The organism is Methylocystis sp. Uni0008 (assembly GCF_056838045.1).
In genome coordinates this window covers 2710181-2930540 of record NZ_CM166370.1, presented here as the reverse complement: position 1 = coordinate 2930540, position 220360 = coordinate 2710181, and the positions used below count along the sequence as shown (strand labels likewise).

220 protein-coding genes, 2 tRNA genes and 4 pseudogenes (2 of these 226 cut by a window edge) are annotated in these 220360 nt (G+C 63.3%); 98 read left to right on the top strand and 128 right to left on the bottom strand.

The annotated features are described in order from the left end of the window. Positions 1 to 378, bottom strand: partial view of a hypothetical protein gene (locus AC0X69_RS14670; protein ID WP_482608524.1) — the 5' portion only. The gene continues 33 nt to the left of window position 1, outside the view; 378 of the gene's 411 nt are visible here — the first part of the coding sequence; the start codon lies at positions 376 to 378; its stop codon lies beyond the left edge, outside the window. Positions 379 to 474: 96 nt separating this feature from the next. Next, entirely contained in the window at positions 475 to 2046 is a 1572-nt protein-coding gene (locus AC0X69_RS14665) for an arylsulfatase (RefSeq protein ID WP_482608523.1), read from the bottom strand. 126 nt (positions 2047 to 2172) lie between these two features. Here AC0X69_RS14665 and AC0X69_RS14660 point away from each other — a divergent pair, with 126 nt between their 5' ends. The 3 genes from AC0X69_RS14660 to AC0X69_RS14650 all read left to right on the top strand — a co-directional run bounded on the left by AC0X69_RS14660 (position 2173) and on the right by AC0X69_RS14650 (position 5990). Next, complete coding sequence (locus AC0X69_RS14660) at positions 2173 to 3168, top strand: HAD family hydrolase (protein WP_482608522.1); 996 nt, start codon at positions 2173 to 2175, stop codon at positions 3166 to 3168. Positions 3169 to 3291: 123 nt separating this feature from the next. After that, positions 3292 to 5649 (top strand): ATP-dependent helicase, encoded by a 2358-nt coding sequence (locus tag AC0X69_RS14655; RefSeq protein WP_482608521.1) that lies wholly within the window; start codon positions 3292 to 3294, stop codon positions 5647 to 5649. A gap of 146 nt (positions 5650 to 5795) precedes the next feature. After that, complete coding sequence (locus AC0X69_RS14650; protein WP_482608520.1) at positions 5796 to 5990, top strand: type II toxin-antitoxin system HicA family toxin; 195 nt, start codon at positions 5796 to 5798, stop codon at positions 5988 to 5990. A 1-nt stretch (position 5991) separates the two neighbouring features. On the opposite strand, the gene AC0X69_RS14645 is transcribed toward AC0X69_RS14650, so the two are convergent. Next, the gene (locus AC0X69_RS14645) at positions 5992 to 6288 is read right to left on the bottom strand and encodes a type II toxin-antitoxin system HicB family antitoxin (protein ID WP_482608519.1); all 297 of its coding nucleotides are present in this window, start codon (positions 6286 to 6288) and stop codon (positions 5992 to 5994) included. Between the two features lie 536 nt (positions 6289 to 6824). Between AC0X69_RS14645 and AC0X69_RS14640 the strand changes: the two genes are divergently transcribed. Further along, complete coding sequence (locus AC0X69_RS14640; RefSeq protein ID WP_482608518.1) at positions 6825 to 8468, top strand: L,D-transpeptidase family protein; 1644 nt, start codon at positions 6825 to 6827, stop codon at positions 8466 to 8468. Here the strand turns inward: AC0X69_RS14640 and AC0X69_RS14635 are convergent. Beyond that, positions 8457 to 9131 (bottom strand): class I SAM-dependent methyltransferase, encoded by a 675-nt coding sequence (locus AC0X69_RS14635; protein WP_482608517.1) that lies wholly within the window; start codon positions 9129 to 9131, stop codon positions 8457 to 8459. The genes AC0X69_RS14640 and AC0X69_RS14635 overlap by 12 nt on opposite strands. Positions 9132 to 9230: 99 nt before the next feature. On the opposite strand from AC0X69_RS14635, the gene AC0X69_RS14630 reads away from it, so the two are divergent. Both AC0X69_RS14630 and AC0X69_RS14625 read left to right on the top strand, forming a co-directional pair. Further along, a complete protein-coding gene (locus tag AC0X69_RS14630; RefSeq protein ID WP_482608516.1) occupies positions 9231 to 11045 on the top strand; it encodes an ABC-F family ATP-binding cassette domain-containing protein in 1815 nt (604 codons plus the stop codon). Positions 11046 to 11108: 63 nt separating this feature from the next. Further along, complete coding sequence (locus tag AC0X69_RS14625) at positions 11109 to 11603, top strand: VOC family protein (RefSeq protein WP_482608515.1); 495 nt, start codon at positions 11109 to 11111, stop codon at positions 11601 to 11603. On the opposite strand, the gene AC0X69_RS14620 is transcribed toward AC0X69_RS14625, so the two are convergent. From AC0X69_RS14620 to AC0X69_RS14610, 3 genes are read right to left on the bottom strand one after another with little or no spacing between them, the layout of a single operon-like run. Then, positions 11521 to 12864 (bottom strand): MFS transporter, encoded by a 1344-nt coding sequence (locus AC0X69_RS14620; protein WP_482608514.1) that lies wholly within the window; start codon positions 12862 to 12864, stop codon positions 11521 to 11523. The two genes, AC0X69_RS14625 and AC0X69_RS14620, sit on opposite strands and share 83 nt — an antisense overlap. A 2-nt stretch (positions 12865 to 12866) precedes the next feature. After that, the gene (locus AC0X69_RS14615; RefSeq protein WP_482608513.1) at positions 12867 to 13574 is read right to left on the bottom strand and encodes a class I SAM-dependent methyltransferase; all 708 of its coding nucleotides are present in this window, start codon (positions 13572 to 13574) and stop codon (positions 12867 to 12869) included. Positions 13575 to 13597: 23 nt separating this feature from the next. Beyond that, the gene (locus tag AC0X69_RS14610) at positions 13598 to 14449 is read right to left on the bottom strand and encodes an NADPH-dependent oxidoreductase (protein WP_482608512.1); all 852 of its coding nucleotides are present in this window, start codon (positions 14447 to 14449) and stop codon (positions 13598 to 13600) included. 90 nt (positions 14450 to 14539) lie between these two features. On the opposite strand from AC0X69_RS14610, the gene AC0X69_RS14605 reads away from it, so the two are divergent. Together AC0X69_RS14605 and AC0X69_RS14600 are read left to right on the top strand one after the other, a co-directional pair. After that, entirely contained in the window at positions 14540 to 14842 is a 303-nt protein-coding gene (locus tag AC0X69_RS14605; protein WP_482608511.1) for a BrnT family toxin, read from the top strand. Continuing rightward, a complete protein-coding gene (locus AC0X69_RS14600) occupies positions 14826 to 15086 on the top strand; it encodes a BrnA antitoxin family protein (protein WP_482608510.1) in 261 nt (86 codons plus the stop codon). Before AC0X69_RS14605 ends, AC0X69_RS14600 begins: the two co-directional genes overlap by 17 nt. Positions 15087 to 15167: 81 nt before the next feature. On the opposite strand, the gene AC0X69_RS14595 is transcribed toward AC0X69_RS14600, so the two are convergent. The 11 genes from AC0X69_RS14595 to msrB all read right to left on the bottom strand — a co-directional run bounded on the left by AC0X69_RS14595 (position 15168) and on the right by msrB (position 29260). Further along, positions 15168 to 16442: a glycerate kinase type-2 family protein gene (locus AC0X69_RS14595; RefSeq protein WP_482608509.1), complete on the bottom strand. Its 1275-nt coding sequence runs from the start codon at positions 16440 to 16442 to the stop codon at positions 15168 to 15170. Between the two features lie 76 nt (positions 16443 to 16518). Then, positions 16519 to 17493, bottom strand: a complete 975-nt coding sequence (locus tag AC0X69_RS14590; RefSeq protein ID WP_482608508.1) for an HpcH/HpaI aldolase/citrate lyase family protein — start codon at positions 17491 to 17493, stop codon at positions 16519 to 16521. Between the two features lie 22 nt (positions 17494 to 17515). After that, the gene (locus AC0X69_RS14585) at positions 17516 to 20269 is read right to left on the bottom strand and encodes a phosphoenolpyruvate carboxylase (RefSeq protein WP_482608507.1); all 2754 of its coding nucleotides are present in this window, start codon (positions 20267 to 20269) and stop codon (positions 17516 to 17518) included. Positions 20270 to 20367: 98 nt separating this feature from the next. Further along, a complete protein-coding gene (sucD, locus tag AC0X69_RS14580; RefSeq protein WP_482608506.1) occupies positions 20368 to 21255 on the bottom strand; it encodes a succinate--CoA ligase subunit alpha in 888 nt (295 codons plus the stop codon). Between the two features lie 17 nt (positions 21256 to 21272). Next, entirely contained in the window at positions 21273 to 22445 is a 1173-nt protein-coding gene (locus tag AC0X69_RS14575) for a malate--CoA ligase subunit beta (RefSeq protein WP_482608505.1), read from the bottom strand. A 35-nt stretch (positions 22446 to 22480) separates the two neighbouring features. Beyond that, entirely contained in the window at positions 22481 to 23113 is a 633-nt protein-coding gene (gene fchA / locus AC0X69_RS14570) for a methenyltetrahydrofolate cyclohydrolase (RefSeq protein ID WP_482608504.1), read from the bottom strand. A gap of 12 nt (positions 23114 to 23125) precedes the next feature. Then, positions 23126 to 23986: an NADP-dependent methylenetetrahydromethanopterin/methylenetetrahydrofolate dehydrogenase gene (locus AC0X69_RS14565; protein WP_482608503.1), complete on the bottom strand. Its 861-nt coding sequence runs from the start codon at positions 23984 to 23986 to the stop codon at positions 23126 to 23128. 166 nt (positions 23987 to 24152) lie between these two features. Continuing rightward, a complete protein-coding gene (locus AC0X69_RS14560) occupies positions 24153 to 25094 on the bottom strand; it encodes a D-2-hydroxyacid dehydrogenase (protein WP_482608502.1) in 942 nt (313 codons plus the stop codon). 85 nt (positions 25095 to 25179) lie between these two features. After that, positions 25180 to 26373 (bottom strand): aminotransferase class V-fold PLP-dependent enzyme, encoded by a 1194-nt coding sequence (locus tag AC0X69_RS14555; protein ID WP_482608501.1) that lies wholly within the window; start codon positions 26371 to 26373, stop codon positions 25180 to 25182. Between the two features lie 62 nt (positions 26374 to 26435). Further along, positions 26436 to 28169: a formate--tetrahydrofolate ligase gene (locus AC0X69_RS14550; RefSeq protein WP_482608500.1), complete on the bottom strand. Its 1734-nt coding sequence runs from the start codon at positions 28167 to 28169 to the stop codon at positions 26436 to 26438. A gap of 677 nt (positions 28170 to 28846) precedes the next feature. After that, positions 28847 to 29260 (bottom strand): peptide-methionine (R)-S-oxide reductase MsrB, encoded by a 414-nt coding sequence (msrB, locus tag AC0X69_RS14545; protein WP_482608499.1) that lies wholly within the window; start codon positions 29258 to 29260, stop codon positions 28847 to 28849. Between the two features lie 122 nt (positions 29261 to 29382). On the opposite strand from msrB, the gene AC0X69_RS14540 reads away from it, so the two are divergent. Next, entirely contained in the window at positions 29383 to 30951 is a 1569-nt protein-coding gene (locus AC0X69_RS14540; protein ID WP_482608498.1) for a phytoene desaturase family protein, read from the top strand. A 54-nt stretch (positions 30952 to 31005) separates the two neighbouring features. On the opposite strand, the gene AC0X69_RS14535 is transcribed toward AC0X69_RS14540, so the two are convergent. Together AC0X69_RS14535 and AC0X69_RS14530 are read right to left on the bottom strand one after the other, a co-directional pair. Continuing rightward, positions 31006 to 31257 (bottom strand): hypothetical protein, encoded by a 252-nt coding sequence (locus AC0X69_RS14535; RefSeq protein WP_482608497.1) that lies wholly within the window; start codon positions 31255 to 31257, stop codon positions 31006 to 31008. A gap of 126 nt (positions 31258 to 31383) precedes the next feature. Continuing rightward, on the bottom strand, positions 31384 to 32592 hold the full coding sequence (locus AC0X69_RS14530) for a cation:proton antiporter (protein ID WP_482608496.1): 1209 nt from the start codon (positions 32590 to 32592) through the stop codon (positions 31384 to 31386). Between the two features lie 208 nt (positions 32593 to 32800). Between AC0X69_RS14530 and AC0X69_RS14525 the strand changes: the two genes are divergently transcribed. Both AC0X69_RS14525 and AC0X69_RS14520 read left to right on the top strand, forming a co-directional pair. Beyond that, positions 32801 to 34387, top strand: coding sequence for a DHA2 family efflux MFS transporter permease subunit (locus AC0X69_RS14525; protein WP_482608495.1), 1587 nt, complete (start codon positions 32801 to 32803; stop codon positions 34385 to 34387). A 211-nt stretch (positions 34388 to 34598) separates the two neighbouring features. After that, positions 34599 to 35111: a CopD family protein gene (locus AC0X69_RS14520; protein ID WP_482608494.1), complete on the top strand. Its 513-nt coding sequence runs from the start codon at positions 34599 to 34601 to the stop codon at positions 35109 to 35111. Here the strand turns inward: AC0X69_RS14520 and AC0X69_RS14515 are convergent. Next, a complete protein-coding gene (locus AC0X69_RS14515) occupies positions 35081 to 35593 on the bottom strand; it encodes a DUF2231 domain-containing protein (protein WP_482608493.1) in 513 nt (170 codons plus the stop codon). The two genes, AC0X69_RS14520 and AC0X69_RS14515, sit on opposite strands and share 31 nt — an antisense overlap. Before the next feature lie 126 nt (positions 35594 to 35719). Between AC0X69_RS14515 and AC0X69_RS14510 the strand changes: the two genes are divergently transcribed. The 3 genes from AC0X69_RS14510 to AC0X69_RS14500 are packed head-to-tail and all read left to right on the top strand — an operon-like array spanning position 35720 to position 39077. Further along, positions 35720 to 36277 carry a cytochrome c oxidase subunit II gene (locus AC0X69_RS14510; RefSeq protein WP_482608492.1) on the top strand — a complete coding sequence of 186 codons (558 nt, stop codon included), beginning with the start codon at positions 35720 to 35722 and terminating at the stop codon, positions 36275 to 36277. Beyond that, a complete protein-coding gene (gene ctaD, locus AC0X69_RS14505; RefSeq protein ID WP_482608491.1) occupies positions 36274 to 38757 on the top strand; it encodes a cytochrome c oxidase subunit I in 2484 nt (827 codons plus the stop codon). The genes AC0X69_RS14510 and ctaD overlap by 4 nt, the downstream gene beginning before the upstream one ends. Continuing rightward, positions 38754 to 39077 (top strand): hypothetical protein, encoded by a 324-nt coding sequence (locus AC0X69_RS14500; protein WP_482608490.1) that lies wholly within the window; start codon positions 38754 to 38756, stop codon positions 39075 to 39077. The genes ctaD and AC0X69_RS14500 overlap by 4 nt, the downstream gene beginning before the upstream one ends. 84 nt (positions 39078 to 39161) lie before the next feature. Here AC0X69_RS14500 and AC0X69_RS14495 read toward each other — a convergent pair whose 3' ends face one another. From AC0X69_RS14495 to AC0X69_RS14480, 4 genes are all read right to left on the bottom strand, one after another. Continuing rightward, positions 39162 to 39644, bottom strand: coding sequence for a DUF1643 domain-containing protein (locus tag AC0X69_RS14495; protein WP_482608489.1), 483 nt, complete (start codon positions 39642 to 39644; stop codon positions 39162 to 39164). Positions 39645 to 39668: 24 nt separating this feature from the next. After that, positions 39669 to 39743, bottom strand: a tRNA-Val gene (locus AC0X69_RS14490). A gap of 181 nt (positions 39744 to 39924) precedes the next feature. Beyond that, complete coding sequence (locus AC0X69_RS14485; RefSeq protein ID WP_482608488.1) at positions 39925 to 40476, bottom strand: HD domain-containing protein; 552 nt, start codon at positions 40474 to 40476, stop codon at positions 39925 to 39927. Positions 40477 to 40538: 62 nt separating this feature from the next. Further along, complete coding sequence (locus tag AC0X69_RS14480; RefSeq protein WP_482608487.1) at positions 40539 to 41243, bottom strand: HAD family hydrolase; 705 nt, start codon at positions 41241 to 41243, stop codon at positions 40539 to 40541. Between the two features lie 130 nt (positions 41244 to 41373). Here AC0X69_RS14480 and AC0X69_RS14475 point away from each other — a divergent pair, with 130 nt between their 5' ends. From AC0X69_RS14475 to gor, 3 genes are read left to right on the top strand one after another with little or no spacing between them, the layout of a single operon-like run. Next, positions 41374 to 41772, top strand: a complete 399-nt coding sequence (locus AC0X69_RS14475) for a hypothetical protein (protein ID WP_482608486.1) — start codon at positions 41374 to 41376, stop codon at positions 41770 to 41772. A 29-nt stretch (positions 41773 to 41801) separates the two neighbouring features. Beyond that, complete coding sequence (gene rpiA / locus AC0X69_RS14470; RefSeq protein ID WP_482608485.1) at positions 41802 to 42524, top strand: ribose-5-phosphate isomerase RpiA; 723 nt, start codon at positions 41802 to 41804, stop codon at positions 42522 to 42524. Continuing rightward, positions 42521 to 43894 carry a glutathione-disulfide reductase gene (gene gor / locus AC0X69_RS14465; RefSeq protein ID WP_482608484.1) on the top strand — a complete coding sequence of 458 codons (1374 nt, stop codon included), beginning with the start codon at positions 42521 to 42523 and terminating at the stop codon, positions 43892 to 43894. Before rpiA ends, gor begins: the two co-directional genes overlap by 4 nt. Here gor and AC0X69_RS14460 read toward each other — a convergent pair. Further along, positions 43891 to 45126 (bottom strand): acyltransferase family protein, encoded by a 1236-nt coding sequence (locus AC0X69_RS14460; RefSeq protein ID WP_482608483.1) that lies wholly within the window; start codon positions 45124 to 45126, stop codon positions 43891 to 43893. The genes gor and AC0X69_RS14460 overlap by 4 nt on opposite strands. Before the next feature lie 193 nt (positions 45127 to 45319). On the opposite strand from AC0X69_RS14460, the gene AC0X69_RS14455 reads away from it, so the two are divergent. After that, entirely contained in the window at positions 45320 to 46699 is a 1380-nt protein-coding gene (locus AC0X69_RS14455) for a class II 3-deoxy-7-phosphoheptulonate synthase (protein ID WP_482608482.1), read from the top strand. A gap of 102 nt (positions 46700 to 46801) precedes the next feature. Here AC0X69_RS14455 and AC0X69_RS14450 read toward each other — a convergent pair whose 3' ends face one another. Beyond that, positions 46802 to 47944 carry a ceramide glucosyltransferase gene (locus AC0X69_RS14450; RefSeq protein ID WP_482608481.1) on the bottom strand — a complete coding sequence of 381 codons (1143 nt, stop codon included), beginning with the start codon at positions 47942 to 47944 and terminating at the stop codon, positions 46802 to 46804. A gap of 15 nt (positions 47945 to 47959) precedes the next feature. Further along, the gene (locus tag AC0X69_RS14445; RefSeq protein ID WP_482608480.1) at positions 47960 to 48190 is read right to left on the bottom strand and encodes a hypothetical protein; all 231 of its coding nucleotides are present in this window, start codon (positions 48188 to 48190) and stop codon (positions 47960 to 47962) included. On the opposite strand from AC0X69_RS14445, the gene gltX reads away from it, so the two are divergent. The 3 genes from gltX (at position 48189) to chrA (ending at position 51411) form a co-directional block, all read left to right on the top strand. After that, entirely contained in the window at positions 48189 to 49541 is a 1353-nt protein-coding gene (gene gltX, locus AC0X69_RS14440; RefSeq protein WP_482608479.1) for a glutamate--tRNA ligase, read from the top strand. The genes AC0X69_RS14445 and gltX overlap by 2 nt on opposite strands. A gap of 13 nt (positions 49542 to 49554) precedes the next feature. After that, a complete protein-coding gene (locus AC0X69_RS14435; protein WP_482608478.1) occupies positions 49555 to 49947 on the top strand; it encodes a DUF1622 domain-containing protein in 393 nt (130 codons plus the stop codon). Positions 49948 to 50073: 126 nt separating this feature from the next. Beyond that, entirely contained in the window at positions 50074 to 51411 is a 1338-nt protein-coding gene (gene chrA, locus AC0X69_RS14430) for a chromate efflux transporter (protein WP_482613409.1), read from the top strand. On the opposite strand, the gene AC0X69_RS14425 is transcribed toward chrA, so the two are convergent. Next, on the bottom strand, positions 51412 to 51987 hold the full coding sequence (locus tag AC0X69_RS14425) for an NnrU family protein (RefSeq protein ID WP_482608477.1): 576 nt from the start codon (positions 51985 to 51987) through the stop codon (positions 51412 to 51414). It lies immediately after the preceding gene. A gap of 31 nt (positions 51988 to 52018) precedes the next feature. After that, positions 52019 to 52366, bottom strand: coding sequence for a hypothetical protein (locus AC0X69_RS14420; RefSeq protein ID WP_482608476.1), 348 nt, complete (start codon positions 52364 to 52366; stop codon positions 52019 to 52021). A 273-nt stretch (positions 52367 to 52639) separates the two neighbouring features. Here AC0X69_RS14420 and AC0X69_RS14415 point away from each other — a divergent pair, with 273 nt between their 5' ends. The 5 genes from AC0X69_RS14415 (at position 52640) to AC0X69_RS14395 (ending at position 55697) form a co-directional block, all read left to right on the top strand. Next, positions 52640 to 53218: a hypothetical protein gene (locus AC0X69_RS14415; protein ID WP_482608475.1), complete on the top strand. Its 579-nt coding sequence runs from the start codon at positions 52640 to 52642 to the stop codon at positions 53216 to 53218. Between the two features lie 253 nt (positions 53219 to 53471). Next, positions 53472 to 54785 (top strand): winged helix-turn-helix domain-containing protein, encoded by a 1314-nt coding sequence (locus AC0X69_RS14410; protein WP_482608474.1) that lies wholly within the window; start codon positions 53472 to 53474, stop codon positions 54783 to 54785. A gap of 55 nt (positions 54786 to 54840) precedes the next feature. Next, the gene (gene mce, locus AC0X69_RS14405) at positions 54841 to 55245 is read left to right on the top strand and encodes a methylmalonyl-CoA epimerase (protein ID WP_482608473.1); all 405 of its coding nucleotides are present in this window, start codon (positions 54841 to 54843) and stop codon (positions 55243 to 55245) included. Further along, positions 55245 to 55481, top strand: coding sequence for a DUF1467 family protein (locus tag AC0X69_RS14400; protein WP_482608472.1), 237 nt, complete (start codon positions 55245 to 55247; stop codon positions 55479 to 55481). The genes mce and AC0X69_RS14400 overlap by 1 nt, the downstream gene beginning before the upstream one ends. A 140-nt stretch (positions 55482 to 55621) precedes the next feature. Then, positions 55622 to 55697: transfer RNA gene (locus AC0X69_RS14395), tRNA-Lys, on the top strand. A gap of 752 nt (positions 55698 to 56449) precedes the next feature. Here AC0X69_RS14395 and AC0X69_RS14390 read toward each other — a convergent pair. After that, entirely contained in the window at positions 56450 to 57013 is a 564-nt protein-coding gene (locus AC0X69_RS14390; protein ID WP_482608471.1) for a hypothetical protein, read from the bottom strand. A 64-nt stretch (positions 57014 to 57077) separates the two neighbouring features. Beyond that, entirely contained in the window at positions 57078 to 57545 is a 468-nt protein-coding gene (locus tag AC0X69_RS14385; RefSeq protein ID WP_482608470.1) for a hypothetical protein, read from the bottom strand. An 83-nt stretch (positions 57546 to 57628) separates the two neighbouring features. Here AC0X69_RS14385 and AC0X69_RS14380 point away from each other — a divergent pair, with 83 nt between their 5' ends. After that, complete coding sequence (locus tag AC0X69_RS14380; protein WP_482608469.1) at positions 57629 to 58315, top strand: SOS response-associated peptidase; 687 nt, start codon at positions 57629 to 57631, stop codon at positions 58313 to 58315. 119 nt (positions 58316 to 58434) lie between these two features. Here AC0X69_RS14380 and AC0X69_RS14375 read toward each other — a convergent pair whose 3' ends face one another. Next, on the bottom strand, positions 58435 to 58626 hold the full coding sequence (locus AC0X69_RS14375; protein WP_482608468.1) for a hypothetical protein: 192 nt from the start codon (positions 58624 to 58626) through the stop codon (positions 58435 to 58437). A gap of 181 nt (positions 58627 to 58807) precedes the next feature. On the opposite strand from AC0X69_RS14375, the gene AC0X69_RS14370 reads away from it, so the two are divergent. Together AC0X69_RS14370 and AC0X69_RS14365 are read left to right on the top strand one after the other, a co-directional pair. Beyond that, the gene (locus AC0X69_RS14370; RefSeq protein WP_482608467.1) at positions 58808 to 60151 is read left to right on the top strand and encodes an IS1380 family transposase; all 1344 of its coding nucleotides are present in this window, start codon (positions 58808 to 58810) and stop codon (positions 60149 to 60151) included. Between the two features lie 309 nt (positions 60152 to 60460). Then, positions 60461 to 61792 carry a hypothetical protein gene (locus tag AC0X69_RS14365; RefSeq protein ID WP_482608466.1) on the top strand — a complete coding sequence of 444 codons (1332 nt, stop codon included), beginning with the start codon at positions 60461 to 60463 and terminating at the stop codon, positions 61790 to 61792. 557 nt (positions 61793 to 62349) lie between these two features. On the opposite strand, the gene AC0X69_RS14360 is transcribed toward AC0X69_RS14365, so the two are convergent. Beyond that, complete coding sequence (locus AC0X69_RS14360; protein ID WP_482608465.1) at positions 62350 to 62712, bottom strand: hypothetical protein; 363 nt, start codon at positions 62710 to 62712, stop codon at positions 62350 to 62352. 8 nt (positions 62713 to 62720) lie between these two features. Here AC0X69_RS14360 and tnpA point away from each other — a divergent pair, with 8 nt between their 5' ends. From tnpA to AC0X69_RS14340, 4 genes are all read left to right on the top strand, one after another. Beyond that, positions 62721 to 63092, top strand: coding sequence for an IS66-like element accessory protein TnpA (gene tnpA / locus AC0X69_RS14355; RefSeq protein ID WP_482608464.1), 372 nt, complete (start codon positions 62721 to 62723; stop codon positions 63090 to 63092). After that, positions 63089 to 63436, top strand: a complete 348-nt coding sequence (gene tnpB / locus AC0X69_RS14350) for an IS66 family insertion sequence element accessory protein TnpB (RefSeq protein WP_482608463.1) — start codon at positions 63089 to 63091, stop codon at positions 63434 to 63436. The genes tnpA and tnpB overlap by 4 nt, the downstream gene beginning before the upstream one ends. Before the next feature lie 72 nt (positions 63437 to 63508). After that, positions 63509 to 65113 carry an IS66 family transposase gene (tnpC, locus tag AC0X69_RS14345; RefSeq protein ID WP_482608462.1) on the top strand — a complete coding sequence of 535 codons (1605 nt, stop codon included), beginning with the start codon at positions 63509 to 63511 and terminating at the stop codon, positions 65111 to 65113. Next, positions 65065 to 65349, top strand: coding sequence for a hypothetical protein (locus tag AC0X69_RS14340; RefSeq protein ID WP_482608461.1), 285 nt, complete (start codon positions 65065 to 65067; stop codon positions 65347 to 65349). Before tnpC ends, AC0X69_RS14340 begins: the two co-directional genes overlap by 49 nt. A 275-nt stretch (positions 65350 to 65624) precedes the next feature. Here the strand turns inward: AC0X69_RS14340 and AC0X69_RS14335 are convergent, their stop codons facing one another. The 6 genes and pseudogenes from AC0X69_RS14335 to AC0X69_RS14310 all read right to left on the bottom strand — a co-directional run bounded on the left by AC0X69_RS14335 (position 65625) and on the right by AC0X69_RS14310 (position 74059). Next, positions 65625 to 66164 carry a hypothetical protein gene (locus tag AC0X69_RS14335; RefSeq protein WP_482608460.1) on the bottom strand — a complete coding sequence of 180 codons (540 nt, stop codon included), beginning with the start codon at positions 66162 to 66164 and terminating at the stop codon, positions 65625 to 65627. Between the two features lie 12 nt (positions 66165 to 66176). After that, on the bottom strand, positions 66177 to 67112 hold the full coding sequence (locus tag AC0X69_RS14330) for a M64 family metallopeptidase (protein ID WP_482613408.1): 936 nt from the start codon (positions 67110 to 67112) through the stop codon (positions 66177 to 66179). A 970-nt stretch (positions 67113 to 68082) separates the two neighbouring features. Beyond that, positions 68083 to 68235, bottom strand: a pseudogene (locus tag AC0X69_RS14325) (IS256 family transposase); the annotation flags it as partial. Positions 68236 to 68418: 183 nt separating this feature from the next. Further along, the gene (locus tag AC0X69_RS14320; RefSeq protein ID WP_482608459.1) at positions 68419 to 69141 is read right to left on the bottom strand and encodes a hypothetical protein; all 723 of its coding nucleotides are present in this window, start codon (positions 69139 to 69141) and stop codon (positions 68419 to 68421) included. 40 nt (positions 69142 to 69181) lie between these two features. After that, the gene (locus tag AC0X69_RS14315; protein ID WP_482608458.1) at positions 69182 to 71038 is read right to left on the bottom strand and encodes a hypothetical protein; all 1857 of its coding nucleotides are present in this window, start codon (positions 71036 to 71038) and stop codon (positions 69182 to 69184) included. Between the two features lie 198 nt (positions 71039 to 71236). Continuing rightward, positions 71237 to 74059 (bottom strand): hypothetical protein, encoded by a 2823-nt coding sequence (locus tag AC0X69_RS14310; protein WP_482608457.1) that lies wholly within the window; start codon positions 74057 to 74059, stop codon positions 71237 to 71239. A gap of 370 nt (positions 74060 to 74429) precedes the next feature. Here AC0X69_RS14310 and AC0X69_RS14305 point away from each other — a divergent pair. Continuing rightward, positions 74430 to 74573, top strand: a pseudogene (locus tag AC0X69_RS14305) (IS3 family transposase); the annotation flags it as partial. Positions 74574 to 74706: 133 nt separating this feature from the next. Here the strand turns inward: AC0X69_RS14305 and AC0X69_RS14300 are convergent. The 6 genes and pseudogenes from AC0X69_RS14300 to AC0X69_RS14275 form a co-directional block, all read right to left on the bottom strand. Then, positions 74707 to 75012, bottom strand: a complete 306-nt coding sequence (locus AC0X69_RS14300; RefSeq protein ID WP_482608456.1) for a DUF2274 domain-containing protein — start codon at positions 75010 to 75012, stop codon at positions 74707 to 74709. Then, a pseudogene (locus AC0X69_RS14295) lies at positions 75009 to 75164 on the bottom strand (TrbI/VirB10 family protein); the annotation flags it as partial. The pseudogene AC0X69_RS14295 and the gene AC0X69_RS14300, both read right to left, overlap by 4 nt. A 23-nt stretch (positions 75165 to 75187) precedes the next feature. Continuing rightward, a complete protein-coding gene (locus AC0X69_RS14290) occupies positions 75188 to 75439 on the bottom strand; it encodes a hypothetical protein (protein ID WP_482608455.1) in 252 nt (83 codons plus the stop codon). A gap of 171 nt (positions 75440 to 75610) precedes the next feature. Then, positions 75611 to 77776, bottom strand: coding sequence for a Ca2+-dependent phosphoinositide-specific phospholipase C (locus AC0X69_RS14285; RefSeq protein ID WP_482608454.1), 2166 nt, complete (start codon positions 77774 to 77776; stop codon positions 75611 to 75613). Positions 77777 to 78621: 845 nt separating this feature from the next. Continuing rightward, a complete protein-coding gene (locus AC0X69_RS14280; RefSeq protein WP_482608453.1) occupies positions 78622 to 79305 on the bottom strand; it encodes a L,D-transpeptidase in 684 nt (227 codons plus the stop codon). A gap of 360 nt (positions 79306 to 79665) precedes the next feature. Next, positions 79666 to 79974: a hypothetical protein gene (locus AC0X69_RS14275; protein WP_482608452.1), complete on the bottom strand. Its 309-nt coding sequence runs from the start codon at positions 79972 to 79974 to the stop codon at positions 79666 to 79668. Between the two features lie 93 nt (positions 79975 to 80067). On the opposite strand from AC0X69_RS14275, the gene AC0X69_RS14270 reads away from it, so the two are divergent. Further along, on the top strand, positions 80068 to 81195 hold the full coding sequence (locus tag AC0X69_RS14270) for an IS630 family transposase (protein WP_482607591.1): 1128 nt from the start codon (positions 80068 to 80070) through the stop codon (positions 81193 to 81195). Here the strand turns inward: AC0X69_RS14270 and AC0X69_RS14265 are convergent. Next, on the bottom strand, positions 81121 to 81702 hold the full coding sequence (locus AC0X69_RS14265; protein ID WP_482608451.1) for a hypothetical protein: 582 nt from the start codon (positions 81700 to 81702) through the stop codon (positions 81121 to 81123). The two genes, AC0X69_RS14270 and AC0X69_RS14265, sit on opposite strands and share 75 nt — an antisense overlap. A 274-nt stretch (positions 81703 to 81976) precedes the next feature. Here AC0X69_RS14265 and AC0X69_RS14260 point away from each other — a divergent pair, with 274 nt between their 5' ends. The 4 genes from AC0X69_RS14260 to AC0X69_RS14245 all read left to right on the top strand — a co-directional run bounded on the left by AC0X69_RS14260 (position 81977) and on the right by AC0X69_RS14245 (position 87888). Next, positions 81977 to 83254, top strand: a complete 1278-nt coding sequence (locus AC0X69_RS14260; RefSeq protein WP_482608450.1) for a PD-(D/E)XK nuclease family protein — start codon at positions 81977 to 81979, stop codon at positions 83252 to 83254. After that, complete coding sequence (locus tag AC0X69_RS14255) at positions 83251 to 86400, top strand: UvrD-helicase domain-containing protein (RefSeq protein ID WP_482608449.1); 3150 nt, start codon at positions 83251 to 83253, stop codon at positions 86398 to 86400. Before AC0X69_RS14260 ends, AC0X69_RS14255 begins: the two co-directional genes overlap by 4 nt. A 146-nt stretch (positions 86401 to 86546) precedes the next feature. Then, a complete protein-coding gene (locus AC0X69_RS14250; protein WP_482608448.1) occupies positions 86547 to 86732 on the top strand; it encodes a hypothetical protein in 186 nt (61 codons plus the stop codon). Between the two features lie 40 nt (positions 86733 to 86772). Next, complete coding sequence (locus AC0X69_RS14245) at positions 86773 to 87888, top strand: PD-(D/E)XK nuclease family protein (RefSeq protein ID WP_482608447.1); 1116 nt, start codon at positions 86773 to 86775, stop codon at positions 87886 to 87888. Between the two features lie 53 nt (positions 87889 to 87941). Here the strand turns inward: AC0X69_RS14245 and AC0X69_RS14240 are convergent, their stop codons facing one another. The 5 genes from AC0X69_RS14240 to AC0X69_RS14220 form a co-directional block, all read right to left on the bottom strand. After that, complete coding sequence (locus tag AC0X69_RS14240) at positions 87942 to 89408, bottom strand: hypothetical protein (protein ID WP_482608446.1); 1467 nt, start codon at positions 89406 to 89408, stop codon at positions 87942 to 87944. A 285-nt stretch (positions 89409 to 89693) separates the two neighbouring features. Continuing rightward, positions 89694 to 90197, bottom strand: a complete 504-nt coding sequence (locus AC0X69_RS14235; RefSeq protein ID WP_482608445.1) for a hypothetical protein — start codon at positions 90195 to 90197, stop codon at positions 89694 to 89696. Between the two features lie 618 nt (positions 90198 to 90815). After that, positions 90816 to 94070, bottom strand: coding sequence for a hypothetical protein (locus AC0X69_RS14230; protein ID WP_482608444.1), 3255 nt, complete (start codon positions 94068 to 94070; stop codon positions 90816 to 90818). Positions 94071 to 94388: 318 nt separating this feature from the next. After that, positions 94389 to 94658: a hypothetical protein gene (locus AC0X69_RS14225; protein WP_482608443.1), complete on the bottom strand. Its 270-nt coding sequence runs from the start codon at positions 94656 to 94658 to the stop codon at positions 94389 to 94391. Positions 94659 to 95090: 432 nt separating this feature from the next. Next, a complete protein-coding gene (locus tag AC0X69_RS14220) occupies positions 95091 to 95966 on the bottom strand; it encodes a tyrosine-type recombinase/integrase (RefSeq protein WP_482613406.1) in 876 nt (291 codons plus the stop codon). 51 nt (positions 95967 to 96017) lie between these two features. On the opposite strand from AC0X69_RS14220, the gene AC0X69_RS14215 reads away from it, so the two are divergent. Continuing rightward, positions 96018 to 96368: a hypothetical protein gene (locus AC0X69_RS14215; RefSeq protein WP_482613459.1), complete on the top strand. Its 351-nt coding sequence runs from the start codon at positions 96018 to 96020 to the stop codon at positions 96366 to 96368. 499 nt (positions 96369 to 96867) lie between these two features. On the opposite strand, the gene hmuQ is transcribed toward AC0X69_RS14215, so the two are convergent. Both hmuQ and AC0X69_RS14205 read right to left on the bottom strand, forming a co-directional pair. Beyond that, positions 96868 to 97209, bottom strand: coding sequence for a heme-degrading protein HmuQ (gene hmuQ, locus AC0X69_RS14210; protein WP_482608442.1), 342 nt, complete (start codon positions 97207 to 97209; stop codon positions 96868 to 96870). Positions 97210 to 97571: 362 nt separating this feature from the next. Next, positions 97572 to 97811, bottom strand: a complete 240-nt coding sequence (locus AC0X69_RS14205; protein WP_482608441.1) for a hypothetical protein — start codon at positions 97809 to 97811, stop codon at positions 97572 to 97574. Between the two features lie 151 nt (positions 97812 to 97962). Between AC0X69_RS14205 and AC0X69_RS14200 the strand changes: the two genes are divergently transcribed. From AC0X69_RS14200 to AC0X69_RS14165, 8 genes are all read left to right on the top strand, one after another. Beyond that, on the top strand, positions 97963 to 98358 hold the full coding sequence (locus tag AC0X69_RS14200) for a DUF2267 domain-containing protein (RefSeq protein WP_482608440.1): 396 nt from the start codon (positions 97963 to 97965) through the stop codon (positions 98356 to 98358). A gap of 38 nt (positions 98359 to 98396) precedes the next feature. Continuing rightward, on the top strand, positions 98397 to 99482 hold the full coding sequence (locus AC0X69_RS14195) for a transposase (protein ID WP_482608161.1): 1086 nt from the start codon (positions 98397 to 98399) through the stop codon (positions 99480 to 99482). Between the two features lie 1135 nt (positions 99483 to 100617). After that, positions 100618 to 101496: a hypothetical protein gene (locus AC0X69_RS14190; RefSeq protein ID WP_482608439.1), complete on the top strand. Its 879-nt coding sequence runs from the start codon at positions 100618 to 100620 to the stop codon at positions 101494 to 101496. 61 nt (positions 101497 to 101557) lie between these two features. After that, a complete protein-coding gene (locus AC0X69_RS14185; RefSeq protein ID WP_482608438.1) occupies positions 101558 to 101824 on the top strand; it encodes a hypothetical protein in 267 nt (88 codons plus the stop codon). A 58-nt stretch (positions 101825 to 101882) separates the two neighbouring features. Further along, positions 101883 to 102467, top strand: a complete 585-nt coding sequence (locus AC0X69_RS14180) for a hypothetical protein (protein ID WP_482608437.1) — start codon at positions 101883 to 101885, stop codon at positions 102465 to 102467. A 30-nt stretch (positions 102468 to 102497) separates the two neighbouring features. Further along, positions 102498 to 104054, top strand: coding sequence for a porin (locus AC0X69_RS14175; RefSeq protein ID WP_482608436.1), 1557 nt, complete (start codon positions 102498 to 102500; stop codon positions 104052 to 104054). 149 nt (positions 104055 to 104203) lie between these two features. Beyond that, positions 104204 to 104569: a hypothetical protein gene (locus AC0X69_RS14170; protein ID WP_482608435.1), complete on the top strand. Its 366-nt coding sequence runs from the start codon at positions 104204 to 104206 to the stop codon at positions 104567 to 104569. A 185-nt stretch (positions 104570 to 104754) separates the two neighbouring features. Next, positions 104755 to 105701 (top strand): IS630 family transposase gene (locus AC0X69_RS14165; RefSeq protein ID WP_482608434.1). Its coding sequence is split into 2 segments (ribosomal slippage): positions 104755 to 105094 and positions 105094 to 105701, totalling 948 coding nucleotides; the frame shifts between segments, so codons are not numbered across the junction. Positions 105702 to 105754: 53 nt separating this feature from the next. Here the strand turns inward: AC0X69_RS14165 and AC0X69_RS14160 are convergent. The 7 genes from AC0X69_RS14160 to galK form a co-directional block, all read right to left on the bottom strand. Further along, complete coding sequence (locus AC0X69_RS14160) at positions 105755 to 106717, bottom strand: MORN repeat-containing protein (RefSeq protein ID WP_482608433.1); 963 nt, start codon at positions 106715 to 106717, stop codon at positions 105755 to 105757. 200 nt (positions 106718 to 106917) lie between these two features. Then, positions 106918 to 107760, bottom strand: coding sequence for a lytic murein transglycosylase (locus AC0X69_RS14155; protein ID WP_482608432.1), 843 nt, complete (start codon positions 107758 to 107760; stop codon positions 106918 to 106920). A gap of 142 nt (positions 107761 to 107902) precedes the next feature. Next, positions 107903 to 108130 (bottom strand): hypothetical protein, encoded by a 228-nt coding sequence (locus AC0X69_RS14150; RefSeq protein WP_482608431.1) that lies wholly within the window; start codon positions 108128 to 108130, stop codon positions 107903 to 107905. A gap of 104 nt (positions 108131 to 108234) precedes the next feature. Further along, a complete protein-coding gene (locus AC0X69_RS14145) occupies positions 108235 to 108894 on the bottom strand; it encodes a 3-oxoacid CoA-transferase subunit B (protein ID WP_482608430.1) in 660 nt (219 codons plus the stop codon). Continuing rightward, the gene (locus AC0X69_RS14140; protein WP_482608429.1) at positions 108894 to 109550 is read right to left on the bottom strand and encodes a CoA transferase subunit A; all 657 of its coding nucleotides are present in this window, start codon (positions 109548 to 109550) and stop codon (positions 108894 to 108896) included. Before AC0X69_RS14140 ends, AC0X69_RS14145 begins: the two co-directional genes overlap by 1 nt. A 14-nt stretch (positions 109551 to 109564) precedes the next feature. Beyond that, positions 109565 to 110614 (bottom strand): UDP-glucose--hexose-1-phosphate uridylyltransferase, encoded by a 1050-nt coding sequence (locus AC0X69_RS14135; RefSeq protein WP_482608428.1) that lies wholly within the window; start codon positions 110612 to 110614, stop codon positions 109565 to 109567. Positions 110615 to 110623: 9 nt separating this feature from the next. Beyond that, complete coding sequence (galK, locus tag AC0X69_RS14130; RefSeq protein ID WP_482608427.1) at positions 110624 to 111787, bottom strand: galactokinase; 1164 nt, start codon at positions 111785 to 111787, stop codon at positions 110624 to 110626. A 161-nt stretch (positions 111788 to 111948) separates the two neighbouring features. On the opposite strand from galK, the gene AC0X69_RS14125 reads away from it, so the two are divergent. Further along, the gene (locus AC0X69_RS14125) at positions 111949 to 113832 is read left to right on the top strand and encodes a beta-galactosidase (protein WP_482608426.1); all 1884 of its coding nucleotides are present in this window, start codon (positions 111949 to 111951) and stop codon (positions 113830 to 113832) included. A 12-nt stretch (positions 113833 to 113844) separates the two neighbouring features. On the opposite strand, the gene AC0X69_RS14120 is transcribed toward AC0X69_RS14125, so the two are convergent. After that, the gene (locus AC0X69_RS14120; RefSeq protein WP_482608425.1) at positions 113845 to 114807 is read right to left on the bottom strand and encodes a magnesium transporter; all 963 of its coding nucleotides are present in this window, start codon (positions 114805 to 114807) and stop codon (positions 113845 to 113847) included. A gap of 269 nt (positions 114808 to 115076) precedes the next feature. Here AC0X69_RS14120 and AC0X69_RS14115 point away from each other — a divergent pair, with 269 nt between their 5' ends. Continuing rightward, a complete protein-coding gene (locus tag AC0X69_RS14115; protein WP_482608424.1) occupies positions 115077 to 115433 on the top strand; it encodes a DUF5132 domain-containing protein in 357 nt (118 codons plus the stop codon). After that, positions 115434 to 115877 (top strand): hypothetical protein, encoded by a 444-nt coding sequence (locus AC0X69_RS14110; protein ID WP_482608423.1) that lies wholly within the window; start codon positions 115434 to 115436, stop codon positions 115875 to 115877. Between the two features lie 2 nt (positions 115878 to 115879). Here the strand turns inward: AC0X69_RS14110 and metK are convergent, their stop codons facing one another. Together metK and AC0X69_RS14100 are read right to left on the bottom strand one after the other, a co-directional pair. Beyond that, positions 115880 to 117061 carry a methionine adenosyltransferase gene (gene metK, locus AC0X69_RS14105; RefSeq protein ID WP_482608422.1) on the bottom strand — a complete coding sequence of 394 codons (1182 nt, stop codon included), beginning with the start codon at positions 117059 to 117061 and terminating at the stop codon, positions 115880 to 115882. After that, the gene (locus tag AC0X69_RS14100; RefSeq protein ID WP_482608421.1) at positions 117051 to 120083 is read right to left on the bottom strand and encodes a cation-translocating P-type ATPase; all 3033 of its coding nucleotides are present in this window, start codon (positions 120081 to 120083) and stop codon (positions 117051 to 117053) included. Before AC0X69_RS14100 ends, metK begins: the two co-directional genes overlap by 11 nt. A gap of 367 nt (positions 120084 to 120450) precedes the next feature. Here AC0X69_RS14100 and AC0X69_RS14095 point away from each other — a divergent pair, with 367 nt between their 5' ends. From AC0X69_RS14095 to AC0X69_RS14070, 6 genes are all read left to right on the top strand, one after another. Further along, positions 120451 to 122256, top strand: a complete 1806-nt coding sequence (locus AC0X69_RS14095; protein WP_482608420.1) for a di-heme-cytochrome C peroxidase — start codon at positions 120451 to 120453, stop codon at positions 122254 to 122256. Between the two features lie 57 nt (positions 122257 to 122313). After that, complete coding sequence (locus tag AC0X69_RS14090) at positions 122314 to 123456, top strand: catalase family protein (protein WP_482608419.1); 1143 nt, start codon at positions 122314 to 122316, stop codon at positions 123454 to 123456. Beyond that, the gene (locus tag AC0X69_RS14085) at positions 123450 to 125261 is read left to right on the top strand and encodes a c-type cytochrome (RefSeq protein WP_482608418.1); all 1812 of its coding nucleotides are present in this window, start codon (positions 123450 to 123452) and stop codon (positions 125259 to 125261) included. The genes AC0X69_RS14090 and AC0X69_RS14085 overlap by 7 nt, the downstream gene beginning before the upstream one ends. A gap of 263 nt (positions 125262 to 125524) precedes the next feature. Then, on the top strand, positions 125525 to 126331 hold the full coding sequence (locus AC0X69_RS14080; RefSeq protein ID WP_482608417.1) for a hypothetical protein: 807 nt from the start codon (positions 125525 to 125527) through the stop codon (positions 126329 to 126331). Between the two features lie 91 nt (positions 126332 to 126422). Then, complete coding sequence (locus AC0X69_RS14075; RefSeq protein WP_482613405.1) at positions 126423 to 127790, top strand: Y-family DNA polymerase; 1368 nt, start codon at positions 126423 to 126425, stop codon at positions 127788 to 127790. Then, complete coding sequence (locus AC0X69_RS14070; protein ID WP_482608416.1) at positions 127787 to 131086, top strand: error-prone DNA polymerase; 3300 nt, start codon at positions 127787 to 127789, stop codon at positions 131084 to 131086. The genes AC0X69_RS14075 and AC0X69_RS14070 overlap by 4 nt, the downstream gene beginning before the upstream one ends. A gap of 19 nt (positions 131087 to 131105) precedes the next feature. On the opposite strand, the gene AC0X69_RS14065 is transcribed toward AC0X69_RS14070, so the two are convergent. From AC0X69_RS14065 to rpsL, 36 genes are all read right to left on the bottom strand, one after another. Further along, on the bottom strand, positions 131106 to 131447 hold the full coding sequence (locus AC0X69_RS14065) for a LapA family protein (protein WP_482608415.1): 342 nt from the start codon (positions 131445 to 131447) through the stop codon (positions 131106 to 131108). 109 nt (positions 131448 to 131556) lie between these two features. Next, positions 131557 to 131850 carry an integration host factor subunit beta gene (gene ihfB, locus AC0X69_RS14060; protein ID WP_482608414.1) on the bottom strand — a complete coding sequence of 98 codons (294 nt, stop codon included), beginning with the start codon at positions 131848 to 131850 and terminating at the stop codon, positions 131557 to 131559. A gap of 48 nt (positions 131851 to 131898) precedes the next feature. Then, entirely contained in the window at positions 131899 to 132870 is a 972-nt protein-coding gene (gene sppA / locus AC0X69_RS14055) for a signal peptide peptidase SppA (protein ID WP_482608413.1), read from the bottom strand. Positions 132871 to 132963: 93 nt separating this feature from the next. After that, positions 132964 to 133281, bottom strand: a complete 318-nt coding sequence (gene cutA / locus AC0X69_RS14050) for a divalent-cation tolerance protein CutA (protein ID WP_482608412.1) — start codon at positions 133279 to 133281, stop codon at positions 132964 to 132966. A 7-nt stretch (positions 133282 to 133288) separates the two neighbouring features. Continuing rightward, positions 133289 to 134776, bottom strand: coding sequence for a DegQ family serine endoprotease (locus AC0X69_RS14045; protein ID WP_482608411.1), 1488 nt, complete (start codon positions 134774 to 134776; stop codon positions 133289 to 133291). 262 nt (positions 134777 to 135038) lie between these two features. Next, positions 135039 to 135452 (bottom strand): 50S ribosomal protein L17, encoded by a 414-nt coding sequence (rplQ, locus tag AC0X69_RS14040; protein ID WP_482608410.1) that lies wholly within the window; start codon positions 135450 to 135452, stop codon positions 135039 to 135041. A 117-nt stretch (positions 135453 to 135569) separates the two neighbouring features. Next, positions 135570 to 136589, bottom strand: coding sequence for a DNA-directed RNA polymerase subunit alpha (locus AC0X69_RS14035; RefSeq protein ID WP_482608409.1), 1020 nt, complete (start codon positions 136587 to 136589; stop codon positions 135570 to 135572). 88 nt (positions 136590 to 136677) lie between these two features. Then, complete coding sequence (gene rpsK, locus AC0X69_RS14030) at positions 136678 to 137067, bottom strand: 30S ribosomal protein S11 (RefSeq protein WP_014890740.1); 390 nt, start codon at positions 137065 to 137067, stop codon at positions 136678 to 136680. Between the two features lie 135 nt (positions 137068 to 137202). After that, the gene (rpsM, locus tag AC0X69_RS14025) at positions 137203 to 137571 is read right to left on the bottom strand and encodes a 30S ribosomal protein S13 (RefSeq protein ID WP_014890741.1); all 369 of its coding nucleotides are present in this window, start codon (positions 137569 to 137571) and stop codon (positions 137203 to 137205) included. Positions 137572 to 137781: 210 nt separating this feature from the next. Continuing rightward, complete coding sequence (locus AC0X69_RS14020; RefSeq protein WP_482608408.1) at positions 137782 to 138369, bottom strand: adenylate kinase; 588 nt, start codon at positions 138367 to 138369, stop codon at positions 137782 to 137784. Continuing rightward, entirely contained in the window at positions 138366 to 139706 is a 1341-nt protein-coding gene (gene secY / locus AC0X69_RS14015; RefSeq protein ID WP_482608407.1) for a preprotein translocase subunit SecY, read from the bottom strand. The genes AC0X69_RS14020 and secY overlap by 4 nt, the downstream gene beginning before the upstream one ends. 156 nt (positions 139707 to 139862) lie before the next feature. After that, complete coding sequence (gene rplO, locus AC0X69_RS14010; protein WP_482608406.1) at positions 139863 to 140339, bottom strand: 50S ribosomal protein L15; 477 nt, start codon at positions 140337 to 140339, stop codon at positions 139863 to 139865. 10 nt (positions 140340 to 140349) lie between these two features. After that, positions 140350 to 140544, bottom strand: a complete 195-nt coding sequence (gene rpmD, locus AC0X69_RS14005) for a 50S ribosomal protein L30 (protein WP_482608405.1) — start codon at positions 140542 to 140544, stop codon at positions 140350 to 140352. Between the two features lie 11 nt (positions 140545 to 140555). Then, positions 140556 to 141122: a 30S ribosomal protein S5 gene (gene rpsE, locus AC0X69_RS14000; RefSeq protein WP_482608404.1), complete on the bottom strand. Its 567-nt coding sequence runs from the start codon at positions 141120 to 141122 to the stop codon at positions 140556 to 140558. 77 nt (positions 141123 to 141199) lie between these two features. Next, positions 141200 to 141562, bottom strand: a complete 363-nt coding sequence (rplR, locus tag AC0X69_RS13995) for a 50S ribosomal protein L18 (RefSeq protein WP_482608403.1) — start codon at positions 141560 to 141562, stop codon at positions 141200 to 141202. Positions 141563 to 141571: 9 nt separating this feature from the next. Further along, positions 141572 to 142105: a 50S ribosomal protein L6 gene (gene rplF, locus AC0X69_RS13990; RefSeq protein ID WP_482608402.1), complete on the bottom strand. Its 534-nt coding sequence runs from the start codon at positions 142103 to 142105 to the stop codon at positions 141572 to 141574. Positions 142106 to 142137: 32 nt separating this feature from the next. Beyond that, complete coding sequence (rpsH, locus tag AC0X69_RS13985) at positions 142138 to 142536, bottom strand: 30S ribosomal protein S8 (RefSeq protein WP_482608401.1); 399 nt, start codon at positions 142534 to 142536, stop codon at positions 142138 to 142140. Positions 142537 to 142548: 12 nt separating this feature from the next. Next, complete coding sequence (rpsN, locus tag AC0X69_RS13980) at positions 142549 to 142854, bottom strand: 30S ribosomal protein S14 (RefSeq protein WP_482608400.1); 306 nt, start codon at positions 142852 to 142854, stop codon at positions 142549 to 142551. A 47-nt stretch (positions 142855 to 142901) separates the two neighbouring features. Then, a complete protein-coding gene (gene rplE / locus AC0X69_RS13975) occupies positions 142902 to 143618 on the bottom strand; it encodes a 50S ribosomal protein L5 (RefSeq protein WP_482608399.1) in 717 nt (238 codons plus the stop codon). Then, entirely contained in the window at positions 143611 to 143928 is a 318-nt protein-coding gene (rplX, locus tag AC0X69_RS13970) for a 50S ribosomal protein L24 (protein ID WP_482608398.1), read from the bottom strand. Before rplX ends, rplE begins: the two co-directional genes overlap by 8 nt. Further along, positions 143928 to 144296, bottom strand: coding sequence for a 50S ribosomal protein L14 (gene rplN / locus AC0X69_RS13965; protein ID WP_138166882.1), 369 nt, complete (start codon positions 144294 to 144296; stop codon positions 143928 to 143930). Before rplN ends, rplX begins: the two co-directional genes overlap by 1 nt. A gap of 71 nt (positions 144297 to 144367) precedes the next feature. Continuing rightward, complete coding sequence (gene rpsQ, locus AC0X69_RS13960; protein WP_482608397.1) at positions 144368 to 144610, bottom strand: 30S ribosomal protein S17; 243 nt, start codon at positions 144608 to 144610, stop codon at positions 144368 to 144370. Positions 144611 to 144616: 6 nt separating this feature from the next. After that, positions 144617 to 144829 carry a 50S ribosomal protein L29 gene (rpmC, locus tag AC0X69_RS13955; RefSeq protein ID WP_482608396.1) on the bottom strand — a complete coding sequence of 71 codons (213 nt, stop codon included), beginning with the start codon at positions 144827 to 144829 and terminating at the stop codon, positions 144617 to 144619. Between the two features lie 10 nt (positions 144830 to 144839). Further along, entirely contained in the window at positions 144840 to 145253 is a 414-nt protein-coding gene (rplP, locus tag AC0X69_RS13950) for a 50S ribosomal protein L16 (RefSeq protein WP_138166879.1), read from the bottom strand. A 24-nt stretch (positions 145254 to 145277) separates the two neighbouring features. Next, positions 145278 to 146027, bottom strand: coding sequence for a 30S ribosomal protein S3 (rpsC, locus tag AC0X69_RS13945; RefSeq protein ID WP_482608395.1), 750 nt, complete (start codon positions 146025 to 146027; stop codon positions 145278 to 145280). Between the two features lie 13 nt (positions 146028 to 146040). Beyond that, the gene (gene rplV, locus AC0X69_RS13940) at positions 146041 to 146427 is read right to left on the bottom strand and encodes a 50S ribosomal protein L22 (RefSeq protein WP_482608394.1); all 387 of its coding nucleotides are present in this window, start codon (positions 146425 to 146427) and stop codon (positions 146041 to 146043) included. Positions 146428 to 146439: 12 nt separating this feature from the next. Further along, on the bottom strand, positions 146440 to 146718 hold the full coding sequence (rpsS, locus tag AC0X69_RS13935) for a 30S ribosomal protein S19 (RefSeq protein WP_482608393.1): 279 nt from the start codon (positions 146716 to 146718) through the stop codon (positions 146440 to 146442). Between the two features lie 3 nt (positions 146719 to 146721). After that, on the bottom strand, positions 146722 to 147561 hold the full coding sequence (rplB, locus tag AC0X69_RS13930) for a 50S ribosomal protein L2 (RefSeq protein WP_482608392.1): 840 nt from the start codon (positions 147559 to 147561) through the stop codon (positions 146722 to 146724). Positions 147562 to 147582: 21 nt separating this feature from the next. Further along, positions 147583 to 147879: a 50S ribosomal protein L23 gene (locus AC0X69_RS13925; RefSeq protein ID WP_482608391.1), complete on the bottom strand. Its 297-nt coding sequence runs from the start codon at positions 147877 to 147879 to the stop codon at positions 147583 to 147585. Then, on the bottom strand, positions 147876 to 148496 hold the full coding sequence (rplD, locus tag AC0X69_RS13920; protein ID WP_482608390.1) for a 50S ribosomal protein L4: 621 nt from the start codon (positions 148494 to 148496) through the stop codon (positions 147876 to 147878). The genes AC0X69_RS13925 and rplD overlap by 4 nt, the downstream gene beginning before the upstream one ends. Before the next feature lie 3 nt (positions 148497 to 148499). Next, positions 148500 to 149237 carry a 50S ribosomal protein L3 gene (gene rplC / locus AC0X69_RS13915; RefSeq protein WP_482608389.1) on the bottom strand — a complete coding sequence of 246 codons (738 nt, stop codon included), beginning with the start codon at positions 149235 to 149237 and terminating at the stop codon, positions 148500 to 148502. Positions 149238 to 149295: 58 nt separating this feature from the next. Next, positions 149296 to 149604 (bottom strand): 30S ribosomal protein S10, encoded by a 309-nt coding sequence (rpsJ, locus tag AC0X69_RS13910; RefSeq protein ID WP_014890764.1) that lies wholly within the window; start codon positions 149602 to 149604, stop codon positions 149296 to 149298. A 110-nt stretch (positions 149605 to 149714) separates the two neighbouring features. Further along, a complete protein-coding gene (tuf, locus tag AC0X69_RS13905; protein WP_482608388.1) occupies positions 149715 to 150905 on the bottom strand; it encodes an elongation factor Tu in 1191 nt (396 codons plus the stop codon). A 46-nt stretch (positions 150906 to 150951) separates the two neighbouring features. After that, positions 150952 to 153027 (bottom strand): elongation factor G, encoded by a 2076-nt coding sequence (gene fusA / locus AC0X69_RS13900; RefSeq protein WP_482608387.1) that lies wholly within the window; start codon positions 153025 to 153027, stop codon positions 150952 to 150954. A 33-nt stretch (positions 153028 to 153060) separates the two neighbouring features. Next, positions 153061 to 153531, bottom strand: a complete 471-nt coding sequence (rpsG, locus tag AC0X69_RS13895) for a 30S ribosomal protein S7 (RefSeq protein ID WP_482608386.1) — start codon at positions 153529 to 153531, stop codon at positions 153061 to 153063. An 11-nt stretch (positions 153532 to 153542) separates the two neighbouring features. Then, on the bottom strand, positions 153543 to 153914 hold the full coding sequence (gene rpsL / locus AC0X69_RS13890) for a 30S ribosomal protein S12 (RefSeq protein ID WP_014890767.1): 372 nt from the start codon (positions 153912 to 153914) through the stop codon (positions 153543 to 153545). 588 nt (positions 153915 to 154502) lie between these two features. On the opposite strand from rpsL, the gene cydP reads away from it, so the two are divergent. The 4 genes from cydP to AC0X69_RS13870 all read left to right on the top strand — a co-directional run bounded on the left by cydP (position 154503) and on the right by AC0X69_RS13870 (position 157824). Continuing rightward, a complete protein-coding gene (gene cydP / locus AC0X69_RS13885; protein WP_482608385.1) occupies positions 154503 to 154655 on the top strand; it encodes a cytochrome oxidase putative small subunit CydP in 153 nt (50 codons plus the stop codon). Positions 154656 to 154663: 8 nt separating this feature from the next. Continuing rightward, positions 154664 to 156256 (top strand): cytochrome ubiquinol oxidase subunit I, encoded by a 1593-nt coding sequence (locus tag AC0X69_RS13880; RefSeq protein WP_482608384.1) that lies wholly within the window; start codon positions 154664 to 154666, stop codon positions 156254 to 156256. A 1-nt stretch (position 156257) separates the two neighbouring features. Next, the gene (gene cydB / locus AC0X69_RS13875; protein WP_482608383.1) at positions 156258 to 157403 is read left to right on the top strand and encodes a cytochrome d ubiquinol oxidase subunit II; all 1146 of its coding nucleotides are present in this window, start codon (positions 156258 to 156260) and stop codon (positions 157401 to 157403) included. A gap of 181 nt (positions 157404 to 157584) precedes the next feature. Continuing rightward, positions 157585 to 157824 (top strand): HP1242/YdcH family protein, encoded by a 240-nt coding sequence (locus tag AC0X69_RS13870; RefSeq protein WP_482608382.1) that lies wholly within the window; start codon positions 157585 to 157587, stop codon positions 157822 to 157824. 155 nt (positions 157825 to 157979) lie between these two features. Here AC0X69_RS13870 and AC0X69_RS13865 read toward each other — a convergent pair whose 3' ends face one another. Next, the gene (locus AC0X69_RS13865) at positions 157980 to 158405 is read right to left on the bottom strand and encodes a hypothetical protein (RefSeq protein WP_482608381.1); all 426 of its coding nucleotides are present in this window, start codon (positions 158403 to 158405) and stop codon (positions 157980 to 157982) included. A 484-nt stretch (positions 158406 to 158889) separates the two neighbouring features. Between AC0X69_RS13865 and AC0X69_RS13860 the strand changes: the two genes are divergently transcribed. The 6 genes from AC0X69_RS13860 to AC0X69_RS13835 all read left to right on the top strand — a co-directional run bounded on the left by AC0X69_RS13860 (position 158890) and on the right by AC0X69_RS13835 (position 164879). Beyond that, a complete protein-coding gene (locus AC0X69_RS13860) occupies positions 158890 to 159588 on the top strand; it encodes a response regulator (RefSeq protein WP_482608380.1) in 699 nt (232 codons plus the stop codon). A gap of 22 nt (positions 159589 to 159610) precedes the next feature. Then, positions 159611 to 161521, top strand: a complete 1911-nt coding sequence (locus AC0X69_RS13855; RefSeq protein ID WP_482608379.1) for a sensor histidine kinase — start codon at positions 159611 to 159613, stop codon at positions 161519 to 161521. After that, positions 161518 to 161979 (top strand): HPr kinase/phosphorylase, encoded by a 462-nt coding sequence (locus AC0X69_RS13850; protein ID WP_482608378.1) that lies wholly within the window; start codon positions 161518 to 161520, stop codon positions 161977 to 161979. Before AC0X69_RS13855 ends, AC0X69_RS13850 begins: the two co-directional genes overlap by 4 nt. 186 nt (positions 161980 to 162165) lie before the next feature. Then, complete coding sequence (locus tag AC0X69_RS13845) at positions 162166 to 162567, top strand: PTS sugar transporter subunit IIA (protein ID WP_482608377.1); 402 nt, start codon at positions 162166 to 162168, stop codon at positions 162565 to 162567. Next, positions 162564 to 162881, top strand: a complete 318-nt coding sequence (locus AC0X69_RS13840) for an HPr family phosphocarrier protein (RefSeq protein WP_482608376.1) — start codon at positions 162564 to 162566, stop codon at positions 162879 to 162881. Before AC0X69_RS13845 ends, AC0X69_RS13840 begins: the two co-directional genes overlap by 4 nt. Positions 162882 to 163061: 180 nt before the next feature. Continuing rightward, complete coding sequence (locus AC0X69_RS13835; RefSeq protein ID WP_482608375.1) at positions 163062 to 164879, top strand: glucan ABC transporter ATP-binding protein/ permease; 1818 nt, start codon at positions 163062 to 163064, stop codon at positions 164877 to 164879. A 92-nt stretch (positions 164880 to 164971) separates the two neighbouring features. On the opposite strand, the gene rpsR is transcribed toward AC0X69_RS13835, so the two are convergent. Both rpsR and rpsF read right to left on the bottom strand, forming a co-directional pair. Beyond that, the gene (rpsR, locus tag AC0X69_RS13830; protein WP_482608374.1) at positions 164972 to 165208 is read right to left on the bottom strand and encodes a 30S ribosomal protein S18; all 237 of its coding nucleotides are present in this window, start codon (positions 165206 to 165208) and stop codon (positions 164972 to 164974) included. Further along, on the bottom strand, positions 165205 to 165645 hold the full coding sequence (rpsF, locus tag AC0X69_RS13825) for a 30S ribosomal protein S6 (protein ID WP_482608373.1): 441 nt from the start codon (positions 165643 to 165645) through the stop codon (positions 165205 to 165207). Before rpsF ends, rpsR begins: the two co-directional genes overlap by 4 nt. Positions 165646 to 166101: 456 nt before the next feature. Here rpsF and AC0X69_RS13820 point away from each other — a divergent pair, with 456 nt between their 5' ends. Next, positions 166102 to 166239 (top strand): hypothetical protein, encoded by a 138-nt coding sequence (locus AC0X69_RS13820; protein WP_482608372.1) that lies wholly within the window; start codon positions 166102 to 166104, stop codon positions 166237 to 166239. Between the two features lie 99 nt (positions 166240 to 166338). Then, positions 166339 to 167136: a 3-methyl-2-oxobutanoate hydroxymethyltransferase gene (panB, locus tag AC0X69_RS13815; RefSeq protein ID WP_482613404.1), complete on the top strand. Its 798-nt coding sequence runs from the start codon at positions 166339 to 166341 to the stop codon at positions 167134 to 167136. Here the strand turns inward: panB and AC0X69_RS13810 are convergent. Continuing rightward, positions 167133 to 168488 (bottom strand): O-linked N-acetylglucosamine transferase, SPINDLY family protein, encoded by a 1356-nt coding sequence (locus tag AC0X69_RS13810; RefSeq protein WP_482608371.1) that lies wholly within the window; start codon positions 168486 to 168488, stop codon positions 167133 to 167135. The two genes, panB and AC0X69_RS13810, sit on opposite strands and share 4 nt — an antisense overlap. A gap of 166 nt (positions 168489 to 168654) precedes the next feature. Here AC0X69_RS13810 and hemH point away from each other — a divergent pair, with 166 nt between their 5' ends. Next, a complete protein-coding gene (hemH, locus tag AC0X69_RS13805; protein WP_482608370.1) occupies positions 168655 to 169665 on the top strand; it encodes a ferrochelatase in 1011 nt (336 codons plus the stop codon). Positions 169666 to 169858: 193 nt separating this feature from the next. On the opposite strand, the gene AC0X69_RS13800 is transcribed toward hemH, so the two are convergent. Together AC0X69_RS13800 and AC0X69_RS13795 are read right to left on the bottom strand one after the other, a co-directional pair. Beyond that, positions 169859 to 172144, bottom strand: coding sequence for a glycosyltransferase family protein (locus AC0X69_RS13800; protein WP_482608369.1), 2286 nt, complete (start codon positions 172142 to 172144; stop codon positions 169859 to 169861). A 25-nt stretch (positions 172145 to 172169) separates the two neighbouring features. Continuing rightward, complete coding sequence (locus tag AC0X69_RS13795) at positions 172170 to 172721, bottom strand: TetR family transcriptional regulator (RefSeq protein WP_482608368.1); 552 nt, start codon at positions 172719 to 172721, stop codon at positions 172170 to 172172. 137 nt (positions 172722 to 172858) lie between these two features. Between AC0X69_RS13795 and AC0X69_RS13790 the strand changes: the two genes are divergently transcribed. The 6 genes from AC0X69_RS13790 (at position 172859) to AC0X69_RS13765 (ending at position 180640) form a co-directional block, all read left to right on the top strand. Further along, entirely contained in the window at positions 172859 to 173308 is a 450-nt protein-coding gene (locus AC0X69_RS13790) for a copper uptake system-associated protein (RefSeq protein ID WP_482608367.1), read from the top strand. A gap of 169 nt (positions 173309 to 173477) precedes the next feature. Then, positions 173478 to 173864: a hypothetical protein gene (locus AC0X69_RS13785; RefSeq protein ID WP_482608366.1), complete on the top strand. Its 387-nt coding sequence runs from the start codon at positions 173478 to 173480 to the stop codon at positions 173862 to 173864. Positions 173865 to 173920: 56 nt separating this feature from the next. Then, entirely contained in the window at positions 173921 to 176281 is a 2361-nt protein-coding gene (locus tag AC0X69_RS13780) for a TonB-dependent receptor family protein (protein ID WP_482608365.1), read from the top strand. A gap of 138 nt (positions 176282 to 176419) precedes the next feature. Then, on the top strand, positions 176420 to 177079 hold the full coding sequence (locus tag AC0X69_RS13775; protein WP_482613403.1) for an ABC transporter ATP-binding protein: 660 nt from the start codon (positions 176420 to 176422) through the stop codon (positions 177077 to 177079). After that, a complete protein-coding gene (locus AC0X69_RS13770; protein ID WP_482608364.1) occupies positions 177076 to 179544 on the top strand; it encodes an ABC transporter permease in 2469 nt (822 codons plus the stop codon). Before AC0X69_RS13775 ends, AC0X69_RS13770 begins: the two co-directional genes overlap by 4 nt. After that, complete coding sequence (locus AC0X69_RS13765; protein WP_482608363.1) at positions 179534 to 180640, top strand: lipocalin-like domain-containing protein; 1107 nt, start codon at positions 179534 to 179536, stop codon at positions 180638 to 180640. Before AC0X69_RS13770 ends, AC0X69_RS13765 begins: the two co-directional genes overlap by 11 nt. Here the strand turns inward: AC0X69_RS13765 and AC0X69_RS13760 are convergent. From AC0X69_RS13760 to AC0X69_RS13745, 4 genes are all read right to left on the bottom strand, one after another. Further along, on the bottom strand, positions 180634 to 181155 hold the full coding sequence (locus AC0X69_RS13760) for a MarR family winged helix-turn-helix transcriptional regulator (RefSeq protein WP_482608362.1): 522 nt from the start codon (positions 181153 to 181155) through the stop codon (positions 180634 to 180636). The two genes, AC0X69_RS13765 and AC0X69_RS13760, sit on opposite strands and share 7 nt — an antisense overlap. A 36-nt stretch (positions 181156 to 181191) precedes the next feature. Continuing rightward, positions 181192 to 182529 (bottom strand): glycosyltransferase family 4 protein, encoded by a 1338-nt coding sequence (locus AC0X69_RS13755; protein ID WP_482608361.1) that lies wholly within the window; start codon positions 182527 to 182529, stop codon positions 181192 to 181194. A gap of 395 nt (positions 182530 to 182924) precedes the next feature. Then, the gene (locus AC0X69_RS13750; protein WP_482608360.1) at positions 182925 to 183356 is read right to left on the bottom strand and encodes a hypothetical protein; all 432 of its coding nucleotides are present in this window, start codon (positions 183354 to 183356) and stop codon (positions 182925 to 182927) included. 50 nt (positions 183357 to 183406) lie between these two features. After that, positions 183407 to 184117 carry a CDP-alcohol phosphatidyltransferase family protein gene (locus tag AC0X69_RS13745; protein ID WP_482608359.1) on the bottom strand — a complete coding sequence of 237 codons (711 nt, stop codon included), beginning with the start codon at positions 184115 to 184117 and terminating at the stop codon, positions 183407 to 183409. Between the two features lie 215 nt (positions 184118 to 184332). On the opposite strand from AC0X69_RS13745, the gene AC0X69_RS13740 reads away from it, so the two are divergent. Continuing rightward, positions 184333 to 185082 (top strand): enoyl-CoA hydratase-related protein, encoded by a 750-nt coding sequence (locus AC0X69_RS13740; RefSeq protein WP_482608358.1) that lies wholly within the window; start codon positions 184333 to 184335, stop codon positions 185080 to 185082. A 120-nt stretch (positions 185083 to 185202) separates the two neighbouring features. Then, the gene (locus tag AC0X69_RS13735; RefSeq protein WP_482608357.1) at positions 185203 to 186189 is read left to right on the top strand and encodes a DnaJ C-terminal domain-containing protein; all 987 of its coding nucleotides are present in this window, start codon (positions 185203 to 185205) and stop codon (positions 186187 to 186189) included. A gap of 3 nt (positions 186190 to 186192) precedes the next feature. Here the strand turns inward: AC0X69_RS13735 and AC0X69_RS13730 are convergent, their stop codons facing one another. Further along, positions 186193 to 187086, bottom strand: coding sequence for an anti-sigma factor family protein (locus AC0X69_RS13730; RefSeq protein ID WP_482608356.1), 894 nt, complete (start codon positions 187084 to 187086; stop codon positions 186193 to 186195). A gap of 5 nt (positions 187087 to 187091) precedes the next feature. Beyond that, complete coding sequence (locus AC0X69_RS13725; RefSeq protein WP_482608355.1) at positions 187092 to 187634, bottom strand: sigma factor-like helix-turn-helix DNA-binding protein; 543 nt, start codon at positions 187632 to 187634, stop codon at positions 187092 to 187094. A gap of 174 nt (positions 187635 to 187808) precedes the next feature. Here AC0X69_RS13725 and fabI point away from each other — a divergent pair, with 174 nt between their 5' ends. Continuing rightward, complete coding sequence (fabI, locus tag AC0X69_RS13720) at positions 187809 to 188669, top strand: enoyl-ACP reductase FabI (RefSeq protein WP_482608354.1); 861 nt, start codon at positions 187809 to 187811, stop codon at positions 188667 to 188669. Positions 188670 to 188974: 305 nt separating this feature from the next. Beyond that, positions 188975 to 189190, top strand: coding sequence for a hypothetical protein (locus AC0X69_RS13715; protein WP_482608353.1), 216 nt, complete (start codon positions 188975 to 188977; stop codon positions 189188 to 189190). A gap of 343 nt (positions 189191 to 189533) precedes the next feature. Here AC0X69_RS13715 and AC0X69_RS13710 read toward each other — a convergent pair whose 3' ends face one another. Then, on the bottom strand, positions 189534 to 190661 hold the full coding sequence (locus tag AC0X69_RS13710) for an IS630 family transposase (protein ID WP_482608352.1): 1128 nt from the start codon (positions 190659 to 190661) through the stop codon (positions 189534 to 189536). A 244-nt stretch (positions 190662 to 190905) separates the two neighbouring features. Here AC0X69_RS13710 and AC0X69_RS13705 point away from each other — a divergent pair, with 244 nt between their 5' ends. Further along, positions 190906 to 191220, top strand: a complete 315-nt coding sequence (locus AC0X69_RS13705; RefSeq protein ID WP_482608351.1) for a hypothetical protein — start codon at positions 190906 to 190908, stop codon at positions 191218 to 191220. 80 nt (positions 191221 to 191300) lie between these two features. Here the strand turns inward: AC0X69_RS13705 and AC0X69_RS13700 are convergent, their stop codons facing one another. The 6 genes from AC0X69_RS13700 to lspA form a co-directional block, all read right to left on the bottom strand. Further along, on the bottom strand, positions 191301 to 191480 hold the full coding sequence (locus tag AC0X69_RS13700; protein ID WP_482608350.1) for a hypothetical protein: 180 nt from the start codon (positions 191478 to 191480) through the stop codon (positions 191301 to 191303). Between the two features lie 293 nt (positions 191481 to 191773). Further along, complete coding sequence (locus tag AC0X69_RS13695; RefSeq protein ID WP_482608349.1) at positions 191774 to 193819, bottom strand: M3 family metallopeptidase; 2046 nt, start codon at positions 193817 to 193819, stop codon at positions 191774 to 191776. A gap of 47 nt (positions 193820 to 193866) precedes the next feature. Continuing rightward, on the bottom strand, positions 193867 to 195150 hold the full coding sequence (locus tag AC0X69_RS13690) for a M16 family metallopeptidase (protein ID WP_482608348.1): 1284 nt from the start codon (positions 195148 to 195150) through the stop codon (positions 193867 to 193869). A 102-nt stretch (positions 195151 to 195252) separates the two neighbouring features. Further along, positions 195253 to 196581 (bottom strand): M16 family metallopeptidase, encoded by a 1329-nt coding sequence (locus AC0X69_RS13685; RefSeq protein ID WP_482608347.1) that lies wholly within the window; start codon positions 196579 to 196581, stop codon positions 195253 to 195255. A gap of 64 nt (positions 196582 to 196645) precedes the next feature. Then, on the bottom strand, positions 196646 to 197350 hold the full coding sequence (locus AC0X69_RS13680) for a chromosomal replication initiator protein DnaA (RefSeq protein ID WP_482608346.1): 705 nt from the start codon (positions 197348 to 197350) through the stop codon (positions 196646 to 196648). A 97-nt stretch (positions 197351 to 197447) separates the two neighbouring features. After that, entirely contained in the window at positions 197448 to 197972 is a 525-nt protein-coding gene (gene lspA / locus AC0X69_RS13675) for a signal peptidase II (protein WP_482608345.1), read from the bottom strand. Between the two features lie 222 nt (positions 197973 to 198194). On the opposite strand from lspA, the gene groES reads away from it, so the two are divergent. Next, positions 198195 to 198482 carry a co-chaperone GroES gene (groES, locus tag AC0X69_RS13670; RefSeq protein ID WP_482608344.1) on the top strand — a complete coding sequence of 96 codons (288 nt, stop codon included), beginning with the start codon at positions 198195 to 198197 and terminating at the stop codon, positions 198480 to 198482. A 42-nt stretch (positions 198483 to 198524) separates the two neighbouring features. Next, positions 198525 to 200159 carry a chaperonin GroEL gene (groL, locus tag AC0X69_RS13665; protein ID WP_482608343.1) on the top strand — a complete coding sequence of 545 codons (1635 nt, stop codon included), beginning with the start codon at positions 198525 to 198527 and terminating at the stop codon, positions 200157 to 200159. A 77-nt stretch (positions 200160 to 200236) separates the two neighbouring features. Here groL and AC0X69_RS13660 read toward each other — a convergent pair. Continuing rightward, a pseudogene (locus tag AC0X69_RS13660) lies at positions 200237 to 201024 on the bottom strand (SDR family NAD(P)-dependent oxidoreductase). 43 nt (positions 201025 to 201067) lie between these two features. Beyond that, on the bottom strand, positions 201068 to 201571 hold the full coding sequence (locus AC0X69_RS13655) for a YciE/YciF ferroxidase family protein (RefSeq protein WP_482608342.1): 504 nt from the start codon (positions 201569 to 201571) through the stop codon (positions 201068 to 201070). A 281-nt stretch (positions 201572 to 201852) separates the two neighbouring features. Between AC0X69_RS13655 and AC0X69_RS13650 the strand changes: the two genes are divergently transcribed. The 4 genes from AC0X69_RS13650 (at position 201853) to AC0X69_RS13635 (ending at position 205108) form a co-directional block, all read left to right on the top strand. Further along, on the top strand, positions 201853 to 201999 hold the full coding sequence (locus AC0X69_RS13650; protein ID WP_482608341.1) for an aa3-type cytochrome c oxidase subunit IV: 147 nt from the start codon (positions 201853 to 201855) through the stop codon (positions 201997 to 201999). A gap of 89 nt (positions 202000 to 202088) precedes the next feature. After that, positions 202089 to 203216, top strand: coding sequence for a Re/Si-specific NAD(P)(+) transhydrogenase subunit alpha (locus AC0X69_RS13645; RefSeq protein WP_482608340.1), 1128 nt, complete (start codon positions 202089 to 202091; stop codon positions 203214 to 203216). Between the two features lie 37 nt (positions 203217 to 203253). After that, entirely contained in the window at positions 203254 to 203706 is a 453-nt protein-coding gene (locus AC0X69_RS13640; RefSeq protein ID WP_482608339.1) for an NAD(P) transhydrogenase subunit alpha part 2, read from the top strand. Positions 203707 to 203710: 4 nt separating this feature from the next. Next, complete coding sequence (locus tag AC0X69_RS13635) at positions 203711 to 205108, top strand: NAD(P)(+) transhydrogenase (Re/Si-specific) subunit beta (RefSeq protein ID WP_482608338.1); 1398 nt, start codon at positions 203711 to 203713, stop codon at positions 205106 to 205108. A gap of 127 nt (positions 205109 to 205235) precedes the next feature. On the opposite strand, the gene AC0X69_RS13630 is transcribed toward AC0X69_RS13635, so the two are convergent. Further along, positions 205236 to 207833, bottom strand: coding sequence for a TonB-dependent receptor (locus tag AC0X69_RS13630; protein WP_482608337.1), 2598 nt, complete (start codon positions 207831 to 207833; stop codon positions 205236 to 205238). Positions 207834 to 207908: 75 nt separating this feature from the next. Beyond that, the gene (locus tag AC0X69_RS13625) at positions 207909 to 208280 is read right to left on the bottom strand and encodes a DUF2946 family protein (protein WP_482608336.1); all 372 of its coding nucleotides are present in this window, start codon (positions 208278 to 208280) and stop codon (positions 207909 to 207911) included. Positions 208281 to 208405: 125 nt separating this feature from the next. On the opposite strand from AC0X69_RS13625, the gene AC0X69_RS13620 reads away from it, so the two are divergent. From AC0X69_RS13620 to AC0X69_RS13580, 9 genes are all read left to right on the top strand, one after another. Continuing rightward, positions 208406 to 208825 carry a hypothetical protein gene (locus AC0X69_RS13620; protein ID WP_482608335.1) on the top strand — a complete coding sequence of 140 codons (420 nt, stop codon included), beginning with the start codon at positions 208406 to 208408 and terminating at the stop codon, positions 208823 to 208825. Positions 208826 to 208988: 163 nt separating this feature from the next. Next, entirely contained in the window at positions 208989 to 209633 is a 645-nt protein-coding gene (locus tag AC0X69_RS13615) for a MotA/TolQ/ExbB proton channel family protein (RefSeq protein ID WP_482608334.1), read from the top strand. Further along, entirely contained in the window at positions 209633 to 210163 is a 531-nt protein-coding gene (locus tag AC0X69_RS13610; protein ID WP_482608333.1) for an ExbD/TolR family protein, read from the top strand. The genes AC0X69_RS13615 and AC0X69_RS13610 overlap by 1 nt, the downstream gene beginning before the upstream one ends. Then, positions 210160 to 210876: an energy transducer TonB gene (locus AC0X69_RS13605; RefSeq protein WP_482608332.1), complete on the top strand. Its 717-nt coding sequence runs from the start codon at positions 210160 to 210162 to the stop codon at positions 210874 to 210876. The genes AC0X69_RS13610 and AC0X69_RS13605 overlap by 4 nt, the downstream gene beginning before the upstream one ends. Positions 210877 to 210936: 60 nt before the next feature. Beyond that, a complete protein-coding gene (locus AC0X69_RS13600) occupies positions 210937 to 211425 on the top strand; it encodes an energy transducer TonB family protein (RefSeq protein ID WP_482608331.1) in 489 nt (162 codons plus the stop codon). Positions 211426 to 211489: 64 nt separating this feature from the next. Next, entirely contained in the window at positions 211490 to 212014 is a 525-nt protein-coding gene (locus tag AC0X69_RS13595; RefSeq protein ID WP_482608330.1) for a hypothetical protein, read from the top strand. Positions 212015 to 212181: 167 nt separating this feature from the next. Beyond that, positions 212182 to 212466: a TonB family protein gene (locus tag AC0X69_RS13590; RefSeq protein ID WP_482608329.1), complete on the top strand. Its 285-nt coding sequence runs from the start codon at positions 212182 to 212184 to the stop codon at positions 212464 to 212466. Between the two features lie 33 nt (positions 212467 to 212499). Further along, positions 212500 to 213789 carry a sialidase family protein gene (locus AC0X69_RS13585; protein WP_482608328.1) on the top strand — a complete coding sequence of 430 codons (1290 nt, stop codon included), beginning with the start codon at positions 212500 to 212502 and terminating at the stop codon, positions 213787 to 213789. A gap of 163 nt (positions 213790 to 213952) precedes the next feature. After that, entirely contained in the window at positions 213953 to 214429 is a 477-nt protein-coding gene (locus AC0X69_RS13580; protein WP_482608327.1) for a TlpA family protein disulfide reductase, read from the top strand. 17 nt (positions 214430 to 214446) lie between these two features. Here the strand turns inward: AC0X69_RS13580 and AC0X69_RS13575 are convergent, their stop codons facing one another. Together AC0X69_RS13575 and AC0X69_RS13570 are read right to left on the bottom strand one after the other, a co-directional pair. Next, positions 214447 to 214647 (bottom strand): twin transmembrane helix small protein, encoded by a 201-nt coding sequence (locus tag AC0X69_RS13575; RefSeq protein ID WP_482608326.1) that lies wholly within the window; start codon positions 214645 to 214647, stop codon positions 214447 to 214449. A 57-nt stretch (positions 214648 to 214704) separates the two neighbouring features. Further along, on the bottom strand, positions 214705 to 217164 hold the full coding sequence (locus AC0X69_RS13570; protein WP_482608325.1) for a TIGR02302 family protein: 2460 nt from the start codon (positions 217162 to 217164) through the stop codon (positions 214705 to 214707). Positions 217165 to 217289: 125 nt separating this feature from the next. On the opposite strand from AC0X69_RS13570, the gene AC0X69_RS13565 reads away from it, so the two are divergent. Then, positions 217290 to 217802, top strand: a complete 513-nt coding sequence (locus AC0X69_RS13565) for a hypothetical protein (protein ID WP_482608324.1) — start codon at positions 217290 to 217292, stop codon at positions 217800 to 217802. Between the two features lie 93 nt (positions 217803 to 217895). Here AC0X69_RS13565 and AC0X69_RS13560 read toward each other — a convergent pair whose 3' ends face one another. The 3 genes from AC0X69_RS13560 to AC0X69_RS13550 form a co-directional block, all read right to left on the bottom strand. Beyond that, positions 217896 to 218123, bottom strand: coding sequence for a hypothetical protein (locus tag AC0X69_RS13560; RefSeq protein ID WP_482608323.1), 228 nt, complete (start codon positions 218121 to 218123; stop codon positions 217896 to 217898). 36 nt (positions 218124 to 218159) lie between these two features. Then, positions 218160 to 218471 carry a plasmid stabilization protein gene (locus AC0X69_RS13555; protein ID WP_482608322.1) on the bottom strand — a complete coding sequence of 104 codons (312 nt, stop codon included), beginning with the start codon at positions 218469 to 218471 and terminating at the stop codon, positions 218160 to 218162. A 98-nt stretch (positions 218472 to 218569) separates the two neighbouring features. Then, positions 218570 to 219895, bottom strand: a complete 1326-nt coding sequence (locus AC0X69_RS13550; RefSeq protein ID WP_482608321.1) for a dihydroorotase — start codon at positions 219893 to 219895, stop codon at positions 218570 to 218572. Positions 219896 to 219999: 104 nt separating this feature from the next. Here AC0X69_RS13550 and ygfZ point away from each other — a divergent pair, with 104 nt between their 5' ends. Further along, positions 220000 to 220360, top strand: partial view of a CAF17-like 4Fe-4S cluster assembly/insertion protein YgfZ gene (gene ygfZ / locus AC0X69_RS13545; RefSeq protein WP_482608320.1) — the beginning only. 500 nt of this gene lie beyond the right edge of the window; 361 of the gene's 861 nt are visible here — the first part of the coding sequence; it begins with the start codon at positions 220000 to 220002; the stop codon falls past the right edge of the window.

The following is a 220360-nucleotide window of genomic DNA, read 5'->3' as shown; positions in this document are numbered from 1 at the left end:
CAAGGCGCGATTTGACACGCCAAGCTCTCTCGGCAGGGCGAATGCGTAAACGAGGCCTATGAGGAGGTCGCCGAAACCCAGCAGAGCGGCAATCAAACCAACGTCGCCGAATACGCCAGCCGGAATGAGCACGACCGCCGCGACATAGCGGAGAAACGATTCCCAATAGACCAATGCGCCGCGCTGGTTCAGATTTCGCGAGGCGAAAATCAGCACGACGCCGGTGTAAGCAAGAAATCCTGCAACGAGCCATCCCCACACTGGCGAACAGATATTCAGTCCAATCGCCCGATAAAGCGGTGGGAAGGTCAAAAACGAGGCCAAGACGGCGTTATAAACGCCTGACCAAAACACAAAGGTCGACATTTTGAAGGGCATGTGCGCACGCCTTGCCTGTTACAAGCGTCCAATCAGTCGCCGCCGGCCGAATGATCGCCACGCACGGAACTCAAAGACGCCTCGCCTGACAACACCTCAATCGCGATGCAGCGGTCGCTTCAGCTTTTCTAAGACTTGGTCGATCGAGAAGGTCGCGGCTTTCTGTCGAGGTGGGAAGTCTTTGAATGTCGCCAGATATTCGCCGACATAAGTTTGGGCGGGGATCAGCATGAACGCATGATCCAACAGCCAGTCGTAATAGGTATTTGACGTTATGTTGGCGCGTTCATAGGGGTCCATGCGGAGGTTGAAAATCAGCGGCACGCGAAGATTGGTCAGCGGCTCGGCCCAAACTTTCAGAGTCCCGGCCGCTCTTTGTTCCGAAAAGACGAACTTCCAATTGTCAAAGCGAAGTCCCGTCAGGTCGCCATCATCGGAGATATAGAAGAACTCCTTTCGCGGGCTCTTCGCTTCCTCGCCAGTCAGATAGGGCAGCAGATTATAGCCATCGAGATGGACTTTGTAGTTCGATTTTCCGATCTTGTAGCCCTTAAGCAATTTTTCCTTGACGTCCGGCACGCCGGCGGCGGCGAGCAGAGTCGGCAGCCAGTCAAGATGCGACACTATCTCGTTGGACACCGAACCCGGCTTGATCTTGCCAGGCCAGCGAACCATCGCCGGCACGCGATAGGCGCCCTCCCAGTTGGAATTCTTTTCGTTGCGGAAGGGCGTCATCGCCGCATCCGGCCAGGAATTCATGTGTGGGCCGTTGTCGGTCGAATAGAAGACGATCGTTTGATCGTCGATCCCGAGGTCTTTGATCTTTTGAAGAATTGTCCCGACGTTCTTGTCGTGATCAATCATCACATCTGCGTATGGACCGTTCCAGCGCCCGGATTGGCCCACGCTTTTCGGCTTTACGTGGGTGCGAAAATGCATGTGGGTGAAGTTCAGCCACAGAAAAACAGGCTTATTCGCCTTCACCTGCTTGTCGAGAAAATCGACGACCCGAGCGGCGACGTCGTCGTCGATGGTTTCCATTCGCTCGCTGGTCAGCGGCCCCGTGTCTTCGACTTTCTGACCGCCATTCGCCGTCGCGAAGCTGTGGATCACGCCCCGCGGGCCATAATTCTTGCGAAAATTGGGAAATTCAGGATCGTTGGGCTTGGGATAGTCCGGCAGTTCGGGTTCTTCTTCGGCGTTTAAATGATAGAGATTTCCGTAGAATTCGTCGAAGCCATGCGCCGTGGGCAGAAACTCGTCCTTGTCGCCGAGATGGTTCTTGCCGAACTGGCCCGTTGCATAGCCCTGCGCCTTTAAAAGCTCGGCGATCGTCGGGTCTTCCTTGCGCAATCCAAGGTCTGCGCCCGGCAGGCCGACTTTGGTCAGCCCCGTGCGCAATCCGCTCTGCCCCGTAATGAAAGAGGCGCGTCCGGCGGTGCAACTCTGTTCGCCATAATAGTCCGTGAAGATCATCCCCTGCTGAGCGATGGAGTCGATGTTGGGCGTACGATAGCCCATAAGTCCGTTCGTATAGGCGCTGATGTTCGACTGTCCGATGTCGTCGCCCCAAATGACGATGATATGGGGTTTTTTCGTCTCCGCTTGCGCAAAAGCGAACGGGCTCGCCAACACGCTCGCGAGCGTAAAAACCGCAGCTAGCCGCATGAGCTTCCCTCTCTTGCCAGAGATTTGTCATCTGCTCACGCAGATAGCATTCTCCTAGGCTTCGACAAGCCTGAACCGAACCGTGAACGCCGAGCCAACCGCAGACTTGCCGATCGAGCAAACGGAGTGAGAACAGTGAGAGCGTTCGTCTTCGTCGCATTGACATGGGTCGCGCTTTTCGGACGCCCGGCGTTAGCGCTCGACGCGCTCCCCTCCTGGAACGACGGCGCCGCCAAGCAGGCGATCATCGCCTTTGTCGATCGGGTGACGACCGAGGGCGGGCGCGCATTTGTCAAGCCCGAGGATCGTATCGCCGTTTTCGACAATGACGGAACGCTCTGGACCGAATGGCCGGCCTATTCCCAGCTCTTCTTCGCGCTGGATCGGGTAAAGGCGCTTGCGCCCAAACATCCCGAATGGCGCAAGAAACAGCCCTTCAAGGCGGCGCTGGAAAATGATTTCAAGACTCTCGCCGCCGGGGGCGAAAAAACTGCGTTGCGACTCGTCACCGCGACGCATGCGGGCAATACGCCACAGGAATTCCAGGCGACCGTGTCGCAGTGGCTCGCCACCGCGATCCATCCCTATTTCAAGCGGCGATATGACGATCTCGTTTATCAGCCGATGCTCGAATTGCTCGCCTACCTGCGCGCCAATGGCTTCAAGACCTATATTGTTTCAGGCGGCGGCTCCGAATTCATCAGAGCTTTCGCCGAGCGCGTCTATGGCGTGCCGCCGGACATGGTCATCGGTTCGACGATCGTTACGAAATTCGTAGTCAGAGACGGCGAGCCGATGCTCCTTCGAGAACCAAAAATCAATTTCATCGACGACAGGGCTGGAAAGCCGGTCGGGATCAATGAATATCTCGGCCGACGTCCGATCGCCGCCTTCGGCAATTCCGACGGCGATTTCGAAATGCTGCAATGGACGACCGCCGGCAAGGGCGCGCGCTTCGGACTCATTGTCCACCACGACGACGCCCAGAGGGAGGCCGCCTATGACCGTCAATCCGCTGTCGGCCGCTTGAATCGGGGTCTCGACGAGGCTCAGGCGCGCGGATGGACGGTCGTCAGCATGAAGAACGACTGGAAGAGCATTTTTCCCAAGCCCGGCCCTTAACACCGAAGACTGCGCTGGGCACAACAGGGTTGCGATTCGGATCGCTCTCCCGAGACACAACAGCCGGAATTCAGGCTTCAATCTCGTGATTCGCTTTCCGTTCTCCTATATGATTGGAGAATCATGAAAAGCAGCCTGTCGCCTCAGCCCGACGATTACGCGCCGCAAGCGGGCGGGCTCGCCGCGCGCGCGGCGGCGAACGCCGGGCGGCCGCGCTATCTCGACGCGCTCAATCCCGAGCAGCGCGCCGCCGTCGAAACCCTCGACGGCCCGGTGCTGGTGCTCGCCGGCGCCGGCACCGGCAAGACGCGGGCGCTGACGACGCGCATCGCTCACATCCTCGCGCTCGGCAAGGCGCGCGCCTATGAAATCCTCGCCGTCACCTTCACCAACAAGGCGGCGCGCGAAATGCGCGAACGGGTCGAGGCGCTCGTCGGCGAAGGCGCGCAGGCCATGCAATGGCTCGGCACTTTTCACGCGATCAGCGCCAAGATCCTGCGCCGCCACGCCGAACTCGTCGGACTGAAGCCGAACTTCACGATCCTCGATACCGACGATCAGATCCGACTGCTCAAACAAGTGCTGCAGGCGGAGAATATCGACGACAAGCGCTGGCCGGCGCGCGCGCTCGCGATGCGCATCGACGGGTGGAAGAACCGCGGGCTGACGCCCAAGCAGGTTCCCGCCGGCGAGGCCGAGAGCTTCGCCAATGGGAAAGGCGCGGCGCTCTACGCGCTTTATCAGGAGCGGCTCAAGGTCCTGAACGCCGTCGATTTCGGCGATCTCCTGATGGAGAGCCTGCGGCTCTTTCGCGACAATTCGGACGTGCTCGCCGACTATCAGCGCCGCTTCAAATATATACTCGTCGACGAATATCAGGACACCAATGTCGCGCAATATCTGTGGCTGCGGCTGATCTCGCAGGGGCGCGCGCCGGATCAGCAAAATCTCTGCTGCGTCGGCGACGACGATCAGAGCGTCTACGGCTGGCGCGGCGCCGAGGTCGAGAACATCCTGCGCTTCGAGCAGGATTTTCCGGGCGCCAAGGTCATTCGCCTGGAGCGCAACTACCGCTCGACAGGACATATTCTCGCCGCCGCCTCGCATCTCATCTCCCACAATGAAGGCCGGCTCGGCAAGACGCTGTTCACCGACGGCGACGACGGCGAGAAGCCGACGCTCACCGGCGTGTGGGACAGCCAGGAGGAAGCGCGCGTCATCGGCGAGGACATCGAGCAAGCGAGCCGCAAGGGCCATTCGCTCGAAGAGATCGCCATTCTCGTGCGCGCCTCGTTTCAGATGCGCGAATTCGAAGAGCGTTTCGTCGAGATCGGCCTGCCCTATCGCGTCATCGGCGGCCCGCGCTTCTACGAGCGGCTCGAAATTCGCGACGCACTGGCCTACCTTCGCTGCGTCGCGCAGCCCGCCGACGATCTCGCCTTCGAGCGCATCGTCAACACCCCGAAACGCGGGCTCGGCGACGCGACGCTGCAGATGCTGCATGAATTTGCGCGACGCGAGCGCGTGCCGCTCATGCAGGCCGCGCGTGTTCTTGTCGAAAGCGAGGAGCTAAAGCCGAAGCCCCGCGGCGCGTTGCGCGGTCTGATCGGCGATTTCGATCGCTGGCGCGCGCTGATCGATACAAAGCCGCAGCATGAGCTTGCCGAGCAGGTGCTCGATGAATCCGGCTATACCGAGATGTGGCGGGTGGACAGGAGCCCGGAGGCCGCCGGCCGGCTCGACAATTTGAAAGAACTTGTTCGGGCGATGGAGGCCTTTCCCGATCTCGAATCCTTCCTCGAACATGTGTCGCTCGTCATGGAGGCCGACAGCGCCGTCGATCAGGAGCGCGTGTCGATCATGACGCTGCATGGCGCCAAGGGACTCGAATTCGAGACCGTCTATCTCCCCGGCTGGGAGGAAGGGCTGTTTCCGAGCCAGCGCACGCTCGATGAACAGGGGCGCGCCGGGCTCGAGGAAGAGCGCCGCCTCGCCTATGTCGGCCTGACGCGCGCCAAGCGCCGCGCCAAGATTTATTTCGCCAGCAACCGGCGCATTCACGGGCTGTGGCAGCCGACCGTGCCCTCCCGCTTCATCGACAATCTGCCGCCGGGCAATGTCGAGGTGGTCGAGGCGCCGAACGCCTCCCAATATGGATCTTACGGCGTCTCGCGCTTCGCCAATCTTGACGTCTATGGCTCGGACTATTCGACGCCGGGATGGAAGCGCGCGCAGGCGGCGCGGGGCGAGGCCGCGCGTGGCGGCGCAGCCCGCGAGTCGCGCGGAAAACAGCCGATGACGATCGAGGGCGAAGTGATCGCGCGCTCATCCGGCGGCTCGCGCTTCTCCGTCGGCGCGCGGGTGTTTCATCTGAAGTTCGGGCCGGGCTCGGTGGCGGCGGTCGACGGCAACAAGCTCACGGTCGACTTCGACAAGGCGGGCCGCAAGATGGTGCTGGAGAGTTTTGTGGAAGCGGGGTGATTCGAGACAGTCAAGGCTTGACCAACGTCTTTCCCCAATCTCCCCGTATTTCATCACCGCAATCTGCATAACCCGGAAAACTTACTTTCTCCGCCAGAGGCTGTTTGTTGCTGAAATAATAAGCGCCGAATCGAAAAGGCGCTCACATGCTCACCAATAGCCGCGACATCATTCGCCGCCTCGAAAAGGAGGGGTGGCGGCTCGTGCGCTCCAAGGGCTCGCATCGTCAGTTCAAGCACCCGACGAAATCCGGGCGCGTGACCGTGGCGCATCCCAAGAAAGAAATTCCGCCAAAGACCGTGCTCAGCATTTATGAAAGCGCAGGATGGCCGAAAGATTAACTCATTCCGCCGCTTGTCGCCTCTGGTTCCAAGGCGCTTCGACGGCGATAACAATTTCCGCATCGGCGAAGCTCTCGGCCCATTTTGGATCGGCCCGCAAGATTTCGAAATCGCGTGGCTCGGGAATCGGCAGGCCATCTTCGCGCATCCCCTCCGCCCAAAGCTCAAGCGCCTCCGCCGCCATGGCGAAGAGATCGTCGATCTCGTCGGCGGCCGAAAAACATCCCGGCGCGTCTGGAAAACTCATGCCATAGGCGCTGTTTTGGTCCTTATGGACGATGACGATGTAGGGCTTCATTGGCGGGCCTCGCGATGGGCGGCAAATCATAGCGCTTTCGCGCTCCGCCTGCCATCGCCAGGCGGCGTAGAAAAGGCTGCAGACTCGGTTTGATTTAAGCCGACTTTCAGCCGTCCCGCCCGTTTTGCGCTGGGCGTCCACGCCGGGAAATCGCGGAATGCCGTCGCTGGCAAGGCACATTGCGCTCATATTCTTACATTTGCATCTTCTTACATTCGCATCGTTCCGTCTCGTGGATGGCCGCGACAAACGCGGCCAATTATGGGTGAGGCCATGACGCGGCGAGGCCCTGACCCGGCGAGGACGACGCCTCGCTAACCTCTATTCGAAGCACTCGCACTGTAGCGTCGCGGCCACACTCCTTTTTTTTCGACGATTCAACGCGGTGTGCGCTGCCTCACGGATTCACAAGCCTCCCGCAGCGCATTACTGTTTCGTAGAAGCAATGGCGGATTGCCGCGCGGCGGCGTCAGCCCATATTTGACCGGAAAGGCGCTGAAGACCTCGCCGCGACGAGGTTCGCGCGAGGAATAGCCATGACCGCTGGCGGAAATGCCGGGCGAATTCTCCGTGTGGTTTTTGCCGCCGCGATCGTTTCGCCGTTCGCGGGACCCACGCTCGCGGGGCAATATCCGCCGCGTCGCGCCGAACTCTTCGAGCCGCCGCCGCTCGTCGCGCTTTTTGACGTGAAGCGGGTCCCGACGCGCGCGCCGCTGGACAATCCCGATTTGACCGTCGCGGACGCCGTCCCCGCGGCGCTCCTGCTCGACCTCTCGCCGCGCGCCGAGCCTCTGGAACCGGACCCGCTCGATCTCGCCTGGAGCCTTCAGCCCGCAGAGAATCGCGATCTCGCCGTCGCGCTCGATACCTGGACGGCCCCCGCCGACGCGGCCCTGGCGCCGGAGCGCGGTCGCCTGCGCGCCGCTCTGGCCACGGCCTATGCGGCACGAAATTTCACGCCTTTCTGGACGCAGAACGGAGAATGGCGCGCCTCGGCGCGCGCCGCGATCGCGCGCCTCGCGCTCGCGGCCGACGATGGGCTTAATCTGAAGGCCCACCCGACGCCTGACGCGGAGAAGGCCGCGCCCACCGCCGCGGACGATCTCGCGCTCTCGGAGGCCGTCGCCGCCTATGCGCTGCAAGCGCGCGGCTCGCGCGTCGATCCCGAGCGCGTGTCGCGCCTCGTCGGCGCGAAGACCACCCTCCCCGATCCGGCGCTGGCGGTGGCGGAAATCGCCGGCGCAGGCGAAACCGCCGGCGACGCGCTGCAGGCCTATAATCCGCCGCATTACGGCTATCAGCAGCTGCGCGAAAAGCTGATCGAGATGAGGGCGCAGCGCGCGAGCGCGCCGGCTTCCGACGGACTTTATGCCGCGGCTGCTGAGGGCGTCCCGCAGAGCGACGCCCTGCCACCAGCGAACAAGTCCAAGCGGCGCCGCGCCGCCGCGCTCGCGCGAGCGTCGACGTCGCGCGTCGAGGCGGAAATCATCGCCAATATGGAGCGGTGGCGCTGGCTGCCGCGCGATCTCGGCGAAGAGCGGATCGAGGTGAATATCCCCGATTTCGAACTCGCCGTCGTGCGCAACGGCGAGGTGACGCATCGCACGCGCGTCATCGTCGGCAAGGAGCAGACGCCGACGCCGATCTTCTCCAACGCGCTGCAATACATCATCGTCAACCCTTACTGGAACGTGCCGCCGTCCATCCTGAACAAGGAGATGCTGCCGAAGGCGAACGGCGACGTCGCCGCGATCGCGGCGAGCGGCTTCAACGTCTCCTATCGCGGCGGCAAGCTCGTGGTGCGCCAGCCGCCCGGCGAGCGCAATGCGCTTGGCCGCATCAAATTCATGTTCCCGAACGATTTCTCGGTCTATCTGCACGATACGCCGTCGCGCCATCTGTTCGCCGCCTCGCATCGCGCCTTCAGCCACGGCTGCATGCGCGTCGACGCGCCGTTCGCGCTCGCCGAAGCGGTTCTCGGCCCCGGCAGCGGCTGGTCGGAAGGCCGCGTGCGCCGGCTGATCGGGGGCTCGGAGCGCTACATCAATCTCTCCAAGCCGCTGCCGATCCACATCGAATACTTTACCGCCTATGCCGACGAGGGCGGGCGTATCGTTCTGCGCCCGGATCTCTACGGCTATTCGGCGCGGGTGCGAAAGGCGCTGGGGTTAGACGGCTGACGCCTTCACTTTCGCGGAAAACAACGCGGCGCAGCCGACCGCTTCGACGCTGACGGCGTCGAAGCGCTTTTCGAGTTCGCGCGTCAGCGTCTCAAGATCGTCCTGCGTGTTCGAGAATATTCCCTTGGAATTGTAGAACGCCATCAGCCGTTGCGCCGCGAAGCTGCGCTCGACGCCGCCCTGCAGCAGCGTCGAGCCGAAGACGATGGCGCCGGGGTTCATCAAGGGCGACAGGAAATCGAAAGCGCGCGCCTTCGTCGCCATGCCTCCCGGCAGGCAGTGCAGCAGATAATTGACGCCGAGCGAGTCGAATTTGGCGCCGTCGAAATCGATCGGCTCCAGCACGTTGCGCACATAGGTCTCGGGCTCGTAGCGCGCGATGCGGCGCGCCGCATATTGCAGCGCGTCTCGGTTCATATCCATCAGCGCGATGCGCGTCGCCTCAGTCGGAAAGCGGCAGCGATCGAGAAAATAGCCGGTGCCGACGCCGACATCGAGGTGATTGCCGCTGACATGCCGGTCGTAATGGGCGAGCAGGCGCGGCGTCGGACATTTCCAGATCCAGCGATTGGACAGGCCGAGCACCAGAACGTCGTAGATCGCCAGCATCTTCGGCGTGTAAACCGCCTGTCCGGCATGAATCTGCTCGCTGGTGACGGGCATCGCTGGGCTCCATGAACAATGAACGCCGCGGGGGGTGACAAAGGGCTCGGCGGCGTGGAAAAGCTTATCTCATGCCCGTAAGACGCTGCTAAGCTTCAAATGCCTCCGCCGCCCCTTCTCGCCCTGCAGGGCGTCACGCTGACGCTCGGCGGAAAGCCGCTCCTTGACGGCGCCGAACTCTCCGTCGCCCCAGGCGCACGGCTGTGCGTGGTCGGGCGCAACGGCTCAGGCAAGTCGACGCTTCTCAAGATCGCGGCGGGCGACATCGAGTCCGACGGCGGCGTGCGCTTCCTGCAGCCCGGCGCGTCGCTGCGCTATCTGCCGCAGGAGCCGGATTTCTCCGGCTTCGCGACGACGCTTGCCTATGTCGAAGGCGGCCTTGGTCCGCTGGACGATCCTCACGTCGCCAGGACGCTGCTCAACGATCTGGGGCTGCAGGGCGACGAAGACCCCAGACGCCTCTCGGGCGGCGAAGCGCGGCGGGCGGCGCTCGCCCGCGTTCTCGCGCCGGAGCCCGACATTCTGCTCCTGGACGAGCCGACGAACCACCTCGACCTGCCGACGATCCTCTGGCTTGAAGAAAGACTCGCGGGCCTGCGCTCCGCGCTCGTGCTCATCAGCCACGACCGCCGCTTTCTTCAGGACCTGACCCGCGAAACGCTATGGATCGACCGCGGCCGCACGCGCCATCTCGCGCGCGGCTTCAAGGAATTCGAGGCCTGGCGCGATCGCGAACTGGAGGAAGAGGAAAAGCAGCAGCACAAGTTGGAGCGCAAGATCGTCGCCGAAGAACATTGGCTGCGCCACGGCGTTTCAGGCCGCCGCAAGCGCAATATGAAGCGGCTTGCCGGCCTGCACCATTTGCGCGCCGAGCGGCGCAGCCGCGTCATGCCGACCGGCGACGTGAAGCTCGAAGCGAGCGAAGCGCAGCTTTCCGGCAAGCTGGTCATCGAGGCGGTCAAAATCGCCAAGTCCTACGGGGACCGCGTCATCGTCGACAATTTCACGACGCGCATTCTGCGTGGCGATCGCCTCGGCATCGTGGGGGCGAACGGCGCCGGCAAGACGACGCTGATCAATCTTCTGACCGGCGCGCTCGCGCCGGATCGCGGCAAGCTGCGGCTCGGCGCCAATCTCGAAATGGCGACCCTCGAGCAGAACCGCGCGAGTCTCGATCCGGAAACTACCCTGCAGGACGCGCTGACGGGCGGCGGCTCGGACACGATCGAGATCAATGGCGAACGGCGCCACGTCGTCGGTTATATGAAGGATTTCCTGTTCAAGCCGGAACAGGCGCGCACGCCGATCGGCAGGCTCTCGGGCGGCGAGCGTGGGCGCCTGCTGCTCGCGCGCGCCCTGGCCAAGCCGTCGAATCTCCTCGTGCTCGACGAGCCCACCAACGACCTCGATCTCGAAACCCTCGATCTTTTAGAGGAGATGCTCGCCGACTATCCCGGCACGCTCATCGTCGTCAGCCATGATCGCGACTTTCTCGACCGCGTCGCGACGAGCGTGCTGATGAGCGAAGGGGACGGCCGCTGGATCGAATACGCCGGCGGCTATAGCGACATGGTCGCGCAGCGCGGCAGGGGCGTCGGGGCTCGGGGCGCAACGGCGGCCGCAGCGGCGCGGGAGCCAAAAGAAAAGCCGGCGCCACGCGAGAAGGGCCCGACAAAACAGAAGCTCTCCTTCAAGGAGCAGCATGCGCTCGCGACCCTGCCCGCCAGGATCGACGAACTGCGGGAAAAATGCGCGAAGCTGCGGCGATTGCTTGAAGATCCCGAACTCTATTCGCGCGATCCGGCAAGGTTCGCCACGGCGAGCGAAGCTTTCGCCGCGGCCGAAGCCGACCTCTCCGCCGCCGAGGAGGAATGGTTGGAGCTCGAAATGAAGCGCGAAGAGATCGAGGGATAGAATGGATCCCGCGCTTGCCCTAGACTTGGCGCGTTATCCAATTTTCAGAGCGGGGGAGAAGACATGACCGACAAATCGGTTCCAGCGCCTTACGGCAAAGTGACGCCCTACCTCTGCATCGCCGGCGCGGCCAAGGCGCTCGAGTTCTACAAAGGGACTTTCGGCGCCAAGGAGCGCGTGCGCATCGAACTCCCCAACGGGCTCATCGCGCATGCCGAACTCATGATCGGCGATTCCATTGTCATGATCTCCGATGTTTACGAAGACAGCGGGTTGACGGCGCCGAGAACCCTCGGCGGCTCTTCCGTCAGCCTGAACGTCTATGTGCCGGACGTCGATTCGATTTTCATCAAGGCGATCGAAGCGGGGGCGACCAAGGTCAGCAGTCCGCAGAATATGTTTTACGGCGATCGCAGCGGAACGGTGCGCGATCCGTTCGGCCATGTCTGGGCGTTCGCGACGCGCAAGGAAGAGGTCACCGTCGACGAACTGAAGCGCCGAGCGCTGGATATATATTATTCGCTGAACGCCGCGCCCGCCAAAGCAGAAGCGCCGTAATTAGCGGGCCGAAGGCAAGGGCGAGCAGCGCGTCGGAAAACTCGCCGGTCGCGCCCTTGATCAGTCCCACGAGATAGGGTCCGGCGAAGCCGGAGATATTGCCGATCGAGTTGATCACCGCGACGCCAACGACGGCGTCGCCCGATCCGAGCGTCTGCGTCGTGAAGCTCCAGAAGGTCGGCAGCGCCGCAATCGCGCCGACGGCGGCGACGGAGAGCGCGATCATCGACAACAATGGCGTCGGCGCGTAGGCGGCGCAGGCCAGTCCCGCCGCGCCGACGATGGCCGCGAGCGCCGTATGACCGACGGTCTCGCGCCGGCGATCGGAGCTGCGGCTCCACGCCCACATCGCGAGCGCGGCGCATACGTAGGGAATTGACGCCAGCAGGCTTGTGACGATGACGCCGAACCCGAAAGCCTTGATGATTTGCGGCAGCCAGAAGCCCAGGCCGTAGAGCGCAAGCACGATTCCGAAATAGGCGACGCCGAGCATGAGCACGCGCGCATCCTTGAGCGCGCGCCAGTGATCGCCGTGATCCTGTCCCGCGTCGCTCTCGAGCGCGGCGCGCAGCGACGCCTTTTCGCCGGACGTCAGCCATTTCGCCGATTGTGGCCCATCAGGCAGGTAGAAAAAGCAGACGACGCCGAGAATGACCGAGGGCAGCGCCTCCATCAAGAACAGCCAGCGCCAGCCGCTGATCCCGGCGACGCCATCGAGCGACGCGAGGATAAGTCCGGAGATCGGCGATCCGATCGCGGTCGACACGGGCACGGCGATGAGAAATCCGGCGAGAACGCGCGCGCGCTGCGCGGCGGGAATCCAATAGGTGAGGTAGAGAATGACGCCCGGCGCAAAACCGGCTTCCATCACCCCGAGCAGCAGGCGCAAGATGACAAAGCTCGCCTCGCTCCAGACGAAGGCGGTGAGCGCCGAAACGAAGCCCCAGCTGACCATGATGCGCGCGATCCAAATGCGCGCGCCGACGCGATGCATGATGTAATTGCTGGGCGCCTCGAACAGGCAGTAACCGATGAAGAAGACTCCGGCGCCCCAGCCGAAGAATTCCGGCGTAAAACCGAGTTCGCTGTTCATCGTCAGCGCCGCGAAACCGATGTTCACGCGGTCGAGATAGGCGACGATGAAGCCCGTGACGAGAAAGGGAATGAGTCGCCGCGCCGCCTTGGCGACGGCCCGATCGGCGTCGACGGCCTCGCGCGGCGCGCTCGGCTTTTGCGCGGCTGCGACCGCCGCTTCCGACATCGTCAGGCCCGTTCGAAGCGCATGAGATGGTGCCAACGATGCGGGACATCGCCGGCGAGGCGCTTGAGACCGGCGGCGCGCGCCTGCTGCTCCAGAAGCGACAATGGCTCCGGGTAATCGCTTGTCGAGATGTGGTGGTAAACCGCGTCCTTCTCGTCGCGCGACAACCCGGTCCAATCTTTCTCGATCCAATCGAAATAATGTTTCAGATAGTCGTCGCGGGTTTCGTCTTCCTCGCGCATCGTGTCGACGAGCAACAGCACGCCGCCCGGCGCGAGGGCGCGCGACGCGCGGCGGAAGAACTCCGCTTTGTCCTCGGTTGCGAGGTGATGCAGAACGAAACTGCTGTGCAGCACATCGTAGGAGCGGCCCTCGGATAGCGCGGAGAGCATGTCGCCGTGCGCGAGATCGACCGGACACGGCAGTGATTTGAGGTTCTCGGCCGCGAGCGCGAGCGCGGTGTCGGAAAGGTCGACGCCCTTGTAGCGCGCAGGGGGGATGCGGCGCAGAATGGGCGCAAAGACATGCGCGTCGCCGCAGCCGAGATCGAGCAGTGAAAAGTCGCCGCCCTGGAAGCGCGCCCGCAAGGCGCGCTCGACCTCTTGGCTGAGCGCGGCGTGGAACATGAAATCCTCGACGACAACCTTCATATAGGTGTCCCAGAGGTCGAAGATCTCGCCCGAATATGCGGTGCTCGCCTCAGCGTCCATTACGTCAGCCCCTTTGTCGCCGCTCACTTGAGGCCGAAGCCCAGCGCTTGCAAAGCCTCGCGAATGCGATCGCGTCCGCTCAACGCCTCCGGCCCACGGATCCGCGACAGCGCCTGACGAATCCAGCCCTGGTCCGGCAGGCCCTGCTCCTTCTGGAAGTCCTTGAACTTCTCGTCGAGCGTCTCGATCGCGTCGCGCTGCGCGTCGCCCCATTCATACTGCTCGCGATGAAGCACAGCGCCTTGTCCGAGGCGAGGCTTGACGGCCGCGTTGGCGGCCGGATCGGGGACGCCGACGGCCATGCCGAAGACCGCGAAGACGTTGGGCGGCAAGTTCAATTCCTTGGCGACTTCCTCCGGCTTGTTGCGCATCGCGCCGATATAGCAGCAGCCAAGACCGATCGATTCGAGCGCGGTGACGGCGTTCTGCGCAGCGAGCGCCGCGTCGACCGCGCCGGTCAGGAACATCTCGAAGTAAGACAGTCCCGCCGCATCTCGCCCTCTCTCACGTCCGAGATTTTCAAGCCGCGCGAGATCGCAGAGCCAGACGAGGAAAAGCGGCGCTCGATGAATATGCTTCTGACCGCCGGCGAGGTCGGCGAGACGCGTCTTGCGAGCGTCGTCCTCAACGGCGACGACGCTCCAGACTTGCAGATTCGACGATGTCGACGCCGACTGCGCAGCGGCGACGATGATCTCCAGCGCGCCTTCGGGCAGCGGCTCCCGTAGGAAGTTCCGATGCGAACGATGCGCGAGAATGAGATCGAGCGTGTCGTTCCACTGCGTCGGCTTTGGCGAATCGTCGCGGCGATAGCGCTCAAACATCGCCGCCGCGCCGCGCGGATCGATGGTCTCCGGGCTCACAGGCTTGTTCATGGGCGTTCCTTTAGGCGGGTTGCCCCGCTGGCGCAACACTCCGCATGCTCGCTTAATTGACTTTACTGTATATTATGAAAATATACATGGATGGTCAATTTCGAGCATGTCGTCGGGTTCGAATGGGATCATGGCAACGCGCGCAAGAACCTCGAAAAGCACGCCGTCGGCCAAGCGGAAGCCGAGCAAATATTCGCCAACGATCCGCTGGTCGTCACGGACGATGTGGCTCACAACGATCGCGAGCCCCGCTACCACGCTCTCGGCCGAACGGATGCGTCTCGACTGTTGCACATCACATTCACGCTCCGCGCAAACGGCACGCGCATTCGAATCATCTCCGCGCGCGACATGAGCCGCAAGGAACGACAACGTTATGAGCAAGACGACTAAGCCTGTGCCGACCTTCACAGATGAAGCTGAGGAACGCGCCTTTTGGGAACGTCACGACTCGGCGGAGCATGTCGACTGGAGCAAGGCGAAGCGCGTCCGGATGCCTAATCTCAAGCCGTCGACCACGTCGATTTCTCTGCGGCTCCCGGTCAGTCTGCTCGAGCAGATCAAGATCGCCGCCAACAAGCGCGACGTGCCCTATCAGTCGCTCATAAAAATATGGCTCGCGGAAAAGGTCCGCTGAACAACGGTCCACATGCCTGGTGCTCAAGGCGGCGCGTCAAGCATCTGACATGAGATCCGACGCCGTCCGCCAGATACGGCCTTACACCCGCTTCGGCACCAGAATGGCCCGGAAATCGTTGACGTTGGTGCGCGTCGGCTTGGTCACGACGAGGTCGCCGAGCTTCTCGAAGGCGGTGTAGGCGTCATTGTTGGCGAAATGCGCCTTCAGATCGACGCCGGCCTGTTTCGCGCGCGCGAACGAATCCGCAGTCATGATCGCGCCGGCGTTGTCCTCGCTGCCGTCGATGCCGTCGGTGTCGCAGGCGATCGCCGATATGCCGCCGAAACCTTCGAGCGCGAGGGTCAGCCCCAGCAAAAACTCCGCGTCGCGCCCGCCGCGTCCTTTGCCGCGCACCGTGACGGTCGTCTCGCCGCCCGAGATGATGGCGACGGGCGGCTCGAAAGGCTGGCCATGAAGGGCGATCTGCTTCGCGACGCCGGCGTGAACGAGCGCCACGTCACGCGACTCGCCCTCAAGATCGCCGAGAATGCAGGGCGTAAATCCGGCCGCCTTGGCGACGGCCGCCGCCGCGTCGAGCGAACCTTGCGGCGTGGCGATGAGGATATTCTGCACTTTCTCGAAGATGGCGTCGCCGGGTTTGGGCGTCTCGCATTCGGGCTTCTGCAGATGCGCGAGCACGGCCGCCGGCGCGTCGATCTTATATTTGGCGATCACCGCGAGCGCGTCTTCGCGCGTCGTCGGATCGGGAACCGTCGGCCCGGAGGCGATCACCGAAAGATCGTCGTTCGGCACATCGGAGATCATCAGCGCCACGACGCGCGCTGGCGCGGCGGCGCGCGCCAGACGACCGCCCTTGATCGCCGAGAGATGCTTGCGCACGCAATTCATCTCGGAGATGTTCGCGCCGCTCTTCAGCAGCGCCTTGTTCACCGCCTGCTTTTCCTCGAGCGTGACGCCCTCGGCCGGCAGCGCCATCAGCGCCGAGCCGCCGCCGGAAATCAGCGCGAGGACGAGATCGTCTTCGGAAAGCCCCTGCACCCTCTCCAGGATGCGCTTCGCCGCCTCGCGGCCTGCAGCGTCCGGAACCGGATGCGAGGCCTCGATCACCTCGATGTGTTTCGTTGGCGCGCCATGCTCGTAGCGCGTCACGACGAGACCTTCGAGCGGACCACTCCAATGCGCTTCAACGGCCGCCGCCATGGAGGCCGCGGCCTTGCCGGCGCCCACGACGATCGTGCGGCCCTTTGGCGGCGCGATCTTCGCAAGATGCGGTGGCAGGCACACCGCGGGCGACGCAGCCCCGACGGCGGCGTCAAACATGGCGCGAAGAAGCTGTCGGTGGTCCTGGGACATGGGTTCCAAATATTCCGGTCAAATTGTTGCCCCCTTCTCCCGCTTGCGGGAGAAGGGGAACCCGTGAAGCGGGTATTTACGCCGCCGCCATCGCGTTGGCCTTCTCGATCAGCGCCTCGGCCATGCGGATAGAGGCGATGTCGATCAGGCGGCCATCCAGAGAGACGGCGCCCTTGCCATCCTTGGCGGCCTGCGCCATCGCCTCGAGAATGCGGCGCGCCTTGGTCACCTCGGCGTCGGACGGCGTGAAGACCTGATTGGCGAGTTCGATCTGCGAGGGATGGATCGCCCACTTGCCCTCGTAGCCGAGCACCGCGGCGCGCTTCGCGGCGGCGATATAGCCGTCCGGATCGCCGAAGTCGCCGAAGGGACCGTCGATCGGACGCAGGCCATAGGCGCGGCACGCGACCATCATGCGCGTCTGCGCGGCGTGCCACTGATCGGCCCAGTAATATTCGCGATTGCCGCTGGCGTCCTTGTCGGTGAGCACGCCGTAATCCGGATTGACGCCGCCGATGACGGTCGTGCGCGCGCGGGTCGACGCCGCATAGTCGGCGACGCCGAAGGACATCGCCTCGAGGCGCTTCGAAGACTGCGCGATCGCCTCGACATTGGCCATGCCGAGCGCGGTCTCGATCAGGATCTCGATGCCGATCCGCTTGGTGCGCTTCTTATATTGCTCGATCTGCGTGATCATCATGTCGATCGCGTAGACGTCGGCCGGAACGCCGACCTTGGGGATCAGCACGACGTCGAGACGCGGGCAATTCTCGAGAACGTCGACGACGTCGCGATAGCAATACTGCGTGTCGAGGCCGTTGATGCGCAGAGTCATCACCTTCTTGCCCCAGTCGATGTCGTTGAGGCCCTGGATGATGTTCTTGCGCGCCTGCTCCTTATCGTCGGGCGCGACGGCGTCTTCGAGATCAAGGAAGATCTGATCAGCCTTCGACTGCGCGGCCTTCTCGAACATGCCCGGCGCAGAACCCGGCACGGCAAGCTCCGAGCGATGGAGACGCGGCGTCGCCTGCTCGATTAAAGTGAAGCTCATATCTTTACCCCTTCCTGTTGAATTAGCCTGTGGCGCCAAGGCCGGCGGCGACGCAGCTGATCGAGAGCAGCAGAGGCACTTTGACGGCCTCCTTTTCCGCTTCGTCCTGTGCCTCGCGGAACCGGCGAAGCAGCGCCACCTGCTCGCGGTTGACCTCATTGATCGTCTGCAGGCGATGCGACAGCCGCGCCTGATATTCCTTGAAGCGATCCGCCGGCTCGACGCCGCCGGAGACGCGCAGCGCCATTTCCCGCGTCAATGCGAATTCGTCTTCGATCGCCTTAAAGATTTTGGTGCGCACGGCTTCGTCGGCGACGAGCCCGGCATATTGCTTGGCGATCGAAAGATCGACGAGCGCGAGCGTCTTCTCGACCTCGTCGATGATGAGCCGGAACATGCGCGAATCTTCGAACATGCGGCGCAACAGCTCGAAGCCGCGGTCGCCGCGCACGTCGATGAAGTTCTTCAACCCGGATCCGACCCCGTACCAGCCGGTGATCGAATGGCGGTTCTGCGCCCAGGCGAAGACCCAGGGGATTGCGCGCAAATCGGCGAGGCTCTTCGCGCCGAAGCGTCGCGCCGGCCGCGACCCGATGTTCAGCAACGAAATCTCTTCAAGCGGGCTCGCCGCCTGGAAATAGGCGACAAGGTCGGGATCGCCGATGAATTTCGCGTAAGCGGCGAAGGAGGCGCCGGAAATCTCTTCAAGAGCCTCGTCGAACTCCGCGTGCGGCGCCAGAGCCTCCTCGCGTTCGGACTTCAGCGCATGCTGGAACACCGACGACGCCAGAAGCTCCATCTGATAGGCCGCCGTTCCGCGGTTGGCGTATTTGAACGAGACGACCTCGCCCTGTTCGGTGACGCGGAAACGTCCGCGGATGGAGCCCGCAGGCTGCGCCGCGATCGCATGGCCGGTCGGCGCGCCGCCGCGCGAAACCGAGCCGCCGCGTCCATGGAAAAAGGCGATGGCGACGCCCTGCTCGCGTCCGACCTGGCTGAGGCGCGCCTGCGCTTTGAACAACTCCCAGTTGGACGACAGGAAGCCGCCGTCCTTATTGGAGTCCGAATAGCCGATCATCACCTCTTGCAGATTGCCCTGCCAGCGCGTCGAGCGGCGCACGACAGGAACCTGCAAGAGATCGCGCATGATCGCCGGCGCGGCGCGCAGATCGCCGATCGTCTCGAAGAGCGGCACGATCGGCAGCGTCAGGATTTCGACGCCAGGCTCGTCGAGAAAAAGCCCCGCCTCCTTGGCGAGCAGATAGACGCCGAGCACGTCGACCGCCGAACGCGTCATCGACAGAATGAATCCGCCGAAGGCTTCGCGGTCGAGCTGCGCGCGCATTTCGGCCACGACCTCGAACATCTGGATGACATCGAGCGTATCAGCTGAGAGCTTGTCGCGCGGGATCGGCGCCGCGCGCGGCTTGGCAAGCTCGGCGAGCAGCCATTCGCGCCATTCCGGCGAGTTGAGATCGGGCGGCGTCTCTCCGCCGGTCTTGATGCGCCACAGCTCCTCGAGCGCCTGCGTCGTGCGGGTGGTGTTCTGGCGGATGTCGAGGCGCACAGTGCTGAAGCGGAAAATTTCCACCGCCCGGCGCAGCGGACGCACGAGATCCGTCGCGAGCGCGTCGCTCTTGGCTTCAACGAGCGCCTTTTCGAGCGTCAGCAGATCGGCGATGAGTTCGTCGGCGCTTACATAGCGCGGACCTGTCGCCGGTTCGGCGTTCACGGCGCGCAGCGTCTGATCGAGCTTGCGCAGAATCGTCACCACGAACTGCCGGTAGGGTTCGTTCTGATTGCGCGCTTCGATCGCAGCGCCGTCCGGCAGAGCCGCGAGACGTTCAGCCAGTTCCTCGCGGAATGACTGAGGGATATCCGCGGCGCGCTGGCTGATCGACAGCATGCGCGCGAGATCGACGAAGCGCGTCCGGTAGTAGTTCAGGCTCGCCGCTGCGTTTTCGCGCATGGTGCGGCGGGTGACGTCATTCGTGACGAATGGATTGCCGTCGCGGTCGCCGCCAATCCATGATCCGAACTGGAAGAAAGGCGCGACTTCGAAAGATTCGCTGGGATAATGGCGTCTCAGCGCGCGTTCGCAGGATGACAGAAGCTCGGGCGCGAGATCGAAAATGCTCTCGTGGAAGAAGTGCTGCCCCCAGGCGACCTCCTGGTCGACAGTGGGTTTTTCGAGATGCAATTCGCCGGTGAGCCAGAGAAGCTCGATCTGATCATAGATCGACTTCACCAGCGCTTCGCGCTCGCGGTCCGTCCAGCGCGTCGATTCGAGTTCGCGCAGCAGCAGGTAGATGCGGCGATATTTTTCGAGAATCGAGACGCGCTTCGCCTCGGTCGGATGCGCGGTGATGACCGGACGAATGCGCAGCGTGTGCAATTGGGCGCGAATCTCTTCCGCCGGGACGCCGGACGCCGCGGCGCTCGACAGGACGTAATCGAAGGTGCCGAGCAGCTTGTCGTGACCCTTTTCGCGCTCGATGCGCCGGCGCCGGCGCATGGCGTATGCCTGCTCCGCGATGGAGACGAGCTGAAACAGAATGCCCTGCGCCTGGAGCGCGCGCGCCATCTGGCGCGGCTCCAGACCCGCGCCCGCCTTTGAATCGCGGACAACGGCCTCGATCTCCGGCGTGTGTCGGCGAATGACGGTGAGCAGTTGCTCGCGAAGAAAAGCGGACGCCTCGGTTACCGAACGAGTCGCATATGCAGACGGCAGGCCGGTCGGAGACAGGCTCTTCAATGTCTGGATCTCGGCGGTCATCGAAACTCCTTAGGCGCTCAAGACGCCGTGCAGGACGAATGGCTTCGCAAGAAATGCGGCCGCCGGCGCCCCACGGCGCCGACGCCGGATCACGCCCGTCAGGCGCTTTGCAATACCTTGGCGACCGTCGATCCGAATTCAGCCGGGCTCGGCGCAACGGTCAGCCCGTAGGACTTCATGATCTCGGTCTTTTCCGCGGCGCTGTCGCCCGACGCCGAAATGATCGCGCCGGCATGGCCCATGCGGCGGCCCTTTGGCGCCGTGAGGCCAGCGACGAAACCGATCACCGGCTTGGAGAAATTCTCCTTGATCCAGGCCGAGGCCTCGGCCTCCTGCGGGCCGCCGATCTCACCGATGATGAGCACGGCCTTGGTCTCGGGGTCTTTGTCGAACAGCACCAGATGGTCGAGGAAGGACGAGCCGTTGATCGGATCGCCGCCGATGCCGACGGAGGTCGATATGCCGAGGCCCAGCGCCTTCAGCTGCGAGGCCGCCTCATAGCCGAGCGTGCCGGAGCGCGAGATCAGGCCCACCGAGCCCTGCTTGTAGATGTGGCCCGGCATGATTCCGAGCATCGCCTTGCCCGGCGAAATGATGCCGGCGCAGTTCGGCCCGACCAGCATCGGCCGGCGGTCCTTCGGGAAGCGCAGGAAGTAGCGCTTCACGCGCATCATGTCCTGCGCCGGAATGCCGTCGGTGATCGAGCAGATGAGGCGAACGCCGGCGTCGGCGGCTTCCATGATCGCGTCGGCGCAAAAGGCCGGCGCGACGAAGGTGATCGACGCCTGGGCGCCGGTCTCGCGCACCGCTTCGCGCACAGTGTTGAACACCGGCACGCCGTGATGAGTTTTGCCGCCCTTTCCGGGCGTGACGCCAGCGACGACATTGCTGCCGTAGTCGATCATCTCTTTCGTATGGAAGCTGCCCTTGTCGCCGGTAATGCCTTGAACGAGGATCGGGGTCTTTTCGTCAATGAGAATGCTCATGTGTCGTTCTCCGGCGCTTACTTGGCGCCCTTATAGGCGGCGACGGCCTTCTCGGCGGCGTCGGCCAGCGTATCGGCCTGAATGATCGGAATGCCGCTTTCGGCGATGATCTTCTTGCCCGCTTCGACATTGGTGCCGGCGAGACGCACGACGAGCGGCACGCCCTCGATCTTCTCGGCGCGCACCGCGTCGACGACGCCCTGCGCGACCCAGTCGCAACGATTGATGCCGGCGAAAATATTGACGAGCACCACTTTCACACGCCGGTCGGACAGAACCAGGCGGAACGCCGTCGCGACACGCTCCGGCGAAGCGCCGCCGCCGACGTCGAGAAAGTTCGCCGGATTGCCGCCGGCGTGCTTGATCATATCCATGGTCGCCATGGCCAGTCCGGCGCCATTGACGATGCAGCCGATCTCGCCGTCGAGGCCGATGTAATTGAGGCTGTGCTCGGCCGCCTGCGCCTCGCGCGGATCGCTCTGCGAGGGATCGTTCATGTCGACGATGTTGTGGCGGCGGAACAGCGCATTGTCGTCGAAGGACATCTTGGCGTCGAGCGCCAGCACCTTGTCGTCCTTGGTGACGACGAGCGGGTTGATCTCGAGCATGGTCGCGTCATTGTCGCGGAAGGCGCGATAGGCGCCCATGATCGTCTTCACCGCGCGCGAGACCTGCTTGATATTGAGGCCGAGCTGGAAGGCGAGTTCGCGCGCCTGAAACTGCTGCAGGCCGACGGCGGGCTCGACGATGACCTGGAGCAGCTCGTCAGGAGTGTTCCTGGCGATCTCCTCGATCTCCATGCCGCCGTGCTTCGACGCGATGACCCGCACGCGCTCCAATTTGCGGTCGAGCACGTAGCCCAAATAGAGTTCGCGCTCGAAAGGATCGGCGACCTCGACATAGACGCGCTGCACCGGCTTTCCTTCCGGTCCGGTCTGGCCGGTGACGAGCCGCTTGCCGAGAAGATCGCGCGCCGCCTGCTGCACTTCGTGATAGGTGCGGCAGAGCTTGACGCCGCCCGCCTTGCCGCGCGCGCCGGCGTGAATCTGCGCCTTGACGACCCAGTGCGAGCCGCCGAGTTCGGTTGCGGCGTAGACCGCCTGATCCGGGCTGAAAGCGACCGTGCCAGGCGGAACATCGACGCCGTGGCTCGCCAGTATTTCCTTGGCTTGATACTCGTGGACGTCCATTGCAGTCCTCTCCTCGCAATCGGGGCGCGGCTTCTTCAGCCGCCTATCTTGGCTTTGACCGTCTCGTAAACCGCTTCCGTCTCGGCGGCGGCCTTGGCGAGCAGCGCATTGACGTCGGCAAGCTGCTTCTCGGCGAAATCGCGGTCCTTGATCGCCTTGGCGTTGATGAAGACATTGAGCGCGCAGCTGCGCAGGCCGGCGTTGGCGGCGAGCACCGCGACTCCGGCGTCGCTGATGACGTTAAGGTTGCCCTTATCCGCAGCCTCTTTCGAAAGCGCGATGACGTCGTAGCAGATATTGCAGGTCTTCAGCGGCGCCAGCGTCGCTTCCTTCAGCGCCGACTGGATCGCCTCAGAGCGCTTCGCCTTCTCCTCGTCGGTGCCGCGCGGCAGACCGTAGGCGCCCATCAGCGTGTTGAAGGCGACGACGTCTTCATCGACGCCCTGCGTCAGCTGGGTGCGCAGCTTCTCGGCGTTGGCGAGAGTCTGCTGAAGATCTGCGGACACCGCTTCGTAGTTCTTTTTGCCGATGGTGAGATTGCAGACCATCGAAACGAGCGCGGCGCCCATGGCGCCGGACAGCGCCGCCGCGCCGCCGCCGCCGGGAGTCGGCGCATCGCTGGCCAGTTCGTCGAGGAATTTCCCAATCGTATCGTTCTTGGCGCTCATATCTTTCCTCGCTCAGGCGAGCTCTTTGGCTTGCGCATAAATGTTTTCGCAGTCGAACACCTGGTCGGCGGCGTCAAACAGCTTGCCGACGCATTCGCGATGCAACTTCAGCTTCAGCCCGCCCAGGCCGAGAGCGCCGATCACGATCTTGCCGTGACGCTCCTTCGCCTTGTCGGTCGCCTCGACGCCGCCGACGCCGAGCGGCGGCTGCGCGTTGCAGTCGGCGATGAGTTCGATCGTCGGATCGTTCTGCCAATCCTTCTCGTCGAGCAGCGGCACGCCGATGGCGCCCGCCGCGAAGACGATCTGAGCGCCTTTGATCACCTGAGCGCGCGCCGCATTGTCCGCGGCTTCGATCGTGGCTGGCGTGAAGCCAAAGCGCTCCTGAATGGCCTTGGCCGCCGCTTCGGCGCGCGACTTCTGACGCGAGGTGATGGCGACTTCAGCGCCTTCGATGTTCAGCATCGCCGCGGCGCGCATGCCGACCGGGCCGGTGCCGGCGAGAACGACGGCTTTCTTGCCCTTGAGCGAACTCGCCTTGGCGAGCAGCGCCACGCCGGCGGCGGCGGTCGTGTTGGAGCCGTTCGAGTCGAGCATCGCCGACACGCGGAAATTCGAGAAGAAGCGCTTCTTGACGGCTTTGAACACGGCTTCGCCCGCCGTCATGTTGCCGCCGCCGACGAAAATCGCCGTATATTGCTTCTCCTTCGGGCCGCGCGTGTAGATGCAGCCGTCGACCAGCGCGCCGACGTTTTCCGGCGTCACGCCGCCATAGCCGATGATGCGGTCCGCGCCGCCGTCATAGCCGACCACCGTGTCGAAAACGCTCGGAACCGGATCGGTGTCAAAAAGGAAAAGAAGCTTCTTGGTCATAGGAGTTCGAACCTTTCACTGGCCCCCTCCCCAACCCTCCCCCGCGCTTCGCGCTGGAGAGGGAGCAGACTCGGCCATCGACGCGCATTCGCGCAACCTCGGGCGTTAGTCCCCTCTCCCGCTTGCGGGGGAGGGTGGCGCGAAGCGCCGGGAGGGGGCGTGAGCCTCACGCGGCCACGACGTTGCGCGGGCTGCCGGCGACAAACGCGTCGATATTGTCGACGAGTTGGTCGGCCAGCACCTGCATCGCCTCCTTCGAGGCCCAGGCGACATGCGGCGTGATGATCAGATTGGGGATCGTCGGATCGAGCAGGATGTTGCCGTTCTTGGGCGGCTCGACGGTCAGCACGTCGAATCCGGCCCCGGCGATCACGCCCTTGCGCAGCGCGTCGGCGAGCGCCGCTTCGTCGACGATGCCGCCGCGCGCCGTATTGATGATGCAGGCGCTCTTCTTCATCGACGCCAGCTCTTTCGTCGAGATCATATTCTTCGTCTCGGGCGTCAGCGGAATATTTAGCGTGACGACGTCCGCCTCGCGCAGAATCGTCGCGACGTCGACCTTGTTCGGCACGTCCATGACGTCGTTGATCAGCACCTTCATGCCGAGGGCCGTTGCGCGTTTCTCGATCTCCCTGCCGAGCGCGCCATAGCCGATGATGCCGAGCGTGGAGCCGGCGATGTCATAGATCGGATAATCGAAATAGCAGAACTGATTGGCGTAGCCCCAACGTCCCTGCCGAACGGAATTATAGTAGTTCACTAGGTTCCGGCGCAGCGCGAAGAGCAGCGCGAACACATGTTCGGGCAGCGTGTTGAAGGCGTAGTTGCGAATGTTGGAGACGACGATCCCATTGGCGCTCGTATAGGCCTTGTCGATCACGTCCGTGCCGGTCGCGGCGACCGCGATAAGCTTGAGGTCCGGAAGCTGTTTCAGCGTCGCTTCGCGCAGCGGCACCTTGTTGGTGATGCAGATCGAGGCGCCTTTCAGGCGTTCGACGATCTGGTCGGGCGCGGTCTGGGCGTGTTCCGTATATTCGTGAGGAAAATTCGGCTTGCGCACATTGGCGTCGAGCGTTTCGCGATCGAGAAAGACGATTTTGTGCGACATGACTTTCAGTTTCCCCTCTTTCTCAATTCTTTGTATTCGGCGATCGGCGGTCGGAAACGCTCCGACCGCCGATCGCAATAAGTAATTACATCTTAAGCAGCGGATTGGCGCGATAGACCGCCTGCGCCGCCGCAACGCCCGAACCCGGCGTCACCGGAATGCCGACGTCGAGCATGGCCATCTCCGCGCCGCCGATGGCGCCGAGCAGCATGAGCTCATTGAGGTCGCCAAGGTGGCCGATGCGGAACACCTTGCCCGCGACTTCGGACAGACCGGCGCCGAGCGCGAGATTGTAGCGCTTGTAGGCGATCTCGATGACCTTGGCGGCGTTATAGCCTTCCGGCACGACGATCGCCGTGACGGTGTCGGAGTTCCACTTCGGCTCCTTGGCGCAGCACTTGAGGCCCCATGCGGAGACGGCCGCGCGAACGCCCTCGGCGAGATGATGGTGGCGCTTGTAGACCTGATCGAGGCCCTCCTCGAACAGGATCGAGAGCGATTCCTTGAGGCCGTAGAGCAGCGGCACGGAGGGCGTATAAGGGAAATAGCCGTTCGCGTTCTGGGAGATCATGTCCTGGAACTCGAAATAGGCGCGGCGCCCCTTGTTGGACTTGCCGGCCTCGACAGCCTTCTGGCTCGCCGCCATGAGCAGCAGACCGGCCGGCAGCATGAAGCCCTTCTGCGAGCCCGACACGATCACATCGACGCCCCACTCGTCCATTTTGAACTCGAGCGACGCGACCGAGGACACGCCATCGACGAAGAGCAACGCCGGGTGCTTGGCGTTGTCCATCGCCCTGCGCACCGCGGCGATGTCGGAAGTGACGCCCGTCGCCGTTTCGTTATGCGTGGCGAGAACCGCCTTGATCTCGTGATTCTTGTCGGCCTTCAGCGTCTCTTCGATCAGCTCCGGATCATTGCCGGTGCCCCATTCGCGCTCCTGAACGACGACGTCGAGGCCATGACGCTTACAAAGATCGATCCACAGATGGGAGAACTGGCCGAAGCGCTGCGCCAGAACCTTGTCGCCGGGCGACAGCGTATTGGTGATCGCGGCTTCCCAGCCGCCGGTGCCGGACGCCGGGAAAATGAAGGCGTGGCCCTTCTCGGTGCCGAACACCTTCTTCAGGCCGGGGAAAAGCGGCTTGACGAGGTCAGGGAACGTCGGCGAGCGATGGTCTTCGGACGCGACCGACATGGCGCGCACGATGCGGTCGGGCAGATTGGTCGGGCCCGGCACAAACAGGAAGTTCTTGCCGGGAATTCTGGAATTCAACATTCTGTAGCTCCTTTCGAGCGGCGGGTTTCAGATGGCGGGGCGCCGATGAGGCCTCAAACGGCCTAGAACAGGCCGGCGATGCGGCCGACGTCGTCAACAAAGATGTTGTTGGCGGCTGGGACCTTCGGCAGTCCGGGCATCGTCATGATGTCGCCGCACACCACCACGATGAATTCTGCGCCCGCCGAAAGACGCAGTTCACGGATCGGGATCGTGAAGCCCGAGGGCGCGCCCTTGGCGTTCTGATCCGTCGAAAAGCTGTATTGCGTCTTGGCGATGCAGACCGGGAAGTTGCCGAAGCCTTCCTTCTCCAGTTCCGCGAAGCGCGACTTGATGCTGGAATCATAAGAGATGTCGGCGGCGCCGTAGAGTTCTCTGGCGATCGTGCGCACCTTTTCGGGAAGCGGCATGTCGTCCGGATAGAGCGGCTTGAAGTTCGAGGGCTGCGTCTCGATGGTCTTGACGACGGCCTTGGCGAGATCCGCCGCGCCGGCGCCGCCGGAGCCCCAGTTGTCGGCGACGACGCATTCCACGCCTTCAGCCGTGCAGAGCTTGTCGAGCGCCACCATCTCCGCCGCCGTGTCCGACGAGAACTTGTTGATCGAGACGAGCACCGGCACGCCGAACTTGCGGACGTTGCCGATATGGCGCTTCAGATTCTCGAAGCCCTTCTCGACCGCGGCGACATTCTCGGCCTTCAGATCGTCCTTGGCGACGCCGCCATGCATTTTGAGCGCGCGAATCGTCGCGACGATCACCGTGATGTCGGGTTTCAGTCCCGCCTTGCGGCACTTGATGTCGAAGAACTTCTCCGCGCCGAGATCGGCGCCGAAGCCCGCTTCCGTCACGACGTAATCGGCGAGCTTGAGGCCAGCCTTCGTGGCGATGACCGAGTTGCAGCCATGCGCGATGTTGGCGAAGGGGCCGCCGTGGATGATCGCCGGGTTGTTCTCCAGCGTCTGCACGAGATTGGGCGCGATCGCATCCTTGAGGAGCGCGGCCATGGCGCCCGCCGCTTTCACTTCAGACGCGCGCACGTTCTTTTTCTCACGCGTCTGGCCGACGATGATGTCGCCCAGCCGCCGCTGCAGATCGTCGAAGCTCGACGCCAGGCAGAAGATCGCCATCACTTCCGAAGCGACGGTGATGTCGAATCCATCCTCGCGGGCAAAGCCGTTCGACACGCCGCCGAGCGACGACACGATCGAACGCAATGCGCGATCGTTCATATCGACGACCCGGCGCCATGCGACCCGGCGCGAGTCGATCTTGGGCTCGCCGCCCCAATAGATGTGATTGTCGATCAGCGCCGCGAGCAGATTGTTCGCCGCGCCGATCGCATGGAAGTCGCCGGTGAAGTGGAGATTGATGTCCTCCATCGGCACGACCTGCGCATAGCCGCCGCCGGCCGCGCCGCCCTTCACGCCGAAACAGGGGCCGAGCGAAGGCTCGCGCAGACAGCACAGCGCCTTCTTGCCGATGTGATTGAGGCCGTCGGTGAGGCCGACGGTCGTCGTCGTCTTGCCTTCGCCGGCGGGCGTCGGCGTAATCGCCGTGACGAGGATCAGCTTGCCGTCGGTCTGGCCGCCGAGAGAGGAAAGATAGTCGAGGGAGATCTTGCCCTTGTAGTGACCGTAGGGCTGCACATGTTCGGCCGGGATGCCCAGCTTGTCGCGGGCGACGTCGATAATCGGCCGCATCTTCGCGGCCTGCGAAATCTCGATGTCGGACTTCGGCGCAAGATGCTGATTGTCTCTTCCGCTCGCGCCCGGCGCGGCGGCTGGCCTTTCTGACATGCAGTCCACTCCCTCTCGGGCCTGCGTCGCACAAGCCCAGAAAATTTGTTTTCTCGGTCATCGAGATACGAGCGTCGGCGCCGCCGATCCCGCTCCCAGCCGACCGGGCTGAAATCCTGCCGATGTCAGGCTGCAGCCTTTTTTGCGACCGTAGTTTTCTCCAATTCGCGCATCAAGGCCGCGGTTCGCCGCAACGAGCCGACGCGCGCATCAGTCCGCTTAATGAAAAATTCATGGGCGGCTATCTCGTATGACGGGAATCAAAATTGCTCGTCAAGCCGGCCGAGCCTCCGGCGGCCCGCCGTCGTCACTGGCGTTTCGAAGCAACTCCCGCTCGCGCGACAAGGCGCGGCGGGAGTGTCGCTTATACGACAAGCCGGGCCGAGCCCCTATCCTTCACCTACACTATAAGGTGGGTCTCGACGACATGCCTCGGCTCCGGCGATCGCGCTTATTCCCTACGAAAATAGCGGCGCTTCCTACACGCCCGTAAAGCTGATCTGACAGGTGAGCAGAGGCGGCTTGCGTGCGCCGGCGCGCGATCGAGCCCTATCCTTGCCTATCCGAACAAACCGCAGGAGCGCGTGCGCTGCTTCTTCGAGACGCGCTTTGGAAAAAAATTTGTCGCAGTCAGCGTCGCAGCTTTGACTCTATCGGGCGATCACGAAGGCCGATAGTCATTTCGACGCCTCCTCGGGCTCAAAATTAAGCGCGACGCCATTGATGCAATAGCGCAGCCCCGTCGGCGGCGGGCCGTCGTTGAAGACATGCCCGAGATGGGAGCCGCAGCGGCTGCAATGCACCTCCGTGCGCGTCATGCCGTAGCTGCGGTCGACGGTCGAGCCAAGCGCCCCCGGGAGAGGATCGAAGAAGCTCGGCCAGCCGGTGCCACTTTCGAACTTCTCGCCCGAGCGAAACAGGGGCTGGCCGCAGCCGGCGCAATTGAAGGCGCCGCGACGCTTTTCGTGATTGAGCGCGCAGCTTCCGGGGCGCTCGGTGCCATGACGGCGCATGACGTCATATTGCTCCGGGGTGAGAAGCGCGCGCCACTCGGCGTCGGTGCGGGTTACGGGATAGGTCTCATCGGCCATGTGCAGCGCCTTGTCTCGAGGGTCTTGGGCTCGGCTCCCTATCTTGTATCAGCCGCCGCCTTTCGCCAGAGGGATGAGGCGGGATAGAGTGGCCATCTTTCAGCGGAAACGACGATTCGAGAATGAGCGACAAAAAATACGACGCCGTGGTGATCGGCTCGGGGCTGGGCGGATTGACGGCGGGCGCGCTGCTTGCGCAGGCCGGCTACAGCGTCTGCCTGCTCGAGCGCAATTTCAGCCTGGGCGGCGCGGCGTCGGTCTACAAGGTCGGGCCGCTGACCGTCGAAGCGTCGCTCCATCAGACCTCCGACGCCCGCAATCCCCGCGACGTCAAGCACGATATTCTTCGGCGCCTTGGAATCCTCGACGAGATCGAATGGCTGCCCACCGGCGCGCTCTACAAGGTGCGCGGCGGACCGGTGGGAGAGCCCTTCGAACTACCGTTCGGTTTTGCGCCGGCCTATGAGGCGCTCGCCGAACGCTTTCCGGACAAGCGCGCCGCCATCCAGAGATTTCTCGGCGAGGTCGAACAGATTCACGACGCCCTGTGGACGCTCAAACAGGCGCGCGAAGAAGGCTCCTTCGCCAAATTCACGCGCGGCCTTTGGGAAGTCGCGCCGGCGGCGGCGGGCTGGCAGAACTCCCTGCACGAGATCATGGAGCGCGACTTCGCCGGCTGCGAAGCCTTAAAGTGCGCGCTGGGCGCCAATCTCGCCTATTACGGCGACGATCCACGCAATCTGTGGTGGATCTATTATGCAATTGCGCAGGGCGCTTACATCAGTTCGGGCGGCGCCTACATCAAAGGCGGTTCGCGGCAGTTGAGCCTCAAGCTCGCCAAATGCATCACCAAGACCGGCGGCGTCGTGCGCATGGGCCGCGTCGTCAACGCCATCGAAACGGACGCGGACGGCGCTGCGGTGGCCATACGCCATGTCGCGCGGCGGGCCGGCGACAGCGAGGAACGCATCGAAGCGCGCGTCGTGATGGCGAATTGCGCGCCCTCGGAGGCGGCGGCGATGATGGACGCGCCGGCGCGGGCGGCGATGGACGAGGCCTTCGGGTCACGCAGGCTTTCGACGTCGCTGTTTGCGGCGAATTTCGGCCTCAGCGCGAAACCGTCGACAGTCGGACTGACGGATTTCACGACCGTCGTCATGCCGCCTGAGATGCAGCGCTTCGATCAATATGGCGATGGCGCCGGCGCGATGGCCGAAGATCCGAAGGGAACGCTGCCGCTCCACACGATCGCGAATTTCACCGCAGTCGATTCAGGGCTCTGGGACGAACCGCCGATCCTCGTCAGCGTGCTTGGGCTCGATCGGCTCGACAACTGGCGCGATCTGCCGCGCGAAGCGGCGATGGCGCGCCGCGAGCGCTGGCTCGACGCCATACAGGCGTCGCTCGACCGCGACTATCCCGGCTTTTCCGGTCTCGTGACGACGCGGATGCTGCTCAACGCCTATTCGATGGCGGGCTATCTCAACACGCCGGAAGGCGCGGTGTACGGATTTGCGGCGCTGCCCGCCGAGGCGCCGATCCTGATGGGATTTCCGCGCACGCCGCGAACCCCGATCGACGGGGTCTATCTCGCTTCGGCGTTCGGCGGCGAACATGGCTTCAACGGCGCGATGTTATCCGGCGCCGAGGCCGCGCGGCTCGCCGAGAGACGGCTCGCTGTCGCGACCTGAGATTTCCGAAGACGTTGTCGAGCGGCGCAGGGACGTTGCGCCGCCGCACGTTGATTAGCGCTTGCGCTTCTTGCCGCCGGCGCTCGCGGGCGAGGCGAGGCCGAGTTCCGCGCGGCAGGCGCCGCTGATCGCGCCCGCATTGGCTCTCAGGCACCGCTCGATCGCGATCGCGTCGGGAATATAAGCCTGGCAAACGCGATTGGCGTCGGCTTCGCAAGCCTCGCGCTGCTGCGCGGTGCCCTGCGCGAAAGCCGGGGCGAGCGCAAAGAAAGCCAGCACAGCCGATAGCCTCAGAATGATGCGCATTCAGATCGTCCTTCCTTTATCCGCGCTTCGAGGCCATGCACACCGCAGGCGCGCCACTCGCAGGCGCGCTTCCCCGAGCGACAATCCAGCTTGATTGCATCGCGCCCGCCGGGAATCAAGCAGCAATTATCCCTCCAGAACGGACTCCTCCTCCCGGGGCGCATGAGCGACGCCCGCCTTTTCGTCCCGAGGCAGCTGATGACGCGGCAAATAAACGCTGTTCGCGATCATTGTTGGCACGATGGCCGTCGCAATGATCGCCGCGACGAGCGTTGAATACTGGCTCTCGTCAATGATGTTGTTCGATAGGCCGAACAGCGCCGAAATCGTGCCGAATGTGAGGCCGGACGCCATCAGCAGCGTCGTATACATGGCGTCCTTGTGCGGCGAGCCGAATCGGCGCGCCACTGGATAAACGCTGACGATCTTGGTCGCCATCTCGACCGCAAGAAAGGCCACGACGCCGAGCGGCGCGGCGAGAACGGCAGGAATGGAGACGAAATATCCCGCCCTGATGAAATAGAAGGGCGTCAGAAGGCCGATGGTCACCGCGCGGATCTTGCGAATGAGCGCATGTTCACGTCCGACGGAGCCCGCAAGCGCCATCCCGATGAGATAGGCGGGCAGGACGCCTTCGCTTCCCGCCCAGGTCGCGAGCGCGCCGAGCGCCATCAGCGCGAAGAACAGGAACTTCGTCTCGAATTCGGATGGGCGGCCGCCGAATCTCGAAAAGATCGCCGGCGTCGCCCGCGGCAATCCGACGAACGCCGCGCCGACCGCCACGACGAACACAGCGGTCTTCCATGTGAACGGCGCGAAAACGAGCCCAAGCGTCACGACCGTGCCGAGATCGGTGATGAAACAGGCGGCGAGAATCGTCTTGCCGAAATCCGTGCGGTTGAAGCCATATTCCATCATCACCGTATAGACGACCGCGACAGAGGTGGCGGCGAGCGCGATGCCCGCGAGCAGCGCCGGCGAACTCTCCCAGCCCAGGAGATAATAGGCGACCGCCCAGCAGGCGATCGCGGGCGCAAGGAAGCTCGCAACGCCAATCGCCGCGGCCTCCTTCCACTTCAGCTTGAAAACGTCGGGATCGAGCTCCGCGCCCGCGAGAAACGTCAGCGCGATTGCGCCAAGTCCCGCGAGCGTCTTGACCCATGGCTCCTGGGCGCTGAAGATCTCGGCGCCGACCGTCGCGGCGAACAGCGCGCGCGCGCACATGCCGACGATGATTTCGGTCAGCGCGGTCGAGATGCGAAATCGCGCGGCGATCATCGCCGAGATGAGCGCGAGGCCGAAAATAAGCGCGGCCTGAAACCAGATTCCCGTCATGCGCCTTCTCCGTTTGCAGGCGGCTGTATGGCGCATGGCGTCGACAATTGGCAAGCTTGCGGCGTTTCTCAAACGACTCGCTTCGTGACAAATCCCTTCTTTTGGGCGATGACTCGCACGCCCACATGAGCAAATGGATGAAGCTGCGCATTCGAATAAACCTTAAGCGTATCCGAGGCCAGTCCGCGCTTCCGGCCGGAGACGGACGGTGGTGAATGACGCAGCGCGCATAAGGGGCTGGCGATTCCTGCTGCTGAATGGCGCGGCGGGGGCGGCGAATGTCGTCATGCTCTCGAACGTTCCGGGCTACACGGTGCTCGCGCCTTATGCCGCCGGCAGTCTGCAGGGCGTGACGCCGAGCTTCGGCACCTGGGCGACCACCGACCACATGGTGGGAATCGCGCTCGGCCTGCCACTGTCGCGGTGGTTCTCCGGGCGCTTCGGCGACTATCGCGTGCTGATCGGCGCGCTCATGTTCTACGCCATCTTCTCGCTGATGTGCGCGGCGAGCGAAACCATCTGGTTTTTCGCGCCGATGCGCTTTCTCCTTGGCCTTGCCGGCGGCGTCGCCCTTCCGCTCGCTCAATCGGTGACGCTTGCGCAATATCCGGATGACCGACGCACGCTTGGCGTCGGCTTCTGGGGCGTCATGAGCATGGCGCCATTCACCATCGGCGTGTTCATGGGCGGCTTCTGGGCCGAATATTTCGACTGGCGCTGGCTGTTTTATTCCAACGTCGTGGTCGTATTGCCCGTGGCGGCGATCATTTCGGCGCTGTTCTACCGGCGGGGCTTTCAGCGCCGCATGACGCGCTTCGATACGATCGGCTTCATTCTGCTCGCCACGGCGCTGCTCGGCGTGCAAACGATTCTCAACATGGGCAATGATTTCGACTGGTTCGCGTCGCCCTTGCTCGCGTGGCTGCTCCTCGTCGTGTTGCTGGCGCTGCCGATGTTCATCTTCTGGGAGTTCGGCGAACGACGGCCCGCGCTAGACCTGCGTCTGTTTCTGCATCGCAATTTCGCCATCGCGACATTCTGTTCGGTGGTCGGATTTCTGGTGATCCAGGGCCTGCTCTCGGTGTTCATCGTGCAATTGCAGGTGCTGCTCGGCTACACGTCTTCACTCGCCGGCATGGTCTATCTGACCATGATCTTTCTGGCGATGGCGGCCGCGGCCGTCGTGCATGAACTTACGAGGAACGTCGACGCGCGACTGATCGTGTTCCTCAATTTCGTCGGTCTCGCGGTGACCTTCGTCTGGCTCGGCCAATACGACAAGAACGCTTATTTCGACGACATCAAGACGCCGATGTTCTTTTTCGGCTTCTCGCTCGCGATGTTCTTTGCGCCGCTCGCGACCCTCGCCATGACCGGGCTCGCCGGCAAACGACTGATCCGCGCGGCGGAAGAGCTCGCGATGCTGCGCACCGTGGCCGGCGCCCTGGGCATCTCGCTGCTCGGCGTTCTCTTCTTCCGCCGAACGCCGTTCCATCAGCTCGATCTCGCCGATCATTTCGGCGGACGGCGCTTCGCCTCGCTCGACCTGCTTACCGCGTTCCTGGATCGCATGCAGGCGATGGGCATGTCGCCCACCGCCGCGCAGAGCCGCGCGGCGCAGCTCATTCGACAGCAGGCGTCGATCCTCGCGCTCAACGACGCCTTTCTGTTCGGCGCGATGGCGTTCATCCTGCTCTCGGGAGTCGTCTGGCTCGCCTATCCAAGCTACGCGTCAAAGAAGCGCAAACAGTCGCTCACGCGGCTTTCCGCCGAGGAGCTGATGGAGCAGCCCTGAGCGCTGGCGAACCCCGCGCTGGATCGCCAAAGGCGGCGCAGCTTCCGCTCTGGAACATGGCTCGACTTCAAGCGTTACAGTTCTGATTTTCTTCGAGCCCTTCGAGCGCCGTGACAGATCGCACATTCATAGACGGCTGTATTTTCTTTGCGCGCGCCAATGAGGCGCGCACGAACCGCGCGCGCCGCGCGAAAGCAGAAGGCCGTCGTCGGTGAACGGCGAGTTCGCGCCGCTCGTCCCGTATTTTCTGGCGTTCCACATTCTAACGCTCTCGCTGTGGTGCGCCGGCCTGATCGCCCTGCCGCTGATGCTGTCGCGCCACGACCCGGCGATCAGCCAGACGGACTATGCGCGGATCCGGCGTTACACCCATTTCGCCTATACGCTCGGCGTGACCCCCGCCGCGGTTCTGGCGGTAGCCTCAGGAACAGCGCTCGTCTTCCTGCGCGACGCCTTCACGCCGTGGATGTTCCTGAAACTGGTTTTCGTCGCCGCTCTGGTCCTCACCCATGGCTGGGTAGGGCACACGGTCACTTTGATTGAGGAAACGCACGGCCTCCATCGGCCGCCGCATCCAGCCCTGCAGGCGATGGCGACGTTCATTCCGATTTTCGCGATTCTGTTTCTCGTGCTCGACAAGCCTGACCTCAGCGAATTTCGCTTTCCGCAGTGGCTGTCGCAGCCGCAGGGCGGTCAGCTCCCCTTCTTGGCGCCCAGCCGATAATCGAAGACGAGCTTGCCGCCATGCCATCCCGTCACCGACACCATGATCACGCAGAGTATCGACAAGAGCAGGCCGTAGGGCAGCACGACGTCCTGATAGTCGTAGAGCCGATAGCCCCAGTTCACGCCGAGAAGCGCGAGCAGCAATACGGCGAGGATGAAATGCGACCACGCCGCGGTCCTGGCGCGTATGCCGGGAACAAGCAACAATTCCGCGGTTCCGGACACTCCCGCCACCAGGCCGAGCAGAAAGCCTCCCCCCGCCGACCAGACGCCGGCGCGCGCCCAGAAAACATCGCCTGTCCACCAGTACAGGAGATCCGCGCCAAGCAAAGTGAAGGTCAGCGCGACCGGAAAGGCGACGGACATCGCGTGAATCGGATGGCCAAGCACCGCCACGCGCGATTCCGTTTCGTGAAACTCCGGAAGCTGTTTGATCGGATCGATGAATCCTTTTCGCCCGCCATTTCGTTCGTTCGCCACCGGCGTTCCTCCGCGCGTCGTCTCATCCTTCTAACGCCCTTGTCGCTCGCGGGTTGCGCCGGACGCCTGTCGGCTGTCGATCCGGCAGGCCCCGCCGCCGAACGCATAGCGACGCTATGGTGGACGATGCTGGCGGGATCAGCGGCGATTTTCGCGCTCGTAATGCTGCTGCTGCTGATCGCCTATCGCCGCGCGCCTGCGACCCATCAGAGCGAGCGCCGGCAGGAGCGCTTCTGGATCTATGGCCTCGGTCTCGCTTTTCCGCTCGCGACGCTTGCCGCGCTGCTGATCTACGGCCTGGTCCTAGGAGAGACGCTTCTGCCCAAAGGCGGCGAAAACGTCGTGACGGTGCGCGCGCAGGCGCGCCAATGGTCGTGGAGCTTCGGCTACGCCGACGCCAGCGGACTAACCACGCAGGACGTTCTGCACATCCCCGCTGGCCGACCCGTCGACGTCGAGATCACGACGGTGGACGTGATCCACAGTTTTTGGGTTCCGCGGCTCGCCGGCAAGCTCGACGCGATTCCCGGGCAGGTGAACGTGCTGAGGATCGAAGCCGCTGAGCCGGGAGAATATCCCGGCGTCGGCGCCGAATTCAGCGGCGCCGGATACAGCGGCGACGTCTTCACCGTCATCGCGCATGATCCTGCGGGTTGGGACGCATTTCTGAGGCGCGCACGATGAACGCGCTCGCGCGCCATCGCGCCCTCACCCGCATCTGGTCTTCCGAACCCGGTTGGAAGGGCGTCATCTCGACCGTCAATCACACCGATATCGGCCGGATGTTCCTTCTCGTCGCGACGGTTTTCTTCCTCATCGGCGGCGTGCTCGCGATGTTGATCCGCACGCAGCTCGCGACGCCGCGTTCAGTTTTCGTCGGCGCTGCGGTCTACGACCAGTTTTTCACGATGCATGGAACAGTCATGATGTTCCTCTTCGCGATTCCACTGTTCGAGGGCGCGGCCGTCTATCTTCTGCCGAAGTTGCTGGGAACGCGCGATCTCGCTTTTCCTCGCCTCTCGGCTTACGGCTTCTGGTGCTACGCGTTGGGCGGTTCGATGCTGGTCTTCGCCATGCTGGCCGGAGTCGCGCCGGCGAGCGGCTGGTTCATGTATCCGCCGCTGTCTTCGAGCGCGCATTCGCCGGGGATCAACGCCGACTTCTGGCTCATCGGCGTCACCTTCGTCGAAGTTTCAGCCATCGCGGCGGCCGTGGAGATTTGCGTCTCGATCCTCAAGTTCCGGGCGCCTGGCATGTCGCTCGACCTGATGCCGATCTTCGCCTGGTATGCGCTCGTCACCGCGCTGATGATGCTGATGGGCTTCCCGCCCTTGATCCTCGGTTCGATCCTGCTCGAACTGGAGCGCGCCTTCGGCTTTCCCTTTTTCGAACCGGCGCTCGGCGGAAGTCCGCTGCTGTGGCAACACCTCTTTTGGCTCTTCGGCCATCCAGAGGTCTACATCATCTTCCTGCCCGCCGCCGGCGTCATCTCCACAGTGCTGCCGGTGATGGCGCGCACGACTCTCCTTGGCTATCGCTGGGTGGTGGCGGCGGCCGTCGCGCTTGCCTTCCTGAGCTTCGGGCTCTGGGTGCACCACATGTTCGCGACAGGCATTCCGCATATGGGACTGGCGTTTTTCTCGGCCGCTTCGACGCTCGTCGCCGTTCCCACGGGCATCCAAGTTTTCGCCTGGCTCGGCACGCTCTGGAAAGGCCGGCCGCGCCTCACGCTGCCGATGCTGTACATCATCGGCTTTTTCTTCACCTTCGTGATCGGCGGCCTGACCGGCGTCATGGTGGCGATCGTGCCCTTCGACTGGCAGGCGCATGACACGGCGTTCGTCACCGCGCATCTACATTATGTGCTCATCGGCGGATTCGTCTTTCCGATGCTGGCCGGCCTCTATTATTGGCTTCCGCAGCTCACCGGCCGCAAGCGCTTCTTTCGAATCGGCGAGATGGCCTTCTGGCTCATCTTTCTGGGATTCAACGGCGCCTTCTTCGCAATGCACTGGGTTGGCCTTCTCGGCCAGCGCCGCCGGATCGCCTGGTATCCCGAGGACGCGGGCTGGACCGAAATCAATCTTTTTTCTTCGATCAGCGGCTTCGTGATGGCGATCGGCGTCGCGATGGTGGTCTTCGACATCGCGCTGCATGCGCTTCTCGCGATCCGCGGCTCGCGCAATCCCTGGGACGCCGGAACGCTCGAATGGGCCATGCCGACGCCGCCGGCCGCGTATAATTTCGCCAGCATACCGATCGTCGCCGATCGTGAGCCGCTGGCGGCGGACCCGAAACTCGCGGAGAGAATCGCGCGCGGCGTGTATTTTCTCGGCGCGCCGCACGGCGATTTGCGCGAGACGCTGACCGTCGATGCGGCGAGCGGAAGACCTGAAGCTCTGGTCATCTTCCCGGGCAATTCGACGCTGCCGATCGCGCTCGCGGCGGCTACGGGAGCGGCCTTTCTCGGCGCTTTGATCAGAGTCTACTGGGTCATTCCATTGGCCTTGCTGTTCGTCGTCGGCCTGTCGCTGCGCTGGGGCTGGTCGCAAAGACAGGCGACGCATTCCGGACTTCAGAATGTCGGGCGGGCGACGCTTCTGCCCGAGGCCATCGACACCGAACGTTCTCCCGGCTGGTGGGGATCGGCCTTTCTGCTCGTCGCGGATCTGGTGCTCTTTGGCTCGCTCTTCTTCGGATATGCCTTCCTTTGGACGGTCGGGCCGAACTGGCCGCCGCTGCAATGGCTCTCGCTCTCCGTTCTCGAGCTGGCGCTCGGTCTCATCGGCGCAGCGGCGGAGATCATCGGCGTACGCCTCGCCGGGCGCGCCGTTTCCCGCGGCTCGCCGTCCTCACACGGAATTCTCCTCGCCCTCGCCGGCGCCGCCATGACGATCATGGCGCTTGCGATGACGCTGGCGCGCGCGCGCGAACTGACGGACTACGCCTATGGCGCGACGATCTTCGTGGTTGTCGCCTATGCGCTCGTTCATGCCGCGATCGCCGCGATCATGACGGCTTCGCTTGCGTATCGGATCTTGTGCGGCGGCGCGCGCCGCCCAAGAACATCCAACGTCAAGATCGTTGGCCTGTGGACCGACTATGCGGCGTTCGTCGCCGCGGTCGGCCTCTTCGCCACGCAGTTCTCGAGCTATCTCACATGAAGGACGTCCTTCGAATCGTAATCGCGCTGCTTGTGTGGCTTGCCTTGTTCAGCGCGCTCTACGGCCTGGAGGGCGTCGGTTGCGCCGCCGGCTGGCCCGACATCCGCGTCAACGGCGCGACGCTTTTCCGCGCCGCGATGACGATCGCATTTTTCGTCGCCATCCTGCTGCTAGCCGCCGTTCTCATCGCGCTGCGTTTGCCGCACTTTCGCTCATCGTCGCCTTTCGTCGCGCAGATCAGCATTATGCTCGCCGTCGCGGCGCTGGTCGCTGGCGTATGGACGTTGTTCCCGGCCGTGGCGGTTTCGAGTTGCGCGTGAACTGACCCGTGACGCTGTCGAATTCATCGCCCGCGCGTTACGTTCCGACGCCTTCACGCCGATGTGAGAGCGGGCGCGCCCTCTTTACGGGAAGCGCTCCAGCGGCTGGTCGGCGCGAACATAGAGCGGATGGCGCGGCGCGCCGTTCCGCGTCCGGCCGAGGCAGGCGAGACGCGCGCCCGACGCCTGAAACGTCATGAGCGCCTCGCCGATCTGGTCCTGTCGGGCCAGCGCTCCCCAGGCGCAGACGATGGGCGCCGACTGATCGAACGCTTGCGCGGCGAGGCCAACGAGCGTTCGCCGATTCTTCGGACCGATCGGATCGCCCGCCGACCAGAGCGCCTCGGGCGAAGGCGAGCGCAGCGCATAGAGATTGGCGACGATCAAACCGCCCGCGCCTTCGCGCCGCGCGAAGCCGATGCAGCGGCGGATCGTCGGGTCGTCGTCTATGGCGTCGGCGGTCGACGGATTGAGCATGACGAAGGGCAGCGGCGGCGCGTCGCCCCATCTGCGCGTGAGCCTGTAGCGGTAGGCGCCGCACTTTGAGATTTCGGCCGCTCTTTCCATTTCGCGCGTAGTGGTGAGGATTAATGGTGGGCGGCACAGGGATTGAACCTGTGACCCCTCCCGTGTGAAGGGAGTGCTCTCCCGCTGAGCTAGCCGCCCGTCGCCACCGGCGATCGATCCTCCTCGTGTAGGAGAGGCCGGCGCCCTCCGTCAAGATCGGAGAGCGTTCTCTGACATCCGGAAATCCCCTTCCCCGCCGAGGCTCAAGCCTCCGCCGAGCCGCCGCGCTCACGCGCGCCCCTGGCCGGCCGCCCCCGAGCCCGCGCGCGCCCCGCGCGGCTCACGGCGGGGTCCAATCCTTCGAGAGGACGCGGCGCACCATGGGCTCGAAGGTCGAGAGCGGCTCGTTCGGATAGGCGGGATCGAACGACACTTCGTCATATTTGGCGCAGAACTCGACGGTCTGATCATAGGCCGGGTCCGATTTGAATTTGTCGCGGGCGTTGGGGTCGAGGCCGAGATGGGCGGCGTAGAAATAGGTCTGGAACAGGCCATGCTGCGCCAGCATCCAGTAATTGTTGCGGCTGATGAACGGCTTCAGGATCGCCGCGATCACCTCGCCGTGGTTGAAGGGGCCCAGCGTTTCGCAGGCGTCATGCAGCAGCGCGACAACGACATATTCTTCGTCCTTGCCGTCGCGTAGCGCGCGCGTCGCCGATTGTAGGCAGTGATCATAGCGCGTGATGTTGTAGGCGGTGTCCCGGCTCAGATCGCGCAGCAGTCCGAAGAGACGATCGGGCAGCTCGTTCAGCGTGTGCTCGTGAACCTGCTTGAGGATCTGAAAGTCCTCGTCGGTGCCCTGGTCCATCCGCGTAAAATGCATTTTCTCCATGTCGCAACCCTTTTCCGGAGTTTTGCGCGGCGCCGGCCCAGACGGCGAAGCGGCTCAAGAGATCATGACGCGGGAGATGCATGTTGGAACAGCGCCGCGTCCAGCGACGCCACCGCGTCCCACAGCTCGTCGAAATGCGAAATGACGCGATCGGGCGATAACGCCGCGACAGGCGTGTCGGTATAGCCGAAATCGACCGCCACAGAAGGGGCGCCTGCGGCGCGGGCGGTGTCGATGTCGGTTTTCGAATCCCCCACCATAACGGCGCGCCGCGGGTCGCCTGACGCCGCCTCGACCGTCAGCCACAGCGCGCGCGGATCAGGCTTGTGCATCGGAAAGCTGCCGCGGCCGCAGATTGCTGCGAAGCGGTCGGCCGCCGAGAGCTTTTCCAGCAGCAGCCGCGCCAGGCCTTCGGGCTTGTTGGTGCAGACGGCGAGGCGAAAGCCCGCGGCCTTGAACCGGTCGAGCGCGGCGAGCGCGCCAGGGAACAACATGCTCTCGTCGGCGATATGCGCCTCGTAGTAGACGAGGAAGTCGCGCACCAGCGCCTCCGTGCGCTCCGGATCGAGCGGCGCGCCCTGATGGGCGAAGCCGCGCTCGATCAGCGCGCGCGCGCCGGCGCCGACGAGCGGGCGCCCGGTCTCGAGCGCGAGCGGCGTCAGTCCCTCGCGCATCAGCAGCACATTGAGCGTGCCGATGAGATCATACGCGGTGTCGGCCAATGTGCCGTCGAGATCAAAAACGAGAACGGGCGAATGCGTCGTCATATATGACGGCGTAGCCGCGCCGGCGCCCCGGATCAAGCGCGCGCGGCCGGAGCGGCGAAATTTAGCGGCTCCGCGCGCGCAGGCTCTGCGTGTAGACTGCGCCGACCGATTCGCGACAGGGAGCGCAACTATGCGTGGAACGCGCCATTTCCTTATCCGGCGACGTGCGGCTTTGACGGCCGGCGCGCTTGTCCTCGCCGCGCTGGGAGCCTCGGCGGCGGCAGCCGGCAATTACGAGTTTCTTGCGGCGCCGCAAACGGACCTCAATCGCGTGTTTCGCCTCGACCGCTCCAATGGCGAGGTCGGCGCCTGCCAATATGGCCTGAAGGAAGGCGCCGCGATCGGCGTCACGCTGTGCTATCCGCCCGGCGAAGGCGCGCGCGCCGGAGTCTTCAGCGAATATGCGCTGGTCGCTTCGCGCCATACCGGCGAAGGAGGCGTGTTCCGCGTCGATCTGCGCTCGGGCATGATGTCGATCTGCTTCGTGCTGAACGAAACGTCGGTGGTCTGCACGCCGCCGGCGAAATAAGCGATCGACGCAGCGAAGCGAACATCAGCATGAGCGCATTTTCCGCCGAGGCCATGAAGCGCGCCGCCGCGCGCGCGGCGCTCGACTCCGTGACGCATGGCATGCGGCTGGGGCTCGGCACAGGCTCCACCGCGGCGCATTTCGTCGATCTACTCGGCGCCCGCGTCAAAGAGGGACTCGAGGTCGTTTGCGTGCCGACCTCCGAGCGCACGCGCGCCCAGGCCGAAGGCCTCGGCATTACGCTCTCGACGCTCGACGAGACCCCGCAACTCGATCTCACCGTCGACGGCGCCGACGAATTCGATTCCGCGCTTCGCCTGATCAAGGGCGGCGGCGGCGCGCTGCTGCGCGAAAAGATCGTCGCCGCCGCATCGACGCGCATGTTCGTCATCGCCGACGCGACGAAGGAGGTGCGCACGCTTGGCGCTTTCCCGCTGCCGATCGAAATCGATCGGTTCGGCGCGCGCTCGACCATATTGCAGATCGAACGCGTCGCGCGCGGGCTTGGACTGATCGGACCGCTGACGCTGCGCGAGGCGGAGCCTGGCGAGCGCTTCATCACCGACGGCGGCCATTACATCGTCGACTGCGCGTTTGGCGTCATCGATGATCCCGAAGCTCTCGCGACGCGGCTTTCGGCGATTCCCGGCGTCGTCGATCACGGACTGTTCATCGGACTCGCGACCGCGATCTTCATCGCCGGCGCAGAGGGCGTGCGCGTCCTGGGCAACATATCGGGCGAACCCCTATGACTTTCGACTATGATCTCATCGTCGTCGGCGCCGGATCCGGCGGCGTTCGCGCCGCGCGCATCGCGGCCAGCCATGGCGCGAAAGTCGCCATCGCCGAGGAATTTCGCGTCGGCGGCACATGCGTCATTCGCGGCTGCGTTCCCAAGAAGCTTTACGTGCTCGCGAGCCGCTTCCGCGATGAATTCCACGACGCCGCGGGTTTTGGCTGGCGTGTCGGCGACGTTTCTTTCGACTGGCCGTCGCTCGTCGGCGCGAAGGAAAAGGAGATCACGCGCCTTTCAGGCCTCTATGCCGAAACGCTCGCAAGCTCCGGCGTCGAACTGATCCAGGCCCGCGCGACGCTCACCGACGCGAACGGCGTGCGTTTCTCCAACGGCCGCACCGCCCGCGCACGCTACATCCTCATCGCCACCGGCGGCGCGCCGGTGCTCGCGCCGCATATTCCCGGCATTGAATTCGGCGTCTCGTCGAACGAGATTTTCGACCTGCCGAAGTTTCCCGAGAGACTGCTGATCGTCGGCGCCGGATATATCGCGGTTGAATTCGCGAGCGTCTTCGCGCGGCTCGGCGCGAAGGTGCATCTCGCCTATCGCGCGGATCTGCCGCTGCGCGGCTTCGACGACGATCTGCGCGCGCGCCTCTGCGAAGCGCTCAAGACGGCCGGCGTCGAACATCGCGCTGGCGTTCTGCCGACGCGCGTCTCGAAAGACGCGGGCGGCTTCGAGGTCGAAATGAGCGACGGCGCGCCGCTGACGGTCGATTGTGTGCTCGTGGCGACAGGCCGCAGGCCGATGACGCAGAATCTCGGACTGGAGGCGGCCGGCGTGAACTTGCGCGAGAACGGCGCCGTCGCGGTCGACGAACATTCGCGCACCAACGTCGAGTCCATCTACGCGGTCGGCGACGTCACCGATCGCGTCAATCTGACGCCGGTCGCCATTCGCGAGGGGCAGGCCTTCGCCGACACCGTCTTCGGCGCAACGCCGACGACGGTCGATTACGACTGCACGCCAAGCGCCGTCTTCACGACGCCGGAAATCGGGACCGTCGGATTGACGGAATGCGAGGCGTCCGCGAAGCATGGCGCGCTCGACATCTACGAAGCGCAGTTTCGCCCCTTGCGCGCGACCCTCTCGGGGCGCGGCGAGCGCGTTTATATGAAGCTTATCGTCGGCAGCGCTGATGACCGGGTGCTGGGCGCGCATATTTTTGGCCCCGAGGCGGGCGAGATGGCGCAGCTCGTCGCCATCGCCCTGCGCATGGGGGCGACGAAGCGCGACTTCGACGCGACAATGGCTGTCCATCCGACCATGGCCGAAGAGCTCGTGACCATGCGCGCGCCGTCGCGGCGGCTCAGGCCCCTGACCTAAGCTTCGATCCGCTGGCGCGATTGCTGCGCTTGAGCTGGCTGCTGCGCCTGAACAGGCTGCTGCGCCGGGACGGGAGGCGCCGGCAAGGGCGCCCATTTGTCGAGAAGCGCGCGAAGCTTGCGCCGCGCCGCGCCGGTCTTCGCCTCAGTGACGCGGGAGAAGAAATAGCCGGAGACGATCGCGATCCCCATCGCCGAGAAGGCGACGGCGTAGTTCTCCGCGGTGGCGAGCTGCGTCGCCCACTCGTTCCCCAACGTGCTGCCGACCGCCGCGCGCGCGAAGATCAGGATCGGCATGTGGATGCTGTAGAGCGAGAAAGAAAAGTCGGCGAGCGTCTTGTGGAATTTCGGCCGCAGCAGCGCGAAGCCTTCCTGCGGGCCGTAGCGGAAGGCGAGCAGGACAATGACAAACAGGCCGGAGGCCAGAAGATCCGCGGCGTCGGCCATCCAGGGATGGGTCTCCAGAAGATGTCCGCGCACGACGAGCCGGATGACCACCACGACGGCCGCGTAGAGGAGGAGCGCCCGCCAGCGCGAGCGGATGATCGGCCGTTCGATCAGCGTGGCGAAGGCGCCGCCGGCCCACAGAATATAGCCGAATTTGAACCAGCTCGGCGGCGTGGAGAGTCCGAGGAGGAGCGCGGCGCCCAGCAGAAAACCGAAAACCCGCATCGGGAGCGGGTAGTTGCGCGCGAAGGGCAGCAGCAGCAGCGGGAAAGTCACGTAGTACCAGAACTCGCAGGCGAGCGACCATAAGGGCCCATTGGTGCCGAAATAGTCGAAGGCGATGCCCTGCAGATTGAGAAAGCTTGCAAGGAACAGCACCGGGGAGAAATGGCCGTCGAAGAGCGGCCATTGGTAGACGCCGCTGCTGGCGAACAGCCACCTGCCGAGCGAATCGAGCACCAGCGTGAGCGCGACGGCGGGGCCCACCACCAGATAGATCCGTGAAACGCGGTGAATGAAATATTCGCGCAGGAAATACTGGTTCTTGCGGATATGCGCCAGCACGGCGCCGCCGACGAGATAGCCCGACATCACGAAGAACGCGAGCACCGCCTGGTGCCCCAGCTCGAAGGCCGAGTAAAACCACCAGACGTAGACGAGCGGCCCGTGGGGCGCGCTCATGATGTCGGCGATATTAACGAACAGGTTGGACGTATGGACCGCCAGCACGACAAGCGCGCCGAGCCAGCGGCTGGCTTCGATGAACTGCGATAGAATGAACGGCATCGCCCCGGTTCGCCCCCTCGCTCGGCCGCGCTCGCGCCCCACCAGTTTATAGCGGGTCGCCGCGGGCTTCGCCAAATCTTGCATGCGCGCCGGAGGGTCGCATTGGCGGCCGTAATCCTCTATAAGCGCCGCTGGCGTCGCTGCGAGAACGACCCCAGCGCCCCTCGGGCCTGATTTTGCGGAGTTTAACCAAGTGGAACGTTGGTCGCCGGGCAGTTGGAGGAATTTGCCGATCGAGCAGACGCCGGTCTATCAGGACCAGGCGGCGCTCGCCGACGTCGAGCGCCAGCTCGCCGGCTTCCCGCCGCTGGTTTTCGCCGGCGAAGCGCGCAATCTGAAGCGCCACCTGGCCGAGGTCGCCGCCGGCAAGGCTTTCCTGCTGCAGGGCGGGGATTGCGCCGAGAGCTTCTCGGAACATTCGGCGGACAACATCCGCGACTTCTTCCGGGTTTTCCTGCAGATGGCGGTCGTGCTCACCTACGCCGCCGCCTCGCCGGTGGTGAAGGTCGGGCGCCTCGCCGGCCAGTTCGCCAAACCGCGCTCCTCGCCGGTCGAGAAGCAGGGCGACCTCGAGCTGCCAAGCTATCGTGGCGACATCATCAATGATCTCGCCTTCACCCCCAAGGCGCGCGAACCCGATCCGCAGCGCCAGCTGCTCGCCTATCGCCAGTCCGCGGCGACGCTGAACCTCATCCGCGCCTTTGCGGCGGGCGGCTTCGCCAATCTCGAGAACGTGCATCGCTGGATGCTCGGCTTCGTCAAGAGCAGCCCGCAGTCCGAGCGCTACCAGAAGCTCGCCGATCAGATCACCGAGACGCTGGGCTTCATGCGCGCGATCGGGCTCGATCCGGAGCACCATCCGGAGCTGCGCGGCACCGACTTCTACACCTCGCATGAGGCGCTGCTGCTCTGCTACGAGCAGGCGCTGACCCGCGTCGATTCGACCACGGGCGACTATTACGCGACCTCCGGCCATATGCTGTGGGTCGGCGACCGCACCCGCCAGGAGGACGGCGCCCATATCGAATTCGTGCGCGGGGTCAAGAACCCGCTCGGACTGAAATGCGGGCCGAGCCTGAAGCCCGACGGGCTTCTACGCCTCATCGACGCGCTCGATCCGGAAAACGAACCCGGCCGGCTGACGCTGATCTGCCGTTTCGGCGCGGACAAGACTGAAGACGCGCTACCCGGACTGGTTCGGGCAGTGACGCGCGAAGGCCGCAACGTCGTCTGGTCCTGCGATCCTATGCACGGCAACACGATCAGCGCCGGCGGCTACAAGACGCGGCCCTTCGATCGGATCATGTCGGAAATCCGCAGCTTCTTCGCCGTGCATCAGGCGGAAGGCTCCTACGCCGGCGGAATCCATCTCGAGATGACCGGCAAGGACGTCACCGAATGCACGGGCGGCGCGCGCGCCATTTCGGAGAGCGACCTGCGCGACCGCTATCACACCTATTGCGATCCGCGGCTCAACGCCGAGCAGGCGATCGAAGTGGCGTTCCTCGTTGCCGAGCTCCTGAAAGCCGAGCGCCTCGCCCGCGGCGTGCAGGAGCAACACGCGGCCGAGTGAGACGAGGCCAGATCACGCTGGCTCTGGGCGGAGCCGCCCACATGCAGCGTGATTGATCTCAGCGGATTCGCGCTCGCTTGGTGATCGCTCTGGGCGCCGCGCTTAGCCCGTCGTCTCTTCGGCCTCGCGCACCGTCATCGCCGCGCCGTGCCAGACGAAGTCGTCGTAGATCAGCGCGTCGATGAACATCACCGGCAGCATCAGATCGCGCACGATGAGCGCAAAAGGCGTCCGCCAATCGAGCGGAAAGCCGCACACGCGCGCCAGCCACATCTCGCCGCCGTGCAGGGTGAAGACGATGAGCGTCGTCACGAGCGCCACTGTCGAGATCGCGCCGTCGAGCTGAACCGCCGCATAGGCGCCAAGCACGATCGCCGCGAAACTGCCGTTCATGAATTCGGGAAGGTAGTGCGCGGGGAAGGTCGCTCGCCGCAGCCGCGCCCAGCGCACGTGCCGCGAATAGACTTCGCGGGCGGTGCGTTCGCCAAGCGGCTGCTCGAAGGGCATGTCGACGAGGCGCACGTCCATGCCTTGCGCGCGGATGACCTTGGTCGAGGCGGCGTCTTCGGCGATTTCGCTGGCTAGCGCGCGAATGCCGCCCGCCCTGTCGAGCACGTCGCGTCGCCACATCATGTTCTTGCCCTGCGCGAAGGCCGCTCCGATCGCCTCGGCGCCATATTGCCAGCGCGCTTGGAAGGTGTTGAGGATCGCGCATTCGACCGTCGCCCAGAATCCCTTCGGCCGGGAGCCGATCGGCATCGAGACGCTCATCGCCGTATTGTCGCGGAAGGCGGCGAGCATGGTCTGAATGTAGTCGCGCGGCGGCAAGGCGTTGGAATCGGCGAGGATCACATGAGGATGCCGCGCGGCTTCCCACCCCTTGACGCAATTGTTGAGCTTGGGATTGGCGCTGACGTAATCGTCGCCGACGAGAAGGCGGGCTTCGCGTTCAGGATGCGCCGCGATCAGGCTTTCGACCAGGGGAATGATCGGATCGTTCGGCGACTGCACGCAGAACACGATTTCATAATCGGGATAGTCGAGTTTGAAGGTCGCGCCGAGCGTCTCCTCGCTGAAAGGCTCCAGCCCGCGCAGCGGCCGCACGATGCTGACCGGCGGCGCATCGGCCGGCGGCGGCAGGTTGCGCTCCCTCGCCCGGCACTTCCGGGACATCAACCCCATGCTTGTGAAATTGAGAACAAGGATAACGGCGCACCAGCCGGCGCAGATATAGGCCAGGATCATGAGCGGCGCTTTTCCTTAAGAGTCGTAACGCAGCGAGTCGCGACGCCGGAAAGAGGCGGACTCGGAGGGCTTTCGGCGTGCGAGGCCGGGACGCGGCCATTTCGATATTCCGCCTGACAAAGTCGCCGCCTCTTGGCAAAAGGCTGGCGGCGCGAGAATCTTCTCCTTGCGCACGGCGGAAGAGACTTGCTGCTGAAAGCCCTGCTGCTGAACCCGTTCCCGAAACTCCTGACGAAGCTTCCTCATGACCTCTCCGATTGTTCGCTTCGCGCCCTCGCCGACCGGCCGCATCCACATCGGCAATGCGCGCGTCGCGCTCTTCAATTTCCTGTTCGCCGCCGCGCACCATGGACGATTCGCGCTACGGTTCGATGACACTGATTTTGCTAGGTCGAGCGAGGAATTCGCGAGCGGAATCGAGATCGATCTCGCCTGGCTCGGCATCGTTCCATACGCGACCTTTCGGCAGTCGGAGCGCGTGGCGCTTTATGATGACGCCGCCGATCGCCTGCGCCGATCGGGCCGCCTCTACGCCTGCTACGAAACACAGGAAGAGCTGGAAAAGCGCCGCAAGATGCAGCAGGCGCGCGGTCTGCCCCCGGTCTACGACCGCGCGGCGCTGCGCCTCAGCGCGTCCGATCGCGCGGCGCTTGAAGCCGAGGGCCGGCGGCCGCACTGGCGCTTCATGCTCGGGCCGGGCGTCGTCGAATGGAACGATCTCATCCGTGGTCCGGCGCATATCGACTGCTCGGCGCTCTCGGATCCCGTCCTGATCCGCGAGGACGGCAGTTTCCTCTACACGCTTCCTTCCGTCGTCGACGACATCGACATGGGAATCACACATGTCATTCGCGGCGAAGACCATGTCACCAACACGGCGGTCCAGTTGCAGCTCATCCGCGCGCTCGCGCCTCAAGCGCCGACGCCCGTCTTCGCGCATCACAATCTTCTGATCGGGGCGAGCGGCGAAGCTCTGTCGAAGCGGACCGGATCGCTTTCCATCGCCTCGCTGCGCGAAGAAGGCTACGAGCCAATGGCCGTCGCCGCCCTGGCGACGCTGACGGGCTCCTCCGACAATGTCCACGCCGTGCGTTCGCTCGAGGAGCTCGCGAAGAGTTTCGACCTGTCCCATGTCTCGCGCAATCCGGCGCGGTTCGACCCAGGCGATCTGGAAACGCTGACGCATCGGACTCTCGCGCTCTACGAATTCGAGGATGTGCGCGAACGTCTCGAAGCTTTGACGATCGTCGGCCGCAAGGCTGAGCCCTTGTGGCGCGCGGCGCGCGGCAATCTTGCGCGGTTCGACGATATTCTGACATGGTGGCGCGTCGTCGACGGCGAGATCGAGCCGGTATGCGAAGACGAGTCATTCTTGAAAGACGCGGCGCAACTCTTGCCGTCGGAGCCTTGGGACGAGACCACATGGGCGGCCTGGACGAGCGACATCAAGACGGCGACCGGCAGGAAGGGCAAGGCGCTTTTTCATCCGCTGCGGCTGGCGCTCACCGGCGCCGAGAGCGGGCCGGAACTCGCCGCGCTGCTGCCGCTTATCGGCCACGCCAAGGCGCTGTCGCGACTCGTTTCCCACGGCGAATAAAGGCGGAGCGCTCGTGAACTATCTCGCGATCATCCACCAGATCATCAATATCGCCGGCCTCATTCTCGACGTCGCCGGCGTGCTGATCATCGTCATCGGCGCGAGCCTGTCGACTCTCGCCTATCTCGCGCGCTGGAGAAAGAATGCGCTGACCTACCGAGGCTACCGCAGGGATGTCGGCCGATCGATTTTGCTCGGGCTGGAGTTTCTCGTTGGCGGCGACATCATCCGAACGGTGTCGGTCGAACATCCGAGCCTCGAAAACGTCTTCGTCCTGGGGCTGATCGTGATGATACGAACGGCGATGAGCTTCACGATGGAGGTGGAGCTCGAAGGCCGCTGGCCGTGGCAGGGCCGCAGCCTGGAGACGCAACCGCCCAGCGAGGATGAAGCCGCTCAGCCGTAACGAGTTCTAACGCGCGCGGCCGCGAAATCTCGCAATCGATCAGCATGCATGTACCGCGCGACGGCGCTCCTTATCCTCGCGACGGAGGCTGAACGCCATTGCGAACTTCACGCCAAAAGGCTCCGCATGCCGTCTGACGCGCCTGCTCACATTCGCGGCCCCGACGAGCGCGTCTCCCTTCGGGCAGCGTCGATGGTCTGGCTGCGCGTTGCGCTTTTGAGCTTCGGCGGGCCGGCGGGACAGATCGCGGTGATGCATCGCGTGCTCGTCGACGAGAAGAAATGGATTTCCGAGCGCCGATTTCTTCATGCGCTTAATTTCTGCATGCTGCTGCCAGGTCCGGAGGCGCAGCAGCTCGCAACCTATGTCGGCTGGCTGTTGAACGGGACATGGGGCGGGCTGGTCGCAGGCGGCCTTTTCGTCTTGCCCGGCGCGCTCGCCATCCTGGCGTTGAGCATCGTCTATGTGACGTTCGGCGAGGTCGGCGCCGTCTCGGGCGCCTTCTTCGGATTGAAGGCGGCGGTTCTGGCGATCGTCGTTCAGGCGATTCAGCGCCTCAGCGCGCGCGCCTTGCAGAGCGACGCCTCAAAGGCGGTTGCGTTCGCCGCCTTCGTGGCGCTCTACGTCCTGAATGCGCCCTTCCCCCTCGTCGTGCTGGTCGCCGGTCTCGCGGGGCTCATGGACGCGCGCGCCCACGCGTTTGGACTCTCGTCCCAACACGGCGCCGGAAGCGAAGCGGACGACCCGACGCCTATCGCGGAGCCCCGCTCCGGCCCGCAAGCGCTGCGCGTCGCCGCCTTCTTCCTTGCGCAGTGGCTCGCGCCGATCGCCGCGCTCGTCATGCTGTTCGGCGTCGAGGACGTCTACGCGCGCATCGCCATGTTCTTTTCCAAAATGGCGATCGTCTCCTTCGGTGGCGCCTATGCCGCGCTTTCCTATGTCGCGCAGCAGGCGGTCGAGTGTTTTCACTGGCTCGACGCCAGAGAGATGCTCGATGGCCTCGGCATGGCGGAGACGACGCCGGGCCCACTCATCATGGTGGTGCAGTTCGTCGGCTTCGTCGCGGCCTACCGCCATTCGGGCTCTCTTGCGCCGCTCGTCGCCGGCGTGCTTGGCGGCCTGCTTGCCACTTACGTCACCTTCGCGCCGTCGTTCCTGTGGATCTTCGCCGCTGCGCCCTATGTCGAAAGGCTGCGCGCCAACAGCGCGCTCGCGGGCGCGCTCGCGGCGGTTTCCGCAGCCGTCGTCGGGGTCATCGCGAATCTCGCGCTATTCTTCGCGTTGCGCTTCCTCTTTCACGACCTCTGGACGGCGCCGGGACTGCCGATCGAACTGCCCGTCCTCACAAGTCTAGACGTCGAGGCGCTGGCGCTGTCGGTCGTCGCCTTCGCTGCGCTCCGACTCGGCCTCGCGCCGACTCTGCTGATTTGCGCGATCGCAGGCTTGGCGCTGCAATCTCTGTAATTACGCGGGCACGGCCGGCACGCCGAAGAGCCAGGGGTGAAGATAGAGCACGACGGCGAAGAGCGCCGTCCCGACGCCGATGGCGATCGCGTCGCCGCGGGTAAATCCGGAGATCCTCGGCGCGCCTTCATCGCCACGCTTCTTCACCGCGATGCGGTCGAAGACCGCCCAGGCTAGAAACGACCCGAACAGGATCATGCCGCCCAAATCGCCGTTGACGAGAAGATGCGCCAGCGCCCAGCTTTTGATCGCGACAAGCATCGGATGGCGCAGCCAGCCACGGATGCGTCCTGGCGGCGCCCGACGGGCGGCGATGGCGACAAAAGCGAACCAGACGAGCGGCGGCGCGAGATAATGCATCCACAGCGGCGGCGTCCAGATCTGGATCATGCCCTCTGCGCGATAGCGAATGAAGCCGTAGACGATGAGCGCCAGACCGATCGCAGCGACGATCCCGTAAGCGCCCTTGTAGACCTGCAGACCGTATCGCTCGATCAGGGCTGTGCGCGTTTCGCGAAACGCTGTGAGGGTGTGGATCCCAAGAAAAATGACGATACCGATAATGAGAATAAGCATGGCCTCTCCAGCGCTTGCATCGACTCGTTTCTTAAAAGCACCGCACCTGCGCCTCGGCCTGAGCCCGGCGCAGTTCCTGAAGCGCGTCGCGCGCCGCATCCGTGTTGCGCATCAGCGCGCCGAGCTGCCCCGCCTGCTGATTGACGCTCGCCACGGTTTCCGCGGCGACGTAGCGCTCATAAGGCAGAATGGTCGCGATGACGTCTATGGAGCAAGAGCACTGGTCCAGGGAGAGGCGCGTATCGCCATTGGCCTTCATGCAGCCGAAGACATAGTCGGCGCGCGCTGAGGTCGGGTAGTCATTGAGATCCGTCGCCTGGGAGGGCCCGCTGAGAAGCGGCAGCAGCCCGAAGACGAGGAATTTCGATATGCGGCGCATCCTTTTCATTCCTGACGCGTTCTTTCCGTGACGCAGCCTATCGCACGCGCGTGCGCGACGCCATGAACCGTCTTGATTGCGAAAGGAAAGATGCGCAAGCTTGGTTATGGAATGAGGCTGCGCCAGAGGCATCAGTTTCGCGCAGCTGAAGAGGATGCGGCTGGATTGATGCGGCGGATGTCGATGAGCGTGGCTCACGCCATAGGCTTCAGACTTTCCGCCCGCAGCCGCGCCCGCAAGGTCGCGTCGTCCAGCCCTTGTGAGGAGGACGGCATGTCGAAACGCCTGAATATCCTTTGTGCGCTCGCCATCGCGGCGCTCCTCGGCGCGCCGGCGTCGAGCGCGCTCGCGCATGGCGCCATGCAGCGCCAGCGAAGCGCCTGCCTGCTGAAGGTCGGGCCGGACTTCATGTATCTGTCCGGCTATCAGCCCGCGGCGTCACACAACAGGTTCTGCGATAATATTCCCACGACGGGCGAGACGATTTTTGTTCTCGACTACGCACAGGACGAGATGCGGGGGATGTCCACGGATTTCCGCATCATTCGCGACGTTGGCGAAAATGAAGAGCCGGATAAGCTCGACGCCGTTACGGTGGCCTATCTGCCGCCAAAGGTTTATCCCGCGGGCACGCTGAACTTCGAACATGTGTTCAACGAGAGCGGCGCTTTCGTAGGGATCGTCACGATGGACGGCCCGAATGGCGAGCACTGGGTGTCACGTTTTCCGTTCAGCGTCGGCGGACGCCCGCTGTCGGCGCGAATGCCCTACTTTCTTTTCGCCGCGGCGGGCGTGCTGGCGCTCGTGCTGTTCGTCTGGGGAAAGGACGATGGGAGCGCGCGCGGCGCCTGACCGAAGGACGCCGCCTTCGTCATGCAGCCGTCAATTTCAACGCGCATAGAAGACGCCGAGCGTACCGCGCGCCTGCGTGGGGAATGCTCAAACGCCGGGCCGGAGGTACGTCCGGCGTTTTTTTATTCGCGGCTCGGAGCGCCGCCCCGGAGGATGAAGTTCAAAAAAACTATGCAATTTTGAACACTTAACCTCGCCTGCCTCTTGCCGAAGCCGCGTTGTCTTGCCATCATCGCGGCCGGCAGGGGGCTCCATGGGCGAATTAATCAAGCGATTTTCTGGGTTTAGCTTTAGCTCGCAGGGCGGACTGCAGCGCGACGGCAAGCGCATTCACCTGGGGCCGCAGGCGCGCCAACTCCTTGAAATGCTCCTGGAATCTCCGGGCGCCCTGGTCACCAAAGGCGACATCGCGGCGCGCCTTTGGCCCGATCGCGCGGCGTCCGACGATTCCATCGACCGCTGCGCCTATCTTTTGCGAAAGCCTTTGCGCGAAGCCGGCGGCGAGGATCTGATCGCCACCGCCTACGGCCGGGGCCTCACGCTTCGCGCCGCCGTCGAGGTCGTCGACGAGGGCGTCATGGAGCCGGCGCGGCGCGCGCCGTCCACCGAGCCGCATATTCTCGATCTCTGGCAGACCGCCTATGAGCTTGCCGGCGATCGGACGCGGGAAGGCTTCGCCCGCGCGCAGCAAGCAATCGCGTCGGCCGCGCAGCTCGACGCCGGCGCCCCGGCGGTCTGGTCGCTCGCCGCCGACATCGCCGCCGGTCGCGTCGTGCGCGGATTCCTGCCTCCCGCGGAAGCGGCGACAATGATCGAAGACTTCGCCGGCCGGGCGCTCGCGCTCGCGCGCGACTTCACGCCGGCGCTGGCCGTCCTTGGCTGGGCGCGCGGCGCGATGAGGGGCAAGACCGGCGAGGGGCTGGCGCTCCTCGATCAGACGGTCGCCGATGAACCGCTCTATGGCAAGGCGCGCGTCTACCGCAGCTGGCTGCTCGCGGCGGCGGATCGGCTCGACGAAGGGCTCTCGGACTGCGAAGAGGGCCTCGCCAACTCGCCGCATGATCAGGCGCTGCTGTCGGTGCGGGCCTGGCTCATTCTCTGCGCCGGCGATCTCGAACGCGCGCGCCGATATGCGCGCGGTGGGCTCGATTTGAGGCCGGACGCCGCCACGCTGCATCTCGTCATGTCGATCGCATACAGCCTGCAGGGACTTCACGAACAGGCGGTGAGCGCAGCGCGGCGCGCTGTCGCGTCGAGTGCGGACGATCCCTTCCAATTGACCGTGCTCGCCTATGCGCTCGCCCGCGCCGGCCGCGCCGAGGAAGCCGAGGCGCTCATCGGCAGGCTCATCGAGGACGCCGAACTTTACGCCCCGCCCTGCTTCCTCGGCGCCGCGTATTTCGCTCTCGAGAAGCGTGCGGAAGCTCTGGAGGCCATACGCCGCGGCATTGCCGAGGGCTGCCCCTGGAGCTCCTTCGCCCGCGTCGATCCGCGCTTCGTCGCCTTGCGCGGCGCGATCGATGGATTCGGCCGCGCGCAGCCGGCCGAGGCGCGACCCGCCGGTTGAAATCGCGCGCAGCAGCGCTTATTGGCGCTGCACAGCATTCTTCCGGAAGGTGAAAATGATCGGCCGTCTGAACCATGTCGCTATCGCCGTCGATAGCGTCGAGAAGGCTTCCGCCGTCTATCGCGACGCCCTTGGAGCGAAAGTCTCCGCGCCAGAAAGCCTGGCGGAACACGGCGTCACCGTGGTTTTCGTCGAACTGCCCAACACGAAGATCGAGCTGCTCGAGCCTTACGGGGAAAACTCCCCCATCGCGGGCTTTGTCGCCAAAAATCCAGCCGGCGGCATCCACCACATCTGCTACGAGGTCGAAGACATCCTCGAGGCGCGCGACCAGCTCAAAGCCTCTGGCGCGCGTGTGCTCGGCGACGGGGAGCCAAGGATCGGCGCGCATGGCAAGCCCGTGCTGTTTCTGCATCCCAAGGACTTCTGCGGCGCCCTGGTTGAACTCGAGCAGGCCTGATGCCCTTTTCACTGCCGCTGGCGGCGGCGATCTACCTGACGATCTGGTGGATCGTTCTGTTCGCCGTGCTGCCGCTCGGCGTTCGCTCGTCCGAGGAAGCCGAAGAAGAGCTTCCCGAGGGCGCCGACCGGGGCGCCCCCGCCTCGCCCGATCTCTTGAAAAAGGCGGGCATAACGACGGTGGTCTCGGCGATTCTCTTCGGTCTTCTGGCGCTTTTCGCCAAGCTGACCCAGTGACGCTGGGGCGGTCGGCCGCCGGGGGTTGACCGGTCCGCCGCCCCCCGGTAGTTGATCCCGAAGGGCGGAGCCATGAACCCGCACGGCCGAACGGACCGACCCGCTCAGTCGACTTCGGCGCCTTCCGCCGCCTCTGGAGCGAGCGCGTAGCTCAGTCGGTAGAGCACCTGACTTTTAATCAGGGGGTCCTGGGTTCGAGCCCCAGCGCGCTCACCAGGAAAATCAAAAAGTTACGACAGATGTGCCCGTCCTGCCTGCAAATTAATTTTGCAGAAGGTGGGCGCTGAGGTGGGCGCTTGTGCGACAGACGCACTCCCTTTTTCGAAGCGTGAAGGCGCTCGCCCGACGAATCGCCCGGCGATATCCTTGGCGCCATGCAGCACACACCCCGCCAAGCATTGCCGATCTTCGCGCCGAGGGCGTCGTTGGCGCATGGGTCTGGTGCACGGGGCTGGGGTGCACGAATCATGGCCGAAACCCCTTCGACGCCATGCGCGCGCCCCCTGAGACGCCATTCATCGCGCTTGCGCCGTCGCGGCGCTTCGTCTGCTCCGCGTGCAGCTCGCGCGACGTCTGATGCCGGACTGGCCGCCGTATCGGTCGTGGGCATAGAGTGTTTGCGAAGCGCCGAGTTCGCCCGCCTCCGGGCAGGACTCGAACTCGCGAACCATCATTCGACTTTCCCAATCAGGTCGTGCATGAAATTACGAATTTCGTTGACTACCTCTTCGTCCAATTTTTCTTCTGTTCGAAGGGTCATCCAATTCCCATTCAATTCGAAACGAAACCGATTCCCGTGAAGCTTCGTGCGCAAAAATCGGTCTAAACGTCCAAGCACCTGTCTCATCGTTTGATTAGTTAGCACCATATTGGTCTTCGTTTTGAAAACATACTGATACTGAACTTCTTCTAAAGATTCACCTGAAACCGCCGTTTGAAAGGTTGCATCAAGTTGGTTTTGTATCTTTTCAAGACGGTTCCATATTAATTTTATTTCTGGCGGTCGCGTGCTTTTCAAGTTGAATTTTTCCTCTCGCCGCCGTAACCGGATTTTCAACGACATAATCGGAAGCAATTGTTGCCGTCAGCGCTTCCTTGAGACTCTTTCTAGCAGCCTTTAGCTCATGAGGCTTTGAATACGAAAACTCAATCGCACGGTAGGGCTTTACGTCGAAGGGTATTTCTGTTCCGCGCAAATATGCGTGTATAATTGGCTTTTGAGCCATGTGTCTAATACCTATTTCGTAAAAGGCGTTCGGATTCATATAACTCATGTCTGCAATAACAAGTTCCGCATCCATTAGATGATTGATAAGCTGGGATGTGATAAGTCCGGGCTGCGACATCGTGTCGGCGCGGATGACCAAAAATTCATCGAATTCGCTGAACACATGTTCGATAATTTCGTGCAAAAACCAGTCTGCATGTTGACGTGTATCAGAATCAGCTTCTCCAATTGGGCCAACAACGAAACACGTTTTTTTCGATTTATTTCCTTCCGACAATGTTACTCCCTCATCGCCTTCGAGCACTCAAACGTCATCGCCTGCGGCTACATGGCCTTTACTGACGTGTCATTCGCGCAGTTCGGCGAGACTAATTTAACTCGCGCCACTGGAAAATGAATTTATCCCCCTGATAGACATTCCCCGCCTTCTTCGCTGGATAGGTTTCCCCGCCGTGGCAGGCGCCTTCAACGCTCCAATAGGCCGAATAGTTGTTTCCTTTCGGTTTTTGCTCGCGGTCCTCCCATATGTTTATCCAAGGTCCTAGGCATTTCTGCTTGTAGGTAGGCAGGCGCTCATTCTCCGGGTGCTTCTTCCTGTATAAGCAAGCTTGCCAACTTTCCGCATGCAAGTTAGCGGACATCTCCCAAGGCGTCGCGCTCGCAGTGATGCAACATTTTCCATTCCAGACTTCTTGACCATCTACAATCAGTGAACATTTTGCGACAATTTCTTGAGCATAGGAATTTGATTGCGCCAAAAAAATCATAACAATCGCGGTAGGAAGCATTCGCATACGTTCCTCATGAACAATCCAGCGACCTGTCGAATTGCCCATCGTCTCCGAAATTACCAGCGCTCGCAATATGCACTGAACGTAGACAGCTGGCGGCTGCGAAAAACATTCGCTACGCTCACACGATGTGCGGACGCTTCACGCAGCATCTGAGTTGGGAGGAGCTTCACCGGCTCGCCGACCCAATCGGTCAGCCGCGCAATCTCGCGCCTCGTTACAACATCGCGCCGACGACCAGAATTGAGGTAATCCGCCCTGCGGCGGGCGGCAACGAGCTTGTTCCGATGCGCTGGGGGCTTCTGCCATCATGGTGGAAAAAGCCGCTCGGCGAGCTTCCGGCGACCTTTAACGCCCGCGCCGAAACGGTCGCCGACAAGCCGATGTACCGCTCGGCGTTCAAATCGCGCCGCTGCATCATTCCCGCGTCGGGCTTCTATGAATGGACCGGCGCGAAGGGCGCAAAGACGCCGCACTATTTTTCCTCCCCGACCGGCGAGCCGCTGGCGTTCGCCGGGCTGTGGGAGACGTGGCGCGATCCTGAAAGCGACGCGCGGGTTGACTCGGCGACGATCATCGTCGGCGCTGCCAACGAATGGATGTCGCCCTTTCACGATCGAATGCCGGTCATTCTCGATTGGCGCGATGTCCGCGTCTGGATGGCGGGTGGCGATCCCGGCGCATTGCTGCGCGCGCCTCCTGCGGACGCCTTGCAAGAATGGATCGTCTCGCCGCGCGTGAACCGCTCGGGCGTGGGCGATGACGATCCGGCGCTGATCGAGCCTGAACGGATTGATGCGTCGGAGTCTGCTTAGCGCCATTTGCAGACCTTGGCCGCGCGCTATCTAAGGCGGCTTGTCTATCGTAGGCGCACACAACGAAGAGCCCGGACGCGTGGTTCGGGCTCGTTGATAGTCTCCAGCTTTGGAGGTCTTTACGCGAGCCGCTCCACCAGCACCGCTTTTGCGCTCTGCCGGACCCGGAACCTCATGCCGTGGCGCTGGCCGAACATTTGGGCTGCGCTTCGGATGCGCTCCAGCGGAACATTGTAGTAGCGCCACGCGTCTCCCTGATTGAACTCGCCGAAACCATACTTGACGCGCTTATCGGTGGTCTTATCGCTCATAGTGGATTGTGTGCCTTTCCTGTTTAAGATTGCGAAACTGATATGTGAGTTGTATTTAACCCACCTTATTCAGCGATGGGGTAATTTTGGGCTGGCGAGCGTAGCGTAAAATGTTGATTTAGTGTATGGATCGGTTGTCTAAGCCGATCATTCACGCTATCGCATCGACGCCACGCGCGCCATGACCGAAGATACCCCCCTGCCATTTTCGTTTCCAGCCGTTGGCCGCAAGAAGATCACCGCCGCATTCGACGGCGGACGCATCACCTCGGACGCCGGCGTGATGTTGCTGGGGCAAGCCGAACGTCGTCTGGGGCTGGCGGACAAGCTCGCCGCCGTTATTGCCGATCCGCGTAATCCTTTGTTGATCACCCATTCGCTCGCCACCATTTTTCGTGCGCGCATTCTCGCTATCGCTTGCGGTTACGAGGATGCGGACGATCTCGATCATCTACGCAAGGACCCGGCCTTCAAGATCGCCTGCGGGCGCTTGCCCGATACAGGGAACGATTTGTGCTCGCAGCCGACCATGTCGCGTTGGGAGAATGCGCCGACTTTGCGCGAAATCGTGAAGCTTGGCGGCGTGCTGATCGATCTTTATTGCGCCAGCTACGCTGCGCCTCCGAAAGCCGTCACGCTCGATATCGACGACACCTGCGACGTCGTGCATGGACATCAGCAACTGTCGCTGTTCAATGCGCATTACGATGAGCGCTGCTTCCTGCCGATCCATATTTACGACACCGTGACCGGACGCCCTGTCGCCATCATTCTACGTCCGGGAAAGACGCCGACCGGCAAGGAAGTGCGCTGTCATTTGCGCCGGATCGTCCGCCGCATCCGCGCGCATTGGCCGACGACCAAGATCACCATTCGGGGCGACGGCCACTATGGCCGCCGCGAGGTGATGGATTGGTGTGAGGACAATGGCCTCGATTATGTTTTCGGCCTGTCCGGCAATAAGCTTCTCGCCGCCGCCGTCGAAGAAAAGGCCGACGACATCCGCACCCGTCGCGCATTGGAACAGATACTTGTCCTGCGCGGCTACGCGCAAACGAACTACGCCGCCAAATCTTGGCGGGCTGAGCGCCGCGTCTGCGCCCGCATCGAAGCGACGGAAATGGGGCTCGATATTCGCTATGTCGTCACCAGCATTGCAAATGGCTCGCCCGAGCATGTCTACGACGCGCTCTATTGCGCGCGCGGCCAGATGGAAAATCTGATCAAATTGCACAAGAGCCAGCTGGCGTCGGATCGCACCTCCTGTCGGGCGCCGCTCGCCAATCAGATGCGGCTCTTCCTGCATACAGCCGCCTATTGGCTGATGCTCGAACTGCGCGACGCCATTCCAAAACCCCATCCGCTCGCCGTCGCCGAATTTGCCACCTTGCGCGAGAAGCTGCTCAAGATCGGCGCGCGCATTGTCGAGACCGCAAGCCGCATCAGGCTTGCGCTCGCAAGCGCCTGCCCACAAGCCGAGCTATTCCGACGTCTGGCCAGCGCGTTACAGCCGGCAGGACCGTGAACGACGGGGCAGAGACCGCGTCCGCAAGCCCCAGAGAGCCCGTCCTTTCAACTCCAACGCGTTCCAAAAGTGTAGAAATTACTCAGCGATCAACCGCAAAGCGGACGCGCGTCCGCGATCATACCGCGGAAAAAACTCGGGAAAGACCGTCGGCTGGCTGAATAGGACGGGTTAATATGCGCAAGCGTGGCTATAAGCAGCAACTTACAACGCTAGTAAGATCTTGGAATTCGTTCATAGCGAACGATCGACTCCGACGGAAAACCCGAGCCCTATTGGTGAAGAACATTTACTCTAAGGAATCTTAGCATGAGCGCCGAAGCTGTTTTGACACGTGGAAAACAAGCCGTCGTTATAATTCATGGAATCGGTGAGCAGAGACCGATGGGCACTCTGCGCGATTTTGTCGATGCCGTGCTCGTTAATAAGAGCGACCCACCCTACTACAGCAAGCCAGATCCCTTTGCTGACACATTTGAATTGCGTCGCCTTACGACCCCAGCCAGCCCTGCGTCTCCAGCGACTCATTTCTACGAACTATATTGGGCGCACCTTATGCCGGTTGCCAGCTGGTGGGGAATATTTAACTGGCTAAAGGCTATTGCGCGACACAAGCTAATATTGGCAATATTATTTAGACATTGGCGCCCGGTTCTGGTTTTAGTTGCGATAGCCCTCATCGTAGTCATAGCATCGAAACACTTAGATTTTGATGGAAAAATTGTTTCTATTGTGTTGGGCACGTTGGGTATCCTATTGTACAGCATACGCGCCACAGTCGGCGACGTCGCGACATATCTCGATCCGAGTCCAAGAAACGTCGAGACGCGCCGACTCATCCGCAGCGCCGGCGTCGCGCTCTTAAACAAACTTCATGATTCAAATGACTACGATAGGATCGTCATTGTTGGCCATAGTCTCGGCAGCGTCATCGGATACGACATCATTACTCATGCTTGGCAGCGCTATAGTCATTTCGATTACGACGCGCCCAAGCAATTCGAAATCGAAAACGCCGAGCGTTTTGCGGAAAAGCTCCAGCAGAGCACATCTCCAACGAAGGAAGACCGCGATGAGTGGAGAAAACATAGCCTGAATTTATGGGTCGAGCAGCGCCGTCTCGGATGTCCGTGGCTAGTCACGGACTTTATCACGCTTGGAAGCCCGCTTACTTACGGCGCGCTGTTATTGGCTGACCCCGACCATACCTTTGAGAAAAGGATAGGTCAGCGTGAACTGCCAATCTGCCCGCCCACGATGGAGTGGGATAACGACGCCGGCAGGAAAACATTTTCCTACGAAATTAAATATTCCTCGCCGCGCGGGGATACACGCTATGTCCGAGTTCCACATCATGCAGCGTGCTTTGCGCTGACCCGGTGGACGAACCTCTATTTTCCGACCAGCTTGTGGCTGAAAGGCGACGTCATCGGCGGCCCTCTCCGGCATTTATTCGGCAATGGGATTCGCGACATTCCTCTGAAAGCGTGCGCTCCTCACTGGTTCTTCTTTCACACCACTTATTGGAAGCTTGACCCTGGCGCAGATAAGTGCCCCGACGGCCCGATTTGGGCATTGCGAGAGGAGCTTGATTTACCGCGACACCGATTTCGATCGGGGTCAACTTGCGGTCCGCGCTAGACACTACGGCGCTTTCGTGCGGAAGATAGTGCACAAATCGCGTGTGATTTTGAGGAGGGCTAGCCGATCGCGAAGGTCGCTTAAGGGTCAAAAGCGGGCATGCCTGCCGCTGAGGATGGTTGCGGAGAAACACGACCGCCCTGCCCACTTGCCGGAGCACAGCACAAGAGCAAGCGATGCGTTTTCGCTATGTCTCGCTTGGAAATTCAATACCTTTGAGCGTTGTTTTCCTTGAATCTGGAAAACTTCAGCCAACATCACCGGTGAAGGTGCGTTCGCAAATGCTTGATATTAGCTTGTTTTCTGGTGGCCAGGGGCGGAATCCAACTAGCCGCTTAGACATTTGAAATCATTTCCATTTCCGAGACATCAAAAAATTTCTTACCCACCGATACCCAAATGCCTAATTTGTTCAGTGGTTTGGGTCAGAATCGCGGCGCGCATCGTCCAGTTAAAGATGCCTTGCGAAGGCGTCAGGCAAATGGGCGACTGCGCTCCGCGCCGCGCATCATGGACGATAATACCGATCACATAGAGAGCAAGAACGCAGCGCCGCTCTATTTGGCCAAATTTTTCAGGGCCGACGTGAACTCACGGATTTCGTTGCTGCCGGGCTCGAGTTCATTCAGCAATTCCGCCCCCGATGCTGCGGATTTCAAGTCGCCCGTTTTGGCCTCGTAGGATGCGAGCGCCATCAGAATGACGCGGTCACAAGTGCGTCGAGCGAGCGCCGATTTCAGAATGTCGCGCGCTTCACAAGGCTTGCCTGAGTCGTGCAAGGCGATGGCAAGAACATTGGAAAGCCAGAGGTTCGAATCGTATCCCTCCGTGGTGGGCCGCCTGGCGTTGATTGCGGTTTTTGCGATAGCTGCGTGACGGGTGGCGCGACGATCGTGTCCACTACTATTACAAGCGGACACTATCGCCGATGTCGCGTAACGATGCCGATGCGCCGGCTTTCCGGCGCAGGCGCCGGTCCTGGTCTCTCGATGAGAAGCGCCGGATCGTCGACGAGAGCCTCGAGGATGGAGCTTCGATCGCCGAGGTTGCGCGACGGCACGACCTCAACACGAACCAGCTCTTCACCTGGCGTCGGCAGTTTGGCGTCGAGCTGGCCACGCCGCAGGAACGCGCACCGATCCTGCCCGTAACGATCACGCCGGACGCGACGTCGGAATATTCCGCTCCAGGGTCGACCGGCCAGATGGAGATCGTGCTCGCCGAGGGGGATCGGATCATCGTGTGGGCCGATGTCGAGACGGCCGCGCTGTCGCGGGTCGTGAAGGCGTTGCGGCGGTGATCCCGCTGCCGGCGGGCTGCCGGGTCTGGATCGCGACCGGCCATACCGACATGCGGCGCGGCATGCATGGTCTTGCCCTTCAGGTGCAAGAGCAGTTGAAGCGCGACCCGCATGCTGGCGATCTCTATATCTTCCGCGGGCGCCGCGGCGATCTCGCCAAAATCCTCTGGCATGACGGGATCGGACTATCGCTCTACGCCAAGCGGCTCGACCGCGGAAAGTTCATCTGGCCCTCGGCGAGCGCGGGCGCGGTGTCAATCTCGGCCGGGCAGATGGCCTATATGTTGGAAGGAATCGACTGGCGAAATCCGCAACTCACCTACAGGCCGCAAAGCGCGGGGTGAGGCGCGAAAAATCCGGGGACGGGGGTATTTAGGGGCGCCTCGAATCGCTGGATTCGTGATTCACTTCAGGTCATGGACGCCGCCGCTCTTCTCGATGAAAACGCCGCGCTGAAGGCGGAACTCGCCGTCGCGCGGGCGAAGGCGTCGGAAGACATGGCGCTGATCGCTGCGCAAAAGCTCCAGATCGCCAAATTGCAGCGCCAGATCTACGGGCAGAAGTCGGAGCGCTCGGCGAGGCTGCTCGATCAGTTGTCTCTCGAACTCGAAGAGCTGGAAACGAGCGCGACGGAAGACGAACTCGCCGCGGAGCGCGCTGTCGCCAAAACGACCACCGTCGCGGGGTTCACGCGCAAGCGGCCGGAGCGCAACACATTCCCCGAGCATTTGCCGCGCGAGCGCGTCGTGATCGAGGCGCCGACCGCGTGCGCATGCTGTGGGGGCGCGCGTTTGCGCAAGCTCGGCGAGGATGTGACGCGGACGCTGGAGACGACCCCGCGTCAATGGAAAGTGATCGAGACTGTGCGGGAGAAGTTCTCGTGCCGGGACTGCGAGAAGATCACGCAGACGCCGGCGCCGTTCCATCCGGTGCCGCGGGCGTGGGCGGGGCCGAGCCTGCTGGCGATGATCGTGTTCGAGAAGTTCGGACAGCACCAGCCGCTGAACCGCCAGGCGGAGCGCTATGCGCTGGAGGGCGCGCCGATCGCGCTGTCGACAATGGCCGACGCGGTTGGCGCCGTCTGCGTGGCGCTCGATCCCCTCCGTCGCCTCATCGAGGCCCATGTAATGGCCGCCGAACGGTTGCACGGGGACGACACCACAGTGCCGGTGCTGGCGAAGGGCAAGACCGACACCGGGCGTTGCTGGGTTTATGTTCGCGATGACAGACCGTTCGGCGGCGCCGGGCCGCCGGCCGCGATCTTCTACTACTCGCGCGATCGGAAGGGCGAACATCCGCAAACCCATCTGGCGGGCTATGCCGGCATCCTGCAGGCCGACGCCTATGACGGCTACAACAAGCTTTATCTGGCGGACCGCAAACCGGGTCCGATCCAGGAGGCGGCCTGTTGGGTTCACGCACGCCGACCGTTCTTCGCCATGGCTGATCTCGAGGAGAATGCGCGTCGCAAGGCTTCCGGCAAGAAGGAGATACCGCTCTCGCCGATCGCGATCGAGGTTGTTCGTCGCATCGACGCGCTGTTTGCGATCGAGCGGGCGATCAACGGCAGGAGCCCTCAGGAGCGCGTTGCGGTTCGACATGCCTCGAGCCGCCCTCTTGTCGACGCACTCGAGACCTATATGCGCGAACAGCTTGCCCGGCTCTCGCGCGGGCATGATCTGGCCAAGGCGATCAACTACATGCTGAAGCGCTGGGCGGCCTTCACGCTGTTCCTCGACGATGGGCGCGTCTGCATGTCCAACAATGCCGCCGAGCGCGGATTGCGCGGCATCGCTTTGGGAAGAAAGTCGTGGTTGTTCTGTGGATCGGATCGCGGCGGACAGCGCGCCGCGGCCATGTACGGCCTCATCGTGACGGCGAAGATGAATGGCGTTGATCCGCAGGCATGGCTCGCCGATGTCCTCGCGCGCATCGCCGCCCATCCCGCGCACCGGCTTGATGAACTTCTTCCGTGGAACTGGCGCCCGCCGGCTCAGCGGGCATCAGCGCTGGCGGCCTGAGCCTGCACGTCAACAAGGTCGATCACGTCACGACCGTCCAGCGCGTCGCCGCACGTCTCGGTGAGAGCGTCGACTTCATCCACGACGTCGCTCTCGAAATGGATGCCGAGGACGGCGTCATCTGGGTCTACGGCATCGGAGACGACGGCGTTCTCGCATTCACCGACTTCGGCATCGAAACTCTCGTCGAACTCATCGAAATCCACAAGGACTTGAAATCGAGCGCGGACGCCTGACGCAGCGCGAGATCAGCCCCTGCGGCCCACGCCGGATGCATACTTCGAATCCTCTCGGGCACGCAAATGTCTTATTCTGGCATGTCGGCTACGGTTTCGGTGCAAACTACCTCATAACTACCGACAAGACCGACAGTCGGCGAGACGGAGCGCCAGACAAAACGTGGGTCTTGCCCGTCCCGATGATGAGCGGGCGACGACATATTCGCAGCGAGCGAGTTTAAGGACGAGCAGCTTGTTGAAAGAAGCGATGCCAACGCCATCCCTTCAAGGGCCTACTCGCGGGTCTTACCCGATTGATTGCTGGGTCCTTCCTCAGATCGAGTGCGCGAGAGGCGAATTTCCCTGTAGGGGCGGGTCTTGATCTCGTTGGCGTCGAGCCGTCGAGCCAATTCGGTCTTCGACCGAATTGGCTCTTCGAGTCGGATCACCCGAATTGTGATTGCATCGACTTCCACGTGCTCCAAGAGCGGGATATCGACGTTGACGTCACCCTCATCGGCCCGGTCGTAAAAATGGTCGGCTACCATCGGTCGACCATTTGCGACAAGCTGCAGCGGATCTGTTGTACTGACTAACGCAAGCCTGTGGCCATGGGCGCTTACGTCGAAGATCCACTCGCCGATGACCAGATCTCTACGATCGATCCGCTTGTCGATCAAAATCACACGATCAAGGTGAACGCCACTGCGATCGAAAACGAGGCGCGCGCGCAGGTGCGGAATCGGTTCATCCGCGGGGCGCGTTAAGACGGTAGGCGCTTCACGCGGTGGCTCGTTGTCCGGCTTTCCTCCCGGTGGCTTCTTGGTCTTCATTCTCCGGATCCCTCAGCTAATGGCAGCGCGCATCGCACGTTCGCAGACCGGACAGAAGGGCTGGGGATTATCGTCCATGCGGCAGCGCGTGGTTGGCCGAAACAGCCCAGTGTCAAACGTGCCGCAGCCTTCGAACGCCCCGGCATCGGTCGCTTCCCAGCCCGCGGGTAGATTGTTTTTATCGGTCGGCAGCGGGGTGGTTAGAGCGACGAGATCCGCCCACGGCAAATCGCCGCGAGCCGGCGAAACCGAGCAGTTGATCGAAGGGAATGGACCGCCCGGAAACGCATTGCCTGTGCGCATGTATTCATCGCTAAGGTTGCCGATCTGGTGCCCGTATTCATGCGCGAGTGTTGCCCAGCCACCACCACCGCGGGTCACCCATTGCGTGTTGCCGCGCCGACATCCGCCCCACTGCCCATCGTTGACGATAATGACAGCAAAATTCCAGTCGGGCGCGAACCGGTCGAGAATTCGATTGCGCAGCACGTTGAAGTTTGGGTCGATCTCGACCCAGCAGTGCGACCAGGATCCGGTGCTGATGCAACCCAATCGCGTATCTCGAAGGATTTCTGAATTGACTGTATCGTCGGCCGAATTATTCGGTGTTCCCTGCTCATTGTAGCTGCGTGTTGAAGCTGAGCCGTCGATCGAGAACACATCGACGCGATGGACGGTGAACAAGTCGCGAAGTTCGCGAAACAGATCGCGGCCAAAGACCCCGTTAACGATCTCGCGCTCTACATAGTCGCGATAGTCATTGATATTAGATTCATCGTATCCATCGCCGATCACCGCGATGACATGTTGGCTGCGCGCGCCCGCCAAGACGGTTGAGCGGGTGTCCTCGATGGGCACGCCATGGTCCACCCACTGCCAGTCGCGACCATTGAAAAACCGTTCGTAGAGGTGATTGTTGCTGCCTCCCACGAACAACTTGGCTCCCATCATTGCGCCGTCGGGACTCGTGTTGATCGATGCCCCGTCTGGCCTGCCATGGTCGACCCATATCCATCGCGCGCCATCCCAGCGTCGTTCGTGAAGCCCACCGTCCGATCCGGTGACAAAGAGGCGCTTGTCGTTCATCGCGCCAGGTGAGCTGACTAGGTTGACCCCCGACGGCTGGCCATGCGCGTTCCAGGCCCAGCGGCCAAGGTCCGCGCGCCAATGGCGTTCATAGAGTTCTCCAGACCCGGTGACCACGAAAAACTTCTCATTGAGCATCGCCGAGCCCGGCGCATGCGCTATCGCCCTCCCATCGGGGCGCTGATGGTCGAACCAAGCCCAGCGGTTCAGATCGGGCCGCCAGTGACGCTCCCACAGGTTGCCATTTTCGGCCACGATGAACAGCTTTTCATCGTTGATGGCGGCACCAGGAGCGGTGATCAATCGGCGATTCTCTGGCCGCCCATGTTCGAACCAGGCCCAGCGGCCAAGATCGGCGCGCCAATGACGTTCCCACAATGAACCGTCCTCATCGACGACGAATAGCTTCTCATTCATCATGGCCGCTGATGGGCCATAGCGAATGCGACGATTAGCGGGACGTCCGTGCTCTTCCCAAGCCCAGGCACCGCCTCGCCAGTGGCGCTCCCAAAGGCTGCCATCATCGACGATAACGAAGAGTTTTTCGTCGAGCATCGCAGCACCCGGGGTGCCTGTTACGGGCTTGCCCTGCGGGCGGCCGTGATCAACCCAAAGCCATTCCTCACCCGTCCACCAGCGCTCGAAAAGATTACGATAGGGATCGGCTGAACGAACGGCAAATACTTTGCGGTCAAGCATGGCTACGCCAGGCGTGGTTGTCATGTGCCTCTCCGCTCTCGCGTTTTACTAACCGCAGGGCGAGAATAACACAGGAGCTTCGATCGAGTAGGGTTATCGAAGGGGCGTCCACGATTGCGGTTGAATTTCAGGTGTAATAGTCTTCCCACTCGCTCTTCAATCGCGGGATCACGGCCGGCGATAGATTGCGCGTGTCCTTGCCGAGCAACGACGTCAGGACTGCCTGAAAGTCGCCGGTCGAAATTCCGCGCAGATAAAGAGAGGGCAAACGGACGTCGAGGCTTTTTTGCGCCTCATCTCAAAGTTTCCGCCTCCGGCGATGCGCAGCCAAATGACTTCAACCGCCGCCGCGGAACGACTCATCGTGGCCAAGTGATTGAAAAAGGACATGAGAATCACGCCCCTCACCTCTGCCGCAACCATTTTCAATCGGTCACTAAGCGCCTACAGCGCGCCGGCCGTTGGCCCCCTATGGCGGTGGCTCGCCCTTGCCATCCCAGTGCTCCCAGTTGTCCCTAACAAACTTGCGGTATTTGCGGAATTCGAACCCATCCCTACGCATGCTTTGCGCATCCGCGAAAAATATAAGCTCCGCCTTTTCCTTCTTAGGCATCCCTTCTCCCCGATGGTTCAGATAATCGAAATGCGGAGACGGAGACGATACAGGGCCACCAGGGTAATTTCGGAAGTACTTCGTTTGGTTCAGCTGCATCGCAGCCTGTGCTGCTCCGGGGAAGCTTGGGATGCCGGTAGGCGGGACGCCCCATTGAGCGGCAAGCGGGTGAGGCTGCCCCGATGGGAAAACGCGAAAAACAAGGGCAGCATGGTCCGTTTTGATCATGAGATCTCCCGGCTCTGGCCCGCGAGGGTTAGGCTCCATATTCTGATTGAACAAGCTCTTTGCGCCAATACGGTCTTTTACTGCCTTTATATACTGATCTTTGGTTTTCCAGCTTTTTAGCCCACTCGGGCTTTGCCCTTCGGCCTTGGAAATGTAGCGCTTGCCTTCATTGTCGTAAAACGTGAGCGGCAGCCCCTTACCCGAAGCGAATTCAATCAAGAGCAGCACGGATATGTCCGCACAGTCCTCCGTTCGGCCTTCAAAGGTTGCCGCCCTGTCCTGAACAAATTTTCTATATTCGACTTCGTATAATTTATCGGTCCAATCGCGAATATGTCTCCAGGCGGCCATCGGAACCTCCGAAAGTGATGGTATGGAGCGACCGGGAACGCTACTGAACAGTCTTAAGCCATTCAGCCGCAGCATCGTTGTAGAGCTTGTGGTAAAATTCACTAAATATAGCGGTCTGTTTGAAGCCGTCGCGGCGCGCTTTGTCTGCTACCTTGCGGTCGATGAAATTCGGTTTGAACACCGCAGGCGATACAGGAGTTTCAGTCAATCGCTTCTTCGCCCAGTCGCCCGGCGCCTGCACCGGATGGCAGAGCAAGCGGCGCAGGAAGTCGCCCCAATCGACGCAATCCTGATGCTTAGTGGAAGAGGCGACCCTGCTTGCTAAAAGCTTTATCACAATTCCTACAGCATGATGAGCGAAGCTGTCCCCCTCTTTGCGAAGAGGTAGCTTCTGCTTGCTGTCTTTCGCCATGAGCGTGTGGCTGCCGACGTTCTCCGCGCTGGCGGTGTTATCGGAGGCAAGGTAGTATTCGCCCCTGGGCTTGCTATCCATCGTGTCGATGACCCCGAGGCTGTTTGCAGCGGCTGCTTGTACATTGGCTGCCAACGTCAGCAGCACGTAACCGATGCAGTAATCCTTGAGCACACCGCGCAACCTTGACTTGGCCATCATGTCATAATCGATCTGGGTCGCCATCTTGACCGACGCGACAAACGGTGAACCGAGCCCGCTTGTCTCGGCGAAGTCTCTGGCCTTCCTTACGGGTTTCCCGTCCTTCAACTCCTGGAAGTGTTGCAAGTTTTTTTCATTGATCTTGGCTTTGTCGATGACGCCATTCGTCACCAGCTCCTTGCGCCGGTCCGGGTCCAGCAGATAATAGAACAGCGTCAAGTCCACTCTCTCAAGGACATCCTTAAGGGTGTCCTCTCCCAACCAAGAGACGAGGCTGTCGAACGCGTCGCCCAAGGTGTACAGGACATTATCGCCCCCGAACATGCCGGTGAATATGTTCCGAGCGAAGTCGGACCCCTCGGTGTCAAGCACGGAGGTGCCTTCCTTCGTTGTGGTCAGACGGGGTGCGCGGGTGCGGCGGAACATTCTGCGCTTATATTTTTCTTTGAGGTCGCCCACTCCCTTTACAAAGTAGAAGGCCGGCAGCTCAATCTCGTCTCTACCCGCCGCCCACAGGAAGGCCAGTTCAACGAAGTTGGAATGGTAGTAAAAATCTTCCACGGCGTGGCTCGCCTTGCCAAGTCGAACAAGCGATTCCTGTAACGCCTTGTTCCACGAGATCGGATCGATCTTGTTGGCGCGGTTTGGCCGCTGGGACAGTAATGATCGCAGCTCTATCTCGGCGTCCAAGAATTGAGCGGAGATATAGTCAATAAAATCGTCTAGATAGGCGAGCATTCGCCGCCGGGGGCCGCCCGCGCCCTGGGTGCGGTCGCTAGCCCTTGACCAATCACCAAGCAGCCGCGGATTGCCTGTGGGCGGGAAATCGAGATGCTCGTGCGGGAAATATTGAGTGAAGTGAACTTCGAACAGACGCAAAAAGTCGGCTTCTGGGATAGCGAAATGGACCGGAACTGGAGAGAGGAGTTCCACTACAGGCAGCCGGATACAAAACGTGGCCATGCCGAGCGCGCGGAGCATGTTGCGGAACCATTCCCCGAACGCGCCAGCGACAAGGGACGGATCCTTGTCGTAGGAGAAATGCGGACCGAAGGTTTCGTTTAATACGTCACGTGCCACAAGTAACAAATTACTTTCAGTGCGGTATATCTCGATCTTCTTGAGCTGAAACGAATACGGATCACGAAATTGCGACACGTCGCGCAGCCAGTTGCCCAACTCGAAGCATTGCGCCTGCGACCCTGAGAGGCCCATCTCCGGGCCCATGAGCACGGGGCGTACTACTGTTTCGAAGAGCCGTTTATGAGTTGACAGGTCGCCCATGCGCAGGACTCCGGTGACTCGTCCTCAGTCCAGGTCCAGACATCCTGCGGCGACTCGCTAAATTCGCCCGCAGCCCCAGACAGGCAGCAAGTTCTCGTCGAGCAGTTTGTGATTGGGAGCCGATCACATCACCTTTGCTACTCGACTTAGCGAGAGGTTGAGCTCGGTCCGAATTCACCACCGGCTGCGCGCACGCGTTCACGCGGGCGGTCCCTCCTTCCAGGTCCAAGGCCCGTCGGGCGCGTCAGACGCGAACGGGTCAGGTTTCTTAACGGTAGGAGCGACGCGGTGCCATTGGGGCAGAGAATCTTCTGCGCTCAATTTGATAAGGCCGGTGGGCAATTTGTACTCCCATGGCTGCTCGCCTTTCTTGGGCTCGCCTATTTCGCCACCGCCGGTCAGCGCTTTGATTTCTTCCGCAATGTCGAGATAAAGCGGATTTTGAGTGTTGTCGCCAATCGGCGGAAGCTCGCCTCCCAACCATGGCAAACCGGTATTTAGGTAAAACAGCATCGCCGTCTCAAAGCCGCGGCGAACCGGAATGACGACGCGGGCGTATCCAGCCTGAAGAAACTTCAAGAAGAGCGGATCATCGTTTTTCAGATTTAAACGCTGAATCCAGGTTTGCCGTCGGCCCCAGAAATAGGGGTAGAGAACATAGGCAATGTTCTCCCATTCAAAGGCTTGTTCGAACCAGCGGACACTCGCGCCGAGCTGTTGGCTCGTTTCACCCGGCGGATTCAGATCTGACGGCAGGGTCGGCTCGGGCAGCGCCGGTTCACCAAAACCCGGGGGGGCACCCAAGATCATGCCGGGCCAATCTTGCATCGCGATTTTCGGGGGCATGCCTCGCACCGTTTCATTGGCATTATCGAGTATCGCGATGCAGGAACGCTTGAGCTCCATTCGCTCCGTTTGACGGTTGGTGTCCTGGTCGGCGGCGCCCAGCGGGCCGACAATTTCCTTCTTCTGCATCGCGAAATTTGCCCGCAAGCTTTCATAGTCATCTTGCAGTTTCTGCCACGCGGCTGCGATTTTCCCGTAAGTGTCAAGCTGCCACTTGGCGAAAAGCTCGGGCGTGCGTTTGCACAGTACCTCGACGTTCATAGTCGCGATTTCCGCATGGATCACTTGTACGCCAATGCCGATCGCTCGTTCCTCGAAAGTGATGACAGAACCATTGACGCTCTTGAGTGGTACGTCCCGTAGAACGCCATCGTAGTTCCGCTCTCTAGCACGGGGTTGGTAGTCGGCACCACTCTGCCCCCAGGACAATTGTATCGGCCCGACAATCGCAGTGAATCTGCTGTCGCCTTCATGGCCGCTGCTTGTGCGCCAGGCCAATGCCAGACTGAACGTGAAAGCCGCAAAGCCGTCCTCCAGATTGAGGTTATCGCCAAAATTGACGTTCTCGGCCGTCGCGGCGCTCGAAAAACCCTTCGCGACAGTTATTGTCTCCGGCGGCGGCGGCTCCACGCCTGACACATGGAATTTTGCGATCCAATCGCCGTAGTAGAACTTTCCCTTTTCTTTTTCTTCGTCGGTTGGCGGCCTATCCAGCAACTGGTCTGGCATCAACGGCTTACCGAGTTGGAGGTGACCGTCCTCGTCCAAGATGGGCTTGTGGCTATTCTCATCGGTAAGGATGGTTCCGAGCGGATATGGCGGAGCCGGAGGTTTTTGATCCGGCGTCGCGAGAGCAAGCAGCGATGCCCCTGGCTCCGGCACCATCACATCGAAAAGAAGGTGCGGACCCAAGCTGAATACTTGCGCCAGATAGATTTTTTGCACCCACTGGTACAGCCCGCTCACGTTCGCGCCGGCCTCGGTTTTGAACGATTGACTCTCTACTTCCTCGAACGTTTCTATGATCTTCGTGATTTGCCTTTGGGTCACCTTCTCCGTGACCTTGTTCACCGCTTTCTGAGTGACGTCCTTGGCGATGTTAGACGCATGCTTTTTCGTTTCGTCGGTTGACCTCGCATAGGAGACGGAAAGATCCGCCTGCAAATCGAACGAGCCGCCATCATATTGAGCATGAACGCCCGCATCGACCTTCGTGTCTTCCTTTATTTGATTTTGCGTCTCGTTCTTGATGTCGATGTGGTCGGTAGAAGTGAGCTCGGTGTCTTTTTGAGTCGCTTTCTCCGTCTCGAAAAATGTTTCTCTTTCGTTTGAGAGCGTGTGCTTTTGTGTATGGAGTCGCGTTTCACCTCGAAGAATGTTCTCGATTCTTGCGATCTCGGCCAACTCATAGCGACGGATATGCTGCCTGACGACAAAGAAGTCTCGAAGCCCCACCCCGTGAACGGGTTTCCGGAATGGAGAAAACAAGGCCGGCGGAAGCAGCAGGGTCTTGTTTAGGGCAAGCTCGAACGCCGCCAGCACTGCGGCCTTGGATGGCGCGGGCGTGTTTGCCTCCGATGGCGGCGCAAGCGCTTCGGGCCCGGCCTCGATCAAATCTATTGCTTTGATGCGGTCGCCCACCTCGGCCAGCGTTGGCTTGTCGCTCAGCAGCTCTGCGACGTGCCATAAATTTCGAGTTCGTATAGTCGCATCAAGATTCGAAGTGCCCCCACGCCGTATAATCATGAAGGCGATAAAGAGATCCGCCAAAGCATTTCGATAAGCGGCCAAGGTGGGCTGGCTTCTCATTTCTGCAAAAGCTTCGGTAAAATCCATGACATCTATGATCGAGGTCGACGACCAATCTTCAATCCTTTGCCGCAAATTTTCCAAGAAACTCTGCAGGCGCGTCCAAAGCTCATTGGTCAAGACGCTTTCGGCATGGTTGAGCACAAAGGTGATCGCGCCATTCTCGCCATTCTCAAGCTCCCGCCATATGACGGCGGGGCTTGCATCCGCTTGCACAAGGGACTGAACCTTATCGCGCAGGCCTTGCTGGAAATCCGGGAAGCCGAAGGTTCTCACCGTAACATCAGCGGGTCTGCCGAGTGGAACGGCGTTCGCTTGCGACCGGGTGGCCGGCCTAAGAATTGAGAATCGAAAAAGCTCTTCCATGTGCGGATATCTTTAGGCAAACAACCGAAAATTCAATTCTACACGGCGTTCCGAGCCTTCACGATTTGTTCAGATCCAACCCATCGATTCTGGCTCGACACATCCCGCGCCACTACCAAGCTGTTAACGTAGCGCTGAGCGAATCGTTCCCCGGTTTGTTACATCTCTTGAAAGACTGGTCTGCCCCCTGAAAAGTGATCCTCCGTGAAGTATGGCTTTTGGGCCTTTGAGGAGGATTTGAGATGGGCAGGAAACGGCACAAGCCGGAGGAGATTGTCGGCGTCATGGATGAAAACTTCGCGCCCGAACCACGGATGAAGCCGATAAAGAACCTCCCCGCAGGTGGTCCTGTGGGCGTTCTCAAGCCCCGTTCTATAACGAGATCAGGCCGCATTCCTCATTGGGATACAAGCCTCCAGCCCCAGCAGTTCTGTTCCCCACGCGCCCGGCTGCGCTACCCCGACCAGCTGCGCCGGGCGCGTTGCCGCTGGTCCAAACGCCGCTGTTAAACTAACATTGCTCCTGGATCACCGAATGGGGGCCGGCCAGAGGGATTACGACACTGCGGCCGATCGCCTACACACTCGCGCGAGACGATTTGTTGATGATGAGAATCAAGCCGGCGTCCGAGTTTTTCGAGGTCTTGTTCAAAGGCGATTTGCGCTAATGAAGGACGGCGGTCCAATAGGCAGTTTCTCTTCATTGTGACCAGCGGACGCAATCGGCGCTGGGGACTGCTTTGCGCCAGTGCGCGCGTTAGCAAACCCTCGATCACTCGCAATAAACTTCTCCAGCATCGGCGCAATGATTTTTAGCGGCTCGACGATCCTTCCCGTTTCCTTTGCGAGAATCTCCGCATGAGCAACCAGATTTCGATGTAGCGCAGCCGGCAGCGTGACGGTGAGTTTTGCCGGCTTGTCGTCATCGATGGAGGCGGGTTTCAACTTGGTCATGGATCGACTCGCTTTGCGGCGATTGTTGCGCGTTCGTTGTATGGCGCGAGGACCAGGTCGCGCGTGACGATCCCCCGCTCTGGAAAACCCGGTCGGATGGTGAGCGTCGGCTGCATATTGAGGTTGCGGCCGACGATTTGTTGACCGTGGCGTTCTTGCGATCTAGAAATTTTTTCTACGCACCAATACCCAAATGCCCGATTCGTTCTGCCGTTCGGGTCACAATCACGGAGTCGAATTGCTCACGCAAACGCCCTCCGGCGCATTGTGCAACATGATTTAGCACGTCATTGACACGCATCACGGCGTAGCTTCCGCAGGCGCGGATCGTCCGTTCGATCTCGATGCTACGGGCCGCCTCGCGCCGGCTCTTCCCCTCAATGAAAACAAAGCCTCGAACCGGTGCGTAAATCTCCACCGCAAACATCGCCGGCCGCCCTCCCGAATCAATGATCGGGAGGGGTCAGCCTCGAAAGTGGCAGTTTTACCCCGCCACGCCGCCGCACAACGCCGCCGCCCAGTCGGGCGGCACCATTCCGTTACGGCAGGCGGCATTATCCCGTTATACCCGGGCGGCTTCGTCGGCCGCGTCGGCCCCTCACGGAAGCGGCGCAGGCGACGGCGTACACGACTCAGTTGGCGTGGGGAAGGAAAGATCCTGCACATTCGCATCGCCGCTGGTGTAGAAATTGGAATCGCGGTAGCGCAAGTCGCAAAGGGTGACAGAGCGCAACGCGCCGTTTCCTTCCCGTATTCGCGCGCCTGCGAAGAGCACGTCTTGAGAAGACGTGAGTCCTTGGGCGAGGAGCGGCACGGGGAAGCTCTCCTCCTTAAGGCGCTGCCATGCGGGCTCTCCCTTAGCGTTGAGCCGCCCGGCAGAATAGGCCACCGCCGTAGCCCCTCGCGGACTATTGCTTACCGACAGGCCGATCATATTTCCGATAGTATCGCTGCGGTGCACATCCGCCTTGAGCCTCAACGTAGGCTGCGCCACGCCGTTGTGGCCGGTTAGCACGCTTACGGTGATCTGCTCCTGATCGTGGGCGTCACTGCCTTCGGTATGCTTGCCGCGGCACACGGCGATATAGTCGCCCTGGCTCGCTGCGGCGCGGATGCACCCTGCCCCACTGTCTGTTGCGGCGCGCGGGAAAACCAAATCCGGGCGCGCCTCCCACTGGTCTCCGCGTCGGGTAGTGGACACCGTAGCTTCCCAAAAGCGAAACTCGTTCGTCGGTACCAGATGATAGAGGAAGCTAGCCACGGTGTTCTTGACATAGATGCGGTTCCCAGGCTCGATTAGCGCATCCCGCTGGAGCGCGGGCCACAGAGGGTTGAAGAACCGGCGCGACGGATCGGTCGGCAGTCCTGCACGTCCGTTGTCGTTCACGAAAAACCACGGGTAGTCGGTTTGAATGAAATTGAATCGCCGAGCAATGAATTTCTGTTGGTCCGCATATGTATATGCGGAGGCGCTGCGCATGACTCCACCATCGTTCAGGAACGGCACCACTTCAGGGAAGAGGGGGTTCCCATCATTGTCTACATTCGGCACGTCCCAGAATATGGATTGTTCCCACGCATTCTGTAGCCAATCGTCAGGGATAGGATCGTAGCTGCAGCCGTTGTACTCGTTGTAGCATCCGACTCGCCCTGTGCTTTCAAAAATGGAGCGCATGGGGAAGGCCATCCGGGCGCGAATACCTCCGGCTTCATTGGCATAGCGCGCCCAGTCGTGATAGCCGTTGCTCCAAGAACCGTGGACGGTGACGATGAATTTTCCCCGTAGCTTATCTGTCGTGGGCCAGCCAACGTCGCGCAGGCAATCCCTGAGCTGCTGCCGACCCGGACAACGTGCCATAAAGTCCGCTGGCGTATACAACGAGGCGCCAAGGATGCGCCGGAACGTATCGTCGAACTTCTGTACCGTATGGTCCGGGCTGGCAAAATTGTGGTAAGTTGGACCGTCTAATGGGGACCCCCGGTATGTGGCCGTATTCTTCAGCTCAATAGCGACGCGGATCGCCTCGTGCTGGGGCACGGCATAATGAAAGTTCCGCAGCATCTCCAAACAATCTGACAAAGGGTTACAGTGCGAGAAGTCCGGCTCGGTGGAGTGGAACACGGTCCATACGCCAGGGTTGCCGTTGTCGGTATGCACATCCAGTTCGATGCCGCCCACATGCTCATGTAGGAGTTGGTCCGATATGAGCTCCTGAGTTCCGCTGCTCCCCAAGTCCAATAGATGGTTACGATTGATCCAGTAAGAGTTGTGCGTGTCCTTTGTCTGGACCTGGTTGTAGCGCGGGTAAAACGCCTTCACGTTGAGCAGCTGGCTTGCCGTTGCGGTGATTGTTGAAACGCAGACGGGTGGGCGCGGCGGCTCATTAGGTACGCAACGGTCATTGCCACCGAAAAGCAGCTCGATAGTCTGAGTGCCTTCGGACAGCGGATTAGTACTGCGGAACCGGCCCGTGGAGTGTGCGCCTGGGGATAACAGAATATCACGGGTGCCAATGTGTGCCAGCGCGTTTCCCCCAACCTCGCCGCGGATCCTTCCCCCCACTTCCTGACGCGTGCCGTTATACAACGTGTAGTTAACGACAATGGGCTGGGTATCGAATGCTGCCGAGGGCTCGACTGCGTCGATGACCAGCACTAGGCGGCCGCAAGCCGCGAGCAACAACGAACACAATGTAAAGCCGAGGAAGCGATACGCGGACGGATTCCGGGACAGATTTCGTGCGCGGAGCAATGCTGGAGTCATGGTAATAACCCCTCAAAGACATGGGGCCAGCGCACGTCTGCCCAACAGAGCCTAACCTAGAGCGGTTCCATGACATGGCAAGCCATGACGGTTTCGAAGCCTTCACAAGGAACCCTGTAAGCGGTACGGGGCCCCACTGCGCGAAACATGCTTTCGGGAGCGACACGCGTTTGGGCGGTTTGCAGCAGGGTGAGCCGATGCACTTTCGCTATGTCGCTACATAAATTACAACGTGTTGGAGAGCCGTTTTCCTTCCAGATTGGAGAATGCCGGAAAACATCGCCGTTCCTCGCAAATCGCTACGCAACTGATTTAATTTAATTTTCTGGCGCCAGGGGCGGAATCGAACCACCGACACTGCGATTTTCAGTCATCTTGTAACTCGATTTAAATCAATGCGTTGAGCAACTTTGATTTTGGAAAACCGCCTTATATGGATCAATGGGATGGGGCAACTTTGGAAAACCAGCATGCCCTTGTTTAAGTCGGAATCGATGCCGGCATCACCCTCAGCCCCGCCGCTTTGCGCCAAAGGACGTTCCCGGCAACTCATGTCCGGCGTCAGGGTCTTTGAGACAGATTGGGCGGATTACCTCTTACGGTAATTTTCTAGTTACGGCGCTGAGCACGACAGGCGTGCTCGACGGCGCTGGCAACTACACCTTTAAAAACGCAAAAACCGCGAGGCCACCATGCGCCTCTGCGCTGGGAGTACTGGGACCGTATCAACCCCGAACGCTTTATTGGGCGCTGCGCCCAGTGTTAGTCGCCGATCCCGGTGAGCGGCATTGTCGCTTGTTCGCCAACGCGCTCCTCCGAGGCCGTCTCCTATAAGCCGTTGGCCTTCACCAAGGTGAATAGGTCCATGGCCATGGCGATCCATAGTCACCCTGGGATCCATCGTAATAAGGAACGCCAACTGAGCGCTTGACCCCGCGCGGACTTGTCTGACCCCTATCAACCTTATACGCGCCGCGCGGACTTGTCTCATCCTCAGCGACTTTATACTCGCCGCCCGGGGTAACGCCGGTCACCACTACCCGCGTATTCTCCAGGCCATTCTCCTTCACCAGCGCATAAAGAATGGCGGCATCCTTAGGCGAGATACGCACGCAGCCATGCGAGACGGGTTTGCCAAGATTCTTTACTTCGAAGCTGCCGTGGATGGCATGACCGTCCTTTATAAAGAAAATGGAATGGGGCATGGGGGCGTTGTCCCACTGTTTGCTATACCAAATTTCGTTCATCGAGGTGGCAGTATAGGTTCCCGATGGAGTTGAATATCCTGCTCGGCCAGTTGATACCGGCCATTCATATCTTTCTACCCCATCCACATAAACTGTCATTTGTTGTCTTGTTTTGTCGATGTTGACGAGGACGGCGACCCTGTTGGCTCCGGTCGCACCCGCGTCCATCGCTCTCAGGAAGCCGGAACCCGCATGAGCCGTCACCGGAAAGAGGACCAATGCCACGTCAATGGCGGTGAACAAAAGCCCAATTCTCAGCAATTGTTTTAAGGATATGAACATATGCCCCTCCAAGGCTGCGGAAACGAGCATATGCCCCGCCGCTTCGTAGCACGTTAGCCGGAACATCAGATGAACGCCGAACCAGCACAGATGGTTCCTCTTCCGGCTAGAACGGAGGCTGCATGCTGGGAGTGGACGGTTTTTGGCGGCAACTAACGAAAAAAGCCGCGCCCAAAACCCGCGCGCCCTCGCATTTTCAAAGGGTTGCCACGTGCAAAAGACAGCCGCGAAAGTCGAGCGCCATTCAGCCGAGGCGGTAGCCTTACAGACGATGCCCGCTTTGGGTCAAACTGAGACATTAGCCGTCGGCCCGCCGCGACTCTGGCATTGGCGCGTCGATGAGATCGACCGAGGGGAAGTTCAGCTCTCTAGCGACGCCATCCTATCAGCAAACCGCGCCATGTCGCCGGCGCTGACGCTCTTGCCGGTGATCGCCGTATAGAGCGCCGCCACGCCTTCCGCCGTCGGGCGGACCATGAGGCGTTCGGGTCTGTCGGGCTCAGCGTTAAGGCGCTGGCGCATCGCTTTCGCCTTGCTCCATGAGAATGCGAGGCAGCGGCCCCACGACCAGCCATACCGCGCCATCTGCCGGCGCTGGCGATGTGCGTCGCACAGAATTGCGGACTTGTTGAAACGCCCGTCGGGGGTGATCAGGCTGTCGGGTCTCATGGCTCGTAATAGCTAGTGTCCTGTCCCAGAAATTACTAGCCACGTTTTCGCGATTGTGATTCCTTCGGCCCAGGCGGGATTCGGGAGGGCGGCATGGCGAGGGACGGAGCGACCAAAGCGAGCAAGATTGAGCTCAGCGAGAACGAACGGGAATACCTCAAAAGGCTCGTCCGGCGACGCAAGGTGGCGCGTGGGCATGCGCAACGCGCGGAGATCGTGTTGCGGGCCGCTGACGGGCTCAACAACTGCGAGATCGCGGCTGCGGTCGGTGTAACGCGGCAGACCGTGCGCACATGGCGCGAGCGTTTCGCCAAGCACCGTCTCGATGGTCTCGACGATGAGCCGCGCTGTGGCGCGCCACGCAAGATCGGCGACGACCGCGTTGAGGAGATCGTGACCAGGACACTCGAAACGCAGCCCAAGAACGCGACGCACTGGAGCACGCGCGGCATGGCGAAAGCATCGGGCGTGTCGACTTCGTCGGTTCATCGCATTTGGCGTGCATTCTCCCTACAGCCGCATCGCACCGAGACTTTCAAGCTCTCGACCGACCCGCAGTTCGTCGAGAAAGTGCGCGACATCGTTGGCCTCTATCTCGATCCGCCCGACAAGGCGCTGGTGATATGCGTGGATGAAAAGAGCCAAATACAAGCGCTTGATCGAACGCAGCCGCTGCTGCCGATGCGCCCTGGACAAGTCGAGCGGCGCACGCACGACTACGACCGCCACGGCACTACGACGCTCTTTGCCGGCTTCATCGCTGCTGTCACGGCTGAGACGACCGTGAAGGCTGGCAGTGTGATCGGCACATGCATGCCGCGCCATCGCGCGCAGGAGTTCCGCAAGTTTCTCGACGAAGTGGAGAGCAACGTTCCCGCCGGCCTCGACATTCACGTCGTGATGGACAACGCTTCGAGCCATAAGACGCAAGTGATCCGCAACTGGTTCGCCAAGCGGCCCCACTGGCACATGCATTTCACGCCGACATCGTCGTCGTGGATCAATCAGGTCGAACGCTTCTTCGCGCTGCTGGCCGAAAAGCAGATCAAGCGAGGCGCGCACAAGTCCGTCAAAGACCTCATCGCCGCCATCAAGGCTTTCCTCGCCCAACAGAACGCTGATCCGAAGCCGCTGCGCTGGACCAAGTCAGCCGACGACATTCTGGCCTCCATCGAACGCTTCTGCCGTCGCACCCTCGACCTCCAAGCCAAAGCTGGATAGAAACTTCTGAATCAGGACACTAGCTAGACGCTTATCGTCCGCATCCTTGGCCCGTCGCGCGCGAGCGTCGCACGCCGCGCTGTTCGAAAATCGCTCCAACGCTCGCACGCCCTGCAAACGGCGGGAATCGACGACATACTCGGCTTCGTTAAATTCGTCGTCGTGCTCGCACAGCGCACATATTATTGCGTCCGCCGGCGCAACCGTTTCCAGCAACACGCCGCCATCCTTGAACCAAGTCGCGTGCTCGATTGCGAAGTCTGTCGCCACCTCAAGGGAAGACGTCCACGACGCGCCATAGACGCGTCGTTTGTGATTCTTGAACGTGTCGCCGCGGTACAGGCGCATCTGCCCGCCCCGGTAAGCAGGCAAAAGTTTGGGAAGCTCGCTCAGCAAATATGGGTGTGTAAGTCGCACGGCGTCGCCATGCTCCTTCCAGAACGCGAGAAACTTGTTCTTAAAAGCGTCGCTCGGCTCAAGCTCGGTGTGCGCGGTGAAACTGAGCATCTCAAGAACTATGTCAGTCGCTTCCCAATGGTCGTAATTCTCGGCGGCGCTCGTGAATTCCGCTTCGATCCGCGCAGCTTCCGCCGACGCCCGGCGCCGGCGCATGTATTCGCGCTGGTAGTCTGTCTTCTCTTTTCCAGTCAGCATGTTTGCTTTGCCCTTTATTTGTTAGACCCGACCTCAATATGGAGACTCCCCGGGGTCTAACAAGAGATAGGCGCGCAAAGACTAAACTCCGGTTAGCCAACGTCGGGCGCACAACTATCGTTGACAAATGTCAGGATCGGAAGAGCTTGCGCCTTTCGCCCGGCTTCATACATTCGATCGACAGCGCTCCGCTTCGCTACGCATCGCAGCGCGTCGCTCTGAGGCCGGATGTCCGCTCGATGAGCCGGAAATCGAACTGAAACGCCTCGCCGCCGCCTGGGAACGACCGTTGCGGCATGCGCGGGATAGGCTCGTCCTAATACGGCCGGCTCTCGCTGGCGGGGCCGAGACGACGGCGCACCCTCTGTGGCATTCGCTCGTCGCCAAGCGTCCCGGTTTGCTGGAAGAGATTTCCGTCCGCGCCGAAACCGTCCTGCATCACACTGCACCGGCCTTTGCCGGACGAACGCTCGTGCGGCGGCCGATCAACTTCGTCGCGCCGCCAACAGCGATTGCGGAATGGGCCGCTCCCGCCGGTAGGATCCATCCGCGCGAATTCGAATCTGCGTCGTCGTTGGAAGCGCTGCTCTCCTGCCCTCTGCAATGGACGCTCAGATACGCGAGCAAGCTCCGCCCCGGCGTGGGGCAGTCGCTTCCGAACTTGGACAATCTGGTGGGGACGCTCGCGCACAGGATCGCGCAGGAGATCTTCCGGCCGGGCGCGCCACCCGAGCCTGATGATGTCGAGACCATCGCCGCGCAACGGCTCGATGAATTGCTGCCGCGGATCGCCGCGACCTTGCTGCTGCCCGGAGCGGCCGGCGAACTCGCTGCGGCCAAGCGTTCGATCCCGCAAGCCTTGGCTGAACTCGCCCGGTTCCTTCGCTCAGAGGAGCTGACCGTCGTTGGCGGCGAATATGAGTTTTCCGCGCCCGACACGCTCGCGCCGGGAACTGGCGCCGGCGGCCGGATCGATCTCTTGGCCAAGAGCCCGAATGGACGCCTCGTCGTCATCGATCTCAAATGGCAGCGGAGCGAAAGCCGGCGTCGCGCGGAGTTGAAGAACGGCGTCGCGTTGCAAATCTCCGTCTACGCCCGCCACGTCGCCGACTATAAGGCCGACGTCGCGACCGGTTTTTTCATGCTGCGGCAAAGGCGTTTCCTGACCACCGTGCCGCTGTCCGGTGGCATGGCGACCTTGATTGAAGGCCCGACGCCCAAGGAGACTTGGGACAGGATTTCCGCGTCCTTCGGATCCGCGTTCGACGACATCGTTAACGGCAAGGTCCGGGCGGCTCTCGAACAAAACGGCGAGAGGCAGGAGGAGTTCTCGGACCCCTACCTCCTCGTCCCGCCCAAGTGCGGCTATTGCGACTACGCCGATATCTGCGGGGTGAATTCATGATTTCGATAGATGGTTCCCACAAGGTCGGCATTGTCACCGCGTCCGCCGGCACGGGAAAGACGCATGATCTGACGTCGCGCATCGAGGCGGAGATCCGCGCCGGGCGTGCGCCGGAACGGGTTCTGGCAAGCACCTTTACCGTGAAGGCCGCCGAGGAATTGCGCGAGCGGGCCCGCGAGCGGCTTATCTCCAAGGGAGACGCCGAAAACGCGGGACGACTGCTTGGCGCGAGGATCGGCACGATCAACAGCGTCTGCGGCGGCTTAGTGAAAGAATTCGCCTTCGGGCTCGGGCTGTCTCCGATCGTGGATATCGTCGACGAGAACGCGACCAGGACGACGTTCCGCAAGGCTTCCGACGCCGTAATTGGCAGCTACGCCGATGAAGTCGGGCCCCTGTCGACATTTTTCGGCTACGGGGACTCACCCCGGGATAAGAGGGATTGGCGCGACGACGTCAGTAAAATCGTCGAACTCGCGCGCGCCAACAACATAGACGTTGACGCGCTTGAGGCCTGCGCTCAACGGTCCATCGCCGGCTTCGAAAAGCTGGTTACGACGCCGCTGCCCGGGGAGACGGCGGAGAACATCGATGCCGGACTACGGGAAGCCCTGAGGACGCTGCTCGCACGTTATCCGACGAACGAAGGAGTACTCGTCACGGGAGCGCGCGCCTTGGACGAAATCCGTGACATCGCGGGACGAAGCCGGGTCGAGGACATGACATGGCAGCGCTGGGCGAAGCTCTCCAAGGTGAAGGGAACCAAGGCTGAGGAGCCGCATTTCGCGCCGTTGCGGGAGGCGGCGTCGGTCTTCGCCCGTCATCCCCGCCTGCACGATCAGGTCAGGCGATACATCGCCGCGGTTTTCGCCTGCGCGGCCGGGGCCATGCGAGCCTACGAAAAACATAAGAGGAATTGGGGCCTCGTCGACTTCGTCGATCAGGACCGTCTCGCGCTGCAACTCCTAAACAATCCCGATCTCGAACTCCAGTTGAGAGAACGTATCGAATCAGTCTTCGTCGACGAATTCCAGGACACCAGCCCTCTGCAGCTCGCGGTCTTCGTCGCCATGTCGCGCCTAGCCAGATCGAGCGTCTGGGTCGGCGATCCCAAGCAGGCGATCTATGGCTTCCGCGGGACGGACCCTGATCTCATTACCTATGTCGCACCCAAGATCCAAAGGGCGACTGGCGGTCAAGAATCGACGCTGGACAGGAACTGGCGCAGCCGTCCTGGGCTCGTCGCCTTCTTCAACGACGCCTTCGCGCCTAGCTTCGCGGGAATGGGAATGTCCTTGGATAAGACGCGGATTAATTCGGTCGAGCGCACCGACCTTCCAGGACAAGGTATTCCCTTGGGTGTCTGGCGCATCGATCACGACGTTGCGGCGTCGGTCGCATCGGGCATCAGGGATGTACTCGCTAACGGGGCGGCGTGGACCGTTGCGCGCGACGGAACGACCTCACCACTCCGCGCCGGTGACGTCGCCGTCATGTGCCGCAGCAACGACCATTGCCTCGCCGTCGCGAACGCGCTCGCGTCGGTGGGAACGAAGGTGGCCATCGAGCGTAGCGGACTCTTCGGGACGCTCGAGGCGCGACTGGCTATTGCAGCGCTCCGCTGGTGCGCCGACAGGCGAGACACCGTGGCGCTCGCCGAACTTGCGCATTGCCTTCACGAAGGGCCCGGCCAGCCGGCGTGGTTCGAGGCGAGCCTGCAAGATAACCGGGCGGACGCCATCGCTGCGCTCGTCCCCCTGTCCGCTGATCTGGCCGCGATCGCCGAGAACGGAATCCACAAGACGCCGATCGAATATTTTGACGCCATCCTGACGCTCGGTGGCGTGTCCACGGCCATCATGAGATGGGGGCAGGTCGAGGATCGACTGCTCAACCTCGAAGAGTTACGCACGCTCGTTGCGACGTATGAGGAAGAACGAAATCGCAGCCGTGCCCCGACGACGGTGACTGATCTCTGCGCTTGGCTTGGCGAGCAGGAAGCCGCGCAACCAAAGAGCCGCGCAGCGGACGCTGTCACGGTCATGACATACCACGGCTCCAAAGGCCTTGAATGGCCGCTCGTTATCCTGACCGATCTCGATGACAAACCGAAGGGCAGCGCCTTCGGTCTCCATGTGGCGAGCGATCTTTCGGGAGAGGCGATCGATTGGAACGATCCGCTTGCGGGAAGATGGCTGCGCTTTTGGCCATGGCCTTTCGGCGCCCAGAAGAAGGACGTCGTTCTCGATGCAGCCGCAGCCAACTCCGACGAGGGCAAGGAGGCGGCGCGCGCGGAGCAGGCGGAGAGAGCGCGGCTCCTATACGTCGGCGCGACGCGCGCCCGCGACTATCTGGTTCTAATCCTGCCGAAATCCAAATCGGGTTGGGCGTGGCTCGATGAGTTAACGTCCGATGCCGGTGGCCCGGCATTCGTGGCGCCCGAGATCGGGGACACGGTCGTTCACATAAACGGCAAGCCGCATGCAGTCCGTGTCGCTTCGCCAGTCCCCCAGGAGGAGGCCGCTCCCCTTGCGCAGTCGACCGCCTTCGCGGGATCCAACGTAGAACGAAGAACATTCCCACCACTCGCGTTGAGACCGAGCAGCGTGACCGCGGTCGAAGCTGCTAGGATCATAGAGGAGATTGACCTAGGCGCGCGCCTGCCATTCGCGGGATCGCCGGACATGAATCACGTCGGCGAGGCGCTACACCGTTTCCTCGCCGCGGACGACCCGGCATGGGATGAGGAGCGCCGCAGCGCCCTCGCTAAACGCCTGCTTAACGCGTGGAGCGTCACGGCGCTCGATCCGCGTGACGTCGTGACCATGGGCTCCCGTTTCCGCGCTTTCTTAGACAATCGATGGCCTGGCGCTATCCTACGTCGAGAAACGCCTGTTAACTTCCGGATAGGTGACCGCTCCCTCTCTGGACGCATTGACGTATTAGCCGAGACGGCCGACACGATCATTATCGTCGATCACAAGAGTTTCCCCGGCGCGGGAACCCAGTGGCTCGATCATGCGAGAAAGCACGCGGGCCAATTGCGCCTCTATGGCGAAGCGATCTCGGCCGCGATGCCGGCGCACAAATCGCTCCTGCTTGCCCTGCATCTACCGATTTCGGGGATGGTGCTAGTGGTCGGATGACCGCACGCTATGAACCGCAGTTTTGCGGGCATCCTCCGCGGTTTCCTGCCATTGTGGTCCAAGCGTGCGGTCTGGACGCTCTCCCCGGCGTGCCTTATTCCCCTTGATCTTATTTGCTGAACATCGGCATTAGAATGGGAGAGCTCATGGCCTACAGTGACAGAATCAAGATTGAGATAAAGGATCTATCGGGGACTTGGACCCAGGTCGGGATGACCCTCAACGAGGAACAGAGCGTCTCAAGTGAAATGAAACAGGCCAAGGAACGTTTCCCTGATCGTCCGGTTCGGGCCGTCGACAAGGACGGCCGCGTTGTCGACATCCTGCCGTGAATATATCCGTTTGAAAAACGGGCACCGTGGAGAACCCTTGATGGCGCCGGGATCGACGCATGATCTAAATGAAATCGTCAACCGGCTCGACAAGGAGCCATTGGCGCATCTGATGCTAGGCAACAAAGAACTGTTTCACAGCAACCTGCTGGCATGGTTCTTCGAAAGAATGCCTGAGGCCGCCGATCGCGTCTTCGGAGCGTTGACAGAGGCGTCCAGCGCAACAGGGCTCGCCCGCAAAGTCATGCGAGAAAAGCAGAACGTGGATCTGTGGTTCCAATGGCCTCACCGCCTGCCGCTGTTGATCGAAAATAAAGTCTTCAGTCTCCCAGACGAGCGTCAACTCGAGGATTACGTCGCCAAGGTCGCAGCAAAAAGGCAATCCACTTCTCTCTGGTTACTCTGCCTTGCCGAGCCCGATTGGTATGACGGGCGCAAACAAATCGGCTCGCATGAATGGCGGTGTATCAGCTACCGTGATCTCGCGGAACGCATCCAATCGGCCCTTCCTGCAGGCGACCTCTCCTACGAGGCCGAAACGATGCGCCGCTACGCCCGAATGGTCGAGTTGCTCTCCGAACTCGCCGCGATGGTGATGGAGATTGACCCGAATGAAACGGTCGCGCTGCCGGACGCAATTGTGAAGGCATTGGCCGACAGCCGCCTGGACACACCGATGGCGAAACTCCGCGCATGGTCCGTCGCGCAACACGTCAGCAGAGCCTTGGATGCGAACGGGATTGAGCACCCACACGTCCGGGCCGACTTCACCAAGGGGTTGCCCTTCCACGAATGGTTCCTCCCGGTCAATCACCTCGCGCCTGGCGCCACGGCCGGCTGGCAACTGCAAGGAGGCCAGTTCCGTCTAGCCCTCCGCCTGCCTCACTTGGAAGGTAATTCTGAGCAGGCCCGCTCAAGCCGACGAGAATTTGCACGGGAGCACGAGGATCTCTTTGACTTCTCGTATTTCGACGGAGGGATCGGAGCCGAGGATCACTCCATCATGCCGACACAAGGATTTAACAGGTTCGACCCAGACTTCGTCTATCGCTACAAAAAGGTATTTGGACTGACGGTAGGCCAGCTCCAGGATGCGGCCATCGCGATCGCACGCAAGCTAATAGAACGACCGGTTGTGGCCATGCTAGCAAACTGACAGCCGAATACAGAGCCGCGCCGGCGACGCCGTCATCGACCGCCTTGCGCATCTTAGATAAGCGCGCGCCGCCGCAGCGCGTAAGCGCCCGGCGTGTCGGCGAGTTCCAACATGCGTTGTGTCGGTCGGAAAGCTTTCTTGCGCGCAGACGCGAGAACCAACGCGCCAGCGGCAGCATTAATGAGATCGTCGTGTGCATCTCTCGGATGGTCCACGATATCGCTACCAATGCCACGCCCAGTTCGTCGTTCCAGATTGCAGAGCTGCGTGGTCATGCGTTTGTTATCAAGCAAATCGACGCTCCCTGTATTTATGCGCGGCAACAGTTCGACATAAATCTCGCTCTTGGTCCTCTCAGAGACCTTGTAGGCGATACCGCGCATCCTGAATTGCTCTGCGCAGAAGTCACCGGCAAACTTGTCGCCAGTCACAGCTTTGAGATTGTAGGCACCGAGCGTTTCGACGAAATGCTCGACAACGGCCGTCGGCGAGAATGGCGGCCTGCGTTCGCGCAGGACGTCGAGGACCGCGATGTCCCGTTCACAATGCGCAATCGCCAAAGTCATTGAGTCTTGCCCGGAGCCGCCCGCAGCGTCGACGAACGCATGAAAGCGCACAGTTGACGTATAAGGGCGTTCAACGACGTTTGGTGAGACGCAAGCCTCAACCGCTTCTCGGCTGGCAAACGATTCAATGTCGCTTCGAAACTCGGCGCCGTATTCGGCAGCGGATCTAAACGGATCTAGCTCATACTGACGTGCGATCCATGATTGTTTGAGCGTCGAATTCATTCGCGTTGACGGCGCGCGAGCGACAATGATTTTCGCGTCGCCGTCCTGCCCGTAGTGGCGCTTGTGCGTCTCCCACAGAACGCCCTTTCTCGTATACGGACTTGAGATGCACGCCAACATGCCGTTCGTCGTCGCTAACGATGGGCGCGCGGCGGCGAGAATTTCGACGTCTGGATTTGCAAACGAGTCAGAGCGCCAAAAAGCGACTTCGTCAGCAATGATTGCGATTGCAGTGCCGCCGCGAACTGTTCGAAAATTTGCTGGCGTCACGCTAATGCAAACTCGCGTCGACAACGTTATGCTGTCGGCTGTTTGACTGATGACGAGTCTGTTTAGCGCAGGGACATCGAGGAAGATGCCGTTGAGGTATTGCAAACACTTCGCTGATTGATCCGTCGTGCTGCTCAGGATGGGTAACGACGCTATCTCGCCCGGCGCCAGAAGATCTGTGAAATCGCAAAGTGCGGCGATGTAAGCGGCAAGCACTGCAATCGCTCTCGTTTTACCGCCTCGCCGTCCAATTACGCACCACAGCTCTTCGACGCGTTCGCCGGGCTCATGTTCGCGACCCGTCAACTCTTTGAAGACGATGCGCTCAGCGTCGGCGAGTGGTTCGCCCATCGCCGCGATCAGCAAGATGCGCCATGCCGCCCAACTCTCGCCCGACAGGATAGATCCAAAGAGTTTTGGATCATTGAGCGCGTCGCGCATCGAAACGAGAGGGCGCATCGCTTCAATACCCTCTATCCGGTCGCCAGTCGCGCAGCGCTGGACCGAATAGGCATCGCCTCAACGCGCGCTCATCACGACTGGCGATGTTTCGTCGGCGTAGCGCCATACGCGCCAATGGTCGGCACCATTCTGCGCGGCTAGCAGTCAGCCATTCGGCGCGGCGTCGCTCGGCCTCGTCTCGCGCAATTCGGTAGATTGCCGCCAACCGCGCGAAGCTATCTTCGCTGAATCGAAGCGAATCGTCGAGCGGCTCAACGGCGACTACTTCCGTCCGGCGCGGGATCATTCGAGCGGCCCCGCTTCGATGATGTCGTCGTTGGGCGGAAACGGGAGCTCTTTGCGCGAAACAGCTTCCGGCGGCGCCGTTGCAGCGGTCTGAAGTTTTGAAGTCGTGGCGGCTTTCTTCTGATAGCCAAGAATGATCTCGGCAAGGCTTGGCTCGCGGTCGCGCATGACACGCTTCAGTCCAAGCCGCTGAAAGGCTCGACCAAGCCGATCGCAGACGACGCCGTAAGCTTCGGCGTCGAACGCCTCGCCGGCAACCGCTGAAGCTTCCGCCAGTTCGGCTGAGACGGACAGCATCGCGCACCGTCTGGCGATCTGGCGCTGCCCTTCAGACAGTCCTTCGTCGCCGCCAAGGTCCGAGATGATCGTCTCGTAAACGTCGCGAAAGCGTCGAGCGGCTTTGCTGCGCCCGTCCAGACCGCTCGGGTCCATCCACAAGCGCCCGTTGGAGACGCGGCTTCTGCCGTTCGTCTTCAGAGGAACTACTGCCGAATTAGCCATGCCGATACTCAGCGCCCTTTGCCAGCGGGTGGGCGTCTCTTCCTCTACGGCGTGCGTAGCGGTTACGCTTACGCTCAAAAGCCCACTTCTACCGCCCACTTTCGGTAATACTGCTCATCAATATGGAGCGTAATCTCAGATATGTCTAGCGTTCTGCGCTGCCGGCTTGGTGACTGACTATCAGCGCGTCATGGAGTCTGGCGCTTCTTGGGAAGGGGTGCGACTGCCGGCGCCGGGGCGGATCGTCGGGGCTGTGTGCTCGGCGGGCGAATGAAGGCGGCGGGGTGAGAAAAAATCGCGCTTTTTGCGGATGTGCGCGCCCTTCCCTCTTCGTCCTCTCATCGGTCCCGGTTCTTTCACGCCCCGCTGCTTTCACTGGCGGGCTGGAGCTTCTGGCGCGTGGTGAAGAGCGGCGATCTTCTTTACAGCCCCGTTGAAGCCAAGTGGACCAGTGGACCAAGTGGGGCATGATTCAGACCTTTCTTTCCGGGAGCACATACATAAACGCCGGACCGTCGCTAGAACGCAGAAAGCCGCTTAAGTGAAAGTTCCAGGAGGCGAGCGCTGAATCATGCCCCACTTGGTCCACTGGTCCACTTGGCGTCAGCGTGACAGTTATTACCGTTCCAGACGCTCAACCCGGTAGCGCTGAACGCCATCTTGAAGACGACGACGCAGCGTCAGCACGACACCCGGTTCGATCGTCAGCGGTCTGTCCCGCAGTCCACTCAGAAACTCGCCAGCGCGCTGGGCGGTGATTTCTCCACGCGCATTCTGCAACCGCTCGCGAAAGCCCGTCGCTTCGCGATTCTCCAGCGCCAGACCTTTCGCCCAATTCGCAACGTCGCTGGAACTGAATTCAACGCCGTCAGCCCAACGCGCCTGCAACAGGCGAAGATCGCGAAGCGCTTCTATCCGTTCGGCGTTTTCGTCTTCCGCTTTGTCGAACAGCGCGGCGAACGACACCGGCTTCTCTCCTTCAGCAAGATCGAAACGGTCAGCGTAGATGCGCGATGCGTCCTCAAGCGCGGCGCCGACCATGCGATGCCACATCTTGAAGCGTCCGTCCGACGACTTGTCCGCCTGCTTTTCTGATTCCTCCGGCTCGATCCAAGGCGCGTCGAGCTGCGGATTGCCGAGCAAGATCGTGTAGAGCGCGCGCAGGATGTCGGCGCGATGCCGGCGCGTCCACTCTACCGGGTCTTTGCGCCGGACCTGACGGTTGCGCGGATCAGAGCGCGGCACAAGCAGTCGCACTTCCAACATGCGACTCGCTGTGTCGCCTGACGCTTCGATGTTGTTGCCGGTGAAGCACATGATCGAGTGCGCGGGCGCGACAGGCGCCGAACTGACGCCGAGCATTCGGTCTGAATATTCCGCCGCCGTAGCGGCGCGATCGAGCGCGGCGCTCTGCACCTTGCCGGAGTTCGGGATATTGTCCCACACCAATGTCGGCAGACCCTGCAACAGATAAGCGAACAACGCCTTGCGCCGCTCTTCCTCGCTTACAGCCCACGCGGCGGCGGGCGGCTTAACGCCCAGCACAGCCAGCACCAGCATGTAGAGCAGCGTGGTCTTGCCGCTCGACGCTTGCGACGACGTTACCATGAACATCGGTCGCTCGCCGAACAGCAAGCGTTCGATGACGCTGAGCGCGTAGGCGAGCGCCACGCATTTCGCAGCGTGATCGCCAGCGACGTCGCAAAGCCAATCGTCTAGCAGGAATCGCATCGCCGCAGCGACTGCGTCTTCATCGCATGCCGCGCGTTCCGGCAGCATGTCGAGAAGCTTCGGATCGCAGCGCATGATCAGTCCGTAGTCGCGATGCAGCCCGTTGCGCGAGATCAACGCGCCGTCCGCCAAAACGAGCGGCAGGGTTTGCACGCCCTTGACGCGCGGCATTCTTGAGGCGCGATATTTGATGTAATGCTGAACGATGTGCGTATGCGGCTTCGCCTCATACGCCACGCCGCCATCCTGATCCATCTTCAGAAAGGCAATATGCCGCTGGAGCGCCAACTCGCCGCCATAGACATCCTGCCTTATGAGCATCACTTGCGGCGGCGGCGCCATGCGTGCGGATTCATCTTCTTCAGCGTTGGCGCCGGCGCTCGTAAGCGTATGCAAGTCGCCGACCGGGGCGCGTTCCTCAACGTCGATTGGAACGCCGGCAACGTCGCGCACCGGCGGCTCCGGCGACTGCACGTTGCACAACACGTCGTCGATCGCCGCCAAGATCGGCGCCGTTGCGGCGTCTTCCGGAAGCAGCGCGAATATTGTTCGCTGGATCGTCGCGGCGAACGCTTCATGTTGCGCTTCGGCGTGCGCCCGCTTGCGACGGTCGCGTTCTTCTTTCAGGTCGGCGCCGAGCGCGCGCTTTTTGCCGCCACCCAGCGCTTTGTCGACTTGCGCGATGATGTCGGTTTCCTCAACCGCCGTCAGTTCCGCATCGGCGGCGACGTCGATGAACCATTTCGCCAATCGCTCCTTCTGAATCGTCGCCATCGTTTCGGCGATGTATTCGCTGTCGGCGACAATCTTGTAGTCGGTCCGTCCATGCGCGAAGGAAAAAATCCATAGCGCGCCGTCATCCCGACGAAACAGCATCGCAGTCGTGGAGCCGTAGTCCGGACCTTCCAACGGGTCGGCGAGCGGTTGCCCGACAAAGCGATCGGGATCGCGCAACACGTCGGCGACAGTCGTCTCGCCCAGCTCCGGGTCGGCGAACTGCAACAGTTCGCTTGGCTCCAACACGCCGCCAAAAAGCCGTTCGGCGGCGCGCTGCGCCCGCTCCGGCGCAATTTGCGGATTCTTTTGGCGAATCGCCTCCACGCGCTTTTTGACGGCTTTCTCGCGCGCTTCTTTGAGCGGCTTGCCGAGCGCCGCCCGCGCCTCCTGCTTGCGGCGCGCGATCTCTGCTTGTTCGGCGAGGGTCAGGTCGGGCAGCGCCTTGGCGTCAATCGCGGGACTGGGTCGCACAACCATCTCGCGCTTGTGCTGCTTCAACGGCGGCTTCAGGTCAGGCGGCGCCTCAAAGACCAGGCGCTCAGGCGAGCCGACGCTGGCGTCGATGATCGAGCGCTCCAGTAACTGACCGGCATTACCGACCGTGTAGTAAGTCAGCCCATGCAGCCATCCACGCTGCAGCAGCGCCTTGAGATAGTTCGGCAGATCGGCGGAATTCTTGATGATCCCGTAACGATGCAGCCCGCCGCTGCCGGGAAATTCCTCGCCGCTCTCGGCGTCATACATGCCCGACGATGTCGATTCACGCGTGGCGTAGCCGACATGCACAAGCTGCGGATCGATCGCCGCCAACGCCGCATCGAAGCCGCCAAGCTCTTCCATCCGAGCGATGACGGCAGGCGCCGCGCCCTTTCGATCATGGTCAAAGAACATCAGACCCGGCTCGCCGTCGCGATGGTTGAGCGAATCCTGCGTGCGGGTCGTCAAGCCCGGAACGGACGCCGCAACGGCTTCGAGCCACGCTTTCTTGACGAACGGCGCCCGATCGCCGAGCGAAGGCGCCATCTTGCCGAGCACGATCGCTTCATTCGGCTTGAGCGAATCGATAATGCCCGGCAGATCTTCAACGCCGGTGATGAAGGCGCGGTGCATATAGCCGGCGCTGATGCTGCACTGAGAACTGTCGGCGACGGGCTGCCCGAAGAGTCCGGGCGCATACGATTTCGACAGGCGCGGTCCGTCGATCTTCTCGACGACGGTTAACTCAATGCGCGCGTCGCTCTGGGCTGGCATTTCGTCAGCAAAGACATTATGCTGTTTGCCGTTAACGCCTTCCGTGTTCGGCGTGACTTTCGACTGACGGCGCGCCCCGCTCGGCGCGTCGTTTTCTTTTTTCGGGGTTTCCATTTCTCGAACGTCCTGCGGCGCGCGCGAGGCGTCGCCGCTTCAAGATTGCTGCGGGCATGGGCGGGGTGAGCCTTTACGATTCGAGAATTCGAGACATTCGAGGATTTAGCGGCTCGGACGCGGAGGTCTCCCGCGTCTATCGACAATTGCGCGTGCTCTATCTCATGCGTCGCCTCCATCCTGATCGGCGTAATGCGCCGTGCATGCTGCGACGACGCGGGGGTCTGCCTGTTCCAGATGTTCCGTCAGCGAACTTCGCTCCAGTTCCGTGTCATAGGCGCTCTCATTTCTTCGTTGGGGGTCCGGACGTCACCGCTTTTATCGGCGCGCCCTCCGGGCTTTGTGGTGCGGTGCGCGATGCTCGGGCAGCTCGGGCAGCGCCTTGTTGCGCATCATCACTTCAATGAAGCGGTCAGCGTCGGATTCGCTAACGAGCTTGAGTTTGCGGAGGCGGACGATCTCCGGCAGTTGCGGCGTTCCGGACGAATAGAGCCGCTCGACCGTTCTGACCGAAACGCCGAGGCGGTTCGCCAATTCCTTGAAGGGGATCAATCGACGCCGCGTCGGCGTCGTCGCTGTTGCTGTCATATTCAAGCTCTCAATCACCACGCCTGTCAGCGCGCGCCTCGTATCGACAGGAATATTGGATGTGCCGACGGCGCGTCAAGTAATTCAATAGGTTAAGCTTATGCTACTACTGAGTAAAAAGAAGCAGTTCGGTTTTTATAAACTACGGCGAACTGATTTTATCGAAACTCTGATCGAAGGTATTCATGAAACTTTGGTTTCACTTCCATCAGCGGCGGCGCGTTTGTTTCGATGACAATAGCGTAGAAGTTGCAATTAGCCGCGATGCAAATAGTAACAAAAACAGGTCACGCGTTTGTCGTTACGGATGTTGCGACTTATCGCACACAGTCGAAAGAAAGTTTCGACACATTCGACGCGCAAGTTCGCATAAACGTCGACGCGAGTTCGACGTCCGCGCGACGAGATTTAACGAAGAGACACGCGCGGATTTTATCGCAGACGGAGTGCGACGACTTTCTTGTCGGCTTCATCGGGAACGACGCGTTCGATATGCGCGTTCCATCGTCCCAGCGCTTGGCGTTTTTCTGGTTCGTAAGCGTATCTTTGATAAATGCCGACCACGCCGGCCGTGGACCCGGTTTTATGATTAAGGATTTTTTCCGTAACTATGAGGTCGGTTCCAAGTTTCTGCAGCCCGACCGCAGCCGAGCGGCGAAGATCGTGAAGCGTGAATTCGGGAATCGGGTTGCCGCCGTTCAGTTTAGCGACGGCTCTATCGAGGGCTTTTTTGGCGCGCGAGAAACCAGAAACTGACGTCTTGCCGTTCGTCGTGAAAATCAAATCGCAGCCTGAGAAGCGCGGCAACCTTTCAAGAATCGACAGCGCGAGCGGTGGCAACGGAACAAGATGACCTTCGTTGGTCTTGACGCGCTCGGGCGGGAATCGCCAAACCCTCGACTCAACGTCAATCTCGCTCCATCGCCCTTCGGCGATTTCATTTCGCCGCTGAGCTAGCAAAATTAACAGTTGAACGAGCCGACCAAAGGGGTATCCCATAGTCTCGGCAGCGCGATAAACCAGCGCCAACTCATTGTCATCGAGCGCGCGCTCACGCTTCGTTTCTTTTGCTGGGCGCTCGATGCCGTCGGCGACCGGATTGACCGCGATGATCCCCCGCGACAAGGACCATTTCAGCAATTTGCTGACGTATGCAGCGAGTCTGTTGGCGGCGATCGGACGTGTTTGAGCGATTTCGTCCAACATGTCGTGGATGTCAACGCGTGTGATCTCGCTCAACGCCCTGCCCTGAAAACGGCTGACCAGTTCGCGTTCAAGCGCGCGCCGGACATCGTCGCCGGTTCGCAGCTTGTGCAGATATCTTTCCGCAAAGAGCGCGACGGCGGCTTCGATGGCTCCGTGACGCCTCTGCTCCGCCTCTCGCTCCGCCGCCCGCTGGGCTTCCTGCGCCTCACGGCGGGCTGCGGTCTTGGCTGCAGCGGGGTCGAGAGCGGCGCCCGTAGCGTCACGGCGCGCCTTGCTGAGATCGGCGAGCGCCGCATGCGCTTGCGCTCGGACGGCCGCGAGCCCGGTCGAGGGATCGAACTTGCCGACGGTGAGCTTGCGCTTGGCACCGTTGAAGCGGAAGCGGAGCACATAGGACAACGCGCCGCTGGGGTGCACCGTGATGTAGCCACCGACGATTCCGGGGTCGCGGGCTTCATAGGGCGCCGCGCGCGGCTTAAGCGCAAGGACTTGTTTGACGGTTAAGGGCTTCATCGCCACGGGGCAGGCTCCCTTAAAGGTGGGCGTCCTGGCGGCTCAGAGGTGGGCGTTTGGGCGCGTCTGCGGCTGTCGGGCGCTGTCGTCTAATGTTGTCATCAGATCGCGAAATGCAAGGGTTTCGTGAGAGTTGCCGCCGTTTTGCTGTCCTGAGCTGTCGTGACTTGTCGATAGCTGCTACGCGACTTTTAATCAGGGGGTCCTGGGTTCGAGCCCCAGCGCGCTCACCAATAAAATCCGTGCTTCTTATCCTGAAGCCTTTTGCAACGCCGGCATGCGCTACGGCGTGCAGGCGACTCGCCCACGCAGCATTTGTTCCCACGTGACCGCGCATTCGGACACTCTCTTGAAGGAGTCGCGAAACGGTTGCTTCAAGCGCGGTGTCAAGCGTTTCCTCTTCGCGCCGCTGCCAAAGCGACGACAACAACCGTCTAACCGGCTGCGGCGCCATCCTCAGGCGGCGCGCGCCTGACGCAATGCGTCTCGCCTATTCCGCGGCGCTCGACGCGCGATTGGGATTGGTTTCAGTCAGAACAGCCTCGAAACCTTCGAACTCGGGCCCGCCGATATAGAGGTCGCGGTTCTGGCCGGCGTTCTTGTGAGCCTCGCGAAACTGTTCGGAATGCGTCCAATCGACGAAGTGCTGGCGGCTCTCCCACAGCGCATGCGAGGCATAAAGAACGTGGTCTTCACGCTCCGGTCCCTTAAGCAGATGAAAGGCGATGAAGCCAGGCCTTTCCTGCAGCCGCGTCTGACGCGACCGCCAGACCTCTTCGAAGGCCTGCTCCTTTCCCTTGACGATCTTGAAGCGGTTCATCGCAACAAACATGAGTCGGCTCCTGTCTCAAGGCTCGCGCATCGTCGGCGTTTCTCGATTGTCGGCTCCGGAAGCTAAAAACGCAAAGAGCAATGGCCGGCGTCGCCGCGCTTTCCCCGCGAGCGGCGCCTCCCCAAGCGCAAAGCCCGGCCATTGCTGACCGGGCTGTTCAACTGCGCGGCGACGCAAGCGTATGGTCGCCTGCAACTCAGTTCGTCGAGAGCGCGATAAGGCGACAGCGCTCTCGTTCAATCCGGCGTCCTGCTCCTCGGATTGCGACTGCGGCGCCATGAAGCGCGCGCCTCATCCCGCGGTTCGACGCAAGAACGCCCACGAGGGCAGATCGCGTGATCGGAGAAGCTGCGCGCGCGACCTCAGTAGCTCGCGACGACTGGAGGCGGCGGAGGAGGAGGAGCCAGCGTGTTGACGACGGCTGTCGCAACGGTGACCGGCAGGGCGACGATCGCGCCGACAGGGGCGAACGGGTTTGGCGCGACGGCGACTTCCGGCGGAGGGGGAGGAGGAGGCGCCGCTGCGAGATCGGCGGCTAAAGCCGTGGAAGCTGCGGACGCCATAGCGACGCCAAGCGCAAGAACGATCATTCTGTGAGTCAAGTTAGCCTCCTTTGCGACGCGGCCATCGCACGCGAAGGCGGCCGCGCCAACGCTAACGTTCAGCTTGCGGAATCGTTCCTTTCGCGACCGCGCGGCGGCGTTCGTGTTACAACAACGCAAATAAACAAAACGCATTTGGAGGCGACGCTCTATGGACGAATGGATTGCGCATATCGCAAACTCGGTCGGCGTCGAGCCCGCTGTTGCGCGACTCGCCGTGGGCCACGTTTTTGGCTTTCTCCAAAAGCGCCATCCGGACGGGCCCGCCGACGAATTGATCGAAAAAATCCCCGGCGCCGAGGACGCGATCAGGGACGCCGCCGCCGCCCCGCGGCGCGGGTTGCTCGGCGGCGTCATTGGAGGAGTCGGCGGGCTGGTCGGCGGCTCGAAGGGCGAGGTCCTTGCGCTGACGTCTCGATTGACGAGCCTGGGACTTTCTCCCGATCAGCGGCAGCGGCTGGCGAGAGAGATCTTTGGCGGCGCGGAGCTGGTCATCGGCAGAGAAAAGCTGGACGCCTCCAAAAACCTCTGGCCAAATCGGCGTTGAGTTGATTCACTTGGTCATGTCGCAAGGGGATCGCGGCCATGGCGAAGGGAACGCCCGGATTTTTTGATGTCGACGAACGGCTGGCTGAGCTGTCGGCGAAGGGCGACGATCTGGAGCGCGTGAAGGCGCTTGTCGATTTCGAGATGTTCCGGGCGGCGCTGGAGGCGGCAGTCCCGCGGGCCGACCGCTCCAAGGGCGGGCGTCCGCCATTTGATCATGTATTCATGTTCAAGGTGCTGATCCTGCAAGCAATGCATTCTCTGTCGGACGAGCGCTGCGAATATCTGATCAAGGACCGCCTGTCGTTCATGCGCTTTCTCGGATTGGGTTTGGCCGACGCGGTTCCCGACGCCAATACGATCTGGACGTTCCGCGAGGCGCTGAAGAAGGCAAATGCGGCCGACCGCTTGTTCGAGCAGTTCGACGCAGCGCTGCGCGAGGCCGGCTTTCTCGCGATGTCGGGCCAGATCGTCGACGCCACGATTGTCGCCGCGCCCAAGCAGCGCAATACGAACGGCGAGAAGCAGGCGATCAAGGACGGCCGCATTCCAGAGGGCTGGAAGGACAAGCCGGCGAAGCTCGCACAGAAAGATCGCGATGCGCGTTGGACGGTCAAATATACGAAAGCCAAAGTGCGGGAGGAGGACGGCTCTGTTCCGCCGGTCGATCTCGCCATCCCCGCATTCGGATACAAGAACCATGTGTCGATCGACCGGGCGCATGGGCTGATCCGCAAATGGACGGCGACGCACGCTGCCGCGCATGACGGCGCGCGGCTGGAGGATGTGCTCGACAAAACCAACACGGCGAGCGAGGTCTATGCGGACACGGCGTATCGCTCGGCGAAGAATGAAGCGATGCTGTCGCGGCGCGGCTTCGTCTCGCGCATTCATCGCAAGAAGCCCAAGGGCAAGCCGATGCCGGAGCGAACGCGCATCGCCAATGCGCAGAAGTCGAAAGTGCGCAGCGCCGTCGAACATGTGTTCGCGCATCAGAAGGGGCTGATGGGCCTGTTCGTGCGAACAATCGGCCTGGCGCGGGCGCGGCTCAAGATCGGGCTCGCCAATCTCGCCTACAACATGCGCCGCTTCGTCTGGCTGCGCGAGAGAGGGGCGCCTGCGTAGCAAAATTAGCGGCAAAGACGGCGCCGCTCACCGGGCGACGCCGCTTTCGAAGCCCATGAACCGATTCTCCCCGGAAGGATGGCCTCGAGCCGCCTCACGCCCAACACCCAGTCACGAAAAGCCAGGTTATTGGAGGTGCCCAGCTGCGAGTCATGACAGACTCGATTCCCGGGCGGTCGCAATTCCTGTGGCCGAAGGCGTAACAGAGGCGCAGATTTCACGAAGCGACCATCAGTCGACGCAACTCACAAGCTGAATCTTCCGCTCAGCTTATTATTCCGGCTCCACGCTTGTATCCGGGGAGGCGAGAGCACGCCAATCTCTGCATTGGCCTCTCACATTGGCAAGCACACGACTTTCGAAATCGCCTTCGATGTGCGCGCCACAGAACTTCTCGCGTCGAGAACGTATGAGACACTGTTGTCGAAGGTATATTCGACACGATTTTCAGGAACGCCGTGGACTAATTGACCTTTCTCGTCCGAGCCGCGTTCTGGCAGCTGCGCATTTTGTGCAATTCGCAAGCTCTTTTCTTGTAGGACGGACGAGATCTGAACGGTTCGTACCCATATACCGGCGTATTTTGTTCGCGCACCATGTCCTCCAGGACCACGATCCCGATCGGCCCCATATCTCCTTGAGCCAAAAGCGAAGTCGGGCTCATAACCGTCAGCGAGAGAGATACAGCCGAGACGAGGTTAAGTGCGCGATTTATCATGTTTTTTCCCCATTAGCCCACGTAGAGCGCCCGTGGTGACTAGCTATGCATTGAAGTTGACTTGAATACAAGACGAGATCCCGACCTTCATCTAAAGTTCACACTTCGGAACCGTTCCATAATTCTCGTTTGCGTTCGCTCATCCATGTCGAACGCCTCCCCAGTAACGATTATCCACATCCCACGGGACCGCCGGTTTGGACGCAAAAATACAGAAATATAGGTGATTTTTCGTATGCTTAGATGTTGTACATTGCATTGCACTATAATGTTGCACTTTCGCCACAGTTGTTACTGAATCTGGTTATCGAGAGATTTCGGCACTGGACGGATCGACTGTTGATGGACAAACCTGCGGCGCGATGATCGGCGCGCTGATCGTCGGAATTAGACAAAATCACTAGAAGGATCCTCCCCATGAAGAAGCTCTCCCTTGTGGCCCTTGCCACGGTGCTGGCCGCTCCGGCCTTCGCCGATCCGATTGGAGCGAACGTCGGCATCAACACCTCCGTCTCGCAGGGCGTGAACGTCGGCAGCGTCACCAACCTCGGCCTCAACAACGTCGGCGTGGTCAATCAGAACGTCGCCCTCGGTGGCGGTGTGGTTCTGGCGCCGAGCGCGTTCGACCAGACCTTCGCCGACTTCAACATGGACACTCACGCCTTCAGCGTCGGCAGCATCGTCGACTCGGGCAATGGCGGCGAAGGCGGCAATGTTGACGTCATCGCGGTCAGCGCGGCGGTTGCGCTTTCCGGCAATGACGCCGACCAGGGCGGCCTCGCTGGCGGTCTCGCGGTTCCGGTCGCTCTCTCCGCCCAGGGCACGGCGCTGCAGGACACGGCGCCCGCCAACTTCATTCCGGTTAACGTTGGCGTCGGCGTCGGCGACAACACCACCTCTTCGACCGCGACTGTCGGCACGGTTCAGGCCAATCTGGCTTCGCAGCGTTCGGCCGCGATCGCCGGCTCCAGCCAGGACGGCATTGGCAACGGCATCGACGCCAATGGCGGCAATGGTCAGGCCTTCATGATCACGATCGGCTCCAACAACACCAGCATCGACAACACCTCGGTGTCGAGGATCGAAGTCGACTCCACGATCAATGTCGCCGATCGTGGCGGCGTGGCTGGTGGCTTCCGCATCGATGATCTGACGAACATCAACGATTCGCTGAACGACAATGCGATTGCGCTCGGCGGCTTCGCCCTCACGGCCAACCACAACACCGGCGGCAATGGCGGCAATGGCGGCTTCCCGGGTGGCAATGGCGGCAATGGCGGCGGCGGCGTTCCCTAATATTTAGCGGCCTCGCTAAGATCGAGGGCGGCGTGCAGCATATGTTCAAAGGATCAGTCCAATGAAGCCAATCCTGCAAGCCGCCCTCATTGTTCTTGTTACTATCTCCGCATTCGCGTCGCCCGCCGACGCCAAAAGCCACAGGCAGAGACGGTCGGTGGCGGTCGTTGCGGAGGGCAGCTCGCCGGCATGTCTCGGCGGCTATTTGGCGCAGACGGAAGCCCAGGACTATCTCAGAGACGACATCTGGGTCTTGGAGCCGGTTCCAGGCAGCGACAACCGCCCCTATCGCTTCGATTGTCCGCAGCCGGTGTTTCTGAGGCGCTAGTTCACAAAAGCTTCATCGTTTCTTTTCGTCGTCAATGTTCGAGAGCCGGGAATAGAAGATGTCGCGAACCTTGCTTCTAGCCGCAGTCTTCATGCTTAGCGGCGTCTGCTCGGCCTTCGCGCAGGTGGCGACACAAAGTTCGCCTTTCAATTTCGCGCTGGGGTTCACCGGCGGATCGCAATCCTTGGTTGACCTCTCGCAGACCGGGCTCGTGAATGTCTACTACGGAGTTCAGGACTCCAACCAGGCGAATCAGGCAATCATCGCCCAGAATGGATTGAGCAATTACTCGCAGATGCAACAGATCGGCGAATCCACGGGCGAGTATAACAATATCCCGAGCCTTCCCAATGGCGGTCCGCGCTACGGCGGACAGAATTACGCAGCCGTGACTCAGAACGGCATCGAGAACAGCTCGCAGATCACGCAAATGGGCGGAACAAATGTCGCCGCCGTCGCGCAGAACTCCTCCGTTGGCAACGGCGCCGCGCCTCGCGTTCTGATTCCGACCGACGGTCCGGTCTACCAGTCTTATCAGACTCCGGAGGGTTATCTGTCTCTCTTCACCACGGACAGTATGAGCCTGGCGATCTGGACGCCGCCAGGTCTGACCGCGACGAACAGCTTCGGACGAATGCACTGACGACGTTGAACCTTTGACTGGACTGACTCCGTGAGAACGCGAACACACATCGTCGCATCATTCGCATACGCCGCCGCAGTGGCAGGCGCGTCGAATGCGCTCGCGCAGCCGGCAAGTTTCGACAAAGGCGTCGACGCTTCGATCCTGGAGGCGGAGCGCGCGATTCAAGAGCTCAACGCCGCTTCGAAAGTGCGCGCAAAAGAGAGACGTCCCGCGATTCAGCCCGCGCCCAAAGCCGTGCGGCCCCTCGTGCGAATGAGGGCGCCATGCAATCTTAACGGCAATACGCAGTTCTTCCAGATTCCCTACGTCGGTTTCTGCGGCGCAATCCACGGCTCTTTCACCGGCTTTCTGGGCAAGGACTTCGCCACTGAAGACATCACGTTCACGACGCAGCGCCTTCCGGCCTATCGATTCGGATGGAATGGCCTCGGACTGAGCGCCGCTGTGCCGATGCTGTACTATTGGAAGAATCCGCTCGTCGGCAATACGACGTCCGGCGCCTACGTCGGCACATACAGCATGGTGAATTTCCTAGCGTTCCGTAACACGGACTACGGAACGATCTCGATGTTCATCAATGCCGGAGTGTTCGCCAGGACGGCAAAAAATTATTTCGGCGAGACGCGCATCACGCTGAACCAGGTGTATGGAAACTATTGGCGTGGCGCCCTCGACCAGGCCTGGGTTCAATGGGGCGGATTGCGCGTCGGACTCCAGCCTTCGCTCTTCAGCTTCAGCCGCACCGGCTACACCTTCATGCCCGGCTATGCGTCCTATATGACGACGCCGGCGATTTCCTACACCCACAGAATCGAAAATCTCGACGTTCTGCCAGGCCTCCTTCCGCGTCTCGGCGCTTCGATCAGCGTTTCGGCTGAAGATCCGACGCTGAGGCGTTATCCCGACGGCGTTCTGTCCAGATATCCGACGGGAATGGGATATCCCGACTTCGTCGGGCAATTGCGCGTCGGCGCACCCGCTTTCGTCCTTCACGCATCGGGGGCGATGCACGAAATCAGGGACGTGTCCGCGAACGCGTACAATCCCTTCATGCCGAAACTTTCCACTTGGGGCTGGGCGGCGCAGCTCGCCGGCGAATATCGCTGGAAGTGGAGCGGCCTCATCGGGCCCATCGGCGGCGAGATGTACGGCAAGGCGATGCTGTCGGCGACCGCGACGCAAGGCGCCCTCTCCTATCTCGGCATACCTTATATGTCGATCGACTATGTGAGCAGCTCGACTGGAACAATCCAGAGGAGCTCCGGTCAGGCGATCATGGGATCCTACGAACATCTATGGACCCCCGTCTTCAAGACCTCGATCACGGGAGCGGCCTTCCAGACTTTCATGGGCTCTGCCCCCGAATTTCTCGGTTTCGGCGGCGCGGCCTTCGGCTTCAATACGCAGGTCAGAGGTCAACGGGTTGTCGGCAACGCCGAATATTGGGCTGGCGAAGGATGGGCGTTCGGCCTCGAGGGCGGCTGGACGTGGAGCCAGGCCAACGGCCAGTACCTCGGCGGACGCGGCTTGCCGGTGGCCGTCAATTTCCCGAACGTCCTCACCTATATGCGGAAGGCGTTCTGATGAAGTGCGGAGATCTGTGGCCGTTCGGCCACAGCGGGCATTCTTCGTGACGCGCCGAGGTCGAAACTATCGACCGAAGAGCGGTGCAAAGCTAGGGTGAAAATAAGCGGTATCCGAACGTTGAAGGCCAACATCCAGGGACCAGAGCCATGAAAAAGCTGATCGCAACGCTATCCTTCTGCATCCTGGCCGGATCGGCCCTCGCCGACGGTCCATACCAGAACAATCAGAATCAGAATCAAAACCAGAGCCAAGCGTACGGCAACAACTATTCGACGGTCACGCAGATCGGCGTGAACAATACCGCCGGCGTCATTCAAAACGGGTCGGTCAGCGGGAGCGTCGTCGATCTCGGCTCGGGAAATCAGAATCAGAGCAATGTGAACGTCGACAAGCAAGCCTTCGCCATCGGCAGCATTATCGACAGTGAAGGCGCGACGATCAGCAAGACTGACTCTGACAACATTTCCATTTCCAACGATTCACAGGCCTCGATCGTTACGCCTATCCAATAGGCGCGGCGAAACGAGAGACAGCGAGAAAAGAAAACCCCAGCCGCGAGGCTGGGGTTTTGGCTTATGAGGTTCTCCGTCGGAGAGAGACCTAGTCTAGAGCACGTTCGTCGTTTTCCGATTCTGCGCGGGATTCCCGAATCGGCTGAACAGTGATTCCTTCATTGCGACAGCGATGGAGGCGAAGCATGGCTCGGGCTTACAGCCAGGATTTGCGTGATCGCGTGATTGACGCCGCGTTGGCGGGATTGCCGGCTCGCCACGCTGCAGCGCGGTTTGGGATCGGCGACGCGACGGCGATCGTGTGGGTGCGGCGGGCGCGCCAGACGGGCGAGCGAACGGCGCGCAAGCAGGGGCAGCCGCGACGCTCGAAGCTCGATCCGCACCGCGACTATCTGCTGGGACTGATCAAGTCGACGCCGGATTTGACCATCAGCGAACTCTTGGGGCGGCTGCTCGCCGAGCGCGGCGTTAAGGCCAGTCGCGCGACGCTGTGGACGTTTCTCGACCGCTGCGGTCTGACATTCAAAAAAAGACCGCCCATGCGAGCGAGCAAAACCGGCCGGACATCATAAAGCGACGCCAAGACTGGTTCGATGGTCAGCTCGACCTCGATCCCGAGAGGCTCATCTTCATCGACGAGACTTGGGCGACGACGAACATGGCGCGCAAGAGCGGGCGCGCCCCGAAGGGCGAGAGGCTGCGCGCCAGCGTCCCGCATGGACATTGGAAAACGACGACCTTCGTCGCCGGCCTTCGCCACACGGGCTTAACGGCGCCTTTTGTCCTCGACGGACCGATCAACGGCCTCTGGTTCCAGGCCTATGTCGATCAGGTTCTCGTTCCGACGCTACGCAAAGGCGACATCGTCGTCATGGACAATCTCGGCAGCCACAAGGGCGCTGGCGTGCGCAAGGCGATCGAGGCGGCAGGCGCAACGCTGCTTTATCTCCCGCCCTACAGTCCGGATTTCAACCCGATCGAGATGGCCTTCTCGAAACTCAAAGCGCTGCTGCGAAAGGCCGCCGAGCGATCCGTCGACGCCCTCTGGGATAGGATCGCCGCCGTGCTCGAAGAGTTCACGGCGCAGGAATGCGCGAACTTCTTCGCCGCCGCAGGATATGAGCCGGTTTAGTGTGAATCCGCTCTAGCTCCCGACGCCACCGCGAAAGAACGCAAGCCGCACGCCTATTGCGGCTGAAACTTGCCCGCTTTGAAAATACCGCTCTGCGATTGGCCGTCGGGCAAGGTCATTGTTCCCTGCCCGTCGGGCTCGCCGTTTTGGAATTCGCCACGGTAAGAAGCGCCATTGGGCAGAGTGAGAATGCCCTTGCCATTCGGCCGCCCGTCGCGGAACTCGCCCACATATTTCTTGCCGTCAGGAAATCTGTAAACGCCCTTGCCGATGATGCGGCCATTGACGAATTCCCCGCTGTAGCTTTCGCCACTGGCGATCGTATACGTGCCTTTGCCGTGACGGATGCCGTTCCGGAACTCGCCGACATATTGGCCGCCGGATGCGAAAGTGATCGTGCCGCGACCTGTCGCCTTCCCATCGCGAAATTCGCCCGTATAGAGGTCCCCGTTCGGGAACTTCAGCCCGCCGACGCAGCGCTTCCAGGGCGTCGCCATGCTGACGTCGCATGCCGGCAGACCATTCGTCGCGCCCTTTTGCTCGCTTTGCCCAGCCTTTCCGCCTTGCGGCTTCACGGCGAGTTCGCCGTTGACGAAGTTTCCAGAAAACTTCTTGCCGTCGGGCATAGTGACGGCGCCCTTGCCGTGGGGAGCATCGTCCTTGAACTGGCCGACATAGATCTTTCCGTCAGCGGCGACCAATTTGCCCTGCCCGCTTTTCTTCCCGTCCTTGAAATTGCCAGTATAGGATTCCCCGTCGGGATGCGTAATGGTCCCTTTGCCGTTTGGCGCGCCGTCGCGGAACTGGCCCTCGTATTTCTTGCCGTCGGTGAAAATAAGCGCGCCCTTGCCGTTGGCCTTGCCGCCGTTCATCTCGCCGATGTAGCGATTGCCGTCTGGCGCGGTGATAACGCCAAAGCAATGTTTCGAAATGTTTTCTTGCGTGCATTTCGGCAGTTTGCTCTGCGCGGGCGCTGGCAGTGGAACGCTGAGCGCGCCGGCGCAAACTGAGAACATGAAAATGCCGCGGCGGAATCTCGAAACTGTAGCGTAAGGCATGACGAACCTGCGCGGATGAAGCGACGGAACCTGCAAGCCTTATAGCCTAGTCCAAATTTAGAACAACGAAGTTTTTCAACGATAAAAACTGCGAAAATCCTGGCGCGCGGCTCGTTCGGCGAATCAATCGCAAGACGCATCCGAACGGCGCGACAGCGCTATTGCGCGCCGTTGAGCTTCGTCGCCATGAGAGCGATGGTCTTCGCGTAAACGCGCGCCTGATTCCACTCGAGGAAGACCGCGAAATTCGGCTCGCCTTCAGTCCAGCCAGCGCCGGTGCGCCAGCCTTTGCCCTTGAGAAAGTACGCCGTCGAGGCGAGCGCGTCGGGCGTGGACCTTATGAGATCGCGCCTGCCGTCGCCGTCAAAATCTACGCCATATTTCAGATAGGACGATGGCATGAATTGCGTCTGGCCGATTTCGCCGGCCCAGTCCCCGCGCATCTGCGCCGGCGCCATGTCGCGTCGTTCGACAATCTGCAACGCGTCCTTCAGCTCCGCCTGAAATTGCGCGGCGCGGCGGCAGTCATAGGCGAGCGTCGCCAGCGCCTGAACGGTCTTGAAGCGACCATTATCGGCGCCGAATCCTGTCTCCAGTCCCCAGATCGCCACGAGCACCGGTCCAGGCACGCCGTAGCGGGCTTCAATCTGCCGCAACAGCGCCGCGTGACGCTGCAGCAAGGCCCTGCCCATGCTCAGACGTTTAGGCGTCACCAGCCGGCTCGAGAACTTCTCGAAGCTTTGCCGAAAAATCCCTTGCGCGCGATCGCGGCCGATCACTTTAGTGTCATAAGCGACGCCGGCCAGCGCGGCGTCCAGCGTGTGCGGCGACACGCCTTGCGCCGACGCCTCGCGCTTGAAATCTTCAAGCCATGCGCCGAAGCCCGCCGCCGATGTCCCACAGGGCGCGGCCTGCGCAAGCGCGACGCAACCAAATAGAGCGAGCGCAGAGCCGACGCGCAGCGCGCCCTGCTTCGCGGCGTTTTTCCAGAGCCTATGCATCGCGGCAGCTTATTCAGGCAGCGGGAGCGGCGCAACAAAGCCAAGCGCGTCGGCGACGACGCGCCGGAAAACGTTAACGGAAAGATCGCGCGTCGCGCACGCTCAACGATCGCGAGAAGCGATGCTTAAATAAATCGCGAGATCAGCGGCCCCGCGCCCTGAACTGGCGCTTGCATGCTTTCGAAAGCTGGTTCATGTGCGCGCGAAGACATCTTTCGACGGCGATGGCGTCGGGCTCTTCCGCCGCGCAGAACTTGTGCGAATCGCGTTCGCAGGCGGCGCGCTGAGCATCCCTGGCGGATCGGGCGTCCGTGGGCGTTAAAACGGCGAGGCCAATGAAGGCCGCGAGAATAAGAATCAGCTTGCTCATCGAATCGACTCTTTAGCTGTTGGCGCTTGACCGCTGAGGTTCAAGAGCGGCGCGGCCAAAGCAGCAAGTGTGGCGGTCCCGATCGATATCAAGGGCGCCGGCGTTCATTGCAAGCTGATCGGCATCTGAGGCGTAACCTCCGGCAGGATCAGTCGGGCGCCAGTGCTGGCGACAATGTCCGCGACGGAAACGCCCGGCGCGCGTTCCCGAAGCGTGAGGCCCGCATCCGTCGGCTCGATCACGGCGAGTTCCGTCACGATGAGGCTGACGCGCCGCGCCGCCGTTGGCGGCAACGTAAGCGTTTCCACGATCTTGGGTTCGCCCTTCGCGGCGTGCTGCATCGCCACGATGACGCGTCTGGCGCCGGCGACGAGATCCATGGCGCCGCCCATTCCAGGCGTAAACTTACCGGGGATCATCCAGCTGGCGAGACGTCCGGCGGCGTCGACCTGCAGCCCGCCAAGCACCGCCATGTCGACATGGCCGCCCCGGATGAGCGCGAAGCTCGTCGCGCTGTCGAAACTGGCGGCGCCCGGCAGGGCCATGATGAATCCGCCCCCGGCGTCGATGAGGTCGCGATTGACCATTCCTTCGGGGGGCGGCGCGCTGAAGCCGATCAGGCCGTTCTCGCTCTGAAAGGCGATTGACGCTCCCTTTGGGATGAAACGCGCCACGAGAGTCGGCAGGCCGATCCCGAGATTGACGAGCATGCCGTCGCGCAACTCGATGGCGACGCGACGCGCGATGATTTCCTTCGGGTCCATCAGCGCGCCCTGCCGACAAGATGGTCGACGAGCACGCCGGGCGTGCGCACCGCGTCAGGCGGGATCACCCCGACCGGCACGATTTCGTCGGCTTCGACGATGACGCAGTCGGCCGCGAACGCCATGAGCGGGTTGAAATTGGCGGCCGTGAGACGATAGGTCAGATTGCCGAAATAGTCGGCCTCATGCGCGCGCAGCAAAGCGAAATCGGCGCGCAGCGGCTTCTCGACGAGAAAGCTGGTGCCGTCGATCTCCACGACCTGCTTGCCTTGCGCGACGATCGTGCCCACGCCCGTTGGCGTCAGGACGCCCCCGAGCCCGCAGCCGCCGGCGCGGATTCGCTCCGCGAGCGTGCCTTGCGGAATGAGCTCGACGTCGATCTCGCCCGCGCACATCAGCCGCTGCGTCGTCGGATTGGTGCCGATATGCGACGATTCCACGCGCGCGACGCAGCCCGCTTCGATCAGTTTCCCGACGCCCACGGTCGGATAGGCGGTGTCGTTTCCGATGATCGTCAATCCTCGGGCTCCGCGCGAAACCAGCGCGTCGATCAGCCCTTCCGGCGATCCGACGCCGAGGAAGCCGCCGATCATGAGCCTCGCCCCGTCGGGAATGAGTTCGGCGGTGGCTTCGGCGGTGATCGCGCTTTTTTTCATTCGTCGTGCCCCGCCTATCGTGTGGGCGTGTCGAGATAATGCGTCTCGGAAACGTCACGCAGGCGCGCCGCCGCGGTTTCCGGGGTGATGTCGCGCTGGGGTTCGCCGAGCATCTCGAAGCCCACCATGAATTTGCGCACCGTCGCCGAACGCAGCAGCGGCGGATAGAAATGCGCATGGAAATGCCAGTCGGCGTGCGGCGCGCCGTCCGTTGGACGCTGGTGGAACCCCATTGAATAGGGAAAGTCAGTTTCAAACAGATTATCGTATCGAGTCGTCAGCCGCCGAAGGATATCGGCGAGCCCCCTCGCCTCCTCCCCGGTGAGATCGGCGAAAGAGCCGATATGCCTGCGCGCGAGCACCATCGTTTCGAACGGCCAGATCGCCCAGAACGGCACAAGCGCGACGAAATGATCGTTGCGGCAAACGAACCTCTCGCCCAGTCTTTCTTCCAGCGCCAGATAATCGCAGAGGAGACAGCATCCGTTCTGCGCCAGATAGGCGTTCTGGCGCTTCGATTCCTTGACGGCTTCGTTCGGGACGCTGTGCGTCGCCCAGATCTGGCAGTGCGGATGCGGATTGCTGGCGCCCATCGCCGCGCCACGATTTTCGAAAATCTGCACATAATTGATCGCGTCGAGTTCGCCGAGGCCAATGGTTTCGTCCCGCCATGCGTCGATGACGGGAACGATCTCGGGAACGCTCATGCGCGAAAGAGTCAGATCGTGGCGCGGCGAGAAGCACAGCACGCGGCATCTGCCGGTCTCGCCCTCGGCGACAAGCAGCCCGTCCTGAACGATCTCCTCCGCGGGCGCCTGCGGCGTGAGCGCGGCGAAGTCGTTATCGAATGCGAAGACGCCTCGGTAATGTGGGTTTCGCTGGCCGTTCGCCCGCTCGTTGCCCGGACATAGATAGCAGGTCGGATCATAGCGCGGCCGGTCCGCATCGCGGAGCTTTTCCACCTGACCCTGCCAGGGCCGGCTCGTACGATGCGGCGAGACGAGAATCCATTCGCCCGTAAGCTGGTTTAACCGGCGATGCGAGATGCTGCTCAGCAGGGACACGCGCCGCTCCTATGCGCCGGCAGGGCCCGCGCCGAGACCCGGGACGCAGGTGAGAATGGGCGGCGTGACGCCGGTCGCGATTTGATATCTCTCGGCCGTGGCCTGCGCAAAAGAGTCGGCATGTCGCGCTTCAACGAGATTGATGGTGCAGCCGCCGAACCCACCGCCCATCATCCGGGCGCCATAGACTCCCGGAAGGCTGTGCGCGATGTCGACCATCAGGTCGAGTTCGGCGCAGCTCACCTGATAGTCGTCGCGCAGGCTTTCATGCGAAAGATTCATCAGACGGCCGCACTCCTTGAGGTCTCCCGCGTCGAGCGCCGCGGCGGCGCGCAACGTTCGATCGATCTCGCCGACGACATGACGGGCGCGGCGAAAGACGAGTTCGGGCATCGACTCCGCGTGTCGCATCAATTGGGCGAATGTCACGTCGCGCAACGCCGATACGCCGGCGATCCGAGTGGAGAGCACCGCCACCGCGCGTTCGCAGTCCTCCCGGCGCACATTATATTCATCGCTCGCGAGCTGATGGCGCACCATTGTGTCGCAAAGAACGAGGCGCGCTTGCGGATCGATTGCAACTTTGCGCGATGTGAGGCTGCGGCAATCGAGCAACAGGGCGCTCCCCGCGACGCCGCAGCACGAGATATACTGGTCCATGATCCCGCAGCGCACGCCGACAAACTGATTTTCGGCGCGCTGGCAGATTTTGGCGAGTTCGACTCGGTCGACCTCGGCGCCGGAGATCGTCAGAAGCGCAAAGCCGGCTGAGACTTCAAACGCCGCCGAGGCCGAAAGGCCTGCTCCAATCGGGAGATTTCCGTTGAGGGCGAGATCCGCGCCGCTCAGCCTGTAGCCGGCGCGCTCAAGAAAAATCGCCACGCCCCGGATATAGTCCGTCCAGTCGCCGCGAGGCTGCGCGGCAGAGTCGTCGAGATCGAATTCGACGATTTCGTCCATGATCAGCGAGCGTATGCGAAGATGGCGGTCAGGACGCGGCGCGATGGCGGCCCAGATCGACAGATCAATCGCAGCCGGCATCACGAAGCCGTCGTTGTAATCGACGTGCTCGCCGATCAGATTGATGCGGCCGGGCGCGCGAAAAAGGCGCGGCTCGCGCTCAAAACTCTGGCGGAAGTCGGCAATCAGATCCTGCTCAATCCTCAACTCCATTCCAGCCACAGTCCTATTGTCATGAAACCGTCAAGGCGACGCCGCATCGAACGGCGGCGATAAGGAAGTCAAATGATAGTCCGCGCATGACACGTCAACGCCTTGGCGTTTGCTACTATCCTGAACATTGGCCGCAGTCACGCTGGAGCGAAGATGCGGCCATGATGCAGGAGACCGGTCTTTCCTTTGTCCGCATTGGCGAATTCGCCTGGTCGCGGCTGGAGCCGAACGAGGGGGATTATCGTTTCGAATGGCTTGAGCGCGCTGTCGATGCGCTCGATCGCGCCGGCCTCAAGGTCGTGCTTGGAACGCCGACGGCGACGCCGCCCAAATGGCTCGTCGACAAGATGCCCGATATGGCGGCGCTCGACGCCGAGGGCCGCCCGCGCAAATTCGGCTCGCGCCGGCATTATTGTTTCAGCCATCAAGGCTACGCTCGAGAATGCGACCGAATCGTCGAGCGTTTGGCGCGAGCTTTTGGCGGGAACCCCGCCATAGCAGCCTGGCAGACCGACAATGAATATGGCTGCCATGACACTGTGCTGAGCTATTCGCCGGCGGCCCTGCAGGCGTTCCGCAAATGGTGCGAGACCAAATACCGCTCCATCGAGACGTTGAACGAGGCCTGGGGCAATGTCTTCTGGTCGATGGAATATCGAAGCTTTTACGAGATCGAACTCCCAAATTTGACGGTCACCGAGGCCAATCCCTCGCATCTGATGGACTTTCAGCGTTTCTCGTCGGATCAGGTCGTCGCCTTCAATAGGCGTCAAACCCAAATCATCCGACGACACGCGCCAGATGCGACGATCCTCCATAACTTCATGGGAGCGTTCGTCGATTTTGATCATTATGCGCTCTCTGAGGACCTGGATGTCGCCGCGTGGGACAGCTACCCGCTCGGCTTTCTCGAGCGTTCATCCAACGACGACGCGTTCAAGATGCGCTACATGCGGGTCGGCGATCCCGACTTTCAGGCGTTTCATCACGACCTCTACCGCCAATGCGGACGCGGCAGATGGCAGGTGATGGAGCAGCAGCCGGGCGCGGTGAATTGGGCGCCGTGGAATCCGGCGCCCGCCCAGGGCGCGGTGCGACTCTGGACGTTCGAAGCTTTCGCTGCCGGCGCCGAGACAGTGAGCTACTTCCGCTGGCGGCAGGCGCCCTTCGCGCAGGAGCAGATGCATGAAGCGCTGCTGCTGCCCAACGCCGAGCCCAATGAAGCCTATCAGGCCCTCAGCCGTATCTCCAAAGAGCTTGCCGCGCTCGATGCGCGCGTCGAAACGGCGCGCGCGCAAGTCGCGCTGGTTTTCGACTATGAGAGCGCTTGGGCATGGCGCATCCAACCGCAAGGTCAGGATTTTTCCTATTTCGACCTCATCCTCTCTGTTTATCGGGGTCTGCGGCGGATGGGCCTTTCGGTCGACGTCATTCCGCCCTCGGCGGCGGCCGTCGCCGAGCGCAGGCTGATCATCGCGCCGGCGCTTTTTGCGCCGTCTCGCGATTTTACTGAAGCGCTGGCGAAAAGCGGCGCGACGATGTTGCTGGGTCCGCGCACGGGATCGAAGACAGCCAACTTTCAGATCCCGGCTGAACTGCCCCCCGGCGTTCTACGAAGTCTGATCGACATTCGCGTCAGGCGGGTCGAGAGCCTGCGGCCGGGCGCCTGTGTGAGGATTTCAGAAAAAGGCGCCTTCGTGCGCTGGCGCGAATTTCTCGCGCTTGGAGAAAAAGTCGAGCGAGAGATCGCATCGGGGGACGGCGAGACAGCGCTCGCGCGATGCGACAATGTCTTTTATCTCGCCGGCTGGCCCGACGAAGAACTATTGGACAGCGTGCTGCGCCGCGTTTTCCACGCCGCCGGCATATCGACGCTCGATCTTCCGGAGGATATCCGCGTCCGCGACAATGGCGCGACTCGCTACGTGTTCAATTACGGACCCCGAGCCACCGATATCTCGGCGCTCGTCGGGGAAGAAACTCTCCTGCTTGGCGATCGGCTTCTCGAACCTTGCGGCGTCGCGGCGTTCAGGCGTCGCGTCTGACGCGCGCGCCACTCAGAACACGAGCCAAGAAGCGACGACGAAATAGGTCATGAGCGAAAAGGTGTCCTGGACCACGGTTGCGACAGGCCCGGAGCCGAGCGCCGCGTCATAGCCGAGCCTTGCAAAAAGCCACGGCATCAGAAAGCCGAACGCCGTTGCGATCGTGCTCGCGACGGCCAGGGAGATCCCCACGGTGGCGGCGAGGCCGACGCTCGAAAAGAAGAACCAAACAATTGGGAACGCGAGACAGCCGAGCATCGAGCCGAGCAGCGCCCCCGTGCCCAACTCCCCGAGGAAGAGCGGCAGCAGCGCCGAATCGGTCAACGACAAGCCACGGACGACAACCACCTCCGATTGCGTGCCGACCGAGTCGGCGAGATAGACGATCGCGGGAATAAAAAAGGCGACCGCGATGTGAGCGCTGAGCGCAGTCTCAAAGCGCGACATCATGGCGGTCGCCGCGGCGCTCCCAGTCATTCCGACGAGCAGCCAGGGCAATCGATAGAGCGCGCGGCGGTGCGGCGCGGCCGTCAAGGCGTCTTTCGCAGCCTCTGACTTGCCGAGGATGCCCACCATGTGGTGCAGATCCTCAAGATGCTCGTCCCGCAGGATCGTCATGAGCGCGCGCGCCGGCACGGCGCCGAGAAGTCTTCCATCCGCGTCGCAGATCGCCAGTATCGACAGCCCTGAGCGAATGGCGACGCTCGCCGCATCTTCGCGGTCCGCGTCGATGGAAACGCTATAGCCCTCAGCCGCTCTTGCTATGTCCTGCAGAGCTGTCGTCTCCGCCGCGCCGAGGAGATCGCGTATGGCGACGACGCCGACGAGGCGACCGTCTTCGGCCAGCACGAAGACGTGGGAAGCGTCCTCGAATGGCTCGCCGATCAATCGTGCGCGCGCTTCGCCAACGCTCTCCTGCCGGCCAGCCATGGGCACACGCGTCACGAGGTAGCGCTCCACGGTCTGGCCGTTCATCTGGGCGACTCGTATGCGGTCTGTTTGCGGAAAACGGGACAGTGCGGTCATGACGTTTTATGATGTTCTTGAGAGAGGGAAGCATTCCGCCTGATCAGCAGCGCGCAGCTGCAGGTCATAGGATGGGCCGCGTGACAATGATGTGACGAACCCTTACGCTCATTTCGTGCGCACATCGATTGTTGCATGCTAGGTGTTTTGGTAGATTTCTTGACCGTCGCCGCTCTGATTTGGCGGCCGCCCGGAGCGAATGGACCGGAGTCGCAGTGATGAAACCCTTTCAGTTTGCGTTGGGCGCTTTGACCGGCGCCGCCGCCGTTCTGCTCCTGAACCGCCAAGGCGCGCAACGCGTGCGTCCGGTCGCCAAAGCGGCGCTGAAAGCCGCAGTGATGGCGTATCACGAGGCGCGCGTGCAAAGCGCCGAACTCGCCGAAGCTGCCGAGGATCTCTTCGCCGAAGCGAAGGCCGAAGCCGCCGCCGACATCTTCGCCGCGGCTGTGGCGGCCGCTCAGGCGAAGGCTGCGCAAGCCAAACACGATCCGAAACCCGAAGCGACGCCAAAACCCGAGAGCGCGGCGCCAACGGGCGAGGCTGCGGCCTCGCGCGCGGCTGGCGAGAGCGCATAGATGGGCGACGCGACTCTACCACTGGCGCAGGTGGCTCATGCCATGCCCGGCCGCGCGCGGCTGCGCGTCGCCGACCGTCGCGGCGACGCCGCTTATTTCGCTTCGATCTCCAAGGGACTTTCGGCGATCGCGGGGGTCCGCGCCGTCGAAGTGGCGCCGCTGACGGGCAGCGTGCTCATTCAGCACAGCGGACCGCTGGCGCGCATCGGCGTCGCGGCGCAGGAGGCCCGGCTATTTGTTGTCGGCGAAGCGCCTCCGGTCGCGCGCGTCGCGCCGGAAGTCTCCATCGACCCAAAGGCAGTCGCAGCGGTTGCTCTCCTTGGCGCGGCGCTATGGCAGATGTCGCGAGAAAGCATCTTTCCGCCTGCCATCACTCTGCTTTGGTACGCAAGCCGACTTGGCGGATTCTGGTCGCTCAATGGCGACGGCGACGGCGGCGATTAGGCCTATTCCTTCAGCGCATCCACGACGTCGATCGCTTCCCAGGGAAGGTCGAGATCGGCGCGGCCGAAATGGCCGTAGGTCGCAAGCGGAAGATAAAAGCCCGCTGGCCCGGACCTCTGAGGCGCCCTGCGCAAGCCGAAACGGCGAACGATCGCTGCGGGTCGGAAATCCATGAGCTGGGCGAGCCGTCTGGCGAGCTTCTCATCCGCCAGCCAGCCGGTGCCGAAAGTTTCGACTGAAAGACTGAGCGGCTCCGCCTGCCCCGCCGCGTAGGCGAGATGCACTTCGCAGCGCTCGGCGAGCCCCGCCGCGACGATATTCTTGGCGGCGTGCCGCGCGGCGTAAGCGCCGGCGCGCTCGATGCGCGAAGGATCCTTGCCTGAAAGCGCCGAACCGCTCTGGCGCGCGATTTCGCCATAGGCGTCGATCCCGCTCTTGCGCCCGGTCAGGCCAGCGTGGCGCGCCGGTCCGCCGATTTCAAAGCTTTCGCCGGCGTTGACATGTATCCTCGTCTGACCGTCGGCCTTCATGTCGCCCACCGAGAGCGAATCGAGCGCGAGCGCACGCAGCCGGTCGAGTTTAGCGTCGTCCATTGCCGCGCCGTCGAAGGCGACGGTCAAAGAGACTCCATAAATGCGCGCGGGACGGCCGCCGCGATATTCGACCGACACTTGCGTCTTGGCGTCGGGCGAGAGCGCCGAAAATCCGTCGCGCCGCGCCGCGTCCAGCGCGCGCGCGACTCTGTGGGCGAGGCTGATCGGCGCCGGCATGAATTCGGGCGTCTCGCGACAGGCGTAGCCAAACACATTGGCCTGCTCATGCGCGACGCGCCTGCCGATCGCGGCGTCGTCTTCGAGTTCCTCAAGCGGCGGTTCGCGCGCCTCGAGCGGAAGTTCGATGAAGCTCGTCAGGATCGAGCAATTTCGCGCGTCGAAGCTCCCGGCGGCGTAGCCGGCGTCTTGCATCACGGCGCGCGCGAGCGCCGGCAAATCGACGAGCGCGTCGGCGGCGTATCGCGCTGCGAGAAAAACGACGCCTGTCGCAAGCGCGCATTCGACGGCGGCGCGCGCGCGATCATCTTCGCGCAGCAAAGCATCTATGGCGGCGTCGCTGATCTGATCGCAGAGCTTGTCTGGATGCCCGGGCGTCACCGATTCGGATGTGAAGATCATGTCAGGCGACATGGTTTTCTCCGTTGGCGCGCGGCGCTTCTTCGCGATCCGCGATTCTGCCGATGATATCGTTGGCGAGCGAGCTGCCGAGCGCAATCGCGCCGATCCGCAACAGATCGCCGGCGACAAGCGGCGACAGGCCAAGAAGGCGCCGGGTCAAAGGAAAAAGCTGCACGCCCGCCTGCAGCAGCAGGGTCGCGCCGACGGCGCCGTAGAGTGTCTTGTTGGCGGGCCTGCCAATCTCGGAACTCAGGCCTCGCGACTCGGAGCGACAGGACAGGCTGTGGAGCAGCTGGCCGCAGGTGAGCCCATGAAAGGTGACGGTGCTGGCGCGCCCGCCGCCTGCGCCGCCGCCGAGGCTGAAGTAGCCGATAAGCGCCGCTACGCCCATCACCGAGCCCTCGCGAAGAATTCGCCGGAAGTCCGACGCCGCGAGAATGGGCGCTTTCGGATCATGCGGAGGCTTGTCGAGCACGTCGGGCTCCGGGGGTTCGAGACCCAGCGCGATCGCCGGCAGCGCGTCGGTGGCCAGATTGAGCCAGAGCAATTGCATCGGCGTCAGCGGCTCGCCGCTGCCGACAAGGGCGGCGCCGAGCATGGCGATTGTCTCCGACGCATTCGTGGACACAAGATAGCGCAACACCTTGCGAATATTCGCGTAGGTGGCGCGGCCGAGGCGTATCGCCTCGACGACGCCGTCCATGTCGTCGGTCGCGAGCACGATGTCGGCGACCTGACGCGCGACGTCGGCGCCATCGCCGCCCATGGCGATTCCGACGTCGGCGGCGCGCAGCGCGGGGCCGTCGTTGACGCCGTCGCCGGTCATGGCGACGATATGGCCGTGGCCCTGCAGCGCTTTGACGATGTTCAGCTTGTCGACGGGGCTGACGCGCGCGAAGACGTGCGGCTGTCTCGCCAGCGCCTCAAGCATCTCGGGCTGCATTTTCGCCATCTGCCCGGCTTCGAGCACGCGCAGCTCGCCGCCGTGATTGAGATCGAGCCGGCGCGCAATCGCGAATGCCGTCGCGCTCTGATCGCCGGTGATCATCACCGTGCGCACGCCAGCCCGGTGCAGCTGCTTGAGCGCCGGGCCGACGCTGGCGCGAATGGGATTGGCCATGCCGGCGAGGCCGAGCCAGGTCAGATCGCGCTCGTTGCGGGGATCGCCGCCGCTTTCGCCAATCGCGACGCCAAGGACGCGCAGCGCGTCGCCGGCCATACGTTCATTGGCCCTGAGGACGGCCGTCCGCGCCGTTGAGTCGAGCGGCGCGACGCCATCGACGGCGCGGCGGTTCGCGCAACGCGCCAACACCTCGACTGGATCACCTTTGACGCAAAGCACGCGCGCGCCGTCAGTCGTTTCGTGGAGCGTGCTCATGCGCTTGCGGCCTTCGCCGCGCGCGACATTCGCCTGCACAGGCGCAGATCGCCGAAGCGCGACGGGATCGACGCCCATGGCCACCCCCGCTTCCACCAGCGCTGTTTCGGTCGGCGTGCCCTCGATCTGCCAATCGTTCGCGGCGGGCTCAACCGCAGCGTCGCTGCAAAGAGTCGCGACTTCGAAGAGGCGACGCGCAATATCAGTGGTTGCGGCGTCGGCGTCGACGCCCTCGCGCAACAGTCGGCCCTCTTTGAGTTCAAACGCCCCATTGTCGACGTGAACACGAACCGCCGCCATGCGGTTTTCGGTGAGCGTGCCGGTCTTATCGAGTCCGATCGTCTCGATCGCGCCAAGCGTCTCCACGGCGTCGATCTTGCGCACCAGCACCTTGCGCTTGCGCATGTCCTGCACGCCTAACGCGAGCGTCGTGGTCGCGATCGCGGGAAGTCCTTCGGGAATGGCAGCCACTGCGAGTGAAATCGCGCTGCGCAGAGTGGGGATCAGACCGTGTCCACGCATGACGCCGAGCAGAAAGACGCTTGCGCAAATGACGCCATTGACGATGACGAGTTCGCGCTCCACGTCGCCAAGTTCGCGCTGTATGGGAGTCTGCGGCCGCTGCAGCGCGCCGAGCAGTTGCTGCACGCGGCCGATCTCGGTCTGCGCGCCGATGGCGGTGACGATGGCTGCGCCTGATCCGCCGGTGACCGACGTCCCGCGAAACACCATGTTGCGACGATCTGAAACGCCCGTATCCGGGGACAGGACGATTCTTGCGTCCTTGGGCGCCGGTTGCGCCTCGCCGGTCAGCGCCGATTCGTTCACCGTCATGTCGTCGCTGGCGATCAGCCGCGCGTCCGCCGGCACGGAGGCGCCGCGCTCGATCAGCAGAAGGTCGCCAGGCGCGAGATCGCGCGAATCTATCCTTGATCGCACCCCGTTACGGATGACGACGGCCTCTGACAGCTCTTCGCCGGCAAGACTCGAAATCGTGCGATCCGCCTGCCGCTCGGTGGCGGCGGCGATCCCGGCATTGATCAACACCACCGCGGCGATCATCACCGCATCGGCGACGCCGCCGGTCGCCAACGACACCACCGCCGAGACGCCGAGCAAGGCGATCGGCAGGCTGGTCATCTGTTCGGCGAAAATAATCGCCGCCGAACGCGGGTCTGCGCGGCGAAGCTCGTTGCGTCCCCATTTCTGCAGTCGTTCCGCCGCGTCCTCCGCCGTTAAGCCTTGAGCGACGTTCGTTTCGAGCCGCAGGGCGAGCGCGTCGACAGGCTCGGCGTGAGCGGCGTTTTGCGGAGCTGTCGCGGCGGCGCCTTCGCCCGCGTCCCACATCGGCGCTTCAGCAACCGCCGTTTCGAGCGCCTGCATCAGCCGCGCGCTTGTGAGCGGCGGCTGAAACTCGACGAGAGCCGAACCCGTCAAAGCGCTGGCCCGAACGAAGAGGACTCCCGGCAAGCGTCGAAGGCGTTCCTCGACGGACTGCGCGAGCGTCGCGCGGCCGCGCAGCGCCATATGGCGCAGCCGCGCGCGGCCGGAACAAGCGTCGTGAATCAGCTCCGCGTTGAATTGCGCGCAGGACTCGACGCCGAAGCGAGGTGAGCCTACGGGCGCGTCATCTGAGTCCGCTTCAGCCAGGATCATCGAGCACATTGTCTGACGCGCATCGAAGCCCGCATTTCACGACCGTTCGATGACATTTTGGGCGCATCGATCGCGCGAGCAAAGCGCTTCATCGCCGCAGCGCACGCAATGTCGGCGCGCCGCAGCGTGTGAGGCCGCTACTATAGTTGCGCGTGGGATTGGCGCAACCGCCCGGCCCGTCGCAAGCCTGTAAGGCGCCAGGCGGCGAAGCGGCGCATCTCGCGCTTGCGAAATTCTACGGTCCGCGGAACCTTAATGGACGGTCGGCGTTCCCCAGACGCGGGAAGCTTATATTGTGCTTTGTCTGTCCGCGAATTTAAGAGAGGCTGTCGTTTTCAATTTCATCGATTCGGGTGGGAGCGAAACCATGTTTCCGAAAAAGCTGCGCGCGGCGAGCTTCGCCGCGGCTGGACTCATCGTCGCAGCGAGCAATTGCTTTGCACAGTCGACCGCGCCCATCAAAGTAGATCAGGGATTGACATGGACCGAAGCCGTCCGCAAAAATTTCTACAGCCGCGATCAGGGCTCGCGACTTATTCCCCTGGCCTGGCTTAAAGCGCTTAAGCACCCTAACGGCGAGACTTTCCTTGCCGACGGCTTGGCGCGATACGGCTATCTTCCGGACGACGCCAATCCACAAAGAGGTCTGCCGATCGGATTCAGCGTCGCGCGCGAGAAAGAGGGTGACGTCGTCGGTCTGACCTGCGCCGCCTGTCACACGCGTCAAATCGAGGTCGAGGGCAAGGCCTATCGAATCGACGGCGGTCCGGCGATCGCCGACCTCGGCGCCTTCTGGGCGGAGCTCAACGCGGCGGTCCATCGCGCGCTCGCCAGCGAGCAGAGCTTTGCAGACTTCGCGAAATCGGCGCTTGGCGCCTCGCCGTCGCCGCAACAGATCGCGGCGCTCCGCAAGGCCGTCGAAGAGTGGTCGGCGCCGTTCGACGCGATCACCCAGGAAGGGCTGCTGAAAGCCAAACCTTGGGGCCTTGGACGTCTCGACGCCGTCGGCATGATCTTCAATCGCGTCGCCGGTCTCGACATCGGGCCGCCGCCGACGTTCATCCTGAAGGAGAACATGAAGCCCGCGGATGCGCCTGTCCGCCCGCCCTTCCTTTGGAACGCATCGATTCAAGATCGCACGCAGTGGCCCGGCTTCGCCGAGAACGGCAACACGATCCTGGCCCTCTCGCGCAATCTCGGCGAAGTCTATGGCGTCTTCGGGATCTTTCATCCCAAACAGAACGACGCGCGTCCTCTCGGCTTCGATTACGACGCAGACAATTCGGCGAATTTCGCCGGCCTGCTGTCGCTGGAGCAGTCGATCGAGCGACTGGGTCCCCCGCGATGGCCATGGCCCGTCGATCGCAATCTCGCGGCGACAGGCAAGGCGATTTTTGCGCGGCCAAAAGACAAGGGCGGCTGCGCCGAATGTCATGGCATACAGGAGCTGCCGAATGGCAATTGGGTGACGCCCATAACGCCCATAGGCGAAATTGGAACTGACGCGAAAGAACTGCTCAACCTTAAGCGGACAACCGTCAGCACCGGCGTGCTTACGGGCGCATCGATTCCCTTTCTGATGGAGCCTCTGAAAGGGGAGAATGAAGCGATCGCTAATGTGCTCGGCGTGGCCGTGCGCGGCGCGGTTCTTCAATACTATTTTCCCGGCGTTCGCATCGATCCCAGGTTGCGCGCGCGCGTAGAGCAGGCGCTGCTGAAGGCCGATGACGCGGTCGCCTTCGCGAAACCCCTGCTGAAGGCGCGAATCGCAGAGAAGCTGATGACGCCAAAGATCAAGGAGACGCTTTCGCAGCTGAAGGGCGCGTATCCGCCGCCGCCCGGGACGATCAAGCCGCCGCCCGGCTATGAGGCGCGCGTGCTTCAGGGGATCTGGGCTGCGGCGCCCTATCTGCACAATGGCTCCGTCGCGTCGCTCGTAGAACTCCTCAAGCCTGCGAAAGAGCGCGCGTCACGCTTCCAGGTCGGGCCGGCATATGACATCGTCAATGTGGGCCTGGCGACCGAGCAGACAAAGTTCAACTATACGCAGCCGAGCGATGATTGCGTCGATCCGCGCGCGCCAACTGGCGACGGCCATTGCGGTCACGAATTTGGCGTAAGCCTGTCGGCCGAGGAGAAGAAAGCGCTGCTCGAATATTTGAAGACCCTTTAGCGTGCGCCGTTCTTGAGCGCGCGCAATACCAATCAAAGATTTTGAGGGGAGGGCAAAATGACGACAAGACGGAGCGCGTCCATCGCGACCGCGATGCTGATGGCGGTCTCAGCAAGTCCGCGCGAAGCCGCCCGCGCCGAAGAAGCGAAAGCCGCGGCTCCCGTGGCCCCGCTCACCAAATTCGAGAAAGCGCCGCAGGGCGAAAGCGAGCAGATCGGGCAGATCATCGCGCTCACCACGCAGCTTCTGCAGATGCGCTACCCGGAAGGGATGGCGCGGCGCGGCGTGCATCCAAAGGATCACGGCTGCGTCAGAGCGACATTTACCGTCAATCCAGACATCCCTCAAAATTATCGAGCCGGCGTATTCGCGACGCCGGGAAAAAAATATCCGGCCTGGATTCGCTTCTCCAACGCAACGCCCTTTCTCGCGCCCGATCTCGGCAAGAACGGTCCCGACAGTCGCGGCATGGCGATCAAACTGATCGGCGTCGAAGGCGATACGCTCTTAAACGAACCCGGCGCGAAGACGCAGGATTTTCTGCTGATCAACCTTCCCGGCTTCGCCTTCCCGAACGTTTCCGAATATCTGGAAGTCACGAAAATTCAGCTCGCAAAACGCGACGACATCACGTCGTTTTTTGCGCCGCCCTTGTCGCCCGAAAGATTGAAGACGATTGCGGTCGTCACGAAGATCAAGCAGACCAACGTCGGCAATCCGCTGGAGAGTCCTTATTTCTCCGCCGCGCCGTTTCTTTATGGCCCCGACAAGGTCGCAAAGTTCAGCGTGGCGCCGAGAAGCGCGGAAAAGACGCCCGTGCCGGCAAATCCAAGCACGAATTATCTGCGGGAAGCAATGAAGAAGAGCCTCGATCCCGCGATTGGCAAGCCCGCCGTCTTCGATTTCAGCGTGCAGCTGCGAAACGACGAGTCGCTGCCGATCGAAGACGCGACCGCCGAATGGCCGGAGGCCACGGCGCCGACGCAGAAGGTCGCAATGATCGAAATCGACCCGCAGGATTTCGACAATCCCTATCAGGTGACCGAATGCGAGCATATGGCGTTTACGCCATGGCACGGACTGACGGCGCATCAACCGATCGGCGGCATCAACCGGCTGCGACGCGACGTCTATATCGCCTCCTCGAAGTTCCGGTCCCAGCCCAAAGAGCCGACGGGGTTTCCGAAATGGCCATGGTGACGCGTCTCACGCGCGCGGCGCGCATCTCGCTTGTCGTATGTACGGCGCTGGCGTCACAGGCTGCTCTCGTGGGGCCGGCTTTCGCGCAAACGGCGCCTTCCGGCGGCGAGTGGCGCGCCGAGCAGGAAAAAAGACTGAAGGCGCTCGACGCCTATATCAGCCGCAAGCCGATCGCCTATCGCTGGTTTGCGGATTTTCCCTTTGGCCTTACCGACGGGACTCCGTTCATCATTCTGAAGCTGCTGCCGAAGCTCGCGCCGGAAGAATGGGGAAGCGCGGATAATTTTCTCGACGTCGCCGGGCTCTTCATCGACGAGCGCGATCCGACCTACCCCATCGCGCGCGGCTTCGGCTGGACAGGACTGTCGCGTGACAATCCGAACGGCGCCGTCGATTACGCGGCTTTGAGTTGCGGCGCCTGCCACATCGGTCGGGTGCGTCTCGAAGACGGCAGTCTGCGCTATCTCGACGGCGGCGTGAACGCGCAGTTCAACCTCGTTCAATATCGCGTCAGAGTGAAAAACACGATCAAGAGGATCACCGCGGACGCGACAACGCCCGAAGAGAAGATCGAACGCGCGACGCGCGCCATTCTCGTTGCGCTCGACGCGGCTCATGCGCAAGACGGGAATTTCTTCTACAAGAATTACTCTTTCGCTGGCCGCCGCTTCGACGCCGCCTATGAGACGCGTCAGATCGAGCTCTTCATGCAGGATGCGCCGGCGATCGTCGGCAAATTCCTGACGCGGGCCGGGCTCGAATATGTTTCTCTGCTCGACCTCGTCTACAAGAACTACAAGGGTTTCGAGGAGCAGATGACGCAGGGCTTCGGCGGAATGGCCGACGCGACCGGCGTCAGCACGTCGATGGCTTACGCCGCCGCCGAGGCGCGCGGCGAAAATCCCGATCCGAAGACCAGCCTGCCGCCCACGCCGGGCATCACCGACTTCATGGCCGTATGGGAGCAGGAGAAGCGTCTGGCGCGCTGGTCGCCGGATCACGCGCAGCTGATCGATGGCGGCGGACAATGGAACGGCAACATCCCGATTCCGATCTTCCGCAATCTCGCCGCCGAATTGACGCTCGGACTCGGACCCGACACCGATATTCGCATCGCCGCCTTCAGCGAGGATCTGCTGCGCGGCCTGCCGGCGCTGGTCTATCCCTTCCCCGTCGATCTTGCGCTGGCGAAAAAGGGCGCGGCGCTGTTCGAGGAGAACTGCGCGGCGTGCCACCGCCCGCATAACGGCAAGGTTTACGACCTCGGGACGGATCTCGGCCGCGCGCGCGTCGTCAGCGACGCGATCGCGAAAAACGCCCGCGACAGCTTCACGAAGATTTGTCCGCCGACGAGAGTCGTCGAGATGCCGCCCGCGGGCGACCGAGTCGCGCCCTGCGCGAAGTTCGAAGACGTGTCGCTGGAGAACCGCGCCGACGTCTCAATGGCCGATCCGAAGGCGCATGAGGGCTATAACGCGCTGCCGCTTGGCGGCGTGTGGGCGCAGGCCCCCTATCTGCACAACGGCTCAGTGCCGACGCTCTATCATCTCCTCGCGCCGCGCGAGCGACCGGCCGTCTTCGTCAAGAGCCGGCTTGATTACGATAGGAAGCTCGTCGGCTTTTCCTGGGAGCCGGCGCAGACGCTTTCGCGCGAGGGCTATCGTTTCGACACGACGTCCTTTCCGGCGCTCTCCAACAAGGGGCATGACAAGGACGTCGTCGAGGACGGCAAGACGCTGAAGCTCGATTGGTCGGACGACGTCGACGGCGCCATGGCTATCGTCGAATATCTGAAGACGAGGTGACATTCGAACGCCAACCGAGGTCGGGCGCCAGCCGTCCTACAGCCGTCATGCCCGGCCTTGTGCCGGGCATCCACGCCGGGACATCGCGAAACGCATCGCGCGGGGGCGGTGTATATTCGTCTCATGTTCTCACATTTGCGTGTCGTCGCGTGGATGGCCGCGACAAGCGCGGCCATGACGCGGTGGGAGCCCTTCCGTCTCTCACCCCGCCTTGACTCTCCCGTGTGGCGAGTCATTATAAGAACATAACAGGAACACGAGAGATGACCCATCCGCTGGCGTCGCTGCGGAAAAGCCTGGCTTGCGCCTATCCCTCCGCAACTTCCGAGATGATCGCGCTCGGCGCGGAAAGCCTCGATCGGCGGCTTGGCGGCGGGATTCTCCGCGCGGCGCTGCACGAGGCCTATGCCGAGACTGGCGCCGACGCCCCGGCGGCGACGGGCTTCGCCCTGGCGCTCGCCAGGCGCGCGATGGCGGGGGAAGAGAAGCCGCTGCTCTGGGCGCGGCAGGAGGCGCTGAGCGCCGAATCCGGCGCGCCCTATCCGCCGGGCCTCGCCGACATCGGCCTCGACCCTGCCGCCGTCGCCCTCATCCGCGTGCGCGACGCCAGGGAGGCGCTGCAGGCGGGCGCCGAAGCCGGACGCTGCGCAACTGTGGGCGCGACGCTGATCGAACTCTTCGGCGACGCGCGCGCCTATGACCTGACCGCGAGCCGGCGCCTCGCTATGGCCGCCGCCGCCGCCGGCGCGCCGATCTTTATCGCGCGCGTCGCCGCCTCCCCTGCGCCGAGCGCCGCCGCGAGCCGCTGGCTCGTGCGCGCCGCGCCTTCCCGCGCGCTCGGAGCGAATGCGCCGGGGTCCGCGGCTTTTACGATTTTTCTGCTGCGCCAGCGTGGCGGCGCGGCGGGGCAAGAGTGGCATGCGTGGCGTGTGGAGTGGAACCGTGACCGTGGCGCCTTCGAGGACAGAACATTCGACGCATCGTCGCTATCTGGCCCTGTGGCTCCCCTTCCTGTCGGCGGAGCGCCTGGCGAAGACGCGCCGCAGACAGCCGAACGCAAGTTCGGATGACGCGCCGCTTATTCTCGTCAAGAAAGAGCGCAGCGCGCTGCGCATCGACGCGCTCGATCGAAAGGCGATCGCGCTCGGCCTGACGCCAGGCATGACGCTCGCCGACGCGCGCGCCCGCGCGCCCCATCTTGCCGTCGCCCAGGCCGACGCGGAGGCGGACGAGCGGCTGATGCTGCGGCTTGCCGCCTTTTGCGAACAGTTCACGCCGCTCGTGGCGCTCGATCCGCCCTGCGGCCTCATGCTCGACGCGACCGGCTGCGCGCATCTTTTCGGCGGCGAAGCGGCGATGCGGGCCTGCGTCCTGCAGGCGATGGCGCGGCTCTCCTTTACCGGCCGCGCCGCCGTCGCCGGAACGCCCGAGGCGGCGCGCGCCCTGGCGCGTTTTGGCCAAGAGGTCGTCACGCCTCCGGGCGAAGATGAAAATTTCACCCGCCCGCTGCCCATCGCCGCGCTCGAAGCGCCAAGGGAGACGAGCGTGGCGCTGACGCGCGCGGGACTTACGACATTGGGCGATCTCGCCGATCGCTCCTCGGCCGCGCTGACGGCGCGTTTCGGCGCTGAGACGATGCGTCGGCTGACGCGCATTCTGGGACGCGAAGACGCGCGCATCACGCCCTTGCGGCCCTTGCCGGAATGCATGGTCGAGCGGCGTTTCGCCGAGCCCTTCCTCGATCTTTCTGCGATAGAGAATGTTCTGCGCCCGCTGATCGCGGAAGCGGCCGGCATTCTGGAAAAGCGCGGCGAGGGCGGCCGCGCGTTTGAAGCGCGCTTCTTTCGCACCGACGGCGCCGTTGCGGCCGTGCATTTCGAAACCGGCGCGCCCTCGCGCAATGTCGAGGCGCTTCTGCGGCTCTTCAGGCTCAAGGCCGACTCGCTCGCCGATCCGCTCGATCCCGGCTACGGCTTCGACGTCATCCGCTTTTGCGTCCTGCGCGCCGAAACTCTGGCGCAAAGCCAGACCGGCTTCGATCGGCAGGGCGCGCAGGACAGCGACGTCGCCGATCTCGTCGATCGCCTCGCGGCGCGCTTTGGCCGCGAACGCGTGCTGCGCTTTGCGGCGCATGAGACGCATGATCCCGTGCGCGCCGCCTCCTATGTTTACGCCGCCGCGTATGCTTCTTTTCGGCCTTCCTGGCCGAAGCCGGAGCCGGGCGAGCCGCCCTTGCGGCCGCTGTTCCTGTTCGATCCGCCGCAGCCCATCGAAACGATGGCTGAGACGCCGGACGGACCGCCGATGCATTTCAAATGGCGGCGCGTGCGCCACATGATCGCCCGCGCCGAAGGGCCGGAGCGCATCGCCCCGGAATGGTGGCGCAACGCAGTCGGCCGCGAAAGGCAAACGCGCGACTATTATCGGCTGGAGGACCGCGAAGGCCATCGCTTCTGGGTGTTTCGCGAGGGCCTCTATGAAAGCGAAACCGCCGCGCCGCGCTGGTTCCTGCATGGGCTCTTCGCATGAGCGCGCCTTACGCCGAACTCGTCGCGGCGACGAATTTTTCTTTCCTGCGCGGCGCGTCGCATCCTGGCGACATGGCGCTGACGGCGCTGCTGCTCGGCCATAGCGGCATTGGCGTCGCCGACCGCAACAGCGTCACCGGCGTCGTGCGCGCCTATGCGGCGCTTAAGGAGCTGCAAGAAAAGCTGAGCGATCCGCCGGCTGGCGATGATGCGGCGCTTCTCGCGCAACTTACCCCAGAGCGCGTCCAATCCTTCAAGCTCGTCGTTGGCGCGCGGCTCGTCTTCGCCGACGAGACGCCCGACATCGTGGTTCATCCGCAAAATCGCGACGGCTGGGGAAGGCTCACGCGGCTGCTCACGACAGGGAATCTGCGCGCCAAAAAGGGCGACTGCCGTCTTTATTTTGACGATCTCGCGCAGGCCGCGCGCGATCTGCTGCTGATCGTCATGCCTTCGCGCAACCTCTCGCGCCTGCCATCGACGCTCGCGCGTCTCAACGATCTTACGCAAGGCGACGTCTGGCTCGGCGCGACCATGCCGCGGCGCGGCGACGACAGGCGGCGTCTTGCAAAACTGCAAGAGATCGCCGCGCGAACGCAGACGCCTTTGCTGGCGACGAATGACGCGCTTTACGCCGATCCCGGCCAGCGCGATCTGCAAGACGTCATGACCTGCATTCGCGAAGGCGTGACGCTTGCGCAAGCCGGACGCCGGCTGGAGGTCAACGCCGAGCGCCATTTGAAGACGCCCGACGAAATGATCCGTCTCTTTGCCGACGCGCCACAGGCGATCGAGGAGACGCAATCTTTTCTCGCGCGCGTCGATTTCTCGCTCGACCAGTTGAAATATGAATATCCGGACGAGCCCGTTCCGCCAGGCCGCAATCCTCAGGAATGGCTCGAGGAGCTGACCTATCGCCACGCGGCGATGCGCTATCCGCAAGGCGTGCCGGAGAAGGTCGAGAAACTCCTGCGCGAGGAGCTGGCGCTCATCGAGACGCTCGACTACGCGCGTTATTTCCTCACCATTCACGACATCGTGCGGATCGCCGAAGACAAGGGAATTCTCTGCCAGGGGCGCGGCTCAGCCGCCAATTCCGCCGTCTGCTATGTGCTCGGCGTCACCTGCGTCGATCCGGCGGAGAATGATCTGCTCTTCGCCAGATTCATCTCGCAGGAGCGCAAGGAGCCGCCCGACATCGACGTCGATTTCGAGCATGAGCGGCGCGAGGAGATCATCCAGCATATTTACGCGAAATACGGCCGCGAGCGCGCGGGACTCGTCGCAACCGTCATCAGCTACAGGCCGCGCAGCGCCATTCGCGAAGTTGGCAAGGTCTTCGGACTGACCGAGGACGTGACCGCCGCGCTCGCCAGCACGCAATGGGGCAGCTGGGGCTCCGACATTCCGCAGGCCTATATCCGCCAGACCGGACTTGATCCCGAAAATCCCGTCATCCGCCGCGCCATTCATTTCGCGACGCGGCTGCTCGGCTTTCCGCGCCATCTCTCGCAGCATGTTGGCGGTTTCGTCCTCGCGCGCGGGCGTCTCGACGAACTGACGCCCATCGCCAACGCCGCCATGCCGGAGCGCACCTTCATCGAATGGGACAAGGACGACATCGACGCGCTCGGGCTGATGAAGGTCGACGTGCTCGCGCTTGGCATGCTCACCTGCATCCGCAAATGTTTCGACTATCTGCGCGCCCATGAAGGAAAGGACATGGGCCTCGCCGACGTGCCGGTCGAGGACGCGGTGACCTACGACATGCTGTGTCGGGGCGACTCGATCGGCGTCTTTCAGGTCGAGAGCCGCGCACAGATGAACATGCTGCCGCGCTTGAAGCCGCGCGAATTTTACGATCTCGTCATTCAGGTGGCGATCGTTCGTCCGGGGCCGATCCAGGGCAATATGGTGCATCCTTATCTGCGCCGACGCTCCGGAAGCGAGCCGGTCACCTATCCCTCGCCGGCGCCAGAGCACGGACCGGCGGACGAATTGCGCAAGGTGCTCGAAAAGACCAAGGGCGTGCCGCTCTTTCAGGAGCAGGCGATGAAGCTCGCCATGGTCGCCGCGAAATTCTCCGACGTCGAAGCCAATCGTCTGCGGCGCGCGATGGCGACCTTCCGCAATGTCGGAACCATCCATCAATTCGAGGCGCTGATGGTCGAGCGCATGGCGGCGCGCGGCTATGACCGCGACTTCGCGCAAAGCTGTTTCGAGCAGATCAAGGGCTTCGGCTCTTATGGCTTTCCCGAAAGCCACGCCGCGTCCTTCGCCAAGCTCGTCTACATCTCCTCCTGGATCAAATGCCACTATCCGGCGATCTTCGCCTGCGCGCTGCTCAATTCGCAGCCGATGGGCTTTTATGCGCCGGCGCAGATCGTGCGCGACGCGCGCGAGCATGGCGTCGACGCGCGCGCCGTCGACGTGAATTTCAGCGAATGGGACAATACGCTGGAGCGCGCAAAAGATGGAACGTTGGCGCTGCGCCTCGGCTTTCGGCAGGCGGACGGCGTGCATGAGAGCGAAGGGAAACGCATCGTCAAAGCGCGGACGAAACCCTATGACAGCGTCGAAGATCTCGCGCGGCGCGCGGCGCTCAACGCCGCGACGATGCGGGCGCTCGCCGACGCTGACGCTTTCCGCTCCTTGCAAAGCGACCGTCGCGACGCGCTCTGGGCCGTGCGGCGTCTGCCGGACGCGAAACCCCTGCCGCTCTTTGCCGCCGCGGACGCGCGCGAACTCGCCAAGGAAGAAGATCCGCTGCTGCCGCAGATGTCGCTCGGCGAACATGTCGCGGCCGATTATCAAACGTTGCGGCTGTCGTTGAAAGCGCATCCAATGGCGGTGCTGCGGCCCATTTTCACGCGCGATCGGATCATGTCTTGTGCGGAAGTTACGGCGCTCGCCGACGGCGCCTTTGCGCGCGGCGCCGGCGTCGTGCTGGTGCGGCAGCGGCCGGGACAGGGCAACGCCATTTTCGTCACGCTCGAAGACGAAACCGGCATTCTCAATATCGTCATCTGGGCGCGGCTCTTCGAGCGCTATCGCCGCGAAGCCATGGCGTCACATCTCATGCTGGTGGAAGGACGAGTGCAGAAAAGCCCCGAGAATGTCGTGCATCTGATGGCGCAGCGCATTATCGACCGCAGCCAGGATCTCAACAGACTGTCAGACGCGCATCGTCCGGAAATCGTCCTGTCGCGCGCCGACGAATTCGTTCATCCGCAGCATCCGCGCGTCAAACATCCGCCCAATGTGCGAATCCTGCCGAAGTCGCGGGACTTTCATTAAAACGCGGCGGGAGAGCCGCTCAACTGCTCTTCAGCCGCTTATCGGCCGGCAAGCTCGCCAACGCCTGCTGGCGCAGCTTCTCGATCTCCACGCGCGTTTTGCGCGCTTCGGCGCGTGCGACCTTCGCGGCGCGCCGCACCGACAGATGTCCGAGCCAGGACGAGATCCCGCCCGCGAGCACCCCGATCGCGATGGACGCCAGAACGACGAGGAAAATCGGCGCCTCGAAAGAAAGACCCGAGCCGTCGTTCGGCGCAAAGGGATCGAGCCCGATGCGCACCGATCCGCGATTGGCCATGGAAAAAAACAGGATGATGAGCGCCAGCGGAACGAAGATGATGACGCGCAGGATGGACTTCATAACATTTCCCTCTTGCCGGCGCCGCGCAACGCCTCGGGGCAGCCGCCACAATTAGCCGCCGCATGCCGCAGCGCGTCCCAGGCCGAGGACGCAGCCGTTCCGGGTCGGCTCACCCGCCCTGATAATTCTCGTTGAGGCGCTCGCGCATCTCTTTGCCGGTCTTGAAGAACGGCACGCTCTTTTGCTGCACCGAGACTTGCGCGCCGGTGCGCGGATTGCGGCCGGTGCGCGCATCGCGCTTCTTAACAGAAAAAGCGCCGAAGCCCCGCAACTCAACGCGATCGCCCCGGGCCAGGGCGGAGGTGATTTCGTCAAGAATCGTGCTGACGATCGTCTCGACGTCGCGCTGGTACAGATGACCGTTTCGCCGCGCGATGCGTTGAATGAGTTCCGACTTGATCATGAGCCGATCCAATATGTTGGCGTCGAAAACAAATCCGCGACGCCCGAGTCAGTTGGCGTCCGAATGCTGCCAAATCGCCAATAGGCCGTCAAGCTCGCCGCTCCGTTCGAGCAGCAGGGACTTTTCCAAAAATCCAGCAACCGTCTCCAGTCCCGCGACCCGCGCGACGCCCGCTGCGGCGCCGACGAGTCCAAGCCGTTCGAGGCTGGATTTCTTCTTCCATTCGCGCACCGGAAGGTCTTTCGCGATCCCCTTGTTGGCCACAAGCCACTCGATGGCCTCGCGCTGGCCGCCAATGACGTCCACGAGCTTGAGGGGCACGCCCTGGCGCGCCGTGAACACGCGCCCGTCGGAGACTTGCGCGAGCTCGGCGTCATTGAGATTGCGCCGCTGCTGGACGAGGCCTTTGAACCAGGCATAGGAGTCGGCGACAAGGCTGGCCACCGCCTCCCGCGCCGCCGGACTCGTCGGTTCGAACCCGTTCGGCGCGGCTTTGAGCGGCGAGGACTTGATCGTCTCGACCTCGACACCCCAATTGTTGAGCAGCTTCGAGACGTTGGGATACTGGAACAGCACGCCGATCGAGCCGACGAGCGAATTGCCGCGCGCAACGATCGTGTCGGCGGCGAGGGCGGCGATGTAGGCGCCCGAGGCGGCCACCGTGCCGACGACGGCGACGACAGGCTTCTTTTCGGCGACGCGCCGCAGCTCTTCGTAAAGCCGTTCGGCGCCGGTCGTCGTGCCGCCGGGGCTCTCGATCTCGAGCAGCAAAGCCTTCGCCTGGCTCGACGATCCGATTTTTCTGATCAGATCGACCGTGTCGTCGTCGCCCGTGATGACGCCCTGCACTTCAAGGCGCGCCACATGCGGCGTGAGCTTATCGGCTGACTCGGCGCCGCCGAGCCGCACCACGGCGACGAGACCCGCCACGCCCAAAGCGACGAGCGCGACAAGGCGCCAAAAACCGAGCTTGCGGCGCATTCTGCGGCGATCAACGAAATAATCGGTGGGTGTTGACATCGGAAGATCCCGATTGCTGGCTTAAGGGCAGAGCGTCGCCGCGCAGGAAGGTAATGCCGCGATCTCCGATTTGAAAGACGTCCCGCGCCACGCTTACCGTCGCGTGGCCTCCATCGCCCAGGCGAGATAATCCCGGTCCGCCTCGGCGACGTCGATACGCAATATTTCCGGCGTCTCATAGCTATGCAGACGGCGAACCAGTTCGGCAAGCGCGGGATAGTCATCTCCGCGCGCTTTCATCTGCAGCATATATTCGCGTTCTTGGCGCATCTCGTCTTTCCAGACGTAATGGCTGAGAACGGGATGCATCTGAACGCAGGCGGCGAGCTTCGCCGAGAGCGCCGCACGGGCAAGAGCGCGCGCCTTTTCTTCATCGTCGATCGTCGTCACGAGAATCGCAAGCGCGCTCATGCCGGTCTCAGCCGCCGATCACGGTGGTGAACACCTGCCCGCCCCGCGCCAGCATGATCTTCCAGTAATAGGAGCGCCCGGCCGTTACATTCGCCAGGTCGCGCGTGGTTCCGATCTTTTGATCGTTGACCGCGAGAATGATGTCTCCACGCTGCAGATTGAGCTGCTGCGCGTAGGAGCCGTCGTCGACCTCGGCAACGACGACGCCGTTCGTCGTTCCCTGTACGGACATCTCTTCGATGACCGCCGGGGAGATATTGACCACGGTGGCGCCGGAGAAGGGCGATGGGCCTTTTATTTTCACGGCGTCGCGCGGCGGATTCTCGGGCGCCGGCGTCAGACGGATCTGCGTGGAAATCTTCTTGCCGCCGCGCAGCACGCCGAGCGTCGCCTCTCCGCCGAGCGGCTTTGTCGCGAGCCGATAGCCGACCGCCTCGGGATCATCGGCTGTCTGGCCGTCGACCGAAATGATGACGTCGCCGCGTTTGAGGCCGGCTTCCGCCGACGGCCCCTTCGGGTCCACGTCAGCGAGCAGCGCGCCCGTGGGCCGATCGAGCCCCAGCCCCTCGGCGATCTCCTGCGACAGCGTCTGCAGCGACGCCCCCATCCAGGCCCGCCGCACCTGCTTGCCGCCGCCTTTCGCGGCTGTGATCACGCTCTTGACCATGTTGACCGGAATCGCGAAGCCGATGCCCACAGAACCGCCGGACTTCGAGAAGATCGCGGAGTTGATGCCGACGACGCGCCCGTTCATGTCGACGAGCGGTCCGCCCGAATTGCCGGGATTGATCGCCGCGTCGGTCTGGATGAAGAAGCCATAATCGCTGATGCCGACATGGGTGCGGGCAAGCGCCGAAATGATGCCCTGCGTCACCGTCTGACCGACCCCGAAAGGATTGCCGATCGCGAGCGTCAGATCGCCGACTTCAAGCGCATCCGAATCGCCCAGCTCCATTACCGGAAAATTCGCGCCGTCCGCGAGCTTCAACACCGCGAGATCGGTGCGCGGGTCGCGCAGCAAAATCTTCGCCGAGAATTCACGCTTGTCGGCGAGCGCCACCTTCACGTCCGTCATGCCTTCGATGACATGATTGTTGGTGACGACAAGACCACTTTGATCGACGATGACCCCGGAGCCGAGCGACTGCGCCATGTTGCGCCCGGGCATGCCGCCGCCCTCGCCGAAAAAGCGCTGGAAGATCGGATCGTTGAACAGCGGATTGGCGGGCATGCGCTCGACGCGCGACGCAAAGACGTTGACGACGGCCGGCTGCGCCTTCTTGACGATGGGGGCAAAGGAATAAATCAGCTCGCCGCGGCTTGTCGGAACGGCGCGATCAGATCCCGGCGGGGTAAAACTTTCGACGCGGCCGGGCGGTCGCGACTGGCCCGCCTGAATCGTGTCGCTGGAGACTTCGGCGCGCGCTGAAGCGAAGGAAACCGCGAGGGCGCCGGCAAGCGCCGCAGCAAACATTTGTCGCGCCGAAATGTTCATGAAGCGCTCCGTAGCAGAATTCTCCGGCGCCTATATAAACGCAAAGGGGCGGAACGGTAAGAACGCGCGCAGGCCAGCTTGCGAAGACTCGCCACGGCAGTGATCGGCAGCCCAAATTCTGGCGTCACGCCCGCCTGCGCGAGGTTCCCCAGGCTCCCAAACGCCGCCAGGCACGCTTCCCGAGGCCTGAGACGTTTTCGGCGTCGAACCCGAAAACCGGGGACGACGCCGCGCTTTTTTCTTGATCCGGTCAGATCCGCGGCTACGCCGCCGCCTCTTCGACCTGCGCCGGCCCCGAGTCCTGCCCCTTGGCGTCCACGTCGCGGTCGACGAATTCGATGACCGCGAGCGGCGCATTGTCGCCGTAGCGGAAGCCGGCCTTCAGCACGCGCGTGTAGCCGCCGTTGCGGTCCTTGTAGCGCGGGCCGAGCACCTCGAAGAGCTTGCCGACGAGTTTGACGTCCTTGATCTGGGCGATCGCCTGGCGACGCGCATGAAGGTCGCCGCGTTTGCCGAGCGTCACGAGCTTCTCGACGACGGGGCGAAGGTCTTTCGCCTTCGGCAGCGTCGTGACGATCTGCTCATGCTTGATGAGCGCCTGCGCCATATTGGCGAACATCGCCTTGCGGTGCTCATGCGTGCGCCCGAAGCGGCGCTTCTTGTGACCGTGATACATGTGGCTCTCCGTTGCTTATGCGGCCGCCGTGCCAAGGAACGGCCGTCGATTATCGGCAGTCGGCGTTAGGCGCTCGGCAGTCGAATCGGACTGCCGAAGCCCGACTGACGCTTGCCGTCAGTAATGCTCTTCGAACCTCTTCGCCAGATCGTCGATGTTCTCCGGCGGCCAGCCGGGAACTTCCATGCCGAGATGCAGACCCATCTGCGCCAGCACCTCCTTGATCTCGTTCAAGGACTTGCGGCCGAAGTTCGGCGTGCGCAGCATTTCGGCTTCCGACTTCTGAATGAGGTCGCCGATGTAGACGATGTTGTCGTTCTTCAGGCAGTTCGCCGAACGCACCGAAAGTTCGAGTTCGTCCACCTTCTTCAGCAGCGCCGGATTGAAGGCGAGCTGCGGAATCGACGGGGCGGCCTCCTCGCGGCGCGGCTCCTCGAAGTTGACGAAGACGTTGAGCTGATCCTGCAGAATGCGCGCCGAGAAGGCGAGCGCGTCCTCGGGAGTGATCGCGCCGTTGGTTTCGACGGTCAGCGTCAGCTTGTCATAGTCGAGAACCTGGCCCTCGCGGGTGTTCTCGACGCGATAGCTGACCTTCTTGACCGGCGAATAAAGGCTGTCGATCGGAATCAGGCCGATCGGCGCGTCTTCGGCGCGGTTGCGGTCCGCCGGCGCATAGCCCTTGCCGGTGGCGACAGTGAATTCGATACGGATCTCGGCGCCTTCGTCGAGCGTGCAGATGACGAGTTCGGGATTCAGGATCTGCACATCGCCCGACAACTGGATGTCGCCGGCAGTGACGACTCCCGGTCCCGTCTTCTTGAGCGTCAGGCGCTTCATGCCCTCGCCCTGATATTTGATGGCGATGTCCTTGATGTTGAGGACGATGTCGGTCACGTCCTCGCGCACGCCGGGGATCGACGAGAACTCATGCAGCACGCCGTCGATATGAATCGACGTGATCGCGGCGCCCTGCAAGGACGAGAGCAGGATGCGGCGCAAAGCGTTGCCGAGCGTCACGCCGAAGCCGCGCTCCAGCGGCTCGGCGACGGCGGTCGCGACGCGCTTTGGATCGTCTCCGGCCGTGACTTCGAGCTTGTTCGGCTTGATGAGTTCCTGCCAGTTCTTCTGGATGCTCACGTGGAGGCCTTTCCTTGAAGCTCCTGAATGCGGCGTCCGGGCATGCGCCGCGCGCCGCGCGAAATCAAATCAGACAATCTGAAATGTCTCAGACGCGGCGGCGCTTGCGCGGCCGGCAGCCGTTATGGGGAATGGGCGTCACATCGCGGATCGACGTGACGGTGAAGCCCGCCGCCTGCAGCGCGCGCAGCGCCGACTCGCGACCGGAGCCCGGGCCCGAGACTTCGACTTCGAGCGTCCGCACGCCGTGCTCGCCTGCCTTGCGGGCGGCGTCCTCGGCGGCCATCTGCGCGGCGTAGGGCGTCGACTTGCGCGAGCCCTTGAAGCCCATCGAACCTGCGGACGACCAGGACACAGTGTTGCCCTGCGCGTCGGTGATGGTGATCATCGTGTTGTTGAACGTCGAATTCACATGCGCGACGCCGGAAACGATGTTCTTGCGCTCACGGCGACGAACGCGCGTTGTGTCTTTAGCCATAGTGTTTTGCGTCCTTCAAACGCGCCCGTAGTTCCAGGCGCTAGGGATTTCAGTCGTCATGGCCGGGCTTGTCCCGGCCATCCATGCGGTTGCGATCCCCGGATCAAGTCCGGGGATGATCGTCCTAACGGACGATCACTTCTTCTTGCCGGCGATCGGCTTCGCCTTGCCCTTGCGGGTGCGGGCGTTGGTGTGCGTGCGCTGGCCGCGCACGGGAAGCTGCCGACGATGACGCAGGCCGCGATAGCAGCCAAGATCCATCAGGCGCTTGATATTGATCGCGACCTCACGGCGCAGATCGCCCTCGACCATGTAATCGCGGTCGATCGTCTCACGGATTTGCAGGACTTCGGCGTCGGTGAGCTGGGCGACGCGACGCTCGGCGGGGATGCTCACCTTCTCGCAGATCTCCGCCGCCTTTTTGGCGCCGATGCCGTGGATATATTGGAGCGCGATGACGACGCGCTTATTTGTCGGGATGTTGACGCCTGCAATACGGGCCACTTTAGTCTCTCCATTTGGGAGGGAGCGCTAGGCTCCGGGATGACGCCCGCGTCCGGTGGAGTCCGGCCCTTGCGGACGCTTGCGAACCGTTTTCATACGAAAACAGGCCCCGCCCCCCGTTCCGGGAGCCGGAGCCGCCTGTTCAACAACGTGAAGACCGCTTATTTAGGGGCGAATGCCTAAAGGGTCAAGCGGCTTCACGAAAAATACCTAGCCGCCGCTCGAGAGGGCCCGGTCGATCGCCGCCGTGACCTCGTCAATCGGCGCCATGCCGTCGATTCTGGTCAGTTCGCGGCGGCTGGCGTAGTGCGCCGAGACCGGGGCGGTTTGGGCGCGATATGCTTCGAGCCGCGTCTTGAAGCTTTCAGGATTGTCGTCGGCGCGCACCGCGCCGCCTGCGGCGCGGGTTTCGTCCACGCGCTTGCGCATCCTGTCGACGAGCGCCCCTTCGTCGACGACGAGCTCGAGCACGGCGTCAAGCGACAGGCCCCGGCGCTCGAGCAGCTTCTGCAGCGCCTCTGCCTGCGCCACGGTGCGCGGGAAGCCGTCGAGGATAAAGCCCCCGGCGCAGTCTGGCGAATCGAGCCGTTCGTCGATCAGGCCGATCACGACCTCGTCGGGCACCAGCGCGCCGGCGTCCATGATCTCCTTGGCCTTCAATCCGATCGGCGTTTTCGCCGCGACGGCGGCGCGCAGCATGTCGCCGGTCGAAAGCTGCGGCGCCCCGTGCCTTTCGACCAGACGCGTCGCCTGCGTGCCCTTGCCGGCCCCCGGCGGACCGAGCAGCACCAGCCTCATCGGGCGCGCTTCCCGCCGCGAAGCTTGGTCTTGCGGATCAGCCCCTCGTACTGCTGCGCCTGCATATGGCCGTGGATCTGCGCCACCGTGTCCATGGTGACGCTGACGACGATGAGCAGCGACGTGCCGCCGAAGTAGAACGGCAGATTGGCGTAGGCGATCAACCCCTCGGGGATGAGACAGATGATCGCGAGATAGGCCGCGCCGAGCACGGTGATCCGCATCAGCACGTCGTCGATGAATTTCGCCGTGCGCTCGCCGGGGCGGATGCCGGGCAGGAAGCCGCCATGCTTCTTGAGATTGTCAGCCGTCTCGACCGGATTGAACACGATCGCCGTGTAGAAGAAGGCGAAGAACACGATCAATCCGACATAAGCGAGCATATACAGCGGCCGGCCATGCCCGAAGTAGGCGGAGATGGTCGCGAAAATGCTTTCGCTGCCGGTGGACTGGTAGAAATTCGCGACGGTCGTCGGCAACAGCAGCAGCGAGGACGCGAAGATCGGCGGAATGACGCCGGACGTGTTCAGCTTCAGCGGCAGGAACGAGGTCTGTCCCTCATACACCCGATTGCCGTGCTGGCGCTTGGGATAGGTGATCAGCAGCCGCCTCTGCGCGCGCTCCATGAAGACGATGAAGCCGACGACGGCGAAGGACATCACCATTACCGCGATGATCAGCCCTGTCGAGATCGCGCCTTGGCGTCCCAGCTCCAGGGTCGAGACGATGGCGGAGGGGAACGCCGCGACGATGCCCGCGAAGATGATGAGCGAGGATCCGTTGCCGATGCCGCGCGAGGTGATCTGCTCGCCAAGCCACATCAGGAACATCGTGCCGCCGACAAGCGTCACGACCGTCGTGATGCGGAAGAAGATGCCCGGGTCGGTGACGACGCCCTGCTGGCCTTCGAGTCCGATCGCCATCGCGTAGGCCTGGAAGGTCGCCAGCGCGACGGTCAGGTAGCGCGTATATTGATTGAGGACCTTGCGGCCCTGCTCGCCTTCTTTCTTCAGCGATTCCAGCGTCGGAATGACCGACGTCAGCAGCTGGATGATGATCGACGCCGAAATATACGGCATGATGTTCAGCGCGAAGATCGCGCGGCGCTGCACGGCGCCGCCGGCGAACATGTTGAAGAGTTCGAGCATGCCCTTCGACTGGCCGAAGAAGCTCTTGGCGAAGGCTTCGGGATCGATGCCCGGCAGCGGCACGTAAGTGCCGAGACGATAGACGATCAGCGCGCCCAGCGTGAACCAGATGCGCCTCTTCAATTCCTCGGATTTGCCGAAGGCGGAGAGATTGACGTTGGCCGCGAGCTGCTCGGCTGCCGATGCCATGTAGGAACTCCCCTGTCGCGCCGCTGTCGACACGACGCATTTTTGTTGGGCGGAGCGCTTGGAGCGCAGCGCGTCGCGCGAGGCGCGCCCGCTCCCCGTGGAGCGCTTGATATAAAACAGCGCAGCCGCTCATGCGAGAGCGGCCGCGCTTTTTGGTTATTGGGCCGGCGACTCGCCGGCGAGAAGTTTCACCGAGCCGCCCGCGCCCTCGATGGCGGCGACCGCCGACTTCGAGGCCGCCGAAACCTCGAAGGCGAGCTTCGTCTTCAACTCGCCCTGGCCGAGGATCTTCACGCCGTCGCGGGGCTTGGTGACGACGCCCGCCGCAAGCAGCGAATCCACCGTCACCGGCGCGCTGGCGTCGAGCTTGCCGGCGTCGACGGCCTGCTGAATGCGCCCGAGATTGACCTCGTTGTAGTCGATCGAGAACGGATTGTAGAATCCGCGCTTGGGCAGGCGCCGATGCAGCGGCATCTGACCGCCCTCGAAGCCCTTGATCGCGACGCCGGTGCGCGCCTTCTGGCCCTTGACGCCGCGCCCGCCGGTCTTGCCCTTGCCGGAGCCGATGCCCCGGCCGACGCGCATGCGGTTCTTGCTTGCGCCTTGATTGTCGGAAAGTTCGTTGAGTTTCATGGCCGCGTCCTCACTTCTCGTCGACGATTTTGACGAGATGCGCCACCTTGGCGATCATTCCGCGCACGGCCGGCGTGTCTTCCAGCGCGCGGCGGCGGCCGATGCGCGTCAGGCCGAGGCCGAGAAGCGTACGGCGCTGACGTTCGGGACGGCCGATCGGGCTGCCGGTCTGCTCGACCACGATCTGCTGCTTGCTCTTGGTCATGGCTCGCCTCCTTACGCGTCGACGGCGTCGGCGTCGACGCCCTGACGGCGCGACTGAAGCACCGAGACTTTCAACGAGCGCCGCGCCGCGACGGAGCGCGGCGAATCCTCGCGGCCGAGCGCATTGAAGGTGGCGCGGATCATGTTGTAGGGGTTCGACGAACCCTGGCTCTTCGCCACGACATCATGCATGCCGAGCGTTTCGAAGACGGCGCGCATCGGGCCGCCCGCGATGATGCCCGTGCCTGCCGGCGCCGCGCGCAGAATGACGCGGCCCGCGCCGTGTCGTCCCTGAACGTCATGGTGCAAGGTGCGGCCTTCGCGCAGCGGCACGCGGATCAGCGCGCGCTTGGCCGCTTCCGTCGCCTTGCGGATCGCCTCCGGCACTTCGCGCGCCTTGCCATGCCCAAAGCCGACGCGACCCTTCTGGTCGCCGACGACGACGAGCGCGGCGAAGCCGAACCGACGGCCGCCCTTCACCACCTTGGCGACGCGATTGATGTGGACCAGACGATCCACAAATTCGCTGTCGCGCTCCTCACGATCGCGGCCGCGACCGCCTTCTCCATCACGCGCCATTTTCTCTTCCGTCACTTGCGCGGCGCTTATGCGCCGCTCGCTTCGCGTCATCCTTCTCCCGCGCGCGGGAGAAGGCCTTAGAACTCCAGACCGCCCTCGCGGGCGCCGTCGGCCAGCGCCTTGACGCGGCCGTGATACATGTATGCGCCGCGGTCGAAGACGACCTCTTTGACGCCCTTGGCGACGGCGCGCTCGGCGAGCAATTTGCCGACGACCTTCGCCGCCTCGACGTCCGCGCCGGTCTTCAGACCCTCGCGATTCGCCTTCTCGAGCGAAGAGGCGGCGACGACCGTCGCGCCCTTCTCGTCATCGATGATCTGCGCATAGATCTGCTTCGACGAGCGAAACACCGACAGGCGCAAACGCCCATTGGCGCGCTCACGGATCGCCCGGCGCACGCGCGCCTTGCGACGCTGTTCGACTTTGACATCCCTGGCCATGGCGGGTCCTTACTTCTTCTTGCCTTCCTTACGGAAGATGAATTCATTGGCGTATTTGACGCCCTTGCCCTTGTAGGGCTCGGGGCCGCGCAGCGCGCGAATTTCAGCCGCGACCTGGCCGACCTGACGCTTGTCCATGCCGCTGACGGTGATTTCCGTCGGCTTCGGCGTCACGATCGCGATGCCGGCCGGGATCGGATAGTTCACGTCATGCGAATAGCCGAGCGCGAGCTGCAGGGTCTTGCCCTGCACCGCGGCGCGGTAGCCGACGCCCGTGATCTCGAGCTTCTTCTCGAAGCCCGTCGTCACGCCGACGACGATATTGTTGATCTGCGCGCGCGACGTGCCCCACAGCGCGCGGGCGCGCTTCGTTTCATTGCGCGGGTCGACCTTGATGGCGTTGTCCTGCTGGACGACGGAAACGTCGTCGGGAACCAGGAACTCCAGCTGGCCTTTCGCGCCCTTCACCTGCACGAGCTGGCCGTCCACCTTGGCGGTGACGCCGGCGGGAACGACGACAGGCTTCTTGCCGATACGAGACATTGTTGCAAATCCTGTTTGATGAGGCGCAAGGTCTAGAAGACCTTGCACAGCACCTCGCCGCCGACATTGTTTTCGCGCGCCGCGTGATCGGCCATCACGCCCTTCGGCGTCGACACGATGGTGACGCCAAGGCCGTTCGCGACCCGCGGCACTGCGCCGACCGCCGCATAGACGCGGCGGCCCGGACGCGACACGCGCTCGATCTGCTTGATGACCGGCTCGCCGTCGAAATACTTCAGTTCGATCTCGAACTCGGTGCGGCCGTTGCCAAAGTCGGTGCTGCTATAGCCGCGGATATAGCCCTCTTCCTTCAGCACGTCGAGCACATGCGCGCGCAGCTTGGAGCCGGGGGAGGACACCTTGTCCTTACGGCGCATCTGCGCATTGCGGATGCGGGTGAGGAGATCGCCCAATGGATCGTTGATCGCCATTTGCCGCTCTCCTTACCAGCTCGACTTCACAAGGCCCGGCACCAGGCCACGGGAGCCAAGCTCGCGCAGCGCGATACGGGACATTCTCAGCTTGCGATAAAAGGCGCGGGGACGCCCTGAGATTTCGCAGCGGTTGCGCACACGAATGGCCGCGGAATTGCGCGGGAGCTCTGCGAGCTTGAGACGCGCCTCGAACTGCTCCTCGACGCTCAGCGACTTGTCCTTCGCCGCCGCCTTCAGCCGCGCGCGCCGGCCCGCATAGGCCTTCACGAGCTTCTGCTTCCGCTTGTTGTTCTCAATCGCGCTTTTCTTCGCCATTACCAGTTTCGCCTTTCGGTATCCGCGTTTGAGGAGCCGTTAAGCCCTCACTGCCGGAACGGGAAATTGAACGCCTTCAGCAAGGCGCGCGCCTCTTCGTCGGTCTTGGCGGTCGTGCAGACGATGACGTCCATGCCAAGGATCGATTCGGCCTTGTCGTAGTCGATCTCGGGGAACACGATGTGCTCCTTGATGCCGAGCGCGTAATTGCCGCGTCCGTCGAAGGACTTCGGATTCAATCCGCGGAAGTCGCGCACGCGCGGCAGAGCGACGGTGATCAGCCGGTCGAGGAACTCGTACATGCGCGTCTTGCGCAGCGTGACCTTCGCGCCGATCGGCATGTTCTCGCGCAGCTTGAAGGTCGAAATTGCCTTGCGCGCGCGGGTGACGACCGGCTTCTGACCGGCGATGAGGCCGAGATCCGCGGCCGCCGCCGACGCCTTCTTGCTGTCGTTGACGGATTCGCCGACGCCCATGTTGAGCACGATCTTCTCGATCGTGGGCACTTCAAGCGCGTTCTTGTAGCCGAACTGCTGGGTGAGCGCCTCGCGCACGACTTCGTCGTAATGCTTCTTCATGCGCGGCGTATAAGCGCCGTCGCCCAGCGCCTTCGCGGGCGCGTCGCCCTCGGCCTTCGCCGGCTTTTCCTTCGCGGCGGGCTTTTCGGCGGACTTCGCGGCGGCCTTCTTCGCCTCCGCGCCTTCGGCGGCCGGCTTTTGAGCCTTTGCGGGCTTTTCGGCCTTCGGCTTCTTTTCCTCAGCCATCGATCAATTCTCCGGAACGCTTGGCGACGCGGACCTTGCGGCCGTCGTCGAGAATCTTGAATCCGACACGCGTGGCCCGGCCGTCCTTGGGATCGGCGAGCGCGAGATTCGACAGATCGATCGGCGCGGCCTTGTTGATGATGCCGGCTTCGCGATCCTTGGTCTGGCGCTGGTGGCGCTTGACCATGTTGACGCCGTCGACGACCGCGCGGCCCTCGCTCGGGATCACGCGCAGCACTTCGCCGCTGCGGCCCTTGTCGCGGCCGGCGAGAACGACGACCTTGTCGCCCTTCTTGATTTTGGCGGCCATTACAGAACCTCCGGGGCGAGCGAAATGATCTTCATGTGGTTCTTGGCGCGCAGCTCGCGCGGCACCGGTCCGAAGATGCGGGTGCCGATCGGCTCCTTCTGATTGTTGATCAGAACGGCGGCGTTCGAATCGAAGCGAATGACGGAGCCGTCCGAACGCTTGATGTCCTTCGACGTGCGCACGACGACGGCCTTGAGCACGTCGCCCTTCTTCACGCGGCCGCGCGGAATCGCTTCCTTGATCGACACGACGATGATGTCGCCGACGCCAGCGTATTTGCGCTTGGAGCCGCCCAGCACCTTGATGCACATCACGCGGCGCGCGCCCGAATTGTCGGCGACGTCGAGATTGGTCTGCATCTGTATCATGGCCTACCCGCCTTTCATTCCGGTCTGGTTTCGGCTGCGCCGACTTCGTCCGGACGGTTTGTTCTTTAAGACTACGCCTCGGCCGCGTCTTCGACGACGCGCCAGCGCTTCAATTTCGAAATCGGCGCGGTCTCTTCGATCGTCACCGTGTCGCCCACCTTGAACGCGCCGTTCTCGTCATGGGCGTGATAGTTCTTCGTGCGGCGCACCGTCTTCTGGAACAGCGGATGGGTGAAACGGCGTTCGACCTTCACCACCACCGTCTTGTTCTGCTTGTCGCTGACGACGACGCCCTGGAGAATTCGCTTCGGCATGGCGCTTTAACCCTGCTGTTCGGCGCGCTTCTGCGCGGCGATGGTTTTGGCGCGGGCGATGTCGCGACGGACGACGCGCACGCGTGAGGTGTTCTCGAGCTGGCCGGTCGCCCTCTGGAAGCGCAGATTGAACTGCTCTTTCTTGAGCTTCAGCACTTCGTCATTGAGCTGATCTTCGGTCATCGTCTTGATGTCGGAGAGGCGCTGTCTGGATTTCATCACGTCCCCCTTACTCGGCAATGCGTTCGATGAAGCGCGTCTTGATCGGCAGTTTCGCGGCGGCGAGCGTCAGCGCTTCGCGCGCCAGCGGCGCCGGCACGCCGTCGATCTCGAACATGATGCGGCCGGGCGCGACGCGCACCGCCCAGAATTCCGGCGCGCCCTTGCCCTTGCCCATGCGCACTTCGGTCGGCTTCTTCGACACCGGCACGTCGGGGAAGATGCGGATCCAGACGCGGCCGGCGCGCTTCATGTGGCGCGTCATGGCGCGGCGCGCGGCTTCGATCTGGCGCGCCGTGATGCGCTCAGGCTCCAGCGCCTTGAGGCCGAACTGACCGAAGTCCAGCGAATAGCCCGCCTTCGAGGCGCCACGGATTCGGCCCTTGAAGGCCTTGCGGAACTTGGTGCGTTTGGGTTGCAGCATGATAGCGCTCTTTGATCTTGTCCGTTACGCCGCGTCGCGCGGTTCGCGCGGTTCGCGACGGCGGCGTTCGCCGCCGCGATCGCGATCGCCATGATCGCCGCCGGCGGCCTGTTCGGCCGCCTTCTTGTCCTGCGCCATCGGATCGTGCTCAAGGATTTCGCCCTTGAAGATCCAGACCTTGATGCCGCAGGCGCCATAGGCGGTGTGCGCGGTCGCCGTGCCGTAATCGACGTCGGCGCGCAGCGTATGCAGCGGCACGCGGCCTTCGCGATACCATTCGAGACGCGCGATTTCGGCGCCGCCGAGACGGCCCGAGCAATTGATGCGGATGCCCTGCGCGCCGAGGCGGATGGCCGACTGCACCGCGCGCTTCATCGCGCGGCGGAAGGCGACGCGGCGCTCGAGCTGCTGTGCGATCGACTCGGCGACGAGCGCTGCCTCGGTCTCGGGCTTGCGCACTTCGACGATGTTGATCACGACTTCGCTGCCCGTGAGCTTGCCGACGAGCTTGCGGATCTTGTCGATGTCCGCGCCCTTCTTGCCGATCACGACGCCCGGACGCGCCGAATGGATCGTCACGCGGCACTTCTTGTGCGGACGCTCGATGACGATCTTCGACACCGCCGCCTGCTTCAGCGTCTTCGCCACAGCCTCGCGGATCGCCATGTCCTCGTGCAGCAGCTTGGCGTATTCGCCCTTGCTCGCGAACCAGCGCGAATCCCAGGTGCGGTTGACGCCCAGTCGCAGCCCGATCGGATTAACCTTCTGACCCATGGTGCTTAATCCTTTAGGCGTTCGCTTGCGCTTCGACTTCGCGCACGATGATCGTCAGATTGGCGAAGGGCTTCTCGACGCGGCTCGCCCGTCCGCGGGCGCGGGCATGGAAGCGTTTCATCACCAGCGCCTTGCCGACGAAGGCCTGGGCGACGACGAGATCGTCGACGTCGAGGCCGTGATTGTTCTCGGCGTTGGCGATGGCGCTTTCGAGCGTCTTCTTCACCTCATGCGCGATCCGCTTTCTGGAGAATTCCAGGTCGGCGAGCGCACGATCGACCTTCTTGCCGCGGATCAGCTGCGCAAGCAGGTTGAGCTTCTGCGGCGACACGCGCAGCATGCGCGCGACGGCCTTCGCTTCGTTTTCCGCAAGCCGGGGCGGATTGGCTTCCTTCGACATCGTGAGCCTCTCTTAGCCCCTCTTGGCCTTCTTGTCGGCCGCATGGCCGTGGAAGGTGCGGGTCGGAGCGAATTCGCCGAATTTGTGCCCGATCATGTCTTCCGACACGGATACGGGAATATGTTTCTGGCCGTTGTGAACGCCGAAGGTCAGTCCCACGAATTGCGGGAGAATGGTGGAGCGGCGGCTCCAGATCTTGATGACCTCGGAGCGGGCCGAAGCGCGCGAGGCCTCGGCCTTCTTGAGAAGATAGCCGTCGACGAACGGGCCCTTCCAGATCGAGCGAGCCATGGATTAGCCCTTCTTCTTGCGATTGTGCCGCGAGGACACAATGAAACGGTCGGTGGATTTATTGGTGCGGGTCTTCTTGCCCTTGGTCGGCTTGCCCCAGGGCGTGACCGGGTGACGGCCGCCCGAGGTGCGGCCTTCGCCGCCGCCGTGCGGATGGTCGATCGGGTTCATGGTGACGCCGCGATTGTGCGGACGACGGCCGAGCCAGCGCGAGCGCCCCGCCTTGCCGATCGAGGTGTTCATGTGATCCGGATTGGACACGGCGCCGATCGATGCGAAGCACTGGCCGTGAACGAGGCGCTGCTCGCCCGAGTTCAGCCTGATGATCACATAGCCCTGGTCGCGGCCGACGATCTGCGCATAGGTGCCGGCGGAGCGCGCGATGGCGCCGCCCTTGCCGATCTTCATCTCGACATTGTGAACGATCGCGCCGACCGGAATATTGGCGATCGGCATGGCGTTGCCGGGCTTCACGTCGACCTGATTGCCGGCGATCACCTCGTCGCCGACCGCAAGACGCTGCGGCGCGAGAATGTAAGCGAGCTCATTGTCCGCATAGCGCACGAGCGCGATGAAGGCCGTGCGGTTCGGATCATATTCGAGGCGCTCGACCTTGCCCGGCACATCGAGCTTGCGCCGCTTGAAATCGACGATGCGATAGGCCTGCTTGTGTCCGCCGCCGCGAAAACGCACGGTGACGCGGCCGTAATTGTTGCGTCCGCCTTTCGAGGTCTTGCCCTCGGTCAGCGTCTTGACCGGCTTGCCCTTGTAGAGCTCGCTGCGGTCGACGATCACGAGCTGGCGAAGGCTCGGCGTGACCGGCTTGAATGTCTTCAGCGCCATCGTTCTATCCTCACGCCTTCCTTACAGTCCGGTCGTCACGTCGATCTTGTGGCCCTCGGCGAGGGTCACCACCGCTTTCTTGACGTCGCTCTGCTGGCCGCGCACCCCGCGGAAGCTCTTCACCTTGCCCTTGCGCAGGAGCGTGTTGACCGATTCGACCTTGACGTCGAACAGGCCCTCTACCGCCGCCTTGATCTGCGGCTTCGTCGCGTTCCGCGCGACCTTGAAGACCACCTTGTTGCTCTCCGAGGCGAGCGTCGCCTTCTCGGTGATGACCGGGGCGACGATCACGTCGTAATGGCGAACGTCCTTGCTCATTTCAGTCGCGCCTCCAGCGCGTCCACTGCGGCGCGGGTCAACACCAGCTTCTCGCGGCGGAGGATGTCGTAAACATTGACGCCTTCGACCGGCAGAACGTCGATCTTCGGAATGTTGCGCGCGGCGAGCGCGAAATTGTTCTGCGGCGCGCCGCCGACGATGATGATGGCGCTGTCGAGGCCCGACTTGGCGAAGCCGGACACGAGCAGTTTCGTCTTGGGCTCGGCGATCTCCGCCGTCTCCCAAACGATGATGCCGCCGTCTTTCGCCTTCGCCGACAGGGCGTGCTTCAGCGCGAGCTGGCGCACTTTCTTCGGCAAGTCATGCTCGTGGCTGCGCACCACGGGGCCGAAGGCGCGTCCGCCGCCGCGGAACTGCGGCGCGCGCGCCGAGCCGTGACGGGCGCCGCCCGTGCCCTTCTGCTTGTGCAGCTTCTTGCCAGAGCGCGCGATCTCAGCGCGATTCTTCACCGCATGGGTGCCCGCGCGGCGCTTGGCGAGCTGCCAGCGGATCATGCGGAAGATGAGGTCCTTGCGCGGCTCGAGGCCGAATACTTCATCGGAGAGTTCGATCGAACCGGCCGCCTGGCCGTCGAACGACGTGACGTCGATCTTCACGGCTCAGTCCTCCTTCTTGTCTTCTTGCGGAGCGGCGTCCGAAGCCGCAGCCTCGCCCTGTCCGTCGCCGAGGCGGAACTTGCCCGGCTGCGGGGCGTCCTTCGGAAGCGCGCGCTTGACCGCGTCGCGCACGAAAATCCAGCCGCCGGCCGTGCCAGGCACCGCGCCTTCGACGAGCAGAAGTCCCCGGTCCGGGTCCGTCCGCACGACGCGCAGATTCTGAGTGGTGACGCGCTCGACGCCCATATGGCCGGCCATTTTCTTGTTCTTGAAGGTCTTGCCGGGATCCTGACGGCCGCCGGTCGAACCATGCGAACGATGCGAAATCGAGACGCCGTGCGACGCGCGCAGACCGCCGAAGCCCCAGCGCTTCATCGGACCCGCGAAGCCCTTGCCGGTCGATGTGCCGGTCACGTCGACGAACTGGCCGACGACGAAATGATCCGCCGTAATCTCAGCGCCGATCGGCAGCAGCTCTTCCTCGTTCACCCGGAACTCGGCGAGCTTCATCTTCGGCTCGACCTTCGCCGCCGCGAAACGCGTGCGCTCGGCCTTGGAGACATTCTTGACCTTGGCGCGGCCGATGCCGAGCTGGACGGCGGTGTAGCCGTTTTTCTCCACGGTCCGCTGCGCGACGACCTGGCAGCCGTCGAGCTTTAAGACCGTGACCGGCACATGCTCGCCCGCCTCCGTGAAGACGCGGGTCATTCCGACCTTTTGCGCGATGACGCCCGACCGCATGATCCAATCCTTCGCAAAGCGCGCTCGCTTCCCTTGGAGGAGCGCCGCCTGAATTCCCTTAGAGCTTGATCTCGACGTCCACGCCGGCCGCAAGATCGAGCTTCATGAGCGCGTCCACCGTCTGGGGGGTGGGATCGACGATGTCGAGAACGCGTTTATGCGTCCTGATCTCGAACTGTTCGCGCGACTTCTTGTCGATGTGCGGCGAACGGTTCACCGTGAATTTTTCGATGCGCGTCGGCAGCGGAATCGGACCCCGGACCTGAGCGCCCGTGCGCTTGGCCGTCGAGACGATTTCCTTCGTCGACGTGTCGAGAATCCGGTGATCGAACGCCTTGAGGCGAATCCGGATATTTTGACCGTTCATTGTCTCGTCCTTTGGGACCGCGAGCGGCTTTGCTCGCCTTCATGCGCCGCGCGGATGCCGCGCGGCTTTGTTCACAAGAGCGAGCGCTTGGCCCGCGGCCCAGATTCGCTTTACTCGATGATGCTGGCGACGACGCCGGCGCCGACGGTGCGGCCGCCTTCACGGATGGCGAAGCGCAGCTTCTCCTCCATGGCGATCGGCACGATCAGCGCGACTTCCATCGTCACATTGTCGCCCGGCATCACCATCTCCACGCCCTCGGGAAGCGTGACGATGCCGGTCACGTCCGTCGTGCGGAAATAGAACTGCGGGCGGTAGTTGGTGAAGAACGGCGTATGACGGCCGCCCTCTTCCTTCGTCAGGATATACGCCTCGGCCTTGAACTTCGTATGCGGCTTCACCGAGCCCGGCTTGCACAGCACCTGGCCGCGCTCAACGTCCTCGCGCTTCGTGCCGCGCAGCAGGCAGCCGACGTTGTCGCCCGCCTCGCCCTGATCCAAGAGCTTGCGGAACATCTCGACGCCCGTCACCGTCGACTTCGTCGTCGGACGGATGCCGACGATCTCGACTTCCTCGCCCACCTTGATCACGCCGCGCTCGATGCGCCCCGTCACCACCGTGCCGCGGCCGGAAATCGAGAACACGTCCTCGACCGGCATCAGGAACGGCTGATCCTTCGGACGCTCCGGCTGCGGAATATAAGCGTCGACCGTCTGCATCAGCTTCAGGATCGCGTCATGGCCGATCTCGGGGTTCTTGCCCTCGAGCGCGCACAGCGCCGAACCCTTGGTGATCGGAATGTCGTCGCCGGGGAATTCATACTTCGAGAGCAGTTCGCGCACTTCGAGCTCGACGAGCTCTAAAAGCTCCGGATCGTCGACCATGTCGACCTTGTTGAGGAACACGACGAGCGCCGGCACGCCGACCTGACGGGCCAAGAGGATATGCTCGCGGGTCTGCGGCATCGGGCCGTCGGCGGCCGAGACGACGAGGATCGCGCCGTCCATCTGCGCCGCGCCGGTGATCATGTTCTTCACATAGTCCGCGTGGCCGGGGCAGTCGACATGGGCGTAATGGCGGTTCTGCGTCTCATATTCGACATGCGCCGTCGAAATCGTGATGCCGCGCGCCTTCTCTTCGGGCGCCTTGTCGATCTGGTCATAGGCCGTAAAGGTCGCGCCGCCCGTCTCCGCCAGAACCTTGGTGATCGCCGCCGTCAAAGACGTCTTGCCATGGTCGACGTGTCCAATCGTCCCAATGTTGCAGTGCGGCTTCGTGCGTGAAAACTTTTCCTTGGCCATCGCCGTGCTCCTTTGAAGAGTTCCTGCTGTCCCTTAGCGATCGAGATCAGGCGTATTTCGCCTGAACCTTCTTCGACTCCGCTTCGGGCACTTGTTCGTAGTGATCGAATTGCATCGTGTAGCTCGCGCGTCCCTGCGTGAAGGAGCGCAGCTGATTGACGTAGCCGAACATGTTGGCGAGCGGCACCATGGCGTTGATCACCACGGCGTTGGCGCGCATGTCCTGACCCTGAATCTGTCCGCGACGCGAATTCAGATCGCCGATGACCGAGCCGGTATATTCCTCCGGCGTCACCACCTCGACCTTCATGATCGGCTCGAGCAGCACCGAGCCGCCCTTCTGCAGCGCTTCGCGGGTCGCAGCGCGCGAGGCGATCTCGAAGGCGAGAACCGACGAGTCGACATCGTGGAAGGCGCCGTCGATGAGCGTCGCCTTCAGATCGACGACCGGGAAGCCGGCGAGAATGCCGGAGGTCGTCACCGACGCAATGCCCTTGTCGACGCCGGGGATATATTCCTTCGGCACCGCGCCGCCGACGATCTTGCTCTCGAACTCATTGCCCTTGCCGGCTTCGTTGGGTTCGAAAATGATCTTCACGCGCGCGAACTGGCCGGTGCCGCCGGTCTGCTTCTTGTGCGTGTAGTCGATTTCCTGCTTGCGGCCGAGCCGCTCGCGATAAGCGACCTGCGGCGCGCCGATATTGGCGTCGACCTTGTAGGTGCGCTTCAGGATGTCGACCTTGATGTCGAGATGCAGCTCGCCCATGCCCTTGAGGATGGTCTGGCCGCTTTCCTGATCGGTCGAGACGCGGAACGACGGATCCTCGGCCGCGAGCTTCTGCAGGGCGATGCCGAGCTTCTCCTGGTCGGCCTTCGACTTCGGCTCGATGGCGATCTCGATGACCGGATCGGGGAACTCCATGCGCTCCAGGATGACGGGCTTCTGCTGGTCGCAGAGCGTGTCGCCGGTGCGGGTGTCCTTGAGGCCCGCGAGCGCGACGATGTCGCCGGCGTAGGCCTCCTTGATGTCTTCGCGGTTGTTGGCGTGCATCAGCAGCATGCGGCCGATGCGCTCTTTCTTTTCCTTCGTGGAATTGAGCACGGTCGTGCCCGATTCGATCTTGCCCGAATAAACGCGCGCGAAGGTGATCGTGCCGACGAAGGGGTCGTCCATGATCTTGAAGGCGAGCATCGAGAAGGGCTCGGAGTCGAGCGGCTTGCGCACCATCTCCTCGCCGGTGTCCACGTCGACGCCCTTGATCGCCTCACGATCGACCGGCGACGGCAGATAATGCACGACGGCGTCGAGCAGCGGCTGCACGCCCTTGTTCTTGAAGGCCGAGCCGCAGAACACCGGAATGAAGGCGATCTTGCGCACGGCGGTGCGGATCAGTCTGTGCAGCGTCTCCTCGTCCGGCTCCTGGCCGTCGAGGTAAGCGGCCATGGCGTCGTCGTCCATTTCGACCGCGGCCTCGATGAGCGCCGTCCGACATTCCTTGGCCTTATCGAGAAGATCGGCCGGGATCTCTTCGTCGTGATATTTTGCGCCGAGCCCTTCGTCTTCCCAGACGACGGCCTTCATGCGCACGAGATCGATGATGCCCTTGAAGTTCGACTCGGAGCCGATCGGCAATTGCGCGCAGACCGGGCGGCCGCCGACGCGGGTCTTGATTTCCTCGACGCAGCGGTCGAAGTCGGCGCCGATCTTGTCCATCTTGTTGACGAAGACGATGCGCGGCACATTGTATTTGTCGGCCTGACGCCAGACGGTCTCGGTCTGCGGCTCGACGCCCTGATTGCCGTCGAGAACGCATACGGCGCCGTCGAGAACGCGCAGTGAGCGTTCAACTTCGATCGTGAAGTCGACGTGGCCGGGCGTGTCGATGATGTTGAGGCGCTTGCCGTTCCAGAAGGTCGTCGTCGCGGCGGACGTAATCGTGATGCCGCGCTCCTGCTCCTGCTCCATCCAGTCCATCGTCGCGGCGCCTTCATGCACCTCGCCGATCTTATGGCTCTTGCCGGAGTAATAGAGGATACGCTCCGTCGTCGTCGTCTTGCCCGCATCGATGTGGGCCATGATGCCGAAGTTACGGTAGTCCTCGATCGGATGAGAGCGGGCCATAACGGTTGTCCTCGTGAAAGCTCGTGCTGCGCCTTACCAGCGGTAATGCGAGAAGGCGCGGTTGGCCTCCGCCATGCGATGGGTGTCTTCGCGCTTCTTCACCGCGGCGCCGCGGTTGTTGGAGGCGTCGAGCAGTTCGGCCGACAGACGGTCGACCATGGTTTTATCGTTGCGGGCGCGGGCCGCGGTGATGATCCAGCGGATCGCGAGCGCCTGACGGCGTTCGTTGCGCACTTCGACCGGGACCTGATAGGTGGCGCCGCCGACGCGGCGCGAACGCACTTCGATCGCCGGGGCGACATTGTCGAGCGCCTGCTTGAACACGGCGAGCGGATCGCTCTTGGCCTTCGACTCGACCTGATCGAGCGCGCCATAGACAATCTGCTCGGCGACCGACTTCTTGCCGTCGTACATGATCGAGTTCATGAATTTCGCGAGAACGACGTCGCCATATTTGGCGTCCTCGATCACTTCGCGCTTTTCGGCCCGGTGGCGACGAGACATCGAACGGCTCCTTACTTCGGACGCTTCGCGCCGTATTTCGAACGGCGCTGCTTGCGGTCCTTGACGCCCTGGGTGTCCAGAACGCCGCGCAGAATGTGATAGCGAACGCCAGGAAGATCCTTCACGCGGCCGCCGCGGATCATCACGACGGAGTGCTCCTGAAGGTTATGGCCCTCGCCCGGAATGTAGCCGATGACCTCGAATCCGTTGGTCAGACGCACCTTGGCGACCTTGCGAAGCGCCGAGTTCGGCTTCTTCGGCGTCGTCGTATAGACGCGGGTGCACACGCCGCGCTTCTGCGGGCAGGACTGCAGATGGCGAGCCTTTTCGCGGTAGGTCGGCGCCTGGCGCGGCTTGCGGATCAACTGGCTGATCGTCGGCATTCAATAAGGTCCTTCGCGTGATTGCGAATGGCGGATGTCGTGGTGAACCCGGCGCGCATGGCCGCAAAGGCACGCGCAAACGAGCGAAGCGCCGATGGCCGTAGGGGCCAGGGCGCTTCTAACGCAGAGGATCCCGGAACTCCGGGATCGTGCCCTCCTGTCCGACGAGTCTTTGGACGAGTTCTGACCCGAAAAAGTCTTGCAACTTTTTCGGAACGCGTCCGAAGCGCCGGTATGATTACCAATAACGCTTGGCGGTCACAGGCAAGGCGACAGCGTTTAAGTTCGAAGGATCGAGAGCGAGGCGCTCGCCGACGGCGTGAACTTACGGCCTGTCGAAAGTGGGCGGAACCTAATCGCGAGCGTTCGGCGCGTCAAGCGCAGATTGCGCGATTTTTCGAAGATTGTCGCGCGTCGGCGCACGCATCTTTTCGCTGCGTGAGACGCGCGCGCTTCCCGTCGCGCCTGATCCCATGGTGCGGCGATCGCAGCGACGATCTCATGATCCGCAAGGCGCGGCGGCGGCGCAAAATCGCAGACGCGGCGGAACGGCTCGCGGCGTCCCGCGTTAGCCCGCGGGAGGCGCCGATGGCGAAAACTCAAAGGCGCAGCAAAGGCTTAGCCAGAGAGATCGGCGCCGTGCTCGCGGCCAAGGTCCTGGCGCTCGCCGCGCTCTACTTCGCTTTCTTCGCCTCGAAGCCCGCCCTCCCCGGCGCGGCGCGCTGGCTGTTCGGACCGTGAGCGCCGCCATGGATGTCGTCGATCTCTCCCGCATCCAGTTCGCACTCACCGCGCTCTACCACTTTCTCTTCGTGCCGCTGACCTTGGGGCTATCCGTCCTCATCGCCATCATGGAGAGCGTCTATGTGATGACCCGGCGGCGCATCTGGCGCGACATGACGGTTTTCTGGGGCATTCTCTTTGGCATCAATTTCGCCATGGGGGTCGCCACCGGCATCACCATGGAATTCCAGTTCGGCACCAACTGGTCCTACTATTCGCAATATGTCGGCGACGTTTTCGGCGCGCCGCTCGCCATCGAAGGCCTGATGGCCTTCTTCCTGGAAGCGACCTTCATCGGTCTGTTCTTCTTCGGCTGGGACCGGCTGAGCCGGCCGGGCCATCTCGCCGTCACCTGGTGCGTGGCTTTAGGCTCGAATTTCTCGGCGCTGTGGATTCTCGTCGCCAACGCCTGGATGCAGAATCCCGTCGGCAGCCGCTTCAACCCGGACACCATCCGCATGGAGGTGACCGATTTCACGGCCGTCCTGTTCAATCCGGTCGCCCAGTCGAAATTCGTGCACACGGTGGCGGCGGGTTACGTCACCGGGGCGGTGTTCGTGCTGGCGATCAGCGCCTGGTATCTGCTTCAGGGGCGCCATCGCGCCTTCGCGTTGCGCTCAATGACCGTCGCCGCCTCCTTCGGGCTCGCCTCGGCGCTTTCGGTCGTCGTTCTGGGCGACGAGAGCGGCTACGCCACCACCGAGAACCAGAAGGTGAAGCTCGCGGCGATGGAGGGCCTGTGGCGCACGGAGGCGCCGCCGGCGGCCTTCACGATTTTCGGCATCCCTGATCCCGTGACCCACGAAACCTATTACGCCGTTCAGGCGCCCTGGATGCCGGGGCTCATCGCGACGCGCTCGCTCGACAAGGCCATCCCCGGGATCTTCGATCTCGTGGAGGACGCCAAGACGCGCATCAGCCGCGGCGTCGAGGGCTATGAGGCGATGCGTCGCCTCAAGGGCGCGGCGCCGGACCCCGCGGCCCGAGAGATCATCGAGCGGCGCCAGCGAGATCTCGGCTACGCCATGCTGCTGCGCCGCTACACCGACAATCCGAGCGCCGCGACGCCCGAGCAGATCGAAAAGGCCGCCTGGGACACGATTCCGAACGTGCCGGTCATCTTCTGGTCCTTCCGCGTCATGGTGGCGCTCGGCTTCTACTTCATCGCGCTCTTCGCTGTGATGTTCTATCTCTCGTCGAAACGCGCTTTCGAACAGCGGCGATGGCTGCTGCACGTCGCGGTGTGGTCGCTGCCGCTGCCTTGGGTTGCGGCGGAGCTCGGCTGGATCGTCGCCGAATATGGGCGGCAGCCCTGGATCATCGAAGGCGTGCTGCCGACCTTTCTCGCCGCCTCGCCTATTCGCGCCGGCAATGTCTGGCTGAGCCTCTCAGGCTTCGTCCTGTTCTATACGGCGCTGCTCATCGTCGACGTTTTCCTGATGGTCAAATATGTGCGGCTCGGACCGACCGAGACATGGGAGGTTCCCGATCTGGCGACGCGTCAGGCGCCGCCCGGCGGCGCGCCGATCGGCGATCTGACGCCGGTCGAGGAGGCCTGACATGCATATTCCCCTGGATTACGACACGCTTCGGGTGATCTGGTGGGGGCTGCTCGGCGTTTTGCTCATCGGCTTTGCGGCGCTCGACGGCTTCGACCTGGGAACGGCGATGCTGCTGCCCGTCCTCGGCCGAAACGACCACGAGCGACGGGTTCTGCTCAACAGCATCGGCCCGGTGTGGGAGGGCAATCAGGTCTGGTTCATCCTGGGCGGCGGCGCATCCTTCGCCGCCTGGCCGCCGGTCTACGCGGCCGCCTTCTCCGGCTTCTACATCGCGATGTTCGTCACGCTGATCGCGCTGATTCTGCGGCCTGTCGCCTTCAAATTCCGCGGCAAGATCGACAATGCGGCGTGGCGGCAGACCTGGGACTGGGCGCTGTTCTTTGGCGGACTTGCGCCCGCTCTGGTCTTCGGCGTCGCCTTCGGCAGTCTGCTGCAGGGCGTTCCCTTGCGTTTCGACGACGAGCTGCGGGCGATTTATGAAGGCACGTTTTTCGAACTGTTCACGCCCTTCGCGCTGCTTTGCGGCGCGGTCAGCGTCTGGATGCTGGCGATGCATGGCGCAGCCTATGTGCAGCTGAAGACGGACGCGCCGATCGCGCCGCGCGCGCGCCAGGTCGGCATGATTGCGAGCATCGTCACTTTTGCACTGTTCGCGATCGGCGGCGTCTACGCCTATTCTCACCTCAACGGCTATGCGATCGTCAGCGAAATTGCGCCCGCCGCGCCGTCCAATCCTTTGCGAAAGAGCGTCGAAGTCGTGGCCGGAGGCTGGATGCGCAATTACGCGCGCTATCCGTGGTCGATGGCGGCGCCGGCGCTTGGCCTGCTGGGGGCGCTGACCGCCGCCGCAATGTTCGCCTTGCGCAAGGAAACGGCCGCATTCATCGCCAGCGCCGTCGCGGTCGCCGGCATCGTCGCGACCCCCGGCTTCGCCATGTTTCCTTTCCTCGTGCCGTCATCCATCGAGCCGAACGTCAGCCTTACGGCGTGGGACGCCTCCTCGAGCCATTTGACGCTGTTCGTCATGCTCATCGCCGTCATCGTCTTTCTGCCGATCGTTCTCGCCTATACCGCCTGGGTCTACCGGGTGCTGCGCGGCAAGGTGCCTTCGCGCATCTTCGAGCCCGGCGGTCACGCCTATTGAGGGCGCGTGCGTGGGATTCGATCCTGCGACGCGTCAGATCCCCAGCCTGACTGGACGAGCGACCGATCGGCGCATCTGCGCAGTTTGGTCGCATGCCGGCGCCATTGCGCCCGGCTCAAGCCGGTCACATCATCGCGGCTGCGGCGGACGCCGCCAAGATTCGCCAAGGAAGGACGATTGAATGAGCCACGTCGCGCATGAGTTGCATGAAGAATTTCCGGAGCACGCCGAGGCCATTCACGACCTGAAGGCGAGGAACGCCCATTTCGCGCGCATCGCCGAAGAATATCACACGCTCAATCGCGCCATTCACCGCATGGAGACGAATGTCGAACCGGCGGACGACGCCACGATTGAGGATCTCAAAAAGCAGCGGCTTGTCCTTAAGGATGAAATCGCCGGCTTTCTCGCGACGGCTTAAGCCTCGCGAGCAATAGCCCCCCAGCCCTCCCCCGCTACGCGAAGCGCGCGTTCCCGGTTTGCGCATCGACTCCGAAGTCGGCAACAGCCGACTTCGGATGGGCGAGGGAGTAGGCTCCGCTTCATCACTCATTCCGGGCACAGGGGAGGCGACGCCTATCGGTATTGCGCCGGCGGCTGAGGATTATGCGCGGGGTTGCTGTCGTGCTTGGTCAGGCGGGCCACCAGCGGTCCGCCGACCAGCGGCTGAATGTCCGCCTCCAGCGCGTCCGCGACGTCTTTGCCGTATACCTCCTCGCCCGCCACATAGATCGTGAACGACTTGCTGTGTTTCTCGATTTTCGCGGGATCCTGGATCACCGCCTTGGTCCATTTGTAGAGCGGAAAGTCTTCTTCGCCGCGCTGTTCGGCGGCGGCGACATAGTCGGAAAAGGCGTCGAGCTGATTTCGCAGCCTGGCGTCGTGCTTCGCAAGCACGTCGGTCAGGGGCTTGAGTTCCGGACTTTCGGGGTCCTTCCGAGCCAGCTTCGCCGCTTCGTCGACGAGGTTGACGCGAACCTGATATGACCAATCTTCGCTCATCAATCCGCTCCCTGGGCTACGCCGCGGCGCGCGCTTCTCTTTACGCCATGCGCCGAACCGGCTTCCGAACGCCTGTAAAGAACATTAGGCAGATTGGTCTGCCCCCGCGATTTTCCAACCCTGAGGCCCGCGCGCCGCATGCGGCTCCGGTCGAGCTAACTTACTGTCGCCATTATGATTAATTTTGCATGCCCAGGCATAAGGTGCTTTTTTCAGCAATCTTGTGTATAAGCGGTGAAGCGGCGTCGAGGCGGCGCCGGCTTTGGAACGGACGTCGGCCACATTTCAGCCGCCTTGGCCTCGGACTTTGTCGGAGTCGACGGCGCGCCTTCCGGAAGTCCCGCTGTCCGAGTCGATAAGAGTGTCGACTGTGAGCGTCGACGTCGCGCCCCTCGTAAGTCGGGCGCCCGTTTCGCGCGAGAAGCGCTATCACGTCGCGCCGGCCCCGACGTTAAACTGCGGCCGCAAATAGCAAAGGTTGAAGATGCCGACCATCGCTCTCGTCGACGACGATCGCAACATTCTCACCTCTGTCTCCATCGCTTTGGAGGGCGAGGGCTATCGCGTCCAGACCTATACCGATGGCGCTCAGGCGCTCGATGGGCTGCGGGCCAATCCGCCTGATCTGGCGATTTTCGACATCAAGATGCCCCGGATGGATGGCATGGAGCTTCTGCGCCGACTGCGGCAGAAGTCGGACCTCCCGGTGATTTTTCTCACCTCCAAGGACGAGGAGATCGACGAACTCTTCGGCCTGAAGATGGGCGCCGACGATTTCATCCATAAGCCCTTCTCGCAGCGCCTGCTCGTCGAGCGGGTGAAGGCCATTCTGCGCCGCGCGAATCCGAAGGAGGCTGCGGCTCAGAAGGAGTCCGAGGCCAAGGTTCTCGAGCGCGGCGCGCTCGTCATGGACCCGGAGCGCCACACCTGCACCTGGCGGGGCGATCCCGTCGTGCTGACGGTGACGGAGTTCCTGATTTTGCAATCGCTGGCGCAACGCCCCGGCGTCGTGAAGAGCCGCAACGCGCTGATGGACGCCGCCTACGACGACCAGGTCTATGTCGACGACCGCACCATCGACAGCCACATCAAGCGATTACGCAAGAAATTCAAGGTCGTGGACAACGAATTCGAAATGATCGAGACGCTCTACGGCGTGGGCTATCGATTCAAGGAAGCCTGAGCTCTCGCGGAGGGGACGCGAGATGGACGCAAGCATCGACAGTGACGGCGGCGTGAACGCCGCCGAGGACGCGGTCGCGGAAGCGGCGCGCCAGAAGGCGGCCATTGCGACGCCGCCGCGAGACGTCTCGGCCGCGCGATCGCGCCTGTCGCGTACGATCTCGATCCGCTTCGCGCGGGCGATGCGCGCCGTTCAGTCGCATCTGTCGTCCTCGCTAACCCGCCGCATCGTGGTTCTCAATCTCGGCGGGCTGGTCGCGCTGCTCGCGGGCTTCCTCTATCTCAACCAGTTTCGCGAAGGCCTGATCGACGCGCGCGTGCAGAGCCTGCAGACGCAGGGCGAGATCATCGCCGCCGCGGTGGCGGCTTCGGCGACGGTCGACACCGACGCCATTTCGATCGACCCCGAAAAGCTCTTGAAGCTCGCGCCGGGCGAGAGCGCCAGCGGCGCCGATGGCGGCTCGCCGCTGGAGTTTTCGCTCAATCCCGAGCGCGTCGGGCCGCTGCTGCGGCGCCTCGTGTCGCCGACGCGGCTGCGGGCGCGCATTTACGACCGGGACGGCTTTCTGCTGCTCGACTCGCGTTCCGTCTCGGGCCGCTCCAACATTCTGCGCTTCGAACTCCCGCCGGCCGCCGATCCGCCGACGACCCTCGACGCCTCCTCCTACCTTGAGCGGACGCTGGATTTCGTCCAGCGCCTGGCGCATCGGCCGGAACTGCCGCTTTACGAAGACATCGGGATGGGCAACGGCAAGACCTATCCCGAGGTCGGCAGCGCGCTCGACGGCCACATTCATTCAGTGGTGCGCGCCAACGCCAGGGGCGAAACCATCATCTCCGTCGCCGTGCCCGTCCAGCGCTTCCGCTCCGTGCGCGGCGCGCTGCTGCTCTCGACGATGGGCGGCGACATCGACGCGGTCATCGGCACCGAACGCTGGGGCATCATCCGCATCTTCCTGGTCTCGGCAGGCGTGATGCTGCTGATTTCGCTGTTCTTCACCAACACGATCACGGAACCGATGCGCCGCCTCGCCGAGGCGGCGGAGCGGGTGCGGCGCGGCGTGAAGTCCCGTCAGGAAATCCCGGATTTTTCCGACCGGCCTGACGAGATCGGCCATCTTTCCGGCGCGCTGCGCGACATGACCAAGGCGCTCTACAACCGAATCGACGCGATCGAGCATTTCGCCGCGGACGTCGCGCATGAACTGAAGAATCCACTGACCTCGCTGCGCAGCGCCGTCGAGACTCTGCCGATCGCCAAGACCGACGCCGCGCGCGACAGGCTGCTCGCCATCATCAAACATGACGTTGGCCGTCTCGACCGCTTGATCAGCGATATTTCCGACGCTTCCCGGCTCGACGCGGAGCTGGCGCGCGCCGATATGGGCATGGTCGATCTCTCCGCCGCGCTGTCGACCGTGGTCGACGTGGCGCGCGCCGTTGACCGCGGCGACGGCGTCAGGATTCAACTGACGGTGCGCCCCTCTCCGCACGATCCGCCGCGAGGAGGCTGGCGAGTCCTCGGCCATGACTCGCGTCTCGGCCAGGTGCTCAACAATCTGATCGACAACGCCCGATCGTTCTCGAAGCCCGGCGGCGTCGTGCGCGTGCTGCTATGGCCGGAGCGCGCCAAGGGGCCGGGCGGCCAGCAGATCGAAGGCTATGAGATCATCGTCGACGACGACGGCCCCGGAATCCCCGACGAGGCGTTCGATCGCATCTTCGAGCGCTTTTACACCGACCGGCCGGAACAGGGGTTCGGCCAGAATTCCGGGCTCGGGCTCTCGATATCGCGCCAGATCATCGAGGCGCATGGCGGCCGCATCCGCGCCCTCAACCGCACCCGCGCGCATCCGCAGGGCACTGACGCCCCCCGCGGCGACGACGCCGTGCTCGGCGCGCGCTTCGTCATCTGGCTGCCTGCGGCGCGATGACGCCGCAAGGAAGCGGTTACGTTCACGCCACCGCGCTTGTCCTCGGCGACTTCGGCCTGCTGCTGCGCGGGCCCTCCGGCGCAGGCAAGAGCGCGATCGCCTTGCAGCTGATCTCGGACTGGCGGGCGCGGGGCGCCTTCGCGGCGCTTGTCGGCGACGACAGGATCTCGCTCGAGGCGCGCCACGGCCGGCTGATCGCGCGGCCGCATCCCTCGATCACGGGTCTGATCGAAGCGCGCGGCCTGGGGCTGTTGCGCTTGGACCATGAACCCGCCTGCGTCTTGCGGGCGGCGATCGATCTCCTCGCCCCCGGAGAGCGGCCGCAACGCTATCCGGACCAAGACGAGGCGGCGACCCGGTTGAGCGGCGTGACGCTGCCGCGTATGGTCGAAAACGCCGCAAGCGTCGGAGCGGTCGCACGGATTGCAGCCTACATTCAGAACCTTGCGACAAATTGACGGAGCCGTGCTGTTTTCGCTTGCCTATTTCGCCGCGTTGCACAAAATGTCGCCCCTGTCAGAGCGGGGCGATTACGGCGGGCGCAACGGCTCCCAGGATGCAATTTGGCGCCGTTCGCTTCGGCGGGCCGACGCGGTTTTCAGCATCGGCGCGCAAGAGACGTCTTTCATGAGTGGTAGGGTCGTATGATCGGAATGGTCTTGGTGACCCATGGCCACCTTGCCACTGAGTTTCGCGCGGCGCTCGAACACGTCGTGGGACCTCAAAAGCAGATTGCGGCGATCTCGATCGGGCCCGAGGACGATATGGAGCGCCGGCGCATCGACATCATCGAGGCGATCCGTGAGGCCGACAGCGGCGATGGGGTGGTGCTGCTCACCGACATGTTCGGCGGCACGCCCTCAAATCTCGCGATCTCGGTTATGGACGGCGGAAAGGTGGAGGTGCTCGCGGGCGTCAATTTGCCGATGCTGATAAAGCTCGCTTCGGTCCGCGACACGCAAACTTTGGAGCAGGCCGTTCTGCAGGCGCAGGAAGCCGGCCGCAAATATGTTTACATCGCCAGCAAAGTGCTCAACGCAAAATGAATGAACTCGTGACCGATAAATTGCAGCAGGCTGCGGGCGAAGAGCCCATGTCGCGCGAATTCGCGATCATCAACAAGAAGGGGCTGCACGCCCGCGCGACAGCGAAATTCGTGCAGTGCTGCGAAAAATTCGACGCCGTCATCACCGTCTCGCGAGGCGACGAAACCGTCGGCGGCAGCTCGATCATGGGCATTCTGACGCTCGGCGCGGGCCAGGGCTCGACCATCGTCGTCACCGCGTCGGGGCCGCAGGCGAAGGCCGCTCTCGACGCCCTGGAGGCGCTCGTCGCCAATCGCTTCGGCGAGGACGAATAGACGGACTGTCACCGGGCGCAGACATCCTGGCGACTCTCCCGCCTGCCCGCCCCTTGCGCGCGAGCGGTCAGCCCTGTAGAGCGCGTCCGCCATGCGCGCCGCGTCTTCTGAACAATTGGGCAGGCGCGGCGTTGCGCCTGGCGCATCGCGCTGAAGCTCCTTTCCCGGCAGGCGAGTCGCATGTCCGTCTTTCGCGTCTATGTGCGGGTGCTGGGCCTGTTGCGGCCTCAAGCGCGGCTCGCAATCATCCTCGTCGCGGCCAATCTGGCGCTCGCCGTCGCCGCCTTCGCCGAGCCGATGCTCTTCGGGCGCATCATCGACCGCATGACCCGCGCGCAGGCGCCCGGCGAAACGCTGACATGGAACGATCTCCTGCCGCTGATGTCCGCCTGGGCGGCCTTCGGCCTGTTCTCGATCGGCGGCGCCATTCTCGTCGGCCTTAACGCGGATCGGCTCGCGCACCGCCGCCGCCTCGCGGTGATGTCGGATTATTTCGACCATGTGCTGAGCCTGCCGCTCAGCTTTCACACCAATGTCCACTCAGGCCGCCTGCTGAAGATCATGCTCGACGGGGCGAACGCCATGTCGGGGCTTTGGCTGTCTTTCTTCCGCGAGAATTGCGCGTCTTTCGTCGCGCTCTTCGTGCTCCTGCCGGCGACGCTCTTCGTCAATTGGCGGCTCGGCTCCCTGCTCATGGCGCTCGTCGTGATCTTCTATTTCGTGACGAGTTTCGTGCTTCGCCGCACGGAGGATCTGCAGGGCCAGGTCGAGCGCTACAACACCACTCTCGCCGAACACGCCTCGGATGCGCTCGGCAATATCCCCGTGGTGCAGAGCTTCACCCGCATCGAAAGCGAGTCGCATGCGCTCAACCGCATCATCGACGACGTGCTGGCGGCGCAATTGCCGGTCCTCTCCTGGTGGGCCGTGGTCGCCGTGGCGAGCCGCGCGTCCGGGACGCTGACGATCCTCGCGATTTTTCTGCTCGGCGTCTGGCTGCATCTGCGCGGGCAGGCGACGATCGGCGAAATCGTCGCCTTCATGAGCTTCGCGACGATGCTGATCGCGCGGCTCGAACAGGTCGTCGGATTCGTCAACGTTCTGTTCCAGCAATCGGCGAAGATCGCGGAATTCTTCGGCGTTCTCGACACGCAGCCGACGGTCGCCGACAGCCCTCATGCCCGCGACGCCGAACGGCTCACGGGCGCGGTGGAATTCGAGAACGTCACCTTTTCCTATGACGGACGTCGGCCGGCGGTGCGCGACGTCTCCTTCGCGGCGAAGCCGGGGGAAACGATCGCGCTCGTCGGCTCGACGGGCTCCGGAAAATCGACGACGCTGGCGCTCCTGCATCGCGTCTTCGATCCGGACAGCGGCGCCGTCAAGATCGACGGCGTCGACATCCGCGAATTCACCTTGAGTTCGCTTCGCCGCAACATCGGCGTCGTCTTTCAGGAGCCGATGCTGTTCGCGCGATCGATCGAGGAAAATCTGCGCATCGGCAATCCCGACGCGACGGATGAGGAGATCGCCCATGCGCTCGATCTGGCGCAGGCGGCGGAATTCGTCTCGCGGCAAAGCGACGGGCGGGCGACGCGCGTCGGCGAACGCGGCCGCTCGCTCTCGGGCGGCGAGCGCCAGCGGCTCTCGATCGCAAGGGCGTTGCTGAAGGACCCGCCGATCATGGTCTTCGACGAGGCGACCTCGGCGCTCGACGCAACCACGGAACGCTTGATCCAGAAGGCGCTGGAGGCGGCGACGAAGGGGCGCACGACCTTCGTCATCGCGCACCGGCTGGCGACGGTGCGCAACGCCGACCGCATTCTCGTCTTCGATCAGGGCGAGATCGTCGAGAGCGGCGGCTTCGACGAGCTGGTGGCCAAGGGCGGACGCTTCGCGACTCTCGCGTCGGCGCAATTCATGGCCGAGCCGGCGCAAACGCCGACGCCGCTCGATGGGCTTTACGAGGCGACGGCGCCGCAGACCCGCGCGGGGTGAGAGAGCGGGCGCCGCCGGTTCGCGTAAGAACCGCCAAAACAAAAAGCCGCGCCCCTTTCGGAGCGCGGCCGCAGGCTTCTATAGCGATCTTCTTAGCGGATCACGTAAGGCAGCAGGCCGAGGAAGCGGGCGCGTTTGATCGCCTGCGCGAGTTCGCGCTGCTTCTTGGCCGAAACGGCGGTGATGCGCGACGGCACGATCTTGCCGCGCTCGCTGATGTAGCGGGACAGCAGACGCGTGTCCTTGTAGTCGATCTTCGGCGCGTTGGCGCCGGTGAACGGGCAGGACTTGCGGCGGCGGAAGAAGGGACGACGGGGCGCGGAGCTCATTCTTCCTCTCCTCCTTCAACCTTGCTTTCCTCGCGGCGCGGGCGACGTTCGCCCCGATCGCCTCGATCGCCTCTGTCGCCGCGCGGGCCACGGCGCTCGCCGCGGTCATCGTCCTCGCGCTTGCGCAGCTGCGCCGACGGGCCTTCCTCGAGTTCGTCGACGCGCAGCGTCAGCACGCGCAGAATGTCCTCATTGATGCCCTGCTGGCGCTCCATCTCGGCGATCGCCGCCGGCGGCGCGTCGATGTTCATCAGGGTGAAATGCGCCTTGCGGTTCTTCTTGATCCGATAGGCGAGCGATTTGACGCCCCAATATTCGGTCTTGCCGACCGTGCCGCCGAGCGACGCGATGATGGTTTTGAACTGCCCGGTCAGAGTCTCCACCTGCTGGGGAGAAACGTCCTGACGGGCGAGATAGACATGCTCGTAAAGAGCCATCGACTTTCGCCTTTCCGTTGCCGCGAGCCGTTCCGGCGCCAAGCCCTTCGAGCGCTTCTTAGGGGACGTCCCCTGGAAAGGCTCGAGAAGGAAAGTTCGAAGGCGGAGACACGGGAAGACGGGAGTTTAGACCCTCGCTCGTTTTTCCGCATATTCTGGTCCGAAAACCGCAAAGCACTTTTCGGGAATATGCGACCTCGCGCATATTCTTGTCCGAAAACCGCAAAGCACTTTTCGGGAATATGCGACCTCACGCATATTCTTGTCCGAAACCGCTACCGCCTTTCCGGGAATATGCGCGTCGAGCGCTTCCGTTCAGCCCCCGGCCGGGAACCTCGCGAAGCGCGCTTTATACGCGGCTTTAAGCAGGATGCAAGAGCGCGAGGCGGAGCGGCTTGCCGCACGGCGGCCGCGCCAGTATGGTCGCGCTGTCCCGCCGCCGCCAGGAGAGCCGAGATGACGCGGAAATTCAGGGTGTTCGCGCTGCTGGCCGGCCTCTCCGCGCTGCTCTCCGCCTGCGATAAATGCGGCGGCTTCCAGGAGCTCCGCGTTCCGGGCCAGCCGCACGCCTGCAGGGACGGCGCGCCGCACTGACGCATCCCGCTCAGGAAGCGCAAGCGTTTCTGTTATCATTGTCGGCCTGACGATAGGCGCCGGAGCCCCCGTTTGTCCAACGCCAGCACCTTCCTCGACATGAAGCGCCGGGGAGAGAAGATCGTGGTCGTCACCGCCTATGACGCGCCGACCGCGCGCATCGAGGTCGAGGCGGGGGTCGACATCATTCTCGTCGGCGACAGCGTCGGGGTGAATATTCTCGGCTATGCGCATGAGCGCGAGGTGACGCTCGCCGACATGGCGCATCACATCGCGGCGGTGCGGCGCGGCGCGCCCGAGATCTACATCATCGGCGACCTGCCCTATGCGACCTACGATACGCCCGAACAGGCGATCGAGAGTTCGCGCGTCCTGCGCGAGGCGGGCGCCGATTGCGTGAAATTCGAAGGCGCAGAGCCCGACATCGTGCGCGCCCTGACGGAAGCCGGCTTCGACGTCTGCTGTCATCTGGGGCTGGAATCGCAGCATCACGACGTAAAGCGGCGCCAGGGCAAGACGGCGCAGGCCGCCGCCAAGCTGCTTGGCGACGCACTGGCGCTCGACGCCGCCGGGCAGAAGTTTCTGGTGCTGGAGCTCGTGCCGCATGAACTCGCCGCGCGGGTGACGCGCGCGGTCAGCGCGGCCACGATCGGCATCGGCGCCGGCGCCGCGACCGACGCGCAGGTGCTCGTCGTCAATGATCTTGCCGGGATCACCACGCGCGAATTCAAGCACAACAGGCGCTACGGCGCGGTGGGCGCGGCGCTGCGCGAGGCGGTCGCGGCCTATGCGCGCGATGTTCGCGCCGGCGTTTTTCCCGCGGAAGAGCACGCCTTTCACATGGCCGATGACGAACGCGCCGCCTTTGAGCGCGCTATGCGCGACGACGGGGCCTAAGCCGCCCCGACAACGCCGGGCGGCGCGCCGGCGAGACGCCGACGCCACATGGCTTCGAACAGCGATTCCAGCGCGCGGGTGTATGCATGGACGTCGAAAAGCGCCGTCGTCAGACGATTGGCGGCGAGCTTCGCCCGGAGCGAGGCGGAGCGCAGAGGATCGCCCGCCACGCCTAGCGCGATCCCGAAATATTCCTCGAAATCCGCTGCGATCAATTCGGGCAATCCAATCGCGTGCAGCAGACTGCCGGCGACGCGAGAGGGAAAGGTGTCGCCAGCACAGGTCACGATCGGCACGCCCGCCCAGAGCGCGTCGCTCGCTGTCGTATGAGAATTGAAGGGCGCCGTGTCGAGCGCGAGATCGGCGAGCTGCAGGCGCGCCAGATGTTCGGCCTGCGGCAAATGCGGCGCAAAGACGAGCCGCCGCGCGTCAATTCCGCGTTCGCGCATTTCATTGCGCAGATTGCCTTCCGCCATCGGCGCCGCCGCGAGCCACAGCACCGCGCCTGGCGTTGAGTCGAGCAGCCGCGCCCAGAGATCGAAAATGAACGGCGTCAATTTGTAGGCCTGATTGAAACAGCAATAGACGAAGCCCTCCGCCGGCAGACCCGCAGCGGCGCGCGACGGCGGCGCCTGCAGCGGCGCGCCACGCCCATGCGGCTGGTAGGCGTTCGGGAGATAAGCGAAGGCTTCCGAATAGGCCGACGACGAGGTCGGCGGCGTGACGTAGCGATCGGTGACGATGTAATCGCACACGCCAGACCCAAGCGTGCCGGGATAGCCGAGATAGTTAACCTGTACGGGCGCCGGGCGCAGCATCATCACCCCGGTGCGCGCGCCGTAAGTGAAGCCCTTAAGATCGATCAGGATGTCCACGCCATCCGCATTGATGAGGCGCGCGGCCTCGGAGTCGGTCAATGAAGAAATGTCGGCGAACGCGTCGAAGGCGGCGCGCAACCGCGTCCGCATCGCGCCTTCCCCGCCAGAATAGCTGTAGGCGCGGAGTTCGAAGCGCGACCGATCATGCGCCTCGAGCGTCTCAACGAGAAGATGCGCGGTCGCATGCTCATGGAAGTCGTTCGAGAGATAGCCGACGCAAATTCTGTCGCGGCGGGAGAGATCGAAGCGCATATCGAGGCGCGCGCGCAGCGGTCCGGCCGCCAGGAGCCGCGCAGCGGTCCAACTCTCCGAACAGGCGCGCTGTTCGCGCGCCGTGATTCCGGGCTCCGAAAGCAACAGGAACGGGGGAGTCGGCGGACCATCCGTAAGGGCCAGCGCCGCGCGAATCTGCGGGGCGGCGGAGGCGAAATCGTCCCACTCGCACATGGCGCGGCTGCGCGAAATCGATTTCATGGCGCCCTTTCGCGAGGGGCCGATCCGCACATAGCCGGCCTATGCGCGCCAAGCGATTTCCGTGCCGCAGGACAAAAGCCAGTCGATCGAGTTGCCAGAACTGTAGCCGCCGCTAGAAGATGTCATTTGGTGTCCGCCGTCCGGGCGGTCCGCAGCAAGGCGCATCATGACGACAGCCACGACTTTCAGGGAAACGCCGGTCGGACTCCTGCTCGTCAATCTCGGCACGCCCGATGCGCCCGACGTGGCGGCCGTGCGGCGCTACCTCGCGCAATTTCTTTCCGATCCCCGCGTCGTCGATCTTCCCCGGACGCTATGGCTGCCGATCCTCTATGGCGTCGTGCTCAATACGCGTCCGGCCCGATCGGCGAAGCTCTACGAATCGATCTGGAACAGCGAAACGGGCGAAGGTCCGCTGAAGACATACACGCGTCTGCAGGCGGAAAAGCTGCAGGCGCAATTGGGCGACGGCCGCCGCCTCGTCGTCGACTATGCGCTGCGCTACGGCGCGCCGTCGATCGCCGCGCAGATCGAGTCGCTGGCGGTGAAGGGCTGCGAGCGGATTGCGCTTTTGCCGCTCTATCCGCAATACGCCTCCTCCACCACGGGCTCCGCGGCCGACGCCGCCTTCGACGCCTTACGCGGCATGCGCAAACAGCCCGCCATTCGCATCGGCGCGCCCTATTACGATGACCCGGCCTATATCGATGCGCTCGCGGCGGATGTGACGCGCGCGCTCGCCGCGCTCGATTTCGAGCCGGAGGTCATCGTCGCGTCATTTCACGGCCTGCCGCAGGCGCAGATCGATCGCGGCGATCCTTATCGCGATCACTGCGAGGCGACCTGGCGTCTGCTGTGCGAAAAGCTCGGCATGAGCCCGGAACGGCTGCGTCTCGCCTTTCAGTCGCGCTTCGGGCGCGCGCGGTGGATCGAGCCCTACACGTCCGATGTCGTGACCGAGCTTGCAGGCGCGGGCGTCAAGCGCATCGCCGTCGTGGCGCCGGGCTTCTCCGCCGATTGCCTGGAAACGATCGAGGAGCTCGGCGTCGAGATTCGTGACCTCTTTCTCGAGAAGGGCGGCGCCAAGTTCGCCCGCCTGCCCTGTCTCAACGACAGCGACGAAAGCATGCGGCTCATCGAAATTCTGGCGAAGCGCGAACTCGCGGGATGGATTTAATGCAGATTCCGGACGATCCGCTCGCTTGGACGATTGTCATTCCCGGCGGGCCGCAGGCCTGACCGGGAATCCAGAACTCAAGGACGCTAGTTTTGCTCTGGATTCCCGATCGCGCGCATTGCGCGCGTCGGGAATGACATCCCAGCCGTTAAAGAGGTTTCGCAGGACGCGCCAGCTGCCGATATTCGCTTCGCTATCTTTGCGATAATTCCGTCAGCAATCCGAGCAGCGGCCGAAAGTCGAAGCGCACCTCATGGCGTCCTTCCGGCACCGCGACGGCGCGAAACAGCACATTGGCGCGCAGGATCGGCGCTTCCTCGCCGTCGACGCGCGCGAACCACCAGGGATGCCAGACATCATTCAGCACGAGCCAGCCGCCGCCGGGGGGCGCGCTCACTTCGGCGACGACGCGGTCGTTCTCATAGGTGACGATCTTCGCGATCGCCGGCGGCGCGTCCTTGCGGGTGTGGCAGATCGGCGGCGTCTCCAGGAGCACCGTCTCGCGATAGTCGGCTTCCGGCCATTCGCCGCTCTTCATCATCGCCGCGAAATCGACATGGATGGCGCAGGTCACGAGCATGACGCGCGGCATGGCGTTTGGATTTTCGTAAATGCGAATCTTGCCGATCCGCGTTCGTTCGACGAAGTCGCCAAGCTTGTAGTTCTCGTCGATCTCTTCGATTGGAACGCCGGTCGCGATGAATCGCAGGCCGAGCATGTCCGACAGAACCGAATGATAGGACGGGTAGAGCTTGGAGAATTCGCGCTGCTCGGGCAAAGCGAGATGGTCTCCGGCGCCCGTCGCGTCTTCGAAGAGCCGTAGCCGGATGGGATTATAGCCGAGATCGTGATCGAGGCCGTGGACGAGCGAAGCGTTCGGCCAATGGAAGTCGATCGCTGCGAGTTCGACCCGATCGCGGCGATCCGGCGCGGCCGTCTCTTTGAGCTTCGCTTTGAGATAAGCGATCACCGGATCCTTGCCGCCGATCCGCAGGGCGTCAAACTGCTCCGGCGGCAGCGCCGTCGATTCATTGGGCTCGTTGCCGATCGCAAGATCGGCGCTCATCAGCGCGGCGACCGCCGCGAGGAGATAGGGGCCGCGCAACCGCCGATCGCGCGTCGCAAGAACAAGCCCGACGGCGAGCGCCGCGAACATGGCGCTGATCGCGAGCGGCCACGACGATTGCGCGAGATGTCCCTTCGCGCCAGCGACGAGCGCGGCTGTCAGGAAAAGCCCGGCGATCGCGCCGACAATCCAAAGCGGGCGCGGCGTGACGTCGCCGCGCTCGATCAGAGTGAAGCCATAGCCCGCGAGTATCGCCAGCGTCGCGCCGATGAGGAAGGTCGCGTCCGCCGGCCGTCGCCAAAGATCGACGCCCGGCAGCTGATAGAAGAGCGCGAAGGCCGGCGTGTAGCGGCCGACCGCATAGAGGGCGAAAAGCAGCGCGGCGGCGGCGAAGAAGCGGATTTCTTTATTCGCGAAGAAACGCCTGCCCATCGCGGCGATCAAGGCCACGAGCGTCAGTTCGCCCATGTAAAGATCTGTCATGTTGCGGGCGAGAAAAAGATCGCGCTCGCCGACCGGCGGACCCCAGAAATCTTTGAGCGGACCGTCCGTTCCGAACAGATTGGCGGAGATGAGCGTCAAGAAGGAGCCCGGCGGCAGCGAGCCCTTGAGCGCGCCGTCGAGATCGATTTCCGGTCGGTTGGAATTCGCGGCGAGCTCCAGCGTGAAAGCGAGCGGGACGGCGATGATCGCCACGCCGACGAGGGCGCCCGACGCGAGCGGCGCGAGCGCGCTGAGCTTCGGCAAGTCGTCCGTGGCGATGCGATAGAGCGCATAGGTGGAAAGCATCAGCACGCTCAGGAAAGCGACCTGGTCTCTTCCGAGCACCAGCAGCGCCGCGGCGGCGCCAGCCGCCGCGCCATAGAGCGCCGAGCGCCGATCGAGCGCGCGCGCCAGCAGCCACAGCGTTACCGGAAGCCACGCGAGACTCATGATCTGGCCGACATGCTGGAGTCGCCACGCCGCCGAGCCGCCGAAGGCGAAAGCGAGCGCGGCGAGCAATCCTCCCGCGGCGCTCCAGCCGCGGTCGCGGAAATAGGCGATCAGCGCGAGACCGCCCATCGCCAGCATCGCGAAGACGAGGGAGTCGGCCAGGGCGAAGGAAGGTTCGGGAACGATCGCCGCCGCCAACAGGAAAAAGGGCGAGAAGATCAGCGATTGCGGATCGGCGATCTGCGGCATTCCCGCGAAGACGTTCGGCGTCCAGAACGGCGACTGGCCACTGTGCAAGGCGTGGGCGAGAAAGGCGAATTGCGGATAGAAATGCGCCTTCGCGTCCCAGGGGATGGTCACCCGTCCCGAGAGCCAGGGAAAGGCGAGCGCCATCGCGCAGACGAGGAAAAACGCCGCCGCCTGGGCGTAAGGCTGACCTTCCAGGCCGCCCGCGCTCCTACCGATTCGTTGCATCGCCATAGTTCTAGCGGTTTCGGTCCATGGCTTAAAGCCGCGCTTCAGGCGTTCGCCTGAGGCCAAAACGCGCGGCGAGCGCGTCAAGATCAACGTCCACGCGGCGCTTGTCATCCGTTTCGAGCAACAGCCGCAACCCCATCCCGCGCAGCATGTCGACGAAAGCGATGATGTCCGGGTCGTCCGCCTTGCGCCCGAAGAGCGGCGCAAGTTGGTCAGCCACGCCGCGGGCGTGGGCGGCGAGCGTCTCGCGAACTTCCGAGTGATCGCTCGCCTGCGCCACGACGCTCAGGAAGAAACGCATCTTATTGCGATCGAACATGAGCGTGCGCACCGCCTCGAGGGGGTGGGCCTCGCCTCCCGTCGATCCGCGCTTCGGCTTATGCGCCTGCGCGTGAGACGCTTCCAGCGTTGCGGCGAGCAAATCCGTCTTGCGCGGAAAATAATATGTCAGATGCGACTGCCGCAATCCCGCCGCGGCGGCGACGCGGGGTTGGGTCAGCGCTGTGACGCCCTCTTTCCTGATAATTTTGAGCGCAGCGTCCAGAATGCGCTGGCGCGCGCTTTTTTCCACCGTCGCCATTCGAACTCATTCAACCTTCGCCGCGCGAGCGTCGTATCAAAAAAAACCCGCCGCGGAAATGTTTCCCGCGCCCTTGCGCCGCCATTGATTGGTAATATACCAATGCACGCGCGCCGCGCCGACATTGGAGCGAATTGATGAGATTTTTTCTAATAGCGACGATCAGCGCGGGGATGTGCCTCGGCGCGCGGGCCGACGACGGGTCCGAAGCCGCGCGCCGCCTGCTTTTCGAAACATTCGACAAGCCCGAAACGCGGCTGCTCGTCGACGCCATCGTCGTCGAAGGGGACGCCGCCGTCGCCGACTGGCGCCAGGGCGAACTCGGCGGCCGGGCCTTTCTCACGCGTAAGGGCGACGCCTGGAGCATCGCCCTGTGCGCCGGCGACGCCTTGAAGGACAGCGCCACGCTCGAGCGGCTCGGCGTTTCGAAGGCCAACGCCGAGGCGCTTTCGAAGCGGCTCGCCGTGAAGGAGCAGCGGCTCTCTCCCGACGTCGTCGAGCGCTTTTCCCGATTTGACGGCATGGCCGCCGTCGACGCGGATGGCGGCCACTCGCCGCTCGATCCGCATCACAAGCCCATTCCCTGATCATCGGCACTGTTGCGCCCGAGCCACAGCGCAAAAAAATCCGTCCCGGCGCCCGGCCAAACCGTTGCCGCACGTAATTTGGTATATTACCAATTTTCTGGGCTCGGCGCTGTTCGCCGTCCTTCGTCTTCGCCTCGTGGGCGAGAGCAGCTCGGGAATCTGAGAAAAGATGGCGGCCCTCGCGAGACCCTCTCGCTCCATAATTCTTCGGCGCATCGGAGCGCTGTGGATCGCCGCGCTTTTCGCGCTTGCGGCGCTCTCCTTCGCCGCCCCGGCGCACGCCGCGCATGCGCCGCACGGCGCGGCCGCGCACTGCCAGAATAGTTCCTCGCCTGCGCCGGCGGAACATCCCTGTGGCGGCGACGAATGCTGTCCGCTCTGCGGCCACAGCCAGAAGGATCTGATCTTTTCCTTTTTCGAGCCCGTATCGAGCTTCATCGCCTATGCGCCGCCCCGCGCCACAACCCAGGCATTCGCAGCCTCCCGGCCGCCAGCGCTGGAAAGCGTGCGCGAGCGCTCCCGCGCAGCGCCGCGCGCGCCGCCGCACTTCTCCTGATCGCGTCAGTCCTCCCTTAACGATCGCGCGGCGCGACGCCGCTCAGGAGAGATTCCATGTTTCCGACCGGCCTGCTGCGCGGCGCATCCGCCGTCGCCCTCATTCTGTCCTTCGCGGATTCGTGCGCCTTCGCGCAACAGAGTCTGCCGACCATCGATATTGGCGGCTCCAAGCCGCGCGTCCCCGGACGCGGCGGCGGACGCGCGCAGTCTGCGGCGACGGCGCCGGCGCCCATCACATGGTCGCAGACGGGCGGAGGCGGCGGATCGCTGACAGTGCCGTCGGTCGCTCAGCAGCGCCGCGAACTCGAACGCACCGTAGGTTCGGTCGCGTTCGTCGACGCCAATACGCCCGCCATTCAAACCCGCTACGTTCACGACCTGCGCGACGCGCTCAAGGACGTTCCGGGCGTCTATGTCGAAAGCCGCTATGGGCAGGAGCTGCGTCTTTCGATCCGCGGCTCCAATCTGACACGCGACTTTCATCTGCGCGGACTGGAGTTGCTGCAGGACGGCATTCCGATGAATTACGCCGACGGCGGCGGCGACATGTATCAGATCGATCCGAAATATTTCCGCGCGATCGAAGTCATGAAAGGCGGCAACGCCCTCGCCTATGGGTCATCGACGCTCGGCGGCGCCATCAATTTCATCTCGCCCACCGCATACACCGCGCTCGCGCCAAACATCGTGTCGCTCGAGGGCGGCAGTTATGGAACCGTGCGCGGCCAGGCGCAGATGTCGCGCATCATCGGCAATTTCGATTTTCTCATCAACGGCACCTTCACCCACGCCGACAACTACCGAAAACATTCGACGACGGACTACACGCAGCTCAACGGCAACATCGGCTATCGATTCTCCAACGATCTCGAAACGCGGTTCTATTTCGGCGTCTACGACACCTGGCAATTGCTGCCGGGGCAGCTCAACCAGTTCGATGCGCGCAACAATCCGCGTTTGTCTCTGCCGCCGTATCCGCCTGGTTTCGGACCGGACGGGTTCGGCGCCAATCAGGCGAGAAACGTCAAGAACTGGCGCATTTCGAACAAGACCACGATCCTGAGCGAGTTCGGCCGCATCGACCTCAACAGCTGGTACACGCACAATTATCTCTATCATCCGATTTTCGTCGTCATCGAACAGGAAGGCGGGACCTGGGGAGTCACCCCGCGCCTCACCTCGAATTTCCTCGTCGACGGCCACCCCAATGAACTCATACTTGGCGGCCGCGCGTGGGGCGGATCTTCGAGCGACAATTGGTTCGACAACTACAATGGCATGCGGCTCAATCCCTATGGCGTGATCCCCGCCAATTTCGCCAACGCGCAATTCTCCTTCCCGCCCTATTCGTTCAACGGCCTCGCGCAATTTGGCGCGGCGAATTCATGCTTCGGCTTCTGCGGCCTGTTCATCAATCCGGGCTTGGATCCGCGTATCCGCAACAACCGCGCAACGGCGCTCAATCTCGAAGCCTATTTCGAGGATCGCCTGCATATCGCGCCGCAGCTCATTTTCATGTTCGGCGCCAAGCTTTTCGCCGATACACGCCGCTATGCGGTTCTCGGCGGCATTCCATTCGAGCCGGTTCCCGGCGTATCGGACAAGGTTTACCGCGGCATCGTGCCCAAGGTCGGCCTGATGTACGAAGCAACGCCGGACATTCAATTCTTCGCCGACATGACCGGCAGCCGCGACGTGCCGGACTTCATTGATTTGACGCAAGGCGTGTTTCCGCCGCCGCGCGACGGCACGACCTTCACGCCGCTCGCCGCGCAGAAGGCCTGGACCGGGGAACTCGGCGCGCGCGGCAGATGGGATCGCTACACCTGGGACGTGACTTTCTACCATTCGGAACTGCAGGACGAACTGCTGAAGTTCACCACCAATCCCGGGCTCGGCATCCCCGCGACGACCTTCAACGCGAAGCGCACCATGCATCAGGGCGTCGAATTCGCGGCGAGCGCGGAACTCCTGCGCGATATTTTCGCGCCCGATTCCGGCGACGCGCTGAAGTTGTCGCAGGTTTGGACCTGGAACGACTTCCGCTTCGTCGGCGATCGCGACTTCGGCGACAATACGCTGGCCGGCATTCCGCGCCACGTCTTGCGCACCACGCTGTCCTATTGGCGGCCGGCCGATGGCCTGTATTTCGCGCCGCAGATCGACTGGGTGCCGGCGGGCGCCTTTGTCGACTACGCCAATACGCTGCAGGCGCCGGGTTATGTCCTGTTCGGCGTTCAGACCGGCATGAAGCTGCCCTACGGACTCTCATTCTTTGTCGAAGCGCGCAATCTCACCAATCGCCACTACATCAGCGACGTGACCACCATCGTCGACGCCCGCGGTCTCGATCCGCGCGTCTTCTATCCGGGCACGGGACGCGTGATCTACGGAGGCCTGCGGCTCGCCTTCTAGCGGCGCTTGGGCGATCGGCGCGGCCGCCCCTATATAGGGTTGGGCGCGCCGGCCGCCTTCGCCGGTCCGATCAGGGCGCACTGCTTGTCGATACACGCGACGCCGGAAAATCTCGCCGCCAGTCGGGAACGCGCGCCGATGCTGCGCGTCGAGGCTCTTCGAAAATCCTATCCCACGCCGCAGGGCCGCATTCCCGTCCTCCACGGCGTGGATTTCATGTTGGACGCCGGCGCCAGTCTGGCGCTGACCGGCGAGTCCGGCAGCGGCAAGAGCACGCTCCTCCATCTTGTCGGCGCGCTCGATAACGCCGATTCCGGCGAAGTCATCCTCGACGGCGTCGCGCTGACGCGTCTGTCGGAAACCGCGCGGGCCGCGGTTCGACGAGAGAAGATCGGCGTCGTTTTCCAGCAGTTCAATTTGATTCCGAGCCTGACCGTCGCCGAAAACCTCGGCTTTCAGGCGCGACTGGCCGGGCGCTACGATCCTGTCTGGGAGGAAGAGCTTACCGATCGTCTCGGCCTTGCGGCGCTCGCCGCGCGCTATCCGGAGGAGCTTTCGGGCGGACAGCAGCAGCGCGTCGCCATCGGCCGCGCGCTCGCCGTGCGCCCGAAGCTCCTGCTCGCGGACGAACCGACTGGCAATCTCGACGAAGCGACCGGCGACGCCGTCATGGCGCTCGCGCTCGACCTCGTCGCCGCGACCGGCTGCGCCTTTCTGATGGCGACGCACAGCGAGCGACTCGCCGCCCGGCTGCAAGGCCGCATGCGGCTGGAATCGGGTCTTCTGGCGGCGCAATGAGAGAGACGCTCTGGACGCTTGCCGCGCTGATCAGCCACTGGCGAAGACGCCCGGGGAGCCTCTTGACGCTCATCGGGGGTCTCGCGATCGCGACCGCCTTGTGGAGCGGCGTGCAGGCGCTGAACGCGCAGGCGCGCGACAGCTACGACGCCCCGGCGGCCGCCGTTTCCGGCGGCGGCGCGAGAACGCTTGTCGCCGCGCGCGGCGGCCTGTTCGATCAGGAATTCTTCGTTAAGCTGCGGCGCGCCGGCGTGAATGTCTCGCCGGTCCTCGAAGGCGTGGTCCGGATCCAGGAGAAAAATGTCCGGATCATCGGCGTCGATCCGGTGTCGCTTCCGGGCCGTTCGACGATCGCGCACATGCGCAAGCGCGGAGACATATTCGAGGATTTCTTCTCGGGACCCGGCCGCACCTTCGCCGCGCCGGAGACCTTGCGCAAGCTCGATCTCGCCGAGGGCGCTGAGCCGCGAACCGAGCGTGGCCAGCGACTGCCGCCGCTTGCCGCGCTCGCCGAAGCGCCGCCCGGCGGCGTCATCGTCGACATCGGCGTGGCGCAGCGCCTGCTCGATCGACCGGGCAAACTCTCCCGCCTCATCATCGCCGACGACGAGGCGCTCGACGAGGAGCGTCTCAAGCGTGTCAGCGGAGAAACGCTGCGGCTTGTCGCGCCGGACGAAGAAAGCGATCTCAACCGGTTGACGGACAGCTTCCATCTCAATCTCACCGCCTTCGGCTTCCTCGCTTTCGTCGTCGGGCTGTTCATCGTCCACGCAGCTTACGGCCTCGCCTTCGAGCAGCGCCTGCCGACCTTGCGCACGTTGCGCGCGCTCGGAGTCGCCCCGCCCCATCTGATCGCGGCGATGGCGTGCGAAATCGCCGTCCTCACCTTCGTCGCCGGCGGCGCCGGCGTCATCGGCGGCTACGTCATCGCGCGGGCGCTGCTGCCCGATGTCGCAAAAAGTCTCGAAAGCCTCTACGGCGCGCAAATCTCGGAAAGCCTTGCGCTCGATGCGCGCTGGTGGATTTCCGGGCTCGCCATGGCCGGAGCGGGCGCGGCGCTTGCGGCAGCGGGCGGCCTTACGAAGGCGTTGCGGCTGCCGGCGCTGTCGGTCGCGCGTCCAATCGCGTGGCGCGCCGCGCATCACCGCTATCTGCGACGGCAAGCGGCGCTCGCGGTCCTTGCCCTTCTGGCCGCGGCTTGCGCCTACGGCTTCGGCGACGGCCTCGCAGCCGGATTCGCCGTCATCGGCTTGGCGCTCCTCGCCGCCGCGCTTGCCCTGCCAATCGGGCTCGCCGGCGCGCTTGCGCTCGGCGAACATGTCGCGCGCGGGCCGCTCGCCCGCTGGTTCTTCGCCGACGGACGGCAGGAAATTTCCGGCCTCTCGCTTGCGCTGATGGCGCTACTGATCGCGCTTGCGACCAATATCGGCGTCGGCGGCATGGTCGAGGGCTTTCGTCAGACATTCGTCCGGTGGCTCGACGAACGCCTGGTCGCGGAAGTCTATTTCGAAGCCGCAACGCCCGCCGATGCGCGTGACATCGAGGCATGGGCGCGCGCGCGGCCCGAGATATTCGCGGTCCTGCCCATCTGGCGCGCGAAGACGCGCATCGGCGGATGGCCGGTCGACGCGATCGGCATGACGCCTCACGAAACCTATGCGGCGCATTTTCCGCTGATTGAGGCGACGCCCGGCGTGTGGACGGACTTGCACGAGCAGGACGCGGTGCTCGTCAGCGAGCAATTGGCGCGCCGGCTGGGCGTCGCCGTAGGCGCGAGCCTCGACGTTCCAACGTCCGGGCAGGACTTGCGCGCGCGCGTTGTCGGCGTCTTCCCCGATTACGGAAATCCCAAGGGCCAGCTGCGCATCGATCACGAGAAGCTGAAGCGCTATTTCGCCGACGCCTCCGGAATCCACTACAGCCTGCGCGTCGCTCCCGACGCTAGCGCGCGCGTCATCGAAAACATCCAGGCGCGCTTCGGCGACAAGATTGCGCGCATCGTCGATCAAGCCGAAGTCAAGGCGCTGTCCACGGACGTTTTCGAGCGCACGTTCACCGTGACGGCCGCGCTGAATACGCTCACGCTGATCGTCTCCGGCGTCGCGCTGTTCGCGAGTCTTCTCACGCTCAGCGATATGCGGCGCGCGCGCATCGCGCCGGTCTGGGCCTTGGGCGCGACGCGGCGCGAGCTGGCGACATTGGAGATGATCCGCGTCCTTGCGTTCGCCGCCGGCGCGGCGGTCTTCGCGACGCCTCTCGGCCTGTTCATGACCTGGTGCCTCGTGGCGATCGTCAATGTCGCGGCCTTCGGATGGCGGCTTCCGTTCCATATGTTTCCGGCGCAGTGGCTTGCGGTTTTTCTTATCGCGCTATGCGCCGCGTTCCTGGCGGCGCTCATACCCGCCGTTCGGCTCGCGCGCGCCGCGCCCACCGAACTGCTCAAGATTTTTTCCAATGAACGCTAGACGCCCGAACCTTCCGCCCGAACGCCTTCGCGCGAGAGTCTCGCGGCGGTCGGCGCTGCTTCTCGCGCTGTCCTCGAGCGGCGCCCTGGCGCAGGGTTTTAGCGGTCTGGGAGGAGAAGCGCCGGGCTTTGCGATTCCCCACCCCGGAACGCCTCTCCTCTTCCCGAAAGACCACGGCGCGCATTACGACTTCCGCACCGAATGGTGGTACGTCACCGCGACTCTCGCCGATGCTGATGGCGCGTCTTATGGCGTTCAATGGACGCTTTTTCGTTTTGCATTGAAGGCCAACGCGGCGCGCGCCGGCTGGGATGACCGCAATGTGTGGATGGGCCATGCGGCGGCCACGAGCGCCAGCGAACATCTGTTCGCGCAGAAATTCGCGCGCGGCGGAATTGGTCAGGCGGGCGTCGAGGCCGAGCCTTTCCGCGCCTATATCGACGACTGGGACCTCGTAACGCGCGACGAGGCGAGAGGCGCCGGGATCGATCGGCTGCGCGTCAGCGCGCAGAGCAAGGATTTCGCCTATGCGCTCGATCTGACCGCAACAGGACCGATCGTGTTGCAGGGCGAGGGCGGCTACAGCCGCAAATCGGAGGCCGGACAGGCCTCCTATTACTACAGCCAGCCGTTCTTCAAGGCGGAAGGCTCTGTTTCGATCCGCGGACGCAAAGCGCAGGTCTCCGGCCTCGCCTGGATGGATCGAGAATGGTCCAGCCAGCCGCTCGGCCCCGATCAGAAAGGCTGGGACTGGTTTTCGCTCCATTTGGATGGCGGCGCCAAGCTGATGCTGTATCGCATGCGCAGCGTCGAGACGCCGCCCTTCCTTTTTGGAAACTGGATCGACGCCAAAGGCGCAACCTCGCCGCTCATCGGTAAAGACATCACGCTCGAACCTTTGGAGACGGCGCGGATCGCGGGACGCGATGTGCCGGTCCGCTGGCGCGTGGGGATCGAGAGCCGCGGCGTAAACATCGAGACACGGCCTCTCAATCCGGAGAGCTGGATGGCGACCGAACCCGCCTATTGGGAAGGGCCGATCCGTTTCACCGGCACGCACAAGGGCGAAGGCTATCTCGAAATGACGGGCTATTGAGACTCGATCGCCATCCGAAAGAAGCTCGCGAAAAAGCCCCTGGTTTCTCTCAGCTTTCTCAAATGGACGGCGGCGAGTTCCGACAAGCGCCGTTCGCCCGCGCGGGTGATGACGACGAGCGAGCGGCGGCGGTCCTTTGGGTCGGTCTTTCGCCTGACAAGCTTGGCTTGCGCCAGGCGGGACACCAGCTCCGCCGCGCTGTGATCGCGGATCATCAATTGTTCCGCGAGTTCGCCGACGCTGATGTGTTTCGCGCCGCGGTGAGTGCGCACCACAAGCAGCGCCTGATACCACTGCACGGTGACGCCATGGTCGGCGGCGACCTGTTCGCTGAACGCAAGAAACTTGCGCAGGGCATAGCGAAAATGGGCCAGCGCCACGAGATCGTCTTCGCTGGGCGGCTTGCGCTGCGCCGCCGCCGGCGGATCGTAAAGACTCAAGTGAAACCCCTTGTCCCCGGAGTCGCGCTCGCGTCGCGCGACTCGTTTGGAGCGATGAAATAATGCGCGCGCCATATTGGAGAACCAATCCGGTCAGCGTCGGAGCGCGCTTTATAAGCGCGCGATGAAGTCGTCAATCTGTGAAACGAAAGTATCAACCTTGGTTGCGTCTCCCCCGCCGATGCGGCCAAGCGCCGCGCGTCGGCGCGGCGATTGCGACGCTGAATAGTCGCGGACCGCTTGCAGCCATCCGTGACCGTCGAAGGGATCGACATAGTCGATCGCGTCGCCGCCGACTTCGCGGAACGCTTCGATATCTGAGGCGATCACCGGCGTTCCCGCGGCAAGCGCTTCGGCGACAGGCAGACCGAAGCCTTCCGCGCACGAGGGCATGAGCAACGCGCGCGCTCCGGCGAGCAGTCTGCGCAGTCCCGGCGTGGAAAGTCCGCCCGCCTCTATGACATGGGGTCGCAGCGCGACGCTACGTTCCAGGAGTTCGATCACGGCGGCGTTGAGCCAGCCGCGCTTGCCGACGATGACGAGCTTTGGCGGAGCCGGCTCCTGCGCAAGCGCGCGCCAAGCGTTGAGCAGCGTCAGATGATTTTTGCGCGGTTCGATCGTGCCGCAGACAACAAAATAGTTCACGCCTTCGAGCGCCGCGGGCGCAGCGACTTTCGACGAAAAGACCGGCGACACCGGCAGGCGCGCGACGCAGATCGGCAGCTCCGACCTTCCGCATTCGGCGGCGAAGTGACGAAGGCGTCTGGCGACCGTTTGCGAGCCAACGACAGCGCCAGCGCCATAGCGGCAGATGTTGATCATGCGCCTGGGATGCAGCATCGCTTCTCTCGCGCGAAAGAACTCCGGCGACTCAATCGGAAGAAGGTCGTGCACGAAGAATACAGGCTTTATGTCTGGCCGCGCTGTCAGCCAGCGCACATACCAGCTTCGATCGACGAGAAATTGCGTGGCGTTGAAATAGACGGCGCCATGCGGCGCCTCGCGCAAGGATCGGCCAAGATGAGGCGCCCACCGCCGCATCGCTCGCCAGTTTTGCTCAAGGAAAGAGAGATTTATCGGTTTCTTGGCGCGCGCCGTCGACGACTGCGCCAATCCGTTCGATCGGAGCGCCGCCACGACCGTTCGATAGACGTCGTCATGCTCGGCGTCGCCGTCCTCGCGCCAAAGATTCTCGACGCCTCCGATCGTTTCCAGCGCGCGATCCGGATCCGCGAGGCGAGGTCCGATCGCCGTGCAAATCAGCGCGCCACGCTCTCGGTCGCGCGCAAGAAAATGGCGCGCGAGAGCGAAGTCGACGCGATCAATCCCATTGGGCGCAGCATTGAGCGCGCGGGTAACGATCCGCGTGACGTCGTAGACGATAGGGCGGCGCGTCGCTTCCGCCGGCGTCGACGTCAATTGCGGCACTTCGACTCGTCCAAACGACATCGCCATGCCTCGATCGCGGCGTTCGCCTCACGGACAGCCCGTTCCGTCTCTCTTTCGACACACTCCCGGTAGCGAAAGACCATCTTTGTGAAGAGTTGCACTTCTTCATCACAGGCGGCCATCGCCAAGGCGGCGACGGAGGTTTCGATGCAGGCGGGACGGGTTGGCGGCGCGCAATAGGTGAAGCCCCGGAAGGCTTGCGCCGCGAGCGGCTGCGCCCGCGAGGCGAATGTTCGAACACGGCGGAAGAGGACCTCCCGGAGAGGGCCGGGAGTTCACGCGGGCCAAGGCAATATGCCGGCTATATGGCGGAAATGCCATCGGTTTTCTGAACGATCCTAAAAATTTCACCAATATGTGCGAATGGTTAATCGGACCTCGAGAATCGTCGATTTTCAATTAGTTTTGTCGAAGGTCCGCAGTGAAAGCGCCCGGACGCGCGCCTCGAGAAGACGCTCGAAGTCATCGGCGCTGTGGCGCGCGCCTTCGGCGCCGCGAAATACGAAAACGCCGTCCGGCGCGACAATCAGATCATTGTAGCGAAGCGTTGGATCGTCGAGCGTGGCCGAGAGCGGCTGCGAGTCGATAGGATTGCGCGGGCGCGCCGGCTGTCGGTCGCGAAACGCGGTCTCCGCGCGCGCCGCGAAGGCTTCATAGCGCTCCCGCGCCGCGTCCACCCTTGCGCGCCACGCCGAGCGCGCGGCGTCGACGGCGTCTTTGGCTTCCACGGGCGCAAGAGAAGGGGCGCCGGAGCGGGCGTTGGCGCTTGCCGCGAACGCTCCAAGCAGAAATCCGATGATGGCCGTTGAGAGGAGAGCGGCGCGCATGAAAGGGAAATGCGTCCGCCTGACGAAAAGTTCCGCGCCGCTTGGCGGCGTTAGTTGTCTCTGCTCCGCGCCGAAGCGGAGGCGGCTGCGATCTTTCGTCCGTCCTTGAAGAGCTTGCCGAACAGGCCGACGACCGCCACCAGCGCCAGACCGATAATCGCGACGTCGATCGCCGGCAAAGGATCGTGCTGACTTTGCGGAACGCCGAGCGCGATGGCGGCGAAGGGCCAGAACGCCAGGAGTATCCGGAACTCGGTCACGCCCAGACCGATATAGGCCATCTGCTGAACATGGCGGGTCGCGGCGCGGATGTAGGCATAGGAAGAGAACAGCAGGTAGCAGACGAGCACCGCCGCAGCGGCGCGCAGCGTCAGAAACGGCGAGAATCCATAGGCGACGATCAGCAGTATGTGCGAGAAGAGTTCGGAGACGTGGTGCGCCATGCCGGCGCCCGGCAGTTCGCCGCCGCGCAGGCGCGCCAACGGCAGATCCGTCGTCAATCCGTACCAATTGACGAGCATCGCCGGCGGCACGAGCCAGACCAACTCAGGCCATGAACGGCAGCCGACCAGCGCGACCGCCGCGAGCGCGGCGCCACAGGCGCCGATCATCGACAGATGCGCAGGCGCGATCCAGGTCGGGGCCGCGCGCGCCATGCGTTGGACGAGGCGCTGTTCCGCGGCGAAGAGGAAACTCTGGCCGCGCCCGGGCGCGCCGCCTAACCGCCTATCGCCCGCCTCGCCGAGATTCATGACGCGCATGCCCCTGCTCTCAAATCAGACAAACGGCGCCCCGGCCGTTGACAATACATCGCGCTGAAATCTACCCGGTTGCGGCGCTGCTGCAAGTCGTCGATGATCTGCGGCCAGCCGTCGCATGGCGATTATCTCAGCGAAATTCCTCAAAACTTTGGCGAAGCGCGTTCGCCGCAGAGGCAGGGCCCGCCTCTTCCGCAACGCCCGATCCGGAGATTCTTATGTCGGAAAAGATCGTTGGTTCGAAGGATCAGGGCGCGCTGCGGCTGCTGATGAACCGCCCGGAGAAAAAGAACGCCCTCGATCGCGAGATGTATCGCGCCCTGATCGCGGCGCTCGCAGCGGCGGCCGACGACGACGCCGTGCGCGCCGTCGTTTTCGCCGGCGCAGGGGGGAATTTCACGGCGGGCAACGATCTCGCCGACTTCCGCGACTACGCCCCGAACGCCGAGACTTTTCCGGCGCTGGCCTTCATTCGGGCGGCGGCCGCCTTCGAAAAACCGCTCGTCGCCGCCGTTACCGGCGACGCCGTCGGCATCGGAACCACCCTGCTCTTCCATTGCGATCTCGTCTTCGCGAGCCCCGACGCCCGCTTCAAAATGCCGTTTATCGACCTCGCGCTGCCGCCCGAAGGCGGGGCGAGCCTGCTGGCTCCGGAACGCTTCGGGCTCGCAAAGGCTGCGCAATATCTCCTGCTCGGCGACGGCTTCGACGGGAGTGAGGCGCTGCGGCTTGGCCTCGTCAACCAACTGGCGCCGGCCGAAGCGGTCCTCGATCTCGCCATGGACGCCGCGCGGCGCCTCGCGGCCAAGCCGAGGAAAGCGCTGCTCGCGGCGCGGCGGCTGATGCGGGGCGACCCGAAAGACATTCTCGCCCGCATCGATGCTGAGGCGGCGCTCTTCGCGCAAGCGCTGACGTCGCCGGAGGCGCGCGAGCGCTTTGCCGCCTTTTTTGCATCGCGAGCGGGGTGACCTTCAGCGCGACGCGACCTTCGCCGCTTGCGTCGCGGACAGGCTTCTCCCAAATAATAAGTCGGACATACGCGCCTGCGCCACGAAGGGCGGGCGCTCACATGGGCTGATCGGAGAATTATGCGCGATCCTTACGACGTTCTCGGCGTGCCGAAATCGGCGAGCCCCGCCGAAATCAAGAAGGCCTATCGCCAGCTCGCCAAGAAGTTTCACCCTGACCGCAACAAGGACGACGTGAAGGCCAAGGAGCGCTTCTCGGAGATCAACTCGGCTTACGAAATCGTCGGCGACGAAACGAAAAAGGCGCAGTTCGACAAGGGCGAAATCGGACCGGACGGCAAGCCGCGTTACACCGGCTTCGAGGGCTTCGGCGCAGGCGCCGGCCCAGGCGGGTTCACCCGCGGCTGGCGCACCGGCGGCGCGCCCGGCGGCGGCGCGCCGGGCGGCGAGCAGCATTTCGAGTTTCATTTCGGCAATGAGGCGGCCGGCGGGCGCGGCGGATTCGACCCTTCCGACCTCTTCGCCGATCTCTTCGGCGGCGGCGGCCGCCGTCGCGCCGGGCCGCAGCCGACGCGCGGCGATGACGTCGTCGCGACAGCCACGGTTCCGCTCGAGACGGTGGCGCACGGCGGTTCGGCGCGGGTCATCCTGCCCAGCGGCCGCACGCTCGAAGTCAAGATCCCCGCGGGAATCGAAGACGGCAAACAGATCCGACTGCGCGGCCAGGGCCAGCCAGGCTCGATGGGCGGAGAGCCCGGCGACGCGCTGATCACCGTGAAAGTCGCGGCGCATCCCTATTTCAAGCTGGACGGCCGAGATATGCGGCTGGAGCTGCCGGTGACCGTCTATGAGGCGGCGCTCGGCGGACGCGTTCAGACGCCCACGCTCGACGGCAAGGTGGAGCTGACGATCCCGCCGCACTCCAACACGGGACGCGTGCTGCGGCTGCGCGGCAAAGGCCTTCCGGCGACCGACGGCAAAATCGCCGGCGACCTCTACGTCTCCTTGAAGATCGTGCTGCCGGAAACGGCGTCGGGCGATCTCGATGCGCGCATGCGCGAGTGGCGCGACACCCACCCCTATGATCCCCGCGCCAAAATGACGTGACGCCTATTTGGCCTCGGCCGGCGCCGTGACGACCGCTGCGGCGGCCGCTTCCGCGGCGGCCTGCATGACCTCCGGCGGCAAGGCGCCGACGAGCACGAAGGCGAAGCCGCCGGCGCGCCATTCGATCACCGAGACGCCCTGGGCGCGCTGACCGGAGGGCGCCGCGAGCGCTTCCGCCCGCTCGAAATAAAGACCGACGCGCGCGCCGTCGTCGCGCTCATAGACGAGAAACGCCGCCGGCGCCGCGACGCCGGGCGCGACGCGTCCGCCAAGCAGCCGCAATCCGACCCCGCTCAAATCCGGCGCCCGTGAAAACCCCACGCGCTCCTGAAGCCACGCGAGCAGCTCGCCCCGCCGCCCGGCGTCGATCTCGACCGGCCGCACGTCGACGACATAGGTCGCATAAGTCAGCCCGGCGCGTGCGGCGTAACTCGTCGCCGCGATTGCGCGCGTCGTGGGGTTCTGCGCCGGCGGCCGGCTCGCCAGGAAGAGCAGCGCCGCCGCCGCGACGGCCGCGCCGGCGATGAGCGTCAGCAGCGTCGACGCGAGCGCCTGGCGGCGCCGACTGGCGCGGATTTCGTCGAGCTTGCGCGCAGGACGCGGCGCCGCGCCTGGCCGTCCCCAGTGGATGGCGCCGGTTTCGATCGGCCCCTGTCCGGCGGCGGGCGCCGGCGGCCTTGCCGCCGCCTCGCGCAGCGACAGGGGCGGCGGCTCCAGCGCCACCGGTTCGAAAGCGGCGCGCAGCGCCGCGTTCTGGCGCCGCCAGCCTTCGACGAGCGCGGCGTCCTCGGGATGCTGCAGGAGATGGTCTTCGACCTTGCGCCGCCGCTCGGGATCGAGTTCGCCGTCGACCAGGGCGTGCAGGTCGGCTTCTTCGATGAGGGCCGAGGGCGTCATCGCCGCTATTTCACGACCCGCAGATGCGACGCGACGCGACGGCCGCCCTCCGACGGCGCGACCGGCCGCAAGCCCTCGGCGCCGAGCGTCGCGCGGGCGCGCATCAGCCGCGCCAGCGCCGTTTCCCGACTTGCGCCGACGATTCGCGCCGAGGCTTCATAGCCGAAGCCCTCCAGCGAGACGAGCAGCAGAATGGCGCGCTCCTCGAAGGGGAGCGTCGCGAGGCCGTGCACGATAGGCGGGTGGCGCGACGCCGGACCTGGCGCGTTGGCGAGCTTCTTCTGGGCGAGCGTCACAAGCGCCGCATAGGCTTCGATTCGCGCCTCGGCGAGATCGGCGGGGCGCACCTCACGCGTGCGGATTCGCGCGCCAACCGACTGCAGCGCGCTTTGCACGAGATCGTCGGCAAGCGCCGGACCTGCGCCGGCGCAAAGCGCGCGCGCATAACGTCGCAGGGCCGGAGTCGCTCCGCCCAGTCCCGCGATGATATCGGCTCTTCTGCCCATGCGGCCGCCTCGCTCGGTCTTCTCGCCTGTCTGCGAAGCCAATGACGTTTCCTATGGGATGATAGGGCAAAGCCGCCCGATTGGCTATGCTTGGCCGCTCTGGCGCGTTGGATTTCGCCTCCGCTGAGCCTGTGGCGCGAGGGTTTCCTTTGCGCCCAAAGCAGGCTAAAGGGCGCGAGCCGCCGAGCAGATTTCACGCCCAGGAAATAGACAAGCATGACCGATCAAGCTGCGCCCGCCGCCCTTTTCGCCGGACTGCTCAAGGGAAAGAAGGGGCTCATCCTGGGCGTCGCCAACAATCGCTCGATCGCCTGGGGCATCGCCAAGGCCTGCGCCGACGCCGGCGCCGAACTCGCGCTCACCTATCAGGTCGAGGCGCTCGAAAAGCGCGTGCGCCCGCTCGCCGCCGAGATCGGCGCCACGGTCGTCGGCCGCTGCGACGTCGCCGAACCTGAGACGATGGACGCCGTCTTCGCCGAGGTGGAGAAGCTCTGGGGCAAAATCGATTTCGTCGTGCACTGCCTCGCCTATTCCGACAAGGACCAGCTCGACGGGCGCTATGTCGAGACGACGCTGGAAAACTTCCAGATGTCGCTCAACATCTCCTGCTACTCCTTCACGGCGCTGGCGCAGCGCGCCGAGAAATTGATGACGGATGGCGGCTCGCTCCTCACGCTCACCTATTACGGCGCCGAGAAATGGATGCCGCATTACAATGTGATGGGCGTGGCGAAAGCGGCGCTTGAAGCTTCGGTGCGCTATCTCGCCGCCGATCTCGGCGTGAAGAACATCCGCGTCAACGCGATTTCCGCCGGCCCGATCAAGACCATGGCGGCGTCCGGCATCGGCGACTTCCGCTATATCCTGCGCTGGAACGAATATAATTCGCCGCTGCGCCGCGTCGTAACGATCGAGGAAGTCGGCGAGACGGCGGTCTATCTGCTGTCGCCGCTGGCGCGCGGCGTCTCCGGCGAAGTGCTGCATGTCGACGCCGGCTATCATGTCGTGGGCATGATGAATCCGAGCGCCGCGCCGAAAATGGCGGACTTGCTGGCGCTGCTGCCGCAGGAGAAGTAGCCGCGCTTCCCGCGCCATGCCCGCGCGCGTCGCGGGCATCCACGACTGGACGCGCCCTCTACAGAGTTATGCCAAATCGGTCGAGCGGCTCGGATGTCATTCCCGACGCGCGAAGCGCGATCGGGAATCCAGAGTAAACCCAGTATTCTTGGATTGGCTCTGGATTCCCGGTCAGGCCTTCAGCCTGCCGGGAATGACACGGCCCAAGCGAACGGATCAGCCGAATCCGTACTATTTGCCTGGAAGAGCTTTATCGCTAATTTTCATTATCGCCACGCCGCATTGTTGAATGTCGAGTTATTGTCATGAAGAAGAAAGCGAACCTGCATGTTGGCTCGACCTTCGAGAGCTGGCTGGACGAGCAAGGCTTCCGCGAAGAAGTCACCGCCGGCGCTATCAAGGAAGCACTTGCCTCGCAGCTCGCCGCCGAAATGAAGAAGAAAGGCATCACCAAGGCGCGCATGGCTGAAATGATGGAGACCAGCCGCGCAAATCGACCGCTTGCTCGACCCAAAGAATAGCGGCGCGACGCTCGAAACGCTTATACGAGCGGCCAAAGTGCTCGGCCGTCAGTTGCGGTTGGAATTGGTGTGACATGCGCTGACTCGCCGCTAGCGCACAAAAGCCCGCGGGCTTCACCAGAGGCACCGCTACACAAGTCGATTGATGCCTCTCAGAGGAATCGCAGCACCGGGGCTTTTAACCGTGACTAAAAAACCTGCCAGAGTCCGGATCACCCAAAAAAAGACCGTGCACATGTATGCGGAGCTTTGGCACGCATCGAAGTGCGTCCTGGAGCGCGGTATTGAGAACGAAAAAGGCTCCTCCTGGCAGTTTCTTTCTAGTGTCCTGATTCAGAAGTTTCTATCCAGCTTTGGCTTGGAGGTCGAGGGTGCGACGGCAGAAGCGTTCGATGGAGGCCAGAATGTCGTCGGCTGACTTGGTCCAGCGCAGCGGCTTCGGATCAGCGTTCTGTTGGGCGAGGAAAGCCTTGATGGCGGCGATGAGGTCTTTGACGGACTTGTGCGCGCCTCGCTTGATCTGCTTTTCGGCCAGCAGCGCGAAGAAGCGTTCGACCTGATTGATCCACGACGACGATGTCGGCGTGAAATGCATGTGCCAGTGGGGCCGCTTGGCGAACCAGTTGCGGATCACTTGCGTCTTATGGCTCGAAGCGTTGTCCATCACGACGTGAATGTCGAGGCCGGCGGGAACGTTGCTCTCCACTTCGTCGAGAAACTTGCGGAACTCCTGCGCGCGATGGCGCGGCATGCATGTGCCGATCACACTGCCAGCCTTCACGGTCGTCTCAGCCGTGACAGCAGCGATGAAGCCGGCAAAGAGCGTCGTAGTGCCGTGGCGGTCGTAGTCGTGCGTGCGCCGCTCGACTTGTCCAGGGCGCATCGGCAGCAGCGGCTGCGTTCGATCAAGCGCTTGTATTTGGCTCTTTTCATCCACGCATATCACCAGCGCCTTGTCGGGCGGATCGAGATAGAGGCCAACGATGTCGCGCACTTTCTCGACGAACTGCGGGTCGGTCGAGAGCTTGAAAGTCTCGGTGCGATGCGGCTGTAGGGAGAATGCACGCCAAATGCGATGAACCGACGAAGTCGACACGCCCGATGCTTTCGCCATGCCGCGCGTGCTCCAGTGCGTCGCGTTCTTGGGCTGCGTTTCGAGTGTCCTGGTCACGATCTCCTCAACGCGGTCGTCGCCGATCTTGCGTGGCGCGCCACAGCGCGGCTCATCGTCGAGACCATCGAGACGGTGCTTGGCGAAACGCTCGCGCCATGTGCGCACGGTCTGCCGCGTTACACCGACCGCAGCCGCGATCTCGCAGTTGTTGAGCCCGTCAGCGGCCCGCAACACGATCTCCGCGCGTTGCGCATGCCCACGCGCCACCTTGCGTCGCCGGACGAGCCTTTTGAGGTATTCCCGTTCGTTCTCGCTGAGCTTAATCTTGCTCGCTTTGGTCGCTCCGTCCCTCGCCATGCCGCCCTCCCGAATCCCGCCTGGGCCGAAGGAATCACAATCGCGAAAACGTGGCTAGTAATTTCTGGGACAGGACACTAGTATCGTTCTAACTGCATTCGCGTTCGAGGCTTATCTCAATCACGTCGGCAACAGCTTGCTTACTTGTTGGGAAAGCGTGGAGCCCTTACCGCCGCCAAAGAAATTCAACCTAATCTGCGAACTTCTAAAGGTCGAATTTCCAGGAGGCGCTGGCAAACGGCCTTTGCAAACACTCACCCAACTGCAAGATTTCAGGAACCTAATGGCTCACGGTAAAACTGAGCAGATCGAACCTAAGCCAATTCTATGTGACGCTAAACATGCAGATACTCGGCTGGGCCAAAAACCTCTCGCGAAGTGGGAACGCCTTATTCAAACCAAGGACTTTGCCGAACGCGCGCGCATCGATGTTGAAGAGGTTCTGAAGATAGTACATGCTGCCCGTCCAAAGCCAAAAGAATGGCTGTTTTCGTTTGGTGTCGGGAGTGGCAGCGCGGTCATCGTCGAGAACGATGAACAGAAGACCGTTCAAGACTAAGCTCCTACAAGGTCGCAAAATGCCTTAAACGGCTCGCGAACGGCACGTCTGGGGCCCTTCTCACACCCCCGCGGGCTTGCTCACCACGTCACCAGCAAATCGCCGTTGCCCAAGAGCCGCTTCGCGCCGCGCTGACATTCCTCCATCGTCACGGCGGCGATGAGGCCGTTGCGCTCGTCGAGGAAGCTCGGCTCGAATCCATCGAACTGCAGATCGACGAGCAGGCTCGCGATCTCCGAAGGCGTCGCAGCGCAACGCATAGGGGCGGTTAACTAGCTTGTCGGTCCTCCACCGTGTCTGAGGTCCGAAAAGGGCGGTCGCTGTCGCGGGATCGGTGAAGGGCTTCCTCATCCTGAGGAGCGTGTGAAGCACGCGTCTCGAAGGACGAGGAAGCCCGTTTTCGCGTATTTTTCCTCACCCTCGTCTCTTCGAGACGCCGCCTTCGATCTCGGGCCTGCCCGAGATCGACATTAAATTCGCAAGTCGGGTAAACCCGACTTGCGGGCGGCTCCTCAGGATGAGGGTGAGGAAAACAATTCTCTCGACGGCTCGTCTACCCCGCCGGGTCCGCAAATCCCCGTTGGCGTAGCAGCGGCTCCACCGTCGGCATCCTTCCGCGGAAGGCGACATAGGCGTCCGCCGCGTCCTGCCTTCCGCCCGCGGCGTAGATGTGATCGCGTAGGCGCTGCGCGACCTCGGGCGCGAAGGGGTCGCCCGTCTCCTTAAAGGCCTCGAAAGCGTCGGCGTCGAGCGTTTCGGCCCAGAGATAGCTGTAGTAGCCCGCCGAATAGCCGTCGCCGGAGAAGATATGCGAGAAATGCGGCAGGCGGTGCCGCATGACGATTTCCGGCGGCATGGCGATCCCCGCGAGGCTGTCCGCCTCGAAGGCGCCCGCGTCGAATTCCGCCCCGACGCTTTGCGCATGAATGTCGAGATCGACATGGGCGGAGGCGCAGAATTCGACCGTCGCGAAACCCTGATTGAAATGGCGCGCGGCGGCGATGCGCGCGACGAGATCATCGGGTATGGGCGCGCCGGTCTCGGCATGAATCGCGAACTTCTTCAGCACCGCCGGCTCCAGCAGCCAGTGCTCGTAAAGCTGCGAGGGTAATTCGACGAAATCGCGCGCGACATTGGTCCCAGCGACCGAAGGATAGGTCACGTCCGACAGCATGCCATGCAGGGCATGGCCGAATTCATGGAACAGCGTGCGCGCGTCGTCGAGGCTGAGCAGCGTCGGCGCGCCATCGGCGCCTTTGGTGAAATTCATCACATTGACGATGATCGGCCTGGTTTCGCCAACGAGCTTATGCTGCGCACGGAAGTCGGACATCCAGGCGCCGCCGCGCTTCGACGGCCGCGCAAAATAATCGGCGAGGAACAGCGCCACATGCTTGCCGTCGCTGTCCAGCACATCGAAGGCGCGCACATCCGGATGGTAGAGCGGCAGGCCCTTCTGCTCGACGAAGCGGAGGCCGAAAAGCTTTTGCGCGACATCGAACGCCGCGGCGATCATGTTGTCGAGCTGGAAGTAGGGACGCAGCGCGGCCTGATCGAGGTCGTAGCGCTTCGCGCGCACGCGCTCGGCGTAATAGCGCCAGTCATGCGCCGCGACGGTGAAATTCGCGCCCTCTTCTTCGGCCATCGCCTGGATCTGCGCGCGCTCCTCGGCGGCGCGCGTCAGCGCCGGCGCCCAGACGCGACCAAGCAATTCGCGCACGGCGGCCGGCGTCTTCGCCATCGTGTCGTCGAGTTTGAAAGCCGCGAAACTGTCGAAGCCGAGCAGCTTCGCGCGCTCTTCGCGCAATTGCAGGATTTCGCGAATGAGCGGGCGGTTGTCGGTTGCGCCTGCAGTCTCGCCGCGGCTGGCCCAGGCGCGAAACACCGTCTCGCGTAGATCGCGCCGCGTCGAGCTTTGCAGAAAGACTTCAGCGCTGGAGCGCGACAGCGTCACGCCATATCTGCCGGGCGATCCACGCTCCGCCGCAATGCGCGCAGCGGCGGCGCGAAAGTCCGGCGAGAGGCCGTCGAGATCGCTTTCGTCGAGCAGCAGCAGCCAGGATGATTCATCGGCCAGCACGTTCTGCGAAAACTGCGTCGAGAGGCCCGCCAGCCGTTCGAGAACCGCCTTGAGACGCGCCTTGTCCACGTCGTTCAACTTCGCGCCTGCGCGCACGGAGCTCTTGTAAGTCAGTTCGAGAACGCGCCGCTGCTCGGGCGTCAAATCGATCGCTCCGCGCGTCTCGTAAAGCGCCTCAATCCGGGCAAACAGCGCGGGATTCATGGAGATGTCGCTGGAGTGACGCGAGAAGGCGCCGGCCATATCGCGCTCGATCGCCTGCAGCTCGGGCGTCGTGTCGGTGGCGGCGAGATTCCAGAACACCGCGCCGACATCGGTGAGAAGTCGCCCCGCCCGCTCCAGCGCGCCGATGACATTGTCGAACGTCGGCGGCGACGGGTCGTTGGCGATGACGTCGATCTCGGCCTTGTGCTGGGCGAAGGCCGTCTCGAACGCCTCACGGAAATGCGCGGGCGCAATCGCGTCGAAAGGCGGCAGGCGGAAAGGGCCGCTCCAGGCCCTAAGGAGAGGATTATCCATGACAGTCTCTTAGCAAGACGCCGACCAGCGGCGGCGTGGCCGGCCGCTTAAACTCCCTCGGGCTTGCCCACGATCGTCACCAGCAGACCGCCATCGCCGAGGAGCCGCTGCGCGCCGCGCTGACAATCCGCCATCGTCACGGCGGCGATGCGGCCGTTGCGCTCATCAAGGAAGCTCGGCTCGAATCCATCGAGCTGCAGATTGACGAGCTGGCTCGCGATCTTCGTCGACGTGTCGAAACGCAGCGCATAGGAGCCGGTGAGGAACTTCTTGGCCTTGTCCAGTTCGTCCTCGGTCGGACCCTCGGCGACGAAGTTTCTGAACTCTTCCTCAATGACGCCGATCGCTTCGCCGGCGCGCTCGTTCTTGGTCGCGGCGGCGCCGATCAGCATCGGGCAATGGTCATATTCGTTGAGATGCGAATAGACCGAATAGGCCATGCCGCGCTTCTCGCGCACCTCGCGGAATAGCCGCGAGGTGAAGGTGCCGCCGCCCAGAATGTGATTGGCGACGACGACCGCGTAATAGTCGGGATCGTGCTTGGTGATCGAGGGACGCCCGAAGCGGATGGTCGATTGCGGCACGTCGAGATCGATGATCTTGCGCATGCCGACATTGGCGACTTCGATCGGCGGGACGGGCGCGAGATCGTTTTGCAGCGCTAAGCCGCCGAATGTCGCGTCGAGGAGTTCCGAGAGCGTCGTAGCGTCGATGGCGCCGACGACGCCGATCTTGAGATCACGCCGCGCGAAGAGCCGCTCGCGCAGGGCGATGAGGTCTTCGCGCGTCAGCGTGTCGATCGACGCGAGATCGCCGCGGACCGGGCGTCCATAGGGATGATTCGGAAACGCCGCTTCGCGAAAAGCCTTGGCCGCGAGGGAGTCCGGCTCATTGACGTCGCGCTTCAATTCGGCGGCGAGCTGGCTGCGCACGCGCGCGACGTCGCCGGCCCCAAGATGCGCGTCGTTGAGCGCGAGCTTTAAGAGGCCGAACGCCTTGTCGACGTTGCGCGAGAGCGTCTGCATGTGGCCCGAGATCGCGTCGCGATCGGCGCCAAAGCCGAGATGGATCGCGAGTTCGTCGATGGCGCGATGGAAGCCGCGCGCGTCATAGGGGCCGGCGCCTTCGTCGAGCGTCGCGGCGAGCAGCGTCGCGAGTCCGGGTTTTTCCGGCGGGTCCTGCGCCGCGCCGCCGCGGATGGCGAATTCGAGCGCGACGAGCGGCACGGCGTAACTTTCGACGAGCCAGGCCTCGAGACCCCCCGGCGTCGTGATCCGCTGCACATGTTCGGCGCGGGATGCGATGGTGACGGTGGGCGCGTGAGCGGTCATATGAGTTCCTAACGGCGGTCGGCAGTCGGTCTTGGGCGAGTCGGTCTTGAGCGGTCGGGTCAGGCGTCGGTCTTATGCCGACGCCCCGACGCGCGCGCCGTCTCAGGCCGGAAGCAGGAAGCCGGTGACGGCCCTGCGCTTGTCGAGCCATTTGCGCGCGGCGTTTTGCACATCCGCGGCGGTCACCTTCTCCATGCGATCGGGCCAGGCGACGACGTCCTCGATGCCGAGGCCGGTGGCGAGCGCTTCGCCATACCAGCGCGCGAGCGAGGCCTGGCTGTCCTGGGCGTAGATCGCGTCGGCGATCAACCGCGTCTTCGCGCGCTGAAGATGCTCGGCGTCGATCGGCTCTTCGGCGAAGCGGCGGAGCACGCCGTCGATCGCGACGTCGAGATCCTGCAGCGCGACGCCCGGCGCGGGCGTCGCATAGACCCACAGCCGCGTATTGTCGACGGCGGAGCCGAGGTAATAAGCGCCGGCGCCGACAGCGACCTTCTCCTCGACGACCAGCGTCTCATAGAGCGCGCTCGTCGGCCCGCCGCCCAGCATATAGGCGAGCGTCTCCAGCGCCTCGGCTTCGCCGGGCTCGGCGGTGGTGTAGGACGGCACGAGAAAGACCTGCTCATGCGCCGGCTGCTCGACCTTTTCGTCGCGCAGCGTCACCAGCCTGTGCGCGCGGTGCGGCGGCTCCTGGGTGCGGGCGCGGCGCGGCGGCGCGGCGCGCGCGGGAATCTTGCCGTAGGTGTCCCTGGCGAGGCGCTCGACGTCATCCGCATCGACGTCGCCGGCGACGATGAGGATGGCGTTCTCGGGCGTATAGAAGCGCTCGTAATAGGCGAGCGCATGCGCGCGATCGAGCCCTTCGATCTCGTGATTCCAGCCGATGATCGGCGTGCCGTAAGGATGATGCGCGAAGAGCGCCGCCTGCACCGCCTCGTCGAGCTGCGCCGCGGGATCGCTGTCGGTGCGCATGCGGCGCTCTTCGAGCACCACGTCGCGCTCGGGATCGACAACATCGTCGGTCAGAACGAGGTTGCGCATGCGGTCGGCCTCAAAGGCCATCAGCGTCGCGAGATGCTCCTTACCGATGCGCTGGAAATAGGCCGTGTAATCATAGCTGGTGAAGGCGTTCTCCTGGCCGCCGAGTTCGGCGACGAGATTGGAGAATTCGCCCTGGGGATGCTTCTTCGTGCCCTTGAACATCAGATGTTCGAGGAAATGCGCGATGCCGGACTGGCCGAGCGGATCGTCGGCGGCGCCGTTCTTGTACCACACCATGTGGGTGACGACGGGCGTCCGCGCGTCGGGGATGACGACGACCTCCATGCCGTTGTCGAGCTTGAAGCTCGTAATGCTCGCGCGCGCAGGCTCCGGCGCGGCGGCGCCGGGCGCGAGCGAAGCGACGGCTGACGCCTTCGTCTCGAATGACATGAATGGCCTTTCCCGCAGCCGCGGCCGCGTATCGGAGAATTGTGTCTCCTATATAGGCCCGAATTTAATTCTTGTCAGAACCTCTCAGGAAGCTCGGCATTAGGTGCGACAAGCCGCTGGCGCTCGTCGGACGCGCGATGGAAGCCGTGGCGTTCGGATCGCCGGTCTGCGCCACAGGATCACTGTCCGTGCCGCCGCCTCGGCCCCAGGACAGAGGATTCCACCAGCTCTTGCCGGATTTCTCTTGGTAGCTGCTGAGGTCCTTCGTCGGCTGGCGATAGCCGTCCGGCGGCTCCACGAGCTTCCGGCGCGGCGGCGCATCGGACTCCGCCGCCGCATTGGCGGTCCGGGCGGACATGACGCGCTGAAGCAGGCCCGGCTCGTCGTCAGTTCCGGGGGCCGCCGTCGGACGCGGACCGCGAATGCGCTCGAGAAGGCCCTTCTTCTTTTCTTCAGGCGGCGCGTCCGGAACATGCGCGTAGCGATCGGCGTTGCGGCGTCGCTCCGTGGCGATTTCGGCCGGCCAGCCGCCAGGCCGCTCGGCCCGCTCGCGCGGCGCTGGAAGGCCTCCCGCGCTCGGCGGCAGAACGAGCTTGGGCCGTTCGCTGTAGTCGATCTTGCCGACGCCCTCGTCCGAGGACGCGCCGACCATTTCCATCATCGTGGTCAATGTGGACTTATCGTCGCCGGCCAGAGCTGGCGCGGCCAGGATCGCGGCGACGCCGGCGAGCGCGTAAAACGCGCAGCGCTTCGACTGGGCAAGCTTCATCTGTCGGACTCCCTCGGGCTCCGGTTGGCGCAGCTACATGGCCGCGACTTGTTGGCGATTTAGTGGCGAAGGCCCGGTTTGAGCCCAAGGGCCGCCTTCAGCCCTCGGCGCGTCGCTCCTGCGGCAGAAAAAACCCTTCGACGATCATGAGCGCCACGCCCGCGGTAATGAACACATCCGCCAGATTGAACACGTAATTGGCCAGCGGCCCGACGGGCAGGCTGGTGTGGAGATAGAAGAAATCGGCGACGGCGCCGCGCGTGACCCGATCGGCGGCGTTGCCGAGCGCCCCGCCGATGATGAGCCCGAGCGCCACGGCAGTAGCGCGGCTTTCCGTGCGAACCATCCAGATCGCCAGACCCGCGATGATCGCGCCCTGGACCGTCAGCATCACCAGGCGGGCCGCAGCCTCCTGCGCCGGAAACAGCGAATAGGAGACGCCATAGTTCCAGGAAAGCACGACGTCCAGAAACGGCGTGAGGGTCATCGGCGGGCGCGCCGCGACGTCAAAAATATGCAGCATCCAGAATTTATGCGCCTGGTCGAAGGCCAGAGCGGCGAGCGCCGCCGTGAGGCCCAGCGCGCGAGGCGACAGGGCGCGCAGGTTGTGATTTAGCGGCAAGCGGCGTCTCCGACCGGGGCCCGCAGCAATAAGGCCGCGTCGGCGAAAAGGAAAGTTTCGCCAGGCCTCCTTCTCTTCGGCCGCGGCTTGACAGGCGCAGGGACCGCTCCTATTTGCAGGGCGCCTGCTGGCACTCACCTCAGGCGAGTGCCAACAAGGCGTTCGCATATCCCTTTTTGGCGGGGCCAGAACCCCGTCGGGTCAGAAAAGGAAAGATTCACTATGGCGTTCCGTCCCCTCCACGACCGCGTCGTGGTCAAGCGACTCGAAGGCGAGGAAAAGACCAAAGGCGGCATCATCATTCCGGACAGCGCGAAAGAGAAGCCGCAAGAGGGCAAGGTGGTCTCCGTCGGCCCGGGCGCTCGCGACGAAAACGGCAAGCTGAACCCGCTCGACGTCAAGTCCGGCGACCGCGTGCTGTTCGGCAAATGGTCCGGCACCGAAGTCAAGATCGACGGCGAAGACCTGCTCATCATGAAGGAAAGCGACATCCTCGGCATCGTCGACTGACTCGACGCCGCCGTTCGCTTCCAACCCTCAGGAGAATTCTAAATGGCTGCAAAAGACGTCCGTTTCGCCACTGACGCCCGCGACCGCATTCTGCGCGGCGTCGAAATCCTCAACAACGCCGTCAAAGTGACGCTCGGCCCCAAGGGCCGCAACGTCGTCATCGAGAAGTCCTTTGGCGCGCCGCGCATCAGCAAGGACGGCGTCACCGTCGCCAAGGAAATCGAGCTTGCCGACAAGTTCGAAAATCTCGGCGCCCAGCTCGTCCGCGAAGTCGCCTCGAAGCAGAACGACATCGCCGGCGACGGCACCACGACCGCAACGGTTCTCGCCGCCTCGATCGCCCGCGAAGGCTCCAAGGCGGTCGCCGCCGGCCTTAACCCGATGGATCTGAAGCGCGGCGTCGATCTCGCCGTCGAGGCCATTGTCGCCGACCTCAAGCAGCATTCCAAGAAAGTCACCTCGAACGACGAGATCGCCCAGGTCGGCACCATCTCCGCGAATGGCGACAAGTTCATTGGCGAGGAAATCGCCAAGGCGATGCAGAAGGTCGGCAATGAGGGCGTGATCACGGTGGAGGAGGCGAAGAGCCTCGAGACCGAGACCGACATCGTCGAGGGCATGCAGTTCGATCGCGGCTATCTCTCGCCCTACTTCATCACCAACGCCGAGAAGATGATCGCCGAGCTCGACGAACCTTACATTCTCATCCACGAGAAGAAGCTGTCGACGCTGCAGCCGCTGCTGCCGATCCTCGAAGCCGTTGTGCAGACCGGCAAGCCGCTGCTCATCGTCGCCGAGGACGTGGAAGGCGAAGCGCTGGCGACCCTCGTCGTCAACAAGCTGCGCGGCGGCCTGAAGATCGCCGCCGTCAAGGCGCCGGGCTTCGGCGATCGCCGCAAGGCGATGCTCGAAGACATCGCCATCCTCACCGGCGGCCAGATGATCGCCGAGGACCTCGGCATCAAGCTGGAGAACGTCACGCTCGCCATGCTCGGCCGCGCCAAGCGCGTGCGCATCGAGAAGGAGAACACGACGATCATCGACGGCGCCGGCGAGAAGAAGGACATCGAGGCGCGCATCTCCCAGATCAAGGGCCAGATCGAGGAAACCACCTCCGACTACGACCGCGAGAAGCTCCAGGAGCGTCTCGCCAAGCTCGCGGGCGGCGTCGCGGTGATCCGCGTCGGCGGCGCGACCGAGGTCGAAGTGAAGGAGAAGAAGGACCGCGTCGACGACGCCCTCAACGCCACCCGCGCGGCGGTCGAGGAAGGCGTGTCGCCCGGCGGCGGCGTGGCGCTGCTGCGCGCCATCAAGGCGCTCGAAGGGGTCAAGGTCGGCAATCCGGATCAGCAGACCGGCGTCGACATCGTCCGCAAGGCGATCCAGGCGCCGGCGCGCCAGATCGTCGACAACGCCGGCGGCGACGGCGCCGTTGTTGTCGGCAAGCTGCTCGAGGCTTCCGAATACGGCTATGGCTTCGACGCGCAGAAGGGCGAGTATGGCGATCTGATGAAGCTCGGCATCATCGACCCGACCAAGGTCGTGCGCACCGCTCTGCAGGACGCCGCTTCGATCGCCGGCCTGATCATCACCACCGAGGCGACGATCACCGAGGCGCCGAAGAAGGAAGCCCCGCCGGCCATGCCGGGCGGCGGCATGGGCGGCATGGACTTCTAAGCGCCTCACGCTCAGCCAACGAAACGAAGCCCCGGACGAAAGTCCGGGGCTTTTTTCATGCTCGGCTCGTCTAGCTGCTACTGACCGGCGGTGCCAGGCGCGGTTATTTGCGCATGCCGCTTTGCAAGGACCTGCGCGGGCGTGATGTTCGCCGTCGCGACCTGCAGCTTGTTGCCCCAGCCGCTGATGATCTCGGCGTCTCCCCGCATCATCGCCTCGAAGCCCTCGTCCGCGACGTCTCGCGCGGACGCCTTTTCGGAACGGCCGACCTTCGTGTCCATCAGATCCGCGCGCTCGAAGAAATCCGTCGCCGTGACCCCTGGCATCAGACAGGTGACCGTCACGCCCGATCCCTTGAGCTCCTCGCGAAGCGCGAAGCAGAAGCTGTTGAGGAAGGACTTTGTCGCATTGTAGACGGCCTGCTAGGCGCCTGGGATGAAGCCGGGGATCGAGCCGGTCACGAGAATGCGCCCCGCGCCCCGATCACGCATATCGCGCGCGACCTTGTGAAGCAGATAGATCGTCCCGGTGATGTTCGTGTCGAGCACGTGCCGCTCGGCCGCGAAGTCCTGATCCAGAAAGGCACGCCCCAGCCCGTGCCCGGCGTTGGCGAGAAGGGCGTCGATCGGGCGCCCACCGGACGCCGCGCACAGCCGGTCGACCCCTTCCGTCATCGAGAGGTCGGTTTCAACTTCGATAACGTCGGCCCGAGGTCCCGAAACCTGGAGGCCGCGTCATGAATCCCAGGTCGATCCGCCGCGATCACCAGATCGAAGCCCCGCTGGGCGCAGATCAAGGCGAGTTCGTAGCCGATGCCCGACGAGGCGCCCGTCACCATCGCGAGCGGCTTTGAAGTCCGTCCCATCTTAATCTCCGGCGCGACGCTGAGGCCGGCGCCGGCCCTCCTCTTAGGCGGCCTTGCGGTTGATGCGCCCTTCGGCGAGCGCAGACAGCTTCTTGTCGGCGTTCTTCTCTTCGGAGAGCGTTTCCGACAGAAGCTGCGCGCAGTCTTCGCGGCCAAGCCCTTTCGCCCAGGCGATCAGCGTGCCGTAGCGCGTGATCTCATAATGCTCGACCGCCTGAGCGCTGGCGATCAGCGCGGCGTCCAGCACTTCATTGTCCGCAGTCTCGCCGGAGACTTCGTCCGCCTCTTCGAGGATGCCGTCGATCGCCGGGCAATTGATGCCCTTGGGCGCGACGCCATGCATTTCGAAGACTTTCTCGAGCCGGCTCACCTGATTTTCCGTCTCGGCCAGATGCTGCTCGAAGGCTTCCCTCAGCCGCGGATCGGAGGCCTTCTCAACCATGTCCGGCAGCGCCTTCAGGATCTGGTTCTCGGCGTAATAGACGTCGCGCAGCGTGTGCACGAACAAGTCGTCGATCGTCTTGATGTCTTTCGAAAAGAAGCCCATCGTCCCCGCTCCGGTTCAGCGATGTTCGGGAGGCCCGCGCGGCGCAGACATGCGTTGGCGGGCGTGCGTTGGAACGCCGCCGCCCCGTGAATGTTCCTCGCCTCGGCGGCTCCGAAGGCCGTTCCGCCCAGGAAAGCCGCCCCCGGTTGCGCTTCGCGCCTGCGCGTCCGGTCGCCGCAGGCGCCCGCCTGCCGGGGCCGTTGCCCTGAGGCTCGCGCTCGTTTAGCATCAGCTTCGCGCGCGGCGTCACGCGCGCGTCAGCAAGAATCGGGAGGAGCAAGATGGCGAGCATGCGCACGCCGATGGAATCGAACGGCGATTGGGCCGAGCACGTAAGAACCTACAAGACATTCTTGTTGCTGCTGAAGATCGGCGCGGTGAGCACGGCGGTTTTGCTGCTCGGGCTGTATTTCTTCGTCGCACGCTAAGTCCGCATCGCGCGCTCAATCGGCGCGCTCCGCTTCAACCGCTGTCGGCGACGCTGGCGGCGACGGTTTTTTTGCAACCGGAGTTCGTCATGCGCATCGCCGTATTGGCTGAAACGGATAATTCCGAGCCGCGCGTCGCGGCCACACCTGAGACCGTCAAGAAATTCGTCGGGCTCGGCGCCGACGTCGCGGTTGAGGCCGGGGCGGGCGCCGCCGCCGGATTCTCGGACAGCGACTACGCCGCGGCCGGGGCGACGATCGCCAATGACGCGGCGGCGGCGCTGACGGGAGCCGACGTCGCGCTGCGCGTGCGGCGTCCCTCGGCGGCGGAGCTGCCGGGCGCGAAGCCAAATCTCGCGGTGATCGCGATCATGGATCCGTTCGGCGCGGGCGCTCAGCTCGCCGAACTCGCCAAGACCGGCGCGATCGGTTTCGCCATGGAGTTGATGCCGCGCATCACGCGCGCGCAGTCGATGGACATCCTGTCGTCGCAAGCCAATCTCGCCGGCTATCGCGCCGTCATTGACGCGATGGCCGAATATGGCCGCTCATTTCCGATGATGATGACCGCCGCCGGCACCGTCCCGGCGGCGAAAGTTTTTATAATGGGCGTCGGCGTCGCCGGCCTGCAGGCGATCGCCACGGCGCGCCGCATGGGCGCGATCGTCACCGCCACCGACGTGCGTCCGGCGACGAAGGAGCAGGTGGAATCGCTCGGCGCGAAATTCATCGCGGTCGAGAACGAAGAGTTCAAACAGGCCGAGACCTCCGGCGGCTACGCCAAGGAGATGTCGCCTGAATATCAAAAGGCGCAGGCCGAACTCGTCGCTTCGCACATCGCCAAGCAGGACGTCGTCATCACCACCGCGCTGATCCCCGGCCGACCGGCCCCCAAGCTCATCTCGGCTGAGATGGTGCGCGCCATGCGGCCGGGTTCGGTGATCGTCGATCTGGCGGCTGAGCGCGGCGGCAACTGCGAAGCGACGAAGCCCGGCGAGACGGTGGTGGTGGACGGCGTGAAGATCGTCGGCGCGCTCAATCTCGCCGGCCGCATGGCGTCGACCGCGTCGAGCCTCTACGCGAGAAATCTGCTGGCCTTCCTCGAGACGCTCGTCTCAAAGGACACGAAGCAGCTCGCCATCAATTGGGAAGACGAATTGGTGAAGGCGACCGCGCTGACGCGCGACGGCGCCGTCATCGACGAGCGTTTCAAATAACCGCCTGCGCGCGCATCAAACAAAGGGGCGTTAAGCGATGACCGACTCTACGCAACAATTGCTCGAGAAGGCGCAGGCGGCGGCCGAGGCCGCCCGCCATCTCGCCGAACAGGCGCAACAATATTCGGAGGAGCTCGCGCATACGGCGGCCGCCGCGGCGGCGCACGGGCTCGCCGGCGGCGCCATCGATCCTTTCGTCTTCCGCGTGGCGATCTTCGCCATGGCGGTGTTCGTCGGCTATTACGTCGTCTGGTCGGTGACTCCGGCGCTGCATACGCCGCTGATGTCGGTCACCAACGCGATTTCTTCGGTCATCATCGTCGGCGCGCTGCTCGCGGCCGGCGTCGAAGGCACGACCGCCGCAGAGGCCTCGGGCTCTTGGTGGGCGAACGCCTTCGGCTTCATCGCGGTCATTCTCGCCAGCGTGAACATCTTCGGCGGCTTCCTCGTCACCGAACGCATGCTCGCCATGTACAAGAAGAAGGGCTGACGCCATGAGCGCCAATATCGCAGCCCTCCTCTATCTGGTCTCCGGCATTCTGTTCATCCTCGCGCTGCGCGGCCTCTCGTCGCCGGCGACGTCGCGGCAAGGCAATCGCTACGGCATGATCGGCATGGCGATCGCCGTGGCGACGACTCTGCTGACGCATTTTCCTTCCTTCGGCGGCCTGCTGATGATCGTGATCGGCGTCGCCATCGGCGGCGGCGCCGGCGCATATATCGCGCAGCGCATTCCGATGACGAAGATGCCTGAGCTTGTCGCGGGCTTTCACGCGCTCGTCGGTCTCGCCGCGGTGCTCGTGGCGGGCGGCGCCTTCTTCGCGCCGCGCGCCTTCGGAATCGGCGACGTGAATGAGATTCACGCCGGCAGCCTCGTCGAAATGTCGCTCGGCGCGGCGATCGGCGCAATCACCTTCACCGGATCGATCATCGCCTATCTGAAGCTTTCCGAGCGCATGACCGGCAAGCCGATCCTGCTGCCGGAGCGCCATACGATCAACATCATGCTCGGCGTCGCGATGCTGGCGCTGACCGCGCTCTTCGTCGGCACGCAGAGCGGCGCCTGGCTTTTCCTGCTGATCCTCGCCTCGCTGGTGCTGGGCGTGACGCTGATCATTCCGATCGGCGGCGCCGACATGCCGGTGGTCGTCTCCATGCTCAACTCCTATTCGGGCTGGGCGGCGGCGGGCATCGGCTTCACCCTCGGCAATCTGGCGCTCATCATCACCGGCGCGCTCGTCGGTTCGTCCGGCGCGATCCTCTCCTACATCATGTGCAAGGGCATGAACCGCAGCTTCATCTCCGTCATCCTCGGCGGCTTCGGCGGCGAGGTGGCGGGGCCCGCCGGCGGCAAGGAGACGCGCAACGTCAAGCAGGGCTCGGCGGAGGACGCCGCCTACATCATGCAGAACGCCGGCAAGATCATCATCGTGCCGGGCTATGGCATGGCGGTCGCGCAGGCGCAGCACGCGCTGCGCGAAATGGCCGACATGCTGAAGGAGGAAGGCGTCGACATCAAATACGCCATCCATCCGGTCGCCGGCCGCATGCCGGGCCATATGAACGTGCTGCTCGCCGAAGCCAACGTCCCCTACGACGAAGTGTTCGAACTCGAAGACATCAATTCGGAGTTCGGACAGGCGGACGTCGCCTTCGTCATCGGCGCGAACGACGTGACCAACCCCGCCGCCAAGACCGACAAGACGTCGGCGATCTACGGCATGCCGATCCTCGACGTCGAAAAGGCGAAGACGGTGCTGTTCCTGAAACGCGGCATGGGGTCGGGCTACGCCGGCGTCGAGAACGAGCTGTTCTTCCGGCCCAATACGATGATGCTGTTCGGCGACGCCAAGAAGACCGTCGAATCCGTCGTGAAGTCGCTCGGGCACTGAGCCCCAGCGCCGCCAAGCAAAACGCCCGGGAGTTTCTCCCGGGCGTTTTTTGTTGAGCGGACGGCGCGCGCATGTTGCGCGGCAGAATACGCGCAAAGCGCGGATCGCCGCGCTTCACGCAGCTAACTCAGTTCCAGTTCCACGCGACCGGCTGAAACCATCCGCCGAAGTCCGGCCAGCCGCCTTCGTTGCCCGTGTAAAAGAGGCCCGGCTCGCCCTTGGTCTCGCCGAACTGATAGCGGCCGGCGACATAGAAGGTTCGCTGCGGGAACGGATGGAACAGGAAATACCTATAGTTTCCGATGTTATCGACGCCGAAATCGAAGTAGAACCTATCGTTCCACTTGTAGTGGATCTTGGTGTCGACGACGAAGAACGGATCGAAGGCGAAATAGATGCCGTAGGCGCGATCATTGTTGGCCAAGGTGCGCCACAGCTTGCTCTGATACCGGCCGGCGAGCGTAAAGGCCCAGTGATCGTCCGGCCGATAGGTGAAGGCCAGCGTTCCGCGCCATTCTGGAACGTTCGGGACATTCTTGCCGGCGACCGTCGTCGCCCAGGGCCACTCGAAATTCCCGGTGCTTGGAATCCAGGTCGGATCGGAGATCACCCGCGCGTTGAGCCAGGTTCCGCTCCCAAGCACCTCAAGCCTGTTGAACAAGAAGTTGTCCTTCTGAAACGCCACTTCAATGCCGCTGTTGCGTATGCGCTGAACGTTTGTCGGCGTTTGCACAGGTATGCCAGCCGAACCCGGCACGAAGACGACCTTGTTGATGATCGCGTCGCGCACCTCTTCGTCGAAAAAGGAGATGCGCGCAGTTCCATCCGGTCCAAGCCTGCGCTCGATCATCAGCTCCTTGCTGAGCGCCGACTCCGGCCGCAAATTCGGATTGGGGTTGGTCGCGACGCCGTTGGTCGCGACCGTCGCAAGATTGTAGAGCTCGCGCACCGTCGGGAAGCGGTTCGCCATGCCGATCGATCCGACGGCGCGCCAGTCGTCGTCATACCTGTATTCGAGCGAAGCCTTCGGCGAGAAGCGCGTGCTGTAAAGATTGGGCTGGTAGATCGGCAGCCACGAGAAGGTGGAGCCTGTCAGCGCCGTGCCTAGACTGTTGACGCCCGCCGCCTGGTTGTAGCCGTCCGACGCCTGCCAGTGCTCGCCGCGCAAGCCCACGGTGAACTTGAGGTCCGGGGTGATTTTGAAAGCGTCCTGGAACCAGAGCGCCTGCGTGCGCGTCGTGCCCTGAGCGATGGTGATCGCGGCGCCCGTGCCTGCGCCCGTCCCCGCGGTCCAGTTGGTCGTCAGCCAGACCGGGTTGTTCAGGTGAAACTGATCGCCGTGCACGCCGAAAGAGATGTCGTGGCCCTGCAGCAGGCCTTCCGGCGGCCGCACGATTCCCTTGGCGTCGAAGAGCGTCCAATAGGTGCCTGTGAACGCCGTATCGCGGCCGGTCTGCGTGTAACCCCCGAAAGGCACGGCCGCGGACCAGGGCGAGATCTGATCGGATTGCAGATAGGTGAAATTTGAAGCTGAAACTTCGAAGTCAAACAATCCGCCGCTGTTGGACCGCACCGCCGCGGCGTTGACCATGATCTTTTCCTGAATCCGGTAACGCCCCTGCGTCGCAAAGTTCTGCAGAATACCGGTGCTGAGGCCGCGCCCCGTCGTGGTCACGCCCCAGTAAGGGCCATAGCCGGAGTAAATGTAGTTCTCGGGATAGGACTGGCCGTCATTCGACCAGAAGCCGAATGTGTAGGTGCCGCGGATCGTGTTGGTGAAATCGTAGGCGAGTTTGAGCTTCGCGTTGACCTGGTCGTTGGCGAGGTTGCCTGTCGAGCCGATGACATTGGCGAATGTGGTGCCATAGACGTTCGTCGCGACATAGCCGCCGGGATAGAAGTTGGGCGTCGTGACATAGGTGAGCGGCTGCTGCGATCCGCGCTGCCAGTTGCCGGAGACGGTCCATAGAACGTCGCCGACCTTATCGCCGACGAAAAAGCTCGAAACGTTATTGACGAAGCCTCTCGACGTTCCCCATTGCGAGAAATCCTGCACCGTCGTGGTGTTCTTGACCGAGACTTCGAGCTTTTCGGGCATACGCGTCGTGATCTTGAGGACGCCGCCCATCGAGTTGCCGGGATACTGCGCGGCAAAGGGGCCGTAGAGAAAATCGACGCGCTCTATTTCTTCGGGCGCGACCAAGCCCCAGCGCGGCGCGCCGATCGTATTGTCGTTGCCGATCAGCGCCGTCAGCAGCAGATCGTCCGCATAGACGAGACTGCGCGCCGAGGAGGCGACGCCCCAGGTGCGGGTCTGCAAGACCGCCTGAGTGTCGCCGCTGTTGCGTTTGCGCACGAAAAGGCTCGGCATGTATCTGACCGCGTCTTCCGTATCGACGATGTTGATCTTGCGCTCGATTTGCTGACGCGTGACGCTCGCCACCGTATTCGGCAATTGCCACTTCTGAACGAAGGCGGGCTTGCCGTCGGGAAGCGTCGCCGACCAGACCGATGGCGGCGAAGCGGCTGGAGCCGGAGCCACGTTTGTGCCGGTCCCACGGCCCGCGACGCGTTCGCCGCCGCTCCGAACGCCGTTGCGGCGGCCGCCCACATCGATTGTCGGCAGCGACTGCTGCGCGGCGGCAGTTGTGACGTAAAGTTCGGAAAGCGCAAGGATTGTGAGGGCGCCGGCGGAGACGCCGCGCAGGAGCGAGTAGCGAGACATGACATGATTCCTTCTAGCGCCGGTCAAGAGGGCGCGACTGATCTCAGCGGCCGGAGCCGCCGACATTCCGATTGATCAGATGAAGGAAGGGGGTCCGCGCGTCGGGGCGCTGCGGTTGAGCCGTATCGTGACAAGCGCCGGCGCCGGGGGCGCCCGCGGCGCGAGATGGTATTCTAAGCCGCCGATCGTGAAGAGATTGTCCGCGACCGGCAGCGTGCTCCAGCCGATTTGGCAGAGGTCGCAGCATCCGTCGTGATCGACGCCGCCCGATGGCGCTTGTTCGGAATCGCCCTGCGCGAGAGGCGACGCCATCGCGGCCAAATGGCACTTTGCAATCTGCGCGTTAGGTCCGCCGACAGACGCCGACGCAGTCGCCTCGCACGGCGAAACGAGCTTCGCGACGAGCGCGACGAGCGCGAAGACGGCGAGGAGTCGGCGAAAGCGCATGAGGCCATGGCGAGTTCTGGCGCCGTTAACCGCAACGGCTCCGTTCCAGCATGTGCCCCCCCAATCGGGGTTTCTCCAAGCCTTCGCTCGTTGTCAAAGATTAAAAAATCAACTAAGAGACATTTATGTCACAGTTGCGCGCCATGCGTCCGGAATTCCGCGCGGCATTCGCCGTCGCCGCCGTTTGCGCGCTGATGTTTTCGCTTCTTTTGTCCGGCGCGATGCGGCCTGCGCATGCCTTCGCCGAGCGAAGCGACATCGCCTGCGATCACTTCGGCTATCTGTCTGGAACGCATGCGGTCTCCGCGCAGAAAGGGATTTCTGCGGAGCGCGACGGCTTGCCCGCGCGTCCTGCGCATCGATGCCCGGACTGCTGCCTGAGCGCTCATGCGGGCCACGCCGTTCTGCCCGAGCGCGTGGCTTCGGTCGCGCGACCCAGCGCGGAGCGAGCGGTTTCGATCCATCATAGCGCCGTCGCCGCGCTGCCGCCGAAAAGTCTGACGTCGAGCGGCGCGAATGGCGCGCGCGCGCCGCCCTCAATTTAAGTTCCCCGAATTTGCGACAGGCTCCGGGCGCGCTGCGACGGAGTCTCGTCGTGGCTTTCGCCGTTTGGACGGCGCTCATCTCGCGACGACGCTGTAAAATCAAAACTGACGCTTCGCCTGCGCGGTCGCCGCAAGCGCGTCCTAAGAAAACGAGTGAGTGAAAATGGATTATAACACGCTTTCCCCTCTCGCCATGTTCCTGAACGCCGGCCCTGTCGGCAAGGCCGTCATGGCGCTGCTGCTGCTCGCGTCCATCTGGACGTGGGTGCTCATCGTCGAAGGCGTGGTGGCCGTCACCCGCATCGCGAAATCGGCGCGCACGGCGCGCGCAGGCGGCGACGTCGGCGTTCTCGCGCCGGTGGCTGAAGCCGGCCGAGAAGCCTTTGCGCTCGATCTTCCTGACGAGACCATCGGCGACAAGCGCGCGCGCATCGCGGATCATATGAGCCGCGCCGCGCGCGAGTTCCTGACGAAGGCCGAAGGCGGCCTGCCCAACCTCGCCGTCATCTCGTCGGTTGCGCCCTTCGTCGGCCTGTTCGGCACCGTCTGGGGCATCATGACGAGCTTCGCCGGCATCGCCCAGTCGCAGGACACGAGCCTCGCGGTCGTCGCGCCCGGCATCGCCGAAGCGCTTGCGGCTACGGCCTATGGACTTGCCGCCGCGATCCCCGCCTCGGTCGGCTATAACCGCATCGGCGCCGCCTTCGCCCGCGTCGGTCAGCAGGTCGCTCATTACATCGAGGACGAGTCGCTCCTCATGTGCAGCGGCCATCAGCCGCGTCCGCGTCGCGAGAGGGAGGCCGCCTGATGGGTATGCCCTCACGCCAGCGCCAGAGCGCTACCGAAGGCCTTTACCAGCCTCTCGCCGAAATCAACGTGACGCCGCTCGTCGACGTCATGCTGGTGCTGCTCATCATCTTCATGGTGACCGCGCCGCTGCTCGCCAAGGGCGTCAAGGTGAACCTGCCTCAGGCGAGCGCCGCGATGCCGATCAACCAAAAGGATCCAATCGTCGTGACGGTGGGCAAGGAGGGCAAGATCGCGCTGGGCGCGGACGAGCTGTCCCATGAAGCGCTCATCGACGGCATCAAGGTGATGATGGGCGACGACCAGACGCGCGTCGTTCACATCCGCGGCGATACGGAAGCGGTGTATGGCGACGTCGTCGCGGTGATGGACAAGCTTGCCACGAACGGCATCACCCATATCGCGATTATGACCAACTCGCGCAGCAAGACCGGCCCGGCCGGAAAAGGCGCGCCCGGCCGCGCCGCGCCCGCGCCGGCCGTCCCCGCGCCTGCGCAAGCTCCAGCCGCCGCGGGGGGTTCGGCGAAATGACGGATCTCGCGCTAAGTCCGCACGACATGGCGCGGGAGGGCGAGCGTCCGCCTTCCGGTCCGGAGCCGGTCAAGCCGGGGTGGCTGCGCTCGGTGACCACCGTGCTAGTCATCGCGGCCCATGTCATGGTCTTCGGCATCCTCGCCTATACGGCGAAGCCGACCGCCGTGTCGCTCGACTCGGTCAGCATGGACCTCGTGCCGGAAGGCGACTTCTTCGAGCAGGAGGAAGTCGCCGAAGCCGACGACGCGCCGCCGCCCGAAGCGGTCGAGGAGCCTGAGATCGCGCTTCCGCCGCCGATGGTGATGGCGCCCGACGCGGTGCCCTTGCCGGCCAAGAAGGAAGACGTCGACAAGGTCAAGAAGAAGGTCGAGGAGCAGCAGGTTCAGCGCGCGCAGCAGCGTCAGGAGGCTCAGGCGCGTCGGCGCTACGGCGCGCCCGAGGGACAGGCCGCGAGTTCGGGCGCTTCCCAGGCGACCTGTCTCGCCCATATCGCCGCGGCGCTGCGCCGGCACACGCCCGGCAGCACCAGCCTCGGCGCCGGCCATGCGAGCGTGACGTTCCACGTCAATCCGGGCGGCGGCCTGTCGGGCATCTCGGCCTCCGGATCGACGCCCGCGCATGCGGCGCTGGCGCGGCGGATCGTATCGTCCTCGCGCGGGCCGAGCATGTGCGGCTCGGCCTACGTCAGCCAGGCGTTCGCCTTCCATTGACGCGAATAACGGCGGGCTCGCGCCCGCCGTTACGATCGTTTCCGGAATTTTGGGGGCTCGATGAAACTCGCGCGACTTCTTCCGATCGCTGCGGCGCTCGCCGCATGCGCCGCGCACGCCGAGGACGCCAAACCCTCACCCGCGCCCGCGGCGAGGCCCACTCCGGCGGCCACGCCAATCCGACCTGCGGCGCCAAGCGCCCCCGCGCCAGCTCGGCCAGCAACGCCAACCGCCGCGCCGGCCACGACGGGAGGCGCGCCCGCGCCCGCAGCCGCGCCGGCGATGTCGGAAAGCAAGTTCCTCGGCGCGCTCTACACCGCGATCGCCAAGCAAACGCCGTCGGAAAGCCCCGCCGGCGAAGGCGAGGTCACGGCGAGCTTTCACGTCAACGCGCAGGGCAAGATCGACAAGGTGACGATCGACAAGACGACCAGTCCTGCGCTCGCAGAGGCCGTGAAAGGCATTCTCGCGAGCGTGCAGGCGCCGCCGCCGCCAGGCGGATCCATGGACGTCGGACAAACTTTCAAGTTCCGCGCAACGCCAAAATGAATCCGGCGAGGCCAAGGGCCGGGATTGGCGCGCGCGACACGGGCGTTTTTTGAAGGAGGGAGAGATGCGGCATATTTCTCGACTGACGTTAGGCCTATCAGCGCTGGCCTTCGCCTGCGCGCTCGGCGCAAGCGGACCGGCGCGCGCGATCGACGAGGCGCCAAAGCCGAAAACTGAAGAAGGCGCCGAACCGAAGCGCGAAGAGAGCAAGGACGCGAAGCGCGAGGACAAGACCGAAAAGACCGAGGAAAAGACCGGCGCACAGAACGACAGGAAGGCGAAGGCCGCGCGGGAGGAGAAACACGCCGAAAAGCCGACAGACAAAAAGAGCCGTGTCGAGGACGCAGCCTATCTGCGCAAGCTCGGTCAGGTCATTCGGGCGCGCTCGCCGGGCGTGACGAATCTCGGCGAGGGAAGCGCCGTCGTGCGTTTCCGTCTTGGCGCCTCGGGCGCGCCCAGCAGCGTCACAATCGTATCGGCGTCGACGCCGCGGCACGGCCAATTGGCGCGCTCCATCGTCTCGGGCATGCGGGCGCCGCCGCCGCCCGGCGGCTCCTATGACGGCGTGCAAAGTTTCAGATTTCACTAGAGAGACGCGGATGTCGGCGCGCCGCGCCGCGCCGACGCAAGTGGGAGAGAGGGATGAAACGCAAAGAAAGAAAAGCGCGTCGCCTCTTCCCACTGTTATGGGTCCTTGCGTCGCTCGCCGCCGGAGCGGGAGCAGCGCTGCCGAGCGCGGCATCGGCCCGCGACAACATGGCGCGCGCCGCTTACGCGGCGCGGGTCGCGGAAATGCTGCGTGAGCGCGTTTATTTGGACATGTCAGCGCATGTCTTTCGATTGGACCCGCGACGCCTCGGCCTGGGCTTTGCGCGCATCCAGTTCGAGATTGATCCGTCTGGCCGTCTAAAGAATGTTAGGGTCTTGGCCGCGAGCAGTCATGCCCACGCGAAGCAGGCGGAAGCCATCGTTTCCGGCGTCCGCATGCCGCCTCCGCCTGACAGCCGCTTTGCAGCTCAACAAACGTTCAACTTCAGATGATCGCGCCGTGCGCATCGACTTGCGGAGGAGAGGATGAAGCGTCTAGCTCTTGCCCTACTGGCGCTCGCCGCCTCGGACCCCGCCGGCGCACAACAAGGCGCGCCGTCCGCAGATGCTCCTAAGGACGCGGCGACGCCAGCTCAGTCAGCAACGCATGCCGCGATGGGCCACCAGCCCGCCCCCGCTTGCGCCGAGGCGAAAGTCGACTGCGCGGCGACCGCCGTTCCCGCCTTCGCCAGGGACGGACGACTGTGGCTCGCCTTCTCCGTCGGCAAGACCGTTTACGCGGCCGCCTCTTCGGATAACGGCAAGACCTTTTCCGCGCCGACGGCGATCGCGACGGTCGCCGACGGCATGATCGACGCGCATGGCGACGCGCGCCCGAAAATCGCCCCGCTCAACGACGGGACGCTGCTCGTGAGTTATACGACGCGGCCCGACAAGCAGATGATCGGAACGATTTTCACCGCCCGCTCGACGGACGGCGGCAAGACGTTCTCGACGCCGCAGCCGCTCCTTACGGAAGGCGGTCAGCGCTTCGACAGCATCGTCGTCAACCGCAAGGGGCGCATCTACGCCGGCTGGCTCGACAAGACGCATGCGCTCAAAGCGAAAGCCGAAGGCAAGGAGTTCCTCGGAAGCGGCGTCGCATTCGGCTATTCCGACGACGGCGGCAAGACGTTCAAGGGCAAGTCGATCCTGATCGATCACGCCTGCGAATGCTGCCGCATGTCGGGCGCGCTCGACAAGGACGGAACGCCGGTCTTCGCCTGGCGGCAGGTTATGGACGGCAATGTTCGCGACCACATGGTCGCCAAGCTCAGCGCCGACGCCAGCCGGGCGACGGCGACGCGCGTTTCCGACGACGACTGGGCGATCAACAGCTGCCCGCATCACGGGCCTTCGCTCGCCATCGACGCGAGCGGCGCATGGCATGTCGTCTGGTTCACCAAGGGCAAGAAGCGCCAGGGGCTGTTCTACGCCCGCAGCCTCGACGACGGCAAAAGCTTCTCCGAGCCCGAGAAATTCGGCGACGACGCGCGCGCGCCGGGACATCCGACATTGCTCGCGACGAAAGACCGCGTCTATCGCGTCTGGAAGGAGTTCGACGGCGCGACGACGACCGTGGCGATGCAGATGTCGCGCGACAATGGCAAGAGCTGGAGCGCGCCGCGCGTGATCGGGCAGACGTCCGACGCCTCCGACCATCCTGAGCTCATCGCCCATAAAGGCGCGGCATATCTCTCGTGGCTCACTCATAAGGAAGGCTATCGCCTGTCGCCCCTGCCGCGGGACGAGAAAAGCGCAGCGGCGCTGCGATGAGTTTGAGCGCGCTGCACACGGCTTTGTCGTTCCCGACGCGCGCTTCGCGCGATCGGAAATCCAGAGCCGAAACTCGATTCAGTAGGCTGTGCACTGCATCCCGGTCAGTCCTGCGGACTGCCGGCAATGACAAACTGAAAAACTTCGATTCGGAACTCGCCTGATGCGTCTCGCCGCCCTCGTCTTCGCCTTCGCGCTCGCCGCAAGCGGCGCGGCCGCGCTCGACTTCAAACCCTATGGCCGCGGCGCCTTCGCGCAATTGACCAAGGCGCACGCCGGCCGGCCGCTGCTCGTGCATTTCTGGTCGGTGATATGTCCGCCTTGCCTCGTGGAATTGCCGCAATGGGCGAAACTCGTCGCCGAGCAAAAGGGAATCGACGTCGTCTTCGTCAACACTGACGATGAGGAGGACCGCGGCCGTGCGCAAGCGCGCATCGAGAAGGCCGGGCTAACGAACGCCGAGCATTACGGCTTCGCCGACGATTTCGTCGAAAAGCTCTATTTTGAAGCCGACACGACTTGGCGCGGCGAGCTGCCCTTCACGGCGCTGGTCGCGCCTGATGGCGGCGTCGTGACGGTGACGGGAGCGGTCGACGATCCGCTGATCGTCGAGTGGCTGCAGAAGCGCGCCGGCAAGTAAGCGCTCGTGGAGTCCGCTTACCAGCGGCCTCGCGCGTAGATCACCCCGAGCACGATGAGAAGCGCCAGCAATTGCAGGCCGACGCGCCAGCGCATGAGCTTCTGTGCGCGGGCCGGCGCGCCATGGCCGCCGCGAAACATATTGATGAATCCGGCGACGACAACGAGCGCCACCGCCGCCACGGCGACAATGACCAACAGATTTGAATAACTTGGCATGAGCGGCGCTTCTCCTCTAGTGCGCTGTAGAGAAGCGCGCGCGCCGGGGCAAGGCGTTTATCGCCGCAGCAGCCGCTGCAGATAGTCGAGCTCTTCCTGCGGGCGCTCGGGCTGACCGAGCCGCCGACGCAACTCTTCCTGCAACCGGTGCGCGCGCTGCGCCGGCGGCAGACCGAGCGGATCATATTTGCCGTAAAGATCCGGCCGGTTGCCGTCCCCCGGCGCGCGCCCGAGCGGGTCGCGGCCCTTGCCGCGACGGCCGCGACGGCCGGGGCTCCCACCCTCTTCGGCGCTTTCGTCGCCCTCGCCGCGCATCTGTTGCGCCAGCCTGTCCGCGCCCTTGCGCAGCGCCTGCACGGCGCGGCCCTGCGCGTCGACGGCGCGGCCGCGCCCGTCGCCGGGCTTGCCGAGCGCTTCTTCAGCCTCCTTCATCGCCCGACGCGCGTCGTCGAGGTCTTCCCCGCCCTCGACGCCGCCCTCGCGCAACGCGTCCTGCTGGCGCTCGAGCCGTTCGCGCAGCGCCTGCTGGCGCCGACGCTCTGCGCTGAACTGCTCATTGTGCTGGCCGTTCTGGCGACGGCCGCGTGAGGCGTGCGATTCCGTATCCTCGGGCGCGTTCATCCCCTGGAATGTTTCATCGCGCAGTTGCTGCTCCTCTCGCGAGAGCTGGTCGAGTTCGTTGAGCGCGCGCCCCATCTCGCGGCCGCGCGCCCGTCGCTGCTGACCTTCGCCTTGCGCCGTCTGCACATTTTCGAGGATGTCCTGGAGTTCATCCAGGAGCCTTTGCGCCTGCGCCATGTCCCCGGCCTTCATGGCCCTGTTCATCTCGTCAAGCATGGACTGCAACTCGTCGGGCGTGACGGTGTCGGCGCCGCCTTCCGACTCCTGCGTCGGCGCGCCCGGCGGCGGCAGCCGGCTGCCGAGCTGCTGCAGGAATTTATCCAGCGCGGCGCGAAGCTCTTCGGCGCGTTTGGCGATCTCCTCCTCGCCGTCCCCCCGCGCGATGGCGTCCTTCAGCTCGCGCTCCGCCGCGCGCAGATCGCGCTCCGCCTGCGAGATGTCGCCCTCCTCCAGGTTGAGCGCCATCGCCCACAGCATTTCCGAAACGCCGCGCAATTCATCGTCGCTGCGCGGACCTTCCAGGCCACGCCGCGCCTCGCGCAGACCGAGGTGCACGGCGGACGGCGTGTCGAAGACTTCGGGGGCGAGCGACAGCGCCTCCAGCGCCGCGCGAACATCGGCGCGAGAATCGGGATCAAGCGCCAGAATCCGCCTCTGTTCGGCGAGCGCGCGCGCGAGCGGCTTGACGAAGCGGCGCTGCGGCAGAACGACGACGACAGGCTCGGAAGCGCCTTCATTGTCCGCGGCGTCCTTGGCGACGAGGCGCATCTCGAGTTTCGCGCCGCCGAACGGGCTGTCGGAGAGATCGATCGTCGCCTTCGCCTCGCCCTGGCCGCCGCCGCCGGGCGGCAAAGCGAGCGCGAGGCGCGGCGGCTCATAGAGCGCGCGCCGGCCGCCGGGCGGTTTGCTGAATACGGCTTCGGCGCTGACGACGCCGTAATCGTCGGCGGCGCTGAAGGCGAGCGTCATCGAGCCGCGTGCATTGTTGCGCGGCTTTTCGGTCAGCGCGATGCTCGGCGGCCTGTCGGGGATCGCGGCGAGGTCGAAGCGCCGGCCGTCGGACAGCGACAGTTGCGCCGCTCCCGAGAGTTTGAACGCCTGTTCTTTGGGCGCTTCCTTCTGCGCCTTGTCGACGGCGCCCTGCGCGGCGAGTCCGCCCGAGACGGAAACGCCCGCGTCCGGCGGGCGGATGCGCAGCGTCGAATTGACGGGCGCCTCGATCGGCGCGTCGCCTTCCTTCGCGAGCACGATCGGCGGACGCCCTGTGTAGGCCGGCGGCTCCAGCCAGGCGTCGACGCGCCCGCCGGCGCCGAAACTCGCGGCGGCGCGCCAGTCGAAGGCGGCGGCGACTCGCGCGCGCTTTTCATCGCCTGCCGCGAAGCCGGCCGCCACCGCCGCGACGAGCGCGAGCGCGCGCAGCGCATAGGGATCGCGCTTCGGGACTTGCGGATGCGGCGCCTCGACCGGAGTCTTCGCCAGCGCCGCCTCGAGGCGCCGGCGGTGCAACGCCCAAAGCGCCTCAACGCTCGCATCGGCGTTTGGACTGGCGAGCCGGTCCTCGAGCGAGGACGCCGGGCGCAGCGCGTGGTCGGCGCCGCGATCCAGCCGCTCGAGCGCCGCGGCCCGATGCGGCCAGCCGTGGGCAAATTCGCGAATGACGACATAGAGCGCGGCGAAGCCAAAGAGCGCCACGCCGGCCATGCGCGCTTCCAGCGGGGCTGCCTGCCACACGCCCAGCCAGGAGAAGGCGAGGAAGAACAGAAGAAGCACGCCGACGGCGAGGCCCGCCCGCCAGACGCGCTCGGCGGCGATCGCCAGCGCCGACCGGCGAAGCATCGCCTCAAGGCGCGGCGACGTCTCTTTCGCCGCGGGCGGATTCTGTTGAAGCTCGTCCATTCAATCTCCGGGAGGCGCGTCGACTACAATGGCGGTTTCATCGGCCGCAGACAATCTTGGCCGTAGAAAAACGGTCATTTTCAGCGCGATGGCGCATGAGGGGCGGAGCGCGCTAACATGCTGCAATGTTCCGCAAATCCAAGCGCGACGCCATCAGCGACATCGTCTCGCCGCCCATCGGCGACCTCGCGCTCCTGCCCGCGCCCGTCGTCAGGATCCGCGACAAGATTCTCGCCGCCTGCGAGACGGGCGACGTCGAGGCGCTGCGCATTCCAATCGACTGGAACGAGACGCGCCCGCTGTTCGCGAAGAGCGGCGCGTTCAGGGCCGGAACCGATCCGATCGAGATTTTGAAGGCGCTTTCGTTCGATCGCAAGGGCCGCGAAACGATTTCGCTCATCCGCTCGATTTTCGCGCAGCCCTACGTCAAGATCGTCCGCGGGCCGACGACGCTTTACGAATGGCCGGCCTTCGCCCGCTCTCCGCAGACCCCGGCCACTGTGGGTGAGGCGCTCGGAAGGTGGCGCTGCGTGCGGTTCGCCGATCTTGCGCGCTCGAACGCCGAAGGAAAGCCGCATGCGACGCGCATCGCCATCGCGGCGGACGGCGTCTGGCATTACTTCTGGAGCGAGGACTGACCGCCTGGGCGGAGCGGCAGACAGCGAACGGCGGCGCTTCGACATCTCAAAGCGCCGCCGATCTGTTGGGAGAGTCGCGGACAACCGCGCAGTTCAGATTTCGCGCTCCTGCTCGTGCGGCGCGGCGTGCGCGCGGCCTTCGTCTTCGGCGCGTTTCAGCGCTTCCGCCTCGTCGCCTTCGATCGCCCGTTCGGCGTCCTTCGCCGCCTTGTCGACCTTGCCGCTTTCGACGAACTTTCTCGTGGCCTCATTATACTGTTTGGCGGCGGTGCGGCTGCCCTCGCCTTCATTCTGCGGCTGCACGTCCTTCTGGGCGGTCATTGCGTGTTCTCCTGGGTTCGCATCATTGACGCCGCGTCAGCTGGCGCGCCGTTCATTTCGCTTGCGCGTCGCCGCGGCCTTCTTGGCGGACGCCGAACGTTCGGAAGCCGGACGCGACGCGGAAGCTTCGCCGCCCCGTTTGCCGCCCTTGCGCGCCGCCGCATTGCTGCTCTTCGCGCCGCGGCCGGACCCTGACTTCTTGCCGCCGCCGTCGTCCTTGTTGACCGTCGCCCAGGCCCGGCGCTCGGCTTCCTTCTCGGGCACGCCGCGCTTCTCGTAGCCTTCCTCGATGTGCTCGGCCTTGCGTTTCTGCTTGTCGGTATAGGCCGACTTGTCTCCCTGCGGCATGGCTCATCTCCTTTTGCGCGCATTGGGAATGAGCGACTAACCGCGGGCGCCGCCGCAATGTTCCGCGGCGTCGCGCAAACTTTGGCAAAGGAGAGTTGTTAGAGCGCCGCGAGAAAACGCATCGGCGCGCCCTGCGACGGCGTCGTGAGTTCGCCTTCCCACATGACCTTGGCGCCGCGCACAAAGGTCCCGACCGGCCAGCCGACGACTTCTTTGCCATCATAGGGCGTCCAGCTGACGCGCGAGGCGATCCAGGAATTGCGGATCGTCTCGCGCCGCTTCATGTCGACGATTGTGAGATCGGCGTCATAGCCGACAGCCACGCGCCCCTTGCCGGCGATCCCGAAAAGCCGCGCCGGACCGGCGCTCGTCAGGTCGACGAAACGCTGCAGGGTCAACCGGCCGGCGTTGACGTGATCCAGCAGCAGAGGAACGAGCGTCTGCACGCCCGTCATCCCCGACGGGCTGTTGGGATAAGGCTTGGCCTTTTCTTCCAGCGTATGAGGCGCATGGTCGGAGCCCAGCACGTCGACGACTCCTTGCGCGACCCCGCTCCAAAGCGCTTCGCGGTGGCGCGCCTCGCGCACCGGCGGATTCATCTGCGCGAGCGTTCCAACGCGCGCATAGTCGCTCGCGTCCATCGTCAAATGATGCGGCGTGACTTCAACGCTGGCGATGTCCTTATGTTCGGCGAGCAGCGCGATCTCTTCTTGCGTCGTCACATGCAGCACATGCACGAGCGCGCGCTTCTCGCGCGCGATATGCATGAGCCGTCGCGTCGAGCGCACCGCTGTCTCGACATCGCGCCAGACCGGATGCGAGGACGGATCGCCGGCGATGCGCAGGGACTTGCGCAGATTGAGCCGGTCTTCGTCTTCGCTGTGAAAGGCGGCGCGCCGGCGCGTATGCGACAGCACTTCGGCGATCCCGGCGTCGTCGGCGATGAGCAGCGAGCCGGTTGAGGAGCCCATGAAGACTTTGACGCCCGCTGCGCCGGGCAGGCGCTCCAACTCGCTCAGATGCGCGGCGTTCTCATGCGTGCCGCCGACCCAGAAGGCGAAATCGCAATGCATGCGCCCGGTCGCGCGCGCGACCTTGTCGGCAAGCTCCGCTTCGCCCGTCGTCAGCGGATTGGTGTTGGGCATGTCGAAAACGCCGACGACGCCGCCGAGAACCGCGCCGCGCGAGCCTGATTCAAGGTCTTCCTTGTGCGGCGCGCCGGGCTCGCGGAAATGCACCTGGCTGTCGATCACGCCGGGCAGGATATGGAGACCGCGGCAGTCGATCGTCTCCCCGGCCGAGGCGCAGGACAGATCGCCGATCTCGGCGATCCTGCCGCCGCGGACGCCGACGTCCCGGGCGCCCTCCCCGTCCTGATTGACGAGCGCGCCGCCGGAGAGGATGACGTCAAAGACCTGCGGCATGAGTGGCGCCTCGCTTGCGATGCCGACGTGAAATGGAGCTTTGTTGCTAATGCGCCAAAGGCGCGCGAGACTCAAGCAGGCGGCGACGGAGGCGAAGGAGAGACATGACCACGGCGATCCTGCTTGAAGACCGCGGAATCATCGAGATTGCGGGCGAAGAGGCCGGCAAGTTCCTGCATAATCTCGTGACCAACGACATCGCCTCGCTCAAGCCCGGCGAGGCGCGCTTCGCCGCGCTGCTGACGCCGCAAGGCAAGATCCTGTTCGATTTTCTGGTCTTCGTGACGGGCGACGGCCGCTATCTGCTCGATTGTCCGCTCGCCCTCGCCGCCGATCTTCAGAAACGTCTGAACATCTACAAACTGCGTTCGAAACTGACGGTGACGAACCGCAGCGACGAATTCGAAGCGATCGCTTTTCCGGATGAGGCCGAGGCCCCCAAGGTCGAGGCCGTCGCGATCGCCG

What these genes read in the sequence shown, in the direction of transcription:
- rplV (WP_482608394.1), bottom strand. Translation starts at nt 146,427, where the DNA reads ATGTCGAAGGAAGCCAATCCGCCCCGGCTTGCGGAAAACGAAGCGAAG.
- sucD (WP_482608506.1), bottom strand. Translation starts at nt 21,255, where the DNA reads ATGAGCATTCTCATTGACGAAAAGACCCCGATCCTCGTTCAAGGCATT.
- AC0X69_RS13580 (WP_482608327.1), top strand. Translation starts at nt 213,953, where the DNA reads ATGCGTCTCGCCGCCCTCGTCTTCGCCTTCGCGCTCGCCGCAAGCGGC.
- AC0X69_RS13615 (WP_482608334.1), top strand. Translation starts at nt 208,989, where the DNA reads ATGGATTATAACACGCTTTCCCCTCTCGCCATGTTCCTGAACGCCGGC.
- AC0X69_RS14095 (WP_482608420.1), top strand. Translation starts at nt 120,451, where the DNA reads ATGTTTCCGAAAAAGCTGCGCGCGGCGAGCTTCGCCGCGGCTGGACTC.
- AC0X69_RS13780 (WP_482608365.1), top strand. Translation starts at nt 173,921, where the DNA reads ATGTTTCCGACCGGCCTGCTGCGCGGCGCATCCGCCGTCGCCCTCATT.
- AC0X69_RS13570 (WP_482608325.1), bottom strand. Translation starts at nt 217,164, where the DNA reads ATGGACGAGCTTCAACAGAATCCGCCCGCGGCGAAAGAGACGTCGCCG.
- AC0X69_RS13795 (WP_482608368.1), bottom strand. Translation starts at nt 172,721, where the DNA reads ATGGCGACGGTGGAAAAAAGCGCGCGCCAGCGCATTCTGGACGCTGCG.
- rplF (WP_482608402.1), bottom strand. Translation starts at nt 142,105, where the DNA reads ATGTCTCGTATCGGCAAGAAGCCTGTCGTCGTTCCCGCCGGCGTCACC.
- AC0X69_RS14145 (WP_482608430.1), bottom strand. Translation starts at nt 108,894, where the DNA reads ATGGACCCGAAGGAAATCATCGCGCGTCGCGTCGCCATCGAGTTGCGC.
- AC0X69_RS14555 (WP_482608501.1), bottom strand. Translation starts at nt 26,373, where the DNA reads ATGTTGAATTCCAGAATTCCCGGCAAGAACTTCCTGTTTGTGCCGGGC.
- AC0X69_RS14590 (WP_482608508.1), bottom strand. Translation starts at nt 17,493, where the DNA reads ATGAGCTTCACTTTAATCGAGCAGGCGACGCCGCGTCTCCATCGCTCG.
- hmuQ (WP_482608442.1), bottom strand. Translation starts at nt 97,209, where the DNA reads ATGTTTGTTGCGATGAACCGCTTCAAGATCGTCAAGGGAAAGGAGCAG.
- rplQ (WP_482608410.1), bottom strand. Translation starts at nt 135,452, where the DNA reads ATGTATCACGGTCACAAGAAGCGCCGCTTCGGGCGCACGCATGAGCAC.
- rplO (WP_482608406.1), bottom strand. Translation starts at nt 140,339, where the DNA reads ATGAAACTCAACGAACTTTCCGACAATCAAGGCGCAAGCAAGAACCGC.
- fchA (WP_482608504.1), bottom strand. Translation starts at nt 23,113, where the DNA reads ATGAGCGCCAAGAACGATACGATTGGGAAATTCCTCGACGAACTGGCC.
- AC0X69_RS14665 (WP_482608523.1), bottom strand. Translation starts at nt 2,046, where the DNA reads ATGCGGCTAGCTGCGGTTTTTACGCTCGCGAGCGTGTTGGCGAGCCCG.
- AC0X69_RS13620 (WP_482608335.1), top strand. Translation starts at nt 208,406, where the DNA reads ATGTCACAGTTGCGCGCCATGCGTCCGGAATTCCGCGCGGCATTCGCC.
- AC0X69_RS14110 (WP_482608423.1), top strand. Translation starts at nt 115,434, where the DNA reads ATGGGCGACGCGACTCTACCACTGGCGCAGGTGGCTCATGCCATGCCC.
- AC0X69_RS13770 (WP_482608364.1), top strand. Translation starts at nt 177,076, where the DNA reads ATGAGAGAGACGCTCTGGACGCTTGCCGCGCTGATCAGCCACTGGCGA.
- AC0X69_RS14540 (WP_482608498.1), top strand. Translation starts at nt 29,383, where the DNA reads ATGAGCGACAAAAAATACGACGCCGTGGTGATCGGCTCGGGGCTGGGC.
- AC0X69_RS13745 (WP_482608359.1), bottom strand. Translation starts at nt 184,117, where the DNA reads ATGCGCGTCATGAATCTCGGCGAGGCGGGCGATAGGCGGTTAGGCGGC.
- AC0X69_RS14560 (WP_482608502.1), bottom strand. Translation starts at nt 25,094, where the DNA reads ATGTCGCACAAAATCGTCTTTCTCGATCGCGAAACGCTCGACGCCAAT.
- AC0X69_RS14250 (WP_482608448.1), top strand. Translation starts at nt 86,547, where the DNA reads ATGGCCTACAGTGACAGAATCAAGATTGAGATAAAGGATCTATCGGGG.
- AC0X69_RS13650 (WP_482608341.1), top strand. Translation starts at nt 201,853, where the DNA reads ATGGCGAGCATGCGCACGCCGATGGAATCGAACGGCGATTGGGCCGAG.
- AC0X69_RS14020 (WP_482608408.1), bottom strand. Translation starts at nt 138,369, where the DNA reads ATGAGGCTGGTGCTGCTCGGTCCGCCGGGGGCCGGCAAGGGCACGCAG.
- AC0X69_RS14085 (WP_482608418.1), top strand. Translation starts at nt 123,450, where the DNA reads ATGGTGACGCGTCTCACGCGCGCGGCGCGCATCTCGCTTGTCGTATGT.
- AC0X69_RS13765 (WP_482608363.1), top strand. Translation starts at nt 179,534, where the DNA reads ATGAACGCTAGACGCCCGAACCTTCCGCCCGAACGCCTTCGCGCGAGA.
- AC0X69_RS14150 (WP_482608431.1), bottom strand. Translation starts at nt 108,130, where the DNA reads ATGAGCAAGCTGATTCTTATTCTCGCGGCCTTCATTGGCCTCGCCGTT.
- AC0X69_RS13840 (WP_482608376.1), top strand. Translation starts at nt 162,564, where the DNA reads ATGAATGAACTCGTGACCGATAAATTGCAGCAGGCTGCGGGCGAAGAG.
- AC0X69_RS14385 (WP_482608470.1), bottom strand. Translation starts at nt 57,545, where the DNA reads ATGGGCAATTCGACAGGTCGCTGGATTGTTCATGAGGAACGTATGCGA.
- AC0X69_RS14240 (WP_482608446.1), bottom strand. Translation starts at nt 89,408, where the DNA reads ATGCGCCCTCTCGTTTCGATGCGCGACGCGCTCAATGATCCAAAACTC.
- AC0X69_RS14375 (WP_482608468.1), bottom strand. Translation starts at nt 58,626, where the DNA reads ATGAGCGATAAGACCACCGATAAGCGCGTCAAGTATGGTTTCGGCGAG.
- AC0X69_RS14420 (WP_482608476.1), bottom strand. Translation starts at nt 52,366, where the DNA reads ATGCGCCGCATATCGAAATTCCTCGTCTTCGGGCTGCTGCCGCTTCTC.
- AC0X69_RS13640 (WP_482608339.1), top strand. Translation starts at nt 203,254, where the DNA reads ATGACCGACTCTACGCAACAATTGCTCGAGAAGGCGCAGGCGGCGGCC.
- AC0X69_RS14410 (WP_482608474.1), top strand. Translation starts at nt 53,472, where the DNA reads ATGGGCGAATTAATCAAGCGATTTTCTGGGTTTAGCTTTAGCTCGCAG.
- AC0X69_RS14255 (WP_482608449.1), top strand. Translation starts at nt 83,251, where the DNA reads ATGATTTCGATAGATGGTTCCCACAAGGTCGGCATTGTCACCGCGTCC.
- AC0X69_RS13565 (WP_482608324.1), top strand. Translation starts at nt 217,290, where the DNA reads ATGTTCCGCAAATCCAAGCGCGACGCCATCAGCGACATCGTCTCGCCG.
- panB (WP_482613404.1), top strand. Translation starts at nt 166,339, where the DNA reads ATGAAGCGCCGGGGAGAGAAGATCGTGGTCGTCACCGCCTATGACGCG.
- AC0X69_RS13700 (WP_482608350.1), bottom strand. Translation starts at nt 191,480, where the DNA reads ATGCGTTGCGCTGCGACGCCTTCGGAGATCGCGAGCCTGCTCGTCGAT.
- cutA (WP_482608412.1), bottom strand. Translation starts at nt 133,281, where the DNA reads ATGAGCGCGCTTGCGATTCTCGTGACGACGATCGACGATGAAGAAAAG.
- AC0X69_RS14075 (WP_482613405.1), top strand. Translation starts at nt 126,423, where the DNA reads ATGACGCTCGCCGACGCGCGCGCCCGCGCGCCCCATCTTGCCGTCGCC.
- AC0X69_RS14330 (WP_482613408.1), bottom strand. Translation starts at nt 67,112, where the DNA reads ATGGGAGCCAAGTTGTTCGTGGGAGGCAGCAACAATCACCTCTACGAA.
- gltX (WP_482608479.1), top strand. Translation starts at nt 48,189, where the DNA reads ATGACCTCTCCGATTGTTCGCTTCGCGCCCTCGCCGACCGGCCGCATC.
- AC0X69_RS14090 (WP_482608419.1), top strand. Translation starts at nt 122,314, where the DNA reads ATGACGACAAGACGGAGCGCGTCCATCGCGACCGCGATGCTGATGGCG.
- rpsH (WP_482608401.1), bottom strand. Translation starts at nt 142,536, where the DNA reads ATGGCGATCAACGATCCATTGGGCGATCTCCTCACCCGCATCCGCAAT.
- AC0X69_RS13685 (WP_482608347.1), bottom strand. Translation starts at nt 196,581, where the DNA reads ATGTCATTCGAGACGAAGGCGTCAGCCGTCGCTTCGCTCGCGCCCGGC.
- AC0X69_RS13590 (WP_482608329.1), top strand. Translation starts at nt 212,182, where the DNA reads ATGGCGCGCGCCGCTTACGCGGCGCGGGTCGCGGAAATGCTGCGTGAG.
- gor (WP_482608484.1), top strand. Translation starts at nt 42,521, where the DNA reads ATGACTTTCGACTATGATCTCATCGTCGTCGGCGCCGGATCCGGCGGC.
- AC0X69_RS13645 (WP_482608340.1), top strand. Translation starts at nt 202,089, where the DNA reads ATGCGCATCGCCGTATTGGCTGAAACGGATAATTCCGAGCCGCGCGTC.
- AC0X69_RS14460 (WP_482608483.1), bottom strand. Translation starts at nt 45,126, where the DNA reads ATGCCGTTCATTCTATCGCAGTTCATCGAAGCCAGCCGCTGGCTCGGC.
- AC0X69_RS13865 (WP_482608381.1), bottom strand. Translation starts at nt 158,405, where the DNA reads ATGAGCGAAGATTGGTCATATCAGGTTCGCGTCAACCTCGTCGACGAA.
- AC0X69_RS14550 (WP_482608500.1), bottom strand. Translation starts at nt 28,169, where the DNA reads ATGTCAGAAAGGCCAGCCGCCGCGCCGGGCGCGAGCGGAAGAGACAAT.
- AC0X69_RS14595 (WP_482608509.1), bottom strand. Translation starts at nt 16,442, where the DNA reads ATGTCCCAGGACCACCGACAGCTTCTTCGCGCCATGTTTGACGCCGCC.
- AC0X69_RS14620 (WP_482608514.1), bottom strand. Translation starts at nt 12,864, where the DNA reads ATGTCGGAAGCGGCGGTCGCAGCCGCGCAAAAGCCGAGCGCGCCGCGC.
- AC0X69_RS13730 (WP_482608356.1), bottom strand. Translation starts at nt 187,086, where the DNA reads ATGACGCCCTCGGCCCTCATCGAAGAAGCCGACCTGCACGCCCTGGTC.
- galK (WP_482608427.1), bottom strand. Translation starts at nt 111,787, where the DNA reads ATGGAGTTGAGGATTGAGCAGGATCTGATTGCCGACTTCCGCCAGAGT.
- AC0X69_RS14650 (WP_482608520.1), top strand. Translation starts at nt 5,796, where the DNA reads ATGCTCACCAATAGCCGCGACATCATTCGCCGCCTCGAAAAGGAGGGG.
- AC0X69_RS14640 (WP_482608518.1), top strand. Translation starts at nt 6,825, where the DNA reads ATGACCGCTGGCGGAAATGCCGGGCGAATTCTCCGTGTGGTTTTTGCC.
- AC0X69_RS14275 (WP_482608452.1), bottom strand. Translation starts at nt 79,974, where the DNA reads ATGAGACCCGACAGCCTGATCACCCCCGACGGGCGTTTCAACAAGTCC.
- rpsS (WP_482608393.1), bottom strand. Translation starts at nt 146,718, where the DNA reads ATGGCTCGCTCGATCTGGAAGGGCCCGTTCGTCGACGGCTATCTTCTC.
- AC0X69_RS13820 (WP_482608372.1), top strand. Translation starts at nt 166,102, where the DNA reads ATGACGCGGAAATTCAGGGTGTTCGCGCTGCTGGCCGGCCTCTCCGCG.
- AC0X69_RS14285 (WP_482608454.1), bottom strand. Translation starts at nt 77,776, where the DNA reads ATGACTCCAGCATTGCTCCGCGCACGAAATCTGTCCCGGAATCCGTCC.
- ihfB (WP_482608414.1), bottom strand. Translation starts at nt 131,850, where the DNA reads ATGATCAAGTCGGAACTCATTCAACGCATCGCGCGGCGAAACGGTCAT.
- AC0X69_RS13775 (WP_482613403.1), top strand. Translation starts at nt 176,420, where the DNA reads ATGCTGCGCGTCGAGGCTCTTCGAAAATCCTATCCCACGCCGCAGGGC.
- rplX (WP_482608398.1), bottom strand. Translation starts at nt 143,928, where the DNA reads ATGGCCGCCAAAATCAAGAAGGGCGACAAGGTCGTCGTTCTCGCCGGC.
- metK (WP_482608422.1), bottom strand. Translation starts at nt 117,061, where the DNA reads ATGTCGCCTGACATGATCTTCACATCCGAATCGGTGACGCCCGGGCAT.
- AC0X69_RS14445 (WP_482608480.1), bottom strand. Translation starts at nt 48,190, where the DNA reads ATGAGGAAGCTTCGTCAGGAGTTTCGGGAACGGGTTCAGCAGCAGGGC.
- hemH (WP_482608370.1), top strand. Translation starts at nt 168,655, where the DNA reads ATGACGACAGCCACGACTTTCAGGGAAACGCCGGTCGGACTCCTGCTC.
- AC0X69_RS14115 (WP_482608424.1), top strand. Translation starts at nt 115,077, where the DNA reads ATGAAACCCTTTCAGTTTGCGTTGGGCGCTTTGACCGGCGCCGCCGCC.
- AC0X69_RS14270 (WP_482607591.1), top strand. Translation starts at nt 80,068, where the DNA reads ATGGCGAGGGACGGAGCGACCAAAGCGAGCAAGATTGAGCTCAGCGAG.
- AC0X69_RS14125 (WP_482608426.1), top strand. Translation starts at nt 111,949, where the DNA reads ATGATGCAGGAGACCGGTCTTTCCTTTGTCCGCATTGGCGAATTCGCC.
- chrA (WP_482613409.1), top strand. Translation starts at nt 50,074, where the DNA reads ATGCCGTCTGACGCGCCTGCTCACATTCGCGGCCCCGACGAGCGCGTC.
- rpsF (WP_482608373.1), bottom strand. Translation starts at nt 165,645, where the DNA reads ATGGCTCTTTACGAGCATGTCTATCTCGCCCGTCAGGACGTTTCTCCC.
- AC0X69_RS14450 (WP_482608481.1), bottom strand. Translation starts at nt 47,944, where the DNA reads ATGATCCTGGCCTATATCTGCGCCGGCTGGTGCGCCGTTATCCTTGTT.
- AC0X69_RS14495 (WP_482608489.1), bottom strand. Translation starts at nt 39,644, where the DNA reads ATGGAAAGAGCGGCCGAAATCTCAAAGTGCGGCGCCTACCGCTACAGG.
- cydP (WP_482608385.1), top strand. Translation starts at nt 154,503, where the DNA reads ATGGCGAAAACTCAAAGGCGCAGCAAAGGCTTAGCCAGAGAGATCGGC.
- AC0X69_RS13835 (WP_482608375.1), top strand. Translation starts at nt 163,062, where the DNA reads ATGTCCGTCTTTCGCGTCTATGTGCGGGTGCTGGGCCTGTTGCGGCCT.
- AC0X69_RS13550 (WP_482608321.1), bottom strand. Translation starts at nt 219,895, where the DNA reads ATGCCGCAGGTCTTTGACGTCATCCTCTCCGGCGGCGCGCTCGTCAAT.
- AC0X69_RS14225 (WP_482608443.1), bottom strand. Translation starts at nt 94,658, where the DNA reads ATGACAGCAACAGCGACGACGCCGACGCGGCGTCGATTGATCCCCTTC.
- AC0X69_RS14230 (WP_482608444.1), bottom strand. Translation starts at nt 94,070, where the DNA reads ATGGAAACCCCGAAAAAAGAAAACGACGCGCCGAGCGGGGCGCGCCGT.
- AC0X69_RS14365 (WP_482608466.1), top strand. Translation starts at nt 60,461, where the DNA reads ATGAGCGCCGAAGCTGTTTTGACACGTGGAAAACAAGCCGTCGTTATA.
- AC0X69_RS14400 (WP_482608472.1), top strand. Translation starts at nt 55,245, where the DNA reads ATGCCCTTTTCACTGCCGCTGGCGGCGGCGATCTACCTGACGATCTGG.
- AC0X69_RS14160 (WP_482608433.1), bottom strand. Translation starts at nt 106,717, where the DNA reads ATGTTCTCAGTTTGCGCCGGCGCGCTCAGCGTTCCACTGCCAGCGCCC.
- AC0X69_RS13750 (WP_482608360.1), bottom strand. Translation starts at nt 183,356, where the DNA reads ATGCGCGCCGCTCTCCTCTCAACGGCCATCATCGGATTTCTGCTTGGA.
- AC0X69_RS13790 (WP_482608367.1), top strand. Translation starts at nt 172,859, where the DNA reads ATGAGATTTTTTCTAATAGCGACGATCAGCGCGGGGATGTGCCTCGGC.
- groES (WP_482608344.1), top strand. Translation starts at nt 198,195, where the DNA reads ATGGCGTTCCGTCCCCTCCACGACCGCGTCGTGGTCAAGCGACTCGAA.
- AC0X69_RS13760 (WP_482608362.1), bottom strand. Translation starts at nt 181,155, where the DNA reads ATGGCGCGCGCATTATTTCATCGCTCCAAACGAGTCGCGCGACGCGAG.
- rpsJ (WP_014890764.1), bottom strand. Translation starts at nt 149,604, where the DNA reads ATGAACGGTCAAAATATCCGGATTCGCCTCAAGGCGTTCGATCACCGG.
- AC0X69_RS14290 (WP_482608455.1), bottom strand. Translation starts at nt 75,439, where the DNA reads ATGTTTGCGGTGGAGATTTACGCACCGGTTCGAGGCTTTGTTTTCATT.
- AC0X69_RS13695 (WP_482608349.1), bottom strand. Translation starts at nt 193,819, where the DNA reads ATGGATAATCCTCTCCTTAGGGCCTGGAGCGGCCCTTTCCGCCTGCCG.
- AC0X69_RS13810 (WP_482608371.1), bottom strand. Translation starts at nt 168,488, where the DNA reads ATGAAATCGATTTCGCGCAGCCGCGCCATGTGCGAGTGGGACGATTTC.
- AC0X69_RS14615 (WP_482608513.1), bottom strand. Translation starts at nt 13,574, where the DNA reads ATGGACGCTGAGGCGAGCACCGCATATTCGGGCGAGATCTTCGACCTC.
- AC0X69_RS14530 (WP_482608496.1), bottom strand. Translation starts at nt 32,592, where the DNA reads ATGACGGGAATCTGGTTTCAGGCCGCGCTTATTTTCGGCCTCGCGCTC.
- cydB (WP_482608383.1), top strand. Translation starts at nt 156,258, where the DNA reads ATGCATATTCCCCTGGATTACGACACGCTTCGGGTGATCTGGTGGGGG.
- rpsG (WP_482608386.1), bottom strand. Translation starts at nt 153,531, where the DNA reads ATGTCTCGTCGCCACCGGGCCGAAAAGCGCGAAGTGATCGAGGACGCC.
- AC0X69_RS13560 (WP_482608323.1), bottom strand. Translation starts at nt 218,123, where the DNA reads ATGACCGCCCAGAAGGACGTGCAGCCGCAGAATGAAGGCGAGGGCAGC.
- rpmC (WP_482608396.1), bottom strand. Translation starts at nt 144,829, where the DNA reads ATGAAATCCAGACAGCGCCTCTCCGACATCAAGACGATGACCGAAGAT.
- rpsQ (WP_482608397.1), bottom strand. Translation starts at nt 144,610, where the DNA reads ATGCCGAAGCGAATTCTCCAGGGCGTCGTCGTCAGCGACAAGCAGAAC.
- AC0X69_RS13680 (WP_482608346.1), bottom strand. Translation starts at nt 197,350, where the DNA reads ATGAAGCTTGCCCAGTCGAAGCGCTGCGCGTTTTACGCGCTCGCCGGC.
- AC0X69_RS14235 (WP_482608445.1), bottom strand. Translation starts at nt 90,197, where the DNA reads ATGGCTAATTCGGCAGTAGTTCCTCTGAAGACGAACGGCAGAAGCCGC.
- AC0X69_RS14155 (WP_482608432.1), bottom strand. Translation starts at nt 107,760, where the DNA reads ATGCATAGGCTCTGGAAAAACGCCGCGAAGCAGGGCGCGCTGCGCGTC.
- AC0X69_RS14575 (WP_482608505.1), bottom strand. Translation starts at nt 22,445, where the DNA reads ATGGACGTCCACGAGTATCAAGCCAAGGAAATACTGGCGAGCCACGGC.
- AC0X69_RS14260 (WP_482608450.1), top strand. Translation starts at nt 81,977, where the DNA reads ATGTCAGGATCGGAAGAGCTTGCGCCTTTCGCCCGGCTTCATACATTC.
- AC0X69_RS13625 (WP_482608336.1), bottom strand. Translation starts at nt 208,280, where the DNA reads ATGCGCTTTCGCCGACTCCTCGCCGTCTTCGCGCTCGTCGCGCTCGTC.
- rplP (WP_138166879.1), bottom strand. Translation starts at nt 145,253, where the DNA reads ATGCTGCAACCCAAACGCACCAAGTTCCGCAAGGCCTTCAAGGGCCGA.
- rpsN (WP_482608400.1), bottom strand. Translation starts at nt 142,854, where the DNA reads ATGGCGAAGAAAAGCGCGATTGAGAACAACAAGCGGAAGCAGAAGCTC.
- AC0X69_RS14625 (WP_482608515.1), top strand. Translation starts at nt 11,109, where the DNA reads ATGACCGACAAATCGGTTCCAGCGCCTTACGGCAAAGTGACGCCCTAC.
- AC0X69_RS14300 (WP_482608456.1), bottom strand. Translation starts at nt 75,012, where the DNA reads ATGACCAAGTTGAAACCCGCCTCCATCGATGACGACAAGCCGGCAAAA.
- AC0X69_RS13655 (WP_482608342.1), bottom strand. Translation starts at nt 201,571, where the DNA reads ATGGGCTTCTTTTCGAAAGACATCAAGACGATCGACGACTTGTTCGTG.
- AC0X69_RS13715 (WP_482608353.1), top strand. Translation starts at nt 188,975, where the DNA reads ATGAAGAAGAAAGCGAACCTGCATGTTGGCTCGACCTTCGAGAGCTGG.
- rpsL (WP_014890767.1), bottom strand. Translation starts at nt 153,914, where the DNA reads ATGCCGACGATCAGCCAGTTGATCCGCAAGCCGCGCCAGGCGCCGACC.
- AC0X69_RS14100 (WP_482608421.1), bottom strand. Translation starts at nt 120,083, where the DNA reads ATGATCCTGGCTGAAGCGGACTCAGATGACGCGCCCGTAGGCTCACCT.
- AC0X69_RS13755 (WP_482608361.1), bottom strand. Translation starts at nt 182,529, where the DNA reads ATGTCGTTTGGACGAGTCGAAGTGCCGCAATTGACGTCGACGCCGGCG.
- AC0X69_RS14120 (WP_482608425.1), bottom strand. Translation starts at nt 114,807, where the DNA reads ATGAACGGCCAGACCGTGGAGCGCTACCTCGTGACGCGTGTGCCCATG.
- AC0X69_RS13710 (WP_482608352.1), bottom strand. Translation starts at nt 190,661, where the DNA reads ATGGCGAGGGACGGAGCGACCAAAGCGAGCAAGATTAAGCTCAGCGAG.
- rplB (WP_482608392.1), bottom strand. Translation starts at nt 147,561, where the DNA reads ATGGCGCTGAAGACATTCAAGCCGGTCACGCCGAGCCTTCGCCAGCTC.
- rpsC (WP_482608395.1), bottom strand. Translation starts at nt 146,027, where the DNA reads ATGGGTCAGAAGGTTAATCCGATCGGGCTGCGACTGGGCGTCAACCGC.
- AC0X69_RS13850 (WP_482608378.1), top strand. Translation starts at nt 161,518, where the DNA reads ATGACGCCGCAAGGAAGCGGTTACGTTCACGCCACCGCGCTTGTCCTC.
- AC0X69_RS14600 (WP_482608510.1), top strand. Translation starts at nt 14,826, where the DNA reads ATGAGCAAGACGACTAAGCCTGTGCCGACCTTCACAGATGAAGCTGAG.
- AC0X69_RS14475 (WP_482608486.1), top strand. Translation starts at nt 41,374, where the DNA reads ATGCGTGGAACGCGCCATTTCCTTATCCGGCGACGTGCGGCTTTGACG.
- AC0X69_RS13735 (WP_482608357.1), top strand. Translation starts at nt 185,203, where the DNA reads ATGCGCGATCCTTACGACGTTCTCGGCGTGCCGAAATCGGCGAGCCCC.
- AC0X69_RS14070 (WP_482608416.1), top strand. Translation starts at nt 127,787, where the DNA reads ATGAGCGCGCCTTACGCCGAACTCGTCGCGGCGACGAATTTTTCTTTC.
- AC0X69_RS13925 (WP_482608391.1), bottom strand. Translation starts at nt 147,879, where the DNA reads ATGAGCAAGGACGTTCGCCATTACGACGTGATCGTCGCCCCGGTCATC.
- fusA (WP_482608387.1), bottom strand. Translation starts at nt 153,027, where the DNA reads ATGGCCCGCTCTCATCCGATCGAGGACTACCGTAACTTCGGCATCATG.
- AC0X69_RS14200 (WP_482608440.1), top strand. Translation starts at nt 97,963, where the DNA reads ATGGACGAATGGATTGCGCATATCGCAAACTCGGTCGGCGTCGAGCCC.
- rplR (WP_482608403.1), bottom strand. Translation starts at nt 141,562, where the DNA reads ATGGCCAGGGATGTCAAAGTCGAACAGCGTCGCAAGGCGCGCGTGCGC.
- AC0X69_RS14630 (WP_482608516.1), top strand. Translation starts at nt 9,231, where the DNA reads ATGCCTCCGCCGCCCCTTCTCGCCCTGCAGGGCGTCACGCTGACGCTC.
- sppA (WP_482608413.1), bottom strand. Translation starts at nt 132,870, where the DNA reads ATGTCAACACCCACCGATTATTTCGTTGATCGCCGCAGAATGCGCCGC.
- AC0X69_RS13610 (WP_482608333.1), top strand. Translation starts at nt 209,633, where the DNA reads ATGGGTATGCCCTCACGCCAGCGCCAGAGCGCTACCGAAGGCCTTTAC.
- AC0X69_RS14485 (WP_482608488.1), bottom strand. Translation starts at nt 40,476, where the DNA reads ATGGAGAAAATGCATTTTACGCGGATGGACCAGGGCACCGACGAGGAC.
- AC0X69_RS13635 (WP_482608338.1), top strand. Translation starts at nt 203,711, where the DNA reads ATGAGCGCCAATATCGCAGCCCTCCTCTATCTGGTCTCCGGCATTCTG.
- AC0X69_RS13860 (WP_482608380.1), top strand. Translation starts at nt 158,890, where the DNA reads ATGCCGACCATCGCTCTCGTCGACGACGATCGCAACATTCTCACCTCT.
- rpiA (WP_482608485.1), top strand. Translation starts at nt 41,802, where the DNA reads ATGAGCGCATTTTCCGCCGAGGCCATGAAGCGCGCCGCCGCGCGCGCG.
- AC0X69_RS14335 (WP_482608460.1), bottom strand. Translation starts at nt 66,164, where the DNA reads ATGAAGACCAAGAAGCCACCGGGAGGAAAGCCGGACAACGAGCCACCG.
- AC0X69_RS14565 (WP_482608503.1), bottom strand. Translation starts at nt 23,986, where the DNA reads ATGACCAAGAAGCTTCTTTTCCTTTTTGACACCGATCCGGTTCCGAGC.
- AC0X69_RS13630 (WP_482608337.1), bottom strand. Translation starts at nt 207,833, where the DNA reads ATGTCTCGCTACTCGCTCCTGCGCGGCGTCTCCGCCGGCGCCCTCACA.
- AC0X69_RS13690 (WP_482608348.1), bottom strand. Translation starts at nt 195,150, where the DNA reads ATGACCGCTCACGCGCCCACCGTCACCATCGCATCCCGCGCCGAACAT.
- AC0X69_RS14190 (WP_482608439.1), top strand. Translation starts at nt 100,618, where the DNA reads ATGAAGAAGCTCTCCCTTGTGGCCCTTGCCACGGTGCTGGCCGCTCCG.
- tnpA (WP_482608464.1), top strand. Translation starts at nt 62,721, where the DNA reads ATGTCGCGTAACGATGCCGATGCGCCGGCTTTCCGGCGCAGGCGCCGG.
- rpsK (WP_014890740.1), bottom strand. Translation starts at nt 137,067, where the DNA reads ATGGCTAAAGACACAACGCGCGTTCGTCGCCGTGAGCGCAAGAACATC.
- AC0X69_RS13855 (WP_482608379.1), top strand. Translation starts at nt 159,611, where the DNA reads ATGGACGCAAGCATCGACAGTGACGGCGGCGTGAACGCCGCCGAGGAC.
- AC0X69_RS14605 (WP_482608511.1), top strand. Translation starts at nt 14,540, where the DNA reads ATGGTCAATTTCGAGCATGTCGTCGGGTTCGAATGGGATCATGGCAAC.
- rpsE (WP_482608404.1), bottom strand. Translation starts at nt 141,122, where the DNA reads ATGGCGCGTGATGGAGAAGGCGGTCGCGGCCGCGATCGTGAGGAGCGC.
- AC0X69_RS14655 (WP_482608521.1), top strand. Translation starts at nt 3,292, where the DNA reads ATGAAAAGCAGCCTGTCGCCTCAGCCCGACGATTACGCGCCGCAAGCG.
- AC0X69_RS14500 (WP_482608490.1), top strand. Translation starts at nt 38,754, where the DNA reads ATGAAGGACGTCCTTCGAATCGTAATCGCGCTGCTTGTGTGGCTTGCC.
- AC0X69_RS13740 (WP_482608358.1), top strand. Translation starts at nt 184,333, where the DNA reads ATGTCGGAAAAGATCGTTGGTTCGAAGGATCAGGGCGCGCTGCGGCTG.
- AC0X69_RS14635 (WP_482608517.1), bottom strand. Translation starts at nt 9,131, where the DNA reads ATGCCCGTCACCAGCGAGCAGATTCATGCCGGACAGGCGGTTTACACG.
- AC0X69_RS14265 (WP_482608451.1), bottom strand. Translation starts at nt 81,702, where the DNA reads ATGCTCAGTTTCACCGCGCACACCGAGCTTGAGCCGAGCGACGCTTTT.
- secY (WP_482608407.1), bottom strand. Translation starts at nt 139,706, where the DNA reads ATGGCATCGGCAGCCGAGCAGCTCGCGGCCAACGTCAATCTCTCCGCC.
- AC0X69_RS14310 (WP_482608457.1), bottom strand. Translation starts at nt 74,059, where the DNA reads ATGGAAGAGCTTTTTCGATTCTCAATTCTTAGGCCGGCCACCCGGTCG.
- AC0X69_RS14510 (WP_482608492.1), top strand. Translation starts at nt 35,720, where the DNA reads ATGCTGGCGGGATCAGCGGCGATTTTCGCGCTCGTAATGCTGCTGCTG.
- AC0X69_RS14370 (WP_482608467.1), top strand. Translation starts at nt 58,808, where the DNA reads ATGACCGAAGATACCCCCCTGCCATTTTCGTTTCCAGCCGTTGGCCGC.
- ctaD (WP_482608491.1), top strand. Translation starts at nt 36,274, where the DNA reads ATGAACGCGCTCGCGCGCCATCGCGCCCTCACCCGCATCTGGTCTTCC.
- AC0X69_RS14180 (WP_482608437.1), top strand. Translation starts at nt 101,883, where the DNA reads ATGTCGCGAACCTTGCTTCTAGCCGCAGTCTTCATGCTTAGCGGCGTC.
- AC0X69_RS14535 (WP_482608497.1), bottom strand. Translation starts at nt 31,257, where the DNA reads ATGCGCATCATTCTGAGGCTATCGGCTGTGCTGGCTTTCTTTGCGCTC.
- AC0X69_RS14425 (WP_482608477.1), bottom strand. Translation starts at nt 51,987, where the DNA reads ATGCTTATTCTCATTATCGGTATCGTCATTTTTCTTGGGATCCACACC.
- AC0X69_RS13785 (WP_482608366.1), top strand. Translation starts at nt 173,478, where the DNA reads ATGGCGGCCCTCGCGAGACCCTCTCGCTCCATAATTCTTCGGCGCATC.
- msrB (WP_482608499.1), bottom strand. Translation starts at nt 29,260, where the DNA reads ATGGCCGATGAGACCTATCCCGTAACCCGCACCGACGCCGAGTGGCGC.
- AC0X69_RS14280 (WP_482608453.1), bottom strand. Translation starts at nt 79,305, where the DNA reads ATGTTCATATCCTTAAAACAATTGCTGAGAATTGGGCTTTTGTTCACC.
- AC0X69_RS14170 (WP_482608435.1), top strand. Translation starts at nt 104,204, where the DNA reads ATGAAAAAGCTGATCGCAACGCTATCCTTCTGCATCCTGGCCGGATCG.
- fabI (WP_482608354.1), top strand. Translation starts at nt 187,809, where the DNA reads ATGACCGATCAAGCTGCGCCCGCCGCCCTTTTCGCCGGACTGCTCAAG.
- mce (WP_482608473.1), top strand. Translation starts at nt 54,841, where the DNA reads ATGATCGGCCGTCTGAACCATGTCGCTATCGCCGTCGATAGCGTCGAG.
- AC0X69_RS14315 (WP_482608458.1), bottom strand. Translation starts at nt 71,038, where the DNA reads ATGGGCGACCTGTCAACTCATAAACGGCTCTTCGAAACAGTAGTACGC.
- AC0X69_RS13555 (WP_482608322.1), bottom strand. Translation starts at nt 218,471, where the DNA reads ATGCCGCAGGGAGACAAGTCGGCCTATACCGACAAGCAGAAACGCAAG.
- AC0X69_RS14380 (WP_482608469.1), top strand. Translation starts at nt 57,629, where the DNA reads ATGTGCGGACGCTTCACGCAGCATCTGAGTTGGGAGGAGCTTCACCGG.
- rpmD (WP_482608405.1), bottom strand. Translation starts at nt 140,544, where the DNA reads ATGACCAAGAGCAAGCAGCAGATCGTGGTCGAGCAGACCGGCAGCCCG.
- AC0X69_RS14585 (WP_482608507.1), bottom strand. Translation starts at nt 20,269, where the DNA reads ATGACCGCCGAGATCCAGACATTGAAGAGCCTGTCTCCGACCGGCCTG.
- tuf (WP_482608388.1), bottom strand. Translation starts at nt 150,905, where the DNA reads ATGGCCAAGGAAAAGTTTTCACGCACGAAGCCGCACTGCAACATTGGG.
- AC0X69_RS14140 (WP_482608429.1), bottom strand. Translation starts at nt 109,550, where the DNA reads ATGAAAAAAAGCGCGATCACCGCCGAAGCCACCGCCGAACTCATTCCC.
- AC0X69_RS14320 (WP_482608459.1), bottom strand. Translation starts at nt 69,141, where the DNA reads ATGGCCGCCTGGAGACATATTCGCGATTGGACCGATAAATTATACGAA.
- AC0X69_RS14245 (WP_482608447.1), top strand. Translation starts at nt 86,773, where the DNA reads ATGGCGCCGGGATCGACGCATGATCTAAATGAAATCGTCAACCGGCTC.
- AC0X69_RS14045 (WP_482608411.1), bottom strand. Translation starts at nt 134,776, where the DNA reads ATGAACATTTCGGCGCGACAAATGTTTGCTGCGGCGCTTGCCGGCGCC.
- AC0X69_RS13800 (WP_482608369.1), bottom strand. Translation starts at nt 172,144, where the DNA reads ATGGCGATGCAACGAATCGGTAGGAGCGCGGGCGGCCTGGAAGGTCAG.
- groL (WP_482608343.1), top strand. Translation starts at nt 198,525, where the DNA reads ATGGCTGCAAAAGACGTCCGTTTCGCCACTGACGCCCGCGACCGCATT.
- AC0X69_RS14645 (WP_482608519.1), bottom strand. Translation starts at nt 6,288, where the DNA reads ATGAAGCCCTACATCGTCATCGTCCATAAGGACCAAAACAGCGCCTAT.
- rplC (WP_482608389.1), bottom strand. Translation starts at nt 149,237, where the DNA reads ATGCGGTCGGGCGTCATCGCGCAAAAGGTCGGAATGACCCGCGTCTTC.
- AC0X69_RS13605 (WP_482608332.1), top strand. Translation starts at nt 210,160, where the DNA reads ATGACGGATCTCGCGCTAAGTCCGCACGACATGGCGCGGGAGGGCGAG.
- AC0X69_RS14065 (WP_482608415.1), bottom strand. Translation starts at nt 131,447, where the DNA reads ATGAAGTCCATCCTGCGCGTCATCATCTTCGTTCCGCTGGCGCTCATC.
- AC0X69_RS13880 (WP_482608384.1), top strand. Translation starts at nt 154,664, where the DNA reads ATGGATGTCGTCGATCTCTCCCGCATCCAGTTCGCACTCACCGCGCTC.
- AC0X69_RS14080 (WP_482608417.1), top strand. Translation starts at nt 125,525, where the DNA reads ATGACCCATCCGCTGGCGTCGCTGCGGAAAAGCCTGGCTTGCGCCTAT.
- AC0X69_RS14480 (WP_482608487.1), bottom strand. Translation starts at nt 41,243, where the DNA reads ATGACGACGCATTCGCCCGTTCTCGTTTTTGATCTCGACGGCACATTG.
- rpsR (WP_482608374.1), bottom strand. Translation starts at nt 165,208, where the DNA reads ATGAGCTCCGCGCCCCGTCGTCCCTTCTTCCGCCGCCGCAAGTCCTGC.
- AC0X69_RS13585 (WP_482608328.1), top strand. Translation starts at nt 212,500, where the DNA reads ATGAAGCGTCTAGCTCTTGCCCTACTGGCGCTCGCCGCCTCGGACCCC.
- AC0X69_RS13595 (WP_482608330.1), top strand. Translation starts at nt 211,490, where the DNA reads ATGCGGCATATTTCTCGACTGACGTTAGGCCTATCAGCGCTGGCCTTC.
- AC0X69_RS14185 (WP_482608438.1), top strand. Translation starts at nt 101,558, where the DNA reads ATGAAGCCAATCCTGCAAGCCGCCCTCATTGTTCTTGTTACTATCTCC.
- AC0X69_RS13575 (WP_482608326.1), bottom strand. Translation starts at nt 214,647, where the DNA reads ATGCCAAGTTATTCAAATCTGTTGGTCATTGTCGCCGTGGCGGCGGTG.
- AC0X69_RS14610 (WP_482608512.1), bottom strand. Translation starts at nt 14,449, where the DNA reads ATGAACAAGCCTGTGAGCCCGGAGACCATCGATCCGCGCGGCGCGGCG.
- rplE (WP_482608399.1), bottom strand. Translation starts at nt 143,618, where the DNA reads ATGGCTGAGGAAAAGAAGCCGAAGGCCGAAAAGCCCGCAAAGGCTCAA.
- AC0X69_RS13600 (WP_482608331.1), top strand. Translation starts at nt 210,937, where the DNA reads ATGAAACTCGCGCGACTTCTTCCGATCGCTGCGGCGCTCGCCGCATGC.
- rplN (WP_138166882.1), bottom strand. Translation starts at nt 144,296, where the DNA reads ATGATACAGATGCAGACCAATCTCGACGTCGCCGACAATTCGGGCGCG.
- AC0X69_RS14415 (WP_482608475.1), top strand. Translation starts at nt 52,640, where the DNA reads ATGTCGAAACGCCTGAATATCCTTTGTGCGCTCGCCATCGCGGCGCTC.
- AC0X69_RS13870 (WP_482608382.1), top strand. Translation starts at nt 157,585, where the DNA reads ATGAGCCACGTCGCGCATGAGTTGCATGAAGAATTTCCGGAGCACGCC.
- tnpC (WP_482608462.1), top strand. Translation starts at nt 63,509, where the DNA reads ATGGACGCCGCCGCTCTTCTCGATGAAAACGCCGCGCTGAAGGCGGAA.
- AC0X69_RS14195 (WP_482608161.1), top strand. Translation starts at nt 98,397, where the DNA reads ATGGCGAAGGGAACGCCCGGATTTTTTGATGTCGACGAACGGCTGGCT.
- AC0X69_RS13845 (WP_482608377.1), top strand. Translation starts at nt 162,166, where the DNA reads ATGATCGGAATGGTCTTGGTGACCCATGGCCACCTTGCCACTGAGTTT.